The sequence below is a fragment of the Pseudomonas sp. 91RF genome (assembly GCF_003576265.1).
GTDB lineage: Bacteria > Pseudomonadota > Gammaproteobacteria > Pseudomonadales > Pseudomonadaceae > Aquipseudomonas > Aquipseudomonas kribbensis.
Genome location: NZ_QWFC01000048.1, coordinates 1 through 229,621 on the forward strand (window position 1 = coordinate 1; position 229,621 = coordinate 229,621).

Sequence of the window (229,621 nt, forward strand, 5' to 3'; positions counted from 1 at the left end):
CAACTTCAACCACCTGCGCTTCCGATCTCTCGTTAGCGGGAGGCGAATTCTACAGCGTTACACGCTGCTGTCAACACCTCTTTTTCTCCGCTTTCGATCGAGAAGACCGAACCGTTGAAAGCGCCAGAAGACCGGCATTTCCAACGCCTTCCAGGCTTCGATAACCTGAAGCAACTCGCTATCGAAACCTACATAACTCATTGAATATCAAGGAGTTTTCCGTTTCGACTGCGCTAGAAGTGGGGCGAATTATAGAGACTCAGAATCTGCCGTCAACCCCTAATTTGATTTTTCTATCACTCGACTCAAAAAGCCCGCTTATATATAGACGCAACACCAGCGAATGCGCAGTATATTGCCCATCACTCAGTGAGTGCCTTCTACTGCCATTACTATCGGACGATGCCGCGCAATGAACGACCAACCCCGCAGTCTTGTATCCATCCTGTTTCCGGTTGGCCTGATATTGATCGCCATGGCATCGATCCAGTCAGGCGCGTCTCTGGCCAAAAGCATGTTCCCCATCGTAGGCGCCCAAGGCACAACGACGCTACGCCTGATGTTCGCCAGCGTAATCATGCTGCTATTGCTGAGACCCTGGAGGGCAAAGCTGACGGCCAGATCGTTGCGCACCGTGATCGTGTACGGGATGGCGCTGGGCGGCATGAACTTCCTCTTCTATATGTCCTTGCGCACCGTGCCGCTCGGGATTGCGGTTGCGCTGGAGTTCACCGGGCCGCTGGCCGTCGCCATCTACGCCTCCCGTCGTGCAATCGATTTCCTCTGGATTGCCCTCGCCGCCGTCGGATTGCTGCTATTGATACCAACAGGTGCAGCGACAGCGGGTCTCGACCTTACCGGTGTGGCCTATGCGCTGGGCGCTGGTGTTTGCTGGGCACTTTACATTCTCTTCGGTCAGAAGGCCGGCGCTGACAACGGCGTGACGACTGCGGCGCTGGGCGTGATGATCGCAGCCCTGTTCGTAGCACCCATCGGGATCGTCCACGCCGGTGCTGCATTGCTGACGCCGTCATTGATCCCGATAGCCATTGGTGTCGCAGTACTTTCCACCGCCCTGCCCTACACCCTGGAAATGGTCGCCCTCACCCGCATGCCCGCTCGTACTTTCGGTACGCTGATGAGCATTGAGCCGGCATTTGGTGCGCTATCGGGGCTGCTGTTCCTGCAGGAATATCTCTCCTTGTCACAATGGATGGCCATCCTGTGCATTATTCTGGCTTCCGTCGGTGCAACGATGACCATGGGCAGCCACGCCAAGCCCGTGATTGCGGCGGATTGAAAGCGGTTGTAACGAAGGTCTGGCATTTACGGCTCATTTAGGCCATGTTTAGCCTCGCAACTCAGTGCCAGATATGGACTTTTTCGGATAGGGACATCGGAACGCGTCAAGCGAGAGCGAATGCAGGCAGACCCGAGCGCCAGACTCGAGGCCGCCATAAGGACGGTAATGAAACGAATTTTGATACTGATCGCCATACTCGCCATTTCGGGATGCGCGGCGACCTCCAAGGCTCAGGTAAAGCACGGCAAAAAAGGGCTGCACATCAACTGTTCAGGGCTTTCCTCTTCCTGGGACAAGTGCTACACCAGTGCCGCCAACTCCTGCGCGCCGAAGGGTTACAAAGTCATCGCAAAATCCGGGGATGCGGTGGAGGAGCCGGGTGATTATCCCTTCGGCCTCAACCCCGCCGGCTATACCAGCCGAAGCATGATCGTCATCTGCAAATAAGCCATCGCAGCTATTGTGCTCGCTGAACGGCGAGCTGGCGGCCAATCTCTTCGTGACTGGATTCGAGCACCCGCTGCTGAATCTGCGGGGATGCCAACATCCGCGCTACCACCAATGCCCCGACACATTGCGACAGAATCGCCCAGGCCAGGCTGTCGCTCTCCAGAATCTGCGCCCAACTTTCCTGAAGCCGACAAATCCACAGCTCCGCCTGTTCCCGCACAGCAACATCCGAGCGCGCAATCTCGGCGCCCAGTGCCGGTAAGGCGCAACCCAGCTCAGGTTGCTCGACATGAGCCATGCTCAAATACAGCTTCAGGCACCGCTCCAACCGTTCGCGATCCTGTTCACCCCGCCCGCCCAGCCGCTCCAGGCTCTGGCACAACTCGCGCTCGACGACAGCCGCGAACAACGCATCCTTGGATGAGAAATGGCTGTAGAAAGCCGCGCCACTGAGGCCGATCGCCTTCATCAGTCCGTCGACGCCCATAGTTGAAAACCCGGTTTTTTTCGCAGACAGCGAACTGCTTTGCAGTAACTTTTCTTTGGTTTCAAGCTTGTGACCGGCGGAGTACCGCATGTATTTGCCCTCGCAATGGACTGCCTTGACGCTGAGTAAATCCTAGCATAACGTTCGTTCACTTAACGATCGTTTACTAAAGGGATCCACCCATGAATAACAAGAAGGTCGTATTGGTTGTCGGTGCTGGTGATGCCACGGGCGGTGCCATTGCCAAGCGGTTCGCCAAGGAAGGTTTCATCGCTTGCGTCACACGTCGCAGTGCCGACAAATTGCAGCCGTTGGTGGAAGCCATCCAGGCAGACGGCGGAGAAGCCCACGGTTTTGCCTGCGACGCGCGCAAGGAAGAAGACGTGATTGCGCTGATCGAAGATATCGAAACCCGCCTCGGTCCGATCGAAGCATTCGTTTTCAACATCGGCGCCAATGTGCCTTGCAGCATTCTCGAAGAAACGGCACGCAAGTATTTCAAGATCTGGGAAATGGCCTGTTTCTCCGGATTCCTGAATGCCCGCGAAGTCGCCAAGCGCATGGTCACGCGCAAGCGCGGCACCATTCTGTTCACCGGTGCTACCGCCGGGCTGCGTGGTGCTTCCGGTTTTGCCGCATTCGCCGGCGCCAAACATGGCATCCGCGCACTGGCGCAAAGCATGGCCCGGGAACTCGGCCATATGAACATTCACGTCGCCCACATCGTGGTCGACGGCGCCATCGACACCGATTTCATCCGCAGCAACTTCCCCGACAAGTACGCCACCAAGGATCAGGACAGTATTCTCAATCCCGAGCACATCGCCGAAAACTATTGGTACTTGCACAGCCAGCCAAGGGATGCCTGGACCTTCGAGCTGGATCTGCGCCCCTGGAGCGAACGCTGGTAACCCCTCCCAATAACAACAATGAGTGCAGCGATCATGAGCAAAACCGTGGAGTTCTACTTCGACCTTGGCAGCCCCGCCACCTATCTGGCGTACACCCAGCTGCCAGGAATCTGCGCCAAGACCGGCAGCCAGCTGATTTATATCCCGATGCTGCTGGGCGGCGTGTTCAAGGCCACCGGCAACGCCTCACCGGCGATGATTCCGGCCAAGGGCCGCTACATGTTTCAGGACCTGGACCGCTACGCCAAGCGCTACGGCGTACCCCTGAAATTCAACCCGCATTTCCCGATCAATACCCTGATGCTGATGCGGGCGGTGACCGGCATTCAATTGCGCCACCCGGAGCGCTTCCACGCGTTCATCGACTGCCTGTTCAAAGCGTTGTGGGTTGAGGGTCGCAGCCTCGATGAACCGGCAACGGTTGCAGCGGTGCTGACCGAACATGGCTTCAATCCTGAGCAGGTACTGGCACTGACCAATGATGAAGCGGTCAAGGCCGCCCTCAAGGACAACACCGAGACTGCCGTGAAACGTGGCGTCTTCGGTGCACCGAGCATGTTCATCGACAATCAGTTGTTCTTCGGTCAGGACCGGCTCGACTTCGTTGAAGAAGCCCTGCGCTAGATCTCTACCACCAGACGTCCCCGGGCTGCTTTCGACGAAAGCAGCTCATGGGCCTCGCCGGCTGATTCAAGCGTAAAACGACGCGCATCAAGCAGCGGCTTCACCTCTCCAGCTTCAATCAACAAGGCAGCCTGGCGCAGGATCTCGCCATGATGGTCGCCCCCCTTCCCGGTCAGCAGAGGCAACAAGGTAAACACGCCTGAGTAGGTCGCACCGCGAAAAGACAGCGGCGCCAGACTATGCTGCCCCCAGCCCAGGCAACTCAGGACATGCCCATGGTAGATGCGCGTAGCCTTGAAGGACGCATCCAGCGTTTCACCGCCGACCGTGTCATAAACGATATCGAACCCCTCCCCCGCCGTGTACTCGCGAACATAGTCGTCAACCGACATTTCGCGGTAATCAATGAACGTTGCGCCATAACCTTCAATAATCCCGCGTTGCCCTGCGGACCCCGTCGCAAAAACCTCGGCACCAAACGAGCGGGCAATTTGCACCGCCACATGCCCGACGCCACCCGCGCCACCGTGAATCAATACCTTTTGCCCGGCACTCACTCGTGCCCGATCAACCAGGCCTTCCCAGGCAGTAATCAGCACCAGCGGCAAACCAGCGGCCTCGTGCATGCTCAGATTTACCCGTTTACGCGCCAGAAGCCGCGCATCAACCACCGCAAATTCCGCCAGCGAACCCTGTACGCCGCCAATGCCGGTCGCCAACGCATAAACCTCATCGCCCGGCGCCCACCCCTGCACACCCTCACCCACCGCTTCAATCACACCCGACAGATCCAGCCCCAACACCGCCGGCAACGGCTGTCGAGCATGGGCGGCCTGCCCTGCACGGATTTTCAGATCCAGCGGATTTACACCACTGGCCTTGATCCGTACCAATACCTGTCCAACACCCGCCACGGGACGTTCAAGGGAAACCAAGCGTAGCGGACCGTTAGCGGTGTCCACCATCAGCGCGCGCATGTGCAGTGAGTCAGTCATTTCGGTCATTCCTGTGGGAGAAAGTGAAGCCATGCTCTCCCAACCTAACCATGCCGATAAGACACCGAATGACTATAGTGATCATGCCAATCCGGCATGAATGAGGCGCTTCGTGGACAAGCTCAACGCAATGGCAATCTTCGTCCGGGTGGTCGAGCGCGGTAGTTTTTCCGCCGTGGCCCGTGAGCTGCAAACCACTCAACCCACCATCAGCAAGGTTCTGCGCGCCCTGGAAACCCAGCTGGGCGGCAAGCTGATTGCCCGCAGTACGCGCAAGCTGTCGCTGACCGATGAAGGTCAGCGGTACTACAACGAATGCCGGAATATTCTTGCAGCGGTGGATGCTGCAGAACACAGTTTCCAGTCCGGCCGCGAAACAGTCGCCGGGGCGTTACGCATCGGCTCATCAGTCAGTTTCGGCCGCCAGCAGATCGCTCCAAGGCTCCCCGATTTTCTCAAGTTATACCCACAGGTTCAGATCGACCTGCATCTGAACGACCAGAATCTGGATCTGGTCAGCGAAGGCCTGGATGTCAGCCTGCGCATCGGCGAGTTGAATGACAGCGCCATGATCGCCCGACGAATCGGCACCACCCACCGCGTCACCGTTGCAGCGCCTGTCTATCTGCAACGCCATGAACATCCGCAATCGCCGCAGGATCTGGCGCAGCACAACTGCCTGCAATTCAACCTGCTCGAATCGCAAAACCTGTGGACTTACGAAAAGGACGGCCAGCGCCACGAGGTGCGCATCAAAGGCAATGCCCAGAGCAACAACTCCGAGGCAATCCGTGAGATGGTCTTGGGAGGATTGGGGATTTCGCTGTCACCGGTGTGGCTGTTCAGCGAGGATCTGAAGGCGGGTCGAGTGGTCGCCCTGTTGCAGGACTACCAGACCCGATCACTGCCGATACACGCCGTGTCCCCGGCGAACCGTCGCCAGTCCGCCAGGGTCAACGCGTTTGTCGAGTACATGACCCGGGCGCTGGCAGCAGCGCCCGAGCTTCAACCCATCAAATAGCGGCAGTACGCGTGTTCAACCACGCCAGTGCCTCACCGCTGAGCAACGGGCTCAGACGCTCGCGCACTTCGGCGTGATAGGCGTTGAACCATTGCTTCTCTTCCTGCGTGAGCAAGGACGGTTCCAGGCAACGGGTGTCGATCGGGCACAGGGTCAGGGTTTCGAACTTGAGGAACTCGCCGAACTCGCTGCTTCCGGCAACGACGTTCATTGCCAGGTTCTCGATCCGCACACCCCAGCGACCCGGACGATAAGTACCCGGCTCGATGGAGGTGATCATCCCCAGTTGCATGGCGGTTTGCGGCGCCGGCGCAGCCTGATAGGCAATCACCTGCGGACCTTCGTGCACGTTGAGGAAATAACCTACGCCGTGACCGGTGCCATGGCCGTAATCCACGTTCTCGGCCCAGATCGGCGCACGGGCAATCGCATCCAGCAGCGGCGACAGAATGCCTTTCGGGAAATGTGCGCAGGACAATGCGATCACCCCCTTCAACACGCGGGTGCAGTCACGTTTCTGTTCTGCACTCGGCGTACCAACCGCCACCATGCGCGTGATGTCAGTGGTACCGCCCAGGTATTGGCCGCCTGAGTCGATCAGCAGCAAGCCGTCACCCTCGATCACTGCGTGCTCTTCCGGGGTGGCGTGGTAGTGCGGCATCGCGCCGTTGGCGTTGTACGCAGCGATGGTGTTGAAACTCAGCGACACATAATCCGGGCGACGCTCACGGGCTGCCGTGAGTTTCTCGTCAATGGTCAACTCGGTAATGCGCTCGCGGCCCCAGGCCGATTCCAGCCAGGTGAAGAACTCGCACAGCGCCGCGCCGTCCTGCTCCATCGCCTGACGAATGTGCTCGGCATCCGCCGGGCTTTTTTGTGATTTGGCCAATGTGGTCGGATTCAGGCCTTCGACCAGTTTCACACCGCTGTCGAGGTTGCCCAGCAGGCCGCTGGTCACCCGCGCCGGATCCACCAGCAGGCTCGCGCCGTTCGGGATCGCAGCCAAGGCCTCGGCAACTTCGCTGTAGTCGCGCAAAGTCACGCCGTCCTTTTCCAGCACGGCGCGCAGATCAGCGTCGACCTTGCTCAACGCCACAAACAGCGTGGCCTTTTGTTGACCGATCAGGGCGAAGGAAACAAAAACCGGGTTGAACGACACATCGCCGCCGCGCAGGTTGAACAGCCAGGCGATATCGTCGAGGGTGGCGATAAAGTGCCAATCGGCGCCGCGTTCCTGCAGGGTTTCACGCAACTGGGCGAGTTTCTCGCCACGGCTGACGGTCGCCTGCGGCGGCAAGTGTTGATAGATCGGCGCGTTCGGCAGACCCGGACGGTCGCTCCAGACTTCGTTCAACAGGTCGAGGTCGGTACGCAGGCTGGCGCCCCGCGCTTCGAGCTTGCTGCCCAGGGTCCGCGCCGAGGCCACGGCCATTACCGCGCCGTCGACGGCGACCACGCCACCTTCCGGTGTCTGCTCGGCGAGCCAGTCCAGCGGGCTCGGCTGACCCGGTTGCAGTTTCACCAGTTCGATGCCGCTGCCCTTGAGTTCCTTGGTCGCCTGTTCCCAGTAACGACTGTCGGCCCAGACCCCGGCGAAATCGGTGGTGACAATCAACGTGCCGACCGAGCCATGGAAACCCGACAACCACTGCCGCCCCTGCCAGTAGCCCGGCAGGTATTCCGACAGGTGCGGGTCGGCGGACGGCACCAGCAGTGCGTGAATGCCTTCGCGACGCATCAGTTCGCGGGTGTGCGCCAGGCGCTGGGGAACCGTTCCTTCGGTCAAAGTCTGGGTACTCATCATGTCTCCTGCCAATCACTTCATCGTTATTGTTCGGTGCCGTTCGAAGCCGGCTCGTTAAAGCCCTGTCGCCCAGAATGCCGGAGCACTGGCACAGGCGGTCTTGATCAGATCTACAGCTTTGTCGATGTCCTCGGCGGTGGTGAAACGGCCGAGGCTCAGGCGAATGGTACGGCCGGCCAGATGCGCATCGTGCCCCAATGCCAGCAAAACGTGGGACGGTGTGTTGCTCGCGGAATTGCAGGCCGAAGTCGCGGAAAACGCGATCGAATGGCTCAGCGCCGCCGGGTTGAACTCGCCTTCGCTGAAGGTCAGGCTCAAGGTGTGCGGAATTCGTTGAGTAACGCTGCCATTGAGGCGCACGCCGGGCAGGCTCAACAGTTGTTCGAGCAGTCGCTCGCGCAGCGCGACGATGGTTTTCTTCTCGTCATCGAAAGCCTCGGCGGCCAAGGCAAAGGCCGAGCCCATGGCGGCGATCTGATGCGTCGCCAGCGTACCGGAACGCAATCCGCCCTCGTGGCCACCGCCGTGAATCTGCGCCTGCAAACGCTGTTGCGCACGCGGGCCAACGTACAGCGCACCGATGCCTTTGGGGCCGTAGAGCTTGTGCGCCGAGAACGACATCAGGTCCACCGGCCATTGCGCCAGATCGATCGCGACCTTGCCGGCGCCCTGGGCCGCATCGACATGAAACAACGCACCACGTCCACGCACCACTTCACCGATGGCCGGGATGTCGTTGACGGTGCCGAGTTCGTTGTTGACCAGCATCAGCGACACCAGAAAGGTGTCATCGCGCATCGCTTCGCTGACCGCTTGCGGGGTAATCAGGCCGTCGGCGTCCGGCACCAGATAGGTCACGGCAACACCGGCATCCTGCAATTGCCGGGCGGTGTCGAGGATGGCCTTGTGTTCGATCTGACTGGTGATGATGTGGCCGCCGGACACGCCGCGTGCCTGGGCCACGCCTTTGAGGGCGAGGTTGTTGGATTCGGTGGCGCCGGAGGTCCAGACAATCTGTTGCGCCTGGGCGCCGACCAGTTCGGCGACTTGTTGGCGAGCGTTCTCGACCGTTTGCCGGGCCTGCTGGCCGAAGGCGTGGGAGCTGGAGGCCGGGTTGCCGAAGTTACCGTTGAAACCCAGACACTCGATCATCACCTGGATGACCCGCTCGTCCACCGGGGTGGTGGCGGCGTAATCGAAATACAGCGGACGTGTGTTCATAAAAAGACTCGCAGAGCGTGTTCCGGGATCAGGAAGCTCGTGTCTACAAACGGCACGACGCAGCCTTGTGAGCTGCGTCCGGGTTCGAGAGCGTCATCAATACCTGATCGGATGCCGTTAAAGAAGAACAACTTCATTTAAAAGTGCGTAGGAACGCTCCTGAACGCGACTTTAACAGGCATCGGGCCGGCGGTTGTAGCACTGCGTCAGCTAAAGCTTTCAAGGAGTAACGGATACAGCGAAATCACCAGCAGCGCCGCCATGCCCCAGTTGAACACCCGCAACCAGCGGCGATCCTTCAATACGTTACGCAACAGGGTCCCGCACGCCGCCCAGACGCCGACGCTCGGCAGGTTGATGATGGCGAACACCGCCGCAATCACGATCACGTTGGTGAAATAACCCTGCATCGGCGTGTAGGTACTGATGGCGCCAATAGCCATGATCCACGCCTTGGGATTGACCCACTGGAAGGCCGCTGCGCCGAGGTAGCTGATCGGTTTCGCCTCGCCGGATTCGCTTTCGCCGACCGGGCCGGAATGGGCGATTTTCCACGCAAGGTACAACAAGTACGCTGCGCCCACATAACGCAAGACCGTATAAAGCAGCGGATAAGTCTGGAACACCGCGCCCAAACCAAAACCCACTGCCACCACCAGCACGAAGAAGCCGCAGGTAATGCCGAGCATGTGGGGAATGGTGCGGTTGAAGCCGAAATTCACGCCCGATGCCAGCAACATGGTGTTGTTCGGCCCCGGTGTGATCGAGGTGACAAGGGCAAACAGGGCGAAGCCCAGCAACAGGTCGAGCGAGAGGGTCATGGCAGGCAGTCCGTCAGGGTCATTCAGGTGTTGACCCTATCCCACGGCGCCGCGCAAACCCACGGACAGTTGGGTAAAACTTCGAGCAGTACAGTTGCGGCTCAGCTAGGACGACCGTGCAGCTGTACGGCCCGCTCTGCGCTCATTTCACCCTTGTTATCAAACCCGAAAGGCTTCTGTGGCTGGCCGAGCAATTCGGCTTTTTTCACCTGGTATTCCTCGAAGGACAAGCCGCGGCGGTTCAGGCTTTCGAGGGCCAGTTCGCGAGTTTCTTCCGCCGTGTAGGGGCGAAGTTCCGGGGAAACGTGGCTGGCGCAACCGGCGAGAACGGAGACAGCGAACATCAGGGAAACAGTCATTAAACGATTCATGGGAGCGTCCTGGCGAGCAGTGTGGGTCGATGGAGAAAGGCTACGCCCGGGCTCGTCGTGGCAGAAATCAACGCTCTCAATAGTGGCTATCAGGTTTCCGACAGATCGGCTTCAAATATTCATAAACGATCTATCAATATCAATTAACAGTCTTTTACGGAATAACAGTCAGCCTTTATAAATCCTCCATCGCGTTCGGCACTGTTGCTCCAGCAACTGTTTCCCAGACAACAGCGGTTCAACAAACCGGCCTGAAAGTCACACGAGCCCAGCCGCCGACAACGCTCAAAGCCCCGGAATACGGGCCTTACAGGAATTGGTACAGCGCTTGCTCTGCTCCAGTGACTACTCACTGCTCGCCGAGCAACTGTTGAAAAAGGAACTGACCATGTCGCGTCCATTGAAAGTCGTCGCCCTGTCCGGCGGAACCTGGCGTCCATCGCGCACCCTGGTGCTGACCCAGGCCCTGCTGACCGAATTGTCCGGGCACCTGCCCGTCGAGAGCCATCTGATCGAACTCGGTGACATCGCCCGCCCGCTCGGCGCCGCGTTGTCCCGTCAGGAGTTGCCAGCGGAGATCGAAGCCGAGCTGCAAGCCATCGAACAGGCTGACTTGCTGATCGTCGCGGCGCCGGTCTATCGCGGTTCCTATCCGGGACTGCTCAAGCATTTGTTCGACCTGATCGACCTGAATGCGCTGATCGACACCCCTGTACTGCTCGCCGCCACCGGTGGCAGCGAACGCCATGCGCTGGTGCTCGATCATCAGTTGCGCCCGCTGTTCAGTTTCTTCCAGGCCGTGACCCTGCCGATCGGCGTGTACGCCACCGAGGCCGACTTCGCGGACTACCAGATCACCAGCGAGCCGCTCAAGGCGCGCATCCGTCTGGCCGCCGAGCGCGCCGCGCCGTTGTTCGGCACTCACATCAAACCGTTGCTGAAAATCGCTTAAGGAGCTGTTCATGGATGTTTTCTGGTTCCTGCCGACCCACGGCGACGGCCACTATCTGGGCACCACCCAAGGCGCGCGCCCGGTCACCCTCAATTACCTGAAACAAGTGGCGCAAGCCGCCGACAGCCTTGGCTACCACGGTGTGCTGATTCCTACCGGGCGTTCCTGCGAAGATTCGTGGGTGATCGCCTCGGCGCTGGTGCCGTTGACTGAACGTCTGCGTTATCTGGTGGCGATCCGTCCGGGGATCATCTCGCCGACCGTCTCGGCGCGCATGGCCGCGACGCTGGATCGACTGTCCAACGGCCGCCTGCTGATCAACGTCGTGACCGGCGGTGACCCGGACGAAAACCGTGGCGACGGCAGCTTCCTCAGCCACAGCGAACGCTACGAAGTCACCGATGAATTTCTCAAGATCTGGCGCCGAGTGCTGCAAGGCGAAGCGGTGGATTTCGAAGGCAAACACCTGAAGGTACAAAACGCCAAAGCCCTGTATCCACCGGTGCAGAAACCCTACCCGCCGCTATACTTCGGCGGTTCCTCCGACGCGGCCCATGATCTGGCCGCCGAGCAGGTCGACGTGTACCTGACCTGGGGCGAACCACCGGCCGCCGTCGCCGAAAAACTCGCCGATGTGCGCGAACGCGCCGCCCGTCACGGGCGCAAAGTGAAGTTCGGCATTCGCCTGCACGTGATCGTGCGCGAGACCGCGGAAGAAGCCTGGAAAGCCGCCGACAAACTGATCGAGCACATCAGCGACGAAACCATCGAAGCTGCACAGAAATCCTTCTCGCGCTTCGACTCCGAAGGCCAGCGACGCATGGCCGCCCTGCACGACGGGCGCCGCGACAACCTGGAAATCGCTCCAAACCTGTGGGCTGGCGTCGGCCTGGTGCGCGGCGGTGCCGGTACTGCATTGGTCGGCGATCCGCAGCAAGTGGCGGCGCGGATCAAGGAGTACGCGGATCTGGGCATCGAGAGCTTCATCTTCTCCGGCTACCCGCATCTGGAAGAGGCCTACCGCTTTGCCGAGCTGGTCTTCCCGCTGCTGCCCGAGCCGTATGCGAGCCTGGCCGGACGCGGCGTGACCAACCTCACCGGGCCGTTCGGCGAAATGATCGCCAACGATGTTCTGCCCGCCAAAGCCAACGCCTGAGGAAGACCGAGTGACTGCCAAACCGCAAAGCACCCTGCTCTCCCCGTTGCAGACCGCCCGACAACTGGCCGCCGAATTTGCCCTGACCGCCGTCGAACGCGACGAGCGCGGCGGCACGCCGAAAGCCGAACGCGACGCCCTGCGCGACAGCGGTCTGCTGGCCCTGAGCATCCCCACCCGTTACGGCGGCCTCGGCGCGCGCTGGAGCGAAACACTGGAAGTCGTGCGCGAGTTCGCCAAGGTCGACAGCTCGATCGCCCACGTCTTCGGTTTTCATCATTTGATGCTGGCTACCGTGCGCCTGTTTTCCCGCCCGGAACAATGGCAGCCGTGGTTTGAGCAGACCGCGCGGCAGAACTGGTTCTGGGGCAACGCGCTCAATCCGCTGGACACCCGAACCGTGGTCAAGGACCTCGGTGGCTGGCGCGAGTTTTCCGGCAAGAAAAGCTTCTGCTCCGGCGCCAGCGATTCGCAGATGCTGATCGCCTCGGCGGTGGACGAAAGCAACGGCGGCAAACTGCTGATCGCGGCGATCCCCAGCGGCCGCAGCGGCATCACCCTGCACAACGACTGGAACAACATCGGCCAGCGTCAGACCGACAGCGGCAGCGCCACGTTCGAACGGGTGCGGGTCGAGGAATCGGAACTGCTGCTGGATCCGGGGCCGTTGAGCACCCCGTTCGCCTGCCTGCGCCCGCTGATCGCGCAACTGACGTTCACCCACATGTTTCTCGGCATCGCAGAAGGGGCCTTTGAAGAGGCGCGGCAATACACCCTCAGCGAAACCCGGGTCTGGCACAAATCCTCGGTGCGCGAGGTGCGTGAAGACCCGTATGTGCTGGCCCATTACGGCGAGTTCTGGGTCGCCCTCGAAGGCATCCGATTGCTGGTGGAACGCGCCGCCGCATTGCTCGACGAGGCGTGGGCCAAAGGCCCGAATCTGAGCGCCGAAGAGCGCGGTCACCTGGCCACGGCAATTGCCACGGCCAAGGTCGCCGCCAGCCGCCAGGGCCTGGAGATTTGCAGCCGACTGTTCGAAGTCACCGGCGCCCGTTCGACCCATGCGTCACTGCGCCTCGACCGCCACTGGCGCAACCTGCGCACGCAAACCCTGCACGACCCGCTGGATTACAAACTCCATGAGCTGGGCGACTGGGCGCTGAACCAGGCCCTGCCGGTGCCGACGTTCTATTCCTGATTTCCTTTCGTGGAGCGAGACCCATGCAACTGCTGACCCTGCCGCCCTCACCCGCCCTGGCCACTTCGATTCGCGCCACTGCCCAGGTCTTCGAAGACCCGAAGTCCCAGGCGTTGCTCGCGCATCTGCAACAAGTCGCGCCGAGCGAAGCCAGCGTGCTGATCATCGGCGAAACCGGCACCGGCAAGGAGCTGGTGGCGCGGCACATCCACAACCTGAGCAACCGGCGCAACCGGCCGTTCATTGCAGTCAACTGCGGGGCGTTTTCCGAATCGCTGGTGGAAGCCGAATTGTTCGGCCATGAAAAAGGCGCCTTCACCGGCGCCCTCAGCGCCAAGGCCGGGTGGTTCGAAGAGGCGGATGGCGGCACTTTGTTCCTCGATGAAATCGGCGATTTGCCGATGGCGATCCAGGTCAAATTGCTGCGGGTGTTGCAGGAGCGCGAAGTGGTGCGACTGGGTTCGCGCAAGAGCATTCCCATCGATGTGCGGGTGCTCGCTGCGACCAACGTGCAACTGGAGAAAGCCATCAATGCCGGGCATTTCCGTGAGGATCTGTATTACCGGCTGAACGTGGTCAATCTGGAACTGAGCCCGTTGCGCGAACGGCCCGGCGACATCCTGCCGCTGACCCGGCATTTCATCGAGGCCTACAGTCAGCGCCTGGGTTACGGACGCATCACCATCAGCCCCGGCGCCGAGCACAAACTGCGCGGTTACAGTTGGCCGGGCAACATCCGCGAACTGGAAAACGTCATCCATCACACGCTATTGATCTGCCGTAACGGCGTGATCGAACGCGACGATCTGCGCCTGTCGAACCTGCGTATCGACCGTCCCGACGATCAGCACGGCAGCGTCGACGACTCACCGGAAGCGCTGCTCGAACGTGCCTTCCAGAAACTCTTCGAGCAACAGGCCGGCGCCCTGCATGAAAAGGTCGAAGATGCGTTGCTGCGTTCGGCCTATCGCTTCTGCCATTACAATCAGGTGCACACCGCCGCGCTGCTCGGCCTCAGCCGCAATGTGACCCGCACGCGGCTGATCAAGATCGGCGAACTGGCGGTGAACAAGCGGCGGCCCACGGAAAACCTGCAGGGCGAGCGCTTGATCCAGTTGTCGATCTAGCCCACTAACTGACAGTGCAAGCCATCGTCGTGACTGCGGGCGATGCTGCTCAGCACCTGGAATGAACCGAAGGTCACGGTTCGCGCCTGATGGGTGCGGATCAACTGCCAGAAATCCTGCTCGCCGGTTTCAAAACTCTGGAACGCCGCCTCCCCCGCCTCGCGGGATTGCCATTGCAGGAAACCCAACACCCGCCGGCCATCGTCGCTGGCCTGAACGCTGGCGCTGACGAAACCGGCGTAACGCTGGGCCAGACGCTCGGTCTGCACAATCAGCGCCGAGACCAGCGCCGGTTGTTGGCCGGGCTCGATTTCGAATTCGATCAACTGGGTGAAACTGCGGTTTTTCGCTGTGACTTGCATAACGCCCCCACTCGGTCAGGCGAATCTTGCGATTCGAAGGCCTGCAGGGTAAAACCTCGAGTTAACTAGAGGTCAAGGGGCAATTTTCAAATGGTCACAGCGGAAAATTTGCACAGGCAACTCACCGTCGGCGAAGTCGCGGCCCGCAGTGGTGTCGCCGTCACCGCCCTGCATTTCTATGAATCCAAAGGTTTGATCAAAAGCCAGCGCAATGCCGGCAACCAGCGCCGTTATCCACGGGAAGTGCTGCGCCGGGTGGCGCTGATCAAGGTGGCGCAACGGCTGGGGATTCCACTGGCGGAAATCGGCGAGGCGTTGAAACAGTTGCCGGACAACCGCGCACCGACGGCAGCGGACTGGAAAGTGTTGTCGGAACAGTGGCGGCGGGAGCTGGATGAACGAATCAATCAATTGATGTTGCTGCGGGATCGACTGACCGGTTGCATCGGCTGCGGCTGCCTGTCGATGGAAGCCTGTCCGCTGCGCAATCAGGGTGATGTGCTGGGCGAGCAAGGGCCGGGGGCGCACTTTCTCGATGTCCCGGATTGACGGTCCCCACGGCATGGGAACCGTCGAATCGATCGATCAGAAGCCCGGTGCAATCTGCCCTTTGTAGCGGGTCAGAATGAACTGGCGCACTTCATCGGAGTTCAACGCCTTGGCCAGTTTCTGCAGGCCCGGATCGTTGATGTTGTCGGGACGGGCGACCAGAAACTCGATGTACAGGCTCTTGCCCTTCTCGACGATCAATGCGCTGTTAGTGTCGATCCCGGCTTCCAGCGCGTAGTTGGCGAATACGAACGCCAGGTCCACCTGACTCACCGAGCGGGCCAGCAACGCGCCCTCCAGTTCACGGATTTTCAGATGCTTGGGGTTTTCGACGATGTCGCGCTGAGTGGCCAGGGTGTTGCTCGGATCCTTGAGCTTGATCAGCCCCGCCTCGTGCAGCAGCACCAGGGCGCGACCGGTGTTCACCGGGTCATTGGGGATCGACACACTGGCGCCGTCCTTCAGCTCGGAGATGTTCTTGATCTTGGTCGAGTAAGCACCAAACGGCTCGATGTGCACGCCGACCACCGGCACCAGATCGGTGTGGCGGGTCTTGTTGAAATCATCGAGAAACGGACGGTACTGGTAGTAGTTGGCGTCGAGGTTTTTCAGCGCCAGTTGCTGGTTGGGCTGGATGAAGTCGGTGAAGACCTTGATGTCCAGGTCCACGCCTTCCCTGGCCAGGGTCGGTTTGACGAATTCGAGGATTTCCGCGTGCGGCACCGGGGTGGCACCGACGATCAGTTTTTCGTTGGCGTGAGCGCCGAACGACAGCACGGCAGCCAGAACGGCCAGGGTCTTTTTCATGGTTTGCTCCAAGGCAGATTTGAGCGGCCGTCGTGGGGTGGACGTGGGGCCTTTATGGGTTGAACTTGTTTTGTCAGCGTCGGCTGTAGTGCGCCACCAGTCGGTCGCCGGTCATTTGCAGGGCTTGCACCAGAACCAGCAGCAACACCACGGTGACCACCATCACGTCGGTCTGAAACCGTTGATAGCCAAAACGGATCGCCAGATCGCCGAGCCCGCCGCCACCGATCACCCCGGCCATCGCCGTGTAATCCACCAGCACGATCGCCGTTACGGTCACCGCTGCGAGCAACCCGCCACGGGCTTCCGGCAACAACGTGTGGCGAATGATCTGCCAGGTGTTGGCGCCCATCGCCTGAGTGGCCTCGACCACACCGCGATCGACTTCACGCAACGCGGTTTCCACCAGCCGCGCGAAGAACGGTGTGCAACCGACCACCAGCGGCGGAATGGTCCCGGGCACGCCCAGCGAGGTGCCCACCAGCAGCGTGGTCAGCGGAATCAGCACGATCAGCAAAATGATGAACGGCAGCGAACGCAGCATGTTCACGATCACCGACAGCACCCGGTACACGCCGACCCTTTCATGCAACTGGCGTTTGCCGGTGAGAAACAGCAGCAACCCCAGCGGCAAGCCCAGCAACACCGTGAACAGCAGCGCCGCACCAAGCATGCTCAGGGTGTCGAGACAGGCCTGGGCGATGTCGGCCCAGTAAATATGTTTGAACCACTCGGCCATGATCAGGACCAGTCGTGACGCGGTGGTTTGACGCCGTTGAGCAGCCAGTTGCCGACCACGTGGTATTTCCAGCGCACCGGGTCATGCAGGGTGTGGACCCGGGCGTTGCGCCAGTGGCGGTCGAAGTTGTGCTTCTTCAGGGTCGAGCGGGTGCCACCGAGTTCGAACAACTTGTTGCTGGCTTCGATGGCGATTTCAGTGGTCAGCACTTTGGCCTTGGCCACGGCCAGGGAGGCCAGCGCGACGTTGTCTTCGTTCGGCGCCGGGCGCGCGGCGTCGAGCGCCCAACCGGCGCGTTCCAGCAACGCCTCGGCGGCTTCCAGACGGATTTCCAGTGCGCCGATCTGGATGATCGTCAGCGGATCCTCACTGGCCTTGTCCACACCCGCATCGATCCATGGCCGGGCAAACTGACGGACGAACTCAACCGTGTCGCGCAGCGCCGCCCGGGCAATGCCGGCGTCGATGGCGGCAGTGGTCAACTGGGCGAACGGCCCGGCCAGGGTCGGGCTCTCGTAGGAACGGTACGTCGGAAACAGATTGAACGGCGCCACCTGCAAGTCTTCCGCCAGCACGGTGCCGCTGGACGTGGTGCGCTGGCCGATGCTGTCCCAGTCGTCGACAATCACCAGCCCTTTTGTGCCGCGCTCGACGAAGGCCAACTGGCCCTTCTGTTCCTCATCCAGCGCCAGCACCGCCAGCCAGTGAGCGTAGAGCGAACCGGTGCAGTAGCCCTTGCGGCCATTGATCACGTAGCCGTCGCCATAACGACGGATCGTGGTCTGGATGTCCTGCACGTTCTTGCCGCCGGTTTCTGACAGTGCATTGGCAAAGCGATGACCTTGCAGCGCCAGCTCAAAAAAATGCGCCTGCTGCGCGGGCGTGCCTTGCAGGCGGATATCCTCGAGCAGGCAGTAGTGGTTTTGCGGGATCTGCCCGAGGGACGGATCGGCGGCGGAAATGATCGCGATCACCTGTGCCAGCACCGCACTGGACACCTGCGCGCCGCCGTACTCCTTCGGCACGGTGATGCCCCACAGGCCACTGTTGGAATACAGATCGACGATTTCGGCGGGCACTTCACGGTGGCGGTCACGCTCGGCGGCGTGCTCCTGCAAAACGGCGGCGACCTGTCCGGCCACACGCAAGGCTTCGGCGTCGTCGGCGATCCGATGGGCGGCCGGCGGGTTGATCGGATAAACGGCAGATTCAGACATGGATGACTCTCGGTATCAGTGTTGTACCGGGTCATTGCAGCTTCTGTGCCTGACTGGCAGCCCTTGTCTGACGCGGCTTTCAACGGCTATCAACAGACTCTGGCGATAAAAACCCGCGCATTCTGTTGCTTCACTGTCGATGGCTGAACACTGCTCGTCGGCTACTCGTTCATGGCAGCGCGACGGATCTATAGTTGAGCGACCGGCAACCCCGGCGAAGGCAAACCTTCAGTCACTCATAAAAAAAGGGAGTACCGCCATGAGCGTCCAACCCATCCCGGAGGGGTACCACAGCGTGACCCCGTATCTCGGCATCCATAAGGCCGCCGAGGCCATCGATTTCTATAAAAAGGCATTCGGTGCCACCGAAGTCATGCGCCTGAGCATGCCTGACGGTCGCGTCGGCCACTGCGAACTGCGCATCGGCGACAGCGCGATCATGCTGGGCACACCGTGCGACCAGGGACCATTGAGCAATCCCGACAGCGCCGTGTCCGTCGGTCTGCATCTGTACGTGACCGATGTCGACAAGTCGTTCCAGCGTGCACTGGATGCCGGGGCGAAGGCAGTGTCCGAGGTCAAGGATCAGTTCTACGGGGATCGCAGCGGTACGTTGAAAGATCCCTATGGGCATCTGTGGTTCCTGGCCACACGCAAGGAAGACCTGACCCAGGAGCAGATCGAGCAGCGGGCAAAGGAAATGTTTCAGCAGGCTCAGTAACCACGATTCGCCATTCCCGCGCCGCGCGCGGGGATGGGTGAACACGATTCATGAACCGTCGAACCACGCTTCACGCCTTGTCATGAACGCCCGGCGATTTCAGGATGCAGGTCAACCGCCTGAATAAAGGACCTCCCCGATGTTTGCCGGATTCGTCAAAGACCAGCGCCACGTCAACGGCGTGGACATCACTTATCGCCTCGGCGGCAGCGGCCCGGGCCTGCTGCTGTTGCACGGACACCCGCAGACCCATGTCATCTGGCACAAGGTCGCCGAGCAACTGGCCGAGCATTTCACCGTGGTCGCCGCTGACCTGCGCGGTTATGGCGACAGCAGCCGACTACCTGCCGATGAGCGGCACGCCCACTATTCCAAACGGGAAATGGCCCGCGACGGCGTGGAACTGATGAAGGCGCTGGGCTTTACACAATTTTCGATCCTCGCCCACGACCGTGGCGCCCGGGTCGCCCATCGCCTGGCCCTGGATCATCCTTCTGCCGTGCAACGCATGGTGCTGCTGGACATCGCGCCGACCCTGGCGATGTACAGCCAGACCAACGAAGCCTTCGCCCGGGCGTACTGGCACTGGTTTTTCCTGATCCGCCCGGCGCCACTGCCGGAAACCCTGATCGAAGCGGATCCCGAAGGCTATCTGCGCAGCGTCATGGGCAGCCGCAGCGCCGGGCTCAAGCCATTCACCGACGAAGCGTTCGCTGAATACCTGCGATGCCTGAGCCTGCCCGGCAGCGCCCGTGGGATCTGCGAGGACTACCGGGCCAGTGCCGCTATCGATCTGGAACACGACCGCACCGACCTCGATGCCGGCCATCACCTGAGCTTGCCGCTGCTGGTGCTGTGGGGCGCCGAAGGCACGGTCGGTCGTTGCTTCGATCCACTCAAGGAATGGCAGCAGGTGGCCACCGATGTACGCGGTAAGCCCCTGCCTGCCGGCCACTATCTCGCCGAAGAGGTCCCCGAGTTGCTGCTGGCCGAGGCGCTGGCGTTCCTGCGCTGAGCGATCAATCCAGACGACACATTTCCCTCTGTGGGAGCGAGCCTGCTCGCGAAAGAGGCTTTCAGCGAATCATCACCTGACAGATCGCTATCGCGAGCAGGCTCGCTCCCACAAGGGATAGTGAGATTGCGGTCGCGAAACATTTACTTTCATATCCTCCATCGGGATTTGCTTCGGTCATCCGTCTTATAGAGATGCGGGCCGGTCGCGCAGGCAAAAGCCACGACCGGCCCTTCAGGGACTCCCGCGCTGCGAAGCCCGTAGCGCCGAGCCCCCTCACCGAATCAAGACCCGTCATCATGTCGAAGAAATCCCGCTCGAAACTGTGGTTCCTGGTACACAGCTGGCTGGCGTTGCCGATCTGGTTTTTTGTCCTGATTGTCTGCGTCACCGGCACCCTGGCGGTGGTCAGCCAGGAAATCGTCTGGCTGGCCAACCCGCAAATGCGCGCCAGCGCCCCTTCGGACGACGCACCCCGCCTGAGCTATGATCAGATCCTCGCCGAAATCAAAAAAGCCGAACCGCAGACCGTGGTGCAAAGCATCAACCGGCCAGACGAATCGCACTTTGCCCTCGACGTCGACGTCAGCTATCCCGACGGGCGCTCACTGACGGTTTACGTCAACCCGTATACCGGGGTCATCCAGGGCACTGCACCGAATTTCAACTTCAAGGCTTTCACCCGCGCACTGCACGGGTGGTGGCTGGTGCCGTTCACCAATGGTTTCAGCTGGGGCTGGTATCTGGTGTCGTTCCTCGGCCTGCCGATGCTGGCTTCGCTGGTGACCGGGCTGGTGGTGTACAAGCGCTTCTGGAAAGGCTTTTTCCGCCCGACCCTGCGCTTCAATCACGGCGCACGGATCTTCTGGGGCGACTTCCATCGCTTGAGCGGCATTTGGTCGATCTGGTTCATCGCGGTGATTTCGGTCACCGGCACCTGGTTCCTGATCCAGGCTCTGCTGGCAGACAACCAGATCTCCATTTCCAGCGAGCCGATCATCCCCGCCATGTCCCGCGAAGCCGTGCCGCAGTCGAACGATGGTTCGCCACCGCCACGTCTCAGCCTCGACCGCGCCATCGAAATCGCCCAGACGAAAATCCCCGGCTTCGAAGTCAGCTTCATCAGCCTGCCGGGAAATGCCTATGCGCACCTGGATATCGGCGGTCGCGGCTGGTATCCGCTGATGTACCAGACCGCGACGCTCAATCCGTACAGCGGTGACGTGGCGGCTTCGCGGCTGTTGTCCGATCGCACGTCGCTGGAGTTCGTCACCGAATCCATGCGTCCGTTGCACACCGGAGATTTCGGCGGGCTGTGGATCAAGCTGATCTGGTTCTTCTTCGGTCTGCTGCTGAGCATGATGGTCCTCAGCGGACTATTGATCTGGACCAAACGCACCGCACTGGCCACCGCCAACGCCCTCAAGCGCGAGCACAAGAAACAGCGCGTTCAGGCGCAGCCGGCCCTGCGCCGTGAAACGTCGGAGGTGAACCTGTGAGCAAGTCCACTACCGTGGCTCAGCCTTCACGGTTGAGCGTGATCTGGCACAAATGGCGCTTCCACATCAACGTGCTGTTGCTGCTGATCCCATTAGGCTTCATGCCCAAATACTTCGCCGACGCTTCGCTGTTTCGCGGTGACAGCGGACTGGGTGAACGGGAGATCGGCGAAATCCAGGTCGGCCCCTGGAGCCTGCGACTGGCCGAACTGCGCAATGAGGCGCCGATCCTGACCGGCCCTGCCGGTTACATGAAAGATTTCAGCGCCGCCCTTTGTGATGCGTGTGTCGACCACGTCAAGGCGACGTACCTGCGCATCGGCAAACCTCGCAGCCTGCGGGCGGCCGGAGTGATTTTCTTCGGCACACCGTACCGCATGGGCACCCAGTTGCCGGTGCCGGAAAAGACCGCCACCGACGCCGAACTGTGGATCACCATGGAAGGCTGGGACGGCAGCATGCACCAAGCCTCGATTCCGCTGAGCCAGGCCTCACCCGCCACCCTTGCCTGGCTGAACAAACAAGGAGCCAAACCATGAGCCGTCCTTTCCGCCCGATCATGAGCGCTGCATTGCTGGCGCTGTGCGCCGGTTTCAGCGCCAGCACCCTGGCTCACAACCCGATGTGCGAGTGCAAGGCCATCGATGCCGAGCAGATCAAATGCACCGGCGGTTTCTCCGACGGCAGCGGCGCGCCGGGGGTGACCCTCGACGTGATCGGTTACGACGAGACCATTCTGGTACCGGGCAAGCTCGGCGCCGATTCGACCCTGACCTTCAAGAAACCCGGCGCCGAGTTCTATGTGCTGTTCGACGCTGGCCCCGGCCATGTGGTCGAAATCGACCAAGCGGATATCGAAGCCCCATGACCACGCCGACCACTCAAATCGTGCGCCCCGCCGGCGCCGGCCACGAAACCCTCAATGTGCTGCTGATGTGCCTGCTGATCCTCGCGGTCGCCGGCTCCGTGGTGGCGTGGCGCGGGGTGTCCCACGAACCCGAACCGGTTTCCAGCCATCAGCTCGACGCCCGCCGCGACCTCGGCGCCAGCGAGCAAGGCATCTACGCCGACCTGCGGGTGACCCTCGACGAGATCCACCTGTTGCGTGAAGAACAGCAAGCGCTGCCGACCCCGCAGAATCTGGCGGATGAAGGTTTCGCGCCGTTCGCCCAGGACGCCAGCTCCGTGAGCCGCGGCGGCCATGCCTGGCAATTGCTGGCCGACGCCGCCTACTTCGGCCACAGCCAGGCACCCACCGTGGCCGGCTCGTTTCTGATGCGCCTGAACGACGCAGCGCCGGACATCTGGCTCAACCGCGCCGCCGATCTGCAAGCGCCGACAGACCTGTCCGACGCGGCACTGACCGCTGCCGGATGGAAACAGATCGTCGCGCAATTCGATGCCGGGGTGACCCGCGAACATCGTCATTGAACCTTCGCCTTCATTCGAGAGAAGACCGCTTGCCCATGCCTAGTTCATCTCAACGCCGCCCCTTCCTGCGCCTGCTGCTGATCGGTCTGTGCGCCTGCCTGCTGAGCCCGCTGGCCAGTGCCGATCCGGCCAAGCGCCTGCGCATCGGCATCACCCTGCACCCTTATTACAGCTATGTGGCGAACATCGTCGGCGACAAGGCCGATGTCGTGCCGCTGATTCCCGCCGGTTTCAATCCGCACGCCTACGAGCCGCGCGCCGAAGACATCAAACGCATCAGCGGGCTGGACGTGATCGTGCTCAACGGCGTCGGCCATGACGACTTCGCCGACCGCATGATCGCCGCCAGCGAAACACCGGACATCAAGACCATCGAGGCCAACGAAAACGTGCCGCTGCTGGCCGCTACCGGGGTTGCCGCGCGCGGTGCCGGCAAAGTGGTGAACCCGCACACCTTCCTGTCGATCAGCGCCTCGATTGCCCAGGTCAACAACATCGCCCGGGAGCTGGGCAAGCTCGATCCGGACAACGCCAAAACCTACACCCAGAACGCCCGCGCCTACGGCAAACGCCTGCGGCAGATGCGCGCCGACGCCCTGACCAAGCTGACCCAGGCACCGAACGCCGAACTGCGGGTTGCCACCGTTCACGCCGCTTATGACTACCTGCTGCGCGAGTTCGGTCTGGAAGTGACGGCGGTGGTCGAGCCGGCCCACGGCATCGAGCCAAGCCCGAGCCAGTTGAAGAAAACCATCGATCAACTGCGGGAACTGGACGTGAAGGTGATCTTCTCCGAGATGGATTTCCCCTCCACCTACGTCGAGACCATTCAGCGTGAATCCGGTGTGAAGCTGTACCCGCTGTCGCACATTTCCTACGGCGAATACACCGCCGACAAGTACGAAAAGGAAATGACCGGCAACCTCGACACCGTGGTTCGGGCGATTCAGGAGTCCGGCGCATGACTTCCAACGAATTGATCTCGAGCAAACTCGAATCCCCTGTGGGAGCGAGCCTGCTCGCGAAAGCGCCCGCCCAGACAACATCAATGTTGAATGACACACCGCCTTCGCGAGCGGGCTCGCTCCCACAGGAAGTAACGGGCCCGACCCTGGATTTCGCAGACGTCAGCCTGACCCTCGGCCGCACGACAATTCTGGACAAGGTGACCTTCCAGGTGCAGCCCGGCCACGTGCATGCGCTGGTCGGCCCCAACGGCGGCGGCAAGAGTTCGCTGATCAAGACCCTGCTCGGGCAGATGCCGCATCAGGGCCGGCTCAGCCTGCAATGGCCCGGCGAGCCCGGCACTGTCGGCTACGTGCCGCAGGCGCTGGAATTCGATCGGGGTCTGCCGATGACCTTCGACGATTTCATGGCTGCCATGTGCCAGCGCCGCCCGGCGTTTCTCGGCCTGAGCAAACGCTACGCCGGCGCCATCGGTGAAGCGCTGGAGCGGGTCGGCATGCAGGACAAGCGCAAGCGCCGGATGGGCGCGCTGTCCGGCGGTGAGCGCCAGCGGGTGCTGCTCGCCCAAGGCCTGATCCCGGCCCCGCAACTGTTGGTGCTGGATGAACCGATGTCGGCCCTCGACGAAGCCGGGATCCAGGTGTTCGAACGCCTTCTCGGCGACTGGCGCGCGGCGGGCATCACCGTGCTGTGGATCGAGCACGACCTGGAAGCCGTCGGGCGTCTGGCCAATCGCGTCACCGGCCTCAACCGCAGGGTGCTGTTCGACGCCACGCCGCAACAGGCGCTGACCCCGGAACGCCTGCTGACCCTGTTCTCGACCCATCCACGGAGCGCTGCCTGATGAGTTATGAAGCCTTTCGTTTGATGGTGCAGGGCTGGGCGTCGTCCGGTTACCTGCCCGAAGCCCTGGCCTACGGTTTTGTGGTCAACGCGCTGCTCGCCGGCCTGTTGATCGGCCCGGTGCTCGGCGGTCTCGGCACGCTGGTGGTGGTCAAGCGCTTCGCGTTTTTCTCCGAGGCGGTGGGTCACGCGGCACTGACCGGCGTGGCCATCGGCATTCTGCTCGGCGAGCCCTACACCGGGCCGTACGGCAGCCTGTTCGGCTACTGCCTGTTGTTCGGCATTCTGCTCAATTACCTGCGCAACCGTACTGGCCTGGCTCCGGACACATTGATTGGTGTGTTTCTGTCGGTTTCTCTCGCTCTGGGTGCCAGCCTGCTGCTGATCCTGGCGGGCAAGATCAACGTGCACATTCTGGAAAACGTACTGTTCGGCTCGGTGCTGACGGTCAACGGCAATGATCTGGCGGTGCTGGCCATCGTCGGTTCGCTGGTGATGGCGCTGGCGTTGCCGCTGTACAACCGCATCATGCTCGCCAGTTTCAACCCGCAACTGGCGGCGGTGCGTGGCGTCGCCGTGAAGACTTTGGATTACCTGTTCGTGATTCTGGTGACGCTGATTACCGTCGCGGCAGTAAAAGTCATCGGCGCGATTCTGGTCGGCGCCCTGCTGGTGATTCCGGCGGCCGCCGCGCGCTTGCTCAGCCAGTCGCTCAAGGGCTTTTTCTGGTGTTCGGTGCTGATCGCCACGGTCAGCACGCTGTGCGGGATTCTCGCGCCCATCGTCTTCGACCTGCCGATTCCGTCCGGCGCCGCGATCATTCTCGTCGCCGGCATCGGCTTCGCCCTCGCCGCCATTGCCCGGGGCATCGTCCCCAGTCTGAAAGGGAACCTTGGATAAATGTCTTTTTCATTGCGACAACTCGCCCTGGCCATCGCCCTCAGCGGCGCCGTCTCCAGCCCTTTGCTGGCCGCCGAAAACCCCGTGCGCGTGCTGGCCTCGCTGCCGATCACCTATGGTTTGGGCGAAGTCCTGCTCAAAGGCACCGACATCAGCCTTGAACGCGCGGCGCCGGCGAACCTGCCGGGCAGCCGCCAAACCGCCTATTTCACCGGTCGCGGTGCTCCGGAGCTGAGCAAACTGGCCAGCGGCGCCGATGCAGTGATCGGCGTGCGCTCGCTGTGGGCTGATGACCCGCTGTACCCGATGGCCCGACGCAGCAACATCCGCATCGTCGAAGTCGATGCCGCCCGCCCGGTGGACGGCACCCTGCCCGGCATTGCCGTGCAACCGGGGCTGAAAGTCGACGGCCTGAACAGCCAGCCGTGGCTGGCCAGCAACAACATGGGACGCATGGCGGACGTGATGGCGGCGGATCTGGTGCGTCTGGCGCCGAAGGACAAGCCGAAGATCGAGGCCAACCTGGCCGTACTGAAACAGCGCCTTCTGAAACTCAGCGCTGACAGCGAGGCGCGCCTGGCCAGTGCCGACAACCTCAGCGTGATGAGCCTGAGCGATCATTTCGGCTATCTGATCGGCAGTCTCAATCTGGAGTTGATCGGGCAGGATCCGCGACCGGATGCCGAGTGGACACCGGAAGACCTGAAAAAATTGACTGCAACGCTCAAGGACAACGACGTGGCGGTGGTGCTGCACCATCGGCAGCCGTCGGACGCGGTGAAAGCGGCGATTGCCGAGTCGGGCAGTCATCTGCTGGTGCTGAGCACCGATGCGGCGGATCCGGTGGCTGAGCTGGAAGGGAATGTGGATGCCCTGCTCAAGGGTTTGAGCGGCGAGTAACACCGAACCTCCGGGCATGAAAAAACCCGCTGACTGTTTCCAGTCCAGCGGGTTTCTTTTTGGCCGGCGACTTACTGTGCCGCCGCTTGCGCTTCCATCTTCTGGCGCAGGCTCAGCGGACGCATGTCGGTCCAGACTTCTTCGATGTAGGCCAGGCATTCCTTCTTCAGGCCGCTCTTGCCCACGGTGCGCCAGCCTTCCGGGATGGCCTTGTAATCCGGCCAGATCGAGTACTGCTCTTCGTGGTTGACCACGACTTGAAAGAGGATGTCCTCGCGGTCGAATACTGACGTCATGCTGTGTCTCCATCGCTGTAAGGGTGGGCTGCACGGTGGGTGCAGCCGGGTATGTAGAAGGAACGTTCGGCGCGGCGAAAAATTTACAGCGCGGCGGTCGCGGCGCTCAGCGCACTACCGAAGATCTCGGCGACGCGGTCGATTTCGGCGGCGGTGATCACCAGCGGCGGCAGGAATCGAACGACCGCACCATGCCGTCCGCCCAACTCCAGGATCAGGCCACGCTTGAGGCATTCACGCTGCACCAGCGGCGCCAGACGTGCGAAGGCCGGTGGGTGGCCCAGTGCATCCGTTGCACCGTTCGGATCCACCAGCTCGACACCGAGCATCAGGCCACGACCGCGAATGTCGCCCAGTTGCGGGAAGTCGCGCTGCAGGATGTGCAGGTGCTCGCTCAGGCGTTCACCCATCGCAGCGGCATGCTCGCAGACCTTGTGCTCGAGCAGATAACGCATCACCGCAGAACCGGCAGCCATCGCCATCTGATTGCCACGGAAGGTGCCGGCGTGGGCGCCCGGCTGCCAGGTGTCGAGCCAGTCGCGATAGACCACCACCGCCAGCGGCAGGCTGCCGCCGATGGCTTTGGACAGCACCACCACGTCCGGAGTGATGCCGGCGTGCTCGAACGCGAACATCTTGCCGGTGCGGGCGAAACCGCTCTGGATCTCGTCGACAATCAGCGCGACGCCAGCCTTTTCGGTGATGCGACGCAGACCGCGCAGCCACTCGATGTCCGCCGGGATCACCCCGCCCTCGCCCTGCACCGCCTCGACGATCACTGCCGCCGGCAGTTGCACGCCGGCCTCCGGGTCGTTGAGCAGGTTTTCCAGGTAACTGAGGTTAGCCTTTACGCCCGCCGCGCCACCGAGGCCAAACGGGCAACGATAGTCATACGGGAACGGCATGAACTGCACGCCGTTGCTGAGCAGCGCGCCCAACGGTTTCTTCGGTCCCAGGCTGCCCATCAGGCTCAACGCGCCCTGGCTCATGCCGTGGTAACCGCCGGAGAACGACAGCACGGTGCTGCGGCCAGTGGCGGTACGCACCAGTTTCAGCGCGGCCTCCACGGCGTCGGTGCCGGTCGGGCCGCAGAACTGGATTTTCGCTTCCTTGGCCAATGCTGGTGGCAGCAACCCGAACAGATCCTGAACGAATTGATCCTTCACCGGCGTGGTCAGGTCGAGGGTGTGCAGCGGCAACTCATCGGCCAGCACTTGCTGGATGGCCTCGATCACCACCGGATGGTTGTGCCCCAGCGCCAGGGTGCCGGCTCCGGCCAGGCAATCGATGAAGGTGCGGCCTTCAACGTCTTCGACATACAGACCCTTGGCACGCTTCAGCGCCAGGGGAATGCGCCGCGGGTAGCTGCGGGCATTGGATTCCTGCTGGCTCTGACGGGCCAGCAGCGGCGATTCATTGAACTGATACAGCGTTTCCGCCGGCGCGGAGGCGATCCGGGCCGACGACTCTTCGATAAGGCTGGTGGCGACTGACATCTCTCGACCCCTCAATTCGCTATGGATAGTGACCAAAACTGCACACCGCACAGGTGCGCGTTCCGGTCCCGGGGCGCACATGCAGGTTTTCCTGTTCTGGAAACGCACCAGCACGTCGAGGATTTACACCCTTGAGCGAGTTGTCATGCCGACAGCGGCAGCGATTTGTGCATCGGCAGGCTGCGCATGCCGTGGCGAATGAGCGGCGGCGCCGATTCGCGATAACCCAGACGTCGATAAAAGGCTTCACCGGTGCGAGTGCTGGTGAGCACGGAACGGGCGCTGCCGCGAGTCAGCAGCCAGCCTTCAAGGTCAGTCATCAGCGCCCGGCCGACGCCCCGGCGAAACCATTCCGGCTGCACATGACACAGCGTGATATCGCCATTGGCCAGCGCCATGCCGACACCGACCGGACGGTCCTGCAATAACGCAATGTTCAGGTAGCGCTGTGGGTCGGCCAGCCAGGCGCTGATGTGCTCCGTCGATTGCTGACGAATCCAGGCGGCTACAAGATGTGGATCGTTACGATGATCGAGTGCGCAGCCGACGCGAATCGAACGCTCGACGATGCGGCTGATGATGCCGGTATCGGCCGGGGTGGCCGGACAAATGTAGATGGATGCATCCATGGCGCTGTTTCCCTCAATCCATTGAGTCAAAGGCTGGGACGACAATAGCGTCGCGGCCGGCGGATGACCAATGGAGAGAGGTTACATTTGATGTGCCGGGCTCAGGCCGGTTGCAGCGGCATGGTCAGTTCGACCCGCAAGCCATCCGGGCGACTGTCGAAATGCAAGGTGCAGGCACAGCGCTGGACAATCGCCTGGACAATCGCCAGCCCGAGCCCGCAGCCGGTGCTCTGACCGTTGCGCCAGAAGCGTTGGGTCAGGTGTTGCAGATCGTCCGGTGCAATCCCCGGCCCATGATCGCGCACCAAGAAACGCACGCGGTTGCCGATGGTTTCCACACTCAGTTCCACGGCACCTTCTGTCGGGGTATGACGCAGAGCGTTATCGAGCAGATTGCGCAAGGCCGCGATCGACAACACCGCCGGCATTTGCAGCGGTGCGCTGGACAGTTTTTCAGGCAGATGCAGTTTGATCCGCTGCCGCTCGTCGCTGGCAGAATCCTGAATCGCCAGTCTTGCCACTTGCTCGGCGCTGCACTGCACGCCGTCGTCGAACGACAGACTGCCCTCGACCCGGGCCAGCAACAGCAATTGCTCTAGGGTCCGGTGCAGGCGGTCGGCGCCCTCCTCGGCCCGGGCCAGGGACTGATCGCGGGCGCTGCCGTCGGTCATGCGCGCCACTTGCAGGTGGGTCTTGATCGCCGTCAGCGGGCTGCGCAGCTCATGGGCGGCGTCACCGGTCAGGCGACGTTCACGCTCGATGGTCTTGCCGATGCGCTGGAACAACTGGTTCTGGGTTTCAAGCAGCGGTTTCAGTTCGCTGGGAAATGACTGCAACTGCAAAGGCTCGAGGGAGTCGGCATTGCGGCGCATCAAGGCTTCGCGCAAGCGATTGAGCGGCGCCAGCCCCTGACCGATCCCCAGCCACAGCAGGCACAGACAGCCGAGCAGCGCCACGCCCACCGGCACCGAGGCCGCCAGCAGGATCGACATGTTCAAGGCTTCGCGTTCGATCACCCGGTCGGCGGTGGTGATGCGCACATCGCCCCGGGCCAGGGTGAAGGTGCGCCACGGCGCGCCGTCGATCATTTGATCGTGGAAGCCCATTTTCTGCGCTTCCAGTGCCTGTTCCGGGTTGTTGTGGCTGCGGGCGAGGATTTCGCCGCGCAACGAACTGACCTGACAGGCCATGCCGCCGGGAATGTTCAGTTGTTCAGCGCTGAAGTGAGTGCCCTCGCCTTTGCTCGGGATCGCCGGCAATTGCTCCAGCAACCCGGCGACCATCCGCGCCGACGCCACCAGCCGCTGGTCGAGAGAAAACATCATCTGGTTGCGCAGGTCGCTGAGCATCCAGGCGGCCGCCAGGGCCCAGATCAGCGCGAACGCGGCGCCGAGGGTCAGACTCAGGCGCAGGCGCAGACTCATCACTTGTCAGGTTCTCCACCATCGGCCGGGCCCAGGCGATAGCCCAGACCACGCACGGTTTCGACGATGCCTTTGCCCAGTTTGCTGCGCAGGTGATGGATGTGCACGTTGAGGGCGTTGCTCTCCAGTTCATCGCTGAAACCGTAGACGCTGTCCTTCAATTGCTCGGTGGACAGCACCCGGCCACGGTTGTGCAGCAGGGCTTGCAGCAGGGATTGTTCGCGACGGGACAGATCCACCGAACGGCCGGCCAACGTGGTTTCACGGCTGCTCGGGTCGTAGGTCAGCGCGCCGTGCTCGATCAGGTTGACGCTGCGCCCGGCCACCCGACGCAACAGGGTTTGCAGACGGGCGAACAGTTCACGCAGGTCGAACGGCTTGAGCAGGTAATCGTCGGCGCCGGACTGCAAACCGTCGACCCGGTCAGTGACCGAGTCCCGCGCGGTAAGGATCAATACGGGAATTTCCAGACCTTGCTGGCGCAGTTGCTGCAGCAGTTTCAGGCCGTCTTCGTCCGGCAGGCCGAGGTCGAGCACCATCACGTCGAATTCGGCAACCTTGAGGATCGCCCGGGCCTTGGAGGCGGTGTTGACGTGTTCGACCGTCAAGCCCTGGGCCGTCAGCCCGGCGACGATGCCGCTGGCGATCAACTCATCGTCTTCGCAAACCAGTACGTGCATGGGAGCTCCATGAGAAAAAATGCGAGTCAATCAGGAGAGGATTAAGCGGCAATTATGGGCACTGTTTGTGCCAAGGAAAAGCACGATCCCGAATGATGCGACCCAGGACAATGTCTTTATCAACATGAAGTACAGCAGAGACAACTAAAAAACCGACAAAACAGCTTAAAACCACACAATAGACACATACAGCAAACAACAAGACAGTGCACAGACGTTATTTATCGCTATAACCTTCCAGCGCATCACAAACAAGGACAACCCGCCAGACAAACAATAACCACTTATTAAAAAGGAACATTCAATGTCCAAACTCAAGAACTTTGTCGCCATCGACTGGCGCTCCGGGCCGGACCGTATTTACTTCTTTCTCAAAGATAACGACACCTATTCCCGCTACGATAATGGCGACGAAAAAATTTCCGACAACTATCCAAAACCGGTCAAAGGTAACTGGGAGGGGTTCGATGCCTACGCCAGGCACTTGCGCTTTGGATTCACGCAAACACAGCGCGGCGACAAGGATATTGTCTGGTTGTTCTTTTACAATGGCGACCGCCCATGGGTTTGCGCCTATGACCAGGACAATGACAAGGCTGACGCTTTTTACAATCTTTCCAACTCTCTCTGGACGCCGATCCTGCCCTACTTTGAAAGAATCATCGCTGGTACATGGCTGGAAGCGCTCGGACACAAGTCCCTGTTTCGCTTCCTGTTGAATGATGGAACTCATCTGACATTCGATACTATAAAGCAACAAATAAGGCACGATCCCACAGCGGTATTGCACGGACTTGCGCCTTATAAACATCGCCTTGTTACTGCGGCTCAAGTTGATCCCACTTTCAGCGACAACCTCTGGTACATCTTCCTGACCAATGACCAGTTCGTGACCTACAACATGCAAAAAGGCCGGATTGAGGGAGGCGTGCACAATGTCAGTGGCAGATTCGCCGGGCTGACCCGGGGCCTCTGACTCCCCAAACCGTCTGCAATGCTGTAGCGTCGCGCAGGTTCGACGCATGGAGATGCCGGGTTAATCATCGGTTAATCGCTGCCGCCCATCGTGTTCATCACTTGCACAGGGACAAGGCTCCACCATGCGTCATATTTTTTTGTTGTTTGCACTGTTGATTTCGGGTCTGGCCCAGGCAGGGAACGATCCTTTTGCGACAAAACCGGAATTTCTCCCGGTCGACAAAGCCTTCGTGCTGACGTCCGAACGTCTGGATTCCGGCGAAACCCAACTGTTCTGGCAGATCGCCGACGGTTACTACCTGTATCAGAAACGCCTGAAATTCGACGGGCTGGCGGCGGAAAACGCTCCGACCCTGCCCGAAGGCGAATCCCACAGCGACGAGTATTTCGGTGAGCAACAGGTCTATCGTCAGGGCCTCGAACTGAAGATCCCGGCGACGGCCAAAGGCCAGATCAAGGTCAGCTATCAGGGCTGCGCCGATGCCGGCCTGTGCTATCCACCACAGACTCGCGTGATTGACCTCGGTGGCAAAGCGGCCGCAGCAGCGACGGATGAGGCGCAGGATCAAGCGCTGGCCAGCGGTCTGCAACAGCACTCGCTGGGCTGGAGCCTGCTGGTGTTCTTCGGTCTCGGTCTGTTGCTGGCCTTTGCGCCGTGCTCGTTGCCGATGTTGCCGATTCTGGCTGGCATGGTGGTTGGCAGCGGTGCCACGCCGCGTCGCGGCTTCGCGCTGGCCAGCAGCTATGTGATTTGCATGGCGCTGGTGTATGCGGCAATGGGTGTCATCGCCGCGCTGCTGGGGGCGAACCTTCAAGCCTGGCTGCAAAACCCGTGGCTGCTCGGAACGTTCGCGGCGGTGTTCGTGATTCTGGCGCTGCCGATGTTCGGCTTCTTTGAACTGCAACTGCCGGTGGCCGTGCGTGATCGGCTGGAGCACGCCTCGCGCAGTCGCAGCGGCGGCAGCCTGGTCGGTGCGGGTGTACTGGGCGCGTTGTCCGGCCTGCTCGTCGGCCCGTGCATGACCGCACCGCTGGCCGGTGCCCTGCTCTACATCGCGCAAAGCGGCAATGCGCTGCACGGCGGCCTGATCCTGTTTGCCCTGGGCATCGGTATCGGCATCCCGCTGTTGGTGCTGGTGACGGTTGGTAACCGCTTCCTGCCGAAACCCGGCGCGTGGATGAACTTGCTCAAGGGCGTGTTCGGCTTCCTGTTCCTGGGTACGGCGGTGTTGATGCTGCGTCCGGTGCTGGACTCGTCGCTGTGGCTCGCGCTGTGCGGCGCGTTGCTGCTGATCGCGGCCTACAGCGCCTGGAAACAGTCCGAAGGCTTTGGCCGGGTCGCCCAGTTGTTCGGAGCCAGCTCGCTGTTGCTGGGACTGTGGGGCAGTTTGCTGGTGGTGGGTGCAGCGGGCGGCAGCGATGATCCATTCCAACCGTTGCAGGTGTACAGCGCCGGACGCACCGGCACGGCGGCACCGAACGGTCACGAAGCGTTCATTACGATCAAGGATCCGGCGGCCCTGCAAAGTGAACTCGACGCCGCCAAGGCTCAGGGTCAGTGGGTGTTGCTTGATTACTACGCCGACTGGTGCACGTCGTGCAAAGTCATGGAGAAAAAGGTGTTTGGGCAGGCGCGGGTGATGCAGGCCCTGAGCGATGTGCGTTTGCTGCGTCTGGACGTCACCGATGACAATGCCGCCAGCCGCGAGCTGCTCGGCCGCTACAAGGTGCCAGGGCCACCGAGTTTCGTGTGGATCGGCACCGACGGTGAAGAGCGTCGCAGCCAGCGCATCACCGGCGAGGTCGATGCCGACACCTTCCTGCAACGCTGGACCACCACCCGAGACGCCCGTTAATGCTGACCTTCACCCTGGGCACCTTTGCCATTGCGCTCAACCACCTGCTGCTCATCAGCGCTCTGGCGCTGGCGACTTTCGTCGGCTGGCGGGTGGCCAAGCGCGGTGGAGATAACCCCGAGTCGGCGCTGTTCAGCCTGTTCCTGTTGGGCATGCTCGCGGCGCGCATCGCGTTTGTCGCCGTGTACTGGGGTCACTATCGCAACGATCCGTGGCAGATCATCGACCTGCGCGATGGCGGTTTTCTCGCCTGGCCGGGGGTAATCGTGCTGTTGCTGGCGGCGCTGTATCGCGGCTGGCGCCGGCCGGGTTTGCGTCGACCGTTGGGTTTCGGCGTGCTCAGCGGTGTGGCGTTCTGGGTGCTGGCGACCCTGTCGCTGAACATCTATGAACAAGGCACACGCCTGCCGGACATCACCCTGCGCAACGCCGCCGGGGAAACCGTGAAACTCGCCGACTATCAGGGCGGCCCGCTGGTGATCAACCTGTGGGCCACCTGGTGCCCGCCCTGCCGCCGGGAAATGCCGGTATTGGAAAACGCCCAGCAGCAACGCCCGGATCTGACGTTCCTGTTCGTCAACCAGGCCGAAAGCATGCAAAGCGTCGCGACTTTCCTCGAAACCCAGGGCCTGAGCCTGAACAACGTGCTGTTCGATCGCAGCGGTCATCTGGGCCAGGCCGTAGGTTCCATGGCATTGCCGACTACGCTGTTCTATAGCCCTGACGGTCAATTGCTGGCCAGCCATCTGGGCGAGTTGTCGAACGCCAGCCTGGCCCGGGCCCTGGAAAACTTCGACAGCCCGAATCCGACTACGAACGCCGCACCGGCCACCTCTGCAAGGAAACTGCCATGCCCCGCCTCCGCCACCTGCTGACGCTGTCTCTGGGCGCTGCCCTGCTGCACTTGCCGTCGGTGCAGGCCGCTGAAGAATTGCCTGACGCGATCAAGAAGATCGAAGCCAAGGGCGCGAAAATCGTCGGCCAGTTCGACGCACCCGACGGGTTACGTGGTTACGCCGCGCAATACCAGAACCGTGGCATGGCCCTGTACCTGACGCCGGACGGCAAACACGTGCTGCTGGGCAACCTGTACGACGCCGACGGCAACGACCTGAGCAGCGCACCGCTGCAAAAACTGGTGTACGCGCCGATGGCCAAGGAAGTCTGGGCCAAGTTCGAGGCGAGCAACTGGATTCAGGACGGCAAAAAGGACGCACCGCGCACGGTGTACCTGTTCAGCGACCCGAACTGCCAGTACTGCAACATGTTCTGGGAACAGGCCCGCCCTTGGGTCAAGGCCGGCAAGGTGCAGTTGCGGCACATCATGGTCGGTATCATCCGCGAAGACAGCCCGGCCAAATCCGCCGCGCTGCTGGCGGCGAAGGACCCGGCCAAGGCCCTGGACGATCACGAGAAGGCCGGCAAGACCAGCACCCTCAAGGCCATGAAGGATATTCCGGCCGCCGTGCAGACCAAACTTGCAGCGAACATGCAGTTGATGGAGGACCTGGAATTGCAGGCCACCCCGGCGATCTTCTACATGGACGACAAGGGTGAACTGCAACAACAGCAAGGCGCGCCGACGCCGGACAAACTGGCGAAGATTCTCGGGCCGATGTAACGCTTGATAGGCAGGCGCCCGAAGGGGCGCCTGTTCGTGAAGAGAGATTCGCTCTAGCGGTTGCGCTCGTTCAGAAAAGTAAACAACACCTCGGTGACAAACCCGGGATTCTCCAGATTGGAGATATGCCCCGCCTCCGGCACCAGCACACACGGGCAGCCGATCAGTTCGGCCATTTCCTGTGCTTCCGACGGTGGCCGGGGTTTGTCCTGATCACCGCAAACCACCAACGTCGTTGCCGCATTCAGTTCACCCAGACGCGGCAGCAGATCGTCGCGGCCAAAGGTGATCCGTCCCATCGGCACGATGCTTTGACGCAGGCGATCAGCGGAATAACCCGCGAGTTTTGCGCGGAAATCCTGATACAGCGCCGACTGCGGATCGATGCCCGGACGGAAGAAGATCGGCACCACGATATCCAGCAGTTGCTCGGAGATCCCGCCGTTTTCCTCGATCTGTTTGAACAGCGAGAAGTAATACTGACGAGTCGGCTCCGGCTCTACACCGACATAGGTGTCCATCAGCACCAGACCGTTGAGCCGCTGCGGTGCCGACAGAGCGAGGCGCACGCCCCACATGCCGCCGACCGACAACCCGACCAGCGTCACCCGGTCAATCTCCAGATGATCGAGCAAGGCCAGCGCCTGACGGGCGATGTCATCCAGTGATGTGGTGCCTTCAGGCAAACGCCCCGATTCACCATGACCCCACAGGTCCAGCGCAATCACCCGATAGTGCGGCGACAACGCGGCGATCTGCGGTGCCCACATGGCCTGGTCCCACAGGTAGCTGCCGGCCAGCAGCACCGCCGGGCCTGTGCCTTGATCAATGTAGTGAAGCGCTTGTCCGTCAACCTCGAAGAAAGCCATCGATTCACCTGCACGGTAAAAAAGAGAACCGGCAGACTGAGCTGCCGGTTCTCGATCGTCAACCCTGGAAATGTACGCGAATGTACAGGTTGAATAGTGTTGAACGCGCAGCGCTGAAGACTACAAACCCTCCAGCTCCGCCATCAGATCATTCAACCGATCCACCTTCTCCTCGGTAATGTCACTGGCCGCCAGCCCTTCGATGTATTCGGCCAGTTCCTGCACCGTGCTGCACTCGAACATCGCTCGCAGCGGCACGTCCCGTTGCAGGGCTTTCTGCACCCGCGAGGCGATCTGCGTGGCAAGCAGCGAGTGGCCGCCGAGTTCGAAGAAGTTGTCGCGTACCCCGACCTTCTCGACCTTCAGCACCTCGGCCCAGATATCGGCCAGGGTCTGCTCCAGATCGCTGCGCGGTGCCAGGTAGTCCTGGCTCTGCAACTGGCCGATCTCCAGCGCAGGCAGGGCCTTGCGGTCGAGTTTGCCGTTGGCGTTGAGCGGCAACCGGTCGAGCCACAACCAGTGCAACGGCACCATGTATTCCGGTAGTTCGGCGCGCAGGCGCTGCTTGATTCGTTCCAGTCGTTCACTCGGGTTCAGTGCGGAATCCGCGGCGACCAGATAGCCGACCAGATGCTTTCCATTGACGCCTTCCTGTACACCGACCGCGCCATCGCGAACTTCCGGTTGTTCGTGCAGACGCGCCTCGATTTCACCCAGCTCGATCCGGTAACCGCGAATCTTCACCTGATGGTCGACTCGGCCGACGTATTCCAGCACGCCGTCACTGCGGCGGCGCGCCAGGTCGCCAGTGCGATACAGACGCTCGCCCGGCGCACCGAACGGGTTCGGCACAAACACCGGCGCGGTGCGCAGCGGATCGCTGACATAACCGCGACCGACACCGGTGCCCGCCACGCACAACTCGCCCACCGCACCCAGCGGCACCAGATCCAGCGCGCCATCGAGCAGGTACAGCAAGTTGTTGTCGGTCGGCGTACCGATCGGCAGGTAACTGCCGCGAGTCGAAGCCATGTCGACGCGGAAGAACGCCACGTCGTCCGAGCATTCCGCCGGGCCGTAAGCGTTGACCAGACCGATCTGCGGATAACGCAGCAGCCATTGGTGCGCCAGTTCCGGCGGCATCGCTTCACCGGTCGGCAGCATCCAGCGCAGGCCGTCGAGGCTCAAACGATCCGAGGCGAGCATGCCCTGAATCAGCGACGGTACGCTTTCCAGCACGGTGATGCCCTGCTGCTGCACATGCACCAGCAAACCTTGCGGATCGTGGGCGATGGTGTTCGGTACGATGTCCACCCGCGCCCCGAACAGCGGCGCGGCGAGGAACTGCCAGACCGAAATATCGAAGCTTTGCGACGCGGTCTGGGCGATCACATCGGCGTCACTCAGGTTCAGGTACGGCACCTTGCTCAACTGGTTGTTGAGCATGCCGCGCTGCTCGACCATCACGCCCTTCGGCAATCCGGTGGAGCCCGAGGTGTAGATCACGTAGGCCAGGTTGTCCGGGCCGCTGAAGATGCCTGGATTCGCCGACGACACCGCGCCAGCCTGAACCTCTTCCCACACCAGCAGGCGTGGACGGTTGGCGCAGCTGAATTCATCCAGCAAGGTCTTCGCCTGTTCACGGCAGGCCTCGGTGCACACCAGCACCGGCGTGCGGCTGAGTTCGATGATGCGTTGCAAACGCTGGCTCGGCAGGCCCGGATCCAGCGGCAGGTAACCGGCACCGGCCTTGAAGCTGCCGATGATCATGCCCAGCAGATCCAGATTTCGTTCGGCCAGCAGCGCTACCGGTTGATCCATCTTCACTCCGGCCGCGACCAGCGCATGGCCGAGACGGTTGGCGTTCTGGTTCAGCTCGGCATAGCTCAGTTGCTGATCGAGACAACTGGCGGCGATGCGTTGCGGATGCGCCGCGACCTGCGCTTCGAACAGTTCGACGTAGCTCTGCTCCAGCGGATAGTCGTGCTCACTCTGGTTGCAACCGTGGAGCAGGAAATCCTGTTCCTCATGGCCCAGCAGTGGGAGGTCAGCCATGTCGCCATGGAAGCCGTCGACCAGTGCCAGCAGCAGACGCTTGAACTCGCCGAGCATGCGTTCGATGGTCGACTCGTCGAAGTAACGCTGGTCGTAGGACAGATGCAGACCAAGGTCGTCGCCCGGGTAGCAAACAGCCGTCAGCGGGAAGTTGGTGTGGGTACGGCCCGAATCCGAGGTCGCGTTGAGGCTCTGTGCACGGTCCAGCACCGAGACTTCCACCGGGGCGTTTTCGAACACGAACAGGCTATCGAACAGCGGCTGGCCTTTCGGCAGTTCACTTTGTTCCTGGATGTTCACCAGTGGCAGGTACTCGTACTCGCGCAGTTGCATGTTGCTGTCGAGCAGACCGCTCAGCCACTGACGCACGCTGGCAGGCTGATCGTCCGCCGGGATCTGCACCCGCAGCGCGATGCTGTTGATAAACAGGCCGACGGTGCGTTGCATCTCCGGCATTTCCACCGGACGCCCGGCCACGGTCACGCCGAACAGCACGTCGCGATCACCGCTCAGGCGTCGCAGCACCAGCGCCCACGCCGCCTGGGCGAAGGTGTTGATGGTCAGTTGATGCGCCTGGGCCAGTTCGCGTAGACGGGCGCCATCCTCGACATTCAGTCGCGTGTAGCGGTCGCCGACGATCATGCCGCCGCTTTCGCCGGCATGTTCGCGCAGGAACGGCCGGTCGCTCGGGATCGGCGTGGTGCGCTCGAACCCTTGCAAGTTCTGCTGCCACCACTGACGCGCTTCGGCCAGGCTCTGACGTTGCAGCCAGCCGATGTAATCGCGGTAGCGCGGCGGCACTGCCAATTGCGCTTCGCGACCTTCGCCCAGAGCGGTGTAGATCTCGAAGAAATCGTTCATCAGCAGCGAACGGCACCAGGCATCGATCAGGATGTGGTGGTTACTCATCATGAACCAGTACCGCGCCGCGCCGACCTTGATCAGTCGCAGGTGGAACGGTGCCTGATTGAGCAGATCGAACCCGGCTTCGCGTTCACTTTTCAGCAACGCTTGAAGTTTCGGCTCCTGCTCGGCATCTGCGATGGCGCTCCAGTCCAGATATTCGATCGGCGTACGACCCGGCGTGTGGATCACTTGCAGCATGTCTTCGCCGACGTTCCAGCAGAACGACGCACGCAGCGCTTCGTGACGGGCAACCACTGCTTGCCACGCCTGGGCAAAACGCTCGGGGTCGAGCTCGCTGTTGATGCGGTAGCGATCCTGCATGTAGTACAGACCGGTGCCCGGTTCGAGCAAGGTGTGCAGCAGCATGCCTTCCTGCATCGGCGTCAGCGGGTACACGTCTTCGATGTGCGCCGCCGGCACCGGCAGTGCGTCGAGTTGCGCCTGGGTCAGTTTCGCCAGCGGGAAGTCTGACGGCGTCAGGCCGCCCGCCTCGTCCTGCAGGCAATGTTCGATCAGGCTCTGCAACTCGCCGAGGTAGGCATCGGCCAAGTCGTTGATGGTCTGCGGTTCGTAGCGTTCGGCGCTGAAGGTCCAGCGCAGCAGCAGTTCCCCGCCGTACACCTGACTGTCGACGCTCAACTCGTTCGGCAACGGTGCGTGCGGATCGTGGGCCGCGCCGACCGATTCATCCAGCGGACGGAATAGCGCATCGCTGCCGAAACTCTGGTCGAACTGGCCGAGGTAGTTGAAGGTGATCGGCGCGTTCGGCAATGCCGCCATGCTTGCGCGACTGGCGTCATCGGCCAGATAACGCAGCACGCCATAACCCAGGCCTTTGTGCGGCACGGCCCGCAGTTGCTCCTTGATCGCCTTGATCGAAGCACCCTGCCCCGCGGCTTCTTCGATGTTGTGCGGGGTCAGGCGCAGCGGATAAGCGCTGGTGAACCAGCCGACGGTGCGGGTCAGGTCAATCTCGTCGAACAGGGTTTCGCGGCCGTGGCCTTCCAGTTGAATAAGCGCCGACGCATGACCGCTCCAGCGGCACAACACGCGGGCCAGTGCGGTCAGCAACAGGTCGTTGACCTGCGTGCGATAGGCGCTCGGTGCCTGTTGCAATAGCTGCTTGGTGCGCTCGGCATCCAGACGCACGCTGACGGTTTGCGCATGGCGATTTTCGCGACCGCCCTCAGGACGTTCGCACGGCAAATCGGCAGTCGGACCGGCCAGTTGCACCTGCCACCAGCTCAGTTCTTCACGCAGGGATTCGCTGCCAGCGTAGGCCTGCAAGCGCGCCGTCCATTCCTTGAAGGCGCTGGTTTTCGCCGGCAGTTTCACCGACTGATCGGCGTCGAGCTGGCGATACACGGTTTGCAGATCGTCGAGCAGAACCCGCCACGACACACCGTCGACCACCAGGTGATGAATCGCGATGAACAGCCGTTGCTGGGCGTCCGGCCCATCCACCAGCACCGCACGCAACAGTGGGCCTTGGGCAAGATCGAGACTGCGCTGGGCGTCGGCGAACAGTGCCGCGCACTTGTCCATCGACGGCACGCGCACTTGCCACAGCACGGCGGCATCGGTGACCGGTTGATGGGTTGCTTGCCATGCGCCGTTGACTTCGGTGAAACGCAGGCGCAAGGCGTCATGCTGCTCGATCACGGCCAGCAACGCCTGTTCCAGACGATGCGGTTCCAGCGGCGCAGTCGGTTCAAGCAGCAACGATTGGTTCCAGTGCTGACGCTCAGGAATTTCGGTATCGAAGAACCAGTGCTGGATCGGTGTCAGACGCGATTCGCCAGTCACCAGACCTTGCTCGGCGGTGACGGTTTCACTGCGGCTGGCAACAGCCGCCAGCGTCTGCACGGTCTGATGCTGGAACAGATCACGCGGGCTGAAATGAATGCCCTGCTGACGCGCCCGGCTGACCACTTGAATCGACAGGATCGAGTCACCGCCCAGCTCGAAGAAGTTGTCGTTCAGACCGACCTGCTCGACGTTGAGCACCTCGCACCAGATCTGCGCCAGGGTCTGTTCCAGCTCGTTGCTTGGCGCTACGTAATCCTGACGATTGAGCTCTGGGTCCGGCGCTGGCAAGGCGCGGCGGTCGAGCTTGCCGTTGGCGGTCAGCGGCATGCTCGCCAGCAGGATCAGATGGGTCGGCACCATGTAGTCCGGCAATTGCGTCTTCAAGTGCGTTTTCAACGCTTCACGCAGTTCGGCTTGCTCGGCTTCGCTTCGCGAAGCGACCTCGGTCACGAGATAGCCAACCAGTTGTTTACCGCTCGGCGCGTCCAGTGCCAGCACCACCGCTTCGCGGATCGAGTCGTGGTCGAGCAGGCGGGTTTCGATCTCGCCCAGTTCGATACGGAATCCACGGATCTTCACCTGATGGTCGATTCGCCCCAGATACTCCACCAGACCATCGGCGCGCTGGCGCACAAGGTCGCCGGTGCGGTACATGCGCCCGCCATCGGCGGCATACGGGTCGGCGACAAAACGCTCGGCGCTGATGCCGGCGCGATCGTGATAACCCTGGGCCAGACCGGCGCCGCCGACGAACAATTCACCGGTCGCGCCTTGCGGCACCAGCGCCAGATCGGCGTCGAGAATGTAGGCCACGCGATCACCGATCACACTACCGATCGGCACGCTGCCGGCGCCCTCTTCCAGTACTTCCGGCGCAAGACTGGCCAGCGGCATGACCACGGTTTCGGTCGGGCCGTAGGCGTTGAAGAACAGGCTCGGCTTGAACGCTGCGCGAATCCGTTGCAGGTGTTCGCCGGTCAGCGCTTCGCCGCCGGTGATGATCATGCGCACTGGCAGGATGTCGTTTTGCGTGGCGAGGAACTGCGCCAACTGGCTGCCGTAGCTCGGGGTGAAACCAAGAATATTGATCCGATGTTCGCGGATCAGGCCGCAGATTTCTTCCGCGTCCCACTGACCCTGCGCACGCAGCACCACCTGCGCACCGCTGAGCAACGGCACCAGCAGACGCTCGGTGGCGGCGTCGAAGTTGATCGAATAGAAGTGCAGCTCGCAATCATCCGGACGCATGCCGAAGCGCTCGATCACGGCCTGACAGTGCATGGCGATTTCACCGTGGGACACCACCACGCCTTTTGGCTTGCCGGTGGAACCCGAGGTGTAGATCAGGTACGCCTGATGCTGCGGCAGGCTGATGAACGGAAGTTCGGTGGCCGGGTAATCGGCCAGCGCCGCGCTGTCATCTTCCAGGCACCAGCGCGCCACGTTTGGAGGCAGTTCTCCGAGGGCCTTGAACATCGCGCGGTCGCTGAGCAGCAGGCCGACGCGGCTGTCTTCGATCATGTAATGCAGGCGATCGAGCGGGTACTCCGGGTCCAGCGGCACATAGGCACCGCCGGCCTTGAGGATTGCCAACAGGCCGACGACCATTTCCAGCGAACGCTCCAGCGCCAGACCGACCCGCACTTGCGGACCGACACCACGCTCACGCAGGGCCCAGGCCAGACGATTGGCGCGGGCGTCGAGTTCGGCGTAACTCAGGGTCTGCCCGGCGAAGGTCAGGGCCGGTGCGTCTTTGCGCGCCAGTGCCTGTTCGGCGAACAGGTGATGGATGCATTGATCGAGACGACGCTCGCCCGGCTCGACGCCGAGGCTGTCGAGCAATTGTTGTTGCTCCGGGGCGTCGAGCAGCGGCAGTTCGCTGAGGCGTTGCTGCGGATCGGCGATCAGCGCTTCCAGCAGATTGCGCCAGTGCTTGGCCATGCGTGCGATGGTCGGTTCATCGAACAAGTCGGTGCTGTAAGTCAGGCAGCAACCGAGGCGATGGTCGAGGTCAGTGACCTCCAGGTTGAGGTCGAATTTGGTCGCCCGCGCATCGTTGGCCAGGTACTCGACAGTCATCCCGGCGAGCATGCGGCTCTGCTGGAATTCCCAGCGCTGCACGTTGCACATCACCTGGAACAGCGGGTTGTACGCGGCGCTGCGCGGTGGCTGCAACGCTTCAACCAGATGATCGAACGGCAGGTCCTGATGGGACTGGCCTTCGATCACGGTGTGGCGCACCTGCTCGAACAACTCGCCGACCGACATCTGGCCGTCGAGCTGGCAGCGCAGCACCTGGGTGTTGAGGAACGCACCGATCAGGCCTTCGCTTTCCGGGCGGATACGGTTGGCCACCGGCGCGCCAATGCGCAGATCGGTCTGGCCGCTGTAGCGGTAAAGAAGGGTTGCGAGTGCGGCGGTCATGGTCATGAACAGGGTCAGACCATTTTGCGCGTTGAACGCCCGAACCCTTGCGGCAAGGTCATCGCTGAGGTCGAAACGGAACAGCTCACCCTGGTGACTTTGCACCGGCGGACGCGGACGGTCGCCCGGCAGTTCCAACAGCGGATGTTCGCGGCCCAGTTGCGCGGTCCAGTAGTCGAGCTGACGCTGACGCTCGCCGGATTCCAGCCAGTTGCGCTGCCACACGCTGTAGTCGAGGTACTGCACCGGCAACGGTTCCAGCGGTGAATCGCGATCATCGACGAACGCTTCGTACAGCGCGCTGAGTTCGCGGGCAAAGATGTCCATCGCCCAGCCTTCGGTGACGATGTGGTGCAGGGTCAGGACGAAGTAATGCTCTTGCTCGGCAGTCTTGACCAGACAGACGCGCAGCAGCGGGCCGGTTTCCAGATCGAACGGCAGGTGTGCTTCGTCGTCGGCCAGTTGCTGGACTTTCTGCTCGCGCACATCGGCGGCGAATTTCGAAAAATCCTTCCAGTCCATGCGCACGCCGGTCTCGGCATGCACCTGCTGACGGGCCACGCCGTCGACGCTCGGGAACGTGGTGCGCAGGGTTTCGTGGCGCAAGATCAGCGCTTGCAACGCTGACTCGAAACGCCCGACATCCAGCACGCCCCGCAGGCGCGCCATGCCGCCGACGTTGTACGCCGGGCTGTCCGGCTCCATCTGCCAGAGGAACCACATGCGCTGCTGGGAATAGGACAGCGGCACCGGTTTGCTGCGGTCGACCTTGTCGATCGGCGGCTGTTTGTTGGTGCGGCCGCTGGCCTGGATCTGGCGGATCTGCTCGGCGAAATCCCCCAGTTCGCTGTGTTCGAACAAGGCACGCAGCGGTAGCTCGACGTCGCAGGCCTGACGGGTGCGGGAGATGATTTGCGTGGCCAGCAGCGAATGACCGCCGAGGGCGAAGAAATCGTCGCGCAGGCCGACCTGTTTCAGGCCCAGCACTTCGCGCCAGATCGAGGCGATCTGTTGCTCCAGCTCGGTGACCGGTTCGACGTGTTCGCGAACTTGCCATTGCGGCTCGGGCAACGCACGACGGTCGAGTTTGCCGCTCGGGCTCAGAGGCATGACGTCAAGACGCATCAGTTGCGCCGGGACCATGTATTCCGGTAGCTCGGCGGCCAGTGCGGTTTTCAGGCGGGCGGTTTGCGCGTCCTGATCTTCGCGGGTATCGGTTGCAGTGAAGTAGCCAATCAGTTGCGGGCCGGCGACGGTTCCGCGCACCAGCACGGCGGCCTGAGCGACGCCGTCCTGAGCCAGCAGACGCGCTTCGATTTCCTCCGGCTCGACGCGGAAGCCGCGCAGTTTGACCTGCTGATCGAGACGACCGAGGTATTCGATCACGCCATCGTGGGTCCAACGCGCGCGGTCACCGGTGCGGTACAGACGCGCGCCCTGCTTGCCCAGCGGATCGACCACGAAACGTTCGGCGGTCATCGCCGGTCGACCGAGGTAACCACGGGCCAGGCCGATGCCGCTGATGTACAGCTCACCCGGCACACCGGCCGGCACCGGATTGAGATCGCTGTCGAGCACGCGGCAGACCACATTGCCCAGCGGACGGCCAATCGGCGAACGTTCGCCGTCCGCCACGCTGCAATGCCAGTGGGTGACGTTGATCGCGGTTTCGGTCGGGCCGTAACGGTTGTGCAATTGCACCGCCGGCAACAGCGCCAGCACGCGGTTACGCAGTTCCGCCGGCAGCGCTTCACCACCGGAGAATACGCGACGCAGGCTGGTGCATTCGGCACTCAACGGTTCATCGATGAACAGCGCAAGCAACGGCGGCACGAAGTGCAGCGTGGTCACGCCGTACTGCTGAACCAACTGCGCGATGCGATGCGGATCACGGTGCTCACCGGGGCCGGCGATCAGCAGGCGCGCGCCGGTGATCAGCGGCCAGAAGCACTCCCACACCGACACGTCGAAACTGATCGGCGCCTTTTGCATCAGCACGTCGGTGTCGTTCAGGCGATAGGTGTTCTGCATCCATTGCAGACGTTCGGCCAACGCCGCGTGAGTGTTGCCCACGCCTTTCGGCTGGCCGGTGGAGCCGGAGGTGTAAATCACATAGGCGAGGTTGTCGCCGTGCAGGTGCAGGCCCGGTGCCTGGCTCGGCCAGTTTTCCAGGTGCAGGGTGTCCATGGCGATCACGCTGACACCTTCGCTGGCCGGCAAGCGGTCGAGCAACGCAGTCTGGGTCAGCAGCAGTTCGACGCCGCTGTCGCTGAGCATGTAGGCCAGACGCTCGGCCGGGTAATCCGGATCCAGCGGCACGTAGGCGCCGCCGGCCTTGATGATCGCCAGCAGGCCGATCAGCAGTTGCGGCGACCGCTCGGCGGCGATGGCCACGCACACGTCCGGGCCGACGCCTTTGTCACGCAGGTAATGAGCGAGACGGTTGGCCTGGGCGTGCAGTTCGGCGAAGTCGAGGCTGCCGCCGTCCCACACCAGCGCGGTGCGATCAGGGGTCTGTCGTGCTTGTTCATCCAGCAGTTCCGGCAACCATTGCTGCGCCGGGGTGCACGGGGCGATGCTCCACGCGTTTTGCTGAGTGTGTTCGGTGGCGGTCAGCAGCGGCAAGTCACCGATGGCCTGCTCCGGACGTTCGCAGACAGCACGCAGCAAGTTGCTGAAATGCTCGGCCAGACGCTCGATGGTCGCAGCATCGAACAACTCATCGGCGTAGTCGAACGACAGCGTCAGGCGACCATTACGGTCTTCTTCGCTGTGCAGTTGCAGATCGAACTTGGCCTCGCGGCTGTGCCACGGCAGTTCCTCGGCGAGCAGACCCGGCAGGCGCTTGAGCGCGCTCATATCGCGTTGCTGATGGTTGAACATGACCTGGAACAGACCTTGTTCGCGGGCCTGCGGGAAGGCTTCGAGCAGTTGTTCGAACGGCAGGTCCTGATTGGCCTGGGCACCGAGCGCAGCCTGACGGGTTTGCGCCAGCAACTCGCTGAACGGCAGACGCGAATCGACGTCGGCGCGCAGCACCTGAGTGTTGATGAAAAAGCCGATCAGGCCCTGGGTTTCCAGACGCGGACGGTTGGCGTTGGGCACACCGATGCGGATGTCGCGCTGGCCGCTGTAGCGATGCAACAGGCTCTGGAACGCCGAGAGCAGCAGCATGAACGGCGTAGATTGATAGGCCTGGGCGGTTTGGCGAATGGCGTCGCTGAGGCTGATCCCCAGTCGAACACTGTGGCGTGCGGCGCTGTGCATTTGCTTGGCAGAACGTGGATGGTCGGTCGCCAGTTCCAGCGTCGGATGCTCATCACCCAACTGCGCTTTCCAGTACGCCAGTTGCCGTTCACCCTCGCCTTGCGCCAGCCACTGGCGCTGCCAGCTGCCGTAGTCGGCGTATTGGGTCGGCAGCGGCGCCAGTTCGGCGCGCTGGCCTTGGGAAGCGGCGGCGTACAGGCGCGAGAACTCGTCGATCAGCACGTTCAGCGACCAGCCGTCGGCAATGATGTGGTGCATCGTCACCAGCAACTGGTGATCTTCGTCATCAAGGCGAACCAGCGTCACCCACAGCAGCGGGCCTTTCTCCAGATCGAACTGGGTGCGGGCTTCGTCCTCGCGGATCTGTTGTGCGCGGGCTTCACGCTCGCTGGCCGGCAGGTCGCTGATGTCGATCAGTTGCAGGTTGAACTCGCCCGCTGCTTCGACCTGTTGCAGGGCCACACCGTCGCGTTCGAAGAAGCGCGTACGCAGGGATTCGTGGCGCTCGATCAGTTGCTGGAAACTGGCACGCAGTGCGTCTTCGTCCAGTTCGCCACGCAGGTGCAGGGCACCGGGAATGTTGTAGGCGCTGCTGTGCGGATCGAGTTGCCAGGTGATCCACAGACGGTTTTGCGCCAGGGATTGCGGCAGTGCTTCGGTGCGCGACAGCGCGGTGATTTCACCCTGGGCGCTGCCGCCGTCCTGTTGCTGTTGCGCCACGGCGGCAGCGAACGCGGACAGGGTCGGGGCTTCGAACAGCAGGCGCAGGTTCAGCTCCAGGCTCAGTTCTTCGCGGACCTTGGCAATCACTTGGGCGGCGGCAATCGAGTTGCCGCCGAGCAGGAAGAAGTGATCGTCGGCGTTGACCTGTTTGACGTTGAGCTGCTCAGCCCAGATCTTGCCGATCAGCGCTTCCAGTTCAGAGGCGGACGCGGTCGAATCCTGAGCGGTTTCAGCCGTGGTCATCGGGAACACCGCGTAGCTGTCGAGGCTGCCGTCAGCCAGACGATTGCGGCAGGCCGAACGTTGCAGCTTGCCGCTGGAGGTCTTCGGCAATGCGCCCGGATTGAGCAGCACCACCACGCTCGGCGCTTCCTGATAAGCCTCGGCCACGGCCTGGCGGATGGCTTTGATCAGCGCTTCGGGCGGAAGGATTTTCTGCACGCTGCGGCTGATTTCCGCCGCGATGCCGATGCCTTCTTCGCCATTCTGATTGACCGCGAATGCAGCGACGCGGCCTTTGCGCACCACCTCCACTTCGTTCTCGACTGTTTTCTCGATGTCCTGCGGATAGAGGTTGTGACCGCGCACGATCAGCATGTCTTTCAGGCGACCGGTGATGAACAGTTCGCCGTCGCGGATGAAGCCCAGGTCACCGGTGCGCAGCCAGGTCTGGCCGGCGTGCTGCACGAAAGTCTTGGCAGTCGCCTCGGGATTGCGCCAGTAGCCGTGGGCGATGCTCGGGCCGGTGGCCCAGACTTCACCGACGGCGTTGTCGGCCAGTTCTTCGAGACTGCCCGGCTCGACGATCAGCACCGCATGATCGGGCTGACTGATGCCGCAACTCATGATCGGGCTGCCCTCGCCCGCTTCGGCACGGTTCTGTGCCAGGGCTTGATCGTCCACACGTAGCGCCGGAATGCCGGTGCCACGCGGTGTGCCGGCGACGAACAGGGTCGCTTCCGCCAGACCGTAGGACGCCATGAAACTGCTTTCGCTGAAACCGCACGCGGTGAATTTCTCGGCGAAGCGTTCGAGGGTGTCGAGACGGATCGGCTCCGAGCCGGAATAGGCCACGCGCCAGCGGCTCAGGTCGAGACGCTCCAGCGCCGATTCGCTGACCCGCTCGCTGCACAGTCGATAGGCAAAGTCCGGGCCGCCGCTGATGGTGCCGCCGTATTGGCTGATCGCTTCGAGCCAGCGCAACGGCCGGCCGAGAAAGTACGCCGGCGACATCAGGATGCACGGCACACCGCTGAAGATCGGCTGCAGCAGGCCACCGATCAGGCCCATGTCGTGGTACAGCGGCAGCCAGCTGACGATCACGTCGTCCGGGTTCACGTCGATGCCGAAGCCGTGACGGATCAACAGTTCGTTGGCCACCAGGTTGCCGTGGCTGACCTGTACGCCTTTGGGCAGCGCGGTAGAACCGGAGGTGTATTGCAGGAAGGCGATGTGGTCTTGCGGCAAGGTCGGTTCGACCCAACGTTCGGCCAGCGCACTGTCGAGAGTGTCGACGCACAGCAGCGGCGGCGCGCCTTCGATTTGCTGCAAGGCATCGCGCAGGTCGGCGCTGGTCAGCAACAGGCGTGGCTCGGCGTCGGCGATGATCGACAGCAGGCGCTCCTGATGGTGACGCTTGGCCGACTCCGGCGGATAGGCCGGCACCGCGATCACGCCCGCGTACAGGCAACCGAAAAACGCCGCGACGTAATCCGGGCCACTCGGAAACAGCAACACGGCGCGATCTCCGAATCCGGCCTCGGCCTGCAACGCCGCCGCGATGGTCCGCGCGCGCAGATCGAGCTCGCGGTAACTGAGCACCACAGCCTGCTCCTCGGTTTCAGCGAGAAAGCGCAAGGCCAGCCGGTCCGGCGTCAGGGCCGCGCGGCGCTGGAGGGCTTGGACCAGGGTGCTGGGGAGTTCGAACGCGTCGGTCATGAGGTTTCCTGCCTGAATTCGGCTTGCTGGTGGAATCGGGTTGGCTGCGGCATGCCCGTGCAAGGCATGCGAGACACGGTCTTTGCCGACCGTGCAAGGCATTGGAATGCGGTAGGTCCGGGGCTGCGAACCCGGATCCATTCACCAATGAGAACGGATGACGTCTTGAAATAATTAGTCGGCAGGCTGGATCGCCAACGGGGCTGGGCGCTTGGGCGAGCGCGGCGGCGTGTCGTAGTTCTCGGATCGCACTGTTATGGATCATTAGTTCTCTTTCTCAATTGACAATCATTATCATTCAACATAATTTGTCGCTCGATGTGTAGGACGGCCCCGTCCCCCAGGCGTCCCACTAACCTATTGGCAGCAAGGTGATTTCCATGACGGAACAAGTATCCACAAGCAGGTGCGATTCACCGCTACTTCAGGCATTCGTCGACAATCGACTGATTCTGGTCAAGATTGCAGCCCGCATTACCGGCTGCCGGTCACGCGCCGAAGATGTGGTGCAGGATGCGTTCTTCCGACTGCAATCGGCACCGCCGATCACGTCGTCGATCAAGGCCCAGCTGAGTTATCTGTTCCAGATCGTGCGCAATCTGGCCATCGATCACTACCGCAAACAGGCGCTGGAGCAGAAGTACGCCGGCCCCGAGGAGGAAGGGTTGAACGTGGTCATTCAGGGCGCCTCGCCGGAAACCTCGCACATCAACTTCTCAACCCTGGAACACATTGCCGATGCATTGACCGAGCTGCCGGTCCGCACCCGCTATGCGTTCGAGATGTACCGTCTGCATGGCGTGCCGCAAAAGGACATCGCCAAGGAGCTCGGCGTATCCCCGACCCTGGTCAACTTCATGATTCGTGATGCGCTGGTGCACTGCCGCAAGGTGTCGGGCAGTCGTGCAGATGCCGTGACGGCAAACCGTCGCTGACAGCACACCGCCCAAAAAAAAGATCGCAGCCTTCGTTGAAGGGCTGCGATCTTTTTTTGTTTCAGCGAGACGTCACGCCAGTTTGCAGCGATCAAAAAACCGCTCGCGCCCCAGGATCATCAGCGCCGCGCGCTTGTGCGGGAAGTCGAACTCCTTTTCGCAGTGGAAGCACTGGTTGTGCATGTGGCCGATCATCTTCGCGTTGTCGGCACGCGGCTCGGCAACCACACGCTGGGTGCGCGGATCATCCAGAAACAGATAGTGCACCAGCGCCGACAGCCAGCTCGCCACCTTGTGCGGGCCGCGATGGTCTTCCTCACCGACCAGCATGTGAATGCCACGATCGTAATTGTCGGCATCGTAGAACGGCGCGATGCGATCTTCCTTGGCCCAGTAGGCTTCGAAGTAAGCGAACGGCTGATCATCGAAACAACCGATCAGGGTCAGCGTGTGCGGATCGGCGTCGAGTTTGCTCAGGTACTCGCGATGCTGTTCGAGGCTGCCCTCTTCCTGCCAGAAACTGGCGACTCGCGGACTGTTCTGCCAGCGATTGAAACGCGCAAGATCCTGCTCGATCTCCACCGTTCGCAGAGAAATCCACGCACCAAGACGCGCATCGAAACGTCGATAGACCTCACCCCGCGGTTTCACCGGCCGCAGCGGATGGCGCTTGCCGTTGCTGATGACCATCTGCTGCGGGTAGCTGCCGGTCAACGAGGTACCCAGCCAAGGTTGCGGCAGTTGCCAGAACAACGTGCGCTCGCAGCGGTATTCACCCGCCACGTCAGTGCTCACCAGCAAGCCGCTGAGCAAGGCTTCGGTCGGCGGTTGATCCAGTTGCCAGATCAATTGCTGACGCGCCGGATCCCGGGCAAACAGCCAATAACAGGCCGCCCACAGCGCCTGGCCTGGCGGCAGTGCATAGCGCTCATCGATCTGGATCGGCCCCTGGCCTTCACGATCGAGACGCAGGCGAATCAGCGGTTGCCCGTCCAGGCTCAGGCTCAGACGGCTTTCAGTGGCATCGGCTATCAGTTGACTGCCCGAAGGCAAGGCCAGGGCAGTCAGGTCATTCAGATTGGACATGGGTCGGGCTCACGATAATCGTCGACAGTTCAACGATGGGACGTGAGCCGAAGCGGGAAATTTAGGCCGGGCGGAAAAAACCGCAGGTCATGGGTGAGGCACCGGCACCACGGCAATCTTGTACGGATCGAAGATCTTCAGCATCTGCCCGCTGTCGCGCAGCCCTTGAAGCAACTTGCCGAACGCTTCGCCGGTAATCGGTGCCTTCGGGCTGAGAATGGCGTAATGGTGGTAGATCTGGTCGATGCGTTGCGACACCAGCAATTCGTCACGCACCTTGTCGTTGCGCAGCAGGTAATCGAACAGATAGGAGCGAGTCACCAACGCAATGTCCGCCCGGCCGCGCAGCACCATCAACAGGTTGCTGTCGTGGGAATAGGTCAGTGTGGCGTTGTAGGTTTCCGCGAGGTATTTGGGGTCGGCATTGAAGTTGGCGAATTCGTAGTGATAGCCGCTGTACAGTGCCAGCCGCTTGCCCTTGAGATCGGCGAAGTAACTCTGCTGGCGACCGGGTTCTTTCTGCGCGACGAAAATCTCTGCATCTTCCAGCCCCATGTCGACCGTGGTGTGGGGAATGTCTTTCCAGCCCCAGTCCGGGTTCTCGAAAATCGCCATGTCCGTGCGACCTTCCTTGAAATCGCCGAACCGCCGCGGAATCGAGGTGGGGACAAGCTCGAAACGATAGTCGCTCTGCGAGTGGTTCAATGCCTCGACCAGCTCCGGCAGCAGACCGGTGTCGGCGCCGTTTTCCGGGCGAATGGTGTAAGGCGGAAAATGCGCCGCCCCCACCCGAACCACTTGCACCGCCTGAGCGGGCAATACCCATAGTGCAGCCAGCGCTGCGAGCATCAGCCCCGCGGCCGTCCGATCTGGCAAAGACTTCAAAACACCCCACTCCCCGAAAAAGTACCGTTGCATGCATTCAAGCTAGGCGGTTTCGCCCAGTTAGCCAGTTTCCCGGGCCGATAGAAAGCGATTAGCGCTCTTCGAGCACCAGAATCAACGCCTCTTCGGCAAGTTGATCGAGGCTCAGACTGCCGCCGGCGCGGAACCAGGTGGTGGTCCAGGACAATGCGCCCGTGAGAAAACGTCGGGTAATGAACACATCGCCGCGAATGAACCCCGCTTCCTTGGCCTCGCCCAACACCTGCAGCCAAATATCTTCGTAGATATCGCGCAACGCCAGCACTTTGGCCTGACCGTCTTCGGACAGCGAGCGCCATTCGTACACCAGCACCGCCATCGCTTCGCCGCTGCCGCCCATGATCGACTGCAATTCGCAGCGGATCAGCGCCAGCACCCGCTCGCGCACATTGGTCGCATCTGCCAGGGCCGCCCGCATCAGCGCGGTGTTGTAGCGGATGGTTTCTTCCATCACGGCACGCAGGATTTCATCCTTGCTCTTGAAGTGATGAAAAATGCTGCCCGACTGAATGCCCACGGCGCCGGCCAGGTCGCGCACGGTGGTGCGTTCGTAGCCCTTGTTGCGAAACAGGTGGGCCGCCACTTGCAGTAATTTGCCGCGAGCGCTGTCCGGGTCGGTCAACTGGCCTTCGTCGACCAGTTCGCGCATGACCTTCAGGGCTTTTTGCTCGTCCACCCGTTCTCTCCTACAGTCGTTCAGTCGTCTGCCGCCCTGAAACCGCAGGGTTGCGCGGGCAATTTAAGCCGCCGGCCGCGACCAAGCAAGCGCTTGGGCAGAAGATAATTTCGCCTGTTTACAAACCAAGCGCTTGCTTGGTAGCCTCGATGCACTTCTGTCACAGGTTGCTGAGTCGGAGATGAAAATGCCCACCACGGTTCGCATCGGATGCGCCAGCGCATTCTGGGGAGACACCTCGACCGCCGCCGCACAGCTCGTGGCCGCAGGAGAGCTGGATTATATGGTGTTCGACTACCTGGCCGAGATCACCATGTCGATCATGGCCGGCGCGCGCATGAAGGACCCGCAGGCCGGATTTGCTGGCGATTTCATCGAAGTCCTCACGCCATTGCTGCCACAACTGGCGGAACAGAAGATTCGCGTCATCAGCAATGCCGGCGGGGTCAATCCCCAGGCCTGCGCCGCCGCGTTGCAAGCGGCCTGCGACAAGGCCGGCGTGGCGCTGAAAATCGCCGTGCTGTCGGGCGATGACCTGCAACCGCAATTCAAACAACTCGCCACCCAAGGCATCACGGAAATGTTCAGCGGCGCCCCGCTGCCGCCGATGTGCGTGTCGACCAACGCCTACCTCGGCGCACCGGGCATCGTCGAAGCCCTGCGCCTGGGCGCCGACATCGTCATCACTGGCCGGGTGGTCGACAGCGCGGTGGTCAGCGCCGCACTGGTGCATGAATTCGGCTGGTCGTGGCACGACTACGACAAACTCGCCCAGGCCGCTCTGGCCGGGCACATCATCGAATGCGGCGCGCAGTGCACCGGCGGCAATTTCACCGATTGGCGTGACGTGCCGGATTACGAACACATCGGCTTTCCGATCGTCGAGGTCAGCGCCGACGGCCAGTTCATCGTCAGCAAACCCGAGGGCTCCGGCGGACTGGTGACGCCGCTGACCGTCGGCGAACAGATGCTCTACGAAATCGGCGATCCGCAGGCCTATCTGTTGCCCGATGTGGTCTGCGATTTCAGTCAGGTCAAGCTTCAGCAACAAGGCAAAAACGCAGTCCGGGTCCACGGTGCGAAAGGCCTGCCGCCCAGCGACAAATACAAGGTCAGCGCGACGTACCCGGACGGTTTCCGTTGCACCGCCAGTTGCCTGATCGCCGGTATCGATGCGGTGGAAAAAGCCCGGCGCGTCAGTCAGGCGATCCTCGACAAGACCTCGGAAATGCTCGACCAGAAAGGCCTCGGGCCTTACACCGAAACCCATATCGAACTGCTCGGCAGCGAAGCCACCTACGGCCCCCACGGCCAGCGCCGGGACAGCCGCGAAGTGGTGATCAAACTCGCCGTGCGCCACCCGAACAAACAGGCCTTGATCCTTTTCTCCCGGGAAATCGCCCAGGCCGCCACCGGCATGGCGCCGGGGCTGACCGGCATCGTCGGCGGACGGCCGACGGTGTATCCGCTGATCCGGCTGTTCTCGTTCCTGATCGACAAAAGCGCCTGCACCTTGCAGATCGATATGGCCGGCGAGCGTCACCCGTTCGCCCTGCCCGCCTCCGCCATCCTCGACAGCCAGGATCTGCCCCTGCCCCACGAAACGCCCAAACCTCAGGGCCGCGCCGACGCGAGCGTGCCATTGGTGAAACTGGCGGTGGCGCGCTCCGGCGACAAGGGCAATCACAGCAACATCGGTGTGATGCCGCGTCGCCCGGAATACCTGCCGTGGATCGCCGAAACGCTGACCCCGGCGGTGGTGGTCGACTGGATGAGCCATGTCCTCGACCCGATTCATGGCCGGGTCGAACGCTGGTATCTGCCGGGCACCCACAGCCTGAATTTCCTGCTGGAAAACGCCCTCGGCGGCGGTGGCGTGGCCAGCCTGCGCGTCGACCCGCAGGGCAAAGCCTTCGCCCAGCAATTGCTGGAAATCCAGATCCCGGTGCCGCAGAGCATCGCCGAACAGTTCGACTAGAGGATTGGCACCATGGCGTATGAGTCGATTTTCAGGGCCGATCTGTTCAGCGGCCAGACCGTGATCGTCACCGGTGGCGGCAGCGGCATCGGACGTTGCACCGCCCATGAACTGGCGGCGCTCGGGGCCACCCTGGTGCTGGTCGGACGCAAGCCGGAAAAGCTGCAAGCCGTCGCCGCCGAAATCGCCGAGGACGGTGGCCGGGCACACTGGAAGTCTTGCGACATTCGTGACGAAGAAGCAGTGAAAGCGCTGGTCAGCGAACTGATCCGCGAACACGGGCCGATCCACGGACTGGTCAACAATGCCGGCGGCCAGTACCCGTCGCCATTGGCCTCGATCAATCAGAAAGGCTTCGAAACCGTGCTGCGCACCAATCTGGTCGGCGGTTTTTTGATGGCCCGGGAAGTATTCAATCAATCGATGAGCAAACACGGCGGCAGCATCGTCAACATGCTTGCCGACATGTGGGGCGGCATGCCGGGAATGGGTCACTCCGGCGCCGCGCGGTCGGGCATGGACAACTTCACCAAAACGGCGGCGTTCGAATGGGGTTATGCCGGCGTCCGGGTGAACGCCGTGGCGCCGGGATGGATCGCCTCCAGTGGCATGGACACCTATGAAGGCGCGTTCAAGGCGGTGATCCCGACCTTGCGCGAACACGTGCCGCTCAAGCGCATCGGCACCGAATCCGAGGTCAGCGCCGCGATTGTGTTTCTGCTGAGTCCCGCTGCTGCGTTCATCAGCGGCAGCACGTTGCGCATCGATGGCGCGGCCAGTCTGGGCAGTCGCGCATGGCCGTTGCACAAGGCGACCCACAGCGAATCCTTCAACGGCTTTCACCGGGCCTATATGCCAGACGTCTTGAAGGACAAGGAGTAAGCCATGCCGGTCATCCAATCTCAGCTCGACCCGCACAGCGAAGCCTTTACCCGCAACCGCGCAGCGATGCTCGCCGCCATCGAGCAAGTCCGGCAGCTCGAACAGAACCTGCTGAACAAGGCTGCCGAAGCCAAACCGAAATTCGACAAGCGCGGACAACTGCTGCCCCGCGAACGCCTGAACCTGCTGCTCGACCCCGGCGCGCCGTTCCTCGAACTGGCGAGCCTGGCCGGCTACAAACTGCACGACGACAAGGACGGCAGCTCCGCCGGTGGTGGCTTGATCGCCGGCATCGGTTATGTGTCCGGTGTGCGCGCCTTGATCGTGGCGAATAACAGCGCGATCAAGGGCGGGACGATTTCCCCGTCGGGCCTGAAAAAGTCCTTGCGCCTGCAACAGATCGCCCAGGAAAACAAACTGCCGGTGATCACCCTCGCCGAAAGCGGCGGCGCCAACCTCAATTACGCAGCGGAGATTTTCGTCGAAGGCGCACGCAGCTTTGCCAATCAGGCACGGATGTCGGCCATGGGACTGCCGCAGATCACCGTGGTGCACGGCTCGGCTACGGCTGGCGGCGCTTATCAGCCGGGGCTGTCGGACTACGTGGTGGTAGTGCGTGGCAAGGCCAAGCTGTTTCTCGCCGGTCCCCCGCTGCTTAAAGCGGCGACCGGTGAAGTGGCTACCGACGAGGAACTGGGCGGCGCCGAGATGCACGCGCAAGTCGCCGGCACTGCCGAGTACCTGGCCGAAAACGATGCCGACGGCGTGCGCCAGGTGCGGGAAATCGTCAGCCTGCTGAACTGGAACGAGCAACTGCCGTGGCTGCCTGAGCCGCAATACAAAGAACCGCTGTACCCCGTTGACGAGCTGCTGGGTCTGATCCCGGATGACCCGAAAAAGCCTTACGACGTGCGCGAAATCATTGCGCGGATCGCCGATGAGTCGCTCTTCATGGAGTTCAAGGGAGAGTTCGATCAGCAGACCATTTGCGGTCACCTGAAAATTCAGGGCCGCGCCTGCGGTTTCATCGGCAACAACGGCCCGATCACTCCGAATGGCGCGAGCAAGGCCGCGCAGTTCATTCAGCTCTGCGACCAGAGCCAGACGCCGCTGCTGTTTTTCCACAACACCACCGGGTTCATGGTCGGCACCGAATCGGAACAGCACGGCGTGATCAAGCACGGCTCGAAACTGATCCAGGCCGTGGCCAATGCGCGGGTGCCAAAACTGACCATCGTGGTCGGCGGCTCCTATGGTGCGGGCAACTACGCAATGTGCGGGCGCGGGCTCGATCCGCGCTTCATCTTCGCCTGGCCCAACAGCCGCACGGCGGTGATGGGCGGCGCCCAGGCCGGCAAGGTGCTGCGCATCGTCACCGAAGCCAAACAGCTGAAAGACGGGCTGGTGCCCGACCCGAAAATGCTCGACATGCTGGAACAGGTCACCGCGCAGAAACTCGACAGCCAGTCCACCGCCCTCTACGGCAGCGCCAACCTGTGGGACGACGGGCTGATCGATCCGCGCGACACCCGCACCCTGCTCGGCTACCTGCTGGACATCTGCCACGAAGCCGGCATTCGCACGCTGGCCCCCAACAGCTTCGGCGTCAGCCGCTTCTGACCGCCTCGGACCTCAAGGAGAACAATAAAAATGATCTTCACCCCGGAACACGAAGCCCTGCGTCGCACCGTCCGCCAGTTCGTCGAGCACGAGATCAACCCCCACGTCGATGAATGGGAAAAGGCCGGGCGCTTTCCGATCCACGAAATTTTCCGCAAGGCCGGCCACCTCGGACTGCTGGGGATTTCCAAGCCGGAAAAATTCGGCGGCATGGGCCTGGATTACAGCTATTCGATCGTCGCCGCCGAAGAGTTCGGCACCATCCATTGCGGCGGCATTCCGATGTCGATCGGCGTGCAGACCGACATGTGCACCCCGGCCCTCGCCCGCTTCGGTTCCGATGAGCTACGTGACGAATTCCTGCGCCCGGCTATCACCGGTGAGCAGGTCGGTTGCATCGGCGTCTCGGAGGTCGGTGCCGGCTCCGACGTCGCCGGGCTCAAGACCACTGCGCGCAAGGACGGCGACGACTATGTGATCAACGGCAGCAAGATGTGGATCACCAACTCGCCAAGCGCCGACTTCATCTGCCTGCTGGCCAATACCTCGGACGACAAACCGCACATCAACAAGTCGCTGATCATGGTGCCGATGAACACGCCAGGCATCAGCCTCAGTTCGCACCTGGACAAGCTCGGCATGCGCAGCTCGGAAACCGCCCAGGTGTTTTTCGATAACGTGCGCGTGCCCCAGCGCAACCGCATCGGCCATGAGGGCGCCGGGTTCATGATGCAGATGCTGCAGTTCCAGGAGGAACGTCTGTTCGGTGCGGCCAACATGATCAAGGGCCTGGAATACTGCGTCGACAGCACCATCGAGTACTGCAAGGAACGCAAGACCTTCGGCAATGCGCTGATCGACAATCAGGTGATCCACTTCCGCCTCGCCGAATTGCAGACCGAAATCGAATGCCTGCGAGCGCTGGTCTATCAGGCCACCGAGCAATACGTGAAAGGCCAGGACGTCACCCGGCTGGCCTCGATGGCCAAGCTCAAGGCCGGGCGTCTCGGCCGCGAAGTCAGCGACAGTTGCCTGCAATACTGGGGCGGCATGGGCTTCATGTGGGACAACCCGGTGGCCCGCGCCTACCGCGACGTGCGGCTGGTATCGATTGGCGGCGGCGCCGACGAAATCATGCTGGGGATCATCTGCAAACTGATGGGCATCCTGCCGGGGAAAAAGATATGACCACCCTGCCCGCTTGCCAGACGCTGTTGCTGGAACCGCATAACGGCGTGCTGCACATCACCCTCAATCGCCCGGAAAGCCGTAATGCCATGAGCCTGCAGATGGTCGCCGAACTGCGCGCAGTACTTGCCGCTGTGCGCGATGACCGCAGCGTGCGCGCCCTGGTGCTCAGCGGCGCCGGCGGGCATTTCTGTGCCGGCGGCGACATCAAGGACATGGCCAACGCCCGCGCCCAGGGCAGCGATGCCTATCGTGAGTTGAATCGGGCTTTCGGGTCTCTGCTGGATGAAGCCCAGCACACACCGCAAGTGTTGATCACCGTACTGCAGGGCGCGGTGCTTGGTGGCGGTTTCGGGCTTGCTTGCGTGAGCGATATCGCGATGGCCGATCATCAGGCGCAATTCGGTCTGCCGGAAACCAGCCTAGGTCTGTTGCCGGCGCAGATCGCACCGTTTGTGGTGCAGCGCATTGGTCTCACAGAGGCCCGACGCCTGGCGCTTACTGCTGCCCGCTTCGATGGCCATCAGGCTCGACGACTGGGGCTGGTGCACTTTGTCGAACAGGATCCGCAGGCACTCGCCGAGCGTCTGGATGAAGTGCTCGATCACGTCTTGTGTTGCGCCCCCGAAGCGAATGCCGTGACGAAAAAGCTGCTGCTGGCCAGCGCCGGCCAGCCATCGAGCGAACTGCTGGATGAAGCGGCGCAGTGGTTCAGCGCAGCGGTGACCGGTGCCGAGGGCATCGAGGGCACGATGGCGTTTGTGCAGAAACGCAAACCCGGATGGAGCACCTGACCCTGTGGGAGCGGGCTTGCCCGCGATGAGGCCCTTCAATCCACCGCCAACATTCAGGAAAAACCAACATGCCCGCCATCCATAAAATCCTGATCGCCAACCGCGGTGAAATTGCCTGCCGCATCCAGCGCACCGCCCAGGCCCTCGGCTATCGCACGGTCGCGGTGTTCAGCGACGCCGACGCCGATGCGCTGCATGTCCAAATGGCGGATGAGGCGGTGAACATCGGCCCGGCACCGGTTCAGCAGTCCTACCTGAACATCCCGGAAATTCTCGACGCCGCACGACGCAGCGGTGCCGACGCGATTCATCCCGGTTATGGCTTCCTCTCGGAAAACGCCGAGTTCGCCCGGGCCTGCGGACAGGCTGGCCTGACCTTCATCGGCCCCAGCGTCGAAGCCATCGAACTGATGGGCAGCAAACGCCAGTCGAAAATTGCCATGCTGGCTGCCGGGGTGCCGTGCATCGCCGGCTATCAAGGCGCCGAGCAGGACGACGCGACCCTGACACGGGAAGCCGAGCGCATCGGCTATCCGCTGATGATCAAGGCCAGCGCCGGCGGTGGCGGACGCGGCATGCGTCTGGTGCATCACGCATCTGAACTGGCGGCGCAATTGCGTACCGCCCGCTCCGAAGCATTGAACGGTTTCGGGAGCGACGAACTGATCCTCGAACAGGCCCTGATTGAACCACGCCATGTCGAGATTCAGCTGTTCGGCGACCGGCACGGCAACCTGATCTACCTCAGCGAGCGCGACTGCTCGATCCAGCGTCGCCATCAGAAGGTCATCGAAGAAGCGCCGTGCCCGGTGATGACCGAAGAGTTGCGTCAGGCGATGGGCGAAGCGGCGCTCAAGGCCGGGCGTGCGGTGAGCTATGTGGGCGCTGGCACCGTGGAGTTTCTGCTCGATGCCCGAGGCCAGTTCTTCTTTCTGGAGATGAATACCCGGCTGCAGGTCGAACATCCGGTAACCGAAATGATTACCGGGCTGGATCTGGTGGCGTGGCAGCTTTTGGTTGCCGAGGGCTCGCCTCTGCCACTGACACAAGCGCAGGTGAAACTCGATGGCCACGCCATGGAAGTGCGACTCTATGCCGAAGACCCGGCCCAGGGATTTCTGCCGCAGACCGGGCGTGTCGAAGCCTGGGCACCGGCACTGGATCGAGGAGCGCGGGTTGATCATGGGCTGATCGAAGGTCAGTCGATCTCACCGTTCTACGACCCGATGCTCGGCAAACTGATCGCCCACGGCGCGACCCGCGAAGAGGCCCGGCGCAAACTGTTGTGCGCGGTGCAGGACAGCGTGTTGCTGGGTGTACAGAGCAATCAGCGGCTGCTGGCCAGTCTGTTGCAGCATCCGCAGTTCATCAGCGGCGAATTCAGCACCGGGTTTATCCCGCAACACTTCGCCGACCATCCATGCCTGCATCCCCATGCACCGAGTGCAGAGGAACTCGCGATCGCGGCGTTGCTGTTCTATCAATCTGCCGCAGGTTCGCATCGCGCACCGTTGGCCGGTTGGCGCAACAATGCCGGCGCGCCGCTTTGTTATCACCTGGGTCTTGAAGATCAGAAATGGAGCGTGCAATTACTGGCCGCCCCGGATGGCATCGTTCGGGTACAGGTCGCTGAACGCGCCTTCGAACTGAAGCTCATCGAACACAGCGAACGCTCGATCTCCCTGGACATCGAAGGCCTGCGCCAGCGCCACGCCTATCGCCTGCACGACGACCAGCTCTGGTTGTTCACCCGCCCCGGCAGCCTGCGTCTGGTGAATCGAACTCATGCCGTGATCGACAGTCAGACCAGCGTCAGCACCGGCACCTTGAAAGCCCCGATGGATGGCGCAATCATCGACGTGCTTGTCAGCGAAGGCAGCCCGGTCATTAAAGGCCAGCTGCTGGTGGTGCTGGAAGCGATGAAAATGGAGCACCCGCTCAAGGCAGGCATCGATGGCGTGCTCAAGCGGGTGCAGGTCAAGGTCGGCGATCAGGTGAAAAATCGTCAGGTTCTGTTGCAGGTCGAGTAGTCACCGCGCGCATCCGCAAGGTTTGACTACGCTCTGAATAATCAGGACGCGGAAATCAGGAACCCTGCGATGCCCCATTGGCTGGTCATTGATCTGGAAGCCACCACCGATGAAGGTGGCTGGCCGGTTACGGAAATGGAGATCATCGAAATCGGTGCCACCCTGGTGGATCGAACCGGTCGCGAGCAGGATCACTTTCAACGCTTCGTCAAACCGACGCGTCGGCCACTGCTGACGCCATTCTGTCGTGAGCTGACACACATCACCCAGGCCAACATCGACGCGGCGCAACCGCTGACCGAAGTCTGGCCGGCGTTCGAACGCTGGCTCGCTCAGCACAAGACACGCCTTGAAGGCTGGGCCAGCTGGGGCGATTACGACCGCAAACAGTTGCTTCAGGAGTGGCAGCGCCTGCAACTCGACAGCGCGTTGAGCCGTGTGCCGCACATGAACCTCAAACAGCGCTTTGCCAAGGCCCGACGCCTCGAACGGCCCCTGGGACTCAATGGCGCCCTGCAACTGGCGGGCATGCAGTTCACCGGTCAGCAGCACCGGGCGCTGGAAGATGCGCGCAATACCGCCCGATTATTGCCGCTGGTGCTGCCGCTCTAGCGCAGGTGACGGCGCCAGGCACCTTGTGCATACTGGCCAACCTTTTTGACCCTTTTAAGCCCTTTTCGAGAGGAATCGCCCATGTTTAAAGTCAACGAGTACTTCGACGGCACCGTCAAGTCGATCGCTTTTGGCACTGCCGAAGGCCCTGCGACCATCGGCGTCATGGCCCCGGGCGAATACGAATTCGGCACCAGCCAGCGTGAAATCATGCACGTGGTGTCCGGCGCACTGACCGTCAAACTGCCGGACAGCAGCGACTGGGAAACCTTCGCCGCCGGCAGCCAGTTCAACGTGCCGGCCAACAGCAAGTTCCAGCTGAAAGTGGCCGTCGACACCGCTTACCTGTGCGAATACCGCGGCTGAAACCAGGCTTTCCTGCGGCAATAAAAAATGCCCGTGTCCTTGGACACGGGCATTTTTCGTTTCGGGGTGGGTTATTCGAGGATTTCCACCGGCATGCCGACTTCGAGTCGACCGTTGCTGTCGTTGACCAGGTTCTGCCCGAACATTGCACCGTCGGCCTGGGCGCGGGTCTTCTGCAGGGTCGCCAGTGGCTCGCGGTCGGCACTGCGCTCACCGGTTTTCGGGTCGATGGTGGTGAGAATGCAGCGCGAACACGACTTGACCACACGGAACTCGACATCGCCAATGCGGATGCGCTTCCAGCCATCCTCGGCATACGCCTCGCTGCCCTCGATCACCAGATTCGGCCGGAACCGCAGCATTTCCAGCGGACGCCCTACTTCCTGCGACAAGTGTTGCAGCGATGCCTCGCCAATCAACAGCAGCGGGAAACCGTCGGCGAAGGCCACCTGATCGTCATCGTTGCCGTACCCGGCCTGGGTCGTGCGGGCGCGATCCAGCGGCACTTGCACCAGTCGGGTCGGCTTGCCGATGAATTCGCTGACCCAGCGGGCCGCTTCTTCACCGGCATCCGGTACGCGCAGGGTGTCGCGCCAGATGGTCACGCCGCGCAGTTCGGCTTCACTGCCGGGCAAGGCGATATCGATCGCCGAATGTCCCGGCGCATCGAGGGTCAGGCCACCGTCGGCATTCCACAGCGCCGACAACTGACTCATCTTCGCTTCGGCACGCTGGGTCAGGAAGCGCCCGCTGGCCTCGTCCACCAGCATCCAGCGTCGGTCGCCCTCAAGCCCCAGTTTGTCCAGGCCGATCCCTTGCAGGACCTCGGCCTTTCCGGATTTCAGCGGGTAACGATAAAGCGCGCTCAGACGCAGCATGGCCAGCTCCCTGATGGGTGAAAAACGCCACCCTATACGAGCTTTGGCGCCGAATCAAAGGCTGACGCCGAGTCAGCCTCGACAAGCTGATCAGGCCGGCACTTCGTCGAGCATCAGACGCTGGCGCACCACATCGACCAGCTTGTCCGGCTGGAACTTGGAGAGGAAGTTGTCGCAGCCGACCTTCTTCACCATCGAGTCGTTGAAGCTGCCGGACAGCGAGGTGTGCAACACCACGTACAGGCCACGCAGACGCGGGTCGTTGCGGATTTCGGTGGTCAGGCGATAGCCGTCCATTTCCGGCATTTCCGCGTCGGTGAAGATCATCAACAACTTGTCGGTCATGTTGACCCCGGTGTCGGCCCAGGCCTTGAGCATGTTCAGGGCTTTCAGACCGTCGCTGGCGATGTGCATCTTCACGCCCAACTGGCCGAGGGTGTCGCGCAATTGCGACAGCGCCACATTGGAGTCATCCACCAACAGCACTTCACGGCCACGGGCACGTTCCAGGACCGGATCTTCCAGTTTGTCGCGGGAAACCTTGGCGTTGTACGGAACGATTTCGGCGAGGACTTTCTCGACGTCGATGATTTCCACCAGTTGATCGTCGACCTTGCTGATGGCGGTCAGGTAGTGCTGGCGACCGGCGCTGGTCGGCGGTGGCAAGATGGCTTCCCAGTTCATGTTGACGATGCGATCCACGCCACCGACGAGGAAGGCCTGCACCGAACGGTTGTATTCAGTAACGATGATCGTGCTGTTGGGGCCCGGCACCAGCGGGCGCATGCCGATCGCCTGAGACAGGTCGATCACCGGCAGGGTCTGACCGCGCAGGTTGACCACACCACATACAAACGGATGACGCTGAGGCATCAGGGTCAGCTTCGGCAGCTGCAGGACTTCCTGAACCTTGAACACGTTGATCGCGAACAATTGGCGCCCGGCCAGTCGAAACATGAGAATTTCCAGGCGATTCTCACCCACCAGTTGCGTGCGTTGGTCTACCGTATCGAGAATGCCGGCCATCAAATGACTCCTGGGGCTTGTACTGGTGAATTCATTAAAGGGGGTTATCGGCGGATTCCGGCCAATCTTGATCCCCATACAAATCACCTACAAAATGCCATGAGAAAGCATTGATGTCACATTAACATCATGCTTTACTGGCCCCGTGATTTCATCTGCTACATTCTCTGCGGCGCGACCACGGTTTGCGCGGCAGGTTCCCGTGCCTAAGGGATTCCCCTAGTAACAATCAGGCCCAACCTGATGTTCGCAATATCCAATAGCCATTAATGTGACGCCATTCTCATTGCATGAACGGAGTCAGGCTTTTGTGTGCGATCGCAGGTCAGTGGAAACTCACCCTCTCGAAACCCCTGTCAAAAGCCTCCTCGGCACCGCAGGGCGCGATCTCACGACGGTTCATGATCGTCGACACACACGACATTCGCTCATCAGACATGACGTTGTGGAGATAAGCATGCCGAACGACCGTAAAGAGTGGGCGCAGCGGTTCCCCGAATTTCTTGTCGAGGCTGAAACGCTCCTGGCCAAGTCCGAAGAGTGCCTGAGTCACTTGCAGCTGATCAGCAATGACAAGGACGCAATCGATTGCATGCTCAGCACCCTGCTCAAACTGGCGAACAAGGCCGATGCCCTGGCACTGGTGGCAGTCTCCGAGTTCTGCCGGCACCTGCACGGTTTGCTCACTCAGACGCAAGATCATGTCGACCTGCATGCCCAGGCGCTCGACGCCCTGAAAGATTGCTTCACTCTGATGGCCTGGCAACTTGAACTGGTCGACCAGAGCACCGGCCAGCTAAGCCTGGACGAAAGCGAGCAGACGTCCCTCATCGAAGCGTTCGCCTTCCAGGTCGGACAGAGCCAGTTTCAACCGCCGCTCAGTACCAAACCCTTGTCCCTCATGTCTTACTCGGAGCGACAAGCGTAATCGAGTACACCCCGAACCCGTTGCAGCCGTTTAGTTCGAGCCATCGAATGTCGCAATTGAATAACTCATGCCTGCCAGCGACGTCTCCAAATAAATAATTACGCTTCAACATCCAGACTGCCTACCGTTGAAGTCAGGGTTTACCCGTGTATAAAAATTGAAGACTTCAGGTGTCATCGATAATTATCGACTCCAATAAATCAACTTTTTCCATTATGGAACTCGCGTCCAACATGACGTATTTCCTGACTATTTGGACATATAGGGCGAACGCGACCAACGGTATGTTAAGTGGTATTATGCCGCGCGTTAGTTGCTTTCACTTAATGGCACAGTGACTTCAATGATCGGTCTGCTCCAAAGTTGGCAGTCAATTATCGATCACTGAACCATTTTGAAACCAACAACCTGAATCACAGATTTTCAGACAGAGACCGCCAGCCACTCTGACCGGTCTGCCCGCAGCGAACATCCATTGGCTCCATCCGCTATGTACGCCAGCCTCAAGTCAATCGCCACATGGCCACCCTCCCGAGAAAACGCGCGCAGGTTCACGCTCTCGCTTTGCATTGGTGCAGCTTTGGGCAGTCTGCTGACTTATTGCCTGTCCGCACCGTTGTCGTTTGGCCTGCTGTTGCTCAATGTGGCAGCCGCCGCTTGCGTCTTTACCCAGCATCGCCTGTCGCGCAAGTCGATCAAGTTCCAGCCACAGGAGCTGGCCGATCGATTACTCGAAGTCCAGGAAAACGAACGCCATCGCCTCAGCCGCGAACTGCACGACGATATCGGCCAGTTGCTGACCGCCGCCAAGTTGCAGAGTGAATGGCTCAAACGGCGTCTGCCCGATGACCTTCAAGAACAATGTTCGGCACTCTGCGACACCCTTGATGAAACCCTCAATAAAGTCCGCGACGTTTCGGCCATTCTCAACCCACGGCAACTGACCAGCCTCGGGCTGGAAGCCAGTCTGCGCGCGCATTTGCTCAAGACACTGGCCAATACATCGGTTCACTGGAGCCTGGACTGTCAGCAGCGCTTGAACGGCATCCCCGAAGAAATGGCTGTCGCCGCCTTCCGCATCACCCAGGAAGCCGTGACCAACATCCTGCGACATGCGCAGGCCAAGAATCTGCTGATCCGCGTGCAACGCCTTCCCCAAGGCTTGACCCTGCTGATCAGCGATGACGGTCGGGGGTTTGCCCCGGCCGCCAATCCCGGTCGTGAAGGACAACGAGGCATGGCCGGGATGGCCGAACGGATCGAGCAACTGGGCGGCAGCCTGAGCGTGACGAGCGAACCGGGCAAAGGCACTCAAATCGAAGCACTATTCCCCTGGGCGCCCCGTGCACTCGAGCGGGCCAGTACGAATAAGGTTATGCGTTGACTTGTAACTTACTTCTGGTGGATGACCACTCGCTGATCAGAGCCGGCGTGCGCGCTCTGGTGCTGGATATTCCCGGTTACGCGGTAATCGGCGAGGCCAATGACGGCTCGCAATTGCTCGAGATGGTCGAGCAACTGAACCCCGATATCGTCTTGCTGGACATTTCCATGAGAGAAACCGGCGGCCTGGAGGCGTTGCAGCGGCTCAGACGGGTTCGTCCGCACAGCAAAGTGCTGATTCTGTCGATGCACACCGACCCTGCGCTGATCATGCAGGCACTGGAATCCGGTGCTCATGGCTATCTGCTCAAGGACACCACGGCCACTGAGCTCGAACACGCACTGGAAGCCCTGCGCAACAACGAACGCTACCTGAGCCCGGCCATCGCCCACACGGTGATCAACCAGGCCCTGACACGCAATCAGAAGTTGCAACCGGAAGTCGCCGACTCACACAACCTGACGGCTCGCCAACTGGAAATCCTGCGCCTGATTGTTCGCGGCAAGTCCACCCGTGAGATCGCCAATGGTTTGGGCCTGAGCATCAAGACAGTTGAAACCCACCGTTCGCAGATCATGAAACGCCTGCAGATCTACGATGTGGCGGGGCTGGTACTGTTTGCCGTGCGTGAACAGATCATCAGTCTGGACGACTGACCCGCCGCGTCCTGCCCAACAGCGGCGAGTTCTCCGGCAAATGCACACGCAACGCCGCCGGACGCGCCGCAAATCGCAAACTGTCTCCCTCCAGCGGCTCGCCATCAAGGTTGATGCAGAGTCCTTCGGCGACCTTGATTTCGACCCACGGCAGACGTGTGCGGACAAACATGTTGTCGAGACCGAATCCGTCGCTGAGCAGGTTTTTCAGCGTGCCGACCAGTTCCTGTGGCGCCGGCAGGATACTGATATCCAGCAGGCCGTCATCCGCCAGTGCCTCCGGACACAACACATGTCCTCCGCCCGCCTGACGACCATTACCGATACCCAGCGCGAGCAGTTCACCGCTCCAGTGAAAATCCGGCCCCTGCAATTCGCCATAGGCGGCGTGCAACTCACTGAATCGCGACAGGCCCGTAAACAGATAGGCCGCGCCGCCCAGCACCTTTTTCAGATCCTCCGAGGTATTGGCGGTGACCTGACTGCCAAACCCGCCGGTGGCCATGTTCAGGAATATCTGCCCGCCCACTTCACCCAGATCGATGTCATGGGCTGGCGCGTCAAGCAACTCGAGTGCCTCATCCGGCTCCAGAGGAACACCGGCCGCGCGGGAAAAATCATTGGCGGTCCCCAACGGCAACAGCACCAGACTCGCCTTGCCCGGGTGAGCCGCCAGGGCCTCGGCGATGTCGCGCAAGGTGCCATCGCCACCGCCGGCAATGATTTCCCCGTATCCGGCAGCCAGCGCTTCTTCCACCAGGCGCTGTGCATCGCCGGCTTCCCACGTCAGGCGCACTGCCAGTTCCCAGCCCTGTCCGCGCTTGCGTTCAACAGCGGCGCGAACCGCTTCGTTGAGTGCCTGCTTGCCATGCAGAATCAACAATGCCCTGCGCTCATCCATATTGGCCACTCCCGTTATTAAATCAGTTCGGGACATCTTGACCTCCACGGCACGCAAAAGAGCCACCGCAATCCCAAGTATTTCCAGCGACGCGGCTCATTCGTCCTACAAGGCGGTATTTTTTCGTACGGAATGTAAGGAATCGGCTCAATTGACCCATCCAGACCATTCGTACACTGTGGGTCTGAGGCAGCAATCTTTAACCCGATAACACAAGGATGTGCAGGTAATGAGTCAAAACATCACCCGGACGCTAGATCATTCGAGCAGCCGTTTCTGCCAGCAGAAACTCATGGCAGCAGGCGGAATTTCCCATGCACGGTCATGAAGCAAGAATGACAGCAAGTCCGGTTGCCCCCCTCTCCGGCAGTCGCGCCTGCCATAAACCCGAACTCAAGAGCAGCGCCAAAAACACTGGAGAAAAAATCATGGACCCTCGTGTCACTGAGCTGGAAACCCACATCAAATACATCCGCCGTGACATGGACGAAGTAAAAGGAGACGTCAAAGCCATCAAACACCGTCTCTCCTACTCCGCAGGTGCCACAGCTGTGGTCCTTGGATTGTTGGGCTGGGTTGCCAATAGTCGCTTTGACCAGCTAGTTGCACTGATCAGTCGCTGACGAACTGAAATGCAGGCCCTCAACAAGCCTGCATTTCGACGCATCAGCCGAGAAGGTCACTCAGGGGAATGAAGGGCACCATGTCTCCCGGGGCCAGGGTGCGCCCCTCCTGCACCTCTACCAATCCATCAGCCCAGGCAGCGCTACGCAGAACGCCTGAACTCTGGTTTCGGTAGATAGTTGCCTGCCCCTGCTCCAGACGCCCCCGCAGGAATTCACGTCGATTGCCCGCCTGGGGCCAGACGAATCCAGCCGGGACTGGAAACCTGAGAGGCTCTACATCTTGCACACCCTGACGACGCAGCAGATAAGGCTTGGTCAGCAAGGCAAAAGTCACCAGGGTCGACGCAGGGTTGCCGGGCAGACCGATGACCGGAACACTCCGGAAATGACCAACCGTCAAAGGCTTCCCGGGCTTGATCGCCAGCTTCCACAGTGTCAGCTCACCCTCTTCCCTCAACGCAACACCAAGGAAATCCGCTTCCCCAACCGATACGCCACCGGTCGACAGTATCAAGTCGGCCTCTTCGAGCTCCCCAAGACGTGCACGGGTGGTCGGCAAGTCATCCGGAAGAATCCCGGCATCCAGCACCTCACAGCCCAAACGCTGCAACCAGCTGCACAGCACCACCCGGTTACTGTTGTAAATCTGTCCCGGGCCCAGTGCCGCTCCCGGTTCAACCAGCTCATCGCCGGTGGACAGCACTGCCACACGGGGCTTGCGGATCACTTCAAGGCCGGCGCAGCCCAAAGACGCAGCCAACCCCAGCTCGATCGGACCGAGCCGGGTTCCCGCGGACAGGATCAATTCGCCCACCGTGGTTTCCTGCCCCTGCGGGCGGATGTTCTGCCCGGACACCATGGGTTCAGTGAACCGGACTCGTTCGTCGGCCTCGATCACGGCGTTTTCCTGCATCTCGACGCAATCGGCACCTGGTGGAACGGGTGCCCCTGTGAAGATACGGGCACAGGTGCCTGGCTCCAGCGGTTCAGGCGCCTGACCGGCAAAAACTTTCTGACTGACCGGCATCGGCTCACCGGTCCAGTCAGCCAGGTTCAAGGCATACCCGTCCATGGCACTGTTGGGCCATGGAGGCAGGTCCAGTGTTGAAACCAGATCCCGCGCCAAAACCCGCCCCTCGAGCTGTGCCAATGGCAGATACTCGGACTCGACGATACGCGAGGCGTCAGCCATTTCCAGCAGACGCGCCAGGGCCACCTCGACCGGCATCAGGCTCCCGGTCTTGCCAGGCTTACCCGCGGGATTCACAGGGAGCCGCCTGTTTCAGGTGAGGGACGAAATTGCACGGGCGATGCCGCGAATCCAGTTGCTCGGCCAGGATGCCATCCCAACCGGTGCGCACCGCGTTGGTCGAACCTGGCAAACAGCAAACCAGCGTACCGTTGGCCAGTCCAGCCAGTGCACGGGATTGCACAGTGGAAGTGCCGATATCGGCCACCGAAATCTGACGGAACAGTTCACCAAAACCATCCACCTGCTTGTCGAGCAGGCACGTAACGGCTTCGGGTGTGCTGTCACGACCGGTAAAGCCTGTGCCCCCGGTGATCAACACCACTTGCACAACGTCTTCGGCAATCCAGTGGGCAACTTGCGCGCGGATTTTGTACAGGTCATCTTTGAGCAATACCCGCTCCGCCAGGTTGTGACCGGCTGCGGTCAAACGGTCGACGAAGACCTGGCCGGAGGTATCGGTTTCCAGAGTGCGGGTGTCGCTGACCGTCAATACCGCGATATTGAGCGGTGCGAAAGGTACATCAGCCTTGGCTTTCATAGGCTCATCCAGTTGTAGGAGAAACAGCCCGGTGTTATATCACAGCGCCCCATTTTTTCGCCGAACCTGCGGAGAGCTGCCATGACCTCGAATACGCAACTATCCCCCTGCTCCATCCTGCTGTTGGCCGGTGGGCGCGGTCAACGCATGGGTGGCCAGGACAAGGGGCTGATTGAATGGCACGGGGAACCGCTGATCGCTCATTTGCAGCGCAAGGTTCGCACGCTGACCGACGATCTGATCATTTCCTGCAACCGCAATCGCGAACGCTATGCGCCCTTCGCCGATCAATTGGTGACGGACGACGAAGAAGACTTTCCAGGACCATTGGCCGGCATCCGTGCCGGTTTGCGAGCCGCTCGCCATTCCCATCTGCTGGTGTTGCCGTGCGACGTACCGCGAATCGATCTTCCCCTGTTACAGAGCATGCGCGAGACCGCCAGCCTGCACCCTGAAAACCCGTTGATGCTGCGTCACGACGAGCACTGGGAACCGCTGCTTTGCGTGATTCCCGTGGTGCTTCTGCCCGCATTCGAAGAGGCCTGGCACGAAGGGGAACGCAGCCCTGGCCGGCTCATGCGCAGCCTTGGCGCCCAAGCACTGATTTGCCCGGACAACGACCCACGGCTGGCCAATCTCAATACCCCGGAACTGTTAAGCTCTCATAACACTGTGTCAGACTGACCGCATTCAAGGAACTCTCACGCCTTGCATACGTCTACAGCTCAGTAACCAAAAGAATTCCCTTCGGAGACAAACACATGACTCAACGGACTCTCGCCACTTTCATGCTCGCACTGGGCCTGGCCACCCTCGCCGGTTGCGCTTCGCCAACGGTGATCACCTTGAATGACGGTCGCGAAATCCAGGCCGTCGACTCGCCTAAATACGACAAGGATTCGGGCTTCTACGAATTCGAACAACTGGACGGCAAGCAGACTCGCATCAACAAGGATCAGGTTCGCACCGTTAAAGAGCTCTAAGCGACGCCAGATACAGAAAAGCCCGCATGATGCGGGCTTTTTCGTGGACGGTAGAAAGTGGATTGCGCTATAGATCACCAGTCCAGCGTGATCCGGCTTTCAAAATCACGCTCCTGCCCCGTAACCGGATCGATGAACCGCAAACCCTGCGCCAGCAGCTTGAGCGGTTTGGTGTAATCGTCCTCGACGTCCTTCAACACCTCGGGATAGAACGGATCGTTGCAGATGCTCGCGCCCAATGCCGTCATGTGCACCCGCAACTGGTGTTTCTTGCCGGTCACCGGATACAGGCCGTAACGCCAGAGGTCGCCGTTCCTTTCCCGCACTTCCACTGTCGTTTCGGTATTGCTGACACCGGGACCTTCCTGCATGCGGAAAAAAGGCTCGCCATCGACCATACGGCTCTTGTGTACCAACGGAAAATCCAGCCCAGGCAATGCTGCGGCGATCGCTTCGTAGCGCTTCTCTATTTGCCGTGCCGGGAACAATGACTGATACGCCGAACGCGTCTGCGGATTGGCCGAAAAAATCACCAACCCGGCGGTGTGCCGGTCAATTCGGTGCAACGGCACCAGGTGCGGATTATCCAGTCGACGAATCAGCCGGCGCAGCAAAGTTTGTTCCACGTATTCCCCCGCTGGCGTCACCGGCAGGAAGTGGGGTTTGTCTGCGACGACCAGATGTTCGTCCGCGTAGAGAATCGACTCGACCACCGGAATCGGCTTTTCATCCGGCACTTCGCGAAAGTAATGGATGCGCAGGCCTTCCTTGTACGGCAGGTCCAGAGCAATCGGTTGGCCTTCGCCATCCAGTACCCGGCCTCGGGCAATCCGGTCCAGCCACCGATCGCGTCCGATGACACTGAAGTGATCACACAGACAATCGAACACCGTCCGCCAGTCGCCCGGGGGCAGGTAAAGCGTGCTGGCCTGATTCTGTGCGGCGGAAAATGTTGGTGTGCTGGACATACGGAGAACTCGAACCTTCAAAGCAGAGCGGCATTATCCAACACCGGACGCAGCAGACCTAGCGCAGAATCAGGCGGGGATCGATTTGAGGGCCGCCGCCTCGGTGAACTCCTTCAGCCAGCGCAGTACATCGACAGCCTCCCAGCGACCCGGGTCGTACAAGGCGTACAACAATCCCTGATAACCCACCACATCCAGTTGCTTGTGATAGCCGGCGCGCTGGAACAACGCCTCGATCTCGGCAAAACAGGTATTGAAATGCAGCTTGTTGAAAGGCGTCTTGCCCTCCGTGACCAGACCGTCCAGACGCAATTCGCGGACCGCATCGTGCACCACATCAACCGACATCCGGTTCACGCTGCTTTTCAACTGTTCGACATTGACCACGATTCATCCCTCAGACGTCCTGGCTACCATGCCGTTGCCCCACAAGGACACAGCACGGCGAGCCCACTCATTTACTGTATGCACATACAGTAACCGAATAAGATCGAGAGTGCCAAGGATCGATGACCGTCGCGATGAATGGCCGGGGCGGAACAACGTCGTGGGAAAAAGCTATCGTAGAAATGCCACAACCTGATCGGCACTGAACGGCCAGCCCAGTTCCGCTCCGGTATCGGTCCGGCGCAGCACAGGGATCCGCAGGCTATAGGCCTCGAACCAGGATTCATCATCTGCAATGTCCACCAGTTCCACCAGCAGGCCGTGCTCGACAAACGGCATCAGTTCGGCTTCAGCGACTTCACACAGATGGCACCCGAGGGTACCGAACAACTGGCATTCAGGAAGCATGCGCGTTCAATCCCAAAATTTGATTGGCCATTTTAGGCCTGACCTGTGAACCCGTCGACCCACCAGAACCCTCAAACCATCGAGCGGATCTGTCCTCGCAAAACCCTGACTCAAATCAGCCCGAACAAATGTGTTTTACAGCATGCTCCGGTGTTTTTTGCCTCTACGCTTGAAGAGCCTGAGCCCGCCGCCGGAGTGTTTTGTGTTTGCCAATCTGTTGATCATTCTTGCCTCGTCCCTGGTGATGATTGCCCTGTTTCGCCGCCTGCGCCTGCCACCGGTGCTGGGCTACCTGTGCGTCGGGCTGATGGTCGGACCGAAGGCGTTCGACTGGATCAACGAGAGCGAGCATCTACCGGACCTTGCAGAGCTGGGCGTGGTGTTTCTGCTGTTTTCCCTGGGGCTGGAGTTCTCCCTGTCGAAAATGATTGCCCTGCGCCAAGTGGTTTTTCGTCTGGGCAGCCAACAGGTGCTGGTCAGCACAGCGCTGCTTGGAAGCGTGCTGATGCTGCTGGGCATGCCTCTTACCCCGGCGTTGCTGCTCGGCGCGGGTCTTTCGCTTTCGTCCACGGCGATCGTCACCAAGGAACTGGGAAGCCTCGGCGAAATCTTCAGCAGTCATGGCCAGAATGCGGTCGGGGTCCTGTTGTTTCAGGATGTGGTGGCCGTGTTGTTGCTGACGCTGGTACCCGTCTTCGCCGGCAGCAGCGATCAGGCCTGGTATTGGGCGTTGCCGCTGACACTACTCAAGACTGTCGTGCTGTTCATCGGCTTGCTGCTGGCCAGTCGCTGGCTGTTGCCACGCCTTTTTCAGGAGGTAGCGGCATCGCGCTCGGCCGAACTGTTCGTACTGTTGGCGCTGGTCATCGTGTTGCTAACGGCATGGCTGACTCACCTGCTCGGCCTGTCCCCTGCCCTCGGCGCGTTCCTGGCCGGCATGCTGCTGGGAGAAAGTCATTATCGGCATCAGATCGAGGCCGATATCCGGCCGTTCCGCGACATCCTGCTTGGCCTGTTCTTCGTCAGCATCGGCATGTTGATCGACCTGCAATTGTTCGCCAGCCACAGCCTGCCGATTATCGCCATGACCCTGGGTTTGCTGGTGATCAAGGGCTCAGTGGTGGCGCTGCTGGTGAAATGGCGTGGCAGCGACAATGAAACCGCCTGGCGCAGCGGCCTGTCTCTGGCTCAGGGTGGCGAATTCTGTTTCGCCCTGATGGCGCAGATGCAGCAGAACCGTTTGATGCCTGCCGATCTCGGAGCCCTGCTCCTCGCTGCGACGTTCTGCTCGATGCTGCTCACGCCGCTGATGTTGCGCGCGGCCCCCCGCATCGCTGCCGCCCTGCATCGCAAGCCCAATCAGAAAGCACAGATCGAACAGATCAGCGCCCTCAATGCCGGCCTCGATCAGCATGTGGTGATCTGCGGCTACGGCCGCGTCGGTCAGTCGATCGGGCGCTTCATGCGCAATGCCGGGCAACCTTACATCGCCCTGGACAACGACCCCGTACGTATTCAGGAAGCAGCCACCGTCGAACGCGACGTGCATTACGGCGACTCTGCGCGTGGCGACCTGCTGACTGCGGTCGGTTTGCTGCGCGCAAGGCTGCTGGTGATTGCCGTGGATAAAAGCGATGTGGCGTTGCGGGTGCTCAAGGAAGCCCGGCGACTCAACCCGAAAGTGCCGATTCTGGTGCGCACCCGCGACGACAGCCAGTGGGCCGAACTGAAAGCCGCCGGCGCCAGCGAAGTGGTGCCGGAGTTGTTGGAATCAAGCCTGATGCTCGCGTCCCACGCCTTGATTCTGCTCGGTCTGCCGGCACACCAGGTGCAGGAGAAAGTCGATCGGGTGCGCATCGACCGCTATCGCCTGCTGCATGGCTTCTACCCCGGTGCCGAAGATGAAGAGACCTAGTCCTGGCTTACTGCGCCGATCTTGTGCAGCGACAGGTCCGCGCCGTAATACTCCTGTTCCTGACTCAGGCGCAGACCATGCAGGGCCTTGATCGAACCGTAGACGGCAAATCCGCCAGCCAGGGCTACCACAACGCCCAACGCCGTACCGATCAACTGGCTGATCAGGCTGACACCACCGAGCCCGCCCAACGCGGTCGAGCCGAAGATCCCGCAGGCGATGCCACCCCACACGCCACACAAGCCGTGCAACGGCCAGACACCCAGCACGTCGTCGATCCGCCATTTGACCTGCGCCGCCGTGAAGCACCAGACAAACAGGGCACCGGCAATCGCACCGGTGACGAGTGCGCCCACCGGATGCATCAGGTCGGAACCGGCACACACCGCCACCAGACCGGCCAACGGGCCGTTGTGCAGAAAGCCCGGGTCATTGCGCCCGACAATCAGCGCCGCCACCGTACCGCCCACCATCGCCATCAACGAATTGACCGCCACCAGCCCACTGACGCCCTGCAGGGTTTGCGCGCTCATCACGTTGAAGCCGAACCAGCCGACGATCAGGATCCACGAGCCCAGTGCGAGAAACGGAATGCTCGACGGTGCGAATGCCACCAGCCGGCCATCGCGATAGCGGCCGTTGCGTGGCCCCAACAACAGCACCGCCGCCAGCGCCAGCCAGCCACCCATGGCGTGAACCACCACGGAGCCGGCGAAATCATGGAAGGAGGCGCCAAATCGCGCGGCCAGCCAGGCTTGCAGACCATAGTTGCCGTTCCAGATCATCCCCTCGAAAAACGGATAGATGAACGCCACGATCAGCGCCGTCGCACACAGCTGCGGAACGAACCGCGCCCGCTCGGCAATACCGCCAGAAATGATCGCCGGGATCGCCGCCGCAAAGGTCAGAAGGAAGAAAAACTTCACCAGCCCGTAACCATGATCGGCGCTGAGCACCGCCGCCGGTTGCAGGAACGTTACCCCGTACGAAATCCAATAGCCTATAAAGAAATAGGCCAGGGTCGATACGGCGAAGTCGCTGAGAATCTTCGACAGCGCGTTGACCTGATTCTTCTGGCGAACCGTTCCGACCTCCAGAAAGGCGAACCCGGCGTGCATGGCCAGCACCATGACCGCACCGATCAGAATGAACAACGTGTTGGAACTATGAACGAGCGTATCCACAGCGCTTTGCAGATTTTCCATGAAGAGGCAGACCCAAGGCTGAAAAAGGCACCAATGCGGTTCATGCAGACATTTCATGCACCAAGTTGCGACCGCGCAGTCATGACCCCATGGGGCCGATGAACCGCTTTGGCGCACGAGGTCGATGTCCTGAGCTGAACCCGTGTCATCCGGGCTATGATTTCCCGGCTTCGCGCCCGGCAACAGCGCACTGCTGCCGGGGAACGCACCACGACACAGCAAAAGATGTACCAGTCATTTGTACTGAACCTTCACGCAAGGCTCATACTCGAAAGTTTCAGAAGCCGCTTCAGACAGCCACTTACGGAGATCCCCAATGGCCAGCACCAAGGCAAAGACTGCTCAAGAAATCCTGATGAACGACTTCCAGACCCTGGTCAGCGACACCGAACGGTTGCTGGAACACACCGCCACGCTGGCCGGTGATCAGGCTGATGAATTGCGCGAACAGATCCACGAAAGTCTCCTGCGCGCGCGGGAAACCCTGAAGCTGACCGAAGACACCCTGCGCGAGCGCGGCCAGGCTGCGGTCACCGCCACCGAAGATTATGTGTCGGCCAACCCGTGGCAATCCGTGGGTATCGCCGCCGGCGTCGGCTTTTTGATCGGCCTGCTGGCCACGCGGCGCTGATCATGTCGATCGGTGAATCCGGCCCGACTGCGGGCACTGCCTCTTCCACACGGCGCCTGGGTGCAGCCGTCCTCGGTCTTTTGCACAGTCACGTCGAGTTGTTCGGCATCGAACTGCAGGAGCAGAAAGCACGCACCGTCAGCCTGTTGCTGTTCGCCGGCCTGGCATTGGTGTTTGCACTGCTATTGCTGGTCGGCCTGTCGACCCTCGTCCTGATCGTGTTCTGGGACACGTATCGGCTCGCCGCCATCATCGGCCTGTGCGTGTTCTACACCCTCGCTGCAATCTTCTGCGGGCTGCGCCTGAAAGCTGCGATCTTCGATGAATCCTCGCCCTTCCACGGCACCCTGGAAGAACTGGCCAACGACCGGGAGCGCCTGCTGCCATGAGCCTGCCTGAACTTCCGCACAACAGCTCGCGCCAGGAAATGCGCAAGGCCCTGATCCGCCTGCGCATGGAAATGCATCGTCAGGAAATCCGCCACGAAACCGGGCAGGTGCTGCAGCCCTTGCAACGCATGCGCGGCATGACGCAAAACCTGCAGGACGGTTTCGGCATCAAGCACGCGCCGTTGTGGGGCGTGGCCGCCGTGACACTGCTGGGGTTCCTGACCGGCAAAGGTGCGAAAAGCGGTGGCATCGGCGGCCTGAGCCGGTTGATCCGCCTCGGCACCAGCCTCGCGCCACTGATCAAACTGGTCATGCAGAACTCGGGCAAACGCTGAGTTCCACATCTGGCTGCATTCTTGCACTGCTGGCGGGATTGAATCTCTTCACCCGGAGATTCAATCCCGCTCGCCTATCCGGCCGGCAGGACCCGACCAGAACAACAATGACCAAGGAGGCCCCGTGATCGACGGGCAACCGCTCGCCTGCTTTCAGCCTTTCATCGATACCGCCACCGGACGCATTGCGGGCGTCGAGGCTCTGGGTCGATTGCGCCAGGTGCAAGGGCAACTGACATCGGTCGGGCCGTTGTTCGCCGACCCGCGAACGCCCGCTACCGCCCTGCGCCGCCTCGACCGGCAGATTCGTGACAATGCGCTGAGCCGATTTCACGAAGCACCGCCGGACTGGTTTCTCAGCCTGAACATGTCACCGCGCTGGATCAGCCGTTTGCGCGCCGACCAGGCGCTACCCAGCCTGAAACAACTCGCCCGGCATGGCGTCGACCCGCAGCGGATTGTCTTCGAGATCACCGAACTGGGCGGAAACAGTCAGCGTCTTTCTGAAGTGGTTGCACGCTATCGCGATGCCGGCGCGCGGATCGCCATCGACGATTTCGGCGCCGGCTATTCACAGCTGGATCGCGTGCTGGCCTTGCAGCCAGACATCCTCAAGCTCGACATGCGTCTTTTCCAGGCCGCCGCGCTCGGCGGGCCCAGCAGCGATGTGGTCAAGGCACTGGCGCAGATGGCCGAAAGGACCGGTTGCTGGATTATCGCCGAAGGCGTGGAGACCGAAGCACAGCTGAATTTCGCACTGGAATGTGGCTCACGCTACGTACAGGGTTTTCTGTTCGCGCGGGCGCAGGAGGCTTTTTTTGCGACGGATGCTTTCGTCCAGCGCTTCGCTGAACTGCGCCAGGCCTATGTGAAGCAGAAACTCGCCGAGCGCGGCAAGTTGATGTCCATGCGCCGACAGCTCGGCGAGTTGATGACGATTCTGCAGAACTGGGCTCAAACTCGCGCGCCGCTTAGTGCCTTGCCGCAACTGGACGCCTTTCCGTGGTTGCTGCGGTTTTATCAGTGCGACCGTCAGGGCACGCAACTGACGCCGAATCTGGAATGGCGGCAAAGCGGCTGGGTCGCCGACAACCGCTATCTGGGCCATAACTGGTCGTGGCGTCCCTACTTCTACCATCTGCTGGCCGAAGGCTGGGAAGAGCGCCGATTGACACTTTCCAACACCTACCGCGATGCCACCAGCAACCAGTACTGCCTGACCGCCGGGCAATTTTTCGACAATGGTGAACGCCTGCTGTTGATCGACATTGACGCCGCCGGGCTGTAGTTGCGCTTGCAGACACACGCTCGAACCGGGAAGCTAGGGCACCAGTCACCCGACGGAGAGAATCAGCCTTGGATTGGCAAACCCTGCTTAACCGCGAACGTCTCGGCAAACCGCTGCACAGCCCGCAGGAACTCGGCCGCAGCCCTTTCCACAAAGACCATGACCGCATCATTTTCTCCGGCGCCTTCCGCCGCTTGGGCCGCAAGACCCAGGTGCATCCCGTGTCGAGCAACGACCACATCCACACACGCCTGACCCACTCGCTGGAAGTCAGTTGCGTGGGCCGGTCGCTGGGCATGCGAGTGGGCGAAACCCTGCGTCGCGCCCTGCCCGAGTGGTGCGAGCCAAGCGATCTGGGCATGGTCGTACAGTCCGCCTGCCTGGCCCATGACATCGGTAACCCGCCCTTCGGCCATTCCGGCGAAGACGCCATCCGCCATTGGTTCCAGCAGGCTGCCGGGCGCGGCTGGCTGGATGCGATGAGTGACGCCGAACGCGGTGACTTCCTGAACTTCGAGGGCAATGCCCAAGGGTTTCGGGTTCTCACACAGCTGGAATATCACCAGTTCGACGGTGGCACCCGGTTGACCTACGCGACCCTAGGCACGTACCTCAAGTACCCGTGGACCGCGCGCCACGCCGACTCTCTGGGTTACAAGAAACACAAGTTCGGCTGCTATCAGAGCGAGTTGCCTTTGCTGGAGCAGATCGCCCACAAACTGGGCCTGCCACAACTCGAAGAACAGCGCTGGGCGCGTCATCCGCTGGTTTACCTGATGGAAGCTGCGGATGACATCTGCTACGCGCTGATCGATCTGGAAGATGGCCTGGAGATGGATCTGCTGGACTACGCCGAGGTCGAGTCGCTGCTGCTGGGTCTGGTCGGCGACGATCTGCCGGAAACCTACCGCCAGCTCGGTCCTCAGGATTCGCGCCGGCGCAAACTGGCGATCCTGCGGGGCAAGGCCATCGAACACCTGACCAACGCCGCCGCCCGGGCCTTCGTCGAACAACAGGATGCGCTCCTGGCGGGAACGCTGCATGGGGACCTTGTGGAGCACATGCACGGCCCGGCCAAACGTTGCGTGCTGAATGCCAAGGACATCGCCCGCAAGAAAATCTTTCAGGACAAGCGCAAGACCCTGCATGAAATCGGCGCCTACACGACGCTGGAGATTCTGCTCAACGCGTTCTGCGGTGCGGCCCTCGAACAGCACAACGGGCGTACGCCGTCGTTCAAGAGCCGCAGGATCCTCGACTTGCTGGGCAACAATGCGCCAGACCCGCACGGCCCGTTGCACGCATCGTTCCTGCGCATGATCGACTTCATCGCAGGCATGACCGACAGCTATGCCAGCGACATGGCCCTGGAAATGACAGGGCGCTCCAGCCATTGATACCTCGTCGCCCGCCCGGTCAGGCATTGACCGGGCGGGCACGCGACTTATCAAAAACAGGTTTCGGAACGCGCGACTGATGGGTATTCCAATCCTTTCCTTATATCCATGTTCGATTCTCGCCATGTATCGCCAACAAAAAACTGAAACTCATTGATGACTGACAAACATTAAACAAACAGGATTTTCAGTCACACCCGCCCCCATCATCGAACAAGTTCAACTCGCGAAGCCAGCCGCTACCTACGTCAAAACTAGTTCACACGTAGTCCCATTCCTCTTTATTTGTAGGACTGATCCTAGATTGCCACCGAGGTCCTGTCGGCTCATGCGACCGCTCTTTCATCTGAGCTAAGGTGCGCCCTTTATTAGTGTTCGCATGGGACTTTGTTATGAACTCCGTTTTTATTGTCGACGATCACCCGGTTATCCGTCTTGCCGTTCGAATGCTATTGGAACATGAAGGTTACAAGGTCGTCGGTGAAACCGATAACGGGGTCGATGCCATGCAAATGGTTCGCGAATGCGCCCCCGACCTGATCATTCTCGACATCAGTATTCCAAAGCTGGACGGCCTGGAAGTCCTTGCCCGTTTCAACGCCATGAGTTCTCCGTTCAAGACGCTGGTCCTGACTGCACAATGCCCGACGCTGTTCGGCATTCGCTGCATGCAGTCCGGCGCATCGGGTTATGTCTGCAAACAGGAAGACCTCAGCGAACTGGTCAGTGCCATCAAGGCGGTTCTTTCCGGATACAACTATTTCCCCAGCCAGGCCCTGAACCCTGTTCGCAATGACGATGTGCGCTACGCAGAGCTGGAACTTTTCAAATCCGTCAATGACCGGGAATTGATGGTATTGCAACTTTTCGCCCAAGGCCGAACAAACAAGGAAATTGCCAAAGGCATGTTTCTCAGCAACAAGACCGTCAGTACTTATAAAAAACGTCTGATGCAGAAACTCAAAGCCAGATCCCTTGTAGAACTTATTGAAATGGCCAAACGCAACGCACTCGTGTGAGAGACGACATGCCCAGTCGCTTGAAAAACTGCCTGATTGTATTGAGCGCATGCCTTGGATTAAGTGCTCATGCAGCAGGCGCCCCCGTCATCTCGCAAGACCTGGCCCTGCTCAGTCGCTCGACCGACAAGTCGCTTCCAGTCCTGCTCGATCATGCGCAAGGGGACTGGTTGCACAATCGCAATGAGTTGGTTCTGGGCACATCGGCACCCGACTATCCGCCCTTTGACATGACGGCCAGCGGCCGCGATTACGAAGGGTTCACGGCCGATTACGCCGGACTGATCGGTCAGGCAACCCGCCTGCCGGTCAGGGTCAAGCGCTTTGCCACACGGGACGCGGCGATCCGGGCACTGGTCGACGGCAGCATCGACATGCTTGGCACGTCCAACGGGCTGGAAGCGGAAAACGCCAACATCGTACTGTCCAGCCCATACGCCATCGATCAACCGGTACTGGTCACCCGCACGGGTGAAACCCGGTCTCTGAGCGAAGGTCTGGCCGGATTGCGGCTGAGCATGCTGTATCACTATCTGCCGCTGGACGAAGTCAAGGCGCTGTATCCCAAAGCACTCATCACCTCCTATCCGTCCTACCAGAATGCAATCAACGCCGTCGCCTTCGATCAGGCGGACGTATTTCTCGGCGACACCATTTCCACCCACTACATGATCAGCAAGGGGTATCTGAACAACATCCGCATGGCCAATTTCGGCAAGCACGAAGCCCACGGTTTCAGTTTTGCCGTACGCCGCGACAATCCTCAGCTGCTGGGCATCATCGACAGCGTGCTCAAGGCTGTCCCGGGCAGCGAGCGGGAAAACATCGCCAAACGCTGGAGTGCCGGCAGCGATACCTTGCTGACCGATCAGAAACTGCAATTGACCCATCGCGAAGAACAATGGCTGAAGAAACACCCGGTGGTGAGCGTGGTCGTCAACGAGGCCTTGGCCCCCCTGAGCTTCTTTGACACCGATGGCAACTTTCGCGGCATCAGCGCCGACCTGCTGGAACTCATCCGGTTGCGAACCGGCCTGCGCTTCGAAATCCGCCGCAGCCGCAGCGACGCCGAGATGATCAAACAGATCGAAAACCATCAGGCCGACCTGATCGCCGCCCTGCTGCCGACCGCCCAACGCGAGGAAACCCTGAAGTTCAGCCGCCCCTACCTTGAAAATTCCTATGTCCTGCTGACCCGCAAGGCTGCCGACAGTCCGACCCACCTGGGTCAGCTCAAGCGCAAGCGCCTGGCCATCGCCCAGGGCAACCCGATGATCGAGTACCTGCGCAACGAGTTTCCACACATCCAGTTGATCGAGACCCCGGACACTTTCGGTGCCGTGGCATTGCTCGACGAGGGTCAGGTCGAAGGCGCCGTGAACTCGCTGGTGATCGCCAACTACTTCATCGCCTCGCACATCTTCGAACACCCCTTGCAGATCACGACCACCATCGGCACCCGCCAGGCAGCCTTTTCCCTGGCAACCGCCAGAGACAACACCGAACTGGGCTCGATCATCGACAAGACCCTGATGAGCATATCGCCCGAAGAACTGGGCATCATCAATGGTCGATGGAGGGGATATTCAAGCCTTTCACAGGGCACCTGGCACCAATATCGGCGCCTGTTCTATCAGGTGATCGGGGCAGCCAGCCTGTTGTTGCTGTTGTCGATGCTCTGGAATGCCTACATGCGTCGCCAGATCAAACAGCGCAAGGCCGCCGAACGCGCCTTGAACGATCAACTGGAGTTCATGCGCTCGCTGGTCAACGGCACGCCTCATCCGATCTATGTGCGTGATCGGCAGGGATTGCTGCAAAGCTGCAACGACAGTTACCTTGAAGCCTTCAAGGCCAGACGCGAAGACGTCATCGGCAAGAATGTGATGGAAGGTGTTCTGAACAACGCCTTCGAAGCCAGGGCCTTTCAGGCCGACTATCAGCGGGTCGTGAACGAGGGCAGACCGCTCGTGCTCGACCGGCCGTTGCAAATCGGCAACCGGCGCATGACGATCTATCACTGGATCCTGCCGTACCGCGACTCCAGCGGCGATGTTCAGGGGATCATCGGCGGCTGGATCGACATCAGTGAACGTCATGAGCTGCTCGACGAGCTTCGTGCCGCCAAGGAGCAGGCCGATGATGCCAACCGTGCCAAGAGTACTTTCCTGGCGACCATGAGCCATGAAATCCGTACGCCGATGAACGCGGTCATCGGCATGCTCGAACTGACCCTCAAGCGCATGGACAAAGTGCATCCGGACCGCTCCAGCATCGAAACCGCCTACAGTTCGGCCAAGGATCTGCTGGGTCTGATCGGTGACATTCTGGATATTGCCCGGATCGAATCCGGGCGCCTGAGCCTGAGCCCCGAACGGGTCAATCTCATCGATACCATTGCGTCGGTAGTCAGGATTTTCGAAGGTCTGGCCCGGCAGAAACGGCTGGCACTGATGGTGAACGTCTCCCCGCCCGAACTGAACATCGACGTACATCTGGATCCCTTGCGTTTCAAACAGGTGCTGTCGAACCTGATCAGCAATGCCATCAAATTCACCGAAAAAGGCCAGATCAGGATCTCGCTGGAACTGCTGGACAGCCATGATCCCGCTTGCTCGCAGGTGCAACTGACGGTTCAGGACAGCGGCATCGGTATTACTGCCGAAGACCAGCGGCGGCTGTTCGAACCTTTCACCCAGGCCAGCCATGGCAGGAACCGGGCAATCGGCGGCACAGGATTGGGGCTGGTCATCAGCCGCAGTCTGTGCGAAATGATGGGAGGGCAACTGCAATTGAGCAGCCAGCCCGGGATCGGCACACAAGTGAGTGTGTCGCTGCCGCTGGCAATCATGCCCGCTGAGGTGAAAAGCCGGAAACACGAACCACAGATCCAGACCACCCTCACCCCCCTCAACGTTCTGGTGGTCGACGATCACCCGGCCAATCGCCTGCTGATGTGCCAGCAACTCGAGTTCCTGGGACACCGTTTCAGCATTGCCGAAGAAGGCCAGAGCGCACTGGAACAATGGAAAAACGGCGCATTCGATCTGGTCATCGCCGATTGCAACATGCCCGTCATGAACGGCTATGAACTGACCCGCGCAATCCGGCGCCACGAGAGCCTCACGCAACGCCCGACCTGCACCGTGCTGGGGTTTACCGCCAATGCCCAACCGGAAGAGGTACTTCGCTGCAAGCAGGCCGGCATGAACGAGTGCCTGTTCAAACCACTGAGCCTGAGTGCCTTGAGCCAATGGGTCGACAGTGTCCGGCCAATCCTCGATGCACCGGTGTTCCATGCACCTGCGTTCAACCTGCAGGGGCTTTATGCGCTGACCGGAGGGAACCCCGCTCAGACCAGGCGACTGTTGACCGAACTTCTGAAAAGCAGCCGGAATGACCGCCAGGATCTGCAAGCCTTGTCCCGCGGCCGGGATCACCTGGCGCTGGCCGAGATGGCGCACAGGATCAAAGGCGCTGCACGCATTGCCCAGGCATCACGCCTGATCAACAGTTGCGACGCACTCGAACAGGCTTGCCTGCAAGCATTGCCGGTGGAGGAGATCGAACGCCGATGGAAGGCGAGCAACTTCGCCATTCTTGAGCTGGAAAAGGCGTTGGAGCAGCAACTGACGTTGACCGACCACAGCAGAATGACCGGCCCTTAACTATGCTTGGACGCTGAGCAGTGTGTTTATCAACTCGGAGAGTCCGCAATGCCCAGCCCACTGCGCCCGGATCAACGCCGGTTCCCCTTGCACGTGCACATCAGCGTCATGTTCACCTTTCTGCTGTTGCTCACCGGGGTCGTGCTGGGGCTGTTCAACTACCGACAAACTACACAGATCATTCTGTCGAGCAGCGAAAAACTGTTCGAGCGCATCGAGCAGGATGTGCGCGTCGATCTGCAGTCAACCTATGCGCCGATCCGGCACTTGCTGAGCCTGCTCGCGGACAACCCCGGGACTCAGGCCTCCGCCCTTGAACAACGCCTGGCACTGCTCAAACCGTTCAGCCAGTCACTGGCGGACAACCCGGACCTGGCCTCGTTGTATCTGGGTTACGACAACGGTGATTTCTTCATGGTGCGGCCGTTGCGCACCGCCTCACTGAAAACCTTGCTAAAGGCGCCGGATGCAGCGGCCTATCAGGTCTGGAGCATCGAACATGACGCCAATGGCAGCGTCAGATCGCAATCGCTGTTTTTCAATCAGGCGTTGTCGGCGGTCGGTCGTCACGACAATCCGGACGATACCTACGACCCGCGCAGTCGGGGCTGGTACATCGGCGCACAAAAACAGAACGAGCAGATCACCACCGAACCCTACGTGTTCTTTTCCACCCACAATGTCGGCACCACCCTCGCCCGGCGCAGCGGTGATCATGCAGTGATCGCTGCCGACCTGACCCTCGACGCGCTGTCGGCGACCCTGACCAAACACGTGGTGACGCCAGCGACAGAAATCGTCCTCTTCGACGCCGAAGGCAACGCCGTAGCGTACCCCGACAGCAGCCGGCTGATCGTCGATGACCGTACTGCGCGCCTGGCCAAGGCAGCCGACCTGAGCCCGGGCCTGCATGCCCTGCTGTCTGCCGATCATCAGGGCAAACGCCTGAATGCTGACGGACGACGCTGGATCGTCGCCCGCAGCAGCCTGCAGGAAGGTGGCCCTAAAGGTTTGCAGATGGCCTTGCTGGTGCCGGAGGACGAGTTGCTGGTCGATGCCTATCGCATGCGCTGGCAAGGTGCGTTGATCACCCTCGCCACCCTGCTGTTGTGCCTGCCGCTGGGCTGGTTGATCTCGCGGATTCTGGTCAAGCCGCTGCATGCACTGGTCAAGGAAGCCGACGCCATCCGCAGTTTCGATTTCAACTTTCCCGTGACCCGTCGCTCGCCGGTGCTGGAGGTTGACCAGTTGAGCCTGTCGATGGCGCGGATGAAAGACACTTTGGCCAGTTTCTTTCGCATCACCGACAGCCTGACCGCCGAAACCCGCTTCGCCCCGCTGCTGCAACGGGTGTTGTTCGAAACGGTGCAGATTGCCCAGGCTCAGGCGGGGCTGATCTACCTGCGGGAAAGTGATGGCAACCGTATGGAGCCTTACGGGCTGGTGGTCGATGGCACCTCACAGACGCTGGCTGCCTTCGATATCCAGGGACACAACCTCGACGCCACCCAGGGCCCCGGCTGGTTCGAGCAACTGGCGAAGGCCGACAACGTAGTGAGCAGCCTCGGCTTCGAACAGGCTGCCGACCTGCAAAAAGTACTGCTGGCCATGGAAACGCCGCGCGTACACCTGATCGGGATCCGCCTGCACAACCAGCACAACGAAACAATCGGTCTGCTGATATTGCTGATCAGCGACAGCGGCACCCCGGCCGACCTGGAAAAACTGCGCCCCGACCGCATCGCATTCCTGCAAGCGGTGTCCGGCGCGGCGGCGGTGAGCATCGAGAGCCAGCGCCTGCAAGCACGGCAGAAACAGCTGCTCGATGCGTTCATTCAACTGCTCGCCGGCGCCATCGATGCCAAGAGTCCCTACACCGGCGGCCATTGCCAGCGCGTGCCGGAACTGACCCTGATGCTCGCCCACGCCGCGGCGGCGAGCGAAGCCCCGGCCTTCAGCGACTACCAGCCCAGTGAGGATGAATGGGAAGCCTTGCACATCGCTGCGTGGCTGCATGACTGCGGCAAGGTCACGACGCCGGAATACGTCGTCGACAAAGCCACCAAACTGGAAACCCTGAACGATCGCATCCATGAAATCCGCACCCGGTTCGAAGTGCTCAAGCGCGATGCCTGGATCAGCTACTGGCAAGCTCTGGCATCGGGTGGGGACGAACGACAACTGGCCAGCCTGCGCGACACGACGTTGACGGCTCTGGATGACGATTTCCGTTTCGTCGCCCGCTGCAACCTGGGCAGTGAGGCCATGGCTGAAGCCGATCTTCAGCGTCTTGAGGGCATTGCGCAGCGCACCTGGACACGCACGCTGGACGATCGGCTGGGCGTGTCCTGGGAGGAAAACCGGCGGCAGGCACGCACATCGGCGCCCCTCTTGCCCGTCAGGGAAAAGTTACTGTCCGACAAGCCGGAACACCTGCTCGAGCGCGCCGACAGCGAACTGATTCCGGAGGACAACCCATGGGGGTTCAAACTCGACGTCCCGCGCTACAAATACAACCGCGGCGAGCTGTACAACCTGAGCATTCCTCGCGGCACGCTGACCCGGGAAGAACGTTACATCATCAACCATCACATGGTGCAGACGATCCTGATGCTCAGCCATCTGCCCTTCCCCGGGCATCTGAACAACGTGGCGGAAATCGCCGGCGGCCATCACGAAAAAATGGACGGCACCGGTTACCCGAAACGTTTGAAACGCGAGGAAATGAGCCTGCCGGCACGGATGATGGCGATTGCCGACATTTTCGAAGCGCTGACCGCTGCCGACCGCCCGTACAAAAAGGCCAAGACCCTCAGCGAGGCGCTGGGAATCATGGCCACCATGTGCCGTGAGGCGCATATCGATGCCGAGCTGTTCAGCCTGTTCATCCGCGAAGGCCTTTACCTGCAATACGCCAGTCGGTTCCTCGACCCGCAACAGATCGATGCGGTGGATCCCGCCAGCGTGCTGCGCAAGGCCGGCCTTGCAGCGTGATCAGCAGTCGGTCAGGCGCAGGAAGATCGCCGCCAGTCGTTCGATACCGGCCTGATCGTCCGCGCCGAAACGCGCAAGCTTCGGACTGTCGAGATCGAGTACACCGATCAGGCGACCGTCCTTGACCAACGGCACCACCAGTTCGCTGTTCGATGCGCTGTCACAGGCGATGTGGCCGGGGAACGCGTGAACGTCTTCGACCCGTTGTGTCTGCAGACTGGCCGCCGCCGCGCCACACACACCACGACCGAACGGAATGCGCACGCAGGCGATCTGACCCTGGAACGGGCCGAGCACCAGCTCTTCATTGCGATTGAGGTAGAAGCCAGCCCAGTTCAGATCATCGAGCTGGTTGAACAGGAACGCCGAAAACTGCGCGGCATTGGCGATGAAATCGCGCTCATCCGCCAGCAGCGACTCCAGTTGTGCGGCCAACATGCCATAGCCTTCGAGGCCCTGGCCGCTCTGTTGCAAATCAATCATGCCTTGTGCTCCAGCAATTTCAGTCCCACCCAGTAACGGGCGAATTGGTACGCGCAACGTCCGTTGCGGTTGCCACGGCCGGTCGCCCAGCGCACGGCGAGAATGTCCAGTTGTTCGTCGCGCTGCCAGGTCAGGCCGGCCTTGGCGGCCAGTTGCCCGATCCAGTGTTCGACGACATTGAGAAAATGTTCCTGTGTAAATGGATAGAACGACAGCCACAGGCCAAAGCGATCCGACAGGGCGATCTTGTCTTCCACCGCTTCGCTTGGATGCAGCTCGCCGTCGACGCGCTTCCAGTTTTCGTTGTCGCTTTCCTTTTCCGGCACCAGATGGCGACGGTTGGAGGTGGCGTACAGCAACACGTTGTCTGGCGCCTGCTCCAGCGAGCCATCGAGCACGCTCTTCAGCACGCGGTAATCGCCTTCGCCGGATTCGAACGACAGGTCATCGCAGAACAGCACGAAACGCTGCGGCAGCTTGGCGATCTGCTCCACCACACGTGGCAGGTCGGCCAGGTGATCGCGCTCGATCTCGATCAGGCGCAGGCCGGCCTTGGCGTGCTCGGCCAGCAGCGCCCGTACCAGCGAGGATTTACCGGTACCGCGCGAGCCCCAGAGCAGCGCATGGTTGGCCGGCATGCCGTCGAGGAACTGCTGGGTATTTCGGCCCAGTTGCTCCAGTTGCCGATCGACACCGATCAAGTCCGACAGACGCATGTCGAGGCTGACTTCCAGCGGCAGCAGATAGCCGCTGCGACCGTCACGCTGCCAGCGTGCGGCCAGGCAAGTGCCCCAGTCGATGACCGGGCGTGGTGCCGGCAGCAGTGGTTCGATCCGCGCCAGAACCGATTCGGCGCGCTCAAGAAAAGCATTCAATCGGGAATCCACGTCTTCTCCTCGGGCTGGTTCACAGTAATGATGGCGATACAGCGACGACCGATAGCGTTCGACACCCGGCCCGGCCCTTGTTACAAGGCGATGCGGGAACTCCGGTATCCATGCATGATCGACTATGCTTGAGCAGCGAAGGGAAACGTAAGTGGTTCAACACCCCATGGATATCAAATTCACCCACCGGCTGTCATACAAACAGGCCCGGCTTACCGTGCTGGTCGGGTTTATTCTGGGCACGCTGCTCAGCCTGCTGCAAATCGGCATCGATTATGCCAGTGAAGACGCCTCCATCAACCGTGAAATCCTGTCTTTGCTGGAAATCAGCCATAACCCGGCCTCGCGTATCGCCTATAACATCGATGCCGAGCTGGCCCAGGAACTCACGCTGGGCCTGCTGCGCTCGCCGGCCATCATTTCCGCGCAACTGACCGACAACAATCAGACGGTGCTGGCCAGCGTCAAACGCCCGGAGCTGCAAAGCGGCTACCGGTTGATCAGCGACTTTCTGTTCGGCGCCAAACGCGAGTTCGAAGACCGGCTCTATCTCGACCACTTGCCCAACGAATCCCTCGGTACGTTAAGCCTGGAAGTGGACACCTATGCCTTCGGCAGCCGCTTCCTGCGCCGGGCCGAAATCACGCTGCTCAACGGGTTTGCCCGCAGCCTGATCCTGACCGGCATCCTGCTGGCGCTGTTCTACGTGATGCTGACCAAACCACTGGTGCGGGTGATCCGTGAACTCAGCGGACGCGATCCGCGCAGCGCCGAACCGACAACACTGGAATGCCCGGGCGGACACGCCAACGACGAGATCGGCGTGCTGGTGAAGGTCGCCAACCAGCAGTTCGAGAACATCGCCACGGAAATCCAGCAACGGCGCACCGCAGAGAACCGCCTTACCGACTACCTGGCTCAACTCGAAGACATCGTGTCGGCACGCACCGCCGAACTTAAGGCAATCAACGCCCGCCTCAGCCAGTCAAACGAGGAACTGGAGGTCGCGCGCAGCACGGCGCTGGACATGGCCGAGGCGCGCTCGGCGTTCCTTGCCAACATGAGCCACGAGATACGTACTCCGCTCAACGGCCTGCTGGGCATGATCGCGCTGTCCCTCGACGGCCCGCTCAATGGCGAACAACAGCAGCAACTGTCCATTGCCCACGACTCAGGCAAGGTGCTGGTGGAGTTGCTCAACGATATTCTCGACCTGTCGAAATTCGATGCCGGGCAACTGGAGCTGGAACACATCCCGTTCGACCTCGGTTCGCTCGTTGAAGACACCGCCAACCTGCTGTCGCAGAACGCCGCGCCCAGCGTCGAGCTGACGTGCCTGATCGATCCGCACTTTCCGGCGCTGGTACTCGGCGATCCGACCCGGGTCAGGCAGATCGTCAGCAACCTGCTGTCCAACGCACTGAAATTCACCCGCTTCGGACGGGTCGATGTGCGTTTGTCGACCTGGAAGGACGGCGTGCGCATCGAGGTCTGCGATACCGGCATCGGCATCGCCCAGGAAGCCCAGGTGAAGATTTTCCAGCCGTTCACCCAGGCCGGGGCCGGTATCACTCGCCAGTACGGCGGCACCGGACTGGGCCTGGCGCTGACCTACAACCTGTGCGAAGCCATGGAGGGACGCCTGACGATCAGCTCGGAAGTCGGTTTCGGCAGTCAGTTCTGTGCCGAACTGCCGCTGCCCTGCCACACCCGCGCGGTCATTCCGGCACAACTGCATGGCAGCGTGCTTGCCATCACCACGGCGGCCAGCGGCCTGTCAGAGCTGCTGAGCAGTCTGTTACCCGTATGGGGCCTGTCGTACGAACAGCGCACGATTGAAGCGTCACTGCTCGGCCCGTCACCGGACATCATCATCACGGATTGCCCTGAATGCCTGTTCGGCCTGCGGCCGACCATGACTGCACCGATTCTGCTGGTGACCGCCTACGGCAGCTTCCTGCCGGGCGAAGAAGCCGCCGCCCTCGCCCCGCTGCAACAACAGGCTCGCCCCCTGGCACGCAACGCGCTGTATCAGAATCTGCGCAGAACCCTGCAACCGGACATCACCACCATCGACCGCGGGCGGCTGGAAAGCGTGCCCTCTCAACGTCGCGGGCGGGTGTTGCTGGTGGAAGACAATCCGGTCAACCAACTGGTGGCCAAGGGCATGCTCGGTAAACTCGGTTGCGAGGTCATCGTCGCGGCCCATGGCGCAGAAGCACTGGATCAACTGGAACACCATGAATTCGATCTGGTGCTGATGGATTGCAACATGCCGGTGATGGACGGTTACGAAGCGAGCCGGCAGATCCGCCAGAGCGGTCGCTGGCCGCACTTGCCGATCGTGGCGTTGACGGCCAACGCCATGTCCGAGGAACGCGAGCGCTGTCGGGCGGCGGGCATGAGCGATTACCTGGCCAAGCCCTTCCGCCGCGAAGAACTGGCCGCGCTGCTGGATCAGTGGATACCGACTACGACAGCGCTTTGATTTGCCCCAGCAGATGATCAAGCCCGGTGCGCAGCTCGTTGAGCCGATCCAGGTCCACGCCGCTGTCACACAACAGGCGATCCTTCAACGGCCCGACCTGCTCGCGCAGCGCCAGCCCCTGAGGCGTGAGGCTCAAGTGAACCTCACGCTCGTCCCGCGCCGAACGTTGACGCTGCACCAGTTGCAGTTGCTCCAGGCGCTTGAGCAGCGGCGTCAGCGTCCCGGAATCCAGCGCCAGACGCTCGCCCAGTGCCTTGACCGTCGGTTGCTCCGGCGCCGCTTCCTGCCATTCCCACAACACCAGCATCGCCAGATATTGCGGGTAGGTCAGGCCAAGCTGATCGAGCATCGGCTTGTAGGCACGAATCACGGCCCGGGACGCGGAATACAGCTTGAAGCACAACTGACTGTCGAGCTTCAGGGCATCGGTGGACAGTTCATTCATTTGAGCAGGGCTTCGATCTCGCGACTCAAGTCCTGCGGCTTGGTGGCCGGGGCGAAGCGCTTGACCAACTGGCCGTCCTTGCCGATCAGGAATTTGGTGAAGTTCCACTTGATGCCCTGGGAACCCAGTACGCCCGGTGCGCGCTTCTTCAGTTGCACGAACAGCGGATGCGCACCGGTGCCGTTGACTTCGATCTTCTTGAACAGCGGGAAGCTGACGCCGTAATTAAGCTCGCAGAACTCGCTGATCGCCCCCTCGTTGCCGGGTTCCTGCTTGCCGAACTGGTTGCACGGAAAGCCCAGCACCACCAGCCCTTGATCCTTGTACGTCTGCCACAGCTCCTCAAGGCCTTTGTACTGCGGGGTGAAGCCGCATTTGCTGGCAGTGTTGACCACCAGTACTGCCTTGCCGGCGAAATCGGCCAGGGTCTTTTGCTCACCCTTGATGGTGGTGCACGGGATGGTCAGCAGGTTATCGCTCATTGGTGCGCACTCCGGGAAGTTGAGAAGCTGAAAAAATAGCGAGCAATTGAATTGTGTGCAATTTAATTATCCGAAAGGCGATCCAAAGATCGCCCGCATCGGCTATTCGCGCGGCACCAGGTCCAGGCACACCGAGTTGATGCAGTAACGCAGACCGGTCGGCGGCGGGCCGTCGGGGAATACGTGGCCGAGGTGCGCGTCGCAGCGGGCGCATTTCACTTCGGTACGGATCATGCCGTGGCTGGTGTCACGGATTTCAGTCATGGCGCTCTCGCCGATCGGCGCATAGAAGCTGGGCCAGCCGCAACCGGAGTCGAATTTGGTCCTGGAATCGAACAGCGGCTCGTTACAGCAGACGCAGTGATAGACGCCGTCAGTCTTCGTGGCGTTGTACTTGCCGGAGAACGGTCGCTCGGTAGCACTGAGACGACACACGTTGTATTGCTCCGGGTCGAGCATCGCGCGCCATTCTTCCAGGGTCTTTTCTATCTTTTCCATCATCACACCTCAGCGGCTGAAAAAGCCCGATCTGTACCTTTTCCACGGATCGGGCGGCACGTATGATTGCGCCTCGTCACACGCCAGTCTGGCAGCGGGGCCCTGCGCATTCAAACGGATTGTTGGAAACCGCCGCTCAAGACGCTTGCCTGTGTGAAGACGCAGGATTCCCAGCACGGTTGTCCACTCGCCGCCTGGATCGTTCATTTTCGGGATCACATCGCCATGCAGTTCAGCAAATCGAACAAGCTCGCCAACGTCTGCTACGACATTCGCGGCCCGGTGCTCAAGCACGCCAAACGCCTGGAAGAGGAAGGCCATCGCATCCTCAAGCTGAACATCGGCAACCCGGCGCCCTTTGGTTTCGAAGCGCCGGACGAAATCCTCCAGGATGTGATCCGCAACCTGCCGACCGCCCAGGGCTACAGCGACTCCAAAGGCCTGTTCAGCGCGCGCAAGGCCGTGATGCAGTACTACCAGCAGAAGCAGGTCGAAGGTGTCGGCATCGAGGACATCTACCTGGGTAACGGCGTGTCCGAGCTGATCGTGATGTCGTTGCAGGCCCTGCTCAACAACGGTGACGAAGTGCTGGTACCGGCACCTGACTATCCGCTGTGGACAGCGGCGGTGAGCCTGGCCGGCGGTAACGCGGTGCACTACCTGTGCGACGAAGGCGCCGACTGGTTCCCGGACCTGGCCGACATGAAGGCCAAGATCACCCCGAACACCAAGGCCATGGTAATCATCAACCCGAACAACCCGACCGGCGCGGTGTATTCGAAGGAAGTGTTGCTGGGCATGCTGGAACTCGCCCGCCAGCACAATCTGGTGGTGTTCTCCGACGAAATCTACGACAAGATCCTTTACGACGATGCCGTGCACATCTGCACCGCTTCGCTGGCACCGGATCTGCTGTGCCTGACCTTCAACGGTCTGTCGAAGTCGTATCGCGTGGCGGGCTTCCGTTCCGGCTGGATCGCCATTTCCGGCCCAAAACACAATGCCCACAGCTACATCGAAGGCATCGATATGCTGGCCAACATGCGCTTGTGTGCCAACGTGCCGAGCCAGCACGCGATCCAGACCGCCCTCGGCGGCTATCAGAGCATCAACGACCTGGTTCTGCCGCAAGGTCGCCTGCTGGAACAGCGCAACCGCACCTGGGAATTGCTCAACGACATTCCCGGCGTGAGCTGCGTGAAGCCGATGGGTGCCCTGTATGCGTTCCCGAAGATCGACCCGAAAATCTGCCCGATCCACAACGACGAGAAATTCGTCCTCGACCTGCTGCTGTCCGAGAAACTGCTTGTGGTTCAGGGCACAGCGTTCAACTGGCCGTGGCCGGATCACTTCCGCGTCGTGACCCTGCCCCGGGTCGATGACCTGGACATGGCCATCGGGCGCATCGGCAACTTCCTCAAGTCCTACCGCCAGTAACCGGCCATCCGTGCGCAACGAGCCTTTCGTTGCGCACTGTCTGATTCAGCAACACTTCTGCTCCGCCCCCTTCCCCACGCCTTCTACACTGTCGATTCGTACCGGTCACATGCGCCTGATGCAATGCCGGTGGGTGGCGCGTGGCTGTCATCCATGTCGTCTTCAGGAGTGGGAATTGTCCCACCCACTGGAGAATCCGATGTAGGACACAGTTTGAAATAGTCACTCGGTTGAATCGCCCGGTGCCGCGCCTTATATACCCCGCAGTACGCTACATCTTTAGCTTGAGGAGATTTCTACAACCATGATGCGCATCCTGCTGTTTTTGGCCACTAACCTGGCGGTCGTGCTGATAGCCAGCATCACCCTGAGCCTGTTCGGCTTCAACGGGTTCATGGCGGCCAACGGGGTTGACCTCAACCTCAGTCAGCTGCTGGTCTTCTGTGCCGTCTTTGGTTTCGCCGGTTCGCTGTTCTCGCTGTTCATCTCCAAGTGGATGGCGAAGATGAGCACGAGCACCCAGATCATCACCCAGCCGCGCACCCGTCACGAACAATGGCTGATGCAAACCGTCGAGCAACTGTCCCGCGAAGCCGGGATCAAGATGCCCGAAGTCGGGATTTTCCCGGCTTACGAAGCGAACGCGTTCGCCACCGGCTGGAACAAGAACGACGCCCTGGTCGCGGTGAGCCAGGGCTTGCTCGAACGATTCAAGGAAGATGAAGTGAGGGCCGTTCTGGCCCACGAAATCGGCCACGTGGCCAACGGTGACATGGTCACCCTGGCGCTGATCCAGGGCGTGGTGAACACCTTCGTGATGTTCTTCGCGCGGATCATCGGCAACTTCGTCGACAAGGTAATCTTCAAGAATGAAGAAGGCCAGGGTACGGCCTACTACATCGCAACCATTTTCGCCGAACTGGTGCTGGGCATTCTGGCCAGCGCGATCGTGATGTGGTTCTCGCGCAAACGCGAGTTCCGAGCCGACGATGCCGGTGCACGCCTGGCCGGTACGGGCGCGATGATCAACGCACTGCAACGCCTGCGTGCCGAACAGGGTCTGCCGGTGCACATGCCTGATACCCTGAACGCCTTTGGCATCAACGGTGGCATCAAACAGGGTCTGGCCCGTATGTTCATGAGCCACCCGCCGCTGGAAGAGCGTATCGACGCCCTGCGTCGTCGCGGCTGATCAGCCCGGCTACAAACAAAAGGCCCGCAGTGATGCGGGCCTTTTTTGTGCCTGCTACTGAGCGGTGAGACGGTACACCCGCTCTTCCAGCCGCGTCACTCCTGCCTGCAGGAACTTCCCGCTTTCGCTCAGCACGTCCTGTTCTTCCAGCGTCTGCACCGCCCAGTCGCCACCGAACAGCTGCTGCACCTCGGCATCTGTCACCGCAAACGGTGGTCCGGGCATCTGAGCCTGATCGTAATCCAGCGTGATCAGCAAACCACACAGCCCCGCCGGCAGGATGCTCAACAAGTGCGCCGCATAGCGTTCACGCATTGGCGCCGGCAAGGCGATCAGCGCCGCACGGTCATACAGCGCCGTGCAATCAGCCACATCGCTCGCGGACAAAGCGAAGACATCCCCGCACCACAACTCGATCGCCCCGGCCCGATAGACTTTGAAGCCACTCTCTTCGCTGATTTGCGGCTGTAGTTGCTGCTCACGAAAGAAATCCTCGACAGCCTTCTCGGACAGCTCGACACCGAGAACCCGATGCCCCTGACCGGCCAACCACAGCAGATCCAGGCTTTTCCCGCACAACGGCACCAGCACCCGCGACTGCGCCGGGATGGCCAGATCGGGCCAATGCCGCTGCAAATACGGGTTCACGTCAGGCTGATGAAAGCCGATCTGGTTCGATTCCCACTTCTTGTGCCAAAAATCCGGCTGCATGCATCCTCCCAAGAATTCGATCAAAAAGCGTTAAAACTTATATTGGAATTAGATCAATGATCTGACAGAAGATGAGCCATCTTAACGCTCAGGAACCCTTCCATGTTTCCCAGCCTGTTTATCTCTCACGGCTCGCCCATGCTGGCGCTGGAGCCCGGCGCCAGCGGCCCTGCCCTGGCGCGTCTGGCCGCCGAACTGCCACGCCCGAAAGCCATTGTCATCGTTTCCGCCCATTGGGAAAGCCATGAACTGCTGGTCAGCAGCCATCCGCAACCGGAAACCTGGCACGATTTCGGCGGTTTCCCTCGTGCTTTGTTTGAAGTGCAGTACCCGGCACCGGGCAATCCGCAATTGGCCCGAGAAGTCGCCGATCTGCTGACCGCCAACGACCTGCCGGCACGCCTCGACCCGCAACGCCCCTTCGACCACGGTGTATGGGTGCCGCTGTCGCTGATGTATCCGCAGGCCGATATTCCGGTGGTTCAGGTATCCCTGCCCAGTCGTGGCGGGCCGGCGTTGCAAACCCGCGTGGGCCAGGCGCTGGCCGACCTGCGCGATCAGGGCATTCTGTTGATCGGCTCCGGCAGCATCACCCATAACCTGCGTGAACTGGACTGGCACGCCGGCCCGGAAAGCGTAGAACCATGGGCCCAGGACTTCCGCGACTGGATGATCGAAAAGCTGGCGGCCAATGATGAAGCCGCCCTGCACGATTACCGCCAGCAAGCGCCGAACGCAGTACGCAGCCATCCAAGTGATGAACATCTGCTGCCGCTTTACTTTGCCCGTGGCGCCGGCGGCGAGTTCAGCATTGCGCACCAAGGGTTCACCATGGGCGCGCTGGGCATGGACATCTACCGCTTCGGCTGAAGCCCAAATCGCAGGCAAAAAAAATCCCCGAACCAGTCGGGGATTTTTTATGTGCGATCAATCAGCCCGGGGGCGGATCAATCTTCGCGGTAGCGACGCAGCTTCAACTGCTTGCCGGCAACGCGAGTGTCCTTCAGCTTGGTCAGGAGCTTGTCCAGACCATCTTCCGGCAGCTCGACGAGGCTGAAGCTGTCACGCACCTGGATGCGACCGATGGCTTCACGTGCCAGACCACCTTCGTTGAGGATGGCGCCCAGCAGGTTTTTCGCCGCGATACCGTCACGCGCGCCCAGCGCGGTACGGCAACGGGCACGGCCTTCGCCCAGCGGCATTGGCGCACGACGCTCGCGGTCACCACGGTCCGGACGATCACCGGAACGCTCAGGACGGTCGCCACGTGGAGCGCTGTTCGGCACCAGTGGACGTTCCTTCTCGATCGCTGCCAGGTTCAGCGCCTGACCATTGGTGGCCTTGCGCAGCAGAGCGGCAGCCAGGGCACGCGGGGTGCAACCGATGTCGGCGGTCAGGCGATCCAGCAGATCACCGTGAGTCGATTCGGCGTCAGCCACCAGCGGCGACAGGCTGTTGGTCAATTTCTTGATGCGGGCATCGAGAACGGCCTGGGCGTCCGGCAGACGCACTTCGGCAACTTTCTGACCGGTTACACGCTCGATAACCTGCAGCATGCGGCGCTCACGTGGAGTCACCAGCAGCAGCGCGCGGCCTTCGCGACCGGCACGGCCGGTACGGCCGATACGGTGCACGTAGGATTCCGGATCGTACGGCATGTCCACGTTGAATACGTGGGTGATGCGCGGTACGTCCAGACCACGAGCGGCTACGTCGGTCGCCACAACGATGTCCAGACGGCCATCTTTCAGCGAGTCGATGACGCGCTCACGCTGGTTCTGGGCGATATCGCCGTTCAACGCTGCGGCCTTGTAGCCTTTGGCGTCGAGGGCGCTGGCCAGATCCAGGGTCGCTTGCTTGGTGCGCACGAACATGATCAGAGCGTCGAAGTCTTCCACTTCCAGCAAGCTGAGAACGGCAGAGGTCTTCTGGTCAGCGTGAACCAACAGGTGAGCCTGTTCGATCGCGGTAACGGTCTGGGTCTTGCTCTGAATCTTCACGTGCTTTGGATCGCGCAGGTGACGCTCGGCGATGGCACGGATCGATTGCGGCAGGGTCGCCGAGAACAATACGGTCTGGCGGGTTTCCGGCATGGCCTTGAAGATGACTTCGAGGTCGTCCATGAAGCCCAGTTTGAGCATTTCGTCTGCTTCGTCGAGAACCAGGTGGTTCACGGTCTGCAGCACTTTTTCGTCGCGACGCAGGTGGTCGCACAGACGGCCCGGAGTGGCGACAACGATCTGTGCGCCATTACGGATTGCTTTCAATTGTGGGCCCATCGGCGCGCCGCCGTAGACAGCCACAACAGTTACGCCCGGCATTTGCTTGGCGTAGGTTTCGAAAGCGGTTGCAACTTGTAGCGCCAACTCACGAGTTGGGGCCAGGATCAGAGCTTGCGGCTCGCGCTTGGACGGATCAATGCGGTGCAGGATAGGCAGGGCAAAGGCAGCGGTTTTACCGGTACCGGTTTGCGCCTGACCAATCATATCGTGACCGGCGAGGATGATCGGGATCGACTGCTGCTGAATGGCCGAAGGCTCTTCATAGCCGGTAGCGACTACTGCAGCGACAATATTGGGATGAAGTTCAAGAGCGGCGAAGCCGCCGATTTCCTGGGTCATGGGTCTGCCTCTAAGTGCATCCGCAAAGACCCATGCTCCAAAGCTGCACATGCCGTGTTGAGACTCAAGAGTCGCCCTGGCAGCTTTGTCGGCGGGGATTTGCGAAAACGAATGAATGAAAAAGAATCGTCAAGGAAGAGCCCGCAGTGCGGACGTGCAGCCGAAGCTGACTTCGGGGAATTGCGCTACCTAAACGCGGCCCGGTTAAAGGCCGGCGCGCACTATACCGGAATTTGCCCAAAAAGGGAGCTTTTTTTATCGGAGAAATACAGTTGTCACCGCTGTGTAACGGGGTTTTGCGGATAATCGTGCGAAGGTCTATTTTTCAAAGGCCCGGCCCAGCGGGCGATGGCGCTTAAACGATTCACCGATGTGCGGCATCTGGTCGCTGCACACTTTCTTCCCGTCCGAGGAAACACCCATGAATCAGCCCTGCCCCGGCCGCGTCAGCCGTGCGCGCCACGGTCACGTCCATTTGATCGGTCTGGACCGTGCAGCCAAGTGCAATGCCTTCGACCTCGACCTGCTCAACGACCTGGCCCTGGCCTACGGCGAATTCGAGGCTGACAGCGACGCGCGAGTGGCGGTAGTGTTCGGGCATGGCGAGCATTTCACCGCCGGGCTCGATCTGGTCAACGCCAGTTCCGCCCTAGCCCAAGGCTGGCAGGTGCCATCCGGCGGTTGCGATCCGTGGGGAGTGTTCGTCGGGCCACGGGTCAGCAAACCGGTGATCGTTGCCGCGCAAGGCTATTGCCTGACCATCGGCATCGAGCTGATGCTCGCCGCCGACATCAACCTGTGCGCCAGCAACACCCGGTTCGCCCAGATGGAAGTGCAGCGCGGGATCTTTCCGTTCGGCGGTGCGACGCTGCGCTTTCATCAGGTCGCCGGCTGGGGCAACGCCATGCGCTGGCTGCTGACCGGCGACGAGTTCGATGCCCACGATGCGTTGCGCCTGGGGTTGGTGCAGGAGGTCATGGCCAGCGAAGACTTGCTGCCGCGTGCCATCGCACTGGCGGAACGGATTGCCCGACAGGCGCCATTGGGTGTGCAGGCGACGTTGATGTCGGCGCGTCAGGCGCGTCATGAAGGCGAGACCGCAGCGGCGCAGGGTTTGCCGCCGCTGGTGAAGAAGTTGCTGGCAACCGAGGATGCCAAGGAAGGTGTGCGTTCGCTGGTGGAGCGCAGACCTGGCGACTTCAAAGGCGTTTAAGACTCAAGTCGCCGGACGGATGCAGTTGATCAACGACTGCAACGAGTACCCCAGCTTCGGCGCGAGCACTTCAGCTCGCGCAGTCAGCGCCTGCATGTCCAGAACCTGATCGAGATCCGCCGGTACGATCAGAATCACGTTGCCCTCCTTCACCGGCAGTTCCCAGTAATGCCGGTGATAGAGCCCGCGCAACAGCGCCGCGCCCAAGGGTTTGCCGTCATCGGTGGCCCACTGGTTGATCACCAGCCAGCCACCGGGATTCAGACGTTTCTGACAGTCGCCAAGGAAATTCCACGCAAGGTGCGCGGCGCCCGGGCCGACATCGGTGTAGAGGTCGACGAAAATCAGATCCGCCGGTTCGGCCGTCGGCAGCAGTTCGATTGCATCACCAACGCGGATGTACAGACGCGGATCGTCATCCAGCCCGAGGTATTCGATGGCCAGACGCGGCACGTCCGGGCGCAGCTCGATGGCTTCGACGTCTTCCAGCGGCAGGAACTTGAGGCAGGCCTGGGTCAGCGTGCCGGCACCAAGGCCGAGAAACAACGCGCTCTCCGGTTGTTCATGGCACAACGCACCGATCAGCATCGCCCGGGTGTAGTCGTACTCCAGCCAGCTCGGGTCGGCGGTAAACACGCAGCTTTGCTCGATGGCATCGCCGAACTCCAGAAAGCGGTAGTCGGCCACTTCCAGCACGCGAATCACGCCGAACTCATCCTGTACCTCGGCGAGCAACAGCTCGACGCGCTCCTCAGTCATTTCGTCTCCAGATCATTACCGCAACAGCACTGTGGCAAAGCGGCGATTGTCTGCGATACGGCGGGAACAGGTCACGCACTAATTGCTGATAACATGGCCGTCCGTGCGTAGAACCTTAGAGACCGTGATGAGCCAACCCTGGAGCCCTGACAGCTGGCGCGCCTTGCCGATCCAGCAACAACCCCGATACCCCGACGCCGCGCATCTGCGCCAGGTCGAGCAGACGCTGGCCAGTTATCCGCCACTGGTGTTTGCCGGCGAAGCGCGGGAGCTGCGTCGTCAGTTTGCCGAAGTCACCCAGGGCCGGGCATTCCTGCTGCAGGGCGGCGATTGCGCGGAAAGCTTCGCCGAGTTCTCCGCCGCGAAAATCCGCGACACCTTTAAAGTGTTGCTGCAAATGGCGATCGTCATGACCTTCGCCGCCGGTTGCCCGGTGGTGAAAGTCGGGCGCATGGCCGGCCAGTTCGCCAAGCCGCGCTCGGCCAACGACGAGACCATCGACGGCGTGACCCTGCCGGCCTACCGTGGCGACATCGTCAACGGCATCGGTTTCGACTCGGCCAGCCGCGTACCGGATCCGGAGCGTCTGCTGCAGTCCTATCACCAGTCCACCGCGACCCTCAACCTGCTGCGCGCCTTCGCCCAGGGCGGTTTCGCCGACCTGCATCAGGTGCACAAGTGGAACCTCGATTTCATCGCCAACTCGGCGCTGGCCGAGAAGTACAGCCACCTCGCCGACCGCATCGATGAAACCCTGGCATTCATGCGCGCCTGCGGCATGGACAGCTCGCCGCAACTGCGCGAGACCAGTTTCTTCACGGCCCACGAAGCGCTGCTGTTGAACTACGAAGAAGCCTTCGTACGCCGCGACAGCCTGACCAACGACTACTACGATTGCTCGGCGCACATGCTGTGGATCGGCGACCGCACCCGTCAGCTCGACGGCGCCCACGTCGAATTCCTGCGCGGGGTAAACAACCCGATCGGGGTGAAAGTCGGCCCGAGCCTGAACCCCGACGACCTGATCCGCCTGATCGACGTACTCAACCCGGACAATGATCCGGGCCGCCTCAACCTGATCGCACGGATGGGTGCGAACAAGGTCGGCGATCACCTGCCGGCGCTGATCCGCGCGGTGCAGCGTGAAGGCAAGCAAGTGCTGTGGAGTTCCGACCCGATGCACGGCAACACCATCAAGGCCAGCAGCGGCTACAAGACCCGCGACTTCGCGCAGATCCTTGGCGAAGTGAAGCAGTTCTTCCAGGTCCACGAAGCCGAAGGCAGCTACGCCGGCGGCATCCACATCGAGATGACCGGGCAGAACGTCACCGAATGCATCGGTGGCGCACGGCCAATCACTGAAGATGGTTTGTCGGATCGCTATCACACCCATTGCGACCCACGGATGAATGCCGATCAGTCTTTGGAGCTGGCGTTTTTGATTGCCGAGACGCTGAAACAGGTCAAACGCTAAATCGCGATGACGTTGGCTCGGTCGTTTTCGACTTGAGCCAACGTCACCCGCAAGCGCCCGGCACTTTCGCGCTGACAATTGAGCTGCACCTGCTCAAGCCCCAGCCAATCCGCCATCTGCCGCAGGTTCAGCGCCAAGGCCAGCATCCCCGCCTCGTCCAGTCCCGTTTCTTCCTCGTGAACCGCATGCACTGCCAGGCGCCCCGCCGCCCGCTCGGCGCGCAGATCGACCCGTGCAGCAATCCGTTCGTTGTGCAGGAACGGCAGCACGTAATAGCCGTAAACGCGTTTTTCCTGCGGCGTATAAATCTCCAGCCGATAGCGGAAATCGAACAGCCGCTCGGTGCGACTGCGCTCCCAGATCAGTGAGTCAAACGGCGACAGCAGCGCACTGGCTTCGACTTTCCTCGGGATTTTCGGCTCGGGCAGGCAGTAAGCGATCTGCCGCCAGCCAGCAACTTCGCAGGTCAGCAGCTTCCCGGCCTCGACCAGCTCCGCCAGACGCGGGCGGGCATCGGCAGGGTTCAGGCGGAAGTAATCGCGAAGGTCTTTTTCCGTGCCCACGCCCAATGCCTCAGCCGCGTGCAGCAACAAGCCACGCTGCGCCTCCGCCTCATCGGGCAGCGGCTGTTGCAACACAGAAGCCGGAATCACTCGCTCCGGCAAGTCATACAACCGCTCGAAGCCGCGCCGCCCGGCCACAGTCACTTCGCCAGCGGCAAACAGCCATTCCAGTGCATGTTTCTCCGCGCTCCAGTCCCACCACGGGCCGGCCTTTTCCTCGCGGGTCGACAGACTGCCGGCACCGAGTGCGCCCTGCTCTTCGACCGACGCCAGCACCCGGCGGATGGTGTCCTGTTGCTCGCGGCCGAAACGCGCCAGTTGCTGATAGATGTCTTCACCACGCCTGGCCCGCTGCATCCGCCACCCCATCAACGGGTACATCGACAGCGGCAGCAACGACGCTTCATGGCCCCAGTATTCGAACAGTGAACGGCGTCGTCCCGAACTCCAGGCAGCCTGGTCGAGCAAGTCAGCAGAATAGGAACCGAGACGGGAAAACAGCGGCAGGTAGTGCGAGCGCACCACGGCATTGACGGAGTCGATCTGCAACAGGCCGAGGCGTTCGATCAGCCGGTTGACGTGCAGGGCTTTGACAGCCGGCGGCTGGCGCCCGTGAAACCCTTGGGCAGCCAGTGCCAGACGTCGAGCCTGTTTAAGGGAAAAAGACAAAGTCGCGGGCATGTGTACCTCCATGTCTGCTCGCAACCTACCTCACTACAAAGTGGTTTGTGTAGCGATGGCCTCATCATTTATGCATCGGATCGTCCCAGAACGGCCGAATCGCTTCATGTTCGACATCGGCACGGCTGACCCCGATGTCCTTCAACGCTTCGTCGCTCAGACTGGCGAGCAGTTCGCGTTCACGGTGCAATTCGTACCAGCGGCTAAACTTGTGCAACAGATCGGAAACGATATGGCCGGAAAATTTTTCTTCGCCTGCATACTCTCTTTGACCTTTCATCGTGTTGCCTCCTTTTTGGGATGGCTCAAGTCTCGCGCCGGGGCTACGATCAATCCAACGAATGTTTCTGATGGCAAGCATCACGGAGATTCATCAATTGTCGGCGTATCCCAGTATCGATACCGATGTGCTGCGCACCTTTGTCGCGATTGCCGATCAGGGCGGTTTCACCCGCGCCGGCGAAATGGTCAACCGCACTCAATCGGCGGTGAGCATGCAGATGAAGCGTCTGGAAGAGGACGTGTTGCAACGCCAGTTGTTCGAGCGTGACGGGCGTCAGGTGCGCCTGACCGCTGAAGGCCAGGTGTTGCTCGGCTACGCGCGGCGCATCCTGAAATTGCACAGCGAAGTGTTCAACACCCTGCGTGAACCGCACATGGTCGGTACGGTGCGGATCGGTACGCCGGACGATTACGTGATGCGCTTTCTGCCGGGGATCCTGTCGCGCTTCGCCCAGTTCTATCCGTTGATCCAGATTGAAGTGCATTGCGAGTCGACCCGACAGTTGCTGCAACGCACGGACCTGGATCTTTCGATCGTCACCCGCGAGCCGGGCAACGAGATCGGCCAGCTGCTGCGCAAGGAGCGTTTCGTCTGGGCCGAGGCGCAGAACTTCAGCGCCCACGAGCAGACGCCGCTGCCACTGGCGATGTTCAACAGTGATTGCTTCTGCCGCCTGTGGGCCTGCAATGCACTGGACGCCATGGGCCGCGAATACCGGATTGCGTACAACAGCACCAGCCTTTCGGCATTGATGGCAGTGGTGAGCGCGGGTCTGGCGATCACCGCGCAACTGGAAAGCCTGATCACCCCGGACCTGCGGATTCTCGGGGCCGCCGAGGATCTGCCACTGTTGCCCGAGGCCAGCATCATGCTTATCCGCAACCTGAACAATCCGTCGCCGATCACCGAATGCCTGGCCGAGCACATCGTCGAAGGCTTCAAACTTTAAAGGCGAGCATCACCGCGCACAGCACCAGAAAGCCGCAGAACAGCCCGCGCAGGAGTTTTTCCGGCATCGCGTGGGCCACTTTCACACCCCAACTGATGCTGGCCAGACCGCCGATGGCCAGCGGCAGGCCGATCAGCCAGTCCACTTCGTGGTGCACCGCGTAGGTCACCAGCGTGACACCGGTGCTCGGCAATGCCAGCGCCAGCGACAGGCCTTGAGCGACCACCTGAGTGGTGCCGAACAGGCTGGTCAGTACCGGTGTCGCCACCACCGCCCCGCCGACCCCGAACAAGCCGCCCATGGTGCCCGAGGCTGCGCCAAGCACGCCCAGCCACGGCCATGAATAACGCATCTCGGACGTCGCCGCCGGACGTGCGCCGAACATGCGCACCAGGTTGTAGGCCGACAGCGCGACGAGGAACGCGACAAATCCGATACGCATGGTTTGCGCGTCAATGCCCACAGCCCAGATCGAGCCGATCCAAGCGAAACAGAATCCCATCACCGCCAGCGGCAACGCGTGCCGGAGTTCGATGCGGTTGCGCTGGTGATAACGCCACAGCGCCAGCATCACGTTCGGCACCACCATCACCAGCGCCGTGCCTTGAGCGATTTGCTGATCGAGCCCGAACCACACGCCCAGCAGCGGAATGGCGATCAACCCGCCGCCGATGCCGAATATCCCACCCAGAGTGCCGAGGGCGGCGCCAAACAACAGGTACAGCAAAAACTCGATCACAGCAGAATTCCTCGTACGTCAGGCGACCCATCCTACGCAGTCGGCGCTGGCGCGGAAACGCACAGCAACGCACAATGGCTGTGCCAAATTCGCATAGGCACTGAGCCGATTCATGAATCCCAATCAATTGACCGAACAACTCGGGCTGTTTCTCGATGTGCTGGAGAGCGGCAGTTTTTCCGCCGCCTCGCGCCGGCATCCGCTGACGCCATCGGCCGTCGCCCGGCGCATCGACAGCCTGGAAAGTGCTGTCGGCAGCCAGTTGTTCATTCGCAGCACGCATGCGGTGCGCGCCACGCCGGCCGGCCTGGCGTTTGCCGAACGGGCGCGGCGGATCGTTGCCGAGCTGCAGCTGGCCCGCGCCGAAGCGGTGTCCCTGAGCAGCGCGCCGGAAGGCTTGATTCGGGTGGATGCGCCGGCGGCGTTCGGGCGGCGGCACCTGGCGCCGGTGATTGCCGACTTTCTGGTGCTGTATCCGGGCCTGGACGTGCAACTGCATCTGATCGACAGCTTCGTCGACATGGACGGCTCGAACCTGGGCAAGGTCGATCTGGTGTTGCGCGCCGGGCAGATGGCCGACACCCGACTGGTCGCCACACCGCTGGCGAGCATGGTGCGCATCGCCTGCGCCAGTCCCGGATACCTCAAGCGTCGGGGCGTGCCGAGCGAGCCCGCTCAATTGGGCGAACATGATGGCCTCGATTGGGACGGCCTCGCCCCGCCCTTCGCCTGGCGATTCGAACACGACGGGCAAATGCAACTTCACCGTCCGGCACGAATCCGCATGAGCGCCAACAACGCCGAGGCCCTGGTCTGCGGCGCGCTCGCGGGACTCGGGATCGCGCATCTGCCGACCTGGCTGGCCAGCGAATACCTTTTGCGTGGAGAGTTGCTACCGCTGTTCTGTGAAAACGGCCTGCCGAAACCAGAGAGCACCGGCATCTACGCATTACGCCTGGAACAACAGGCCAGCTCCCGCAGCCGCCTGTTGCTGGAATACCTCAGGACCCGCTTCAGCCCCGTGCCACCTTGGGATCTGGCGCTGCAACGGGAACTGGGCCGGCACTGACCGATTCGCCACCGGGCACAATTGTCTGGCGCATTAAAGATTCGAGCGCTAGATTCACAGGCATTACCGCTCAAGGCACCGACATGACAACCACACGCGACACCACCGAACACTGCGAAGAGCTCCTGCTCGACAATCAGGCCTGCTTCGCCCTGCATTCCACCTCGCTGATGATGACCAAGGTCTACAAGCCCTTGCTACAAGCGCTCGGCCTGACCTATCCGCAGTATCTGGCGATGATGGTGCTGTGGGAGAAGGATGGTCTGACCGTCGGAGAAATCAGCACGCGCCTGCTGACCGATCCGGGCTCGCTGACCCCGCTGCTCAAGCGTCTGGAAGGTGAAGGACTCCTGAGCCGGACCCGCAGCCGCGAGGATGAACGGGTGGTGATCGTTGAACTGACTGCCCAGGGACGCGCGCTGAAAGACAAGGCCCGAACCGTTCCGCCATGCATCCTGGGCGCCAGTGGCTTCACGCTGGAACGCCTGCAAAACCTGCAAGCCGAGTTGCAGGCCTTGCGTGGTCATCTGCAGGACAGCCTGATTTAAGCGTCCCCTTCCCTGCAGGAGCAACCTCGTACCTGCAGGGGAATCACGCCCTTCTCTGCCTTACCCCTCTCCCGAAAATTTTTTCTCTCGTTTTTTCTCAAAAAAACCTTTCATATCAAAATCTTGAGATTTCATCCCAAACGAATCCACGTCTCGTCTCCGAATTTTTCCAAAATTTATCTTGCGCACTAAATATTAGCGAAGTACATTTGCTTCGCACCTAGTTAGCGCGCAAACAATTAGCGCAACGCACCATACATTCGACGAGGCTCACACCATGCAAACTCTCTACACCGCAATCGCAACCTCCACCGGCGGCCGTGACGGTCGTGCGATCTCCAGCGACAACATCCTCGACGTCAAACTGGCCACTCCGAAAGAACTCGGTGGTGCCGGCGGCGCGGCCACCAACCCTGAGCAATTGTTCGCTGCCGGCTACTCGGCCTGCTTCATCGGCGCCCTGAAATTCGTCGCCAGCCAGACCAAACGCAAAATCCCGGACGACGCGTCGATCACCGCTCACGTCGGCATCGGTCAGATTCCTGGTGGTTTCGGTCTGGACATCGACCTGCACATCGCCCTGCCGGGCCTGGAACAGGCCGACGCGCAAAGCCTGGTCGACGCGGCCCACCAGGTCTGCCCGTACTCCAACGCCACCCGTGGCAATGTCGATGTACGCCTGCACGTCACCGTGTAATCACTGACACCCAGGCCCGAACAGGAAATGAACATGAACACTTTCAGCAAAGTCTTGACCGGTACTCTTCTCGCTCTGTCCATCCACAGCGCATTTGCCGGGGAGGTTGAACACAACACCCAGGCGTTCCTCGATGTGCTTAACGCCGGCACCGGCAAACCGATGGAACAGATGACGCCCAAAGACGCCCGCGCCGTACTGACGGGCGCGCAGTCCGGGGTCAAACTGACGCTACCCAAAGCCGATGTCAGCGAGAAGACCATCCAGGTCGATGGCCAACCGTTGAGCCTGACCATCGTCCGGCCGGCCGGGGTCAAGGGCGAGTTGCCGGTGTTCATGTTCTTCCACGGCGGCGGCTGGGTGCTGGGAGATTTCCCGACCCACGAACGTCTGGTGCGGGATCTGGTGGTCGGCTCAGGGGCAGCGGCGGTATTCGTCAACTACACCCCTTCGCCGGAAGCGCATTACCCGGTGGCGATCAACCAGGCTTACGCGGCAACCAAGTGGGTGGCCGAACACGGCAAAGAGATCAACGTCGACGGCAAGCGTCTGGCGGTGGCGGGCAACAGTGTCGGCGGCAACATGGCGGCAGTCGTCGCCTTGATGGCCAAAGACAAAGGCACGCCGGCAATCAAGCTCCAGGTGTTGCTGTGGCCGGTGACTGATGCCAATTTCGACACTGGTTCGTATAACCAATATGCCGAGGGGCACTTCCTCACCCGCAACATGATGAAGTGGTTCTGGGACAACTACACCACAGACGCCAACCAGCGTAACGAGATCTACGCCTCGCCGCTGCGGGCCACGACTGCACAATTGAAAGGTCTGCCGCCCGCATTGGTGCAGACCGCCGGGGCCGACGTGTTGCGTGACGAAGGTGAAGCCTACGCCCGCAAACTCGACGAAGCCGGGGTGCCGGTGACTTCGGTGCGCTACAACGGCATGATCCACGACTACGGTTTGCTCAACGTGGTCAGCCAGGTACCGGCGGTGCGCTCGGCGATGCTGCAAGCTTCGGAAGAACTGAAACAGCATCTGAAGAAGTAATTTTCACCAGATACAAAAAAGCCCGACTCAATGGTCGGGCTTTTTCTTTCCGCAAAAAACAGTGCTTATTTCGCACGGCCTTTGTAGGAACCGCCTTCGCGGGTATCGATCTCGATCATGTCGCCGATTTCGATGAAGTCAGCAACCGACAGCTCGGTACCGTTCTTCAGTTTGGCAGGCTTCATCACCTTGCCGGAAGTGTCACCGCGAGCGGAACCTTCGGTGTAGTCAACCTGACGCACGATGGTGGTCGGCAGCTCTACGGAAACCAGACGCTCTTCGAAGAACACGGCTTCGCAAACGTCGGTCATGCCTTCTTCAACGAAAGGCAGAACGCTTTCGATGTCTTCGGCGTTCAGTTCGTACATGGTGTAGTCGGTGGTGTCCATGAACGTGTAGGTATCGCCGCTGATGAAGGACAGGGTCGCTTCTTTGCGGTCGAGGATCACGTCGTCCAGCTTGTCGTCCGCACCGTAAACGGTTTCGGTCTTGTAACCGGTCAGCAGGTTCTTCAGCTTGGTCTTCATGATCGCGCTGTTACGGCCCGATTTGGTGAATTCAGCTTTCTGAACCAGCCAAGGATCGTTGTCGATACGGATCACGGTACCGGGTTTGAGTTCTTTACCAGTTTTCATTGCGAATATCCGAATTTGGATGGGATTTACAAAAATCTAGGCCGCGTATCATATCCAATTTCGGTAAAACTGTACCAGCGCCGTCGCAAGATCGGCCTGCAAGGCCTGTTCCAGACACCATGCTTCGGCATTTCCCTGCAGTTCGGGCCAGTATTTACGGGCCTCAAGCCAGTGCTGGCCGATAGGCTGCCCGGCACTCCAGGCGCGCCAAAGACCGTTCATCGCCTCGGCAGCGGCGGGCGAAAGGCCTTTTCCGTAGAGCGCGAGGAAGGCATCGAGCTTGTCCAGATGGATATCTTCGTCCTGCTGATAGATGTGCCACAGCATCGGACGGCCGGCCCATTGCGCACGGACAAACGAGTCTTCACCGCGCACCGCGTTGAAATCGCAGCACCAGAGCAGTTGATCGTATTGATCCTGACGGACGAACGGCAGCACCTGCACGGTCAACGCCTGGCGCACATTGAAGTCACCCACCGACAGCGACTCGACACCAAGCCAGCGCGCGACATCACCGAGAATCCGCCCTTCCGGCACCAGCAGATGAGTCGGTGTCGAATCAGCGGCGAGCACATCCAGCCAACTGGCGAGCCCGGCATTCTCGTAGGCAAACAGCGAAATCAGCTGCGCACCGGGTGCAGGAACGACCCCCAAGGCTTGCAGGAATTGTCGCTGTGACTCGGGATCCTGCTGAAACCGCCGACGCCGATCCAGCAGTCCGCTTTCACGCAATAGTCCGCCAGTGCCGGTCTGGAAGCCCGGGAAGAAAAAGATCTTCTGCACGGACTTGTACTTCACCGAAGGCAGACCGTGACAGCCAACCACCCAGTCTTCAGCGCTGAGATAGTCAAGGTTCATCCACAATGGCGGCTTTTCCCGCTCGGCCATGGCGTCCATGTAGGCGCTTGGCAACTGACAGGCGAACGCGGCGATGACTACGTCGGCGGCGTCCGTTTCCGCCCATTCTGTCGGCCAGTGCCGGACTTCAACGCCCTGCTGCCATTGCGCATCGAGATGGATATCGAGTTCCGGGCAAATACGCTCGAACGCTCGCAGGTCATCGACCCACAACCGCACCGCCAGCGCATGCTCGGCCGCCAGTTGCCGGGCCAGACGCCAGGTCACGCCGATATCGCCATAGTTGTCGACCACGGTGCAAAAGATGTCCCAGCGGGTTTTCGGTTGCGGCATTCAAGACTCCCGTTGGCAAAAGCGCCGATTGTCCGCATAAATGGCCGCGTGCAGAAGAGCCGACGACGATTAATCTTCGTGCGACAATCGCCACTTGCCCGCAATCATCCGCCAGGAGGCAGCCATGCCCTATCGCCCCAACACGCGTCGTCCCTTGCCTGTCCAGCTTAGCGCGCTGCAATTGACCGGCAGCATTGCCTTGGGCCTGTGGCTGGGTTTCCTGGCCATTGCGCTGACGTGCTGGCTCGCTTCGATGCTGTTCAGCCGCCAACTGCAACCGGTGGCGGATGCGGTGCAACAACTGAGCAAGCCTGCGGCAGTCGCCCAGCCACAGCCGGAGCCCGAGCCGCAAAACCGTCTGTTCGAGCAGTACGAAGAAAACCTGCGCAAGAACGAACAGCAGAATCGCCTGGATCAGGCCCGCAGCAGCACGCGCAACCAGTCGAACCCTAAATGCCAGTTCTGGCTCCAGCAGGATCAGACCGCTCCGAGCGAAAAAAGCCGCGCCAACGTCCTGCAATTCTGCGATTGATCATGAACAAGCACGCCGTCCACCAACTGATTCTCGACAAACTGCGCGTCGACCTCGATATCGCCGAGCGCGCGGCACAAACCGCTTACGAAACCGCGACTCACGAAGAGAACATCGCCGAAAACAAGTACGACACCCTGGGGCTTGAGGCGTCGTACCTGGCGGCCGGGCAAGCGAAACGGGTCGAGGAGATCCGCCAGTCACTGGCGGTCTGCCAGAACCTGACGCTTCGGGCCTATGACGATCAACGCGGGATTGAAATCGGTGCCCTGCTCGGTCTGGAAGACGACAAGGGTCGCGAGCAATGGCTGTTTCTGGCGCCGGATGCGGCGGGCCTGAAGGTCGACGTGGTCGGTCAGCCGGTCACCGTCATCACCCCGCGCTCGCCGCTGGGCAAAAGCCTGCTGGGCAAGTTCGAGGGTGACGAGGTGGAGATTCTGGTGGCGGGCACCCGGCAACAGTTCGCTGTCACCGAGGTGCTGTAGACAGGGGCTTAATGAACCGGCAGTTCGACGCCTTCGAACAGCTCTTCCAGTTCCTGCTTGTTGTGGCACTGGATGGCCTTGGCCATGACTTCGCGGGTCAGGTGCGGTGCGAACTTCTCGATGAAGTCGCACATGAAGCCACGCAGGAAAGTGCCGCGACGGAAACCGATCTTGGTCACGCTGGATTCGAACAGTTCGCTGGCATCGAGTACCACCAGGTCGTTGTCGAGTTTGGTATCGACGGCCATTTTCGCCACGATGCCGACACCCAGCCCCAGGCGCACGTAGGTTTTGATCACGTCGGCGTCGGCGGCGGTGAACACCACTTTCGGCGTCAGGCCGCGATGGCTGAAGGCTTCGTCGAGTTTCGAACGGCCGGTGAAACCGAACACGTAGGTCACGATCGGGTATTCGGCCAGTGCTTCGAGGGTCAGCTTCGGCAGCTTGGTCAGCGGGTGCCCCTGAGGCACGACCACGCAGCGGTTCCAGCGGTAGCACGGCATCATCACCAGATCGCCGAACAGCTCCAGCGCTTCGGTGGCAATGGCGAAATCCACGGTGCCGTCAGCGGCCATTTCGGCGATCTGCATCGGCGAACCCTGGTGCATGTGCAGCGCCACGTCCGGGTATTGCTTGATGAAATTGCTGATCACCGGCGGCAGTGCATAACGTGCCTGGGTGTGGGTGGTGGCGATCGACAGGGTGCCTTTTTTCTCGTTGGAGAATTCCTGAGCGATCTGCTTGATGCTTTCGACCTTGCGCAGAATCTCACCGGCGGTGGTTATGATGCGCTCGCCGGCCGGCGTGACGCGGGTCAGGTGCTTGCCGCTGCGGGCGAACACTTCGACGCCCAGTTCGTCTTCCAGCAGACGGATTTGCTTACTGATGCCCGGTTGCGAGGTGTAGAGACTTTGGGCTGTAGCGGAAACGTTGAGGTCGTGGTGCGCCACTTCCCAGATGTAGCGCAATTGTTGAAGCTTCATATGAATCCCTCAAAGCAGGTAGACGCCACGGGCATCAGCGACGGTATATAACTATATTAATGGTTTGAAGAATAAATCTAGAACTTTTTTATCAAAACGCCATTATTCCCGTCTCAGCGATCCTCCCGACGCCGACGCTCCACCAGCGGCACCATGTAAACCGGCACCTTGGACAATTGCAGCAATCGCGTCGCCGTGCGCCCCAACGGTGTTTCCGCCCCGACCCCATGGCTGTGACTTCCTACGATCAGCAAATCGACGGAGAGTTTCTGCACCTGGTCGAGAATCACCTGCGACGGATCGCCCTGCAGCACCCGCACCGCCCGAATCCGTAGCAGATCCTGCTCGCCCTCGTCCCCCAGCTCTTCGCGAAAACTGTCGAGCACCCGCTGCTCGATATTGGCGATGACGGTTTTCAGACCCTGACTGTGAAATTCGTTCAACGCCTGTTCGTCGAGATAGCTCTGCAACACCGACTCGGCAAACAGCCCCATGGGTTCCACCGCGTGCACCACATACAAGTCGGCATCGAATGTTCGGGCCATCGCCAGGGCATGCTGCATCACTAACGGTGCGTACAGACCGAGGTCAGTGGCATACAGCATCGAACGAATCATATGACCTCCTCGCAAGCCAACATGGCGGAGATTTGATTCAGCTTAGCAGTGCCTTGGCGAGTACGACGTGCGACGCAACGTCTTGAACCACGAGGGCTTTAGACCGCCGGTTCGTTGCTGATGCCGTGGGGGACATGGCCGGTGGCGACCACCTCCCGGGCCAGCTCGCAGTGACCGGCCTGATCGTCGAAAAACACGTCCGCAGCGAACGCTTCGAGGAACGCCGATTTGGTCAGGCCGCCGAGAAACAGCGACTCGTCCAGACGGATGTCCCATTCGCGCAAGGTGCGGATCACCCGTTCGTGAGCCGGCGCCGAACGCGCGGTGACCAGTGCGGTGCGGATCGGGCAGTTATCGTCCGGGAACTCACGCTGCAACAGATTGAGCGCTGCGAGGAAGCCCTTGAACGGGCCGCCGCGCAACGGCTCGCGAGCGGATTCGCGTTCCTTGGCCTGAAAGGCTTCGAGGCCGCCGGACTGATAGACCCGCTCCGACTCATCGGAAAACAGCACCGCGTCGCCGTCGAAGGCGATGCGCAATTCATCGCTGGCCGCACGACTGGCGCCACCGGAAAGAATGGTCGCCGCCGCAAAACCGTTGTCCAGCGCCGAGCGCACGTCTTCAGCGTGGGTGGAAAGAAACAGGTCGCAGCCGAAGGCCTTGAGATAAGGATAAGGACTGCGCCCGCCGACAAACGCCGCACGGGAAATCGCCAGGCCGTAATGATCGATCGAGTTGAATACCCGCAGGCCGGTGTCGGCACTGTTGCGCGACACCAGAATCACCTCGACCCGGGCACGGCCGAGGCGACTGTTGAGGTTGAGCAGTTTTTCCACCAGCGGAAAGGCATCGCCCGGCGCGAGGATTTCGTCTTCGTGCTCGATCTGATATTGCCGATAGGCTTCGACGCCGCTCGACAGGTAGACCTTGTGACTCTCGCTCAGATCGAACAGGGCGCGGGACGAAATCGCCAGCACCAGTTTGTCATCGATGTTCTTGGCCATGCCTTCCCCCAAATCCCTCAAAGAATCGACTCAGGTGTTACGCCGGTCGATGAAACGCAAATGGCGATACAGCGCCTCGATTCGCGGCAGTTCACAACCTGCCGCTTTTGCCGCCGCCAAAGGTCGAGCGTAGATGGCGTCCAGTTCCAGCGGTCGCTTGTGCAGAAAATCGTGGTACATGCTCGGCCAGTAGTCGGGCATTTTCTCGGTCATCATGAACAGGTACTCGGCGTAACCGGGCGGCATGTCATGGCCACAGGCCTTGGCGCCCTGCACCACTTCGGCCATCAGCGCCTGGATCTGCGCACGGCTGTCGGCATCGGCCATCAGCGGCGTGGTACTCGCCCCGAGCAACACCGAAAGACCATTGTAGGGAATGTTCCAGACCAGTTTCTGCCAGCGCGCCTGGTGCAGGTTCGGCATGGCCTGGGAGTCGATGCCGGCGGCACGGAACAGACCGACGCCCTCCTCGACGATCGCCATGCGCGCCGCATCATCGGTTGCCGCTCCGCTGTGATAACCGACGTTCACCGCCCCCAGCGCCTGATGGGTGATGTGGCCCGGACCTTCCCGGTGAACGCAGATCAGGCACAAGCCGCCCAGCAAGTGCAGGGAATCGGGCAGCAACGCCCGCAGGCTGTCTTCGACGTCGAGGCCGTTCTGCAGCACCAGCACTTTCGCGTCGGCTTTCGCCGCTTGAATGATCGACGGCGCCAGGCCGGCATTACTGGTGGTCTTGGCGCCGACCAGCAACCAGTCGCAGGGCGGCATGTCTTCAGCCGATGAATAGGCCTGCACCGGGTTCAGCGCCAGTGTGCCGTGAACCGCGCTGTCCACCTGCAAACCGCGCTCGGCGACCGCGGAAAACTCGCTGCGCAGCAAAAAGTGCACATCGAATCCGGCCCGGGCCAGCATCAAGCCGTAGAACCCTCCGATTGCGCCGGTGCCGATAATCCCTACCACCGGTTTCTTGACGACTGCCCCCATCACGGCAACTCCTCTGCAATTCGACCCAGCGCCTGCGCCACGGCTGCGTTCAGCTCAGCGGCATTCAGGCGCGTGTGTACTGCCCCAAAGAACTCGCCGTCGCGCACCACGAACAGCGCCGGCAAATGAAAGACCTGATAACGCTCGACCAGACCGCCGTTGTCGCCGGCGTCGATCCAGCACAGGCGATCGACTGCCAGATCCAGCCCCGGCAACACCTCGCGGGCATAACGGCAACTGGCACAGCCGATGCTCGTGAAAATCACCAGCGAAACGCCGCTCATCGCCAGCAGCCGTTGGTCGGCGTCGAAATCGGTCAGTTCGGATTCGAACACTATACTGGGGGAAACAATGTCAGATGGCCGACACAGGGAGTCTGTGCTCATGGGACGGTTTATTCCTCATCCGGATGATGTGCCCGTCGAATTAACGTTGCTCAAACCTGAGTGCATTTCGCGGCAACAGCTGCACACTATCAGCCTCGGCGGCATCGCTTGCAATTACCACCGCGCCTGGCGCCATGGCACCGCACTGCAGGTGCGCATGCCGACGCTCAATGCCGACATCTGTTATCCGGGTTATGTGGCCTGGTGCCTGCGACGCAAGAAAGGCTATCTGGTAGGCATCGCCTTCACCGACGAGCAGACCCTGTTCAGCGCCCGAATGGGTGAGCAGGTGTGTCAGATCGAACGCTATTGCCGACTCAACGACGCCCACGACGACCTCCAGGATATTCAGGCCCTGGCCCTGCAATGGGTCGAACAACACGCCGACGAGTTCTCCCACGACACCGTTCGCAAGGCTTTTGCGCAGCCAGTACTGGACTGAACAGTGACTTGCCCATTGTCGACAGGCGCCTGACGCGCTAAGGTTCGGCTCCCCGACGCGCTTAAATCTGCTGTGCTCCGCCGCGCGGGGATCGCTGGCGGCCGGCACCCGTGACCTGACGAGTAACCGATGGCTGATTTACCGATCAACGACCTGAACGTCGCTTCCAACGAGACTCTGATCACTCCCGATCAGCTCAAGCGTGATATCCCTCTGAGCGACGCTGCCCTGCGCACCGTCACCAAGGGTCGCGAAGTCATCCGCAATATTCTCGATGGCACCGACCACCGTCTGTTCGTGGTCATCGGGCCTTGCTCGATCCACGACATCAAGGCTGCCCACGAGTACGCCGACCGCCTGAAGGTGCTGGCGGCGGAAGTGTCGGACACCTTGTATCTGGTCATGCGCGTGTACTTCGAAAAACCGCGGACCACCGTCGGCTGGAAAGGCCTGATCAACGACCCGTACCTGGATGACTCGTTCAAGATCCAGGACGGCCTGCACATCGGTCGCCAGTTGCTGCTGGACCTGGCCGAGAAAGGCCTGCCGACCGCGACCGAGGCCCTTGATCCGATCTCCCCGCAGTACCTGCAGGATCTGATCAGCTGGTCGGCCATCGGCGCCCGCACCACCGAATCCCAGACCCACCGCGAAATGGCTTCCGGCCTGTCCTCGGCGGTCGGCTTCAAGAACGGCACCGACGGCGGCCTGACCGTGGCGATCAACGCCTTGCAGTCGGTCTCCAGCCCGCACCGTTTCCTGGGCATCAACCAGGAAGGTGGCGTGTCGATCGTCACCACCAAGGGCAACGCCTACGGTCACGTGGTACTGCGCGGTGGCAACGGCAAGCCGAACTATGATTCGGTCAGCGTCGCCCTGTGCGAACAGGCGCTGAACAAGGCGAAGATCAAGCCGAACATCATGGTCGATTGCAGCCACGCCAACTCCAACAAGGATCCGGCCCTGCAACCGCTGGTGATGGAGAACGTCGCCAACCAGATCCTCGAAGGCAACCAGTCGATCATCGGCCTGATGGTCGAGAGTCATCTGAACTGGGGCTGCCAGGCGATTCCGAAAGACCTCGCCGACCTGCAATACGGCGTTTCGATCACCGATGCCTGCATCGACTGGTCGGCCACCGAAAACACCTTGCGCAGCATGCACGCCAAGCTCAAGGATGTGCTGCCGAAACGTCAGCGCGGCTGACAGCTTTTTCGCAGGCATAAAAAACGCCGGGCATTGCCCGGCGTTTTTGTGTGTGTGCGGTTTGGGGTCAGTCAGATCTTGGCGGTGCGCCGCTGATGACGCTCCATGTAGCGCTCCACATAGGAGCACGACGGGATGACCGTGTAGCCCATTTCATCGGCGTACTGCAGTGCCCGCTCGGTCAGGGCTGCCGCGATGCCTCGGCCACGCAATGCGTTGGGCACGAAGGTGCGGTAGATATCCAGGGTCTGTTTCCCCAGATCCATATAGGTCAGGTAGGCACGATGACCGTCCACATTGGTCTCGAACTGATGACCAGCCTGGTCATGGTGGATGGACAACGCCTCGCTCATCACTACTCCTCGCGGGTCTCGAATTCTGACCCCTACCTTACCGATGTTTTCCCGGCGAAGGAACATCTACGCCACCCCGTGCCAGATGGACACCGAGAAGAACCGCACCGATCTCGCGCAACCCGAGCACGTATCAAATAGTAGGCACCAATGACGAAAATGCTCAAGGCGCACTCATCATCAGGCTGATTGACGGGGCAGTTCCGGTGGACTCAGGACCGGTTCGGGAGAACCTTGTCCCGAACCGAAAGGCTGAACATCGCCGGATGTTGAGACTTAAGACGTGCCTGATTTTTTAAAGTCACCTGAACATGGACAAAGATAGGTGAGACGCTGCACAAAAACGCAACAAAAGTGTGGACGAATCCATATAGACAGACTCTAGCCACTGCCTGCAAAACAGCACCCGACAACGGGAACTTTTTCTCATTAACTCGCTCATCTCGGGCCTTGCAGCTGAATATTTTTTATACAACCCGGTTAAAAGTTGCTCGAAAAAGAATCAACGCCTACAATTTTTTTTGCTTCTTGCCTTACGTCAGTTTACTTACTACAAGTAATGGGTAGTATGTACGCCGGCTATTTCCTCAATCGGAGGAGACAGCCACTTAATTGAAAGTCCTTGAAGGGGAACACGATGAACAACGTTCTGAAATTCTCTGCTCTGGCTCTGGCCGCAGTTCTGGCTACCGGTTGCAGCAGCGCATCGAAAGAAACCGAAGCACGTCTGACCGCTACTGAAGACGCAGCTGCTCGCTCCCAGGCTCGTGCAGACGAAGCTTACCGTAAAGCTGATGAAGCTCTGGCTGCTGCTCAAAAAGCACAACAGACTGCTGACGAAGCTAACGAGCGTGCTCTGCGCATGCTGGAAAAAGCTAGCCGCAAGTAATAGTCCTTCGGGATTGTTATCAAGCCGACCCGTTTTTCGGGTCGGCTTTTTTTTTGCCTGAAATTTTCTTCATGCAATAAAAAACCCGCCGATGCTCACGCATCGGCGGGTTCTGTTTTTCGGCTTACTGTTGCAGGTCGATCGGTGCGCTGGAAACGATCGGCGCCGAGGTGTTCGGTGTGCCGATTTCAGTTGGCAGGCCATCTTCGGCCGCCACCACATCACGCACCACATCCCAGTTCATGCGCAGATTGTTGGTGATGTCTTCACGCTTGAGCATCGCGTTGATCACGGCGGTGTGCTTGTCGACCACCGACGGGTTTCCCTTGTCGTCGATCGGCGTGTGCGCTTCCAGGTAGATCTTGCCACCACTGCGACCGAACTTGTACGCGTCGTTGAGGATTCGTACCGAAGTCCCCACCGGCACCATGCTGGCCATTTCCAGCACGTTGTTGTTGAACATGCGGAAGCAACCGTGGCTGGTGCGCATGCCGATACCGAACTTCTTGTTCGAACCGTGGATCAGGTAGCCCGGCGTGCCCAGGGTGAACTTGAACGGACCCAGCGGGTTGTCCGGGCCGGCCGGCACTACGTTCGGCAGTGGATCGCCATCGGCGGCGTGTTCGGCCTTGATCGAGGCGGGCGGTGTCCAGGTCGGATTCGGCGTCTTGGCGGTGATCGTGGTGTGGGCGATTGGCGAGCCCCAGCCCTCGCGACCGATACCCAGCGGGAAGGTGTACACCACGTTCCGGCCTTTCGGGTAGTAGTAGAGGCGGTACTCGGCAAGGTTGATCACAATGCCTTCACGCGGACCCGGCGGCAGGATGAAACGGGTCGGCAGGACCACTTCGGTGCCGGCGCCCGGCAGCCAGGCATCGACGCCCGGGTTGGCCGCGACCATTTCCGAATAGCCCAGATCGTAGGTGGTGCCCAGATCGGCAAAGGTGTCTTCGTACTTGGCCTTGATCACCTGCACCTGGCCGATGATGTCTTCACCAGGTGGTGGCAGGGGAAACTCCAGGGCGGCAACGGGACCGGCCACACACAGGGCGGCAAGAGACAGGCAGCGGGTGACGGCAGGGAAACGCGGCAACATCCGGAGAATCCTTCGCAAGATCGACAAGGGTATAGGAACGCGATTGTACACCGCGCCTAGGGAATTCGGGGAGATGCGCCGATGGGCTGGCAGAAGTCTTCATAATTGGAGCTGTCGCCAGCTCGGGGGGCGTTCTTACCGATGTGTGTGCTTAAAGCTCGAAACGCAGCTCGGGCCAGATCGGCGAGGTTCCACGCTTCTGCGATTCGAGAATCGCCCGGCACAGCGAGCACAGGCGCTGATCCTGGAACACCCGGCGATCCACGCTCGACCAGCGCGGTTGCGCCGGCAGCAGACTGCCGCACAGGGTCCGGTCAGCCGAGCCACCGAGCTCCAGTTGACGGGTCACCAGATGCACCCGCACTTCCTGGCAGGCGAACAGATCCAGCTGTTCGTCAGGCTCGATCAGTTGGTAGGCAAACAGGGACCAGGCAGAACGCGACATCGGGGGCTCCATTTAGGGGGGCGCCACATTAGCCGAAAGCCTGCCGCTAGAAAAGCCTCATAACAGCGGTTTTAGCGTCGGCCAGACATTTTCCAGCAACTTGCCCTGGGCCCCGGCTGCCGGGTGCAGACCGTCGGCCTGCATCAAGTCCGGGTGCCCGCCCACGCCCTCGAGGAAAAACGGCACCAGCGGGATCTTTTTCTCCTCGGCCAGCTTGCCGTAGACCTCGGCAAAGGCATCGGTGTAGCGCTTGCCGTAATTGGGCGGCAGTTGCATGCCGAGCAGCAGCACCCTGGCACCGCTTTGGCGGGAGCTGTCGATCATCGAGGCAAGATTTTGTTGCAATTGCGTCGGCGGCATTCCGCGCAGGCCATCGTTGCCCCCCAACTCGAGGATCACCAGCTCCGGTTTGTGCTCTGCAAGCAGCGCCGGCAGCCGCGCCTGGCCTCCTGCACTGGTGTCGCCGCTGATGGAGGCATTGACCACTTTATCGTCAAAACCTTCGGCCTTGAGCCGCTGCTCGAGCAACGACACCCACCCCAACCGGGTATCCAGTCCGAAACCGGCGCTGATACTATCGCCAACGATCAGGACTGTACCCGCCGCTGCGTTCTGGGCCATGCACATCAAGGCCAGGCCAGCACTCAAAAACCACACACGCATCGGATTCTCCATGGGCGCAAGCATTCTCACCGCGAAGAACCTTAGCAAAGTGGTTCCCAGCGCGGAAGGTGAACTGACCATCCTGCACGAACTCAGCCTGGAACTGAACAAGGGCGACAGCCTGGCCATCGTCGGCGCGTCCGGCTCCGGCAAATCCACCCTGCTCGGCCTGCTCGCCGGCCTCGATCTGCCAAGCAGCGGCGAAGTCATTCTCGCCGGCCAGTCCCTGAGCAATCTCGACGAAGACCAGCGCGCGCGCATCCGTGCCGAACATGTGGGTTTCGTGTTTCAGTCGTTCCAGTTGCTCGACAGTCTCAACGCCTTGGAAAACGTCATGCTGCCGCTGGAGCTCGACGGCCGCAAAGACGCCCGTGGTCGCGCCACAGAATTGCTGCAACGGGTCGGCCTCGGTCAGCGCCTGACGCACTCGCCGCGCCAGCTCTCCGGTGGTGAACAGCAGCGCGTAGCCATTGCCCGGGCCTTTGCCGCCGAACCGGATGTTCTGTTCGCCGACGAACCCACCGGCAACCTCGACAGCCACACCGGCGAGCGCATCAGCGACCTGCTGTTCGAACTGAACAAGGAACGCGGCACCACCCTGGTGCTGGTAACCCACGACGAACGCCTGGCCCATCGCTGCCGGCGCCTGATCCGACTTGAAGCCGGCCTGCTGGTCGCCCCCCTGGAGCCTTGATGGCACGTCTGCCGCTGTTGCGCCTGTTCAGCCTTGCCCTGCGCCAGCTCCTGCGCGATGCCCGCGCCGGGGAATTGCGGGTGCTGTTCTTCGCCTTGCTGGTGGCAGTTGCCGCCAGTACCGCCATCGGCTACTTCGGTGCCCGCCTGAATGGCGCGATGACGTTACGCGCCACCGAGTTTCTCGGCGCGGATCTGGTGCTCGAAGGCAGCTCCCCCGCACGACCGGAACAAATCAGGAGCGGCACCGAGCTGCGCCTCGACCATGCGCAGATCGTTGAATTCTCCAGCGTCATCGCCACCGACAACGGCATTCAACTGTCGAGCATCAAGGCCGTCGACCGTGCCTATCCGCTGCGTGGCGAACTGAAAAGTGCCCCGGCACCGTTTGCTGCCGAAACGTCGGGCGGCAAACCGCAGCCGGGCGAAGCCTGGGTCGAGTCGCGCCTGCTCACGGCGCTGGACCTGAAGATCGGCGACAGCATCGACGTCGGCATGAAGACGCTGAAACTGACAAGGGTGCTGACTTACGAACCGGATCGCGCCGGCAACTTCTACAGCCTGACGCCACGGGTGCTGATCAACCTCGACGACCTCGCCGCGACCGGCGTGGTCCAGCCCGGTAGCCGGGTGAGCTATCGCGAACTGTGGCGCGGCGAACCCACCGCGCTGGAAACTTATCGCCAGCTGATCAAACCGGGTCTCGCCGCCAATCAGCGGATTCAGGACGCCCGCGATGGCAACCGACAGATTGGCGGCGCACTGGGCAAGGCCGAGCGCTATCTGAACATGGCCAGTCTGGTCGCCGTGCTGTTGGCCGGCGTGGCCGTGGCGCTGTCGGCGAATCGCTTCGCCAGTCGCCGTTTCGATGCCAGCGCGTTGTTGCGCTGTCTAGGTCTGTCGCGCCGGGAAACCATGGTGCTGTTCAGCCTGCAACTGGCGGTGCTCGGCCTGCTCGCCAGCCTCAGCGGCGCCCTGCTCGGCTGGCTTGCTCAATTGGGACTGTTCGCCCTGCTGCATGATCTGCTGCCGACCGACGTACCGCCGGGTGGCTTGCTTCCGGCGTTGGCGGGGATCGGCACCGGGCTGGTGGCGCTGGCCGGTTTTGCTCTGCCGCCGCTCGCCGCCCTCGGACGTGTGCCGCCGCTACGGGTTTTGCGCCGCGACATGCTGCCAATTCCGTCGAGCACCTGGATGGTCTACGGCGCAGCACTCGGCGCGCTCGGCCTGATCATGTGGCGTCTGAGTCTGGATCTGCTGCTGACGTTTGCCCTGCTCGGCGGTGGCGTGGTCGCCGCGCTGGTGCTCGGTGGTTTATTGTTGCTGCTGCTCAACAGTCTGCGTCGCCTGCTGGCTCGCGCCTCCCTGCCCTGGCGTCTCGGTCTGGGTCAGTTGCTGCGTCACCCGCTGGCGGCGGCCGGACAGTCCCTGGCATTCGGCCTGATCCTGCTGTCCATGGCGTTGATTGCACTGTTGCGCGGCGAATTGCTCGACACCTGGCAAAACCAGCTGCCGAAAAATGCTCCCAACTATTTCGCCCTGAACATTCTGCCGGCGGACAAACAGGCCTTCACCGATCACCTGATCAATGTATCGGCCCAGGCTGCGCCGTTGTATCCGGTGGTGCCGGGACGGCTGATCAGCATCAACGGCGAAGCGGTGCAGCAGATCGTCAGCAAGGACTCGGCCGGCGACCGCGCAATCCAGCGTGACCTCAGTCTGACCTGGGCTGCCGACTTGCCGGCGGGCAACAAGATCACCGCAGGTTCGTGGTGGAGCGGACAACCCTCGGACGAGGTTCCGGGTGTGTCGGTGGAGGGCAAGGTCGCCGAAAGCCTCAAGCTCAAACTTGGCGATCACCTGGTGTTCACCGTTGGCGGGGTCAATCGCGAAGCGAAGGTCACCAGCCTGCGGGAGATCAACTGGGACAACTTCCAGCCGAACTTCTTCATGATCTTCCAGCCCGGCACGTTGAAAGATCTGCCGGCGACCTACCTCACCAGCTTCTATCTGGCGCCCGGTCACGACCAGCAGATCGTCGAGCTGTCGCGAACATTCCCGGCGGTGACCATCCTGCAGGTTGAAGCCTTGCTCGAACAGCTGCGCAGCATCCTCGCCCAGGTCACCCTGGCGGTGGAGTACGTATTGTTGTTTGTGTTGGCGGCCGGGATGGCGGTGCTGTTTTCCGGGTTGCAGGCGACGCTGGATGAACGTATTCGCCAGGGCGCACTGTTGCGTGCGCTGGGGGCGGAACGGCAGTTGCTGGTCAAGGCGCGGCGGATCGAGTTCGGCCTGCTTGGCGCAGTCAGTGGACTGCTGGCAGCCATCGGTTCGGAAGTGGTGAGCCTGGTGTTGTATCGCTTCGCATTCGATCTGCCCTGGCATCCGCATCCATGGTTGCTGGTGCTGCCGTTGATCGGCGCGGCCCTGATCGGTGGCGCCGGCGTGTTCGGCACCCGTCGGGCACTGAATGCGAGCCCGCTGACAGTGCTGCGCGAGGGTTGATAGACTCCAGCCCTCAATACCACAAGAAGTTGCCATGAGCCGTTATCGCCCTCCCCGCACCGCTGGCACCGCGCTGATCACCCCTGAAGGTGAAGCGCGGATGCGCGCCGAATTCCATGAGCTGTGGCACGTACGCCGGCCACAGGTGACGCAGTCGGTCAGCGAAGCAGCGGCTCAGGGCGATCGTTCGGAAAATGCCGAGTACACCTACGGCAAGAAGATGCTGCGCGAGATCGACAGCCGCGTGCGTTTTCTCACCAAACGCCTTGAGGCCTTGAAAGTTGTCAGCGAAAAACCGAGCGATCCGAACAAGGTCTACTTCGGCGCCTGGGTGACCATCGAAGATGAGGACGGAAAACAGTCGCGCTACCGCATCGTCGGCCCGGACGAGCTGGATCTGAAGCTGGGCCTGATCAGCATCGACTCGCCGCTGGCCCGCGCCCTGATCGGCAAGGCGCTGGACGCCGAAGTCCGGGTCCAGACGCCAACCGGCGAGCAATTCGTTTACATCGTGGCGATCGACTATCCCTGACGCTCAGCGCCGGGCAATCAGACCCTGGCGGGCAACGCGGGTCAGTTGACGGATCATTTCCGGCGCGTCTTCAGCGCTGGGCGACTGGATCACCGCCAGGTCGAAACTGTCATCGGCAAAACGCGCCAGCGACTCGCCGTCCTCAACGAACTGGATCAGGAAGGCGGCAGGACCGCCGCTGCGACGTGGCCAGCCATCGAGATAACGCAACAGCGTCGGCTGATGTCTGCCGCCAAGCAGGATTTTTGGATTGCGCTGGGTGACATGTGCCGTGATCGGCGCGGGACGTGCTGGAGGGCGAAGTGCATTCATCGTGTCGTGTCTCTGCCTCAAAAGTCTGCATGGCAGGTGAGAGGCAACACCGAACCAGCGCTTTAGCGGTATTTCGAAGCCCTGTTCCGGCTTCTGACGGCAACTTGAGAATAGTCACCTGGCGCCCCGCAAGTAGCTGTTTAAATCGGCGCATGAGCGGCATCCTAGAGAACGTGACCAGCGAGTGTCAAGAATCAGCCGCAACAAAAAAAGGCCCGCACAATGCGGGCCTTTTGCTTGAGCCAGAGCGGTCAACCGGCGATGGCGCGATCCACCGAAAGCTTGCCGGCGCCTTCGATCAGCACCGCGATGCTGCCACCGAGCAGCGCCAGGGCGAACTCGTAACCGTTGTTGGCCATGAACAGACCGTTGTGGATGTGCACCGAAAAGATCGCGACCAGCGACAGGAACACCAGCCCCGCCGCCGCCGGGCGCACCAGCAGACCGATGATCAGGGCCAGCCCGGCGAAGAACTCGGTGCCGCCAGACAATATTGCCATCAGGTAACCCGGGGTCAGGCCAAGGCTTTCCATATACTGCGCGGTGCCGGCCAGACCGTAGCCACCAAACAGGCCGAAGAGCTTCTGCGAACCGTGGGCGGCAAAGATCACGCCGACGACGATGCGCAGAACAGTCAGGCCGTAGCCGGCGCGGGTGAACAGGACCTTGTTGATCAGAGAGCTCATGTTTGTATTCCTTGTTGGAGAAGTGCTTGTTGGTTGGCCGCCATATTAATCAGTTAAATTTATGTTAAAAGCGCAAATATTCCGCCATAACAATCAATTTATTCGATCATTTGCGTGAGACAACTTTCTGTCCCCGGGGCTCCAACGACTCACGCTCCCGGTCGAACGCCAAGTAATACTTGTTCACACTATTAACATAGCTGACGGCGCCCATCCCCACCTGCTCCATCGCGATGCGCTCGACCTGAAAGAACCACTGGTTCGGGTTAAGCCCGCGGCGCCGGGCCTCGGCGCGCATGCCCTGCACGCGCTCCGGGCCGATGTTGTAGGCAGCCAGGGTGAACGCCATGCGCTCGCGCTCGTTGAGCTTGGGGCTGTTGAAGAACTTGCGGCGGATCATCGCCAGATACTTGGCCCCGGCCTGCACATTCGCATCGAGATTCTGGATATTGTTGACGCCCACCCGTTGCGCGGCGGACGGCGTGATCTGCATCAGCCCGGTCGGCCCGCCACCACCACGCGCACTGGGTTGCAGTGCTGATTCCTTGAACGCCAGCGCGGCCAGGTTGAGCCAGTCCATGTTCTGCGCTTCGGCATGCTTTTGCAGGGTCGGGCGCAGTTTTTCCAGGCGCTGGCGGTCAGCCTTGGCCAATGGATAGTGGACTTGATACAGACGACGGTAGATTCGCAGAAACGCAGCGTCTTCGTTCGACGGCGTCTTGTAGCCGGTCAGGAAGCGGTCGATGCTCGCCCGCAGCATCGCGGCATCGCGCCGCACAAACCAGTATTCCTCGCCCGGTTCGCTGATCATCAACTGCCGGTCGAAACGCAGCTTGGGCAGGATCTTGCCCCAGCGCTCGGCAATCGGTTGCTCGACGATGGTCAGGTGGAAGATGCCGCCCTGGACCATTTCCAGCACATCTTCGACTGCCAACGTGGGATCGACCCATTCAATCTTGATCGGCGCCAGTTTGTGCAGCGCCAGTTTCTGATTGAGCTGACTGACCGCCTCCCCCGCCGCACTGCCGGTAGGCAGGGCCAGGGTTTTGCCGGCCAGTTGCTCGACCTTGGTGTAGCGCTTCTCGCCCTTGATGCCGACCAGCACCAGCGGCACATTGCTGGCGATCGGCTCGCTGCTGGCGACCGCGTGGCCCGGTTGCAGGTCGAGCAGTTCGCCCGGGGCCACCAGATCACCTTCGCCACGCTGTAGCGCGCCGAGCAATTGATCCTTGGCTTTGGGAATGATCTTGAGGGTGATTTCCTGGCCGTCGCGGGCGTGGCCATTGAGATACTGCTCGAAGGCGCGCAAACGGTGATATTCGACGCCGATGGTCTGGCCCTGGACTTCGCCGGAGCTGTTGCGGCTCTGGTTGACCAATACGCGCAGCACGCGACTGTTGCGAATCTCGGTCAGGTCGCGGACCTTGGCGGCCGGCACGGCTTGCAGCGGCCCGGGCAGGCGCGCGACCGCTGTCATCGGCAGCAGTAACGAACCACACAGCAGGAGCAAAACCGAGGGACGAACCATCCACTCTCCGGAAAGAATACGGGGCGTTTTTTGCCGCTGAACGGTCGCAAAACACCGACGAAAACAGAGCGCCTGGAGCGCTGATAAAGTGCGAGAGACTGGCACAGTGATGGCAACCGCGCCACCCCGTGCTGCCTCGCGGCCTCAACAGACAGCCATAAGCCGTTGTAGTTCTTGGTTTTTCTTTTAAATCTACTGCTCTGATATGCTTTCCGGCCTTCGGCCCGAGGTAGCACCATGCAACTCATCGATATCGGCGTCAACCTGACCAACCCCAGTTTCGCCGACAAACATCAGGCCGTGCTCGACCGCGCCTACGCTGCCGGGGTCTGCCAACTGGTGCTGACCGGCACCAGCGTCGAGGGCAGCGAACAGGCACTGGAACTGTGCCGGCAACTGGATCCGGACGGCCAGCGACTGTTCGCCACCGCCGGTATTCACCCGCATTCGGCCAGCGACTGGAACGCCGACAGCGCACGGCGTCTGCGCGCTTTGCTGAAAGAATCGAACGTTGTGGCAGTGGGTGAATGCGGGCTGGATTTCAACCGCGATTTCTCCCCGCGCCCGCAGCAGGAAAAAGTCCTTGAGGAACATCTGGCCTTGGCCGTGGAGCTGCAACTGCCGGTGTTCCTGCACGAACGTGACGCGAGCCAGCGCCTGCTGGAAATCCTACGTGACTTCCGCGACCAGTTGCCTGCCGCCGTGGTGCATTGCTTCACCGGCGAGCAGAAAGCGTTGTTCAGCTACCTTGATCTGGATCTGCACATCGGCATCACTGGCTGGATCTGCGACGAGCGTCGTGGCACCCATTTGCATCCGCTGGTGAAGGAGATCAAACGCGGTCGCCTGATGCTGGAAAGCGATGCGCCTTACTTGCTGCCGCGCACATTGCGGCCGAAGCCGAAGAATGGGCGCAACGAGCCGGCGTATCTGACCGAAGTGCTGCGTGAAGTGGCGTTGCATCGGGGCGAAACCGAGGAAGATCTGGCGGCCCACACCACCGCGTGCGCCCGGGCTTTTTACAGACTGCCCGTCCTGCCCTGATCCGTAGGGGAATGCATCACTTGTTGATGCATATCAAAATCCGGACACCTGGGTAGCGGCACAATAATGGCACCTTGCCAAAACTGTTTCCGCTATCAGAGAAGACCTCCATGGGTGCCTGGCTTAGCAATATCTCGCTGAAATACAAATTCTGGGCGGTCAACGCGGTCGCCTTTGTCACCACCCTGTTGCTGGTGCTGTACGCGGTGCAGCTGGAACAACAGGCACGCAGCCATGCCGCGCAGGCCTCCGCACAGGTCCAGGCGCAGTTGCTCAAGACGTGGCCGGCCGGACAGGCGCTGCCCAAATCCGATCAGGTGCTGACCTTCAAACGCGGTGAAGCGCCGCGCCTCAACGATCAACCGCTGCTGGAAATCACCGACAGCAACGGCTGGATCGAAATCAGTCACTTGCCGTTGTTCGGTGAAAACCCGCTGCTCGGCGCCGAAGTCTTCAGCCGTGCCGATGGCCAGCAGGTCGCCGTGATCGCCTACGCCCCCAGCCTCAGCCAAGTGTTCAGCGAACGCTTCGCCAACTACGCGGTGGCGGTGTTCATCCTGATGCTGGCGATGCTCGGTGCTTCGCAGTTGCTGATCCGCTTCCTGCTCAGCCAGCTCAACACGCTCAAGGATGTGATGCTGCACGTGGAAAAAACCGGCGACCTTTCGGCCCGGGTGCCGCTGGCCTGCAAGGACGAAGTCGGTCAGATGGCCAATGCCTTCAACGCGATGCAGGCCGGCTACCAGCGCGTGGTCACCACCGTGGCCAACACCGCGCGACAACTGGACGTCGGCGCAGCGCGGCTGGCGTCGAGCATGAACGAGGTGCGCCACGGCATGCTCGGCCAACAGAGCGAAACCGATCAGGCCGCTACGGCGATCAACGAGATGACCGCTACCGTCTACCACATCGCCCAGCACGCCGGTGCCACGCGCGACCTGTCACAGACTGCCGACGGCCTGGCCGGCAGCGGTCAGCAAGTGGTCACTCGCGTTCAACATTCGATTGCCGGCCTGTCCAGCGGCGTTCAGCAGACCGCCGAAATGATCCAGCGTCTGGCCGAGGACAGCCAGAAAATCAACGGTGTGGTCAGCGTGATCCACAGCATCGCCGAACAGACCAATCTGCTGGCGCTCAATGCCGCCATTGAAGCGGCCCGCGCCGGGGAAATGGGTCGCGGGTTCGCGGTGGTCGCCGACGAGGTACGCAACCTCGCCAAACGCGTGCAGACCTCCACCGATGAAATCACCACCATGGTCTCGGCCTTGCAGGCCGGCACTCGCGACGCGGTGGATTTCATGCAGGAGAGTTCGTACAAGGCCGACGACTGCGTGCAGCAAGCGCAAGAAGCAGGAGAAGCACTGGCGGAAATCACCGGGGCGGTAGCGCAGATGCGCGAGAGCAACACGCAGATTGCGGTAGCGGCGGAACAGCAGAGCCAGGTGGCCGAAGAGATGAACCGCGCGGTGGTGAGCATTCGTGATGTGACCGAGAACACGGTGCAGCAGACCGTGGATTCGGCGACTACCAGTAACGAGCTGGCGACGCTGGCCGGGGAACTGAACAAGGCGATCGGTCAGCTGAAGCTCTAGGGGGTAAGATCAGGAATGGCCATTGTCCCTATCACTGCAATAGCCAACCTTGATTCGCCGCCCTGCCCGCCCGGGCCTATTCTTCAACCATGAACCAAACATGGATTGAGGAGCAACAACATGGGCAAACGTCACCCCAACCTTCCCGCATGGCAATGGCGCGCGTACCCGGCCAATCACCAGCATCCGACCAATCTGGTGCTGCACTTGATTGCCGTGCCGCTGTTCATCGTCGCGTTTCTGTTGATCGTCTCGGGCGTGTTCAGCCTGAGTCTGGCGAGCGTGGCGATCGGCGTGATCGGGATTGTCGCGGCGCTGGGCTTGCAGCGCCACGGCCACAGCCTGGAGGCGCAAGCCTCCGAGCCGTTCAGTGATCGCAAGGACGCGGTATCGCGCCTGCTGGTCGAGCAGTTTCTGACCTTCCCGCGCTTTCTGCTCAGCGGCGGCTGGTACCGCGCCTGGCGTGAACGCCACCGCCGGCATTGAGTCAGGCGAAGATCGTCACCGTCTGCCGGCTCATGGCGACCAGCTCGCCTTGCGCACTCCACAGCTTGGCGGCGACATGCCCATAACCGTCGGCGGCGTACTCGATGTCCGCCAGATACTGGCACCAGTCCAGCGTGCTCAAATCGTGTAACGGCTGAACGAATTCGATGGTCCAGGTCAGTGTGCTGCCCGGTGCCGGCTTCTTCAGATACGGCAACAGCGCCGGCGGCCAGGCATCGACCAGTGCCAGCAGGTGCGACTCGTTGACCGGCTCTTCCTTCACATCCCCACGCAAGCGCACCCATCCGCCCATCAGCCGCGATTGAATGCCGGTGAACGGCATGCCGCCGACACTCCAGCGCATCGCCAGATGACGCATGAATTCCGGGGTCACGCCTTTGATGTACGGTAGCTCCTGGCAGTCGTCCCAGTGTTTCATCTCGGGTGCCGGATAGGCTGCAACTGCCACTTCCGAAGGACGCGAAGCACCGAAGCTGCCTTGCACCATCGTCACCACCTGGCCGTTCTGCACGGCGCGCCCCAGCACCTGAATGACTGCTTTGCCTTCGCGCAACACCTCAACCTCGAAGCTCACCGGTACTTCGGGCTCGACCGGGCCGACGAAGGTGATCGCCAGCGAACGCACCGGCCGTTCGGCTGGCACCCGAGTGCGCATCACTTCAAATTGCAGTGCGGCAACCAACCCGCCAAAACTGGCCCGGCCCTGGCCCCACTCGGCCGGAATGGTGACCTCCGGTTGACGGCGGACAGCATCGATCAGATCGCAGAAGCGCATGGGAACCTCGGACACGAAAAAGGGAATGACCGGATCTTAACCAGCGCGGCAGAGCGGCGCAGCGTCCATTCCGGTCAAAGAGACTGACAGATAAGACAGCCGCGCCGGGCTGTAGAGAAATTCAGGATTTGAAGCAGGCGGCGCTGAGTTTTTCCAGCACCCGGTCAGCCTTGCTTTCGGCCTTGATCATGGTGGCCTGCCAGGTGGCGACGCAGGGTTGCAGATCCGCTTCGTGCTCGGCTTTCGCCAGCCATTGCCAGCAATCGTGCCAGTCACCCAGGGCGCCCTGTGCGGACTTCAGGCGAGACAGCGCCGCTTTTGGCAGGCGATCGAGTTCGGGATAAGCCTCGATGCCGTAACGCACACGCTTGATCAGCAGGCGCAGACGATGGCGGTCGTGGGCCGGATCGTGCAGCGCCACGTCGAGGTTCTTCCATTGTTTGCCCAGGCGTTTTTCGATGCGTTTGTCCAGATCATCGAGCAGTCCCTGACGCTGGGACGCCCGCAGGAAACGCGGAAACGCATCGAGGATCATCAGCAGCGAAGCCACTTCCGCACTGGCCGCCAATGCCGGATAAGCCTCGGCCATCTGCGCCATGCGCCGCTGCGCGGCTTCAGGCTGACCATGTTCGAGCAGGTACGCCGCCAGCACCTCGCGATCACGCCATGGCGTGGTCACTTGCCCGACACCGGCCGCCGCGACTTCCAGTTGCTCGACACCGGGCAAACCGCGCAATGGCCGCAACAGGCTACGCAAGCGGCGCACGGTGGTTCGCAGATCATGCAGCGCCTCAGGGTCGGTCCGGGCGGTCAAACGTGCCTGACAGGCCAGCAGCCTGACTTCCAGGCTCAGGACATGAGCCACCAACCGGTCGACCAACGCAGACATTACTTGCTCCTGAATTCAATGGCACTGCATGAGTGTGTACCTGCGCAGGGCACCTGCACTTGCGCTGCGTCAGCAGCTTAGCGCCCGGCGCGGGATTCGCGAATGTAGAAACGCGCCTTCTCGGCTTTTTTGCTGCAACCCTCGAATCCCTCGAATTGCTGCTGAGTCTTGGCTGCGGTCAGCAACGACAGGGCCTTGGAGTAACTCACCGTACCGGCAAAACCCTCGGCCTTGGCCAGATCCAGCTCATGCCACGCCGCGTCGAGCTGGCTGCCGCAGCTGTCGCGGTAGGCCGTCTTGCCGGCGCAACCGGCCAATGCCAGAGCAATCAAGGGCACACAGATCCAGGCTTTCATCACTTACACCTCAAAGATAGGTCAACAGTCGTGCAATTAAGACGTTGGGGCGGTGAAAAAGTGCCTTGTGCCCCGCGAATCCACCGCACGGCAAAAGATAACGCCAGCGGGTCATGAAGTATCGAAATAACGACGCCAGGGCCACCCCGAACGACCCTGACGATTGTAGCCCGGCCCTCGATGGGTGCATTGTGGAAACCTGTCGGGGAGGAAGTCTGATGAAAAAGCGTGTCGCACTGGTGCTGGGCTCCGGTGGCGCCCGGGGCTATGCCCATATCGGGGTCATCGAGGAGATCGAACGGCGTGGTTACGACATCGCCTGCATTGCCGGTTGTTCGATGGGGGCGGTGGTTGGCGGCATCTACGCCGCCGGCAAGCTCGACGAGTACCGACGCTGGATCGAAGGCCTGGATTACCTCGATGTGCTGCGGCTGGTGGACGTGAGTTTCCGCCTCGGGGCGATCCGTGGCGAAAAGGTCTTCGGCCAGATCCGCAAGATCGTCGGCGAGATCAACATCGAAGAGCTGCGCATCCCCTACACGGCGGTCGCCGCCGACCTCACCAACCAGCAGGAAATCTGGTTTCAGGAAGGCTGCCTGCATCAGGCGATGCGCGCCTCGGCGGCGATTCCCAGCCTGTTCACCCCCGTGATGCAGGGCAACCGGATGCTGGTGGACGGCGGCATTCTCAATCCATTGCCGATCGTGCCGGTGGTGTCGAGCCACTGCGATCTGATCATCGCGGTCAATCTCAACTCGACCAACCAGCGCCATTACAAATTGCCGGTGATTCAGCGCCCGGCTGCGTTTCGTAGCCGCTTCGACAATCTGATCAGCTCACTCGGTTCGAAGATGCCGTTCCGCCGCACACAAGCCGAGCAACTGCTGCGACTGGAACAGGAAGCGCTGCGTGCCGAGGCCGCCGAGATCAATCCGTGGGTCGAAGGCGCGGAGCCCGAAACCCAGCAACCGGCCGCCGCTCCCGAACGCGACGGCGCACCGAAATCCGCCACCGGTTCGTTCATCATCGATAACGTCGGGCCGGCGTCGTTGCTGGATCTGATCAACCAGAGTTTCGAGGTGATGCAGACCTCGCTGGCGCAATACAAGATCGCCGGGTATCCCCCGGACATCCTGATCAACGTGCCGAAGCGGGTCTGCCGGTTCTTCGAGTTCTACAAGGCCCCGGAGCTGATCGCGCTAGGCCGGGAGATCGCCCGGGACACCCTCGACCGTTATGAGAGCGAGCAGAGCTAAACGCTGTTCTCGTTCAACAATCGATAGCCGACGCCGGCCTCGGTCACGATGAATCGTGGCCGGGTCGGATCGTCCGCCAGTTTCTGCCGCAAATGGCCGACGACGATCCGCAGGTAGTGACTGTCCTCGGTGTGGGTCGGCCCCCAGATGTCCTTGAGCAATTGCTGCTGTGTGATGACTCGTCCCGGGTGCCGCGCCAGTTGCGCGAGCACCGCGTATTCCTTGCGGGTCAACGCAACTTCGACGCCGTCGAGCAGCACCCGTCGATAGGCCAGGTCCACCGTCAGCGGGCCGAAGGCCAGCGCTGCCTGTTGCGCCTCTCCAGCCGGGGCCTGGCGCAACAATGCACGGACCCGGGCAAGAAACTCCTGAATGCCGAACGGCTTGGTCACGTAATCATTGGCGCCGCCATCCAGCGCCTGGACTTTCTGCCCTTCGCTGGCCCGCACCGACAGCACCAGCACCGGTGCCGTGGCCCACTCGCGAAACTCGCGCAGCACTTGCTGGCCGTCCATGTCCGGCAGGCCGAGGTCGAGCACCAGCAGGTCGGGCTTGTTCAGCGCCGCCTGGGCCAGGCCCTCGGCCCCGGTGCCGGCTTCCAGCACTTTGTAGCCTTGCGAGGCAAGGCTGATGCGCAGGAACTTGCGGATCTGCGGTTCATCGTCGATGACCAAAATGGTCGCGGTCTGAGTCATGAGTTCACATCAACACAAAAGATTGGCAAGAGAGTAGCGCAGGCGGATTCAGGCTTCACCGTCCATCCCCGGTTGCGTCTGCAAAGGCAGGTGCAGGGTGATGCAGGTACCGCGTCCGTCGATACCGTCGCCGACACTGATCCGCCCGCCATGGGCGCCGACCATGCCCTGACAGATCGCCAGCCCCAGGCCCGTGCCCTGCCCGCCGCGATCGCCTCGGGCGGCGGTGTAGAACATGTCGAAAATCTTCGCTCGCTCATCGACGGGAATCCCCGGCCCTTCATCGCTGACCGAGAAAAACACCTCGCTGTCATCCGCCCCGGCACGCAGCTGCAGACGGCCGTGGGACGGCGAGAATCGTGCGGCGTTCTCCAGCACATTCACCAGCGCCTGCTCGATCAACGCCGCATGGACGAACAGCAGCGGCAACTCGGCCGGTACATCGGTGCTGACTTGCAACGACGACAACACCGCGCGCAGACGATTGAGCGCACTGCCGACGATGTCCGCCGGCGACACCCAGTCCCGCGCCAGTTTCAACGCACCATGCCCGAGGCGGGTCATGTCCAGCAGGTTCTGGATGTAACGGTCGAGACGCTCGGCTTCATCGCGGGTGCCTTCGAGCAATTCGCGACGATCCTCCAGCGGGATCGCTTCACCGAGGGCCAACAGGCTATCGATGCTGCCGCGCATCGAGGTCAGCGGCGTGCGCAGATCGTGGGACACCGAGGCCAGCAAGGCACTGCGCAGTTGCTCGGTTTCTCCGTGCAGACGCGCGGCTTCCAGGTCATCGGCCAGTTGCGCACGGGCCAGTGCCTGAGCCAATGGCTGGCTCAACGCGGTCAGCAAGCGACGACGCTGGCCGCTCAAGGTCTGGCCTTCTTTGGCACACACACCGAGCAGCGCCAGCGGCCCGTCTTCCACCGACAGCGGCCACCACCACCAACGCCCGAATGGCAGCGTGCCGGTGCCCATGCCCGCCGGTTGATCGTGCTGCCAGGCCCAGTCGGCGGCAGCGCGTTCGGATTCAGTGAACTGCAACGGCCCGCCGGTTTCGACTTTCCAGCCGCCCTGCCCGTCGCGGTTGAGCAGGCACAGTTGCAGATCGCTCCAGCCATTGAGGTGCTGGGCGGCGGCGCTGACTACGGCCTGACGGTCGGTGGCGGCGGTGAGTTTGCGCGACAGGTCGAGCAGCTCGGTGGTCTCTTCCTGGGTATCGCGCAACGCCTGCAATTGCCGACGCTGACGCGCCGCCAGGTTACCGGTGAGCGCCGCCATCAGCAGGAAGAACAGCAAGGTCAGTACGTCTTCTTCACGCTGGATGGCGAAGGAAAAATTCGGCGGGATGAACAGAAAGTCATAGGTCAGAAACGACAGTGCCGCACAGGCCAGCGAAGGCCCCAGGCTGCTGCGCACCGCCACCAGCAACACCGCCGCGAGGAACACCAGCGAGATATTTGGCAGCGGCAAGACACTTGATACCGCCCACGCCAGTGCACTGGCCAGAATGGTCGCCACCAGCGCCAGCGCATAGTCGAACCAGACCAGTGTCGGCGCCGTCCGCAGGCGTGGCGCGTGCTGCTCGTGATCGCTGTCCAGCACGTTGATTTCCAGGCCGTGGGACTGACGCAACAGACGCGCCGCCAGTCCACCACCGAACAAGCGCCGGCGCAGGCTCGGCCGCGACTGGCCGACCAGCACCAGACTGGCCCGGCGCTCGGTAGCGTGCTGGATCAGGGTCTTGGCCACTTCGCCGGCCCGCAACAGCACCACTTCCCCGCCGAGGCGTTCGGCCAGTTGCTGGGCGCCTTGCAGGCGCAGACGTGATTGCTCGTCGCGCACGCTGCCGTTGTCGACGTGCACCAGGCTCCACGGCAAATGCCGGCGCTGGGCGACACGGCTGGCGTGACGCACCAGACGCTCGGCATCAGCGTTGCCGTCGACCCCGACCAGCAGCCGACCACGCACTGCCGGCGCGGCCTGACCGAGCTTGCGGTAGCCCTGGGCCAGATCGTTGTCGACCTGCGCCGCCGCGGTCTGCATCGCCAGTTCTCGCAGCGCGGTGAGATTGGTTTGAGTGAAAAACGCATCGATCGCGGCCCGGGCCTGCTCCGGCACGTAGACCTTGCCTTCGCGCAAGCGCTCGAGCAGTTCCCGGGGCGGCAGGTCGATCAACAGTAGTTCGTAGGCTTCCTGCAGCACCCAGTCCGGCAGGGTTTCGCGCACCTGCACGCCGGTGATGCCACGCACCTGATCGTTGAGGCTTTCCAGGTGCTGGACGTTGACCGTGGTATAGACGTCGATACCGGCGGCGAGCAGTTCCTGAATGTCCTGCCAGCGTTTGGTGTGCCGACTGCCGGGGGCGTTGCTGTGGGCGAGTTCATCGACCAGCACCAGTTTCGGCTTGGCGGCGAGCAGACCGTCGAGGTCCATTTCCTCCAGCGTCACGCCACGGTATTCCGAACGCACCAGCGGCAGTTGCGGCAAGCCGCCAAGCAGCGCCTCGGTTTCGGCACGGCCGTGGGTTTCGACCACACCAGCGATGACTTTCACGCCCTGGCGCAGCTGACTATGGGCGGCCTGCAGCATGGCGAAGGTCTTGCCCACGCCCGGCGCAGCGCCGAGGAAAACCTTGAGCCGGCCGCGTCCGTCGCGGGGCAGTTCTGCTAACAGCGCGTCGGCGCGGCCGGAGTCACTCATGCTTGAAGCTCTCTTCCTGAAGGATTCATTACAGCTTTTCCAGCGCCATGTTCAACGCCAGCACATTCACCACCGGCGGGCCCACCAGCGGCTGTTCGATGTGCGCGTCGAGCAACTGCTGCAAGGTTGCCACCGGCAAGTTGCGCGCGTGGGCGACACGCGCCAGTTGATAGGCAATCGCGGCCGGTGGCAAGTGCGGATCGAGACCGCTGCCGGACGTGGTCAACAGCGCCAATGGCACCGGGCCCTGACCGGGCACCTGCAACTTGTTGGCGTCATCGATCACCCGGGTGGCCAACGCCGGATTGCTCGGCGCCAGGTTACTCGCGCTGCTCGAAACGGTGGCAAAGGCACCGGCCGAAGGACGTGGATGGAACCAGGCATCGCCGACAAAGTCCTGGGCGATCAGGGACGAGCCGCGCACCTTGCCTTCGGCATCGCGCACCAGACTGCCGTTGGCCTGTTCGGGGAAGGCGACCTGGGCAACGCCGGTGACGACCAGTGGATAGGCAACGCCGGTGACCAGGGTCATCAGCACCAGCAGGCTCAGGGCCGGACGTAACATTGTGGACATTTCAAAATCCTCGAATTCGTGCTTGAAGCGGTGTGCCCGGCACACCGCTGTTCAGGTTCAAACCAGATGCAACGCCGTCAACAGCATGTCGATCGCCTTGATCCCCACGAACGGCACCAGAATCCCGCCCAGGCCATAGATCAGCAGGTTGCGGCGCAGCAGCGCCGCCGCACTCGCGGCCTGCACCCGCACGCCGCGCAGGGCCAGCGGAATCAGCACGACAATGATCAAAGCGTTAAAGACGATGGCCGACAGGATCGCGCTCTGCGGGCTGCTCAAGTGCATGATGTTCAGCACGCCCAGTTGCGGGTAGATCGCAGCGAACAGTGCCGGCAGGATCGCGAAGTACTTGGCCACGTCGTTGGCGATAGAAAAGGTCGTCAATGCGCCGCGGGTCACCAGCAATTCCTTGCCGATCTGCACCACGTCCAGCAGCTTGGTCGGATCGCTGTCGAGGTCGACCATGTTGGCCGCTTCGCGTGCGGCTTGCGTGCCGTCATTCATCGCCATGCCGACATCAGCCTGGGCCAGCGCCGGAGCATCGTTGGCGCCGTCGCCGCACATGGCGACCAGACGACCGTCGTTCTGCTCGTGGCGGATGCGCGCCAGTTTCTTCTCTGGTGTGGCTTCGGCCAACACGTCATCGACGCCTGCTTCAGCGGCAATCGCGGCAGCGGTCAACGGGTTGTCGCCGGTGACCATCACCGTGCGGATCCCCAGTTTGCGCAGCTCGGCGAAACGCTCGCGGATGCCCGGCTTGACCACGTCTTTCAGATGGATCGCACCGAGCAGTTTGCCGTCGGCACAGACCAGCAACGGGGTGCCGCCGCTCTGGGCGATCTTGTCGATTTCACGGGACAGCGCCGGGGCCAGATCCTTGCGTTGTTGACCAAGGAACGCCAGCAGCGAATCCACCGCGCCCTTGCGGAATACACGGCCCTGATAATCGACGCCGGACAAGCGGGTTTCGGCGCTGAAGGGCACGGCAGTCAGAGTTTCCGGTGCCGGTTCCGGCTGCGGATTGGAGCCGCGCAGGTATTCGACGATGGACTTGCCTTCGGCGGTCTCGTCGGCCAGCGAGGCGAACAGCGCGCCTTCGGCCAGCTCTCGGGCATTCACACCCGGGGCGGCATACACTGCGCTGCAGCGACGGTTGCCGAAGGTGATGGTGCCGGTCTTGTCCAGCAGCAACACGTGCACATCACCCGCCGCTTCCACTGCGCGACCGGACTTGGCGATGACGTTCAGACGCACCAGACGATCCATCCCGGCGATACCGATGGCCGACAGCAAGCCGCCGATGGTGGTCGGAATCAGCGTGACCAACAGCGCCACCAGGAACACCAGCGGCAGGCTGCCGTTGGCGAAGTGGGCGAACGGTTGCAGGGTCACGACCACCAGCAGGAAGATCAGGGTCAGACCGATCAGCAGGATGTCCAGCGCCACTTCGTTCGGGGTCTTCTGGCGTTTTGCACCTTCGACCAGCGCGATCATGCGGTCCAGAGTCGACTCGCCGGGGTTGGCGGTGATCTTCACCAGCAGCCAGTCGGACACCAGCCGTGTGTTGCCGGTGACGGCGGAACGGTCGCCGCCGGATTCACGGATCACCGGAGCGGATTCACCGGTAATCGCCGCTTCGTTGACTGCCGCGATACCTTCGATGACCTCGCCGTCACCGGGGATCATTTCCCCGGCTTCAACGCGCACCACATCGCCCTTGCGCAGGCTGGCGGCGGGCACCACCTGAAAGCTGCCGTTGGCCAGTTTGCGTCGGGCGCTCAGGCCTTCGCTGCCGGCCTTGAGGCTGTCGGCGCGGGCCTTGCCGCGACCTTCGGCCAGTGCTTCGGCGAAGTTGGCGAACAGCACGGTGAACCATAACCACAGGGCGATTTGCGCCGCGACAAAAGTCGGTACGACGTTGTCCGGGATGAAGCACAGCACGGTGGTGAAAATCGCGGTCAGTTCGACCACCAGCATCACCGGCGAGCGCACCAGCTGGCGCGGGTCGAGCTTGACGAACGCTTGCACCAGCGCCGGGCGCCACAGGGTGCTGATCGCGGTTTTGGGCGCTTCTGCCGACTTGGCAGCTACCGCAGGTTTTGAAGCTGGAACATGCATATTCATGATGGATTCCTTAGAAGCCCATGCTCAGGTGTTCGGCAATCGGGCCGAGCGCCAGGGTCGGCAAGAAGGTCAGGCCGCCCACCAGCAAAATGGTCACGGTCAACAGGGTCACGAACAGCGGGCCGTGGGTCGGGAAGCTGTTCTGGCCGATCGGCGCGGTTTTCTTCATCGCCAGACTGCCGGCCAGGGCCAGTACCGGGAGGATGTAACCGAAACGACCGATCAACATGCCCAGGCCCAGCATCAGGTTGTGGAACGGGGTGTTGGCACTCAGGCCACCGAACGCCGAACCGTTGTTGGCACTGGCCGAGGTGTAGGCGTACAGCAACTGGCTGAAACCATGGGGGCCGGGGTTGCTGATGGTCGCCGCAGGGCCTGGCAGTGCTGCGGCAATCGCCCCCAGCACCAGCACGCCGACCGGCATCACCAGCAAGGTCACGACCAGCAATTGCACTTCGCGGGCCTGGAGTTTCTTGCCGAGGTATTCCGGGGTGCGGCCGATCATCAGGCCGGCGAGGAACACCGCGATCAGCACGTTCAGCAACATGCCGTAGAGCCCGGCACCGACGCCGCCGAAGATCACTTCGCCGACCATCATGTTGACCAGCGCCACCATGCCGCTGAGCGGGTTGAGGCTGTCATGCATGCCGTTGACCGAACCGTTCGACGCCGCAGTGGTGGTCACCGACCAAAGCACGGTGGCAGTGGTGCCGAAGCGCGATTCCTTTCCTTCCAGCGGCGCGGTCTGTTCGACGGCCACGTTGTTCAGCGCAGGGTTCGGCTGATACTCGGCCCACATCGAAGTAGCGCCGCCAATCAGGAACAGCGCGAGCATGCAGCCGATGATGGCGCGGCTCTGACGCAGGTCCTTGACGTAGTGACCGAAGGTGAACACCAACGCCACCGGAATGAGGATGATCGAGGTGACTTCAAACAGGTTGCTCCACGCAGTCGGGTTCTCGAACGGATGCGCCGAGTTGACCCCGAAGAAACCACCGCCGTTGGTACCCAGTTGCTTGATCGCAATCTGGCTGGCTGCGGGGCCGAGCGGGATCACCTGATCGACGCCTTGCATCGTCACCGCATTCACGTATTGCGCGAAGGTCTGCGGCACGCCCTGCCACACCAGGTACAGCGCCAGCAGCAAGCACAGTGGCAGCAGTCCGTAGAGGGTGGCGCGGGTCATGTCGGCCCAGAAGTTGCCCAGGGTCTTGGTGGATTTGCGACCGATGCCACGGCACAACGCGACGAGCACGGCGAGGCCGGTGGCGGCGCTGACGAAGTTCTGCACGGTGAGGCCGACCATCTGGCTCAGGTAGCTGAGGGTCGCCTCACCGCTGTAGGACTGCCAGTTGGTGTTGGTCATGAAACTGACGGCGGTGTTGAACGCCTGGGTCCACTCCTGGCCCGGCAGGTTTTGCGGGTTGAGCGGCAGGTGGTCCTGGAACAACAGGATCGCGAACAACAGCAGGAAACCCGCGAGGTTGAACGCCAGCAGCGCCAGCGTGTACTTCTGCCAGCTCTGTTCGGCCTGCGGATCGACCCCGGCAATGCGGTAACAGCCGCGCTCGACCGGACCGAGAATCGGCGTCAGCCAGGTGCGCTGACCTTCCATCACCTTGTAGTAGAAGCGCCCGAGGAACGGCGCCGGCAGCAACACCAACGCGAAAAACGCGAGGATCTGCCAATAGTCATAACTGTGCATAGCCGCTCCTAGTTCCGGTCCGCGCGCAACAGCGCAACCAACAGATAAATGAACAGCCCCACTGCCAGCAGCAGGGACACCCCGTCCAGAACGCTCATGGAAGATCTCCGTGTTACGGCGTATTGCCGCGTGTGGAGGCATTGTCGGAAAGGAGGCTGTAAAGGAACGAGACCGAGGGTGCGGGCGGGGCATAAAGAATGCGTAAAGAGTGGGTTTATGCCTTCTTTACGACTGTTCCCGATGGCCGACGCACCTGACTGGCGCACAGAAATGTGGCTATCGAGTCGCGAACATCCCCGATACGACAGCTTTCAGCCCATTACGACTTGCCAATACAAAATGGCACGCCCACTGCACACGCCCTCCCCCGAGCTTTCCAAACCGTTCAGGGAGCAAACGCATGAACACACAACTCAAACCCACGCTGGGCACGCTGCACCTGTGGGGCATCGCGGTGGGGCTGGTGATTTCCGGGGAGTATTTCGGCTGGAGCTATGGCTGGGGCGTCGCCGGAACACTGGGCTTTCTGGTGACCTCGTTCATGGTCGCGACCATGTACACCTGCTTCATTTTCAGCTTCACCGAACTGACCACGGCGATTCCGCACGCGGGCGGGCCGTTTGCCTACAGTCGCCGGGCTTTCGGTGAAAAAGGCGGATTGATCGCAGGCCTGGCGACGCTGATCGAATTTGTCTTCGCCCCACCTGCCATTGCCTTGGCAATTGGCGCCTACCTCAACGTGCAGTTTCCGGCTCTCGATCCGAAACACGCAGCGGTCGGCGCGTATATCGTGTTCATGGGGTTGAACATCCTCGGTGTGAAACTGGCGGCGACCTTCGAGTTGATCGTCTGCGTGCTGGCTGTCGCCGAGTTGCTGGTGTTCATGGGCGTGGTCGCACCCGCCTTCAGCTTCAGCAACTTTGCCCTCAATGGCTGGGCCGGCGCGGACGTGTTCGGCGCACCGGCGATTGCCGGGATGTTCGCGGCGATCCCGTTTGCGATCTGGTTCTTCCTCGCGATTGAAGGCGCGGCCATGGCGGCCGAAGAAGCCAAGGATCCGAAACGCACGATTCCCAAGGCTTACATCAGCGGCATCCTGACCCTGGTGCTGCTGGCGATGGGCGTGATGTTCTTTGCCGGCGGCGTCGGCGACTGGCGCACCCTGTCGAACATCAACGATCCGTTGCCACAGGCGATGAAAGCGGTGGTCGGCGACAATTCCGGCTGGCTGCACATGCTGGTGTGGATCGGTCTGTTCGGGCTGGTGGCGAGTTTCCACGGGATCATTCTTGGTTACTCGCGGCAGTTTTTCGCCCTCGCCCGCGCCGGTTACCTGCCCGCCTCGCTGGCGAAGCTGTCGCGTTTCCAGACGCCGCACCGGGCGATCATCGCCGGCGGAATCATCGGCATTGCCGCCATTTACAGCGACGGCCTGATCAACCTCGGCGGCATGACCCTCACTGCCGCAATGATCACCATGGCCGTGTTCGGCGCCATCGTGATGTACATCATGAGCATGCTCAGTCTGTTCAAGCTGCGCAAAACCGAACCGAATCTGGAGCGGACTTTCCGTGCGCCGTGCTATCCGCTGATCCCGTTCATCGCGCTGGTGCTGGCGGTGGTGTGCCTGGTGGCGATGGCCTGGTTCAACGCACTGATCGGACTGATCTTCCTCGGTTTCATGGCGGTCGGATTCGGCTATTTCCTGCTCACTGGCCAGTTGCGCGCGAACGCGCCGGCCGATGCGATGCTGACCGGTCAATAGAAGCTGTGCGGGTGTACCGGGCATAACCGGCCTAGAATGGAACCACTGTGATTTCCCATCGCTCAAACGTGGTAAGCAGCATCGCTGGCGAAATCCTCGCCCGTAGACCTGCCATTAAGGAGAGCCGCTATGCCCTGGTATGCCTGGTTGATTCTGGTCGTTGCAATCGGCTCGATCGTCGGTGGTCTGATGATGCTGCGCGACACCGCCAACAAGGTCGAACTGACCGAAGAACAACGTCAACGCGTTGCCGAGCGCAATGCCGAAGCGGACATCAAGGACGCGCAGGACCGCTGAACGAAAAACCCCGCCTGAATCGGCGGGGTTTGTTTTTTGGTCGCGGTCACTTTTCCCATTCGGCCCTGGCAATGTGCAAGCCGTGCAGGCCTTTGTACGCCGCGCGTTCCGGTGAACTCCAGCCTTCGAGCAACGACTCGTCCAGCCGATAGATTTCCACACCCAGCGGACGGCACACGCTCAACGGATCCTGCGCATCCGGCCCCCACATCGCCAGCGACAAATCACCGCCAGGACATGTCGACAGCGCACACAGCAAATCGATTTCCGCGAAGAATTCCAGATAATCGCCCTTCTGCGCCGGGCAGGCCTTCATGAAGTACAGGTCATCGTGATTCAGTCCCGTGCACTGAAAGATATTCAGCACGTCGTGCACGTCGAACTCGGTCAGACCGTGCGGTAGAACGGCGCGGGTCAGGTTGGAATGGCAATGATGATGGAAGTCTTCGCCGGTGAGCATCTTGTTCACGTAGGGATCACAACGTGTACCGAGCAAATCGTGCAGGCGCCCGCCATGCTCATCGATGCCGTAATCGGCGAGGCTGTCGTCGGTAATGGTCACCAGCGGTCGCAGAAAAGGCAGGTTGGACCAGAGGCGGTCATGGGTACTGACATGGGCACCCTGCAGTTGTCGGGTGCGCGCCGCCCACATTCGCTCACGCGGATCGTGGGCATTCCACACATTGAAGTCGCCCACCTGAGGCCCCACCGGTGTGGTGACACGAAACACATGCCCCGCCGGAACATGCCAGGCACGACCGGTGCGAATCGGCACTTCGAATTGCTCGATCAGGGTCCGCGCATCCTTGCTGTCGCGAATCCGCTCGTAGAACGGTGCATTGACCTGCAAGGCCGAGCCTTTACTGACTTGATAGGCGGCCGGATAGTCTTTGTACATGGTTCTCCTGCTCCTTCGGTGATGGCAACTTTGTGAGCTGCAACCACTATCCGTGCCAACCGTTGATGGCTGTTACGAACTTGTTGGATTCACCGGCAGGCTTTTTAGAAGTAGAAGTACAGTCACCATTCAATTTGCATTGGTTAAGATGGCGGTCTTGTTGCGGAGAGTTTAAATGCGTTACTCGCAAGATCATAAAGCCCAGACCCATCAGCGCATTATCAAGGAAGCATCCGAGCGCTTTCGCAAGGACGGCATCGGTGCGACCGGTCTGCAACCTTTGATGAGAGCACTGGGACTGACCCACGGCGGCTTTTATTCGCATTTCAAATCCAAGGACGACCTGGTCGAGAAAGCCCTGCAAGCCGCCGGCGAGCAGGTCGCAGGCTTGTGCGAAGAGTTGTTCGCCCAGGAAAAACCGCTGGAGGCCTTCATCGATACGTATCTCTCCGAGTGGCACCAGACCTCTCCGCATGAAGGCTGCCCGCTGCTGACCATTTCTTCGGAACTTGGATTGCGCGGACAACCGAGCCCGACCAGCGATCTCGTGCTCAAGGCGCGTCTGGATCAGATCCAGAACACCCTTGAAGGCGAGAACGCGGCCGAACGCAGCATCGTCATCATGGCGACACTGGCGGGCGCGCTCCTGCTCTCACGCAGCGTCGCGGATGCCGGGTTTGCCCAACAGATCCTCGACGTCACCCGCGAACACCTCAAGCGCTCCGAAGACTAAGCCAGCCAACGCTTGAACAGCACGCTGGCATTGACCCCGCCGAAACCGAAACCGTTGGACAGCGCGTATTCGATCGGCATTGACCGCGCCTGACCATGGACGATGTCCACGCCTTCGCTGGCCGGGTCGGGACTGTCCAGGTTGAGGGTCGGCGGAACGGTCTGGTCGCGGATCGCCAACAACGTGAAGATGGCTTCAAGGCCACCGGCAGCTCCCAATAAATGGCCGGTGGCGGATTTGGTCGAAGTCACGGCGATTTTGTTCTGCGCTCCAAACACCGACTTGATTGCAGCCAGTTCACCCAGGTCGCCAACCGGCGTCGAGGTCGCATGTGCATTCAGATGCTGCACCTGATCCGGCGTGATACCAGCCTGAGCCAGCGCCAGCGTCATGGCTCGTCGAGCTCCGCTGCCGTCTTCCGGCCCGGCAGTCAGGTGATAGGCGTCGGCGCTGGTGCCGTAGCCGACCAGTTCGGCCAGTGGCCTGGCACCACGGGCCAATGCGTGATCCAGTGACTCGATCACCAGCAACCCGGCACCCTCGCCCATCACAAAACCGTCACGCCCGCTGTCGAACGGGCGCGAAGCACGCTCGGGCGTATCGTTGTAGCCACTGGAGAGCGCCCGCGCCGCTGCAAATCCGGCAAGGCTCACGCGGTCGATGCACGCTTCCGCACCGCCGCACACGGCAATGTCGGCCTCACCGGCACGAATCAGCCGAGCGGCGTCACCGATCGCCTGCACGCCAGCGGCACACGCGGTGACCGGCGCACCTAGCGGGCCCTTCAGACCGTGCTGGATCGAGACATGACCCGCCGCGAGGTTGACCAGAAACGAAGGGATGGTGAACGGCGACAAGCGACGCGGACCACGGCTGTCGGTGGTGCGTACAGCATCGGCGATTGCGCCGAAGCCGCCGACACCGGAACCGATGATGGTCGCCGTACGTTCCTGAGCACGGGGATCGGTCGGATACCAGCCTGCCTGTTCAAGCGCCTGCCGGGCCGCCTCCATCGCGAACAGAATGAACCGATCCATCTTCTTCTGTTCTTTGGGTGGCGTCGCCCGATCCGGATCGAAACCGGTTTCGGCGTCCTCTTCCAACGTCGGCACTACACCACCGACCCGCGTCGGCAGATCCGCAACGACCGCCTCCGGCAGGTTTCGCAATCCCGAACGCCCGGCCAGCAATCGCTGCCAGACGATTTCTACATCACTGCCCAGGGGCGACACCAGGCCCATACCCGTGACAACTACTCGACGCTGATCCATATCGGGTTGACCTCGCACGACTCAAAAGTTTTTTACTTGTAACGGCTGGCTGCCGAACTATGGGACAGATTGGGCGCCATCACATGACGTGCAGCAACGAAGGCTTGCCATTCACCGGCATCGGGCAGCGAAGGAATCGTCACGAGTTCGCCCTGGTCCAGACCCGACAGCGCCGCATCCACCATCTCGCCCGCCTCCATGACCATCTCCGCCGGAATACCGCTGGCATCAAAACCGGAACGCGCCCAGATTTCGGTGCGGGTCACACCCGGCAATACCGCTTGAACCTTGACCCCGGTGCCTTCGAGTTCCGTATTCAGCGATTGAGTGAGGCTCAACACGTAGGCCTTGCTGGCACTGTAGGTGGCATTGAAACGCTCGGGGAACAAAGCGACCACTGACGCGATATTGATGATCGTGCCGCGCCCGGCGCGGGTGAACGCGGCTGCCGCTGCGGCTGCCAGGCGGGTGAGGGTTGTGACATTCAACTGAATCAGTTGCTCCAGCACCTCGGGGTCGGCGTTGGCCAGCAAACCATTGACCGCTACCCCCGCATTGTTGACCAACAGGCTGATGCCGGAGTCGCTGCGCAGGCGCTGCTCAAGCTTGAGCACTTCATCCTTTTGCGTCAGATCGGCCTTCAGCACCTCAACCTTAACGCCATGCGCGTCTCGCAATTTGCTGGCAGCAGACTCCAGGCGCTCCTGATCGCGAGCCACCAGCAACAGATCAAAACCCCGCGCCGCCAATCGCTCGGCATAGATTGCACCGATCCCTGAAGAGGCGCCGGTAACGAGAGCAGTCCCTTGTGAACGAATGTCGACCATGATTGCACTCCTGAAAACATCTGGGGGGGAAGAAAGTAAACCGCAGGGCCATTAACCCGTTTTTATTATAGCCATAATCCAAAACAAATATGATAGCCATAATTTTCAAAACGGATGAATGGATACGCTAACGGCACCATCCTCTCGGTGAACACGGCAAGACCCTTGCTCGCCGTGTTCGCTCCAGGTGTTTTGCGGGACTGCCGTATCGGCGACCCAGATCTACTTGCTGCCGGCGATTGCCCGGATCAGCGATACATCAATATAGTCACTTGCACCGGCGTTGAGCTTTTTCACCTTCAACACCAACTCATGCTCGCTCCCTTTCGGGAGTTCGACCTGAACGTAATTGACGGACGTCTCCCCTGTCTGGCCACTGGAAAGGATGCTCTCCCCGGCTAACAGCTGATAGGAAAAGACGTTCGGTCCCGGACCTTCGAACCTGAACGGGAAGCGCGAGCCACTCAGATAGAACGAAACCGTTGCAGTGCCCGCCGGTACGTCCAGCTTCACAACCGCGCAATTGCTCGTCCCGGCAAATGCAACCCTGACTTTTTTATAGTCAGGAGCAAGGCTGACGCCATCACTGGAACAGCTCGTCGACTGCAAGGCGGTCGCGTCGACCAGTTTGACCTGTCCATTCAGTTGCTCGCTGGAAGGCAATACCTTGGTCAACAGGAGGATGATCAGAAACAGGCCCAGAATGACGGCCAGTCCGATCAGGTAACCCTTGCCGAACGAGACCAATCGCTCAGGAGCCGCTTCTTCAGTCACGGGTGAAAAGAATGCAAGCGCTGCCAGCAAGGCCAATGCAGGAGCGATGATCGCGCTGTATCGGGCCTGAGACTCTCCCATCCCCAAAACCAGCAGTCCAAAAACGCCCAAGACAAGCAGGGAAACCAGCGCCGGCCCGCTAACGACTTTCGAGCGAAAAACGCCCACGACTGCCGACACCAGATACATGAAGACAATCAGACTCAGCCATGGAAAGAATCCGGCGCTGAAAGGGATGTTGCTGACCGTTGTCGTCACCAGTGAGTCGGGGTTGTCTGGCGGATAAGCAAAGGCTGAAAGACCGTAGTAACCGGTACCGGAAAAGACAACGACGGCTTTATTGAAGACATAAGCTGGCCATTGCAAGAATCCTCCCGAGAACTCCGTGGATATCTTGTATATCGCCATAGGCAGTTGAAGAGGTTGAGGCGTTGCAGGCCAGAAGTGCTCGGCCCAGAGATAATTGATGGCAAAACCCTGGGTGGTATGGAAGTCGATCGCAGAAACAATCTTCACTGGACTGAAAAGATCAGGAAGATTCGTTTCATAAGCCTTCGAAAAGGCAAAGGAACACACCACAAAAACAAGAAGCGCCGCCGCCCCGGCAACCCAGCCAGAGTATCTTTTCCCAAGGGTTGTCCCGCAGATCAGATAAAACAGCAGTGACAGCACAAAGATCGAGCCAATTGACCGGAGTTGATGCCCAAGAAAGATCACGATGCCCAGGAACAACGAAAAGACGAGCGCCGTCGACAACCGGTCATTCAACTTCGGCGCCATCAGAATGAACAGGGCAACGCACAGGACCGCGAAGTTATCGGTAGTCACCAGCGTAGTGGTGAACCAGTATTCCGGATACAGCGCCAGCAACACGCTGGACAGCGATGCGACCCGCACACCGTAACTGGCCCTGACTCCGTAATACCAGACGACCACCGTCGCCATATGGACCAGCGCATTCACCACTTTGAATGTGGAGTAGTCACCACCGATCAATTGACCGATGGCTGAAGAATAGAAAAAGGACCTTAGCCAGTAAGTACTGTTCTTTGTCAAATACTGGGACTGACAGTTCTCGAGCCAGGCCTGGAGAGAACTGTGATCACCGGTACCGCAGCGATAGTACACACCGAAATCGCTGACCTGCCCCGAGTCGAAAAAGAATACCCACAACCCGAGAGCCAGCATTATGCACGCCAGAAGGATCGGTCCGGCAATTGCGGGTAACCTCCAGCGATTGCTTCTAGCCATGATGAAGCCGATCAACAGCACACAAGCCAGACATGCGGCTGAAAATGTCAGCGAGAGCGCATTTGCACGGGCGAGCCCTGCAATCACGGCCACCCCACTCAACATCAGTATCAAAAGCGACCAGGCCTTTAACACCATGGGTAGAAACATCTTTTGTTCGCTTGCCATTACGTCCCTTGCTTGATAACCCGGATCATTGTTCTTCGAACACAGCGTCGCCGTGCGTCCCACTTTGGAGGCGCAGGTTAACGTGTAAACAATCATTGTGGAATTTGATCTGCCCCTGCCGACTCTTTGTCGGCAAACAAGCGGAAAACTTACGATTGAAGCAGGCAAAAAAAGACCGATCAATCGATCGGTCTCCTGTCCTTCAGTGCTTAATTAATCTCAAGCTTGTCGCGGTTGCGGTCGAGAATAGCCTTGCCTATTCCTTTGACTTCCAGGAGTTCTTCGACTGAAGCAAAAGGCCCATTGGCTTCACGATAAGCAACAATCGCCTTGGCCTTCGCCTCTCCCACGCCGGAAAGGTCTCGCTGCAAGGTGATTGCATCGGCAGCATTGAGATCGACTTTTTTCTCAGCGGAAGTCACGGTAGCGACGGTTGCCGAAGAAGTTTCCTGATGCGAATGATTTGCCGCAGGTGCCGCAATGACGCCGATTGAAGCACTGGCGAGCAAAGCAAAGACCAGAGAGTAAAAGTAACCTGTACGCATGATTGACGCTCCATGATGTCGATTAGATAGACAGCTTTTCCTGAGCTGCCTCCCAAACTTAGGCGACATCAGCGTCTTGTCAAAAATGTGTACATTGCAGGATGTGTAACAATCAAGGTTCCAACCGCCGCTGCTGATAGATCCAGTCGACAATCTCGCCATCCGGTGTGTAGCCACTGACGGTCTCACGCAACAGCTGACGCACCCGCGAATAGTCATCCTGTTCGACAGCCTTGAGCAATTCACTCAATTTGCCCTTCAAAGCCTCCCAAGGCAGATGATCCTCGTTTGCCGTCATGATCATCGGATGCTGGGTGGCCTCCACGTTGTCGCCGATCAGCAGCTCTTCGTAGAGTTTTTCTCCTGGACGCAACCCGGTGAACTCGATGGAGATATCGCCTTGAGGATTTTTTTCGGATCGAATACTGAAGCCCGAGAGATGAATCATCTTCTCCGCCAGCTCGACGATCCGGACCGGCTCTCCCATATCAAGCACGAATACGTCACCACCCTGCCCCATCGACCCGGCCTGAATCACCAGCTGGGCAGCTTCAGGAATGGTCATGAAGTAGCGAGTGATCTTGGGATGAGTGACCGTCAGTGGCCCACCGGACTTGATCTGACTGTGGAACAAGGGAATCACCGAACCGGATGAGCCCAGGACATTGCCGAATCGCACCATCGTGAATCGGGTCTTGTTGACTCGGGAGACGTTTGCCTTGTCACCAAACAGCACAGGCGCAATTTCGCGGCTCAATGCCTGAAGCGTCAGCTCCGCAAGGCGTTTTGTGCTGCCCATGACATTCGTTGGCCGTACGGCTTTGTCCGTCGAAATCAGCACAAAGTTGGCAACCCCCGATTGCAATGCCGCCTGCGCGGTATTCAAGGTTCCGATCACGTTGTTCAATACGCCTTCGGCGATATTGTGCTCGACCATCGGGACATGCTTGTAGGCCGCAGCGTGGTAAACCGTATCCACATGCCAGGTCTTCATGACCTCCAACAGCTTGTCCTGATGACGGATGGAACCAAGAATAGGCAGCAGCCGAACCGACATGGACTGTCTGCTGGAGCGCGTTTCAAGCTCGGACAGAATGCTGTAGAGGTTGAACTCACTATGTTCGAACAACAACAGAGTCGTAGGACCGAGAGCGAATATCTGACGGCACAGTTCAGCCCCGATCGAGCCCCCCGCCCCAGTCACCATGACAGTCTTGCCCTTGATGCAGGACTCCAGGAGATCAGACTGAGCGGGCACGGAATCGCGTCCGAGCAGGTCGGCGATATCCACTTCCTGGATATCCTCGACTTTCACCCGTCCACTGGCCAGGTCCGTAAAGTTCGGCACACTGCGCACGTGCAGCGGGAAGCCTTCGAGCAGATTGAGGATTTCCCGGCGCCGCGAACGCGTCGAGGAAGGCAAGGCCAGCAAGACTTCCTGCGCGCCCGTCACTTCGATCATTTGCTGAATGTGCTTGGGCTTGTAGACCTGCAATCCGGAAATCGAACGATCGGAAATACTCGGATCATCATCAATGAACGCCACTGGACGCATCACCCGCCCCATGCGCAGTGCCGCCACCAACTGATTTCCCGCTACGCCTGCGCCATAAATGGCCACCTTGGTCAGGCCGTCGTCACGACTGGTGAACGGAACATGTTGCGCCGCGGTAAACCAATCGCCCATGAAATACTGGCGCATGCACAGACGCAGGCCGCCAATGATCACAAGACTCAGCCACCAGTAGTTGAAGATGATCGATCGCGGGACAACCGCCTCATGGTTGCTGTACCAGTAGACCACGAGCGCAAGAATCAGCGAAGAAAGACTGACGGCCTTGATGATGGCGATCAACGCATCGTTGCCGAAGTACCGCATGACCGCCCGGTACATACCGAAACGGACGAAAAGAGGAATGGCAATCACTGGCGCGCATGCAAACAGCCAGAAATGAACCCGCACAGGGTTGTACATATCATCGATACCCAATCGCACGATGAATGCCAGCCACAATGCCAGCCACACGAGAATGCCGTCGGTAGCGACCTGTATGAGCCGTTTTTGCCGACGAGGCAGCCCCAGCAGAAAAACTCTGAATTTATCCATAAATATCTGGCCTTCTAAGGCCCCATCCGCCTGCGGAAACCGAAGGGCCATTGTACGTAATTAGGCTTGAGTCGCTAACCAAAATATTTTGTTCCCGACAATACTTGACCCAACTTGTAGCCTTTTTCCGAAAAGAAGCCCGATTCACTGACACCCATCGTTTTCAAACAACTGACTGATTAACACGCTCCACGGAATCGAATTTCTCCGACAATCGCAGAAACACCTTCGACCTTCCACCGCCAAACCACCCCACGCCCAAGGCCAAAAGCCACTATTCGTGAAGAAAATCCCCGATTTGCCTGACCATCCGGCAAAAATGACCGCCTGCCTAGTGAAAAAATGTGGGTCAATGCGATAACATGCGCGATGCGGCCGACGGCGCCAGCTGCGCGGACACAGCGTGCTGCAGCGCTATAAGCGCCGACATCTGTCAAGGCAAAAAAACGCATGGAAACGCAAGGCAGGACGGTTGCGTGAGGGCCCGGATCTATCCCGAGAAATGGATATCTACCCCGTCATTAAATCCAAGTATGTAAATGGGCCACCAGCATAAGAAGTCGAGTCAACTCACTGATGCAAAATTTTTCAGCTCACCCTTTTGAAATGATCAACAGCTTCTGGCGCAATAAACGTCTTATTTTGCAACTTAGCAAACGAGAAGTTCTAGGACGCTATCGCGGTTCGGCACTGGGTTTATCCTGGTCTTTTTTCAACCCGATACTCATGCTGGTCATCTATACATTCGTTTTTTCAGTGGTGTTCAAGGCCCGCTGGGGCACCGGTGCAGATGAAAGCAAAACCGACTTCGCGATCATCCTGTTTGTCGGTTTGTTGATTCATGGTTTTTTTGCCGAATGCATAAACCGCTCACCGATGCTGATTACCTCAAACGTCAGCTATGTGAAAAAAGTGGTATTTCCACTTGAAGTACTGCCTTGGGTAGCGTTCTGCTCTGCACTGTTTCATGCCGGCATCAGTCTTCTGGTATTGCTGGCTGCACAACTGATTTTCAAACACAGCATTCCTGCGACGGCGCTGCTTCTGCCCGTCGTATTGCTGCCCCTGCTTCTGGGCATCATGGGATTGAGCTGGCTATTTTCCTCGCTGGGCGTTTACCTGCGAGACATCAGTCAGATTACCGCGATGTTTTCGACCGTCCTGCTCTTCATGTCGGCCGTCTTTTTCCCGATTGATGCGCTCCCGGAAAAATATCAATTTGCAATCAGGATCAACCCCCTGGCCTCCATTATCGAACAGAGCCGCAATGTTCTCGTCTTTGGCCGCATGCCGGACTTTACCGCCTGGGCAATCATGCTCGCGGCTGGCGCCTTGATTGCGTGGTGTGGATTTGCCTGGTTCCAAAAGACACGCAAGGGGTTTGCCGATGTCCTCTGAAGCCGTCATCAAGATCGACAACCTGAGCAAGTGCTATGAGGTTTACGACAAACCGCATCAACGCCTGTTACAAATGCTGTTTCGCGGGAAGCGCAAATACTTCAGTGAGTTCTGGGCACTGAAAAATGCCTCGCTCGAAGTCCAGCCGGGTGAAACCGTCGGCATCATAGGCAGTAACGGCTCGGGTAAATCGACGTTGCTGCAGATGCTTTGCGGCACCCTCAATCCGAGCTCCGGGACGATCGCCGTCAAAGGGCGCGTTGCCGCCCTGCTCGAGCTCGGTGCGGGCTTCAACCCGGAGTTCACCGGCAAGGAAAACGTCTATCTCAATGCGGCGATCCTGGGTTTGAACCGCGATGAAATCGACAGCCAGTACGCCGCCATCGAAACTTTCGCGGAAATCGGTGACTTCATCAATCAGCCGGTGAAAACCTATTCATCGGGTATGTATGTGCGATTGGCCTTTTCGGTTGCAGTCCACACCAACCCAAGCATTCTGGTGGTCGATGAGGCCCTTTCCGTGGGCGATGCACGCTTTCAGGCCAAATGCCTGGATCGCATCAAACAGATGAAAGAGTCCGGAGTCAGCATTTTGTTCGTCTCCCACGACGTGGCTGCCGTGCGCACGCTATGCGATCGTGCACTCTGGCTGGACAAAGGCACCGTGCGCGGTCTCGGGGAAGTGTTTCCGATCACGGCCCAGTACACCGAGCACCTCTTCAACAATGCGCCGAACACCGGAAACGCACCGAGCAAGGCTGCCAACGATACTGAGCCACACAAGGCCAGCCAGCCCATCAATCATTGGGGCTCGCACATCGGCATCATCCAGGACGCAGGCATTTATGATGAGTCGGGAGTCAAAAAGAACCTCTACTCAGACCACGAAAAAATGTTCGTGAAAATTGCCTTCGACACCGGCGCAATCAAAACCCTTGAAGGCCTGTCAGTGTCGTTTTCACTGAAGAACCTTTCCGGCAGCGATCTGATTGTCGGAAGTACCTGGAACGACCAGGTGAAGTTTTCACAGGACGAAGCCTTCCAGGAAGTCTGTTTTGAACTTGAGAACCCACTGTGTTCCGGTGAATACCTGCTGGTCGCTGCTATAGAAAACCGCTCATCTGCCGCCATCCATTATTACGAATACATGGAAGGCGCCCAGTATTTTTCCTCTTCATTCCTTAGCAATGCATCCGGACAATTCATGCCCCGGATTTCTATCAATGTGCAAAAAAGCGATTCTGGTCAGGGAGCACCAACACCATGAAAAAACCGTCTGATTCCATAACGACCACTGGTGATGTGAACTCCAAGACTTACTGGGACTATCGCTTTTCCAATGACTGGGAAGAAAACTTCGGCAGAGAGCAAAGCATCTTCTTCAGTGAAGTTGCCGTGGAGAACATTCCGGCCTGGCTTTCCTCACTGATCGCAACGGACAACCTGACCATGTGCGACTGGGGTTGCGCACAGGGTGACGGTACCCAGAACCTGTCGAAGCGCTTGAACGCTCCAGGTCTGGTGGGTGTCGATTTTTCCTCCGAAGCGATCGACAAGGCCAAAAGCGCCTATCCACAATGCCAGTTCCTGTGTGACGACTTCCTCGGCAACAGCGAAGCTCCGCAGTGGGACATCCTGTTCTCGTCCAACACCCTCGAACACTTCGAGTCGCCGTGGGATGTGTTGAACACCGTTTCGGCGAAAGCCCGGAAGTTCATCGTGCTGCTGCTGCCCTTCCGGGAAAAGGAACTCATTGATGAGCACTTCTACTCCTTTCAGCTGGACAACGTTCCGGCGTTCTTCGGCACCTGGGCACTCACGCACAGCAGTATTACCAACACTACCGATCACCAGCCAAACTACTGGCCTGGCGAGCAGATCCTGCTGATTTACACGAACACCCAGGATGAAGCGGCGTCTGCCGTAAAGCTTGAGCACGTTCATGTGGAGTCCGACAACGTGGTTGTGGACCTTAAGGACAAACTGCTCGCAGCCCGCGCCCAAGCCACCGAAACGAACGCAGAGCTCGAAGAAGCCACCACTCGTCTGGCCGAAACCGAGCGCGCACTTCACAAGATTCAAGAAGACAGCATTGCGCTGAGCGATCACCTGATCGCGACCCAGAACCGCCTGAACGATGTCATCAACAGCCATTCGTGGAAAATCACGCAACCGTTGCGATTCTCGACCCGCGTGCTGCGCCATGGCCTTCAGCCAAGCGACAAGCGTGCGATAAAAAGCAAGTTGCGCAGCGTCTTCAATCGGCTACCCCTGCCGGAAGCCATCAAGACCGCCATTCGCAAGGCCTATGGACAACTGGTCCGAGGCCCGATGTCATCGATGAAAAGCCAACTGCTGGCCGGCGGTCAGTTCGACCTTCCAGCCACCTTGCCTGCATCTCAGGAAAACGACCTGCCAGACTACATTTTCTGGGGAGTCATCGACTGGCACTTCCGGCATCAGCGCCCTCAGCAACTGGCTCAGGCCATTGCCGGTGCGGGCCGTCGAGTGTTCTACGTCTCGGTCAACCTGGTAGACGACCCGCGCGGTGGCTTTAACATGGAGCAGCTGGACAGCGCCGGGCGACTGTTCCAGATCAATCTATATGCCAAAGGCGCACCGGTCATCTACAACGACCCGCCGAGCGTTGCGATCTCCGATCAACTGAAAGCGTCCATCGGACAAGTGCTGAACTGGGCGCAGTCGCGCCAACTGGTTTCGGTGATACAGCACCCGTTCTGGTACGAAACGGCGTCCGTGCTACCGGACAGTGAGCTCGTCTACGACTGCATGGATCACCACGAAGGATTCGGCAACGTCTCGGAGGAAGTCCTGTCCATCGAGCGCGCACTGATGCGCAATGCCGACATGACGATCACCACGTCCACCTGGCTGGATGAAATCGTTGCACAGCACACCGACAGCCGCGTGCTGATCCGCAATGCCGGCGAGTACGACCATTTCGCGGTCAAGCCAGCCAATGTCTACGTCGACCCGCAACAGCGCAAGATCATTGGCTACTACGGTGCCATTGCAGAATGGTTCGATGTAAAGCTGCTGGAAAACGTTGCCAAGGCGTTCCCGGATCATTCGATCCTGATGATCGGCGCTGACACCGTGGGTGCCCGCGAGCAGCTCGCACACCTGAGCAATGTCACCTTCACTGGCGAAATGGCCTACAGCGAACTGCCACGCTACCTGCACGCGTTCGACGTCTGCCTGCTGCCATTCCAGGTCATCCCGCTGACACTGGCCACCAACCCGGTCAAGGTCTACGAGTACCTGAGCGCCGGCAAACCGGTAGTATCGGTCGACCTGCCAGAGATCAAGCAATTCGAAAACCTGGTCCACGCGGCACCGACCACCGAGGCGTTCATCGGGGCCATCAACGAAGAACTGAACGCTACCGACTCCGCCGACCGCATCCATGCTCGCCAGCAATTTGCGAAGAATCAGACCTGGGCGCATCGCGCCGAGCAGATGATCAATCGGATCGAATCATCCCGAGCGGTTCCAAGCGTCAGCGTCATCGTGGTCACCTACAACAACATCGAGCTGACCAAGGCCTGCCTTGCCAGTCTCGACAAGCACTCCAACCATGACAACCTCGAAGTCATCGTTGTCGACAACGCCTCCGCCGACGGCACCCCTGCACTTCTGCAGGAGTGGGTCACCCAGGGCGAAAACCGTTCGATCATCCTGAACGAAGACAACCGGGGCTTCGCTGCCGGCAACAACCAGGGTCTGGCCAAGGCAACCGGCGAATACCTGGTGCTGCTGAACAACGACACCTACGTCACCCCTGGCTGGATCCGCACGCTCTACCGCCACCTTCAGCGCAACAAGAACCTCGGCATCATCGGCCCGGTTACCAACAACATCGGTAACGAAGCCAAGATCCAGATCAAGTACAACAACATGGACGAGATGCTGGTGGAGTCGGGTAAATACACTCGCAGCCACATCGGCAAGGTCCAGGAGTTGTACACCGCCGCGTTCTTCTGCGTGATGTTCTCGCGTGAAGTCTACGAAGCCGTAGGTCCGCTGGATGAGGCTTTCGGTCGTGGTTTCTTCGAAGATGACGATTATTGCCGCCGGATCGAACAACTGGGCTTGAAAGTGGGCTGCGCCGAAGACGTATTCATCCATCACCACCTGTCGGCTTCGTTCAACAAAATGCGAAGTGCTGACCGCCAGGCCCTGTTCGAACAGAACAAGGCGACTTACGAGGCGAAATGGGGCGAGTGGGCGCCGCACACCTACAAGAACTCCGATAAATGAACAAGCCAATGGACTCTTCGGGAAGTATCGACATGATCCCTCTTTTCTCCGATGTGGTGATGAACAAGGATCTCGACTTCCTCGGTGCGATCAAGAACGTACTTGATCGCCACTGGTATGTTCTCGGGAAAGAGGTCAGCAGCTTCGAATCCGAATTTGCCGGGTACGTGGGTGCCGGGCATTGCGTGTCGGTGGCCAACGGTACCGACGCCCTGGAAATCGCCCTGCGCAGCGTGGGTGTGGAGGCCGGCGACCAGGTCGTGACGGTCGCCAACGCCGGGTTCTACAGCAGTACCGCAATCCATGCCATCGGGGCGACGCCGGTCTATGTCGACATCGACGAATCGACCATGACCATGTCGGTCGATGCCTTGGCGCAAGCCCTGGAGCAGAAACCGAAATGCATCATCGTCACTCACCTGTACGGGCAAATGGCGGCCATCCAGTCACTGATGGCGCTGGCTCAGGCATCCGGCACGCCACTGATCGAGGATTGCGCGCAATCCCACGGCGCGATCATGGATGGTCGACAGGCCGGAAGCTGGGGCGACGCTGCCTGTTTCAGCTTTTACCCGACCAAAAACCTGGGTGCACTGGGTGACGGTGGCGCCGTAGTGACCAGCCGCGATGACGTTGCTGCGCGCCTGAAAACCCTGCGTCAGTATGGCTGGTCTTCCAAGTATCAAGTGGATCATGCCGGTGGCAAGAACAGTCGTCTGGACGAAATCCAGGCCGCCATACTGCGGGTGAAGCTACCGCTGCTGGACACCTGGAACGAATCGCGTCGCGATATCGCCCGTCGCTACAACGAAGCCTTCTCGTCGCTCGCCGTGGAAGGTGTGCCGAGCGTGGACGAATCCTTTGTCGGGCATCTGTACGTTCTGCGCACCACCAAACGCGATGCACTGCGGGACTTCCTGAAGTCGCAGAATATCTCCACCGATATCCACTACCCGATCCCGGATCATCAGCAAACCGCCTACGCCGAACCGCACATCGTCGGCTCGCTGGATGTCACCGAGCGCCTGTGCAAGACACTGGTGACGCTGCCGTGCTTCCCGGGCATGACCGATAAAGAAGTGTCCTCGGTCATTGCTGCCGTTCGAACCTTCTTTGCCGAGTAGGAGTGCAATCGCTTGCTGACGCTCGTTATTCCCGTCTACAAGAATGAAGGCTCCTTGCCCGATTTGCTGGCAGCCATCGAAGGCCTGAACAGCAAATTGGCGGGAGATTTCGAGGCTGTTTTTGTTGTCGATGGAAGCCCGGACCGCTGCTACGAAATCCTTCGTGAAGCCCTGCCCCGGCAGCAGTTCGAATCACAACTCGTTTTGCTGTCACGCAACTTCGGCTCGTTTGCGGCCATACGCGTAGGCCTGGAAAAAGGCCGCGGGCAACGCTTCGCCGTGATGGCGGCCGACCTTCAAGAGCCACCCGAACTTGTTCTGGAAATGAATGCCGCGCTGCTTGGCGGCGAGTACGACGTGGTACTGGGTGTCCGAGAGGCTCGCATGGATCCGTTCTTCACTCGCCTGGCGTCGAGGGTTTTCTGGAGCCTTTATCGCCGCTACGTCGTTTCGAGCATGCCGGAAGGCGGTGTTGACGTGTTTGGCTGCAACAAGGCGTTTCGCGATACGTTACTGACCCTCGACGAAAGACACAGCTCGCTGGTCGCCCAGGTTTTCTGGCTCGGCTTCCGTCGCCATGTCATTGCCTATACACGGCAAAAGCGCGAGCACGGGAAGTCCGCATGGACCTTCTCCAAAAAAGTGAACTACATGATGGACAGTGTCTTCGCGTTCACGGACTTGCCCATCAGGTTGCTGACTCGCCTCGGCGGCGTGACCACTGTGTTGGCGGCCGCCTTCGGCCTGACGGTGACCCTGGCTCGTCTGGCGGGCCTGATCACCGTTTCAGGTTACGCAATGACCATCAATGTCATCGTGTTCCTGGGTGCGGCGAACCTGTTCGGCCTGGGCATTGTGGGGTCCTACGCGTGGCGTACCTACGAAAACACCAAGGCAAGGCCGCTCGCCATTCCGATGCGGACTGAGAGTTTCAATCATGAAAAATGAAAACGCCGACTACTTTGTCCACCCCAAGGGACTCTGCGAAACTTCCCGCGTCGGCAAGAACACCCGAATCTGGGCTTTTGCTCACGTTCTGCCAAACGCGCAACTGGGGGCCGACTGCAACATCTGCGATAACGTCTTCATAGAAAACGATGTCGTCATCGGTGATCGCGTCACGATCAAGTGCGGCGTCCAGGTGTGGGACGGCATTCAGATCATGGACGATGTCTTTATCGGGCCGAACGCGACGTTCACCAATGACCGCTTCCCAAGAAGCAAGCAGTACCCTGAAGAGTTCCTGCGCACCGTCGTCAAAAGCAAGGCCACCATCGGCGCCAATGCCACGATTCTCCCTGGATTGACCATCGGCGAGAGCGCGATGGTTGGCGCCGGCGCTGTGGTGACGCGCTCGGTTCCGCCTTTCGCCATCGTTGTCGGCAATCCGGCAAAAATCATCGGTTACACTGAAGGCGCGACCGGCGCGGCCAACGAGAGCACCCTCGCGCCGATATCCGATACACCCGCCGTCATCAGCACCAGCGTTTCGGGTGTGACGCTTCACACGTTCAAGGCAGTTCCGGATTTGCGCGGCAGCCTGTCGGTCGGCGAATTCGAGCGGGAAATACCGTTCAGCCCCAAACGCTACTTCCTGGTGTATGACGTCCCTACGGCCAACACCCGGGGTGAGCACGCCCACCATGAATGCCATCAGTTCCTGATTGCCGTGAGAGGCAGCATCCGCGTGGCCGTGGATGATGGAAAGACGCGCGAGGAGATCACCCTTGACCGTCCCAACATGGGGTTGTACCTGCCTCCGCTGACATGGGGCGTTCAATACAAATACTCTTCCGACGCCATGTTGCTGGTTTTTGCTTCAGACTATTACGACTCGGCCGATTACATCAGGGATTACGGCGACTTCATAAAGCTGGTGCAGTCGGGAAAGCAGGTTTGACCATGCCGGAAAAAAGGTCGCTTGTTGACCTGGTAAAGTTTGTCATCGGTGGCGGTATCAATACCGCATTCACCTATGCCCTGTACTTTGGTCTGCAAGTGATCCTGCCCTACCAGATCGCCTATGCGCTGGCTTTTGCAGTGGGTATCGTTTTCTCGTACTGGTTCAATTCGACGATCGTTTTCAATACACCCATCAGCTGGAAAGGCTTCATGGCCTTTCCTTTGGTGTATTTGATTCAGTATCTCCTATCCGCCATAATTCTCGGTTTCGTCGTCGAATTTCTTGGCATTGATCAACTGTTTGCACCGCTGATCGTCATCCTCGTTACCGTCCCCATTACCTTTCTGCTGACACGCTGGCTCCTGCGGCGGGCCTAGGCCCCAAATTCAGTGGATGTTGCATAGGAAACACTATGAAAATGAAGATTATCTGCACCGTCGGCACACGCCCGGAAGCTATCAAGATGGCGCCTGTCATTCTTGCGCTCAAAGAACAGCCATGGGCAGAGGTACGGGTACTGGCCACTGCTCAACATCGCCACATGCTGGATCAGGTGTTGAATTTCTTCGGCATCAAGGCTGACATCGACCTCGACATCATGCTTCCAAACCAGACGTTGACGACGCTCAACGCCCGTCTTCTGCTGGAGCTCGACAAAGTCCTGCTGGCCGAAAAACCTGACGTAGTGCTGGCCCAAGGTGACACCACCACCGTACTGGCCATGGCTCAGGCGGCCTTTTATCACCGCATCCCGTTCGGCCACGTCGAAGCCGGCCTGCGCACCGGCGACATACAGAACCCGTTCCCGGAAGAAGCCAACCGCGTACTTGCAGGTCGCCTGACCCGCTGGCATTTCGCCCCGACTGAAAGCTCGAAAAACAATCTGCTGCGCGAAGGCATCCCGGAAAAGGACATTACCGTGACAGGCAACACCGTGATCGACGCACTGTTGATGACGGCCAGGAAAGACCTGGAACTGGGCATTGAGCTCGATGATTCCAAGCGTCTGATTCTTGTGACCTCTCACCGTCGCGAGAACTTCGGCGAACCGTTCCGCAATATCTGCAAAGCCCTCAAGACGCTCGCTGAACGCAATCAGGACGTGCAGATTCTGTACCCGGTGCACCCGAACCCGAACGTCAAGGACGTCGCCCATGAGATTCTCGGCAACATCCCGAACATCAAGCTGTGCGAGCCGCTGGATTACGCACCGTTCATTGCCGCAATGAAAAAAGCGTACTTGATCATCAGCGATTCGGGCGGTGTTCAGGAAGAAGCGCCAGCACTGGCCATCCCTGTTCTGGTTCTGCGTGATGAAACAGAACGGCCCGAGGCGGTGGAAATGGGTGTCGTGAAGCTGGTCGGCCCGAACTACGAGCCAATTCTGAAAGAAGCCCAGACCCTGCTGGACAGCCCTGAAGCGTACAAAGCGATGGCCCGAGGCGTATCGCCTTACGGCGACGGCAAAGGTGCAGAGCGCATTGTCGCGGTTCTGAAAGAGCACTGCCGTTAATGCGTCTGGTCTATCTATCGCCTGTTCCCTGGTCCAGTTTTGCTCAGCGACCACAAAAGTTCGCTCGATGGTTCCATGCAACAACAGGCGGTGAAGTATTGTGGCTGGATCCTTACCCCAGCCGCTTTCCTGTTCTGGCGGACTTCAAAAAGATTGGCGTGAGCGATCAAACGGAAAGCGGCGACCTTGAGCCGTGGCTGACCGTGCTCAAGCCAAAGGCACTACCGATTGAACCGCTGCCGGGCTCGGGCCTGATCAACGGCAGCTTTTGCTGGGGTGAATTGCTGAAAACAGTTCAGTCGTTCGCAAATGAGGGCAATACAATGCTTGTCATCGGCAAGCCCACTGTATTGGCCCTCAAGGTCCTGGATCTGCTGAAAGACCATCCCTCCGTGTATGACGCGATGGATGACTTTCCAACGTTCTATTCCGGCCTGTCGAAAAATGCCATGGCGCGTCGCGAGCTGGAGATCGCCCGCAGGACCACCCACTTGCTGGCATCTTCGACGAAGCTGAGAAAAAAGTGGGAAAGCCACCGTTCGCACGTCAAGTTCGTCCCGAATGGACTCGACGTTGCGCTGCTGCCGGCGGCCAAGAACTCCACCGCCAAGCGTTCGCCAGCGGTATTTGGCTACGTGGGCACTGTAGGCGCATGGTTTGACTGGAAATGGTTGATTAGCCTGGCAGAAAGCCGACCTGAAGATCAGATTCACGTCATCGGCCCGGTCTTCAATCCGACCGATTTGAAGCTCGCGCCGAACATCACGTTCTTCCCGCCGTGCAGCCACAAAGATGCTCTGGAAAGAATGCTGTCGTTCGACGTTGCACTGATTCCGTTTCTGCACAACGAACTGACTTCATCGGTAGACCCGATCAAGTACTACGAGTATCGAGCGCTGGGCTTGCCCATTCTCTCGACCAGTTTTGGCGAAATGGCTTATCGCGGCGATCAAGAGGGGGTCTATCTTTGCGATTCTCCTTCTGACTTCAACGCCGCAGTAGCCAGCGCGCTTGAATACACTCACTCGGCTGCACTCTCCCAACAATTCAAACAGGAAAACAGCTGGGAAGCCCGCTTCGCCAGTACTGCTTTGATTTGAACCCGTGATGCGAGCTCATGCCATGATTTGTCGACAGATCATGGCGAGCTCAATTCCCTTCATCACGACACACTAATTGCAACAATCATCCCGAAGATCCAGCCCCTCATCAATGTTTTAACCCAACGGTTAAAAACATCCTGACCTCTCAAGTCAAAACTCCCTTTTAACCACCTCCTCCGACCTGATTTTTCACCCTTAAAGACAGTGACCTTCGACGGTGAACCGACTAAGATGCGGGCAGTCATGCCAGCAGTCTGAACTGTGGTTCCGGTTTCGAAAGGGAGTAAACGGTGGAAACGCTACAAAAAATTGCGGTGGTAATTCCCAGCTTCAAAGTCAAAGGTCAAATACTGGATGTCATTTCTAAAATCGGACCTGAAGTAAATCGCATTTATGTAGTCGATGATTGCTGCCCGCAAGAAACAGGGAAATACGTCAGCGAGCATTGCACCGATCTGCGCGTCACAATACTCCACAACCCGGTCAATCTTGGGGTAGGAGGCGCCGTCATGAACGGTTATGCCGCCGCCATTCAAGACGGGATGGACATCATTGTAAAAGTTGATGGCGACGGACAAATGGATCCGCGCCTGATCAAGCAGTTCGTGGCGCCGATTATCGATGGCGAAGCCGACTACACCAAAGGCAACCGCTTCTTTGATCTTGAAGAAATTCACGCCATGCCGAAAATGCGCTTGTTTGGCAATGCCGTTCTTTCTTTCATGACGAAACTGTCTTCCGGGTATTGGGACCTGTTTGATCCTACCAACGGTTTTACTGCCATTCATCGAGATGTTGCGAAACACCTGCCCTTTCACAAAATCAGCAATCGCTACTTCTTCGAGACCGACATTCTCTTTCGCCTGAACACGTTGAGAGCCGTTGTAATCGACATTCCAATGGATGCCAAATATGGCGAAGAAGAAAGCAATCTGAAGATCTCGAAGATTGTCGGCGAGTTCCTCGCCAAACACCTGAGAAATCTGTCCAAGCGTATTTTTTACAATTACTACTTGAGAAACATGTCGCTGGCGTCCATCGAACTGCCACTGGGCGTCCTGATGCTTGCCGCCGGTACTGTATTTGGTGTCAGCCACTGGATTTCATCCATGGATTCAGGCGTTCCAACACCTGCCGGCACCGTGATGCTATCGGCTCTGCCAATCATCCTTGGAACTCAATTCATACTTGCATTTATCGGACACGATGTTGCCGCCGTTCCGCACCGACCTTTTCACCTGAAGGTGCAGTTCAAAAACCATGGCCGTGACCAATGCAAAGATTGACGTTTCCAACAAGCCCAATCCCACGCAAACATTTTTCGCTACTTGGTCGTTTTCAAGATGCCTGAAACAAAAAAACTTTCATATGTACTGACAGGCTTGTTATTGCTGCTTGCAGCGAGCATTCCTGCCTTGGTGGCTCATTACTCGGAATCGTTTCCCTTTTACTGGAATATTTCGCTGCTCAGCGATCTGTATTCTTGGGCAGGCATGTTACTAACTCTGGCTGCCTTATTGAAATTCACAAGATACAAATATTCAAACCACGTTCTTATAGGTGGTCTATTCTTATTTGCAGCCTTGGGTACAGGCCCTCAAGAAACACTGTCCGCACTTCTGTTTATTTCCTCGTCTTACATTCTTGGCAGGTGGGCGCTTGGCTTTGTTTCTCCTGCAGATGAGACAAAGACCCACTCCCTGCGGGCAATACTGGTTGGCATCACGCTATACATAGCTTTGTTCAGCACGCTTATTCACTTTCCAATCAACACTCGCCTGCTCTACTTCGGGATTTTGTTTGCGCCGTTTCTCGCACTCACACAGCCTTCGTTCAGAAGAGGTCTGTCCAGTGCTTTGCGCAGCCGCATCAGCAGTGGCTCCGATCTTATCCAGAGGCTCTCCTTTCGCTCGGTGATCGTTTGCACATTCATCATCGGCTATGTATTGCAGTTTGCCTTTTTTCCGTCCATAGGCAGCGATGACAATGTATTGCACCTGAGGATGTGGACGGAACTTGCGAATACACGAGCCTTCAGCTTCAACATACAGCAACAGATTTGGTCGGTTGCCCCGTTTGCCTTTGATCTATTGCACTCGATCGTCTCTATCATTGCCAACGCAGATGCAAGGGGAGGGCTTAACCTTACCTTTACAACCCTACTTATCTACACGGTCTGGTCGCTTACACGCTCGTTGCTCAAGAACAGCAGTGACAGTCTGTTGGTGGTACTGCTCTTCTGCAGCACCCCGATCATCGCGCCCTTGCTGATCTACTTGCAGACCGAGTTGTTCCTTGCGTTCCTGGCTACCAGCGCTGTAAAAATCCTGCTGGAACCCGAGACGGACGCCGCCGCCTCAAAGTTGATCGCGATCGTTTCAGTCGCCGCGCTATGCTCGGCGACAAAGCTCCCAGGCATGGTGCTGGGCGCATTGCTCATCGCTGCATACATCCCTGTCTTTCTCAAGGAAAAAGATCACTTTGCCCTGCAAAAGTCTGAGCATCCAGTACTCGCATGCACTGTGTTGATTGGCATATCCAGCTTTTCCGCCCTGCAGTCTTATGGCTTTTCCTGGATAACCAGCGGCAATCCTTTTTTCCCTCTCTACAACGAGATTTTCAAGTCACCTTATTACCCCCTGGTAAACTTTGCCGACCCTCTTTATCAAAAGGGGTTTACTTTGCAAAGTTTCTGGGCGCTGTTCTACAACACCAGCAAACATTATGAGTCGCTGAATTTTGTTGCCGGCTTCCAGTATCTGTACTTGTTACCTCTGGGTCTGATGACGCTGATTGCAAGCAGGAGGCTCAACAACTCCATCAAATTCGCTCTGGTTTTGCCGACAGTCGGATTCGGTCTGGTCATGTTCTCTGCGACCCAGTACTGGCGCTACCTGTTCCCCATCTTGCCTCTCGCCAGCGTCGTACTCGGATGCCTGATGCTTGCGGTGTCCGGCACCGCAAAGCGCGTCACTCGATGGGTATTCATGTTTTTTATCGCCGTGAATATCTACTTCCTGCCGGGCATTGCGTGGTTTCTTACAACGCCTGCGCAAGACGCCTTCACTGATGTCGAGAAGTCCAGCCTTACGGAGCAGCTAGCACCGTCCAAGGCCATTACAGCCTACTTGAACAGCAACACCAACAATCCAGTGGTGCTATACGACGTGAGCGCTTCGTTTGGCGCAACGTTGCGAGGCCAGCCCATTTACATCAGTTGGTATTCTCCTTCTCAAACCAGAGCATTCGGCCTCGTAAAGAACACTGACGATATCGCGGCGATCATCGAAAAGTGGAAAGTACAGTACGTGATCTGGAACTCATCGTTTGCAACCAGCCTGCCAAATCGTCAGGCAATGCTTGGCTACCTGACGATGCATGGACAGCCTGTTTATCAATTGGGCCCTATCATTCTGTACAAACTCTCGAAGGACAAAATCGACTATCAGACCGTCTACAATCTCCGAAACCAGTCCGACTCAGTGAAAGACATCGCGACCAGCCAGGGTTTTACGGCGGACACCACTCCAAAAGTCGTTTCCACTATCGACACGCAAAACTCCAGATCTGCCAAGTATGAAGTGACGTTTGAATGCTCCAGCAACACGGGTTCATTCATCGCTCAAATCAACTGGAACGTGCAGCCTGTTTATTACAAGCTCATACCCTGCAGCCAGGGACGGGTTACGTTCTCGGAGACGCTTCCGATTCCGGTGGGTGCCACCTCAGGCAATGTCTACATTACCGCCAGGGACCGGGATACCGTCAACGTAGTCGATCTGACTGTCGGTGTTGTCCGCCCTTGAGTAACACCTGCCAATAAAGAAAAAACCCTGGCGACCGACAACTCGGTCCCCAGGGTTTTCTTTTAGCACTTACGATTGAAATGATCGGCTTTCATAGCCTCATACCAGGATCTATTGCCCTGCGTTGTTGGCAAGGCAGCGTGTGGTCTGTACGGTTCTTTTTGCCAGGACTTCGCCGGCTTGATCCCTTAATGTGAATGTCAGCCCATCAGCTACCCAAGGCCCGGTTTTCATCTCGCCCTGAGGCTCACCGCTGGCCCATAAATTTTCCGGAGTGTTGACCGAATTGACGAAAACCCTTACCGATTGCACGCTCTCTCTGGCCACGTTCCAGCGAACCGTAGAGACGTTTGCCGGCAAGTCGCAATTGGAAAAAACCTGAGGGTCCACTTCAAACTCGATGCCCCTGGACATGTACCACGGCAGAGTCAGAGCACCTGCCACAAGAAGAAGTAACCATTTCATTACTGTTTCTCCCCGGCAGAAACATAATCACCCAGTCGACCTTGAGTTTGAGCTCGAGCGACTGAGTAAAACTCAGGCTCCGCACCTGTAACTTCTGATACGGCCTCCAGACAGTTGACGAGGTGGAAGTAAGGCGACACTGACAAGCCAGCCTCTTTCAACAACGCAGGCCCGAGCTTCCAGGAAGTGTCGATCGAAGAGGTATTTTGTGAGCTATTGCTGGTGATGATCCAGGGTACCGTCTGATCGGTTGCCGCTGCCCCGTTTTTGAAACCAAGCGTCTCATAGACCCCGCCAAGTCCGGGAAGATGATCTCCATAAAACACCAGAACATAGGGTTTGCCGCGTGCGTCGAGATAGTTTTTCAGGCGGCCCAATTGCTGGTCCGCATTATCGATATGATAAATGTAGTTCCGATATTCCTCGGCACCTTCGGCACTCAAACCTGACGGCACGGGAATGGCGTCGCGAACGGCCGCGTCCTTGATCGAACCAATCGTATAAGGGCCATGGGCCTCGATGCTGATAGCAAAAATGAACTTTGGATGATCGGCCTTCGACAATTGCGTAATGACCAGATCGGTCATGCTCTTGTCGGAAAGATAGGCCCCGTCGTGTTCGGCATCCGAGGGAAAATCATCGGCCGTAAGAAACCTGTCGAAGCCTGCCAGCTTGAATGTCTTCGTACGATTCCAGAACGAACCCGCGTTACCGTGAATCGCGATAGCCTCGTAGCCGTTTTCCTTGACCTCGGAGGCCAGGCTGTTCATCTTCGGCGTACGGACCTCGAAATAGGGAAACTGAACCAGAGGATAGGCCGCGAGATCAATACCTGTGAGCACCTCGTACTCGGTCCGGATCGTTCCACCGCCAAACGTCGGGACTTTCATTTGTCCCACTGCTCCGGCGGTCTTCAACTGGCGAAGGTTGCGCAACAAGTTGTTCGGAAGCTCAACGCCTTGCAGGATGTCCGGATCAAAAAATGATTCGCTTTGAATCACAATAATATCCGGATGCACAACCGCAAGTGATGAATTGGCTGAAGCCGAAGCCTGCATGCAACTGTTGTTTTTCTGCAGCACATTGTTTATTTCAGCGGCGCTGATCGGCATGTCATTTGACTGAGACTTTTTGATCTCGCCATAGATGATCTTGGACACCAGTCCCGCATGCAGAGTACTGATCGGGTTTGACCAGGAAAAACGCATGCGATTGAATTCGTAGATTGTTTCTATACCCTTGAAATACCAGATCCCCGAGAGAGTGATGATCAACAGTCCCACGCTGCATTTACGGGCAATCGACTTTCTCTGAAAAAAAGGATTATCCAGATAGGCCATAAGAGCGACAAAAAAAACGCCCAACCCTCCAGCCAACACGACCCAGCGAAGCTTTACGTACGAGGCAAACAATTCCAGCGCACTGCTATCAAGATATTGCAGTAACAAGAAATCATCACCTGAGAGAGGTTTACCCAAACTCTGGTATTTCTTGAAACTTATGAAATAGAGTAACGCACCTGTTGCCAATGCGAGAAAAAACGACAGGTAAAGACGGTTGGTCAACAACAGTAGAAGCACAAACAAAGTGGCAAAGGGCAGAGCATTGCCGACAGCCCCCACCGACCACAGGTATGCACTGAACTGCAATCCCAGAGAGTAGCGATCCATCCACCAGATGGCCGCCCAGAGAAGCACCAGCAAAAACAGAAATGCCCCTGAACGCTTTGAACCTTCAATCATAAATTCCAACACTTCTTTTCAAGCATAAGCACGAAACTGCCCCCATGGAGGCCGGTTACCGCGTTACTGCGCCAGCGTTAAAGTAAATCGCCAACCCTACCAGCGGCAGATAGGCCAGCACCACACCGAGAAGTCCAGACAACGCACCTCCCGCAACCAACATCGACATAGGCAACAACCAGGCCACATTTATCACCACCACGGCGAGGGTGACCTTTTTGTGACTCGCAAAACTCTGCGCGGCATGCTGATACGCATGACTTCGATGCGCCTGATAGACCTTCTGGCGCTGTAACAGTCGCCGCACCAACGTGAAGGTGGCATCTACCATGAAAACGCCGAGCAGGATCATCCAGCTCCACAGCAGTTCCGGGTTTGCCCAGCCAGCCTTGAGGGCCAGAACGCCAAGAATGATGCCGAGAAAGCCGCTGCCGGCATCTCCCATGAAAATCTTCGCCGGTGGAAAGTTCCAGCACAGAAAGCCTGCGACTGCGCCCGCCAGAACAACGGGAGCCCAAATCAGTTCCAGGTGGGCCGTTTGCCAATAAACCAGCGCCGCCCCCAGGCAGACACAAACCGCCTCGGCACTGGCCAGACCGTCGATGCCATCCATGAAGTTGTAGAGGTTGAGCATCCACACCAGATAGATCAGTGCCAGCGCACTGCCCAGCCATCCCAGGTCGATCACCAGTCCAAAGAAGGAAACCGGGGCCAGACCACTCAGAAAAAACAGAGCCCAACCGGCGGCAATGAAATGCCCGAGCAGACGCCACCTTGCAGCAATGTGCCCGTGATCGTCGGCAAAGCCGATGACCGCGACAATCAGGCCGGAACCCAGCAAACCATACAGATCCGCCGGGCTCAGCAGCCCCAGCCCTGCGAGAACGGGCGCTGCCGCGCAGAAGGCCAGGACAATTGCTACACCACCACCGCGAGGTGTCGGGGTCGAGTGGGAACTGCGCTCGTTCGGTATGTCCATCAGGCTTTTAGCCAGCGCGTAACGGCGCAGTACCCACGTCAACCCACAGGAAACAACGAAGACAGCAAGAAGCAACCACCAATAATTCATTTCGTTTGCGAGTCCTGATAATGGGCTGCAGTCTGGCGAAAGGCTTTTTCAACCGGAATGGGTGGAACCCATCCAAGCAATTCCCGGTTTTTACTGATGTCGACCTGCAATGATCCACAGACCCGCTGGGCGACAGCCTGTCTTCCCAATAACAATGCTCCGGTATTCAGCACCCATTGGGGTACTGGAATCAGGCGAGCCTTTTTCCCGAGTGCTGCAGCCAGTCGCCGTAACAAGCCGCTGATGGACAGATCCTCACCATCACTGACCAGAAATGTCTGGTTGGCCGCCGCCGGATGCGTCAGACAGGTGACGATCAGGTCCACCAGATTGCCGATACTGACGAGGCTTCGCCGGTTATCGATGGCGCCGAGCGGCAATGGAATACCTCTGTCGAGCCAGTTCAACATGCTCAGGAAGTTGGCTTTTACACCCGGTCCGTAAACCAGCGGTGGGCGGATGATAACCACCTCCATTCCTGTTGCACGCGCAAGCGCCTTCAAAGCCTCTTCGGCTTCGAACTTGGATACGCCATAGGGATCTGTCGGATGGGCCGGATCGTCGGCGGTGAATGGCTTGCCTCGCTCGGTGCCTTCACCATTCACCTTGATCGAGCTGATGAAGATGAAGCGCTTGACTCCCGAATCGGCTGCATGTCGCGCCAGTCGAAGCGTGCCTTGCACATTGACTTCACGAAATGCCGACAAGGCATCGACGGCTGTTTCGTGCATCACATGCACACGGGCAGCCGCATGAACCACCACTTGCACCCCCTCCAGCACGGGAAACGTCTGAGGGACAGCAAGATCCAGCGGCCGCACGCTGCACAACCCGCCGAACCGGGTGCTGCTGCGCGCCGTGGCCACCGGAGTGAACCGTTTGTCCAGCAAGAGCCTGAAAACCAAAGCTTCACCGACGAATCCGCCCGCCCCCGTCACCAATACTTTCGGGGTATTCATCGCTTTTGGTTCCCCATCAGTGCAGTGACCCAACAGATAAAAAAGAAGAAGACCTTGTCGCGGGTCCTGCGCCGGCACTGCCGGGCGGAAAATGACAACTTCATCAACTGCCGCCGACCCAATGCCAACCAGGATCCGACAATGGCGTCCCGATCCTGACCGACAAGACGTGCGATCAATTGCACCTGAGTGAACCACCAGCCGTCATGAATCGTTTTGTAGCGCGCAATCAAGGGACTCAGCCCGGTATTGGCGCCCACCTGGTTGCGCTCATGCTGACGGTAGTCCATGGAGGGTACCGAATCGATGAACCAGCGAAAACCGTGGCTGCGGGCAAATGCATAACAGAACCAGTCGTGCAGACTGACGGACTGCAGCGCAGCCCAGTTTTCGAGCATTGTCGCCTTGAGTGGCTGGCCCAGTGCCCGACTCATCACATAGGTGCAACCCGGGCCTGCAGCCTCAAACAGAAAATCCCAGGCGACCTGCGGCTGCGCCTTGTCCAGCAGTCGAGTCCGGCCATCGCTCCAGAACGCAGTGACGTTGCTGGAGTAGGCATCTACCCCCTGCTCCGTCAGCCGTTGCACTGCACGCTGCAGTTTATCGGGGTGCCAGACATCGTCCTGATCTGAAAAAGCGATGAACTCGAATTCTTCGATGTCAACATCGCGTATCAACCGGAAAAAGTTGCGCGATGCGCCACCAAAGGCGCCCGCCGGGGGCAGAAGCACGATACCGGGGTGGGTGGCAGCGTAAGCCGCACACCACGCTTCAGTCCCGTCAGTCGAAGTATCGACACTGATGAAGACCGTGACATCGACTGACTTCTGATCGAGGATCGAGCGCAACTGCTCCTCGATCCATTGCATTCCGTTGTAGGCAGCCAGTAGAACTGCGACTCGTGGAGATCCTGCGGGCATGGCTGCCGTTCCTGCTTGCACAATGTGAGCACCGGGGCTGTTAAGACTTGTGCTCGGCAATCAGCGAGAGCCGGAATCAAGCAGCTTCTGCAGATACTGACCGTAGCCAGTTTTCTTCAGGCGTTCGGCCTGTTCACCGAGTTGCGCACCGGTGATCCAGCCGTTGTTGTAGGCAATCTCTTCGAGACACGCGACTTTCAAGCCCTGACGCTGCTCGATCGTGTGCACGAAATGGCTGGCCTCCAGCAACGAGTCGTGAGTACCGGTGTCCAGCCACGCGAAACCACGGCCAAGCATTTCGACATTCAGGGTGTTTTTCTCGAGGTAAGCACGGTTTACGTCCGTGATCTCAAGTTCGCCGCGCTCGGACGGTTTGATGTTCTTGGCGATCTCCACGACCTGATTGTCGTAGAAATACAGGCCAGTCACGGCATAGCTGGATTTTGGCTTGGCCGGTTTCTCTTCAATGCTGAGTGCACGCCCGGTGGCATCAAACTCGACAACACCAAAACGCTCGGGATCGGACACGTGGTAGCCGAAAACGGTGGCGCCGCTCGCCTGGCTGCTGGCCGAACGAAGATTGTCCGAGAAGTGCTGACCATAGAAGATATTGTCGCCCAGGATCAGGCAGCAAGGGTCCTCGCCGATAAATTCCTCACCGATGATGAACGCTTGCGCGAGACCATCAGGGCTCGGTTGCTCTGCGTAGGTCAGCTTGATCCCGTAAACGCTGCCGTCGCCGAGCAACTTGCGAAAGCACGGCAGATCTTCAGGCGTGGAGATGATCAGAATTTCGCGCATGCCCGCGAGCATCAACACCGACAACGGATAAAAGATCATCGGTTTGTCGTAGATCGGCAACATCTGCTTGGAGACACCCAGGGTCAAGGGATGCAGGCGAGTGCCTGAACCGCCTGCGAGGATGATGCCTTTACGATTTGTCGTGGTCATTTGTTCAGAACTTCCATAAGCATTCGGGTTACACCACTTTGCCAATCCGGCAAGTGTAGAGAAAAATTGGCGCGGAGCTTCTGAGTATTCAGACGAGAATTCAGAGGTCGACGGGCTGGCGTGGGATAGGCCGTCGTATCGATGGGACTGATCGAGGTGACGGCAAGCTCTTCGCCGTTGGCCTTTGCAAACGCAATCACATGGCTGGCATAGCCATGCCAGGAGATTTCGCCGCCTGCCGCCAGATGATAAAGCCCGGCCAGTTCAGGCCGCTGCAAAGCTTGTCCGAGGGCCAGCGCCGTTACGTCGGCAATAAGGTCAGCCCCGGTAGGAGCGCCGATCTGGTCGGCGATCACATTCAGGCTTTCGCGATCCTTGGCCAGGCGCAACATGGTCTTGGCAAAATTGTTGCCGCGAGCACCGTAGACCCAACTGGTACGGAAGATCAGGTGCTTGCAGCCGGAATCGATAATGGCCCGCTCACCGGCCAGTTTGCTCGCGCCATAGTGGTTCACGGGCGCAACGGCATCCGATTCTTTCCAGGCTGTGCTGCCTTGACCGCTGAAGACGTAATCGGTCGAGTAGTGAACGAGCCAAGCGCCCAAGGTGGCCGCTTCTTCGGCCAAGACCTGAGTCGCCTGGCCATTCACCCGGTCGGCGAGCTCCGTTTCCGTCTCGGCTTTATCAACTGCCGTATAGGCGGCCGCATTGACGATAATGTCGGGCCGGACCTGACGAATCGTTGCGCGCAGGCCGTCGAGGTCCGACAAATCGCCACTCAGGCCATCCACCGGATGACGATCCAGGGCGATCAATTGACCGAGTGGTGCCAGGGAGCGCTGCAGCTCCCAGCCGACCTGGCCGTTTTTTCCCAACAAGAGGATATTCATGCCTTGTTCGAGCGATCCGTATAGTTCTGGTCAATCCACTGCTGGTAGCTGCCGCTTTTCACGTGAGCCACCCATTCGGTGTTGTTCAGATACCATTCAACCGTTTTGCGGATACCGCTTTCGAATGTCTCGGCCGGCGTCCAGCCCAGCTCGCGCTGGATCTTGCTCGCATCGATCGCATAACGTTGATCGTGCCCGGGCCGATCCTGAACATAGGTGATCAGGCTCGCGTGTGGACGGTGAGCGGAATCAGGCCGCAACTCGTCAAGCAACGCACAAAGCGTATTGACCACTTCGATGTTCTGCTTTTCGTTATGGCCGCCAATGTTATAGGTCTCGCCAATAACGCCTTCGGTCACGACCTTGTAAAGCGCACGGGCGTGGTCTTCGACGTAAAGCCAGTCGCGAACCTGGTTGCCCTTGCCGTAAACCGGCAGTGGCTTGCCTTCCAGAGCGTTGAGGATGATCAACGGGATCAGCTTTTCAGGAAAATGGCACGGACCGTAGTTGTTCGAGCAGTTCGTGACCAGCGTTGGCAGACCATAAGTACGGGCCCAGGCGCGAACCAGGTGATCGGAACTGGCCTTGCTCGCCGAATATGGCGAGCTGGGTTGGTAAGGTGTGGTTTCGGTGAACAGATCTTCCGGACCTTCCAGGTCACCATAAACTTCGTCAGTCGAAATATGGTGGAAGCGGAAGGCTGCCTTGCGTGCGCCCTCAAGCGTCGCCCAATATTGGCGGGACGCTTCCAGCAGTGTGTAGGTGCCGATGATGTTGGTCTGAATGAATTCGGACGGGCCGGAAATCGAACGGTCAACGTGGGATTCGGCCGCCAGATGCATGATTGCATCGGGTTGGTGCTGTTGCAGCACACGGTCCATCTGCTCACGATCGCAGATGTCGACACGCTCGAACGCGTAACGAGGGTTCTGGCTGACTTCGGCCAATGACTCCAGATTACCGGCGTAAGTCAGTTTATCGACGTTAACGACAGAATCGGTAGTATTGGAAATGATATGACGAATGACTGCCGAGCCAATAAACCCGGCACCGCCGGTTACTAGAATTTTCACGCGAAACCACACCCTTGAGCTGCTGACAGGGCTGCCAACCGAGCGCTGTCTAATCCATGAATGCAGAGGCCTTCAACTATGAGGCATCTGTCAGAGTCAGTCTGAATCGAGGTGGGAGATTGCCACCTACGAACAAGGGCTGCATTTTACAGCTTAATGAATGTTTTACTAATGGATATGGACAGGCAGCGACGCAAATTCGATGGTTGCCCCGGGCTTGTCGCTTTCAGACAAGAGGCTTGCGTACCCTTCTGTACGAGCGTCCCAGGATCCACCCGATGATCGGCCCGATAACCATCCCGATCAGAAACGCCAGAACCGCGACCATAGAGACCGGCAATTGCGGGCCGGACCATCCAAGGAACATCAGCGAAACAACTTGCTGATTCTCGAGCACGAAAGCCAGGATCAGCAATACCAGCAACAGGACAAAGACACCTAGAAGCAACCGCTTGAAGTTATGCATGAGCGGCTCCTCGTGTGGCGATGAACATCAAATCTCATCCTCCTCTTCATTCACGCGATCACGCAGCTCTTTGCCGGGCTTGAAATGCGGAACGAACTTGCCATCCAGACTGACCGACTGACCGGTCTTCGGGTTGCGACCAACCCGGGGGGCGCGATAGTGCAACGAAAAGCTGCCAAAGCCACGGATCTCGATTCGATCACCAGTAGCAAGACATTGGGACATTTGCTCAAGCATGGTCTTGATGGCCAACTCCACATCCTTGGATGAGAGTAGCCCTTGATGGGTGACAATTCGTTCGATCAACTCCGACTTCGTCATATTTTTCCCTTCTTTTTCAAGCAGCTAGATCAGCGCTTTGAAGGTTTTAGCACGCCAGAATGAATTTGAACAGCCCGAGGGTTGACATATCTGCCAACGCACTGTCAGTGGCGACATTCGAGCCCGGTAAAAACGTCGATCACCACGACCTAGCGGCAGATCACCAGCATAGTCCGCGTCAAGTAACCTGCTGGATTGAAGCCGAACGGAAACTCCTCGTCTTCCTTTGCTTCATCGGATCTGGCCACAACCTTGTACCCTGCCAACTTGCACTCCTTCGCCGCCCTCTTGTGACATTTCTCCCAGCCACTACCCAATCCAGAACAGTCGACCTCGATACCACTGACGCCTCGTACAGCATGTGTCTTTGCGCTAGTGGCACACCCTGACAACACTAGAACCACCAGTACAACCATAAGTCTGTTCATTCATTTCCTTGTGCCGCACACCGACCGACTGCTATTCGCTACTCATTACAGCCTAGCCTTGGATTCTGAAATCTCACTGCTATCAACAGACCGTAGATGGCGCCAGTTGGTTTCCTGTTGTTTCGTCGAACGATCACGCGAGCTCAGGCCCCTTGACCGCGCAAGCCCGGTAGCCAATCCGACACCTCAGGAAAGATGCAGTATCGGATATACTGCCTCCCTGGAAAAATCCGGCTTGAGACATCGGCGCACACGCCGCCATCTGCCTAAGCCTCCCCCCAAAAATCCACGACATGCTGATTTTTTAGGAAGAAAGCAACTTGACCTTTGCAAAGTACATGGCCGTCCAGCTTTTAGCCTACGCTCTGGATATGAGCGCATTTCTCCTGTTTACCTACGTGCTCGACGGCCAGCACATTTTGGCGAATATTGGCAGCAAGCTTATTTCTGCCGTTTTCGGCTTCTTCCTGCATCGACACTTCACTTTTCAGTCGACTCAAACCAGTGGACACACCCAGGCAATCAGTTATTTTTCGCTAGTAGCCATCAACATCCCGGTCAACTCAGGCCTGTTTGGCCTGGCGCTGGCATTTATCACTCCGCCCGCCCTAGCCAAATTTGTAGCCGACGCCGCTTGCCTGGTGATCAATTACTGGATCAGCAAAGTCGCCATCTTCAAGAAGAAAGCTTTACCCGAAGCAGCAGCCGACTCAAAAGGCACTCAGTAAGCTTTCCGGACAATACGTCTTCGGGCAGTCCTTACTCGAAGACGCAGAGCCTGCCCAAGCCCCCCCCCCTTACCGCCCCGCCAACTCACCTCACTACATGTAAGCTCATTCACTCCACACCGAAAAAGCACTACCACCCTCGCAAAAATACTCAAATCGCAGGCACAAAAAAGGGCGACCGAAGTCGCCCTTTTTTAATGATCAGACAGAACTCAGTTCTGTTTGGCCATTGCTTGACGCAGCAGTGCCGCCATGGTGGTGTCAGCTGCTTCGCCTTCCGGAGCTGCTTTCAGGCTCTGGATGGCTTCTTTCTCTTCAGCATCGTCTTTCGATTTGATCGACAGCTGGATTACGCGGCTCTTACGATCAACGCTGATGATCTTGGCTTCTACTTGCTGGCCTTCTTTCAGAACGTTGCGCGCGTCTTCAACGCGGTCACGGCTGATTTCGGAGGCTTTCAGAGTCGCTTCGATATCGTCGGCCAGAACGATGATGGCGCCTTTGGCGTCAACTTCTTTCACGGTGCCAGTAACGATTGCGCCTTTGTCGTTAACCGAGACGTACTCGGAGAACGGATCGCTTTCCAGTTGTTTGATACCCAGGGAGATACGCTCACGCTCCGGGTCAACCGACAGGATAACGGTGTCCAGCTCGTCGCCTTTCTTGAAACGACGTACGGCTTCTTCGCCCACTTCGTTCCAGGAGATGTCGGACAGGTGAACCAGACCGTCGATGCCGCCGTCCAGACCAATGAAGATACCGAAATCGGTGATCGACTTGATGGTGCCGGAGATCTTGTCGCCCTTGTTGAACTGGCCAGAGAAGTCTTCCCATGGGTTCGACTTGCACTGCTTGATGCCCAGGGAGATACGACGACGCTCTTCGTCGATGTCCAGAACCATGACTTCCACTTCGTCGCCGACTTGTACGACTTTCGAAGGGTGGATGTTCTTGTTGGTCCAGTCCATTTCCGAAACGTGTACCAGACCTTCAACGCCTTCTTCCAGCTCAGCGAAGCAGCCGTAGTCGGTCAGGTTGGTTACACGAGCGGTAACGCGAGTGCTTTCTGGGTAACGGGCTTTGATAGCAACCCATGGATCTTCGCCCAGTTGCTTCAGGCCCAGGGAAACACGATTGCGCTCGCGATCGTACTTCAGAACCTTGACGTCGATCTCGTCGCCAACATTGACGATTTCGGAAGGGTGCTTGATACGCTTCCAAGCCATGTCGGTAATGTGCAGCAGGCCGTCCACGCCGCCCAGGTCGACGAATGCGCCGTAGTCGGTGAGGTTTTTGACGATACCTTTGACTTGCTGGCCTTCCTGCAGGGATTCCAGCAGAGCTTCACGCTCGGCGGAGTTCTCGGCTTCCAGGACGCTGCGACGGGAAACGACAACGTTGTTGCGCTTCTGGTCCAGCTTGATGACCTTGAATTCCAGCTCTTTGCCTTCCAGGTGCGTGGTGTCGCGCACTGGACGGACGTCAACCAGGGAACCTGGCAGGAACGCACGGATGCCGTTAACGTCGACAGTGAAGCCGCCTTTAACCTTACCGTTGATAACGCCCTTGACCACTTCCTCAGCTGCGAAGGCTGCTTCCAGAACGATCCAGCATTCAGCGCGCTTGGCTTTTTCACGGGACAGCTTGGTTTCACCGAAACCGTCTTCAACCGAGTCCAGAGCAACGTGAACTTCGTCACCGACGTTGATGTTCAGTTCGCCAGCGTCGTTGTAGAACTGCTCCAGAGGGATCAGTGCTTCGGACTTCAGGCCAGCGTGAACGGTTACCCAGCGAGCCTGGTAATCGATATCAACGATAACACCGGTGATGATGGAGCCTGCCTGAAGGTTCAGGGTCTTTAGGCTTTCTTCAAAGAGTTCCGCAAAGCTTTCGCTCATTTTAATTCCTGTTGATTAGGGCGAAAAAGTACGCCCATCTCCACATCCCAGACGATGTGGGTTAGTTTCATTAAAAAGAAGCACCACAGGACTATGACTGGTCCCCTGTGGCCTTCTTGGTCACCCGGCGATATCGCGAATGGCGATCTCGCTCATGATGCGTTCAAGCACCTGATCGATGGACAACTCCGTGGAATCCAGCTGTATGGCGTCGGCCGCCGGCTTGAGCGGGGCCACCGCTCGCTGGGTATCACGCTCGTCGCGCGCACGGATCTCATCTAGCAGACTCGACAGACTAACACCCTCGACTTTGCCCTTCAACTGCAAATATCGACGGCGAGCCCGCTCCTCGGCACTGGCGGTCAGGAAAATCTTCAGCGGCGCGTTCGGAAATACCACCGTTCCCATGTCACGACCATCGGCCACCAGGCCCGGTGTTTCCTGGAACGCGCGCTGGCGCTGCAGCAGCGCCTCGCGCACAGCTGGCAACGCAGCCACCTGGGAAGCGCCGGAACCGACGCTCTCGGTGCGGATGACATCGCTGACTTCATCACCTTCCAGAATGATGCGCTGCAATTGACCGTCGGTCGCTGCGATGAACTGCACATCCAGATGAGCGGCCAGTTTCTTCAGCAGCTCTTCATTGGTCAGGTCGACACCATGATTGTGTGCAGCAAACGCCAGCAGGCGATAAAGCGCGCCGGAGTCCAGCAGATTCCAGCCCAGTCGCTTGGCCAGAATCCCGGCTACGGTGCCTTTGCCCGAGCCGCTTGGCCCATCGATGGTGATGACCGGAGCAATGTTGTTCACGACTGAGCCTCTTGCGCCACACGAATGCCGACCTGCGCGCACAGCGCCAGGAAATTCGGGAACGATGTCGCGACGTTGGCGCAATCATGGATTCGGATCGGTGCGGTGGCGCGCAACGAGGCCACGCTGAAAGCCATCGCGATGCGGTGATCGCCATGACCGTGCACTTCGCCGCCGCCGATCTGGCCGCCGTCGATGATGATGCCGTCCGGGGTCGGTTCGCACTTGACGCCCAGCGCCAGCAAACCGTCCGCCATGACCTGAATACGATCCGATTCCTTGACCCGCAGCTCTTCGGCGCCGGTCAGCACGGTGCGCCCTTCGGCACAGGCTGCCGCCACGAACAGTACCGGGAATTCGTCGATGGCCAGAGGGACCAGCGCTTCCGGAATCTCGATACCTTTGAGTTTAGCTGCTCGCACGCGCAGGTCGGCAACCGGCTCGCCACCCACTTCACGCTGGTTTTCCAGGGTGATGTCGGCGCCCATCAAACGCAGGATGTCGATCACACCGGTACGCGTCGGGTTGATGCCAACGTGCTCGAGCACCAACTCCGAACCTTCGGCAATCGACGCCGCCACCAGGAAGAACGCCGACGACGAGATATCGCCCGGCACTTCAATGTGGGTCGCAGTCAGCTTGCCGCCGGACTCGACCGATGCAGTGGCACCGTTGACGCCCACCGAATAGCCGAAGCCGCGCAACATGCGCTCGGTGTGGTCGCGAGTCGGTGCTGGCTCGGTAACAGTGGTCTTGCCTTCGGCATACAGACCCGCCAGCAGCAGGCAGGATTTCACCTGGGCACTGGCCATTGGCATTGTATAGGTCAGGCCTTTGAGCTTGTGGCCTCCACGAATGGTCATCGGCGGACGGCCGTCGGCAGCGGTTTCAATCACGGCGCCCATTTCCCGCAGCGGGTTGGCGACGCGATTCATCGGACGCTTGGACAGCGAAGCGTCACCGGTCAGGGTGCTGTCGAAGTCCTGCGCGGCCAGCAGGCCGGACAGCAGGCGCATCGAAGTACCGGAGTTGCCCAGGTAGATCGGGCCCGGCGCAGGTTTCAGGCCGTGCAGGCCGACTCCGTGGATGGTCACGCGGCCGTGATGCGGGCCTTCGATGACCACGCCCATGTCGCGGAACGCCTGCAAGGTCGCCAGAGCGTCTTCGCCCTCGAGGAAGCCTTCGACTTCGGTGACGCCTTCAGCCAGGGAGCCGAGCATGATCGAACGGTGGGAAATCGATTTGTCACCCGGTACGCGAATCCGACCGGACAGGCGGCCACCAGGTTGAGCCAGGAAGATCAGATCGTTGGAATTCATAGCGTCCACATAGGCCCTGCGGGCCAGGATTTTACTGAAATGCTCGCGGGCAACCCGGGCGCGCGTGAAGACGCCCAACAATTGGTGCCCATCCCCTGCATCGACCGCGTCGCGCAAAGCGTCGAGGTCGCTGCGAAATGTATCGAGTGTGCGCAGGACAGCCTCGCGGTTGGCGAGAAAGATGTCATGCCACATGACCGGGTCGCTTCCGGCGATTCTTGTGAAATCGCGAAAACCGCCCGCAGCGTAACGGAAGATCTCAAGGTTTTCATTGCGCTTGGCCAGCGAATCGACCAGACCGAAGGCCAGCAGGTGCGGCAAATGACTGGTCGCGGCCAGCACTTCGTCGTGACGCTCTACCTGCATGTGCTCGACGTGGGCGCCCAGCTCGCGCCACAGGCGATCGACCACCGCCAGCGCAGCCGGATCGGTCTGCTCCAGCGGGGTCAGAATCACCTTGTGACGACGAAACAGCTCTGAGTTGGAGGCTTCCACCCCACTCTGCTCGGAGCCGGCAATCGGATGACCCGGCACGAAGCGCGCCAGCATGCCGCCGAACGCTTCGGTCGCCGCACGCACCACATTGCCCTTGGCGCTGCCGACGTCCGTCAGGATCGCCTGCCCCAGATCCATGCCGGCCAGACGGGCCAGCACTTTTTCCATGGCCAGGATCGGCACCGCCAACTGGATCACGTCCGCGCCCTGGCAAGCCGCCACCAGGTCGTCTTCACAGCGATCCACCACGCCCAACTCGACCGCCAGCTTGCGCGATTGCGGGTCGAGATCGACCCCGACCACTTCGCGGCACACGCCGCTTTCACGCAAGCCTTTGGCAAACGAACCACCGATCAACCCCAGACCGACCACCACCAGGCGCCCGATCATAGGTGCAGCAGATTGCAGCGCAGTGACATCACCCACGAGCCAGAACCTTGCGCAGCGCTTCGAGGAAGCGGCTGTTTTCCGCCGGCAGACCGATGGTCACCCGCAGATGGTTCGGCATGCCGTAGTTGGCCACCGGACGCACGATCACGCCTTCGCGCAGCAGGCCCTGGAACACTGGAGCCGCCACCTGACCGAGATCGACACAGATAAAGTTACCCTTGGACGGAATCCAGCTCAGGCCCAGCTCGCGGAAACCCGCCTCCAGCTGTTGCATTCCGGACTCGTTGAGCTGACGGCTCTGCGCCAGATATTCCTCGTCCTTCAGCGCCGCACACGCCGCCGCCAGAGCCAGGCTGTTGACGTTGAACGGCTGACGTACGCGGTTCAGCACGTCTGCCACGACCGGCGTGGACAAGCCGTAGCCAACGCGCAGCGCCGCCAGACCGTAGGCCTTGGAGAAGGTGCGCGAGACCAGCAGGTTCGGGTAAGCCGCGAGAAAATCCAGGCCATCCGGCAGATCGCTGCCTTCGGCGTATTCGATGTAGGCCTCGTCCAGCACCACCAGCACATGCTCCGGCACGTCCTGCAGGAACTCGTCCAGCGCTTCGGCGCCGAACCAGGTGCCGGTCGGATTGTTCGGGTTGGCGATGAACACGACGCGTGTGTTGGCGTCGATGGCCGCCAGCATCGCCGGCAGATCATGCCCCCAATCCTTGGCCGGAACGACCTTGGCCTGAGCACCGACCGCCTGGGTCGCGATCGGGTAGACCGCGAACGCGTGCTCGCTGAACACCGCATTCAGGCCCGGCGCCAGGTAGGCGCGCGACACCAGCTCGAGAATGTCGTTGGAGCCATTGCCCAGGGTCACCTGGTTCAGCTCGACGCGGCACTGCTCGGCCAGCAGGGATTTCAGGGCAAAACCGTTGCCGTCCGGATAACGGGTCAGCTCGTCCAGCGCTTCGCGGATTGCGGCCAGCGCTTTCGGGCTCGCGCCCAGCGGGTTTTCGTTGCTCGCCAGTTTGACGATGCTTGCCGGATCCAGATCCAGCTCGCGCGCCAGTTCGTCCACGGGCTTGCCCGGCACGTATGGCGAAAGTTGTTGCACGCCCGGCTGTGCCAGAGCAAGGAAGTTGCCACTCATTTGCTACCGCCCCTTAAAGAACTGCTTTCGGGTAGGAACCCAGCACCTTGAGTGCTACTGCTTCCTGACTGATCTTTTCCAGTACACCTTTGATCAGCGGATCACGGTGATGGCCGACGAAGTCAATGAAGAACACGTAGGTCCATTTACCGCTGCGCGACGGACGGGTTTCGATCCGGGTCAGGTCGATCCCGTTGTCATGGAACGGCACCAGCAGCTCATGGAGCGCGCCGGGCTTGTTGCTCATTGACACGATGATCGACGTCTTGTCGTCGCCGGTCGGCGGCACTTCCTGGTTACCGATCATCAGGAAGCGCGTGGAGTTGTCCGGACGATCCTCGATCTTCTCGGCCAGACGGGTCAGGCCATACAGCCCGGCAGCCATGTCGCCGGCGATCGCCGCCGAGTTCCACTCACCCTTGACCCGCTTCGCCGCTTCAGCGTTGCTGGACACCGCCACGCGCTCGACATTCGGGTAATGAGCGTCCAGCCACTTGCGGCACTGGGCCAGCGACTGAGCGTGGGAATAGATACGGCTGATGCTGTCGGTCTTGGTGTTTTCACCGACCAGCAGATGATGGTGAATCCGCAGCTCGACTTCGCCACAGATAACCATGTCGTGTTCGAGGAAGCTGTCGAGGGTGTGGTTGACCGCGCCCTCGGTGGAGTTCTCCACCGGTACCACGCCAAAATTCACCGCACCGGCCGCCACTTCGCGGAACACTTCGTCGATCGCCGCCATCGGCTTGCTGATCACCGCGTGACCGAAGTGCTTCATGGCTGCCGCTTGGGTGAACGTACCTTCCGGACCGAGATAGGCCACTTTCAGCGGGTTCTCGAGGGCGAGGCACGAGGACATGATTTCGCGGAACAGCCGCGCCATCTCTTCGTTGCCCAGCGGCCCCTTGTTTCGCTCCATCACGCGCTTGAGGACCTGCGCCTCACGCTCGGGACGATAGAACACCGGCTGCTCGCCCTCAGCCAGACTGGCCATCTTGACCCGGGCAACCTCTTCGGCGCAGCGCGCGCGATCGCTGATCAGCTGGAGGATCTTCTCATCAAGGTTATCGATGCGAACGCGCAGCGCCTTGAGTTCCTGCTCGGACATCAGGAATGCTCCTTCTCGAACTCAGCCATGTAGCCAACCAGTGCTTCAACCGCGTCCAGACCCAGGGCGTTGTAGATCGAGGCACGCATGCCGCCGACCGAACGGTGGCCCTTGAGGTTGAGCAGACCGCGGGCGTCGGCGCCGGCCAGGAAAGCCTTGTCCAGACGCTCGTCAGCCAGGCGGAACGGCACGTTCATCCAGGAGCGGGCGTTGACGCTGATCGGGTTGGTGTAGAAATCGCTTTTGTCGATGAAGCCGTACAGGCGGTCTTTCTTCGCCTTGTTGCGCTGCTCCATCGCGACGACGCCACCCTGCTCCTTCAGCCACTCGAAGACCAGGCCCGAGAGGTACCAGGAATAGGTGGCCGGGGTGTTGTACATCGAACCGTTGTCGGCCGAGATCTTGTAGTCGAGCATGGTCGGGCACGAACTGCGGGCACGACCGAGCAGGTCTTCACGAACGATCACCACCACCAGACCGCTCGGGCCGATGTTCTTCTGCGCACCGGCGTAGATCAGGCCGTACTGCGACACATCGATCGGGCGCGAGAGGATATCGGAGGACATGTCGACCACCAGCGGAACGTCACCGGTCTCGGGAACCCAGTCGAACTGCAGGCCACCGATGGTTTCGTTGGACGCATAGTGCAGATAGGATGCACCCGGGGTCAGCTTCCATTCGTTCTGACCAGGAATGGCCAGGTAGTCATAAGGCTTGGCGCTGGCGGCAACGTTGATGTTGCCGAAGCGACGCGCTTCCTCGATGGCTTTTTTCGACCAGATGCCGGTCTCGACATAGTCGGCAGTGCCGTTCTCGGGCAGCAGGTTCAGCGGAATCTCGGCGAACTGCTGGCTCGCGCCGCCCTGCAGGAACAGCACTTTGTAGTTGGAGGGGATGGACAGCAGGTCGCGCAGGTCCTGTTCGGCTTTTTCGGCGATGGCCACGTAGTCGTCGCTACGATGGCTCATCTCCATGACCGACAGACCCTTGCCGTGCCAGTCGAGCATCTCGGACTGGGCACGCAACAGGACAGCTTCAGGCAGCGCAGCGGGACCTGCGCAGAAGTTAAAGGCTCGTTTGCTCACATCCACTCTCGCTATGCAATCACGGTAGCGGACAGAGCAAACACTCTGCCCTGCTACGATTTGGTTAGTCTTGCGACTCTTCTTCGTCTGCGGCGTCCGCCTGCAGGTTGTCGACTGCATCGTCCGGTTCGGCGCCGATCACGCCTTCTTCCAGCTCGACACCTTCTTCACCTTCAAACTCTTCACCCTCGACTTCCGACGGCTCCTGGACCCGCTCCAGACCGACCAGGGTTTCATCCTTGGCCAGCTTGATCAGGGTCACACCCTGGGTGTTACGGCCCAGGCTGGAGACTTCGTCGACACGGGTACGCACCAGCGTGCCCTGGTCGGAAATCAGCATGATTTCTTCACCGTCCTGCACCTGAACCGCGCCGACCAGACGGCCGTTACGCTCGTTGCTGACCATGGCGATAACACCCTGACCGCCACGTTTGTATTCAGGGAACTCGGTGATCGCCGTGCGCTTGCCGTAGCCACGCTCGGAAGCCGTCAGGATCTGGCTGCCCTCTTCCGGGATCAGCATGGAAATCAGCTTCTGCCCTTCCGGCAGACGCATGCCACGCACACCGCGAGCGGTACGACCCATGGCGCGGACTTCGGATTCCTTGAAGCGAGTCACCTTGCCGCCGTCGGAGAACAGCATGATTTCCTGCTCGCCATCGGTGATGGCAGCGGAGATCAGGATGTCGCCTTCGTCCAGCTCCAGCGCGATCAGACCGACGCTGCGCTGACGACTGAAGGCCACCAGCGGAGTCTTCTTGACGGTACCGTTGGCGGTCGACATGAAGATGAACGGTGCCTTCTTGCGGTCGGCAGCCTTGATGCGCGCGCGGCGCTCTTCTTCGGTTTCGTTGCTGTTTTCGATGTCTTCTACATCGGCCTCGGCGCCTTCGGCTTCTTCTTCATCAGCCTGACGCTTCATGGCTTCGAGATCGACCGGCAGCATGGTGGTGATGTACTCGCCATCATCCAGCGGCAGCAGGTTGACCAGCGGACGACCACGGGCGGCGCGGGACGCTTCCGGAATCTCGTAGGTCTTGAGCCAGTACACCTTGCCTTTGCTGGAGAACAGCAGCAGCGTGGTGTGACTGTTGGCGACCAGCAGGTGAGCGATGTAGTCCTCATCCTTCACGCCGGTCGCCGACTTGCCTTTACCGCCACGACGCTGGGCCTGGTACGCAGCCAGTGGCTGGGTCTTGGCATAACCGCCGTGGGAGATGGTCACCACGCGCTCTTCTTCCGGGATCATGTCGCCCAGGGTCAGGTCGAGGCGTGCATCGAGGATCTCGGTGCGGCGCACGTCGCCGTATTCGGCGCGGATCACTTCCAGCTCTTCGCGGATCACTTCCATCAGGCGCGTGGCGCTGTTGAGGATGCGGATCAGCTCGCCGATCTGGTTGAGGATTTCTTGATACTCGGCCAGCAGCTTTTCGTGTTCCAGGCCGGTCAGGCGGTGCAGACGCAGTTCCAGAATGGCTTGCGCCTGTTCCGGCGACAGGAAGTATTTGCCGTCGCGCAGACCGTATTGCGGGTCGAGGTTTTCCGGACGGCACGAATCGGCACCGGCACGCTCGACCATGGTCATCACCGCACTGGATTCCCACGGCGTGCTGACCAGTGCTTCCTTGGCTTCCGACGGGGTCGGTGAGGCCTTGATCAGCGCGATCACCGGGTCGATGTTCGACAGGGCGACGGCCTGACCTTCGAGGATATGACCACGCTCGCGAGCCTTGCGCAGTTCGAACACGGTACGGCGGGTAACGACTTCGCGACGGTGACGGACGAAGGCTTCCAGCAGATCCTTGAGGTTCAGGATCCGCGGACGACCATCGATCAGCGCAACGATGTTGATGCCGAATACCGACTGCAGCTGGGTCTGGGCGTAGAGGTTGTTGAGGATCACCTCAGGCACTTCGCCGCGACGCAACTCGATCACGACACGCATACCGTCCTTGTCGGACTCGTCGCGCAGTTCGGTGATGCCTTCGAGTTTCTTCTCTTTTACCAGCTCGGCGATCTTCTCGATCAGACGCGCCTTGTTCAACTGGTAAGGCAGTTCGGTGATGACGATCTGCTGACGGCCACCGACCTTGTCGATGTCTTCAATGATCGAACGTGCGCGCATGTAAATGCGGCCACGGCCGGTGCGGTAGGCTTCGATGATGCCGGCACGACCGTTGATGATCGCGGCGGTCGGGAAGTCCGGACCGGGGATGTATTGCATCAGCTCATCGACGGTCAGCTCGGGGTTGTCGATGAGGGCCAGGCAACCGTCGATGACTTCACCGAGGTTGTGCGGCGGAATGTTGGTCGCCATGCCCACGGCGATACCGCTGGAACCGTTGACCAGCAGGTTCGGCACGCGGGTCGGCATGACCGCCGGGATCAGTTCGGTACCGTCGTAGTTCGGCACCCAGTCCACGGTTTCCTTGTGCAGGTCGGCCAGCAGCTCGTGCGCCAGCTTGGTCATGCGCACTTCGGTGTATCGCATGGCCGCGGCGTTGTCGCCGTCCACCGAACCGAAGTTGCCCTGACCGTCCACCAGCAGATAACGCAGCGAGAATGGCTGCGCCATACGAACGATGGTGTCGTACACCGCAGTATCACCGTGCGGGTGATACTTACCGATCACGTCACCGACGACACGGGCAGATTTCTTGTACGGCTTGTTGAAGTCGTTGCCCAGCTCGCTCATCGCGAACAGCACGCGACGGTGCACGGGCTTCAAGCCATCGCGCGCATCCGGCAGTGCACGGCCGACGATCACGCTCATCGCGTAATCGAGATAGGACTGTTTCAGCTCGTCTTCGATATTGACCGGGAGGATTTCTTTGGCCAGTTCGCCCATGAGAAGCCTGATTCCTTTTTCTGGTGAAACTTCGCCATATCCATAGGGGACGCACGAAGCTCGTCGATGCAGGCCGAGTGCCATGCGCCGACTTACGACAAATCGACAAGTTGACCCTGGATTTGCGCAGTGAAGACAACCCCGCGGGACTGCCTCGGAAAACGCCGGATGTTATCACAAGAGCCGCCACGCACCTATCCCCCAGATGCGCATGGAGCATAGTTAGATGACCGATGACAGGCTTAACGGGGACGAGAGAGGCTCAGAGCTTCTCCGAATGCAAATTTCGAGACGAAATTGCGGATGTTTATTGACTTTCAAGGCCCCATCGCGAGCAGGCTCGCTCCCACAAGGTTCTGTGGCGATCACAAAACCTGTGGGAGCGAGCCTGCTCGCGAAGAGGACAACGCGAACATCAAGCCAATCAATGCAAGCGCTTGCGGCACATCAGCTGGGCCATTTTCGCGGTGTCCGGGCGTTCGACGATGCCTTTCTCCGTAACGATCGCATCGATCAGGTCCGCCGGCGTTACGTCAAACACCGGGTTGAACGCCTCCACGTCCGCCCCGACCCGCTTGCCGCCGACCTCCAGCAGCTCGGCACCGTCACGCTCCTCGATCGGAATGTCATCACCACTGGCCAGGTTCATGTCGATGGTCGAACTCGGCGCCACCACCATGAAACGCACGCCGTGGTGCATGGCGTTGACCGCCAGTTGATAGGTGCCGATCTTGTTCGCCACGTCGCCGTTGGCGGTGATCCGGTCGGCGCCGACGATGACCCAGGTCACGCCTTTGGTTTTCATGATGTGTGCGGCGGCGGAGTCGGCGTTGAGGGTCACCGGAATGCCTTCATTGGCCAGTTCCCACGCGGTCAGGCGCGAGCCTTGCAGCCACGGACGGGTTTCGTCGGCGTAGACGCGCTCGACCATGCCCTCGATGAACGCGGCGCGGATCACCCCGAGCGCCGTGCCGAAGCCGCCGGTAGCCAGGGCGCCGGTATTGCAGTGAGTCAGGATCGCCTGGGCATTGCCCTGATGCTTGCGGATCAGGTCGACACCAAGCTGGGCCATGGTCAGGTTGGCTTCGCGATCGCTTTCATGAATGGCAATGGCCTCGGCTTCGAGCGCCTCCAGCGGGTCGGCGTTGTCCTTCAGGCGATCCAGCCGGTCGTGCATGCGGTTCAACGCCCAGAACAGATTGACCGCCGTCGGGCGGGAATCGGCCAGCAGCATGAAATCCTCTTCCAGCGCCGCATACCAGTCGCCACCTTCGGCGATCCGGGCACGGGCCGCCAACACGATGCCGTAGGCGGCACTGATGCCGATGGCCGGCGCACCGCGCACTACCATCGAGCGAATCGCTTCGGCCACGCCGGCGGCGCTGGTGTAGGCGATCCAGTTTTCCTCGAACGGCAAAACGCGCTGATCCAGCAGGTGGAGCGCGCCATCACGCCAATCGATGGCCTTCACTTTCTCCGCAGCCAACAGTCGATCGCGCATCCCTCACCTCGCACTCATGAACAAAAGCCGCCGATTATAGCGATCCCCCCGCGAAGACGCTCGGGTATACTTCGCCATCCTTTACAAAAGCACTGGAACCGACCCTCGATGCCGAAACCTGCCATTGCGCTCGACTTATTATTGCTGCCGACCTGGCTGGTACCCGTCGAACCCGCAGGCGTTGTGCTCAAGGAGCATGGCCTGGGCATCCGCGACGGTCGCATCGTGTTCATCGGCCCGCGCGCCGAAGCCTTGAAGTGTAATGCCGCCGAAGTCCGCGAATTGCCGGACGTTCTGCTCGCCCCCGGCCTGATCAATGCTCATGGTCATGCCGCCATGACCCTGTTCCGCGGCCTCGCCGACGATCTGCCGTTGATGACCTGGCTGGAAAACCACATCTGGCCGGCCGAGGGCAAATGGGTCGATGAAGATTTCGTGCGTGACGGCACCGACCTGGCCATCGCCGAGCAGATAAAAGGTGGTATCACCTGTTTCTCGGACATGTACTTCTTCCCGAAGATTGCCAGCGAGCGCGTGCACAACAGCGGAATCCGAGCGCAGATCGCCATTCCGATCCTCGATTTCCCGATTCCGGGCGCTGCCAGCGCCGATGAAGCCATTCGTCAGGGCGTCGAACTGTTCGGCGACCTGAAGCACCACGAACGCATCAAGATCACCTTCGGCCCTCATGCACCCTACACCGTTGGTGATGAGAACCTGGAAAAAATCCGCGTGATCGCCGAAGAGCTGGACGCCTCGATCCACATGCACGTCCACGAAACGGCTTTCGAAGTGCAGCAAGCCGTCGAACAGCACGGCGAGCGCCCGCTGGCCCGCCTCGGTCGCCTCGGCCTGCTCGGCCCGCGCTTCCAGGCCGTGCACATGACCCAGATCAGCGATGACGACCTGACGTTGCTGGTAGAAAGCAACACCAGTGTGATCCATTGCCCGGAGTCGAACCTGAAACTTGCCAGCGGCTTCTGTCCGGTAGAACGCCTGTGGCAGGCCGGGGTCAACGTGGCGGTGGGCACCGACGGCGCCGCAAGCAACAATGACCTGGACCTGCTGGGTGAAACCCGCACCGCTGCGCTGCTGGCCAAAGCTGTCGCCGGCTCCGCTACCGCGCTGGACGCTCACCGAGCGTTGCGCATGGCCACGCTGAACGGCGCGCGGGCCTTGGGGATCGAAGCCGAGACTGGCTCTCTGGAGCTCGGCAAGGCCGCAGACATTGTCGCGTTCGACCTGTCCGGCCTGGCCCAGCAACCGGTCTATGACCCGGTCTCGCAACTTATTTACGCCACCGGCCGGGACTGCGTGAAACATCTGTGGGTCGCCGGCAAGCAGTTACTCGACGACCGGCGCCTGACACGCCTGGACGAACAGCAGCTCGGCGATACCGCCCGGGCCTGGGGCCGACGCATCAGCGGCCACACCGAATCGTAAACACCCCGGGTCAAACTCCGGGGCTACAGCCTTTTTCAAGTTTTAGAGGATTGAATCATGAGCAACGTCGACCACGCCGAAATCGCCAAATTCGAAGCACTGGCCCATCGCTGGTGGGACCGCGAAAGCGAGTTCAAACCGCTGCACGACATCAACCCGCTGCGGGTCAACTGGATTGACGAGCGCGTCAACCTGGCCGGCAAAAAGGTCCTCGACGTCGGTTGCGGCGGCGGCATCCTCAGCGAAGCCATGGCCCAGCGCGGCGCGACCGTGACCGGCATCGACATGGGCGAAGCGCCGCTGGCGGTCGCACAACTGCATCAGCTGGAATCCGGCGTGAACGTCGAGTACCGCCAGATCACCGCCGAAGCTCTGGCCGAAGAAATGCCCGAGCAGTTCGACGTCGTCACCTGCCTGGAAATGCTCGAGCACGTGCCGGACCCGTCCTCGGTGATCCGCGCCTGCTTCCGCATGGTCAAGCCCGGTGGCCAGGTGTTCTTCTCCACCATCAACCGCAACCCGAAGGCGTACCTGTTCGCCATCGTCGGCGCCGAATACATCATGAAGCTGCTGCCGCGCGGCACCCACGACTTCAAGAAATTCATCCGCCCGTCCGAGCTCGGCGCCTGGAGCCGCATGGCCGGCCTCACCGTCAAGGACATCATCGGCCTGACCTACAACCCACTGACCAAGCACTACAAGCTGGCGGCGGACGTTGACGTCAACTACATGATCCAGACCCTGCGCGAGGAATAAGCCGATGGCCATCAGAGCAGTCCTTTTCGACATGGACGGCACCCTGCTCGACACCGCGCCGGATTTCATCGCGATTTGCCAGGCGATGCGCGCGGATCGCGGTTTGCCGCCGATGAACGACAAGCATATTCGCGACGAAATCTCCGGCGGCGCCAAGGCCATGGTCGCGGTGACGTTCTCGATGGACCCGGAGTCGCCGGGCTTCGAGGAATTGCGCCTGGAGTTCCTTGAGCGCTATCTGGTGGGCTGCGCCGTGCACAGCAAGCTGTTCGACGGCATGGGCGAGCTGCTGGCCGACATCGAGAAAGCCAACCTCATCTGGGGGGTGGTCACCAACAAGCCGTTGCGCTTCGCCGAGCCGATCATGCAGCAACTGGGGCTGGCCGAACGCTCGGCCCTGCTGATCTGTCCGGATCACGTCAAGAACAGCAAGCCGGATCCCGAGATGCTTGAGCTTGCCTGCAAGATGCTTGATCTGGATCCGTCGACCGTTCTGTTTGTCGGCGATGATCTGCGCGATATCGAATCCGGCCGTGACGCGGGCACCAAGACTGCCGCCGTGACCTATGGCTACATTCACCCGGACGACAACCCGCGACACTGGGGCGCGGACGTGGTGGTGGATCATCCGCAAGAGTTGCGCAAGGTGATCGATAACGCTCTGTGCAGTTGCTGATTCGGGCACGCTCCATTCCCATGCCGGTCGTGGGAACGATCAGAAGTTAATGGATTAGAGGTTTTTTATGTTTGATTACAGCGCTCGCCCTGAACTGCTCAAGGATCGGGTCATTCTGGTCACCGGTGCCGGTCGCGGCATCGGTGCGGCCGCCGCCAAGACCTACGCGGCCCACGGTGCGACCGTGCTGCTGCTGGGCAAGACCGAAGCCAACCTGACTCAGGTCTACGACGAGATCGAAGCGGCCGGGCATCCGCAGCCGGCGATGATCCCGTTCAACCTCGAAACCGCCCTGCCCCATCAATACGATGAGCTGGCGGCGATGATCGAGACCGAATTCGGTCACCTCGACGGCCTGCTGCACAACGCCTCGATCATTGGCCCGCGCACGCCGATCGAGCAGTTGTCCGGTGAAAACTTCATGCGCGTCATGCAAGTCAACGTCAACGCGATGTTCATGCTCACCAGCACCCTGCTGCCGCTGCTCAAACTGTCCCAGGACGCCTCGGTGGTGTTCACTTCCAGCAGCGTCGGTCGCAAGGGCCGCGCCTACTGGGGTGCCTATGGCGTCTCCAAGTTTGCCACCGAGGGTTTGATGCAGACCCTGGCTGATGAAGTCGACGGCGTGGCGCCGGTACGCTCCAACAGCATCAATCCGGGCGGCACCCGCACCAGCATGCGCGCCCAGGCATATCCGGGGGAAAATCCGCTGAACAACCCGACGCCGGAAGAGATCATGCCGGTCTATCTGTACCTGATGGGTCCGGACAGCACGGGCATCAACGGCCAGGCATTCAACGCCCAGTAATGCCATACGTCGCTTTTGTTGCCGCGGCGGATTCCCGTCGCGGCATACATTTGCCGCTTTGCGCAGGCCCGTTTCAGTCAAATAACCACCACTCAATTTCAAGCTATAAATTCAACTCATTGATTCACAAAGGTTTTAATAAAACCTGAACTGAGTGGCACGACTTTCGCTCTACATTCCCTCAAAGCACGCCGAGTGAAGGCAGTCGGGCAACGCCAGATTTCGATAGCTGACTAATCGTCATCGGGCAGACTAAACTTGTGCCAAATGTCCTACGGGACTGATGGATCAGTATGACGCGCAGCCCATAGCCGCTCTCACCCAGCCTGTAAGACAGACTTACTGCTTAGGGGCTCACGCCATATGAAATCACCCTCCCAGACCACTGCAATTGACTTCGACAGTGCCAAATTGCAACGCCTGGGCTTTGGTCAGCTGCCTCCGCTGCTGCAGCGACCTGTCAGCCTGGCGCAATTGCGCCAGCAAATGAGCCTGCAACTGCAAACCAGCCTTGAGCCACAACGCATCCTGGGTCTGTTTTTCCGCGAAGTTCAGCGCCTGGTACCGCTCGACGCCTTGAGCTATGTGCACAGCGGCAGTAACCTGCGCCTGGAATTCGGCGCCCGCGGTCATCACTCGGCCAGCTACAGCCTCAGCCACGATGGCGAGCACATGGGCGAGCTGGTGTTCCGCCGCAACCAGCGCTTCAGCGAGCAGGAACTGGGCAATCTGGAATCGCTCCTGTCGTCCCTGCTGTACCCGATGCGCAATGCACTGCTCTACCGCGTTGCGACGCAGACGGCCCTGCGCGATCCATTGACCGGCGCCGGCAACCGCATCGCCATGGAGCAGACCCTGCAGCGGGAAATCGAAATGTCCCGTCGCCACCTGCAACCGCTGTCACTGCTGATGCTGGACATCGACCATTTCAAACAGGTCAACGACAGCCATGGTCACACGGCTGGCGACGAGGTACTCAAAGCCGTCGCAGCCTCGATCAAGGACCAGTTGCGCAACGTCGACATGGTGTTTCGTTATGGCGGGGAAGAGTTTTTGATCCTGCTGTCCAACACCAGCCGCGAAGCCGCCGCGATGGTCGGCGAACGCCTGCGGTATGCAGCACAGGCCCAGGACTATTACGCCGATGGCCAGTTGATCGAACTGACCGTGAGCCTTGGCTGCTCGACCCTGCTGCCGGGCGAGTCCGCCGACAGCCTGCTGCGCCGCGCGGACAGCGCGTTGTACGTGGCCAAGCGCGACGGACGCAATCGCCTGACAATGGCCGGCTGACTGACTCTGCCAGACAAAAACGGGAGCACATGGGCTCCCGTTTTTCATTGAGGTCGTCGGACTAGCTCTCGACCAGCGCCCGTCGTTCGCGACCGACCAGCACCCGTTCCGAAAGCTCCAGCTGCATGCAGCGCTCAAGGAACAGATACATGTAGTCGTAGCTCTTGCACACAGCCTGGCGCAGCTCCGTCTGCAAGGCCCGGCTCGGGTTCATGCCGGCCAGGGTGCAAATGATTTCCAGCGCCTCCCAAGGGTGGGCGTCATCGTACTGGGCGTGCATTTTCAGCCACTTCATCGCCCGCTTGCGATCCTCTTCGGGGAACGCGGCGGCATACACACCGGTCGAGCAGACCAGCGCCGACCACTCCCCGGTCGCGCCCTCGATCGCATAGTTGGTAGCGGCAATGGCCACGATCAGCGAATCCGCCGAACTGGTGTGCCAGCACCAGTGACTCAGCGCATGCAACTCCGGCGGCACTTGCTGGGCCTGCAGGTCTTCCAGGCTCACGCCGTGGGCCCGACTCCAGTTCACCCAGTAATCGGCGTGATTGAGTTCGACGCGGATGTTGCGCATCAGCCAACGCCGCGCCATGTCTTCACCCGGGTGGCGGGCGAATTTGGTTTTGGTGAGATTCTGCGCCATGTACAACGCGAATTGCTCAACGACAGGCCAGCCCCCGATCAGGTACTGGCGCATGGTTCTGGCGCTGAGCTTGTTATCACGCATGCGCAGGTAAAGTTCATGTTCGACAACCCGGCGTTTGCTCTCGCTGCAGTCCTGGATCAACTGTTGTGCCCAGGCAGGATAACTTGCAGCTTCCATGAGTGGTCCGGTTCGGTTGAATGTGTCGATCACTGTTCGGCTCCTTTTGATTTGTGATTGTAAGGATCGGCAAGAGACTTCAACGGAACGTGCCAGGCGCCTTGAACAACAGCGGCTGCGGTCTGGCGGGCCGACTTTGCAAACTGTCGCAGGTAAACAACTGCGGGCGTTCGATGACATAACCCTGAGCGTAATCCACGCCGATTTCAAGCAATGCCTGCTCGATCTGGGCTGTTTCGACAAACTCCGCAATTGTCTGCTTACCCATGACATGCCCGATGTGGTTGATCACTTCGACCATAGCGCGGTTAATCGGGTCGTCCAGCATATCCTTTACGAAACTCCCGTCGATCTTCAGGAAGTCTACAGGCAAATGTTTCAAATAAGCGAATGAAGACATTCCGGCACAAAAATCATCCAGCGAGAAGTAACAACCCAAGCCTTTGAGTTCATTAATAAATCGGATGGCACTGCCAAGATTTGCAATGGCGCTGGTTTCTGTAATTTCAAAACAAATCATTTCAGGAGGAACGGAATAGTTATCAAACTGTTCCCGCAGAAAGTGCAAGAACGCGTCATCTCCGATAGTAATGCCTGAAAGATTAATCGCACACATTGCCAGAGGCCGTTCGCACTCTTCGTTAATACATTGAGCAATTACCTTAAATACATTCTGCACAACCCAGCGATCGAGTGACGTCATCAAACCGTAACGCTCGGCCGCCGGTATGAAACTGTCCGGCAGAATCATCCGACCCGCCTCGTCATGCAGGCGCAGCAGAATCTCGATGTGCCCGCCGGTACCGCCGGCAACCGAACCCAACGGGGCGATTTCCTGGGCATAGAGACAGAAGCGGTTTTCCTCCAGGGCCATGTGCAGGCGCTGTACCCAGGCCATCTCGCCGAAACGCAAGGACAGTTCCGAATCGTCGGCATGGTAGACCTGCACCCGGTTGCGGCCTTTTTCCTTGGCCATATAGCAGGCCATGTCCGCCGCCCGCAGCGAGGCTTCGAGGGTGGTCGGGGTTTGCGCGACATGCACCAGACCAATGCTGACGGTGGTCAGGAACGGCCGCCCCTTCCAGACAAAATGCAGGTTCTGCACCGTCTGACGCAGCCCTTCGGCGATCTTCTCGGCCGCCTCCGGCGCACAGTTCTCCAGCAGGATGCCGAACTCGTCGCCCCCCAGCCGCGCCAGCGTGTCGCCCTCGCGCAGACCGGATTGCAGCAACGCACAGATATGCCGCAGCAACTCGTCACCCGCCGCATGCCCGCAGGTGTCGTTGACCAGTTTGAACTGATCGAGATCGAGGAACATCAGCGCATGCCGCCCCGGCTGCCGGGTCAGATTGTGCAGAGCCTGTTCGAGGCGGTATTCGAACTCGCGGCGGTTGGCCAGGCCGGTCAAGGCATCATGAGTGGCCTGCCACGACAGATTGGCAATGTATTGCCGCTCCTGGGTCATGTCGTGCAGCACCAGCACTGTCCCGCTGACCTTGTCGGCATTGCGGATCGGTGCCCCGACCAGGGTCACCGACACGGTGCTGCCGTCCAGTCGCTGAATCAGCTTCGAGTGCTCGCTGCCACCGCTCAATTGGCCGCTGAGGATGTGTTCGATCAGGGTCAGCCCTTCGGTCTGGGCGTTGTCATCCAGCAGATTGAACAATGCCGCCAGCGGCAGGCCGGCCGCCTGCTCGGCCTTCCAGTGCGTCAAGGCCTCCGCCGCCGGGTTCATGTATTCGATCGCACCGCTCACATCGGTGGTGATCACCCCGTCGCCAATCGATTGCAAGGTGATATGGGCCCGGTCCTTTTCCAGTTGCAGGGCTTCGGCAAAGGCATGCCGCTGCTTGAGCAGTTTGCGGGTGCGCAACAGCGCCAGGACGATCAGGCCCAGCGCCGTGGCGAGGTTGGTGAACAGCAACAGACGCAGGATTACTCGCGAGCCTTCGCCCAAGGCATCGCTGAACGCCTTGGCGGCGGGTGTCACACCATCATTGATCGCAAAGATCCGGTCCTTCCAGCGCCGGATATCGGCATCGGTGGCGGCATTGGCCGTGATCCGCCGGTGCATCTCCTGCGCCACATCATCGAGTTCCACCAGATAGGCGTCACCCAGCGTCCAGCGGTCGATGGCGGTTTCCAGATAACTGAAGTGACGAAAGTTCAGGTAGAGCCAGATCAGGCTGGAGACATCGTCCGGGTGGTTGCCGCCCTTGAGGATGCCCTCGCGCGCCGCTTGCAGGTCGGGTGGTTGCTTGTCCAGGGCCAGACGCAACTGATGGCCGCCCTGAGGCACGGCGATCGCGTTCTGGTATTTGAGGTAAATCGCCTCGTCACGGCTGTCGGCGTACAGATTCAGGTAGTAGATGGCGTCTTTCTGACCCTTGGACCATAGGCTCTCGCCCGCCACATAGCCACGAACGGCTGACAAGACGTAAAGACTCACGCCCCCCAGCAACGCCTGAAACAACACGACGGCGATGAATGGCCAGACGATGCCCAGCAACCGAGGCGTTCCGAGAGTCCGCTTTTGCTTCATGGGATTCCTTGCATGAGCACTGCCTGGTCGTCCTTCTCTTTGCGAGCATCCCCCCAAGACTAGGAGGCGATCCCGGTTCCGGCAAGCGGCGGATCAGCCTCAGTGCAGCACAAGTGCCACGCATAGATATGTACCGCCAACACAGGGCTTCGGATCGTTTTACTGCGTACTCCCATTTCCGTAACAGGAACCCATGCGAAGGAGTGCGACGTGACAGAGATGACTACTGATGCAACCGAGACATCAGCCGCCAGGGAACTGCGTGCCCGCCAGGCATTGGGGCTCGACAACGGCCCGGATATAGAGGGATTCGTGCAACCCACGGCCAAGGAGCGGAAACGCTTCAATGCCTTGCGCCGCGCGTCTACCGGTGCCGCCCCCACCGATACCCTGGAAACTTACAAGGCAAAACTCATCAATGCGCAAATCACGGCCACCGTAAAAAGCTTCATGTCCGGCAGCCCCATGCTGATTCGCCGTCTGGGTGCCGAAGTACTGTTTCCTCCCTCCACCGAGGAAGTGCGCGCGACACCTTCGGTATTTCTTCAGCAGATTCTGGACGCGGCACCGGCACAAGACCTGGCAGACCGACTGCTGAAGGCCCTCAGGTGGTACGGTGCAGGCCCCGGAGAACAAACGCCTGCTTCAGTACGTAACCAACTGCTGTGCAAGGCCATCTGCCTTTACCTGCATGCACCATCATCCGTTGAATCTCAAGAACTCGCCGGCTTCCGCTGGCAGGATCCGGTGCATTGGGGCAAAAGCTACCAGACCCTGCGCGATGATTTCGCCCGGCACCTGCTGCAAACAAAGCGAGTCGCCACCACCAAGGAGTCGATAGTACTGGCACACATTTACCAGACCCGGCTGTCGAAAGACTTCCAGGTCGCCGATGTCCCACCCGACCTTCGCTACAAAAGTTCGGTGGTGTGGGTCAATTTCATGCACGGCGTGCTGCTGGCTGACGAACTCGACCTGGACAGACCGCAACCGCTGTCTTTTCAACAGCTCGTCAATCTGCCTCTGGAACGCAGTGTCAACGCTTCGACCGAGGAGCTCGAAAAGATTACGCGTCTGAGATTGAGCCCTGCGCTCGACTGGGCAGTCTGCATGGGCATCGTTCAGCCACGAGCGGCATCCGACTACAACGAAGAAGAAATCAAACGGGCGTTGGCGGCGCTGGAAAGCCAGAGTGAAAGCCTGAACAAGGCGGTGCAATCGCTGGAGTTACGCCCGCCGGACAGGCTGCAGATGGCCAAGGGAATGAAAGATGCTGCGCTGGGTAGCCATGTACTGGAGACGGACGGACGCAAACTGTTGCGGGATGATCCACCGGCTGCTCTGGGCTTCAAAGACATGCCGTCATTGAAACTCGAAGGGTACGGCTTCCTGGATCTTTATGCCGATGGCCAGTTCGATGATGGCAAGCGCTGGTTTTTCACCGAACCAGATGGAAAAACGCGAACTCTCGAAACGTTCCGAATCGACGAAAATCGGCACTATTACTCGGAGCGCGAAGTCCACGGCGTTTACCGGCAGATGTTTACTGGCGGAACCATTCCCAACTTTTCCGGCAAGACGCTACCGGATGTCAATGCGCAATTCGATGTCGACTTCAAGAATCATCTGACAACTATCAGGTTGGCCTATCAGACCTTGATCCTGAGTCTGCTGGCGTCGCTGCCATCAGCTGAACGTCAGACACTGGAACGAGGCGCCATCAAAGTACTGGGGCTGCGCCAGATCCTCAAAAAAGAAGGGAAGTCAGACGATATCCGGGCTAGAAAAGGCTTCGTTCTACAGGCGACGTGTAATGGCGAAATCAGCTATTACGAACTCATCCCGAGTGCCGGCGTCATTCGTCGCCGAATCGGCCTGAGATCTTCGACTGTCAATGGCGTACGCACCGAATTTCCCCTGCACGCTTCGATCCCCGGACAAACCTATTCCCCCGAACGGAATCTCTCCACGACCCTTCTCCTCGACTGGCTTGCCCACTTGAATGGCAAGACGCCCTCTGACGGGCAGTACTACATTGGCTTTCTCGATACGATGGGTCAGATGCCCGCAGCCTTGCCGTCCAGTGAAACAACGACTCCGACATCCTCTCGCCTTAAAGCGGTGGCTGAGTACATTGCGGCGAACTACCTCTATGTCGATGAAAAGCATTTGCGCACCCAGGCCCGAGGCATGACGGTCTTCGATACCCTGAAGGCCAGAAGCGAACAACGACTGAATACATTTCTGACCATCGTCAAAGGATTCGTACCATTCTGGGGCAGCATTGAGGATCTGCTGTCGGACGACACCACCAAAAAGGTCATGGGCGGAGGCGGACTTTTGCTGGATCTCGCGTCTTTCCTCTTTCCCGTCGGGAAGTTCATTTCGGGAACGGTACGCCTGATCCGCGTAGCGAACACAGCCTCCCGCATGGCCGTCAAAGCGAGCCTGCCGTCCTTTTCGACGCTGACTCGCAAGCTCCTGACGGCGACGGTGAGCAATCTGAACCCGTTGAGCGGCGTTCCGACGTTGCTCAAGTCGACTCTCAGCGGCGTTGGCCGAGGGCTGCTGGGGGTGGGGCGTCTGACTGTGGGCGGAATAAAAAAGCTGGCGGGCCATGCTGACAGCTACCGACTGGTCAACAATTTGCCGCAGACCATCAATCCGGGGAGCTGGAAAGCGCTGAATCAGGGAGATCGACTGGCATCTGTCAGAGGTATCGATGATGTGCTGGTACGACACACAAGCTCGACAAACCTGAAGCGGCTCCACCTCGTCGACCCGGTGACGTCCCTTCCTTACGGACCGCGCCTGTTCAACCATCGAAAGCAACTCATGCAAGGTCGATCCGGCTTCACCACGCTCCCCCCCGGCAAACTTCATGCGCGCGCTGAAATCCCTGAACAGGCCAGCGTCCGTGAAATGCTCGAAATCGACGGGCGCACCACCCTGCTGATCGATGACATTCCCTATCGTCTGGACGGCGATCAACTGCGCCGCGCGGACCTGATCGATGAAAAGTCGATGTTCAAATCCATACCTTGCCGGGCGCGACGAGCACCGGGCAGCGATGTATGCAGAACGAGTTATGTCACGCGGACTCCAGCGACGACGCCGCCCCCGAACAGTCAGGACACAAGCAAGGGATGGGCGCCATGGTTCGGCGATACCATTTACACACCGGCCATCTCCTCGCAGCCATTACTGACAAGCGCCATCAAGACCTACAGGCAACTCAATGCATCATTGGAGTTTCAAAAGGGAATCTACGCGCGCATCAAGGTTCGCCTGCCCTACGATCGCTCAAAAAAGTTCGATACGCTTGAAGTCGGAGCGATCATCGTTCCCGCGAAAGATGACTCGAAACACTATGTATTCACCCGCCTCAACGCCGGGGATTTTTACGTCACCGAACGCTTGCCCGGACAGGCTCTTTCCGATCCTCTGGTTTTACGCAAGGCGCAAACCCTGCCTGTGGAACTGGCGGAGGAACTGAAGAAGGTTTATACCGGGTCGCTCAATGCCAACAACACGGCACGGATCCACACGGTTCCAGAGGTCGAGCGCGCCCTGAAAACCATGGATGACATCGCTATTTCACTCGGCACGATCGCTAATCCACCTGCCGGCATGAAATGGCTGAAGGTAGACACCAGCCCCGGTGAAGCGCTGATGTTTGACCACTCGACGCGAATGATCGTAGCGAAGCGTACCGAAGGTGCCACCACGTGGGCACGAAGCAAGGACGCTCCTGAGGCTTTGCGGCAGCGAACGGCGGAAATTTTCGACACCCTGTTTCTGTCACCGACGACCACGCCAAACCTTGACAATGCGTCGCTGCGCATCAATGACACAATGCAAAAACTGCAACACCTGCTGAGCCGATTTGACCGCACAGACAATGCCCGCAATATTGCCTATGCCGAAGTCATCACTGCCAATGGCGTGCGAGAAGTGTACGTCAGCGTTTCCGGCGCTCATGGCACAACCAAACACCTGCCCCTGTTTCGGCATCTGGGCGCCAATCATGTGAAGATCGGCGACACGACCTACGTCAACGTCGACTTCAGCCTGACTGTTGGCAAGACGAACCTGGAATTGACAGATAAAGGGCGCCTGGCAGCCGTCCCACTGACCATCAAGAACATCGATACCTACACACCGATACTGGCGGCCCGACCGACCTCCCTGGACAGCGAAAGCAAGCTGATACGCGTAATTCGCGAGAAATACACCGATCCACTTGAGCTGAAATCGGTGGACGTCGCTACCACGATGCCGCCCTGCGAATCGTGCTCACTGGTCATGAAGGAATTTGGTCATAGAGGTGAAGCCGATGCGTTGCAGGTTTTATGGAAATGACCTACATCCGCTGCAAATGCCCATATAGCTTGGCGTACAACCCGCCATCGGCAATCAGTTGCTGATGGTCGCCATCCTCGGCCACTTGCCCGCCGTCGAACACCAGCACCCGGTCCGCCTGCTTCACCGCTGACAAGCGGTGGGCAATGATCAGCGTGGTACGGCCATGGAGGAACCGCGCCATGGCCTGGTGCAGGTTGTATTCGGTGGCGGCGTCGAGGGCCGAGGTGGCTTCGTCGAGGATCACCACTTTCGGCTCGGCGAGGATCATCCGCGCAATTGCCAGCCGCTGCCGCTGACCGCCGGACAGGCGCACGCCGGAGCGGCCGACGATGCTGTCCAGCCCGTCCGGCAGGGCACGGATGGCGGGTTCGAGCTGGGCGATTTCCAGCGCCTGCCAGCAGGCTTCGTCACTGCGGGTACGGCCCATGGTCAGGTTGGCGCGCACGGTGTCGTTGAACAGCGCCGGATGCTGCAGCACCACCGCGACGTTTTCCCGAACCGTTTCCAGGCCGATTTCCTGCTGGGTCGATCCGCCGAAACGGATCGTCCCGGCCAAGGGCGTGTACAGACCGAGCAACAATTGCACGAGGGTACTTTTGCCGCCGCCGCTGGCGCCGACAATCGCCACTTTCTCGCCCGGTGCGATGGACAGGTTCAACTGATCCAGCACCAGTTCGTCGCCGTAACCGAAGGTCAGTCCCTGAACTTGAATCCCGAGCGTATCGCGGCCCTTGAACGGGTCGACGCCGCCGGGGTATTGCGGCTCGTCGGCGCGTGCCAGCAGTTCGTTGATCCGCGACAGCGCACCGCCCGCCGCGTAATAGGCGTATTGCAGGTTCAGCAGTTGCTCGACCGGACCGATCATGAACCACAGGTAACTGAACACCGCGAGCATCTGCCCGATAGACAGGTCGGAGAACAGCACCGTGAGCATTGCCGCTGCGCGGAAGATGTCGATGCCGAACTGGAACAGCAGACCACTGGCGCGGTTCGAGGCGTCGGTCTTCCACTGCGAGTTGACCGCGTAGTTGCGCACTTCCTGGGCCCGCAGCCCCAGCCGTCCGAGAAAGTAGCCCTGACGGTTGCCGGCCCGCACTTCCTGAATCGAGTCGAGGGTTTCGCTCAAGGCCTGGGTGAAGCGCGAGGTGCTGTCGTTTTCCAGTTTCTTCAGGTGCTTGACCCGTTTGCCCAACTGCACCGTGGCGTAGATCACCAGCGGATTGAACAGCAGGATCAGCAGCGCCAGTTTCCAGTGCATCCACATCAGGATGCTGGCAGTGCCGACCAGCGTCAGCATCGCCACCAGAAAACGGCTGAGGGTTTCGCCGACAAACTTGTCGAGGGTGTCGAGGTCGGTGACCAGGTGCGTAGTGACCGTGCCGCTGCCCAGGCTTTCGTATTCGCCGAGGGAAATACGCTTGAGTCTTTCGATCAGGCGAACGCGAATGCGATAGACGATGTCCTTGGCCAGCCGCGCAAACAACCGCGCTTGCAACACGCCAAAACACAGGGCGCTGCAACGCAGGGTCAGGGTCACCACCAGCATCAGGCCGATATAGCCCGCCGCTTGCTGCCACATGCTCGGCAGCACATGGTTCATGAGTTTCAGCGCGGCATCGCCGTGGCCGAGCAGGACTTCGTCCACCAGCAACGGCAGCAGCAACGGAATCGGCACGCTGCACAGCGTCGCCAGTACGGCCACGCCGTTGGCGATCCACAGGGATTTTTTGTGATGAAGTGCCAGTCGCCGGACTTCAGCCCAGCTCAGCCGGTCGACACGCTTGACGGCTGGCGTGTCATCGGCCGGGTCAGACACAGGCCGCGCGCTCCAGCCATCGACCGAGCAACGGCGACAGTTCACTGAACGGCTGGTAGCCGTTGGTCAGCAACGCCAGCTGGCCATTGCGTTCGGCGAGCAGGGTCGGGAATCCGGCGATGCCGAGATCCTGAACCCAGTTGAAATCGGCCAGTGTGGCCTCGTGCTGGTCAGCACGATCAAACAGGGCTGCAAATTCGATACGCGGCACACCGGCCTTTTCGGCCAGTTCCACCAGCACATCGGCGCGGGTGACATCGCGGCCCTCGACGTAGAACGCGTGCTGGATCAGGCCCAGCAGCGTCCATGCACAATCCGGTGCCAGAGAACGCGCCGTGACGATGGCGCGACAGGCGGGCTCGGTGTCATAGACAAAGCCTTCGGGCAACGCGCCTTCGAACTTGAACGGCTGGCCGGTGGCTTCGGCGACTGCCTGCCAGTGTTCGAAGATGTAGCGCCGGGTGGTCGGCTCCAGCGCCGCGCCACTGCCGGTACGCAACCCGCCGACCACCAGGTGCAGTTCCACCCCGGCAGCCTGCGCCTGCTCCACCAATGCCTTGGCGACCGGGGCAAATCCCCAGCACCACGAACACATCGGATCCATCACATAGAGCAGGCGTGCAGACATGATTAAGCCTCGGAGGATGCTTGCTTATAGTTGTAGCCGATCGGGTGCGGCATGTTGCGCGCTTTTGCCAGTTCGATCTGTTTCTGGCGGTCGATGGCGCTGCGGCGGGTCTTCTCGCTCAGGCTGTTCCAGCAGTGCGGGCAGCTGATGCCGGCCACGTAATGCTCGGAGGCGCGATCCTCGACGCTGACCGGGGTGCGGCAGGCATGACACTGATCGTAGTCGCCTTCGCTCAGGTCATGGCGCACGGTCACGCGGTTGTCGAAAACAAAGCAGTCGCCCTGCCATTTGGTCTCTTCCTGCGGCACCTCTTCGAGGTACTTCAGGATGCCGCCCTTGAGGTGGTAAACCTCCTCGAAGCCTTCGCCCAGCATGTAGCTCGACGCCTTCTCGCAGCGGATGCCACCGGTGCAGAACATCGCGACTTTCTTGTGCACGGCCGGGTCGAAGTGTTCTTTGATGTAGTCGGGGAATTCGCGAAAACTGGTGGTTTTCGGATCGATGGCGCCTTCGAAGGTGCCGATCGATACTTCGTAATCGTTGCGGGTGTCGATCAGCAGCACTTCCGGATCGCTGATCAGCGCGTTCCAGTCCTGCGGCTCGACGTAGGTGCCGACCTTCTTGTTCGGGTCGACGCCTTCGACGCCCAGGGTCACGATCTCTTTCTTGAGCTTGACCTTGGTGCGGTAGAACGGCTGCTCGTCGCAGTACGATTCCTTGTGATCGATATCGACCATGCGCGCATCGTTGCGCAGCCAGGCCAGCAGGCCGTCGATGCCTTCGCGGCTGCCGGAAACCGTGCCGTTGATGCCTTCTTCGGCAATCAACAGAGTGCCTTTGATGCCGTTGTCGACCATCGCTTGCAGCAGGGGCTCGCGCAGGTTGACGTAATCTTCGAGGGTGACGAACTTGTACAGTGCCGCCACGACAATCGGTTGTGTCATGGGTATTTCTCCAGGTGGCTACCCTCGTAAAGGGTGAACCGGATGCGAAAAAAAACGCGCCGGGTGAGCGGCGCGTTGCGGATTCTAGCAAAAAACCTCAGTTCATTGCTGCAAGGCTCAATGCTTGCTGCCGCCGGCACAGGTCGGCGACGCCGGAGCGGCGCCCACTTCTGCCCATTCCTGCGGGGTGTAGGTGTGCAGCGCCAACGCATGGAACTCGCCCATCAGCTCGCCGAGCGTGCCGTAGACTTTCTGGTGGCGCTTGACCCGGTTCAGGCCTTCGAACTGCGCACTGACCACCACTGCCTTGAAGTGGGTCTGCAACCCGCGACTGTGCATGTGGCTTTCGTCCAGCACCTGCAGATGCTCAGGCTGAAGCAGCGCCAGCGTCGATTCGATGCGTTGTTGCATGGTCATCACGAACTCCGCTTACTTCTTCTTGGCCGGAGCCGCGCCTTTCGGTGCCAGCTCGTTGGTCATGTCGTCCAGCAGCTTGTTGACCACAGGAACGGCAGGTTCCAGTTTGGCCTGGGTCATCTGGGCCGATTGCTGGGTCAGCTGCGGCATTTTTTCCAGGACTTTCTTGCCCAGTGGCGACTGGTAGAACGCGACCAGGTCTTTGAGCTCCTGTTCGCTGAAGTTGCTGGTGTAGAGCTTGACCATGTCCGGTTTCAGCTTGTTCCAGCCAATGGCCTGGTCCAGGGCGGCGTTGGCCTTGGCCTGGTAGGTATCCAGTACGGCTTTCTTGGATTCCGGAGCCTTGGTCTGTTCAAAACGCTGGGCGAACATCTGCTGCACTTGCATGTACACCGGAGTGCCCAGCTTGTCAGCGTGCGCCAGGGTCAGGAAAGCTTCGGCACTGGCGTTGTGGCTGGCGGTATCGGCAAACACCTGGCCGCTGGCGCAAACCAGGGCAACCGCGGTGCAGATGGCACGAAGACGAGTCATCGAGTTTCCTTTTCAGCTAGGCGAGGTAAAACCCCAAGGGCGACCATTCTGCGCCTGAATAACGCTGCGGCTCAACCCCCGGGCCTTGCCGTGCTTGATTGGCGGGGCCTGGCAGGGCAACAATCGAGTGGATGGAACCACTTGGGCCACACCGGGCCTAAACTGCGCAAACAGACCAACAGGAGTGTGCACGATGAGCCGTATCGAAACCGACAGCCTGGGCCAGATCGAAGTCCCGGACGACGCTTACTGGGGCGCTCAGACGCAACGCTCGCTGATCAACTTCGCCATCGGCCAGGAACGCATGCCCTTGCCGGTCCTGCACGCCCTGGCCCTGATCAAGAAAGCCGCGGCCCGGGTCAACGACCGCAACGGCGACCTGCCTGCCGACATCGCCCGCCTGATCGAACAGGCCGCCGACGAAGTGCTCGACGGCCAGCATGACGACCAGTTCCCGCTGGTGGTCTGGCAGACCGGCAGCGGCACCCAAAGCAACATGAACGCCAACGAAGTAATCGCCGGCCGCGCCAACGAACTGGCCGGCAATCCGCGCGGCGGCAAGACGCCGGTGCACCCGAACGATCACGTCAACCGCTCGCAGAGCTCCAACGACTGCTTCCCCACCGCCATGAGCATCGCCACTGCGCAGGCTGTACAAACCCAGCTGCTGCCGGCCATCGCCGAGCTGTCGGGTGGACTGGCCGAGCTGTCGGCGCGGCACATGAAACTGGTGAAAACCGGTCGTACCCACATGATGGATGCCACGCCGATCACCTTCGGCCAGGAGATCTCAGGCTTCATAGCGCAGCTGGATTACGCCGAACGGGCGATCCGCGCCGCATTGCCGGCGGTCTGTGAACTGGCCCAGGGCGGCACCGCCGTCGGCACCGGGCTCAATTCGCCCCACGGTTTCGGCGAAGCGATTGCGGCTGAACTGGCCGCGCTTTCGGGTCTGCCGTTTGTCACCGCGCCGAACAAGTTCGCCGCCCTCGCCGGCCATGAACCGCTGACCACGCTGTCCGGCGCCCTGAAAACCCTCGCCGTGGCGCTGATGAAAATCGCCAACGACCTGCGCCTGCTGGGCTCCGGCCCTCGTGCAGGTTTTGCCGAAGTGAAATTGCCGGCCAACGAGCCGGGCAGCTCGATCATGCCCGGCAAGGTCAACCCGACCCAGTGCGAAGCGCTGTCGATGCTGGCCTGCCAGGTGCTGGGCAACGACGTGGCAATCGGTTTCGCCGCCAGCCAGGGTCACTTGCAGTTGAACGTGTTCAAACCGGTGATCATCCACAACCTGCTGCAATCGATCCGCCTGCTGGCCGATGGCTGCAGCAACTTCCAGCAGCACTGCATCGCAGGACTTGAACCGGATGCCGAAGTCATGGCGAAACATCTGGAGCGCGGCCTGATGCTGGTGACGGCGCTGAACCCGCACATCGGCTACGACAAGTCGGCGGAAATCGCCAAGAAAGCCTACAGCGAAGGCAAAACCCTGCGCGAGGCGGCGCTGGAGCTGGGTTATCTGACCGATGAAGAGTTCGATGCCTGGGTGCGCCCGGAGAACATGATCGAGGCCGGGGCCAAGGGCTGAATCCTGTAGCGCCCGGAAGTCCGTCATCGCCAGCAGGCTGGCTCCCACAATAGCAGCCGCTCCAAATGTGGGAGCCAGCCTGCTGGCGATACGGTTTAACTGGCGGCCATCTTCATCCGCCGGGCCTTGAGCCCGGCAATCAGCGAAGGCCCCAGTGCCACCAGCGCCGAACCCAGCACCACCAGCACCGCCCCGCCATAACCCAGACCGTTGATCTGCTCGGCGTGAACGTATTCCGGCCATGTCCATGCAGCAATCGCCACTGCACCGAACGTCACCAACGGCGTGATCGCCAGCGTCGCACTGACCCGCGAAGCTTCCCAATGCGCCAGCGCCTCGGCAAACGCGCCATAGGCGATCAGGGTGTTCATGCAGCACGCCAGCAACAGCCAGCCCTGCAACGGGCTCAACTCCAGCGCTTCCAGCGGATGAACCCACGGCGTCAGCAGCAAGGCGCAGAACAGGTAGATCACCATCATCACCTGCAGCGAATTCCACACCGTCAGCAATTGCTTCTGGCCCAGCGCATAGAAGGTCCAGACGGTCGACGCCAGCAGCACCAGCAACACGCCGGCGGTGTAATCGGATAAAGACGTGAGCAATTCCGCCAGACGCTGATTGAAGAACAACGCAAAACCGATCAACAGCACCGCCAGCCCCATGCCCTGACCAATGCTGAAGCGCTCCTTGAACACGAACAGACTGGCGATCAGCAACATGATCGGCCCCATCTGCACCACCAGTTGCGCGGTGCCGGGGCTAAGCAGGTTCAGGCCCATCAGGTACAGCACGTAATTGCCCACCAGCCCGAGCACCGCCATCAGCACCAGCCAGCCGCCCTTCGGCCCGAGCACCTGGCGACTCGGCAAACGCCTGGTCGCCGTCAAATAAATGAACAGGCAGCCGCCGGACACCGTCAGGCGAAACCAGGTCACCGTGATCGGGTCCATCACCTGCAGCACCTGTTTGAGCTTGATCGGCAGGATTCCCCACAAGAACGCGGTCAACAAGGCCAGGAACATGCCGTACACCCAGCGACCCGATGAAACGTGCATGAGAACCCCGAAAGCCTATGACAGGAGCGCTCATTCTAGGCGCAGCGGCAAGCGCGACACAGGGACAGTTGCACTCAAGCCGCAAATGAAACTGTGCAGGTCGCAGCATTAAATTGACGTGCTGCCGTTGATCGGTTCATGAAGCGCTGCAAGTGGTTCAGGCATAAGCTCTTTGGATCCCATTCAGCGCAGCGCTCAAGGAGATCGATCATGTTCGGAATGCGCGCCCAGGACACCGCCCCCGCCATGCACTTTCGCAGCGACCGGGTGTGCCGGGTCAACGGCGAACTGTTTTTCAGCACCCGGGAGAACACCCTCGAAGGGCCGTTCGACAGCCCCGAGAAAGCCGAGCAGGAAATCCGCGCGTACATCGCGCGGATGCAATTGCTGGATTCCGGCAGCCGGGCTTAGCGCACCGCTTCGAACAAGCCGGTCGCGCCCATCCCGCCGCCCACGCACATGGTGACAATCCCGTAGCGCAGATTACGCCGCTGCAACTCGCGCACCAGATGCCCGACCTGCCGCGAGCCGGTCATGCCGAACGGGTGACCGATAGAAATCGAGCCGCCGTTGACGTTGTATTTTTCGTTGTCGATTTCAAGCCGGTCACGGGCGTAAAGGCACTGCGAGGCGAACGCTTCGTTCAATTCCCACAGATCGATGTCCGCGACCTGCAAACCTTTGGCCTTGAGCAGCTTCGGCACCGAAAACACCGGGCCGATGCCCATTTCGTCCGGCTCGCAACCGGCGACGGTGAAACCGCGGAAAAACGCCTTTGGCTTGAGCCCCAGTTGCAGGGCTTTTTCCAGGCTCATCACCAGCGTCATCGAGGCGCCGTCGGACAGCTGCGACGAGTTGCCTGCCGTTACCGAACCATCCTCGGCGAACACCGGTTTCAATCCGGCGAGGCTTTCATAGGTGGTATCCGGGCGGTTGCAGTCGTCGCGATCAACGATGCCGTCGAGGATCTGCACTTCGCCGCTGTTCTTGTCCTCGACCCGGTATTTCACCGACATCGGTACGATTTCGTCATTGAACAGACCGGCTGCCTGCGCCTGAGCGGTGCGGATCTGGCTTTGCAGCGAATAACGATCCTGCGCCTCGCGGCTGACGCCATAACGGCGTGCCACCACCTCGGCGGTCTGGCCCATGGTGTAGTAGATGCCCGGGGTCTGCTGCTTGAGCAACGGGTTGATCAGGTGATCGGTGTTGACGCTTTTCAGGGTCAGGCTGATCGACTCGACGCCGCCGGCGACGATGATGTCGCTGCAACCCGAAGCAATCTGGTTGGCGGCAATCGCAATTGCCTGCAAACCCGAAGAGCAGAAACGGTTGAGGGTCATGCCCGCCGTGCCGGTGCCCAGTTGCGAGAGCACCGCCACGTTGCGGCCGATGTTGTAGCCCTGGGCGCCTTCGTTGGAGCCGGCGCCGACGATGCAGTCCTCGACGCTGGCCGGATCGACGTCGTTGCGCGAGAGCAACGCGTTCACGCAATGGGCCGCCATGTCATCGGGGCGGGTCTGGTTGAACTTGCCGCGAAAGGACTTGGCCAGGCCGGTCCGCACGCTGTCGACGATCACCACTTCACGCATGGCATACCTCATTGTTGTAGTCGGTTGAGAGTGGACCGAGCATAAGTCCACCTCATCGCCGATCGCGACAATCATTCATCTCGCGTATGCGTGCCCATCGGTCAGTCCTTGTGCTTCTTTTCCTTCTTGTCGGATTTCTCGAAGGCTTCTTCCAGCGCACGGTTGATCGTGCGCAGCACCTTGACCCGGGCCCAGCGCTTGTCATTGGCTTCAACCAGTGTCCACGGCGAGATTTCGGTGCTGGTGCGGTCGACCATGTCACCCACCGCCGCACGATAGGCGTCCCACTTGTCGCGGTTGCGCCAGTCGTCCTCGGTGATCTTGAAACGCTTGAACGGGATTTCCTCGCGGGCCTGGAAGCGTTCCATCTGCGTGTCCTTGTCGATGGCCAGCCAGAACTTGACCACGATCACTCCGGCGTCGGCGAGTTGCTCTTCGAAGTCGTTGATTTCACCGTAGGCACGCATCCAGTCGGCCGTGCTGCAAAAGCCTTCGATCCGCTCCACCAGCACCCGGCCGTACCACGAGCGGTCGAACACGGTGAACTTGCCCCGTGCCGGAATGTGTCGCCAGAAGCGCCACAGGTACGGCTGCGCCCGCTCCTCTTCGGTCGGCGCGGCAATCGGCACGATGTTGTACTGACGCGGATCGAGCGCCGCCGCGACCCGCCTGATCGCCCCGCCCTTGCCCGCCGCATCGTTACCTTCGAACACCGCCACCAGCGCATGACGGCGCATGCGCTTGTCACGCATCAGCCCGGACAGTCGCGCCTGCTCGGTGATCAGTTGCTCTTCGTAATCCTTCTTGTCCAGGTTCTGGTTCAGGTTGAGGCTGTCGAGCAGGTTCAACTGATCCACCGACGTGCCCAGCGGCTGGGCACTGACAGCGTTCGAATGCACGTCCGGACGTTTCAGTGCATTTTGCAGGCCTTCAAGCAGGATCTTGCCGACCGTCAGGCTGCGGTAATGCGCGTCCACCCCTTCGATGACATGCCACGGTGCGTAGTCGCGGCTGGTGCGACGCAACACGCGCTCGCCGTATTTGACGAATTTGTCGTAGGTCTCCGACTGCTGCCAGTCCAGCGGACTGATCCGCCAGCTGTGCAACGGGTCATCGGCCAGAGCCTTTAGCCGCGCCTTCATCTGTTTCTTGGACAGGTGGAACCAGAACTTGAAGATCAGCGCGCCTTCATCGCACAGCATTTTCTCCAGCCGCTCGGCACCGGCGATGGCCTGATCCAGTCGCGGGTCCTTGAACAAACCGTGCACCCGGCCCTGCAGCATCTGGCTGTACCAGTTGCCGAAGAAAATCCCCATCCGCCCCTTGGCCGGCAGCATCCGCCAGTATCGCCAGGCCGGTGGTCGCGCCAGTTCTTCGTCGGTCTGCTGGTCGAAGGTACGCACTTCGATCAGGCGCGGGTCCATCCATTCGTTGAGCAGTTTCACCGTCTCGCCCTTGCCGGCACCCTCGATGCCGTTGATCAAAATGATCACCGGAAAACGCTTTTGCTGCTGCAACTCGAACTGGACTTCCAGCAGTGCCTCGCGCAGCGCGGGGACGGCGGCGTCGTAGGTTTCTTTGTCGATGGCGTGACCGATTTCAGCGGATTCGAACATAGGGACGGCTCCTTCCAGGATTCAGCAAGACTAGCGGATTGGGCACAGACACGGCACAGAAATTCCCGCCGGGGGCGGATTGTCCTTGAGTCGTGCGCAACAAGGCTTGCCATGGATCAAGCGCCATCCGCGTGATCGGCTAGAATGGCCGCCTTGCCGTTGCCGAGCCTGCCATGAAACCTGTAATGCCCCACGCCCAACTCGACTGGGATGACCAGGGACGCCCGCGTTCGCGAGTGTTCGACGATGTGTATTTTTCCGACCAGTCGGGGCTGGATGAAACCCGCTACGTGTTCCTTGAACAGAATCGACTGGCCGAGCGTTTTGCCGCGCTGCCGGCGGGCGGGCGACTGGTGATCGGTGAAACCGGCTTCGGCACCGGGCTGAATTTTCTCTGCGCCTGGCAGTTGTTCGAACAGCACGCGGTGGCCGATGCACGGCTGCATTTCGTGAGCGTGGAAAAGTACCCGCTGAGCCCTGCGGACCTGCAACGGGCGCTGGCGTTGTGGCCGGATCTCAAGCCGCTGTCCGATCAACTGCTCAAGCATTACGTGGCGATCCATCAGGGTTTCCAGCGCATTGTTCTGAATAACGGTCGCGTGACCCTGACGCTGTTGATCGGCGATGCGCTCGAGCAGTTGCCGCAACTGGACGGCCAGATCGATGCGTGGTTTCTCGACGGCTTCGCCCCGGCGAAAAACCCCGAAATGTGGACCGCCGAACTGTTCGCCGAACTGGCACGTCTGGCGGCGCCCGGTTCGACCATCAGCACGTTCACCAGCACCGGCTGGGTGCGACGTCTGCTCAACGCCGCCGGGTTCAAGATGAAGCGCACGCCGGGCATCGGCCACAAATGGGAAATCCTGCGTGGCGAGTTTCTCGGCTGGCCGGAGGATGTGCCGTTACCCGCCGCGGACAAACCGTGGTTCGCCCGCCCGGCGCCTGTCACTGGAGAGCGTCGTGCTCTGGTGATCGGCGCTGGCCTGGCCGGTTGCGCCACGGCGGCCAGCCTCGCGGCGCGGGGTTGGCAGGTCAGTTTGCTGGAACGGCATGCGGCGGTGGCGCAGGAAGCCTCGGGCAATCCCCAGGGTGTGCTGTATCTGAAACTGTCTGCCCACGGCACGGCACTTTCGCAGCTGATTGTCAGCGGCTTCGGCTACACCCGGCGCCTGCTGGAAACCCTGCAGCGCGGCACCGACTGGGATGACTGCGGCGTGCTGCAACTGGCGTTCAATGAAAAGGAACGCGAGCGTCAGGCGCAACTGGCGGCCGCGTTTCCCGAAGACCTTCTGCAATGGCTTGATCAACCCGAGGCTCAGGCCCGCGCCGGGATCGGGCTGGCCCACGGCGGTTTGTATTATCCCGAAGGTGGCTGGGTGCATCCGCCCGCGTTATGTCAGGCGCAAGCTGCGCAACCGGGCATCACACTGCTGACTCATCAGGACGCCATTGAGCTGCACAAGGTCGACGGTCAGTGGCAAGTTTTCGACGGCGGACGATTGATCGCAACAGCGCCCGTCGTGGTACTGGCCGGCGCCGCCGAGATCAAACGGTTTGCACAGAGCGCCGAACTGCCGCTCAAACGCATTCGCGGACAGATCACCCGTCTGGCACAGACCGAAGACAGCGAGGCATTGGCAACGGTGGTCTGCGCTGAGGGTTATGTGGCCCCCGCCCGCTTGGGCGAACACACCCTGGGCGCCAGCTTCGACTTCAACAACGACGACCTGACCCCGACCACCGCCGAGCACCTGGGCAATCTGGCGATGCTCGAAGAAATCTCCGACGACCTGGTCTCGCGCCTGCACATCAACGATCAGGATCCCGAACGCCTTGAAGGACGCGCCGCATTCCGCTGCACCAGCCCCGACTACCTGCCGATCGTCGGCCCGCTCGCCGACCGCGAAGCCTTTGACCACACCTATGCCACGCTGGGCAAGGATGCACGGCAGGTGCCGGATATCTCCTGCCCTTGGCTTGATGGACTCTACGTCAACAGCGGTCACGGCTCTCGAGGTCTGATCACCGCGCCACTGTCAGGTGAGTTGATCGCGGCCTGGCTGGATGACGAACCGTTGCCCTTGCCCAGAAGCGTGGCGCAAGCGTGCCATCCGAACCGTTTTGCCCTGCGACGGCTGATACGGGGCAAATGACCGTATAACCCGGATCGGGATCATCCCTCAGGCAATAGGCAAGCGTTGCCCTCGACCAGCCGCAGCACTTGCTCGCTCAATCGCTCGAGCAAGTCGCTTTCCGTTTGTTCAAGCCGGCTCGCACACAGGTTCATTTCCCTCAGGTAATCCGCCGAGCTGAGTTCTTCGGCTTGCTCGAATAATGCCTGGGTTTCCTCGTGGTGAGGTGCACGGGCGTCGTCGAACTGCTGTGCGAAGCTGCTTTTCACGTAATCGCTCCAGAACGGCTGACGAACCAGAAACCTCAGCCATTCCTCAGACAGCTCGGCAGTCTGGATTCGATTGATGGCTTCCAGCAGGTCCGCTCCGCTCACTTGCGCGATTGATGCATAACGCATGTGCGAAGGCTGCCCGGGCAATTCGAGGGATTCTGCCAGCCCTGAGCGGTAAGCAAGGGCCACCTCCAGAGGGTCGGGTGCCGAGTGTGTCACTGCATGCTCCGCTGCAATCCGGTCCAGTTGCTCAAGGCGGAACAGCCCTCTGGCAAGCTTGATCAGCGATGTCGCCGAAGGTTGCCGACCACCGGAAATACGCGTAACGCGACGGACCTGCACGGCAACCTCCAGATGACTGAAGTTCAGCGCCGCATTGTCCGTGCAATTGATCGGATTGGCCGCCAGATCGAAGATCTGATGCCGCAATTCGGCATCGGTTTGCGTTGCCTCCAGGACGTTCCAGACCCGACGCGACATGTCTTCGCGTACGTGTTCGGATTCGGCGGAGTTACCCAGCTCTGCCAGCAACTGGAACAACCCCTCGGCCATTGGATCGTCTTTGATCGCGGTCCATGTCTGTAGATGCCGGGCCCCCACCGTCCCACCTGTTTCAGTCAGCCAGATCGAGCGTGCCAGGTTCTCGTCGAGCCGCGCATTGTCGTTTTCCAGATACCCCATGCCCACCCCCACCGTCTTTTGATAGGAATCGAGGTGGACTTTGCTGGCGTCGGAAATAGGGTTGTTGCGCAAGTTGATCGTTTCGCTGAAGCGTCTGGAGGTTGCGAAGAGCCAGTCAGGCAAATCACGAATATCGTTGTCGCGCAGATCCACACGCTCCAGATTCGGCAAGAACCGCAAGCCTTTGGGCAGCTCTGTGGCGCGGGTGTTACGCAGATAAAGATGATTCAGGTCGTACAGGTTGCCGACATCCACCGTAGCGCCCAGACGATTCCCGCTCAGATTCAGACTTTGCAGCGTGCGTATTCTGGATAATTTCACCAGCGAGTGTTCGGTCAGCTGGATCCGGTTGGCCTCCATGCTCAAATGTTTGAGGTTCGGCATATGCGAAATGATCTCAGGCAGCCGGGTCAGCTGATTCCTGTCCAGCCCCAGTGACTCGACCTGCTTGAAGGCCTTGAGGAAGTAAGCGACGTCGTCGTCCAGTTGCATGTTTTGCAGGGACAGGTACCTGACGTGGTCGAAACTCAGCCCGGGCGGCAGGATCGGCAGCTTGCCGAACCGCATGCCATCGAGGTTCAGGCCGTACACCGGACGCTGGAATTCATCTCGCTGAAAAACCAGCCGACAAAAGCAATCCTCTATCTCATACGCCACGATCTGCCGGCACTCATGCACTTCATGCAGCATGCCGCCGAGCGCTTTCATGGCCGCCTCATCTTCCATCCAGACATCCATGACATCGCGCAGTCTCCTGAGCTGCTCCTGCAGCTCCCTCACCCGAATCGCCCGGCTGAGATGATCGTTGCCTGCCTGATCAAGAAACTCATTGGCCTGCTGGTCGGTGAACAGCGGAAAGAGTCTCTTCACTTTGCGCACCAGACGCCGTGAGTGGGCCGGCAGTTCGACCGGCGAATCGGAAAGCGTACACGCAGATTCGTAGGTCGGTGGATTGAACGGCTCCCCCGCCAACAAGCGGGCGCAACCTTCACGCTCATCCAGCGCCGTATTCAACAGCTTGTGTCGCAGACGCCAGCCATCGTCCGGCACCGCCTCAGCGAATCCCAGAGCCTTGCGCCGCTCGGGGGACAGACTTTTCATGATTGCCAGATAGAGACTGTCGGGGCCTGCGGCAACCTGACCAAGGGATTTGCCATGGCTGTCGAACACCTCGTAACCATTTTTCAGCCGGACCAGCGTGCGGGCATTTTCGGAGGTGAACGGATGAGGGCCAATGGATTCCAGCAGAGTCCCCTTGAGCGTCTGCGCGCGTACCTGCAGCGGCAGTTGCGGGTCCCAGCCACTGAGCTGCGGCAACAACCGGATCGCCAGTTTCCCGGTATCGGCATTGGCGATGTCGGCGAGATAAAAACCGGTCAGCGCCCGCTCGAGCCGCACAGTGTCCGAAGCCTGTCGAAGGCGCTGTGCCAGTCCCATCGGTATCCGTCCGGTGGTGCGCAGATGAGACCGCTCCACGCTGGGTGACTGTCTGAGCAACTCCTGAACATGACGCGCCGGCACCTCGGGAAACGTGCCGCGCACCTTCAGCACTTCGCTGGAGTCGCTTTGATCATAATGTCGATACAAATGCTCAAACACCGACCGGCGATCAGCCTTGACCTCAACTCCCAGCTTTTTTGCCAGTGCTACGCCGTACTCCGACGGGGCAATGCCGACCCCGAGCAGGGTTTCCTTCTCTTCTGCCGACATGCCCGTGAGAACCGTCTGTAGCAGCTCTCCCTTATCCAGTTGATCCTGGCGCACGATGAGGCTCACGGTGTCATCATCGATTGTGTTGGCTGGATAAGTCGCCTTGATACGTGCCTTGTTGTCCAAAACCTTGATATAGCGATCTTCAGGCCAGTTGCCGAGTCGGGGCAGCGCATGCAGTTGTTCCTCAGCGTACCGTGGGTCGGTTGCTTCGCCACGCTCCATTGCAGTAATGAAGTCACGCAGCCTGCGCTCGATCCGGAAGCGTTCGACCGTGTCACGCAAATGCGCGGGGAGCAGCCGGTTGCTGCGACTCAGACGATGCAGTTCATCGAGCCCGATATCACCCAGCCGACGAATCATGTCCAGGCGACTGTCCTCGAACTCCGCCAGCGTCGGATCGATACGTTTGAGCGTATGGGCGCCGCTCCAGTGCTCGATCGGTTCCGATGCATGACGCCAGCCACCGCGTCCATTGTGCTCAAGCTTCGGTGTGTACGCCTGCGCTCGTCGGGGATGCCGGATATGCCAGGCACCGGACGCAGGATCCTGCTCGACTGCAAACTCCCGACCTTCGATACGGACGAAGATTTTATCCTCCACCCGATACAAACCGTCAGCGCCAGGCTCTACGGTTATCCCTGCCGGCAAAGGGTGCTCGTAGGCGCTCAGTTCAGGCTTCCACAGACGGCCCTGTCCCCGTCGGTCGAGAATGGACTTGAAGGGTTCAAAGAATTCCGGATGCTTGCGCACTGTCTTGATTGCCAGCGACTTCACGCCCTTGATTCCCGCGCCAACGGCGGCCATGAGCACGATGTTTTCGGCAACACTGAGCATGTGTGACAACGCTTCCTGCCGATCACCGCGACGCCAGTCCTCAACCCCCTCATAGACTTCGGCGAGCAGTTGTCCTACGGCCACGCCCATCATCAACTGCCCGAGCACCGGCACGACAAGGCCGGCCAGGTTCGCGACTGTCATGCCGATTTCCAGATAGTGAAGCAGCCGCTTCTCGCGCTCCTCTTCATCGACATCGGCGGTCGGTACAGCGAGTGCACGGGCGTCGAACTCCAGTTTGGCGACATGGCTCTTGAGCAAATAATCCAGGATGGAGCCGGACATGGCCAACTGCTTGATATGCCCCAGACTGTGGTCCGTGGAAAACGCCGCGAAAAAATCCGCCTTGTCGGCTTCACCGAGGCAATGGGTGAAATACGTCTTGTAGCTCTGGATGCCCAACTTGAAGCTCAGGTATTGCGCAAACGCCGTGAAGCTGGCGTATTCGTACAGTGGCTGGTCAGGTTCGCCGGGCATGTACACCAGGCACCATTCATCCGGATACAGCTCGACGGAACGCCTGGAAAACACGACGACACCCCAGATGCAGCAGCCGTGTATTTCGATCCCCTGCATGATCAGCGGCCAGCCCTGGTATTGCAGGCTAACGTCGTCGACGATACCGCCCGCATCGATCAGGCGCCGGACTGTCTCAAAGCCATCCCGAGTGATGTGTTCTTTTACCAGGGCCAGATGCAGATCGAATTGCAGCAACATTTTTTTCAGCGTGGAGATGTCGCGGATCATCGGGCTGGTGACCTCGGTCTTGCCATCGACTTCTTTCAAACCGAACACCTGCTGAAAGTGCCGCTGATACTGTTTTCCGAGATCCAGTTCACGACAGAACGCGGCAAACGTCGCTGGCGTCAGATCCTTGATACCGTTCGGCTCGTTGGCGATGCGGATCGCACTGCCCTGAGGCAAACCACCGTCCAGCGCCTCGTCTTCCGTGAAGTTCTGCATCGCGGCTTCCAGCAGTGTCAGCCTGGCGGGCGGGATGACAGGCGCCCCTCCTCCGGGCGGGATGAGAGGCTCGCAGCCACACGGCCCCCCCGGCAGTTCGAGAAAGTCTTTTTCGACATCAATGTCACCAGGCCAACGAGCCGCCACCGCGTTGTTCAGCACGACAAAGCAAAAGTCGTTCAACGGACTCAACGCGCGTAGATCAACTTCGACTTTCGCCTGAATATCGTGCAGGTCGCGCGCCGTCTGATCGAGTGCCGTCAGAGTCGTGGCGGACGCCTTCAGCAACCGCGCTGGCAGGCTCTTTTGCAGTGTCCGGGCAGTATCCAGATCGCCAGTGGCCTCCAGCAAATAGGTCAATACCTGCTTCTGTGTCAGTGGTGGTGGTGAGCCATCCGATTTTATAAGTGACATGGGCAATAGTCCTTTATTGCAGATTTGAACCTTCACCCTATCGAGCCTTAACCTGGATGAAAAACATGAATAACTGCGCAGTCAGCCCATGAAACCAACAGCATTTCCCATGTTTTGCATAAATGCTTACCGCACCTGACTGTATTTTTTGCGCTATAGCCCCCACCGGTCCGGCAATCATCCATATAACTTATCGTTCTAAAACTCCCTCATCCTCACCGGGTCAGTCTCTGGGTAACGGCGATTTTGCGCGTTACGGCAATACCTTCCCCAACGGAAAAACCGGTAAGGACTTTATGTGCGGATTAGCTGGCGAGTTACGTTTTGATCAACAACCTGCAGACCTTGCAGCCATCGAGCGAATCACCCATCACCTGGCGCCTCGCGGCCCTGATGCGTGGGGTTTTCATGCCCAGGGGCCGATTGCCCTGGGCCATCGACGCCTGAAAATCATGGACCTGTCGGACGGCTCGGCGCAGCCGATGATCGACAGCCAACTGGGCCTGTCCCTGGCCTTCAATGGCGCGATCTACAACTTCCCGGAACTGCGCGCCGAACTCGAGGCGCTCGGTTATGCCTTCTACTCGGGCGGCGACACCGAAGTGCTGCTCAAGGGCTATCACGCCTGGGGCGAAGCGCTGCTGCCGAAACTCAACGGCATGTTTGCCTTCGCCATCTGGGAGCGCGATGCCCAACGTCTGTTCATTGCCCGCGACCGTCTCGGCGTCAAGCCGCTGTACCTGTCGCGTACCGGCCAGCGCCTGCGTTTTGCCTCGGCTCTGCCGGCATTGCTCAAGGGCGGCGACATCAACCCGATCCTCGATCCGGTGGCGCTCAACCATTACCTGAATTTCCACGCCGTGGTGCCTGCACCGCGCACCTTGCTGGCCGGCATCGAAAAGCTGCCGCCAGCGAGCTGGATGCGCATTGAAGCGGACGGCACCACCGAGCAGAAAACCTGGTGGACCCTGCCCTACGGCCCACACGATGACGAGAAAAACCTGACCCTGGAAGACTGGCGCGACCGCGTGCTCGACAGCACTCGCGAAGCCGTGGCGATCCGCCAACGGGCGGCGGTGGATGTCGGCGTGCTGCTTTCCGGTGGCGTCGATTCGAGCATGCTCGTCGGTCTGTTGCGCGAAGTCGGCGTGGAGAACCTGTCGACCTTCTCCATCGGTTTTCAGGATGCCGGTGGTGAACGTGGCGACGAATTCCAGTACTCCGACCTGATCGCCAAACACTACGGCACCCACCATCATCAACTACGCATCGACGAAAAAGAGATCATCGAGCAACTGCCCGCCGCATTCCGCGCCATGAGCGAGCCGATGGTCAGCCACGACTGCATCGCCTTCTATCTGCTGTCCCGCGAAGTGGCAAAGCACTGCAAGGTGGTACAAAGCGGCCAGGGTGCCGATGAACTGTTCGCCGGCTATCACTGGTATCCGCAAGTCGACGGCGCGGCCGATCCGTATGCGGCCTATCGCGAAGCATTTTTCGACCGCAACTACGACGACTACGCCGCCACGGTGCAGCCGAAATGGCTGACGGCCAATGACGCCGCCGGCGACTTCGTGAAGGAACATTTCGCACAGCCCGGCGCCGATGCGGCGGTCGACAAGGCCCTGCGTCTGGACAGCACGGTGATGCTGGTGGACGACCCGGTCAAACGCGTCGACAACATGACCATGGCCTGGGGTCTGGAGGCGCGCACGCCGTTTCTCGACTATCGCCTGGTGGAGTTGTCGGCCCGTGTTCCCGGCAAATTCAAACTCCCCGACGGTGGCAAGCAGGTCTTGAAAGAAGCAGCTCGGCTGGTCATCCCGAGCGAAGTGATTGATCGCAAGAAAGGTTACTTCCCGGTACCCGGCCTCAAGCATCTGCAAGGCGACACCCTGAACTGGGTGCGCGAACTGCTGCTGGATCCGAGCCAGGATCGCGGCCTGTTCAACCCCGCCATGCTCGACAAATTGCTGACCGATCCACAGGGTCAGTTGACCCCGTTGCGCGGCTCCAAGCTGTGGCAACTGGCGGCTCTGAACCTGTGGCTCAGCGAACAAGGAATCTGATCGATGAAACCTCACGCCACGGCTTACAGCCAACGGCTGCTGCGCGGTCAGACACCGTCCTACGAACGTTTGCAGGCGCGTCTGGCCGAGGATGGCAACCAACTAAGTGCCGAGCCGATTGCCGTGCATTGCGGATGGGGCCGGTTGCTGATCGGCCACACCTTCCCTGACCCCGCCAGTCTTGCCCGGGAGTTGCTCAACGAGCAGCCCGGCGAGCGCGACATCGCCCTGTACGTGGCCGCGCCGCAGCAGATTCTCGGTCTGGAACCGACCCAACTGTTTCTCGACCCCTCCGACACCTTGCGCCTGTGGTTCAGCGATTACCGCCAAGCCACCCGGGTGTTTCGCGGCTTCCGCATCCGTCGCGCACAAAGCGAAGAGGACTGGCAGTCGATCAATCAGCTGTATCAGGCACGCGGCATGCTGCCGATCGATGCCACCTTGCTCACTCCGCACCATCAGGGCGGGCCGGTGTACTGGCTGGCCGAGGACGAGGACAGCGGCGCGGTGATCGGCAGCGTCATGGGCCTCAATCATCAGAAGGCTTACAACGACCCGGAAAACGGCAGCAGCCTGTGGTGCCTGGCGGTCGATCCGCAGTGTTCGCGTCCCGGGGTCGGTGAAGTGCTGGTGCGACATCTGATCGAACACTTCATGAGTCGCGGTTTGAGCTACCTGGATCTGTCGGTGTTGCACGACAACCGTCAGGCGAAAAACCTCTACGCCAAGCTCGGTTTTCGAAATCTCTCGACCTTCGCCATCAAACGCAAGAACGGTATCAACCAGCCTTTGTTTCTCGGGCCCGGACCAGAGGCAGACTTCAATCCCTACGCACGGATCATCGTCGAGGAAGCCCATCGACGTGGCATCGATGTGCAAGTGGACGATGCCGATGCCGGGCTGTTCACCCTCAGCCACGGCGGGCGTCGGGTGCGTTGCCGCGAATCCCTGAGCGACCTGACCAGCGCCATCAGCATGAATCTGTGCCAGGACAAAAGCCTGACCCATAAAGTGCTGAAAAACGCCGGGTTGAATGTGCCGTCACAGCAGCTGGCGGCGAACGCGGATGACAATCTGGCGTTTCTCGACGAGCATCAGCGGGTGGTGGTCAAACCACTGGATGGCGAGCAAGGTCAGGGCGTGGCCGTAGATCTGCAAAGCATTGAAGAAGTGCAGCAAGCGATCGATTCGGCGAAACAATTCGACAGCCGCGTGCTGCTCGAAAGTTTCCATGAAGGCCTCGACCTGCGGATTCTGGTGATCGGTTTCGACGTGGTCGCAGCCGCGATACGCCGACCTGCCGAGGTGGTCGGTGACGGTCATCACTCCATCGGCGCGCTGATCGAAGCCCAGAGCCGCCGCCGGCAAGCGGCCACCGGCGGCGAAAGCAAAATCCCGCTGGACCATGAAACCCAACGCACCCTGCACGCGGCCGGTTACGACTACAGCAGCATCCTGCCGGCCGGCGAGCATCTGTTCGTGCGGCGCACGGCGAACCTGCACACCGGCGGCACCCTGGAAGATGTCACGGCCATTTTGCATCCGACCCTGGTCGATGCCGCCGTGCGCGCGGCGCGAGCGCTGGACATTCCGATGGTCGGGCTCGACCTGATGGTGCCCGCCGCCGATCAGCCGGAGTACGTGTTCATCGAAGCCAACGAACGGGCGGGCCTGGCCAACCATGAGCCCCAGCCGACGGCCGAGCGATTTGTGGATCTGTTGTTTCCACACAGTCAGCCGGCCGTTTGATCTTCCTTCAGCGTCACTCCCGCATCCCATGCGGGAGTGACGCCCCGCAACAGGAGTTTCCATGACCATCCAAATTCCCGAACCGGATCTGAACTACCTGCAAAAAGTCCTGCTGGAGATGCTTGCCATTCCCAGCCCCACCGGCTTCACCGACACCATCGTGCGTTACGTCGCCGAGCGTCTGGAGGAACTCGGCATCCCCTTCGAAATGACCCGACGCGGCACCATCCGCGCCACCCTCAAGGGCAAGAAAAACAGCCCCGACCGCGCCGTATCGGCGCACCTGGACACCATCGGTGCCGCCGTGCGCGCGGTGAAGGACAACGGCCGTCTGACCCTGGCGCCGGTTGGTTGCTGGTCGAGCCGTTTCGCCGAAGGCAGCCGCGTCAGCCTGTTCACCGACAACGGCGTGATCCGTGGCAGCGTGTTGCCGCTGATGGCTTCCGGGCACGCCTTCAACACGGCCGTGGACGAGATGCCGATCAGTTGGGATCACGTCGAACTGCGTCTGGACGCCTACTGCGCGACCCGCGCCGATTGCGACTCGCTGGGTATCTGTGTGGGGGATGTGGTGGCGTTCGATCCGCTGCCGGAGTTCACCGAAAGCGGCCATATCAGCGCCCGTCACCTCGATGACAAGGCCGGGGTCGCGGCGCTGCTGGCAGCGCTGAAGGCAATCGTCGACAGCGGTCAGGAGTTGATGATCGATTGCCATCCGCTGTTCACCATCACCGAGGAAACCGGCAGCGGCGCGGCGGCGGCCCTGCCGTGGGATGTCAGCGAGTTTGTCGGGATCGACATCGCGCCGGTCGCGCCCGGCCAGCATTCCAGCGAGCACGCGGTGAGCGTGGCGATGCAGGATTCCGGTGGGCCTTACGACTATCACTTGTCGCGGCATCTGCTGCGTCTGGCTGGTGAAAACGAGTTGCCGGTGCGCCGCGACCTGTTTCGCTATTACTTCAGCGACGCCCATTCGGCCGTCACCGCCGGCCACGACATTCGCACCGCCCTGCTCGCCTTCGGCTGCGATGCGACCCACGGCTACGAACGCACGCACATCGACAGTCTGGCCGCACTCAGTCGTCTGCTGGGGGCATACATCCTGAGTCCGCCGGTGTTCGCCAGCGATGCGCAACCGGCCAACGCCTCACTGGATCGCTTCAGTCACCAGATCGAACACGAGACACAAATGGAAAGCGACACCCGGGTGCCGTCGGTGGACAGCCTGGTGGGGCAACGCTCGGACAGTTGAGTCTGGCCCTCGGCGATCATTCGCCGTAGCATCCCGACATTGATTTAGCCGAGGTGCCCATGCTGATTCCCTACGACGCGCTCGAAGTCGACACCCTGACCCGCCTGATCGAGGATTTCGTCACCCGCGACGGCACCGACAACGGTGACGACACCCCGCTGGAAACCCGTGTGTTGCGGGTTCGTCAGGCCCTGATCAAGGGGCAGGCGCTGATCGTCTTCGATCCGGAAAGCGAGCAATGCCAGTTGATGCTAAAGCACGACGTGCCCAAGCACCTGTTCGACTGAAACGGTCAACGGCCTTTGCCGTTGACCTGCTTGCGCTGGATCCGCTCGTAGACTTCGGCACGGTGCACGTTGACCTGTTTTGGCGCCTCGACGCCGAATCGCACGCTGGAGCCGTTGACCGCCAGAACGCGCAAAGTGATGTTGTCGCCGATGGAAATCAGTTCACCGACGACACGGCTGAGTACAAGCATGGGGGGTGTCCTTCAAGGTTTTCGAGCCTCGAAGATGCGCGGCTTTCGAGCGCCCTACAATGCGCAGCGGGCAAATCAGTCAAACCCTACACGCAATGACGCATCAGCCTTCAGATGTTTCCGTCAAACCGGTGTTTCAAGTCGCCGAAAACCGTGGCCCGAACAGAATCACGCTGGCACCGATCACGCACAAGGCGACACCGATCCAGTCTGATCCCAGCGGACGGATGCGCTCGACCACGGCCAGCCAGCCAATCGAGGCAATGATGTAGATCCCGCCGTAAGCGGCGTAGGCGCGACCGGCGTAGGTCGCTTCAACACGCGTCAACAGCAGCGCAAACAGGGTCAGGCTGAGCAGCGCCGGGATCACCCACAAGGCACTTTTGCCCTGGCGCAACCACATCCAGAAAGCGAAACAGCCGGCGATTTCAAACAGCGCGGCAAGGAAAAACCACAAGTAGTTGAGCATGCAGATGACTCGTCAGGGTGACTGTGGCGGTCACCCTAACGACGGGGCTCTGACGGTGCAAGTTCAGCCGTTGTTCTGCCTGGCCTTGGCGCGCATCTTTTCGGCCATCGCGGTCATTTCGTTGTACAGCAGCTGCGGGTTCTTTTGCTTGATCGCCCAGGCCATGCGGCCTTGTTCGTGGGGCAGAATCATGAACTCGCCGGCGGCGACCTGCTGGTAGATGTAGTCGGCAATATCGGCGGCGGTGATCGGTGAACTTTCCAGCAACTTGCCGACCTGAGCTTTCATGGCCGGCGTCGGACCACGGAACGAGTCCAGCAGATTGGTCTGGAAGAACGACGGGCAAACCACATGGACACCGACTTCCTGCTGGGCCAGTTCGATCAACAGACTTTCGGACAATGCCACGACGCCAGCCTTGGCCACGTTGTAGTTGCTCATCGCCGGACCTTGCATCAGTGCCGCCATCGAAGCGATGTTGATGATCTTGCCCTTGCTCTGTTCCAGCAACGGCAGGAAGGCCTTGCAGCCCTTGACCACGCCCATCAGGTTGATCGCGATCTGCCAGTCCCAGTCTTCCAGCGACAGCTCGCTGAAGAATCCGCCGGAGGCCACGCCCGCATTGTTGACGATGATGTCGATGCCGCCGAACTTCACTTCGCAGGCCTGGGCGAACGCGGTGAGCTGGCTGTAATCGCGCACGTCACAACGCTGGATAAAGCCATCGCCACCGGCCTCGCGAACCAGTTTGAGCGTCTCTCGCAGGCCCGGCTCACTGACGTCCGACAAGGCCAGTTGCCAGCCTTCACGCGCCCAGCGCAGCGCGATTTCGCGACCCAGGCCGGAGCCCGCGCCAGTGATCATCATGCGATTTTGCATAACAGACAGCCTTGTTGTTCCGGGGAAGATGCGCGGAGTGTAGCGAAGGATCCGGAGCGACCCACGCTCCATCAGATTGCTGAATGGCAAGAGCAAACCGTGGCATCGAACGAAATAAGACCGTGAACCAAATACGTTAAAAAAACATTGAATTTTCTTTCACGCGCGCCAGTCGGAATTTGTAAGCCGTCTGGATTTAGTTCAACTTCCAGCCGCCCTTGAACAACGAGACTCCTCAGACACTATCAACAAGGAATTCGACATGGGCACAATTCTTATCATTATCCTGATCCTGTTGCTGATCGGTGGTCTGCCGGTCTTCCCGCACTCCAGAAGTTGGGGTTACGGTCCTTCGGGCATTATCGGCGTAGTGCTGGTTGTACTGTTGGTGTTGCTGTTGCTCGGCCGCATATGACCTTTTGACCGAAAAAAAAGAGGCCCTGAAAAGGGCCTCTTTTTTATTGCGCGGAAGATCAGTCCGGCTTGCCGTTAATCACACCGGCGGTGTTGTCGAGCAGGCTCTTGGTAGCCGTCTGCAGGAACGCTTCGAGCTTGAGTTTCAGCTCGGCGGTACGTGGTGCGTCCGGAATGATTTCAGCCGAAGGATTCGCGCCCAGTTGGTACTGGTAGATCTTCGGCGCCATTTCCTTCTCTTTCGGCAGTACCAGGATCTGGTCAGCGGTCACGATGGCAGTAGTCTGCTCGCTGCCCGACGGCTTGATCACACCGAAACCGGTGTCGCCTGCCGGCAGGTTGAGCAGGTCACGACCCCAGCACTGATGACGCACTTCGCCACCCAGACGACCCATGATGGTCGGCACGATGTCGATCTGAGTGCCCACAGTGTGGTCACGGGTACCGAATTTTTCCTGGATGCCCGGTGCGATCATCAGCATCGGCACGTTGAAGCGGCCCAGGTCCATTTCGGTGATCTGACGCTCGTTGCCGAAACCGTGGTCGCCGACGATGACGAACAGGGTTTCCTTGAAGTAAGGCTCCTTGCGGGCCTTCTCGAAGAACTGGCCCAGTGCCCAGTCTGCGTAACGCATGGCGGTCAGGTGCTCGTTGAGCGTGCCACGGTCGGTTACGCGTTCGACCGGCAATGGCGTCGGCAAGGCGTAAGGCGTGTGGTTGGACAGGGTTTGCAGCAGCGCGTAGAACGGCTTGCCGTTTTCCCGTGCCTTCAGTTCCACCAGACCGCGGTCGAACATGTCCTGGTCGGACACACCCCAGGTCGGATCGGAGAACACCGGGTTGACGAAGTCGTTACGGCCAACGAAGTTGGTCATGCCCTGGTTGCTGAAGAAACCGGACTGGTTGTCCCAGGCGAAGTCACCGTTGTAGACGTAGACGTCGTCATACTTGCGCGCGCTGAGCAGCTGCGGCAGGCCGGACAGCTTGTGGCTGCCTTCCGGGGTCTGCATCAGGTATTCGAAACCCGGCAGGTTCGGGAAGCACGCCATGGTGGCGAACATGCCCTGGTGGGTGTGGGTGCCGTTGGAGAAGAAGCGGTCGAACAGCAGGCCTTCCTTCGACAGTTTGTCGAGGTACGGCGTGATGTTGCCCGGCGCGCCCAAAGCGCCCACCGAGTGACCGGCCATGCTTTCCATCAGGATCACGACGACGTTCTTGATCGGCAGGGTCTTGTCGGCCGGCGGCGTGTAGTCACGACGCACGGCGGCGATGTCGGCATCCACCAGTTTGTCGTCCGGCATCACCAGCATGTCGCGCACGACCTTCTGCGCCTGATCCTGCGGCAGCGTGGCTTTCCAGATGTTGTTGCGGTCTTCGCCCATACGGTCCTTGGCTGCCGCGATCAGCGACAGGGTGCCATTGAGGCCGAGCTGGTTGGCGAAGTTCGATTCGGTGGTGTACACGTCACCCCAGCGCAGTGGCGGGCCTTGACGCAGGGTACCGCGCACGGCAACCACACAGATCAGCAGGCACACCACGAACACCGCCAGACGCGCATACCATGGCGCCACCTGACGGGTGCTGACGTTGCCGCCGCTGAACGGGCCACGCGGGCGGGTCAGACGGTCGGCGCCCTTGAACGCCAGCGTCAGGATCACCGTGCCCACGGCCCAGGCCAGCAGGTAGCGCACCACCGGGAAACCGTACCAGAGCATGCTCATCACGGTTTTCGGGTCTTCCTTCACGTACTGGAACACCAGGCCGTTGAGGCGCTGGTGGAACTCGCGGTAGAAGTCCATCTCCATCAGGCCGAGGAACAGCGCGATGCTGGAGGTCACGGTCAGCCACAGGCGGAAGAACCCGCGCGCGGCCATGGCCCGGGCACTGAACAGCGCCAGCACCATCGGAACGCAGAGGTAGACCACCAGACGCAAATCGAAGCGCAGGCCGTTGGCGAAGGCTTCGAGAAAGGTCGAAGCCGGGGTGTCGAGGATCATCTCGCGGTTGTAGACCAGCAGCGCGAGGCGCAGCACGGAAAACATCACCATCATGACCAGCGCGCACAAGAGCGTGTAGGCCAGATGCGATTTGACGGTCGGTTGCAGCAGGCGACTGGAAGATCGCTGCTGATTCAGGGCGTCCGGGTTTGCCATGTCGTTT

At 60.2% G+C, this 229,621-nt stretch carries 203 protein-coding genes; 100 read left to right on the plus strand and 103 right to left on the minus strand.

Annotated elements, in window-relative coordinates; genetic code table 11:
* Window positions 1-412 precede the first annotated feature (412 nt).
* Window positions 413-1,300 carry a threonine/homoserine exporter RhtA gene (gene rhtA / locus DXT77_RS24850; protein WP_119429565.1) on the plus strand — a complete coding sequence of 296 codons (888 nt, stop codon included), beginning with the start codon at window positions 413-415 and terminating at the stop codon, window positions 1,298-1,300.
* A gap of 168 nt (window positions 1,301-1,468) precedes the next feature.
* The gene (locus DXT77_RS24855; RefSeq protein WP_085711012.1) at window positions 1,469-1,750 is read left to right on the plus strand and encodes a hypothetical protein; all 282 of its coding nucleotides are present in this window, start codon (window positions 1,469-1,471) and stop codon (window positions 1,748-1,750) included.
* A gap of 10 nt (window positions 1,751-1,760) precedes the next feature.
* On the opposite strand, the gene DXT77_RS24860 is transcribed toward DXT77_RS24855, so the two are convergent.
* The gene (locus tag DXT77_RS24860) at window positions 1,761-2,330 is read right to left on the minus strand and encodes a TetR/AcrR family transcriptional regulator (RefSeq protein ID WP_119429566.1); all 570 of its coding nucleotides are present in this window, start codon (window positions 2,328-2,330) and stop codon (window positions 1,761-1,763) included.
* Window positions 2,331-2,422: 92 nt separating this feature from the next.
* On the opposite strand from DXT77_RS24860, the gene DXT77_RS24865 reads away from it, so the two are divergent.
* Window positions 2,423-3,151 (plus strand): SDR family oxidoreductase, encoded by a 729-nt coding sequence (locus DXT77_RS24865; protein WP_119429567.1) that lies wholly within the window; start codon window positions 2,423-2,425, stop codon window positions 3,149-3,151.
* 33 nt (window positions 3,152-3,184) lie between these two features.
* Complete coding sequence (locus tag DXT77_RS24870; RefSeq protein ID WP_119429568.1) at window positions 3,185-3,775, plus strand: 2-hydroxychromene-2-carboxylate isomerase; 591 nt, start codon at window positions 3,185-3,187, stop codon at window positions 3,773-3,775.
* Here DXT77_RS24870 and DXT77_RS24875 read toward each other — a convergent pair.
* Window positions 3,772-4,770 carry a zinc-dependent alcohol dehydrogenase family protein gene (locus DXT77_RS24875; protein WP_119429569.1) on the minus strand — a complete coding sequence of 333 codons (999 nt, stop codon included), beginning with the start codon at window positions 4,768-4,770 and terminating at the stop codon, window positions 3,772-3,774. The two genes, DXT77_RS24870 and DXT77_RS24875, sit on opposite strands and share 4 nt — an antisense overlap.
* A 112-nt stretch (window positions 4,771-4,882) precedes the next feature.
* Between DXT77_RS24875 and DXT77_RS24880 the strand changes: the two genes are divergently transcribed.
* Window positions 4,883-5,791, plus strand: coding sequence for a LysR family transcriptional regulator (locus DXT77_RS24880; protein ID WP_119429570.1), 909 nt, complete (start codon window positions 4,883-4,885; stop codon window positions 5,789-5,791).
* Here DXT77_RS24880 and DXT77_RS24885 read toward each other — a convergent pair.
* From DXT77_RS24885 to DXT77_RS24900, 4 genes are all read right to left on the minus strand, one after another.
* Window positions 5,784-7,592: an aminopeptidase P family protein gene (locus DXT77_RS24885; protein ID WP_119429571.1), complete on the minus strand. Its 1,809-nt coding sequence runs from the start codon at window positions 7,590-7,592 to the stop codon at window positions 5,784-5,786. The genes DXT77_RS24880 and DXT77_RS24885 overlap by 8 nt on opposite strands.
* A 57-nt stretch (window positions 7,593-7,649) precedes the next feature.
* Entirely contained in the window at window positions 7,650-8,816 is a 1,167-nt protein-coding gene (locus DXT77_RS24890) for an aminotransferase class V-fold PLP-dependent enzyme (RefSeq protein ID WP_119429572.1), read from the minus strand.
* A gap of 206 nt (window positions 8,817-9,022) precedes the next feature.
* On the minus strand, window positions 9,023-9,637 hold the full coding sequence (locus tag DXT77_RS24895; RefSeq protein WP_085710685.1) for a LysE family translocator: 615 nt from the start codon (window positions 9,635-9,637) through the stop codon (window positions 9,023-9,025).
* Between the two features lie 101 nt (window positions 9,638-9,738).
* Window positions 9,739-10,008 carry a hypothetical protein gene (locus tag DXT77_RS24900; protein ID WP_119429573.1) on the minus strand — a complete coding sequence of 90 codons (270 nt, stop codon included), beginning with the start codon at window positions 10,006-10,008 and terminating at the stop codon, window positions 9,739-9,741.
* Between the two features lie 388 nt (window positions 10,009-10,396).
* Between DXT77_RS24900 and msuE the strand changes: the two genes are divergently transcribed.
* Genes msuE through DXT77_RS24920 form a run of 4 tightly spaced genes read left to right on the plus strand, consistent with a single transcriptional unit; the run spans window position 10,397 to window position 14,441 of the window.
* Entirely contained in the window at window positions 10,397-10,960 is a 564-nt protein-coding gene (msuE, locus tag DXT77_RS24905; RefSeq protein WP_119429794.1) for an FMN reductase, read from the plus strand.
* Window positions 10,961-10,970: 10 nt separating this feature from the next.
* Complete coding sequence (gene ssuD / locus DXT77_RS24910; RefSeq protein WP_007955828.1) at window positions 10,971-12,116, plus strand: FMNH2-dependent alkanesulfonate monooxygenase; 1,146 nt, start codon at window positions 10,971-10,973, stop codon at window positions 12,114-12,116.
* A gap of 10 nt (window positions 12,117-12,126) precedes the next feature.
* A complete protein-coding gene (locus DXT77_RS24915; protein ID WP_085710688.1) occupies window positions 12,127-13,314 on the plus strand; it encodes an acyl-CoA dehydrogenase family protein in 1,188 nt (395 codons plus the stop codon).
* Window positions 13,315-13,337: 23 nt separating this feature from the next.
* Window positions 13,338-14,441, plus strand: coding sequence for a sigma-54-dependent Fis family transcriptional regulator (locus tag DXT77_RS24920; RefSeq protein ID WP_085710689.1), 1,104 nt, complete (start codon window positions 13,338-13,340; stop codon window positions 14,439-14,441).
* Here DXT77_RS24920 and DXT77_RS24925 read toward each other — a convergent pair.
* Window positions 14,438-14,803, minus strand: a complete 366-nt coding sequence (locus tag DXT77_RS24925) for an antibiotic biosynthesis monooxygenase (protein ID WP_119429574.1) — start codon at window positions 14,801-14,803, stop codon at window positions 14,438-14,440. The genes DXT77_RS24920 and DXT77_RS24925 overlap by 4 nt on opposite strands.
* A 90-nt stretch (window positions 14,804-14,893) precedes the next feature.
* Here DXT77_RS24925 and soxR point away from each other — a divergent pair, with 90 nt between their 5' ends.
* On the plus strand, window positions 14,894-15,352 hold the full coding sequence (gene soxR / locus DXT77_RS24930; protein ID WP_085710691.1) for a redox-sensitive transcriptional activator SoxR: 459 nt from the start codon (window positions 14,894-14,896) through the stop codon (window positions 15,350-15,352).
* A 36-nt stretch (window positions 15,353-15,388) separates the two neighbouring features.
* On the opposite strand, the gene DXT77_RS24935 is transcribed toward soxR, so the two are convergent.
* From DXT77_RS24935 to DXT77_RS24945, 3 genes are all read right to left on the minus strand, one after another.
* Window positions 15,389-16,159, minus strand: coding sequence for a MetQ/NlpA family ABC transporter substrate-binding protein (locus tag DXT77_RS24935; RefSeq protein WP_085607063.1), 771 nt, complete (start codon window positions 16,157-16,159; stop codon window positions 15,389-15,391).
* Between the two features lie 73 nt (window positions 16,160-16,232).
* Window positions 16,233-16,898 (minus strand): methionine ABC transporter permease, encoded by a 666-nt coding sequence (locus DXT77_RS24940; RefSeq protein ID WP_119429575.1) that lies wholly within the window; start codon window positions 16,896-16,898, stop codon window positions 16,233-16,235.
* 2 nt (window positions 16,899-16,900) lie between these two features.
* Window positions 16,901-18,115 (minus strand): SfnB family sulfur acquisition oxidoreductase, encoded by a 1,215-nt coding sequence (locus tag DXT77_RS24945; protein ID WP_119429576.1) that lies wholly within the window; start codon window positions 18,113-18,115, stop codon window positions 16,901-16,903.
* 259 nt (window positions 18,116-18,374) lie between these two features.
* Here DXT77_RS24945 and DXT77_RS24950 point away from each other — a divergent pair, with 259 nt between their 5' ends.
* The 10 genes from DXT77_RS24950 to DXT77_RS25000 all read left to right on the plus strand — a co-directional run bounded on the left by DXT77_RS24950 (window position 18,375) and on the right by DXT77_RS25000 (window position 26,390).
* Window positions 18,375-18,836, plus strand: a complete 462-nt coding sequence (locus DXT77_RS24950; RefSeq protein WP_085710695.1) for a VOC family protein — start codon at window positions 18,375-18,377, stop codon at window positions 18,834-18,836.
* 139 nt (window positions 18,837-18,975) lie between these two features.
* Complete coding sequence (locus DXT77_RS24955) at window positions 18,976-19,851, plus strand: alpha/beta fold hydrolase (RefSeq protein ID WP_119429577.1); 876 nt, start codon at window positions 18,976-18,978, stop codon at window positions 19,849-19,851.
* A 299-nt stretch (window positions 19,852-20,150) separates the two neighbouring features.
* On the plus strand, window positions 20,151-21,350 hold the full coding sequence (locus DXT77_RS24965) for a PepSY domain-containing protein (protein ID WP_119429579.1): 1,200 nt from the start codon (window positions 20,151-20,153) through the stop codon (window positions 21,348-21,350).
* On the plus strand, window positions 21,347-21,889 hold the full coding sequence (locus DXT77_RS24970; RefSeq protein WP_119429580.1) for a thiamine pyrophosphate-binding protein: 543 nt from the start codon (window positions 21,347-21,349) through the stop codon (window positions 21,887-21,889). The genes DXT77_RS24965 and DXT77_RS24970 overlap by 4 nt, the downstream gene beginning before the upstream one ends.
* Window positions 21,890-21,909: 20 nt before the next feature.
* A complete protein-coding gene (locus DXT77_RS24975) occupies window positions 21,910-22,218 on the plus strand; it encodes a hypothetical protein (RefSeq protein WP_372238694.1) in 309 nt (102 codons plus the stop codon).
* Complete coding sequence (locus tag DXT77_RS24980) at window positions 22,215-22,781, plus strand: DUF6162 family protein (RefSeq protein WP_119429582.1); 567 nt, start codon at window positions 22,215-22,217, stop codon at window positions 22,779-22,781. Before DXT77_RS24975 ends, DXT77_RS24980 begins: the two co-directional genes overlap by 4 nt.
* A gap of 35 nt (window positions 22,782-22,816) precedes the next feature.
* Window positions 22,817-23,746, plus strand: a complete 930-nt coding sequence (locus DXT77_RS24985; RefSeq protein WP_119429583.1) for a metal ABC transporter substrate-binding protein — start codon at window positions 22,817-22,819, stop codon at window positions 23,744-23,746.
* Between the two features lie 83 nt (window positions 23,747-23,829).
* Entirely contained in the window at window positions 23,830-24,591 is a 762-nt protein-coding gene (locus tag DXT77_RS24990) for a metal ABC transporter ATP-binding protein (protein ID WP_178083496.1), read from the plus strand.
* Window positions 24,591-25,490, plus strand: coding sequence for a metal ABC transporter permease (locus tag DXT77_RS24995; RefSeq protein WP_119429585.1), 900 nt, complete (start codon window positions 24,591-24,593; stop codon window positions 25,488-25,490). The genes DXT77_RS24990 and DXT77_RS24995 overlap by 1 nt, the downstream gene beginning before the upstream one ends.
* Entirely contained in the window at window positions 25,491-26,390 is a 900-nt protein-coding gene (locus tag DXT77_RS25000; RefSeq protein WP_119429586.1) for a metal ABC transporter solute-binding protein, Zn/Mn family, read from the plus strand.
* A gap of 71 nt (window positions 26,391-26,461) precedes the next feature.
* On the opposite strand, the gene DXT77_RS25005 is transcribed toward DXT77_RS25000, so the two are convergent.
* The 5 genes from DXT77_RS25005 to DXT77_RS25025 form a co-directional block, all read right to left on the minus strand.
* On the minus strand, window positions 26,462-26,686 hold the full coding sequence (locus DXT77_RS25005) for an MbtH family protein (protein ID WP_011335246.1): 225 nt from the start codon (window positions 26,684-26,686) through the stop codon (window positions 26,462-26,464).
* An 83-nt stretch (window positions 26,687-26,769) separates the two neighbouring features.
* Window positions 26,770-28,182, minus strand: coding sequence for an aspartate aminotransferase family protein (locus DXT77_RS25010; RefSeq protein WP_119429587.1), 1,413 nt, complete (start codon window positions 28,180-28,182; stop codon window positions 26,770-26,772).
* Between the two features lie 143 nt (window positions 28,183-28,325).
* Entirely contained in the window at window positions 28,326-28,811 is a 486-nt protein-coding gene (locus tag DXT77_RS25015; protein ID WP_119429588.1) for a GNAT family N-acetyltransferase, read from the minus strand.
* Between the two features lie 101 nt (window positions 28,812-28,912).
* Complete coding sequence (locus DXT77_RS25020) at window positions 28,913-30,235, minus strand: ATP-binding protein (protein ID WP_119429589.1); 1,323 nt, start codon at window positions 30,233-30,235, stop codon at window positions 28,913-28,915.
* Window positions 30,235-30,915: a response regulator gene (locus DXT77_RS25025; RefSeq protein WP_114884486.1), complete on the minus strand. Its 681-nt coding sequence runs from the start codon at window positions 30,913-30,915 to the stop codon at window positions 30,235-30,237. The genes DXT77_RS25020 and DXT77_RS25025 overlap by 1 nt, the downstream gene beginning before the upstream one ends.
* Before the next feature lie 304 nt (window positions 30,916-31,219).
* Between DXT77_RS25025 and DXT77_RS25030 the strand changes: the two genes are divergently transcribed.
* The 4 genes from DXT77_RS25030 to dsbG all read left to right on the plus strand — a co-directional run bounded on the left by DXT77_RS25030 (window position 31,220) and on the right by dsbG (window position 35,370).
* Entirely contained in the window at window positions 31,220-31,891 is a 672-nt protein-coding gene (locus tag DXT77_RS25030) for a hypothetical protein (RefSeq protein ID WP_119429590.1), read from the plus strand.
* 124 nt (window positions 31,892-32,015) lie between these two features.
* On the plus strand, window positions 32,016-33,749 hold the full coding sequence (dsbD, locus tag DXT77_RS25035) for a protein-disulfide reductase DsbD (protein ID WP_119429591.1): 1,734 nt from the start codon (window positions 32,016-32,018) through the stop codon (window positions 33,747-33,749).
* Window positions 33,749-34,624: a TlpA disulfide reductase family protein gene (locus DXT77_RS25040; protein ID WP_119429592.1), complete on the plus strand. Its 876-nt coding sequence runs from the start codon at window positions 33,749-33,751 to the stop codon at window positions 34,622-34,624. Before dsbD ends, DXT77_RS25040 begins: the two co-directional genes overlap by 1 nt.
* Window positions 34,600-35,370 carry a thiol:disulfide interchange protein DsbG gene (gene dsbG, locus DXT77_RS25045; protein WP_119429593.1) on the plus strand — a complete coding sequence of 257 codons (771 nt, stop codon included), beginning with the start codon at window positions 34,600-34,602 and terminating at the stop codon, window positions 35,368-35,370. The genes DXT77_RS25040 and dsbG overlap by 25 nt, the downstream gene beginning before the upstream one ends.
* A 53-nt stretch (window positions 35,371-35,423) precedes the next feature.
* Here dsbG and DXT77_RS25050 read toward each other — a convergent pair whose 3' ends face one another.
* Window positions 35,424-36,239 carry an alpha/beta fold hydrolase gene (locus DXT77_RS25050; RefSeq protein WP_119429594.1) on the minus strand — a complete coding sequence of 272 codons (816 nt, stop codon included), beginning with the start codon at window positions 36,237-36,239 and terminating at the stop codon, window positions 35,424-35,426.
* Window positions 36,240-36,359: 120 nt separating this feature from the next.
* Entirely contained in the window at window positions 36,360-49,361 is a 13,002-nt protein-coding gene (locus tag DXT77_RS25055) for a non-ribosomal peptide synthetase (protein WP_119429595.1), read from the minus strand.
* A 380-nt stretch (window positions 49,362-49,741) separates the two neighbouring features.
* Here DXT77_RS25055 and DXT77_RS25060 point away from each other — a divergent pair, with 380 nt between their 5' ends.
* Window positions 49,742-50,296, plus strand: coding sequence for an RNA polymerase factor sigma-70 (locus DXT77_RS25060; protein WP_096821112.1), 555 nt, complete (start codon window positions 49,742-49,744; stop codon window positions 50,294-50,296).
* A gap of 72 nt (window positions 50,297-50,368) precedes the next feature.
* On the opposite strand, the gene DXT77_RS25065 is transcribed toward DXT77_RS25060, so the two are convergent.
* The 3 genes from DXT77_RS25065 to DXT77_RS25075 all read right to left on the minus strand — a co-directional run bounded on the left by DXT77_RS25065 (window position 50,369) and on the right by DXT77_RS25075 (window position 52,982).
* Window positions 50,369-51,382: a GNAT family N-acetyltransferase gene (locus tag DXT77_RS25065; RefSeq protein WP_119429596.1), complete on the minus strand. Its 1,014-nt coding sequence runs from the start codon at window positions 51,380-51,382 to the stop codon at window positions 50,369-50,371.
* 87 nt (window positions 51,383-51,469) lie between these two features.
* The gene (locus DXT77_RS25070; protein ID WP_119429597.1) at window positions 51,470-52,267 is read right to left on the minus strand and encodes an ABC transporter substrate-binding protein; all 798 of its coding nucleotides are present in this window, start codon (window positions 52,265-52,267) and stop codon (window positions 51,470-51,472) included.
* A gap of 91 nt (window positions 52,268-52,358) precedes the next feature.
* A complete protein-coding gene (locus DXT77_RS25075) occupies window positions 52,359-52,982 on the minus strand; it encodes a TetR/AcrR family transcriptional regulator (RefSeq protein ID WP_119429598.1) in 624 nt (207 codons plus the stop codon).
* Window positions 52,983-53,169: 187 nt separating this feature from the next.
* On the opposite strand from DXT77_RS25075, the gene DXT77_RS25080 reads away from it, so the two are divergent.
* The 8 genes from DXT77_RS25080 (at window position 53,170) to DXT77_RS25115 (ending at window position 62,452) form a co-directional block, all read left to right on the plus strand.
* The gene (locus DXT77_RS25080; protein ID WP_119429795.1) at window positions 53,170-54,960 is read left to right on the plus strand and encodes an acyclic terpene utilization AtuA family protein; all 1,791 of its coding nucleotides are present in this window, start codon (window positions 53,170-53,172) and stop codon (window positions 54,958-54,960) included.
* A 12-nt stretch (window positions 54,961-54,972) separates the two neighbouring features.
* Window positions 54,973-55,842: an SDR family oxidoreductase gene (locus DXT77_RS25085; RefSeq protein ID WP_119429599.1), complete on the plus strand. Its 870-nt coding sequence runs from the start codon at window positions 54,973-54,975 to the stop codon at window positions 55,840-55,842.
* A 3-nt stretch (window positions 55,843-55,845) separates the two neighbouring features.
* Window positions 55,846-57,462 carry a geranyl-CoA carboxylase subunit beta gene (atuC, locus tag DXT77_RS25090; RefSeq protein WP_119429600.1) on the plus strand — a complete coding sequence of 539 codons (1,617 nt, stop codon included), beginning with the start codon at window positions 55,846-55,848 and terminating at the stop codon, window positions 57,460-57,462.
* A gap of 30 nt (window positions 57,463-57,492) precedes the next feature.
* Window positions 57,493-58,650 carry a citronellyl-CoA dehydrogenase gene (atuD, locus tag DXT77_RS25095; protein WP_119429601.1) on the plus strand — a complete coding sequence of 386 codons (1,158 nt, stop codon included), beginning with the start codon at window positions 57,493-57,495 and terminating at the stop codon, window positions 58,648-58,650.
* Entirely contained in the window at window positions 58,647-59,444 is a 798-nt protein-coding gene (locus tag DXT77_RS25100; RefSeq protein ID WP_119429602.1) for an enoyl-CoA hydratase/isomerase family protein, read from the plus strand. Before atuD ends, DXT77_RS25100 begins: the two co-directional genes overlap by 4 nt.
* 68 nt (window positions 59,445-59,512) lie before the next feature.
* Window positions 59,513-61,474, plus strand: a complete 1,962-nt coding sequence (locus DXT77_RS25105; protein ID WP_119429603.1) for an acetyl/propionyl/methylcrotonyl-CoA carboxylase subunit alpha — start codon at window positions 59,513-59,515, stop codon at window positions 61,472-61,474.
* Window positions 61,475-61,543: 69 nt separating this feature from the next.
* Window positions 61,544-62,086: an exonuclease domain-containing protein gene (locus tag DXT77_RS25110; protein WP_119429604.1), complete on the plus strand. Its 543-nt coding sequence runs from the start codon at window positions 61,544-61,546 to the stop codon at window positions 62,084-62,086.
* 81 nt (window positions 62,087-62,167) lie between these two features.
* A complete protein-coding gene (locus tag DXT77_RS25115) occupies window positions 62,168-62,452 on the plus strand; it encodes a pyrimidine/purine nucleoside phosphorylase (protein WP_007940055.1) in 285 nt (94 codons plus the stop codon).
* A 71-nt stretch (window positions 62,453-62,523) separates the two neighbouring features.
* Here the strand turns inward: DXT77_RS25115 and DXT77_RS25120 are convergent, their stop codons facing one another.
* On the minus strand, window positions 62,524-63,330 hold the full coding sequence (locus DXT77_RS25120) for an MOSC domain-containing protein (RefSeq protein ID WP_119429605.1): 807 nt from the start codon (window positions 63,328-63,330) through the stop codon (window positions 62,524-62,526).
* 90 nt (window positions 63,331-63,420) lie between these two features.
* The gene (locus tag DXT77_RS25125; RefSeq protein ID WP_085710725.1) at window positions 63,421-64,356 is read right to left on the minus strand and encodes a chemotaxis protein CheV; all 936 of its coding nucleotides are present in this window, start codon (window positions 64,354-64,356) and stop codon (window positions 63,421-63,423) included.
* Window positions 64,357-64,813: 457 nt separating this feature from the next.
* On the opposite strand from DXT77_RS25125, the gene DXT77_RS25130 reads away from it, so the two are divergent.
* The 3 genes from DXT77_RS25130 to DXT77_RS25140 all read left to right on the plus strand — a co-directional run bounded on the left by DXT77_RS25130 (window position 64,814) and on the right by DXT77_RS25140 (window position 67,324).
* A complete protein-coding gene (locus DXT77_RS25130; RefSeq protein ID WP_119429606.1) occupies window positions 64,814-65,284 on the plus strand; it encodes a hypothetical protein in 471 nt (156 codons plus the stop codon).
* Between the two features lie 490 nt (window positions 65,285-65,774).
* Entirely contained in the window at window positions 65,775-66,668 is an 894-nt protein-coding gene (locus DXT77_RS25135) for a sensor histidine kinase (RefSeq protein WP_119429607.1), read from the plus strand.
* Entirely contained in the window at window positions 66,665-67,324 is a 660-nt protein-coding gene (locus DXT77_RS25140; RefSeq protein ID WP_085710728.1) for a response regulator transcription factor, read from the plus strand. Before DXT77_RS25135 ends, DXT77_RS25140 begins: the two co-directional genes overlap by 4 nt.
* Here DXT77_RS25140 and yegS read toward each other — a convergent pair.
* Window positions 67,308-68,225: a lipid kinase YegS gene (gene yegS / locus DXT77_RS25145; protein ID WP_119429608.1), complete on the minus strand. Its 918-nt coding sequence runs from the start codon at window positions 68,223-68,225 to the stop codon at window positions 67,308-67,310. The genes DXT77_RS25140 and yegS overlap by 17 nt on opposite strands.
* A gap of 314 nt (window positions 68,226-68,539) precedes the next feature.
* Between yegS and DXT77_RS29955 the strand changes: the two genes are divergently transcribed.
* Complete coding sequence (locus DXT77_RS29955) at window positions 68,540-68,848, plus strand: hypothetical protein (protein WP_178083492.1); 309 nt, start codon at window positions 68,540-68,542, stop codon at window positions 68,846-68,848.
* 43 nt (window positions 68,849-68,891) lie between these two features.
* Here the strand turns inward: DXT77_RS29955 and glp are convergent, their stop codons facing one another.
* Both glp and moaB read right to left on the minus strand, forming a co-directional pair.
* Window positions 68,892-70,118, minus strand: a complete 1,227-nt coding sequence (gene glp, locus DXT77_RS25155; RefSeq protein ID WP_119429610.1) for a gephyrin-like molybdotransferase Glp — start codon at window positions 70,116-70,118, stop codon at window positions 68,892-68,894.
* Window positions 70,102-70,641, minus strand: coding sequence for a molybdenum cofactor biosynthesis protein B (gene moaB, locus DXT77_RS25160; RefSeq protein WP_119429611.1), 540 nt, complete (start codon window positions 70,639-70,641; stop codon window positions 70,102-70,104). The genes glp and moaB overlap by 17 nt, the downstream gene beginning before the upstream one ends.
* A gap of 81 nt (window positions 70,642-70,722) precedes the next feature.
* Here moaB and mobA point away from each other — a divergent pair, with 81 nt between their 5' ends.
* Together mobA and DXT77_RS25170 are read left to right on the plus strand one after the other, a co-directional pair.
* The gene (mobA, locus tag DXT77_RS25165) at window positions 70,723-71,325 is read left to right on the plus strand and encodes a molybdenum cofactor guanylyltransferase MobA (RefSeq protein WP_119429612.1); all 603 of its coding nucleotides are present in this window, start codon (window positions 70,723-70,725) and stop codon (window positions 71,323-71,325) included.
* 77 nt (window positions 71,326-71,402) lie between these two features.
* Window positions 71,403-71,624, plus strand: coding sequence for a YgdI/YgdR family lipoprotein (locus DXT77_RS25170; protein ID WP_085710733.1), 222 nt, complete (start codon window positions 71,403-71,405; stop codon window positions 71,622-71,624).
* Window positions 71,625-71,698: 74 nt separating this feature from the next.
* Here the strand turns inward: DXT77_RS25170 and DXT77_RS25175 are convergent, their stop codons facing one another.
* From DXT77_RS25175 to DXT77_RS25185, 3 genes are all read right to left on the minus strand, one after another.
* Window positions 71,699-72,592 (minus strand): pseudouridine synthase, encoded by an 894-nt coding sequence (locus DXT77_RS25175; RefSeq protein WP_119429613.1) that lies wholly within the window; start codon window positions 72,590-72,592, stop codon window positions 71,699-71,701.
* Between the two features lie 69 nt (window positions 72,593-72,661).
* Window positions 72,662-72,979, minus strand: a complete 318-nt coding sequence (locus DXT77_RS25180; protein ID WP_085710735.1) for a transcriptional regulator — start codon at window positions 72,977-72,979, stop codon at window positions 72,662-72,664.
* A 171-nt stretch (window positions 72,980-73,150) separates the two neighbouring features.
* Window positions 73,151-73,387 (minus strand): glutaredoxin family protein, encoded by a 237-nt coding sequence (locus DXT77_RS25185; RefSeq protein WP_114884529.1) that lies wholly within the window; start codon window positions 73,385-73,387, stop codon window positions 73,151-73,153.
* 202 nt (window positions 73,388-73,589) lie between these two features.
* Between DXT77_RS25185 and DXT77_RS25190 the strand changes: the two genes are divergently transcribed.
* Window positions 73,590-75,302, plus strand: a complete 1,713-nt coding sequence (locus DXT77_RS25190; RefSeq protein WP_119429614.1) for a monovalent cation:proton antiporter-2 (CPA2) family protein — start codon at window positions 73,590-73,592, stop codon at window positions 75,300-75,302.
* Here DXT77_RS25190 and DXT77_RS25195 read toward each other — a convergent pair.
* Window positions 75,299-76,507 carry an ammonium transporter gene (locus DXT77_RS25195; RefSeq protein WP_119429615.1) on the minus strand — a complete coding sequence of 403 codons (1,209 nt, stop codon included), beginning with the start codon at window positions 76,505-76,507 and terminating at the stop codon, window positions 75,299-75,301. The genes DXT77_RS25190 and DXT77_RS25195 overlap by 4 nt on opposite strands.
* A 316-nt stretch (window positions 76,508-76,823) precedes the next feature.
* Between DXT77_RS25195 and DXT77_RS25200 the strand changes: the two genes are divergently transcribed.
* The 8 genes from DXT77_RS25200 to DXT77_RS25235 all read left to right on the plus strand — a co-directional run bounded on the left by DXT77_RS25200 (window position 76,824) and on the right by DXT77_RS25235 (window position 88,228).
* Window positions 76,824-77,138, plus strand: a complete 315-nt coding sequence (locus DXT77_RS25200; RefSeq protein ID WP_085710739.1) for a YqjD family protein — start codon at window positions 76,824-76,826, stop codon at window positions 77,136-77,138.
* Between the two features lie 2 nt (window positions 77,139-77,140).
* A complete protein-coding gene (locus DXT77_RS25205; protein ID WP_065257074.1) occupies window positions 77,141-77,527 on the plus strand; it encodes a phage holin family protein in 387 nt (128 codons plus the stop codon).
* On the plus strand, window positions 77,524-77,862 hold the full coding sequence (locus DXT77_RS25210) for a hypothetical protein (RefSeq protein WP_119429616.1): 339 nt from the start codon (window positions 77,524-77,526) through the stop codon (window positions 77,860-77,862). Before DXT77_RS25205 ends, DXT77_RS25210 begins: the two co-directional genes overlap by 4 nt.
* 124 nt (window positions 77,863-77,986) lie before the next feature.
* Window positions 77,987-79,150, plus strand: a complete 1,164-nt coding sequence (locus DXT77_RS25215) for an EAL domain-containing protein (protein WP_119429617.1) — start codon at window positions 77,987-77,989, stop codon at window positions 79,148-79,150.
* A gap of 68 nt (window positions 79,151-79,218) precedes the next feature.
* A complete protein-coding gene (locus DXT77_RS25220; protein ID WP_085710742.1) occupies window positions 79,219-80,547 on the plus strand; it encodes a deoxyguanosinetriphosphate triphosphohydrolase in 1,329 nt (442 codons plus the stop codon).
* A 392-nt stretch (window positions 80,548-80,939) separates the two neighbouring features.
* Window positions 80,940-81,566, plus strand: coding sequence for a response regulator transcription factor (locus DXT77_RS25225; protein ID WP_119429618.1), 627 nt, complete (start codon window positions 80,940-80,942; stop codon window positions 81,564-81,566).
* 8 nt (window positions 81,567-81,574) lie between these two features.
* On the plus strand, window positions 81,575-85,234 hold the full coding sequence (locus DXT77_RS25230; RefSeq protein ID WP_119429619.1) for a transporter substrate-binding domain-containing protein: 3,660 nt from the start codon (window positions 81,575-81,577) through the stop codon (window positions 85,232-85,234).
* Between the two features lie 48 nt (window positions 85,235-85,282).
* Window positions 85,283-88,228 carry an HD domain-containing phosphohydrolase gene (locus DXT77_RS25235; RefSeq protein WP_119429620.1) on the plus strand — a complete coding sequence of 982 codons (2,946 nt, stop codon included), beginning with the start codon at window positions 85,283-85,285 and terminating at the stop codon, window positions 88,226-88,228.
* Here the strand turns inward: DXT77_RS25235 and DXT77_RS25240 are convergent, their stop codons facing one another.
* On the minus strand, window positions 88,229-88,711 hold the full coding sequence (locus DXT77_RS25240; protein WP_119429621.1) for a GAF domain-containing protein: 483 nt from the start codon (window positions 88,709-88,711) through the stop codon (window positions 88,229-88,231).
* Window positions 88,708-89,598 (minus strand): ATP-binding protein, encoded by an 891-nt coding sequence (locus DXT77_RS25245; RefSeq protein WP_085710747.1) that lies wholly within the window; start codon window positions 89,596-89,598, stop codon window positions 88,708-88,710. The genes DXT77_RS25240 and DXT77_RS25245 overlap by 4 nt, the downstream gene beginning before the upstream one ends.
* A gap of 166 nt (window positions 89,599-89,764) precedes the next feature.
* Here DXT77_RS25245 and DXT77_RS25250 point away from each other — a divergent pair, with 166 nt between their 5' ends.
* Window positions 89,765-92,086 carry a response regulator gene (locus DXT77_RS25250; protein ID WP_119429622.1) on the plus strand — a complete coding sequence of 774 codons (2,322 nt, stop codon included), beginning with the start codon at window positions 89,765-89,767 and terminating at the stop codon, window positions 92,084-92,086.
* Here the strand turns inward: DXT77_RS25250 and DXT77_RS25255 are convergent.
* From DXT77_RS25255 to msrB, 3 genes are all read right to left on the minus strand, one after another.
* A complete protein-coding gene (locus DXT77_RS25255) occupies window positions 92,070-92,531 on the minus strand; it encodes a MarR family winged helix-turn-helix transcriptional regulator (RefSeq protein WP_119429623.1) in 462 nt (153 codons plus the stop codon). The two genes, DXT77_RS25250 and DXT77_RS25255, sit on opposite strands and share 17 nt — an antisense overlap.
* Window positions 92,528-93,013: a glutathione peroxidase gene (locus tag DXT77_RS25260; RefSeq protein ID WP_085710750.1), complete on the minus strand. Its 486-nt coding sequence runs from the start codon at window positions 93,011-93,013 to the stop codon at window positions 92,528-92,530. Before DXT77_RS25260 ends, DXT77_RS25255 begins: the two co-directional genes overlap by 4 nt.
* Before the next feature lie 102 nt (window positions 93,014-93,115).
* Window positions 93,116-93,511 carry a peptide-methionine (R)-S-oxide reductase MsrB gene (msrB, locus tag DXT77_RS25265; RefSeq protein ID WP_119429624.1) on the minus strand — a complete coding sequence of 132 codons (396 nt, stop codon included), beginning with the start codon at window positions 93,509-93,511 and terminating at the stop codon, window positions 93,116-93,118.
* 225 nt (window positions 93,512-93,736) lie between these two features.
* Here msrB and DXT77_RS25270 point away from each other — a divergent pair, with 225 nt between their 5' ends.
* Window positions 93,737-94,948, plus strand: coding sequence for a pyridoxal phosphate-dependent aminotransferase (locus DXT77_RS25270; protein ID WP_085710751.1), 1,212 nt, complete (start codon window positions 93,737-93,739; stop codon window positions 94,946-94,948).
* 304 nt (window positions 94,949-95,252) lie between these two features.
* Window positions 95,253-96,140: a protease HtpX gene (gene htpX, locus DXT77_RS25275; protein WP_085710752.1), complete on the plus strand. Its 888-nt coding sequence runs from the start codon at window positions 95,253-95,255 to the stop codon at window positions 96,138-96,140.
* 54 nt (window positions 96,141-96,194) lie between these two features.
* On the opposite strand, the gene DXT77_RS25280 is transcribed toward htpX, so the two are convergent.
* Window positions 96,195-96,851: a thiopurine S-methyltransferase gene (locus DXT77_RS25280; protein ID WP_119429625.1), complete on the minus strand. Its 657-nt coding sequence runs from the start codon at window positions 96,849-96,851 to the stop codon at window positions 96,195-96,197.
* A 102-nt stretch (window positions 96,852-96,953) separates the two neighbouring features.
* Between DXT77_RS25280 and DXT77_RS25285 the strand changes: the two genes are divergently transcribed.
* On the plus strand, window positions 96,954-97,721 hold the full coding sequence (locus DXT77_RS25285) for a class III extradiol ring-cleavage dioxygenase (protein WP_119429626.1): 768 nt from the start codon (window positions 96,954-96,956) through the stop codon (window positions 97,719-97,721).
* A 77-nt stretch (window positions 97,722-97,798) separates the two neighbouring features.
* On the opposite strand, the gene DXT77_RS25290 is transcribed toward DXT77_RS25285, so the two are convergent.
* Window positions 97,799-99,472 carry a DEAD/DEAH box helicase gene (locus tag DXT77_RS25290; RefSeq protein ID WP_007955707.1) on the minus strand — a complete coding sequence of 558 codons (1,674 nt, stop codon included), beginning with the start codon at window positions 99,470-99,472 and terminating at the stop codon, window positions 97,799-97,801.
* 421 nt (window positions 99,473-99,893) lie between these two features.
* Here DXT77_RS25290 and DXT77_RS25300 point away from each other — a divergent pair, with 421 nt between their 5' ends.
* Entirely contained in the window at window positions 99,894-100,685 is a 792-nt protein-coding gene (locus tag DXT77_RS25300; RefSeq protein ID WP_119429796.1) for a crotonase/enoyl-CoA hydratase family protein, read from the plus strand.
* A 3-nt stretch (window positions 100,686-100,688) separates the two neighbouring features.
* Here the strand turns inward: DXT77_RS25300 and DXT77_RS25305 are convergent, their stop codons facing one another.
* On the minus strand, window positions 100,689-101,444 hold the full coding sequence (locus tag DXT77_RS25305) for a spermidine synthase (protein WP_119429627.1): 756 nt from the start codon (window positions 101,442-101,444) through the stop codon (window positions 100,689-100,691).
* A gap of 127 nt (window positions 101,445-101,571) precedes the next feature.
* Here DXT77_RS25305 and DXT77_RS25310 point away from each other — a divergent pair, with 127 nt between their 5' ends.
* Window positions 101,572-102,918, plus strand: coding sequence for a class II 3-deoxy-7-phosphoheptulonate synthase (locus DXT77_RS25310; protein ID WP_119429628.1), 1,347 nt, complete (start codon window positions 101,572-101,574; stop codon window positions 102,916-102,918).
* On the opposite strand, the gene DXT77_RS25315 is transcribed toward DXT77_RS25310, so the two are convergent.
* Entirely contained in the window at window positions 102,915-104,162 is a 1,248-nt protein-coding gene (locus DXT77_RS25315; RefSeq protein ID WP_119429629.1) for a winged helix-turn-helix domain-containing protein, read from the minus strand. The genes DXT77_RS25310 and DXT77_RS25315 overlap by 4 nt on opposite strands.
* A 64-nt stretch (window positions 104,163-104,226) precedes the next feature.
* Window positions 104,227-104,442, minus strand: coding sequence for a DUF1127 domain-containing protein (locus DXT77_RS25320; protein ID WP_114884556.1), 216 nt, complete (start codon window positions 104,440-104,442; stop codon window positions 104,227-104,229).
* 97 nt (window positions 104,443-104,539) lie between these two features.
* On the opposite strand from DXT77_RS25320, the gene DXT77_RS25325 reads away from it, so the two are divergent.
* Window positions 104,540-105,394 (plus strand): LysR substrate-binding domain-containing protein, encoded by an 855-nt coding sequence (locus DXT77_RS25325; RefSeq protein WP_170931623.1) that lies wholly within the window; start codon window positions 104,540-104,542, stop codon window positions 105,392-105,394.
* On the opposite strand, the gene DXT77_RS25330 is transcribed toward DXT77_RS25325, so the two are convergent.
* Window positions 105,384-106,133: a sulfite exporter TauE/SafE family protein gene (locus DXT77_RS25330; RefSeq protein WP_119429630.1), complete on the minus strand. Its 750-nt coding sequence runs from the start codon at window positions 106,131-106,133 to the stop codon at window positions 105,384-105,386. The genes DXT77_RS25325 and DXT77_RS25330 overlap by 11 nt on opposite strands.
* A gap of 112 nt (window positions 106,134-106,245) precedes the next feature.
* Here DXT77_RS25330 and DXT77_RS25335 point away from each other — a divergent pair, with 112 nt between their 5' ends.
* The 4 genes from DXT77_RS25335 to DXT77_RS25350 all read left to right on the plus strand — a co-directional run bounded on the left by DXT77_RS25335 (window position 106,246) and on the right by DXT77_RS25350 (window position 109,494).
* Entirely contained in the window at window positions 106,246-107,202 is a 957-nt protein-coding gene (locus DXT77_RS25335) for a LysR family transcriptional regulator (RefSeq protein ID WP_119429631.1), read from the plus strand.
* Window positions 107,203-107,285: 83 nt separating this feature from the next.
* Window positions 107,286-107,750, plus strand: a complete 465-nt coding sequence (locus DXT77_RS25340) for a MarR family winged helix-turn-helix transcriptional regulator (protein ID WP_119429632.1) — start codon at window positions 107,286-107,288, stop codon at window positions 107,748-107,750.
* Window positions 107,751-108,027: 277 nt separating this feature from the next.
* Entirely contained in the window at window positions 108,028-108,447 is a 420-nt protein-coding gene (locus DXT77_RS25345; protein WP_085710763.1) for an organic hydroperoxide resistance protein, read from the plus strand.
* A gap of 33 nt (window positions 108,448-108,480) precedes the next feature.
* Complete coding sequence (locus DXT77_RS25350; RefSeq protein WP_119429633.1) at window positions 108,481-109,494, plus strand: alpha/beta hydrolase; 1,014 nt, start codon at window positions 108,481-108,483, stop codon at window positions 109,492-109,494.
* A 65-nt stretch (window positions 109,495-109,559) separates the two neighbouring features.
* Here the strand turns inward: DXT77_RS25350 and DXT77_RS25355 are convergent, their stop codons facing one another.
* Window positions 109,560-110,129, minus strand: coding sequence for an elongation factor P (locus DXT77_RS25355; protein WP_003226785.1), 570 nt, complete (start codon window positions 110,127-110,129; stop codon window positions 109,560-109,562).
* A 48-nt stretch (window positions 110,130-110,177) separates the two neighbouring features.
* Entirely contained in the window at window positions 110,178-111,320 is a 1,143-nt protein-coding gene (gene earP, locus DXT77_RS25360; RefSeq protein ID WP_119429634.1) for an elongation factor P maturation arginine rhamnosyltransferase EarP, read from the minus strand.
* A gap of 124 nt (window positions 111,321-111,444) precedes the next feature.
* On the opposite strand from earP, the gene DXT77_RS25365 reads away from it, so the two are divergent.
* Together DXT77_RS25365 and DXT77_RS25370 are read left to right on the plus strand one after the other, a co-directional pair.
* Window positions 111,445-111,852 (plus strand): hypothetical protein, encoded by a 408-nt coding sequence (locus DXT77_RS25365; protein WP_114884568.1) that lies wholly within the window; start codon window positions 111,445-111,447, stop codon window positions 111,850-111,852.
* 2 nt (window positions 111,853-111,854) lie between these two features.
* Window positions 111,855-112,337 (plus strand): GreA/GreB family elongation factor, encoded by a 483-nt coding sequence (locus DXT77_RS25370; protein ID WP_119429635.1) that lies wholly within the window; start codon window positions 111,855-111,857, stop codon window positions 112,335-112,337.
* A gap of 8 nt (window positions 112,338-112,345) precedes the next feature.
* Here DXT77_RS25370 and cysB read toward each other — a convergent pair whose 3' ends face one another.
* The 5 genes from cysB to DXT77_RS25395 form a co-directional block, all read right to left on the minus strand.
* The gene (cysB, locus tag DXT77_RS25375) at window positions 112,346-113,320 is read right to left on the minus strand and encodes an HTH-type transcriptional regulator CysB (RefSeq protein ID WP_007955684.1); all 975 of its coding nucleotides are present in this window, start codon (window positions 113,318-113,320) and stop codon (window positions 112,346-112,348) included.
* Between the two features lie 113 nt (window positions 113,321-113,433).
* Window positions 113,434-113,937 carry a universal stress protein gene (locus tag DXT77_RS25380; RefSeq protein ID WP_119429636.1) on the minus strand — a complete coding sequence of 168 codons (504 nt, stop codon included), beginning with the start codon at window positions 113,935-113,937 and terminating at the stop codon, window positions 113,434-113,436.
* A gap of 98 nt (window positions 113,938-114,035) precedes the next feature.
* A complete protein-coding gene (locus tag DXT77_RS25385; RefSeq protein ID WP_085730576.1) occupies window positions 114,036-114,941 on the minus strand; it encodes a 5'-nucleotidase in 906 nt (301 codons plus the stop codon).
* Window positions 114,942-114,971: 30 nt separating this feature from the next.
* Window positions 114,972-115,928: a putative 2-dehydropantoate 2-reductase gene (locus DXT77_RS25390; RefSeq protein ID WP_119429637.1), complete on the minus strand. Its 957-nt coding sequence runs from the start codon at window positions 115,926-115,928 to the stop codon at window positions 114,972-114,974.
* On the minus strand, window positions 115,928-116,314 hold the full coding sequence (locus tag DXT77_RS25395; RefSeq protein ID WP_119429638.1) for a co-chaperone YbbN: 387 nt from the start codon (window positions 116,312-116,314) through the stop codon (window positions 115,928-115,930). Before DXT77_RS25395 ends, DXT77_RS25390 begins: the two co-directional genes overlap by 1 nt.
* Between DXT77_RS25395 and DXT77_RS25400 the strand changes: the two genes are divergently transcribed.
* Window positions 116,313-116,756: a PilZ domain-containing protein gene (locus DXT77_RS25400; protein ID WP_085710771.1), complete on the plus strand. Its 444-nt coding sequence runs from the start codon at window positions 116,313-116,315 to the stop codon at window positions 116,754-116,756. The genes DXT77_RS25395 and DXT77_RS25400 overlap by 2 nt on opposite strands.
* A gap of 129 nt (window positions 116,757-116,885) precedes the next feature.
* Window positions 116,886-117,962, plus strand: coding sequence for a 3-deoxy-7-phosphoheptulonate synthase (locus DXT77_RS25405; protein WP_011335309.1), 1,077 nt, complete (start codon window positions 116,886-116,888; stop codon window positions 117,960-117,962).
* 71 nt (window positions 117,963-118,033) lie between these two features.
* On the opposite strand, the gene DXT77_RS25410 is transcribed toward DXT77_RS25405, so the two are convergent.
* On the minus strand, window positions 118,034-118,315 hold the full coding sequence (locus DXT77_RS25410; RefSeq protein WP_007955658.1) for a GNAT family N-acetyltransferase: 282 nt from the start codon (window positions 118,313-118,315) through the stop codon (window positions 118,034-118,036).
* A gap of 637 nt (window positions 118,316-118,952) precedes the next feature.
* Between DXT77_RS25410 and oprI the strand changes: the two genes are divergently transcribed.
* Window positions 118,953-119,204 (plus strand): outer membrane lipoprotei OprI, encoded by a 252-nt coding sequence (oprI, locus tag DXT77_RS25415; protein WP_003183784.1) that lies wholly within the window; start codon window positions 118,953-118,955, stop codon window positions 119,202-119,204.
* A 124-nt stretch (window positions 119,205-119,328) separates the two neighbouring features.
* On the opposite strand, the gene DXT77_RS25420 is transcribed toward oprI, so the two are convergent.
* The 3 genes from DXT77_RS25420 to DXT77_RS25430 form a co-directional block, all read right to left on the minus strand.
* Entirely contained in the window at window positions 119,329-120,300 is a 972-nt protein-coding gene (locus tag DXT77_RS25420) for a L,D-transpeptidase family protein (protein WP_085710772.1), read from the minus strand.
* Window positions 120,301-120,451: 151 nt separating this feature from the next.
* On the minus strand, window positions 120,452-120,745 hold the full coding sequence (locus tag DXT77_RS25425; protein ID WP_007908575.1) for a hypothetical protein: 294 nt from the start codon (window positions 120,743-120,745) through the stop codon (window positions 120,452-120,454).
* Between the two features lie 57 nt (window positions 120,746-120,802).
* Window positions 120,803-121,408 (minus strand): arylesterase, encoded by a 606-nt coding sequence (locus DXT77_RS25430; RefSeq protein ID WP_178083493.1) that lies wholly within the window; start codon window positions 121,406-121,408, stop codon window positions 120,803-120,805.
* A gap of 10 nt (window positions 121,409-121,418) precedes the next feature.
* Between DXT77_RS25430 and DXT77_RS25435 the strand changes: the two genes are divergently transcribed.
* From DXT77_RS25435 to greB, 3 genes are read left to right on the plus strand one after another with little or no spacing between them, the layout of a single operon-like run.
* Window positions 121,419-122,102 (plus strand): ABC transporter ATP-binding protein, encoded by a 684-nt coding sequence (locus tag DXT77_RS25435; RefSeq protein WP_085730571.1) that lies wholly within the window; start codon window positions 121,419-121,421, stop codon window positions 122,100-122,102.
* Entirely contained in the window at window positions 122,102-124,606 is a 2,505-nt protein-coding gene (locus tag DXT77_RS25440; RefSeq protein WP_119429640.1) for an ABC transporter permease, read from the plus strand. The genes DXT77_RS25435 and DXT77_RS25440 overlap by 1 nt, the downstream gene beginning before the upstream one ends.
* A 34-nt stretch (window positions 124,607-124,640) precedes the next feature.
* Window positions 124,641-125,138, plus strand: a complete 498-nt coding sequence (gene greB / locus DXT77_RS25445) for a transcription elongation factor GreB (protein ID WP_003226818.1) — start codon at window positions 124,641-124,643, stop codon at window positions 125,136-125,138.
* Between the two features lie 3 nt (window positions 125,139-125,141).
* Here the strand turns inward: greB and DXT77_RS25450 are convergent, their stop codons facing one another.
* The 3 genes from DXT77_RS25450 to DXT77_RS25460 all read right to left on the minus strand — a co-directional run bounded on the left by DXT77_RS25450 (window position 125,142) and on the right by DXT77_RS25460 (window position 127,664).
* Window positions 125,142-125,450, minus strand: a complete 309-nt coding sequence (locus tag DXT77_RS25450; RefSeq protein ID WP_119429641.1) for a class I SAM-dependent methyltransferase — start codon at window positions 125,448-125,450, stop codon at window positions 125,142-125,144.
* A gap of 251 nt (window positions 125,451-125,701) precedes the next feature.
* Window positions 125,702-126,136, minus strand: a complete 435-nt coding sequence (locus DXT77_RS25455) for a DoxX family protein (RefSeq protein ID WP_119429642.1) — start codon at window positions 126,134-126,136, stop codon at window positions 125,702-125,704.
* A gap of 106 nt (window positions 126,137-126,242) precedes the next feature.
* A complete protein-coding gene (locus DXT77_RS25460; protein WP_119429643.1) occupies window positions 126,243-127,664 on the minus strand; it encodes a transglycosylase SLT domain-containing protein in 1,422 nt (473 codons plus the stop codon).
* A 237-nt stretch (window positions 127,665-127,901) separates the two neighbouring features.
* Between DXT77_RS25460 and DXT77_RS25465 the strand changes: the two genes are divergently transcribed.
* From DXT77_RS25465 to DXT77_RS25475, 3 genes are all read left to right on the plus strand, one after another.
* Complete coding sequence (locus DXT77_RS25465) at window positions 127,902-128,708, plus strand: TatD family hydrolase (RefSeq protein ID WP_119429644.1); 807 nt, start codon at window positions 127,902-127,904, stop codon at window positions 128,706-128,708.
* A gap of 110 nt (window positions 128,709-128,818) precedes the next feature.
* Complete coding sequence (locus DXT77_RS25470; RefSeq protein ID WP_119429645.1) at window positions 128,819-130,300, plus strand: methyl-accepting chemotaxis protein; 1,482 nt, start codon at window positions 128,819-128,821, stop codon at window positions 130,298-130,300.
* Between the two features lie 120 nt (window positions 130,301-130,420).
* Window positions 130,421-130,786: an Mpo1-like protein gene (locus DXT77_RS25475; protein ID WP_119429646.1), complete on the plus strand. Its 366-nt coding sequence runs from the start codon at window positions 130,421-130,423 to the stop codon at window positions 130,784-130,786.
* A 1-nt stretch (window position 130,787) separates the two neighbouring features.
* On the opposite strand, the gene DXT77_RS25480 is transcribed toward DXT77_RS25475, so the two are convergent.
* The 3 genes from DXT77_RS25480 to DXT77_RS25490 form a co-directional block, all read right to left on the minus strand.
* Window positions 130,788-131,582: an acyl-CoA thioesterase II gene (locus DXT77_RS25480; RefSeq protein WP_119429647.1), complete on the minus strand. Its 795-nt coding sequence runs from the start codon at window positions 131,580-131,582 to the stop codon at window positions 130,788-130,790.
* 121 nt (window positions 131,583-131,703) lie between these two features.
* Window positions 131,704-132,471, minus strand: coding sequence for a CHAD domain-containing protein (locus DXT77_RS25485; RefSeq protein ID WP_119429648.1), 768 nt, complete (start codon window positions 132,469-132,471; stop codon window positions 131,704-131,706).
* Between the two features lie 77 nt (window positions 132,472-132,548).
* A complete protein-coding gene (locus DXT77_RS25490; RefSeq protein WP_041069470.1) occupies window positions 132,549-132,827 on the minus strand; it encodes a hypothetical protein in 279 nt (92 codons plus the stop codon).
* Window positions 132,828-133,045: 218 nt separating this feature from the next.
* Here DXT77_RS25490 and DXT77_RS25495 point away from each other — a divergent pair, with 218 nt between their 5' ends.
* On the plus strand, window positions 133,046-134,083 hold the full coding sequence (locus DXT77_RS25495) for a patatin-like phospholipase family protein (RefSeq protein WP_119429649.1): 1,038 nt from the start codon (window positions 133,046-133,048) through the stop codon (window positions 134,081-134,083).
* On the opposite strand, the gene DXT77_RS25500 is transcribed toward DXT77_RS25495, so the two are convergent.
* The 6 genes from DXT77_RS25500 to kdpF are packed head-to-tail and all read right to left on the minus strand — an operon-like array spanning window position 134,080 to window position 141,979.
* Window positions 134,080-134,778 carry a response regulator gene (locus tag DXT77_RS25500; protein ID WP_119429650.1) on the minus strand — a complete coding sequence of 233 codons (699 nt, stop codon included), beginning with the start codon at window positions 134,776-134,778 and terminating at the stop codon, window positions 134,080-134,082. The two genes, DXT77_RS25495 and DXT77_RS25500, sit on opposite strands and share 4 nt — an antisense overlap.
* A gap of 48 nt (window positions 134,779-134,826) precedes the next feature.
* Window positions 134,827-137,478, minus strand: a complete 2,652-nt coding sequence (locus DXT77_RS25505) for a sensor histidine kinase KdpD (protein WP_119429651.1) — start codon at window positions 137,476-137,478, stop codon at window positions 134,827-134,829.
* A 28-nt stretch (window positions 137,479-137,506) separates the two neighbouring features.
* A complete protein-coding gene (gene kdpC, locus DXT77_RS25510; protein ID WP_119429652.1) occupies window positions 137,507-138,052 on the minus strand; it encodes a potassium-transporting ATPase subunit KdpC in 546 nt (181 codons plus the stop codon).
* Between the two features lie 57 nt (window positions 138,053-138,109).
* Complete coding sequence (gene kdpB / locus DXT77_RS25515) at window positions 138,110-140,176, minus strand: potassium-transporting ATPase subunit KdpB (protein WP_119429653.1); 2,067 nt, start codon at window positions 140,174-140,176, stop codon at window positions 138,110-138,112.
* A 10-nt stretch (window positions 140,177-140,186) separates the two neighbouring features.
* A complete protein-coding gene (kdpA, locus tag DXT77_RS25520) occupies window positions 140,187-141,881 on the minus strand; it encodes a potassium-transporting ATPase subunit KdpA (protein WP_119429654.1) in 1,695 nt (564 codons plus the stop codon).
* 8 nt (window positions 141,882-141,889) lie between these two features.
* Entirely contained in the window at window positions 141,890-141,979 is a 90-nt protein-coding gene (kdpF, locus tag DXT77_RS25525; protein WP_007899818.1) for a K(+)-transporting ATPase subunit F, read from the minus strand.
* A 302-nt stretch (window positions 141,980-142,281) separates the two neighbouring features.
* On the opposite strand from kdpF, the gene eat reads away from it, so the two are divergent.
* Window positions 142,282-143,646, plus strand: a complete 1,365-nt coding sequence (eat, locus tag DXT77_RS25530) for an ethanolamine permease (protein WP_119429655.1) — start codon at window positions 142,282-142,284, stop codon at window positions 143,644-143,646.
* A gap of 129 nt (window positions 143,647-143,775) precedes the next feature.
* Window positions 143,776-143,943 carry a DUF2897 family protein gene (locus DXT77_RS25535; protein ID WP_065257130.1) on the plus strand — a complete coding sequence of 56 codons (168 nt, stop codon included), beginning with the start codon at window positions 143,776-143,778 and terminating at the stop codon, window positions 143,941-143,943.
* A 46-nt stretch (window positions 143,944-143,989) separates the two neighbouring features.
* Here the strand turns inward: DXT77_RS25535 and DXT77_RS25540 are convergent, their stop codons facing one another.
* The gene (locus tag DXT77_RS25540; protein WP_119429656.1) at window positions 143,990-144,841 is read right to left on the minus strand and encodes a DUF1989 domain-containing protein; all 852 of its coding nucleotides are present in this window, start codon (window positions 144,839-144,841) and stop codon (window positions 143,990-143,992) included.
* Between the two features lie 175 nt (window positions 144,842-145,016).
* Between DXT77_RS25540 and DXT77_RS25545 the strand changes: the two genes are divergently transcribed.
* Window positions 145,017-145,574, plus strand: coding sequence for a TetR/AcrR family transcriptional regulator (locus tag DXT77_RS25545; RefSeq protein WP_119429657.1), 558 nt, complete (start codon window positions 145,017-145,019; stop codon window positions 145,572-145,574).
* On the opposite strand, the gene fabF is transcribed toward DXT77_RS25545, so the two are convergent.
* The 5 genes from fabF to DXT77_RS25570 all read right to left on the minus strand — a co-directional run bounded on the left by fabF (window position 145,571) and on the right by DXT77_RS25570 (window position 152,517).
* Complete coding sequence (fabF, locus tag DXT77_RS25550; RefSeq protein ID WP_119429658.1) at window positions 145,571-146,845, minus strand: beta-ketoacyl-ACP synthase II; 1,275 nt, start codon at window positions 146,843-146,845, stop codon at window positions 145,571-145,573. The genes DXT77_RS25545 and fabF overlap by 4 nt on opposite strands.
* 32 nt (window positions 146,846-146,877) lie before the next feature.
* Entirely contained in the window at window positions 146,878-147,672 is a 795-nt protein-coding gene (locus DXT77_RS25555; protein WP_119429659.1) for an SDR family oxidoreductase, read from the minus strand.
* A gap of 222 nt (window positions 147,673-147,894) precedes the next feature.
* Window positions 147,895-149,961 (minus strand): glycosyltransferase family 39 protein, encoded by a 2,067-nt coding sequence (locus DXT77_RS25560; protein ID WP_119429660.1) that lies wholly within the window; start codon window positions 149,959-149,961, stop codon window positions 147,895-147,897.
* Window positions 149,962-150,074: 113 nt separating this feature from the next.
* On the minus strand, window positions 150,075-150,410 hold the full coding sequence (locus DXT77_RS25565; protein ID WP_119429661.1) for a ComEA family DNA-binding protein: 336 nt from the start codon (window positions 150,408-150,410) through the stop codon (window positions 150,075-150,077).
* A 112-nt stretch (window positions 150,411-150,522) separates the two neighbouring features.
* Complete coding sequence (locus DXT77_RS25570; RefSeq protein ID WP_119429662.1) at window positions 150,523-152,517, minus strand: nucleoside-diphosphate sugar epimerase/dehydratase; 1,995 nt, start codon at window positions 152,515-152,517, stop codon at window positions 150,523-150,525.
* 576 nt (window positions 152,518-153,093) lie between these two features.
* On the opposite strand from DXT77_RS25570, the gene DXT77_RS25575 reads away from it, so the two are divergent.
* The 11 genes from DXT77_RS25575 to DXT77_RS25625 all read left to right on the plus strand — a co-directional run bounded on the left by DXT77_RS25575 (window position 153,094) and on the right by DXT77_RS25625 (window position 167,645).
* The gene (locus tag DXT77_RS25575; protein WP_119429663.1) at window positions 153,094-153,915 is read left to right on the plus strand and encodes an ABC transporter permease; all 822 of its coding nucleotides are present in this window, start codon (window positions 153,094-153,096) and stop codon (window positions 153,913-153,915) included.
* Entirely contained in the window at window positions 153,905-155,182 is a 1,278-nt protein-coding gene (locus DXT77_RS25580) for an ABC transporter ATP-binding protein (protein ID WP_119429664.1), read from the plus strand. The genes DXT77_RS25575 and DXT77_RS25580 overlap by 11 nt, the downstream gene beginning before the upstream one ends.
* Window positions 155,179-158,196, plus strand: coding sequence for a glycosyltransferase (locus DXT77_RS25585; protein ID WP_119429665.1), 3,018 nt, complete (start codon window positions 155,179-155,181; stop codon window positions 158,194-158,196). Before DXT77_RS25580 ends, DXT77_RS25585 begins: the two co-directional genes overlap by 4 nt.
* A 32-nt stretch (window positions 158,197-158,228) precedes the next feature.
* Complete coding sequence (locus DXT77_RS25590; RefSeq protein WP_256663041.1) at window positions 158,229-159,320, plus strand: DegT/DnrJ/EryC1/StrS aminotransferase family protein; 1,092 nt, start codon at window positions 158,229-158,231, stop codon at window positions 159,318-159,320.
* A 12-nt stretch (window positions 159,321-159,332) separates the two neighbouring features.
* Window positions 159,333-160,268 (plus strand): glycosyltransferase family 2 protein, encoded by a 936-nt coding sequence (locus tag DXT77_RS25595; protein ID WP_119429666.1) that lies wholly within the window; start codon window positions 159,333-159,335, stop codon window positions 160,266-160,268.
* Window positions 160,258-161,220 (plus strand): WxcM-like domain-containing protein, encoded by a 963-nt coding sequence (locus tag DXT77_RS25600; RefSeq protein ID WP_119429667.1) that lies wholly within the window; start codon window positions 160,258-160,260, stop codon window positions 161,218-161,220. Before DXT77_RS25595 ends, DXT77_RS25600 begins: the two co-directional genes overlap by 11 nt.
* A 2-nt stretch (window positions 161,221-161,222) precedes the next feature.
* Complete coding sequence (locus tag DXT77_RS25605; RefSeq protein ID WP_119429668.1) at window positions 161,223-161,600, plus strand: GtrA family protein; 378 nt, start codon at window positions 161,223-161,225, stop codon at window positions 161,598-161,600.
* A gap of 35 nt (window positions 161,601-161,635) precedes the next feature.
* Window positions 161,636-162,736 carry a non-hydrolyzing UDP-N-acetylglucosamine 2-epimerase gene (gene wecB / locus DXT77_RS25610; protein WP_119429669.1) on the plus strand — a complete coding sequence of 367 codons (1,101 nt, stop codon included), beginning with the start codon at window positions 161,636-161,638 and terminating at the stop codon, window positions 162,734-162,736.
* Window positions 162,736-163,836, plus strand: coding sequence for a glycosyl transferase (locus DXT77_RS25615; RefSeq protein WP_119429670.1), 1,101 nt, complete (start codon window positions 162,736-162,738; stop codon window positions 163,834-163,836). Before wecB ends, DXT77_RS25615 begins: the two co-directional genes overlap by 1 nt.
* 293 nt (window positions 163,837-164,129) lie before the next feature.
* On the plus strand, window positions 164,130-165,125 hold the full coding sequence (locus DXT77_RS25620) for a glycosyltransferase (RefSeq protein ID WP_119429671.1): 996 nt from the start codon (window positions 164,130-164,132) through the stop codon (window positions 165,123-165,125).
* A gap of 57 nt (window positions 165,126-165,182) precedes the next feature.
* Window positions 165,183-167,645, plus strand: a complete 2,463-nt coding sequence (locus tag DXT77_RS25625; protein ID WP_147407026.1) for a hypothetical protein — start codon at window positions 165,183-165,185, stop codon at window positions 167,643-167,645.
* A gap of 111 nt (window positions 167,646-167,756) precedes the next feature.
* Here the strand turns inward: DXT77_RS25625 and DXT77_RS25630 are convergent, their stop codons facing one another.
* From DXT77_RS25630 to DXT77_RS30195, 11 genes are all read right to left on the minus strand, one after another.
* A complete protein-coding gene (locus tag DXT77_RS25630) occupies window positions 167,757-168,110 on the minus strand; it encodes a hypothetical protein (protein WP_119429673.1) in 354 nt (117 codons plus the stop codon).
* Complete coding sequence (locus DXT77_RS25635; RefSeq protein ID WP_119429674.1) at window positions 168,110-169,852, minus strand: LTA synthase family protein; 1,743 nt, start codon at window positions 169,850-169,852, stop codon at window positions 168,110-168,112. The genes DXT77_RS25630 and DXT77_RS25635 overlap by 1 nt, the downstream gene beginning before the upstream one ends.
* A 55-nt stretch (window positions 169,853-169,907) precedes the next feature.
* Window positions 169,908-170,921 (minus strand): glycosyltransferase family 4 protein, encoded by a 1,014-nt coding sequence (locus DXT77_RS25640; RefSeq protein ID WP_119429675.1) that lies wholly within the window; start codon window positions 170,919-170,921, stop codon window positions 169,908-169,910.
* Window positions 170,918-171,880 carry an SDR family oxidoreductase gene (locus DXT77_RS25645; RefSeq protein ID WP_119429676.1) on the minus strand — a complete coding sequence of 321 codons (963 nt, stop codon included), beginning with the start codon at window positions 171,878-171,880 and terminating at the stop codon, window positions 170,918-170,920. Before DXT77_RS25645 ends, DXT77_RS25640 begins: the two co-directional genes overlap by 4 nt.
* Entirely contained in the window at window positions 171,877-172,800 is a 924-nt protein-coding gene (locus tag DXT77_RS25650; protein ID WP_119429677.1) for a glycosyltransferase family 2 protein, read from the minus strand. Before DXT77_RS25650 ends, DXT77_RS25645 begins: the two co-directional genes overlap by 4 nt.
* Before the next feature lie 60 nt (window positions 172,801-172,860).
* On the minus strand, window positions 172,861-173,751 hold the full coding sequence (gene rfbA, locus DXT77_RS25655; protein ID WP_119429678.1) for a glucose-1-phosphate thymidylyltransferase RfbA: 891 nt from the start codon (window positions 173,749-173,751) through the stop codon (window positions 172,861-172,863).
* On the minus strand, window positions 173,748-174,641 hold the full coding sequence (gene rfbD / locus DXT77_RS25660; RefSeq protein ID WP_119429679.1) for a dTDP-4-dehydrorhamnose reductase: 894 nt from the start codon (window positions 174,639-174,641) through the stop codon (window positions 173,748-173,750). The genes rfbA and rfbD overlap by 4 nt, the downstream gene beginning before the upstream one ends.
* Window positions 174,638-175,714 (minus strand): dTDP-glucose 4,6-dehydratase, encoded by a 1,077-nt coding sequence (rfbB, locus tag DXT77_RS25665; RefSeq protein ID WP_119429680.1) that lies wholly within the window; start codon window positions 175,712-175,714, stop codon window positions 174,638-174,640. The genes rfbD and rfbB overlap by 4 nt, the downstream gene beginning before the upstream one ends.
* Window positions 175,715-175,940: 226 nt before the next feature.
* Window positions 175,941-176,180 carry a LapA family protein gene (locus DXT77_RS25670; RefSeq protein WP_119429681.1) on the minus strand — a complete coding sequence of 80 codons (240 nt, stop codon included), beginning with the start codon at window positions 176,178-176,180 and terminating at the stop codon, window positions 175,941-175,943.
* A 27-nt stretch (window positions 176,181-176,207) separates the two neighbouring features.
* Window positions 176,208-176,501 carry an integration host factor subunit beta gene (ihfB, locus tag DXT77_RS25675; RefSeq protein WP_119429682.1) on the minus strand — a complete coding sequence of 98 codons (294 nt, stop codon included), beginning with the start codon at window positions 176,499-176,501 and terminating at the stop codon, window positions 176,208-176,210.
* Between the two features lie 149 nt (window positions 176,502-176,650).
* The gene (locus DXT77_RS30195; RefSeq protein ID WP_119429683.1) at window positions 176,651-176,929 is read right to left on the minus strand and encodes a hypothetical protein; all 279 of its coding nucleotides are present in this window, start codon (window positions 176,927-176,929) and stop codon (window positions 176,651-176,653) included.
* A 320-nt stretch (window positions 176,930-177,249) separates the two neighbouring features.
* Between DXT77_RS30195 and DXT77_RS25685 the strand changes: the two genes are divergently transcribed.
* Window positions 177,250-177,657 carry a GtrA family protein gene (locus DXT77_RS25685; protein ID WP_119429684.1) on the plus strand — a complete coding sequence of 136 codons (408 nt, stop codon included), beginning with the start codon at window positions 177,250-177,252 and terminating at the stop codon, window positions 177,655-177,657.
* Window positions 177,658-177,869: 212 nt separating this feature from the next.
* On the opposite strand, the gene rpsA is transcribed toward DXT77_RS25685, so the two are convergent.
* From rpsA to mtnA, 8 genes are all read right to left on the minus strand, one after another.
* A complete protein-coding gene (gene rpsA / locus DXT77_RS25690; protein WP_007950918.1) occupies window positions 177,870-179,555 on the minus strand; it encodes a 30S ribosomal protein S1 in 1,686 nt (561 codons plus the stop codon).
* Between the two features lie 120 nt (window positions 179,556-179,675).
* Window positions 179,676-180,365 carry a (d)CMP kinase gene (cmk, locus tag DXT77_RS25695; protein WP_007950916.1) on the minus strand — a complete coding sequence of 230 codons (690 nt, stop codon included), beginning with the start codon at window positions 180,363-180,365 and terminating at the stop codon, window positions 179,676-179,678.
* On the minus strand, window positions 180,362-182,569 hold the full coding sequence (locus DXT77_RS25700; protein ID WP_256663047.1) for a bifunctional prephenate dehydrogenase/3-phosphoshikimate 1-carboxyvinyltransferase: 2,208 nt from the start codon (window positions 182,567-182,569) through the stop codon (window positions 180,362-180,364). The genes cmk and DXT77_RS25700 overlap by 4 nt, the downstream gene beginning before the upstream one ends.
* 28 nt (window positions 182,570-182,597) lie before the next feature.
* Window positions 182,598-183,710 carry a histidinol-phosphate transaminase gene (gene hisC, locus DXT77_RS25705; RefSeq protein WP_119429686.1) on the minus strand — a complete coding sequence of 371 codons (1,113 nt, stop codon included), beginning with the start codon at window positions 183,708-183,710 and terminating at the stop codon, window positions 182,598-182,600.
* Between the two features lie 13 nt (window positions 183,711-183,723).
* Window positions 183,724-184,818, minus strand: coding sequence for a prephenate dehydratase (gene pheA / locus DXT77_RS25710; RefSeq protein ID WP_007950913.1), 1,095 nt, complete (start codon window positions 184,816-184,818; stop codon window positions 183,724-183,726).
* Window positions 184,818-185,903 carry a 3-phosphoserine/phosphohydroxythreonine transaminase gene (gene serC / locus DXT77_RS25715; protein ID WP_119429687.1) on the minus strand — a complete coding sequence of 362 codons (1,086 nt, stop codon included), beginning with the start codon at window positions 185,901-185,903 and terminating at the stop codon, window positions 184,818-184,820. The genes pheA and serC overlap by 1 nt, the downstream gene beginning before the upstream one ends.
* 64 nt (window positions 185,904-185,967) lie before the next feature.
* On the minus strand, window positions 185,968-188,751 hold the full coding sequence (gene gyrA / locus DXT77_RS25720) for a DNA gyrase subunit A (RefSeq protein WP_114884663.1): 2,784 nt from the start codon (window positions 188,749-188,751) through the stop codon (window positions 185,968-185,970).
* A gap of 424 nt (window positions 188,752-189,175) precedes the next feature.
* The gene (gene mtnA, locus DXT77_RS25725) at window positions 189,176-190,252 is read right to left on the minus strand and encodes an S-methyl-5-thioribose-1-phosphate isomerase (RefSeq protein ID WP_114884665.1); all 1,077 of its coding nucleotides are present in this window, start codon (window positions 190,250-190,252) and stop codon (window positions 189,176-189,178) included.
* A gap of 108 nt (window positions 190,253-190,360) precedes the next feature.
* Between mtnA and DXT77_RS25730 the strand changes: the two genes are divergently transcribed.
* From DXT77_RS25730 to DXT77_RS25750, 5 genes are all read left to right on the plus strand, one after another.
* Complete coding sequence (locus tag DXT77_RS25730; protein WP_119429688.1) at window positions 190,361-191,695, plus strand: TRZ/ATZ family hydrolase; 1,335 nt, start codon at window positions 190,361-190,363, stop codon at window positions 191,693-191,695.
* Window positions 191,696-191,752: 57 nt separating this feature from the next.
* Window positions 191,753-192,451: a bifunctional 2-polyprenyl-6-hydroxyphenol methylase/3-demethylubiquinol 3-O-methyltransferase UbiG gene (ubiG, locus tag DXT77_RS25735; RefSeq protein WP_007950906.1), complete on the plus strand. Its 699-nt coding sequence runs from the start codon at window positions 191,753-191,755 to the stop codon at window positions 192,449-192,451.
* Between the two features lie 4 nt (window positions 192,452-192,455).
* The gene (mupP, locus tag DXT77_RS25740) at window positions 192,456-193,127 is read left to right on the plus strand and encodes an N-acetylmuramic acid 6-phosphate phosphatase MupP (protein WP_119429689.1); all 672 of its coding nucleotides are present in this window, start codon (window positions 192,456-192,458) and stop codon (window positions 193,125-193,127) included.
* 67 nt (window positions 193,128-193,194) lie between these two features.
* Window positions 193,195-193,935, plus strand: coding sequence for a YciK family oxidoreductase (locus DXT77_RS25745; RefSeq protein ID WP_119429690.1), 741 nt, complete (start codon window positions 193,195-193,197; stop codon window positions 193,933-193,935).
* A gap of 363 nt (window positions 193,936-194,298) precedes the next feature.
* Entirely contained in the window at window positions 194,299-195,225 is a 927-nt protein-coding gene (locus DXT77_RS25750) for a GGDEF domain-containing protein (RefSeq protein ID WP_119429691.1), read from the plus strand.
* Between the two features lie 61 nt (window positions 195,226-195,286).
* Here the strand turns inward: DXT77_RS25750 and DXT77_RS25755 are convergent, their stop codons facing one another.
* A complete protein-coding gene (locus tag DXT77_RS25755; protein ID WP_119429692.1) occupies window positions 195,287-196,081 on the minus strand; it encodes a TenA family transcriptional regulator in 795 nt (264 codons plus the stop codon).
* A 46-nt stretch (window positions 196,082-196,127) separates the two neighbouring features.
* Complete coding sequence (locus DXT77_RS25760; RefSeq protein WP_119429693.1) at window positions 196,128-198,590, minus strand: EAL domain-containing protein; 2,463 nt, start codon at window positions 198,588-198,590, stop codon at window positions 196,128-196,130.
* 219 nt (window positions 198,591-198,809) lie between these two features.
* Here DXT77_RS25760 and DXT77_RS25765 point away from each other — a divergent pair, with 219 nt between their 5' ends.
* Entirely contained in the window at window positions 198,810-202,952 is a 4,143-nt protein-coding gene (locus tag DXT77_RS25765; RefSeq protein ID WP_119429694.1) for a hypothetical protein, read from the plus strand.
* Window position 202,953: 1 nt separating this feature from the next.
* Here DXT77_RS25765 and DXT77_RS25770 read toward each other — a convergent pair whose 3' ends face one another.
* The 5 genes from DXT77_RS25770 to DXT77_RS25790 all read right to left on the minus strand — a co-directional run bounded on the left by DXT77_RS25770 (window position 202,954) and on the right by DXT77_RS25790 (window position 207,291).
* The gene (locus DXT77_RS25770) at window positions 202,954-204,771 is read right to left on the minus strand and encodes an ABC transporter ATP-binding protein (protein WP_119429695.1); all 1,818 of its coding nucleotides are present in this window, start codon (window positions 204,769-204,771) and stop codon (window positions 202,954-202,956) included.
* Window positions 204,764-205,399, minus strand: coding sequence for a DsbA family protein (locus DXT77_RS25775; RefSeq protein ID WP_119429696.1), 636 nt, complete (start codon window positions 205,397-205,399; stop codon window positions 204,764-204,766). Before DXT77_RS25775 ends, DXT77_RS25770 begins: the two co-directional genes overlap by 8 nt.
* Before the next feature lie 2 nt (window positions 205,400-205,401).
* Window positions 205,402-206,343 carry a rhodanese-related sulfurtransferase gene (locus tag DXT77_RS25780; RefSeq protein WP_119429697.1) on the minus strand — a complete coding sequence of 314 codons (942 nt, stop codon included), beginning with the start codon at window positions 206,341-206,343 and terminating at the stop codon, window positions 205,402-205,404.
* 117 nt (window positions 206,344-206,460) lie between these two features.
* Window positions 206,461-206,760: a BolA family transcriptional regulator gene (locus DXT77_RS25785; RefSeq protein ID WP_065257175.1), complete on the minus strand. Its 300-nt coding sequence runs from the start codon at window positions 206,758-206,760 to the stop codon at window positions 206,461-206,463.
* Between the two features lie 12 nt (window positions 206,761-206,772).
* On the minus strand, window positions 206,773-207,291 hold the full coding sequence (locus DXT77_RS25790; RefSeq protein ID WP_119429698.1) for a DUF2059 domain-containing protein: 519 nt from the start codon (window positions 207,289-207,291) through the stop codon (window positions 206,773-206,775).
* 193 nt (window positions 207,292-207,484) lie between these two features.
* On the opposite strand from DXT77_RS25790, the gene DXT77_RS25795 reads away from it, so the two are divergent.
* Window positions 207,485-208,879 carry a class II fumarate hydratase gene (locus DXT77_RS25795; RefSeq protein ID WP_119429699.1) on the plus strand — a complete coding sequence of 465 codons (1,395 nt, stop codon included), beginning with the start codon at window positions 207,485-207,487 and terminating at the stop codon, window positions 208,877-208,879.
* 95 nt (window positions 208,880-208,974) lie between these two features.
* Here the strand turns inward: DXT77_RS25795 and DXT77_RS25800 are convergent, their stop codons facing one another.
* On the minus strand, window positions 208,975-209,934 hold the full coding sequence (locus DXT77_RS25800; RefSeq protein ID WP_119429700.1) for a DMT family transporter: 960 nt from the start codon (window positions 209,932-209,934) through the stop codon (window positions 208,975-208,977).
* Window positions 209,935-210,144: 210 nt separating this feature from the next.
* Between DXT77_RS25800 and DXT77_RS25805 the strand changes: the two genes are divergently transcribed.
* Window positions 210,145-210,345: a DUF6316 family protein gene (locus DXT77_RS25805; RefSeq protein ID WP_119429701.1), complete on the plus strand. Its 201-nt coding sequence runs from the start codon at window positions 210,145-210,147 to the stop codon at window positions 210,343-210,345.
* Here DXT77_RS25805 and DXT77_RS25810 read toward each other — a convergent pair.
* Window positions 210,342-211,526 (minus strand): thiolase family protein, encoded by a 1,185-nt coding sequence (locus DXT77_RS25810; protein ID WP_119429702.1) that lies wholly within the window; start codon window positions 211,524-211,526, stop codon window positions 210,342-210,344. The two genes, DXT77_RS25805 and DXT77_RS25810, sit on opposite strands and share 4 nt — an antisense overlap.
* 101 nt (window positions 211,527-211,627) lie before the next feature.
* The gene (gene pap, locus DXT77_RS25815; protein ID WP_085710838.1) at window positions 211,628-213,142 is read right to left on the minus strand and encodes a polyphosphate:AMP phosphotransferase; all 1,515 of its coding nucleotides are present in this window, start codon (window positions 213,140-213,142) and stop codon (window positions 211,628-211,630) included.
* Window positions 213,143-213,315: 173 nt separating this feature from the next.
* Between pap and mnmC the strand changes: the two genes are divergently transcribed.
* Window positions 213,316-215,295 carry a bifunctional tRNA (5-methylaminomethyl-2-thiouridine)(34)-methyltransferase MnmD/FAD-dependent 5-carboxymethylaminomethyl-2-thiouridine(34) oxidoreductase MnmC gene (mnmC, locus tag DXT77_RS25820; RefSeq protein WP_119429703.1) on the plus strand — a complete coding sequence of 660 codons (1,980 nt, stop codon included), beginning with the start codon at window positions 213,316-213,318 and terminating at the stop codon, window positions 215,293-215,295.
* A 20-nt stretch (window positions 215,296-215,315) separates the two neighbouring features.
* On the opposite strand, the gene DXT77_RS25825 is transcribed toward mnmC, so the two are convergent.
* Window positions 215,316-220,187: an NEL-type E3 ubiquitin ligase domain-containing protein gene (locus DXT77_RS25825; protein ID WP_256663042.1), complete on the minus strand. Its 4,872-nt coding sequence runs from the start codon at window positions 220,185-220,187 to the stop codon at window positions 215,316-215,318.
* Window positions 220,188-220,447: 260 nt separating this feature from the next.
* Here DXT77_RS25825 and DXT77_RS25830 point away from each other — a divergent pair, with 260 nt between their 5' ends.
* The 4 genes from DXT77_RS25830 (at window position 220,448) to DXT77_RS25845 (ending at window position 225,508) form a co-directional block, all read left to right on the plus strand.
* Window positions 220,448-222,220 carry an N-acetylglutaminylglutamine amidotransferase gene (locus DXT77_RS25830; RefSeq protein ID WP_119429705.1) on the plus strand — a complete coding sequence of 591 codons (1,773 nt, stop codon included), beginning with the start codon at window positions 220,448-220,450 and terminating at the stop codon, window positions 222,218-222,220.
* Between the two features lie 3 nt (window positions 222,221-222,223).
* Entirely contained in the window at window positions 222,224-223,969 is a 1,746-nt protein-coding gene (gene ngg, locus DXT77_RS25835; protein ID WP_119429706.1) for an N-acetylglutaminylglutamine synthetase, read from the plus strand.
* Window positions 223,970-224,030: 61 nt separating this feature from the next.
* The gene (locus tag DXT77_RS25840; protein WP_119429707.1) at window positions 224,031-225,221 is read left to right on the plus strand and encodes an osmoprotectant NAGGN system M42 family peptidase; all 1,191 of its coding nucleotides are present in this window, start codon (window positions 224,031-224,033) and stop codon (window positions 225,219-225,221) included.
* A gap of 59 nt (window positions 225,222-225,280) precedes the next feature.
* Entirely contained in the window at window positions 225,281-225,508 is a 228-nt protein-coding gene (locus DXT77_RS25845; protein ID WP_085710893.1) for a YheU family protein, read from the plus strand.
* A 5-nt stretch (window positions 225,509-225,513) separates the two neighbouring features.
* On the opposite strand, the gene csrA is transcribed toward DXT77_RS25845, so the two are convergent.
* From csrA to DXT77_RS25860, 3 genes are all read right to left on the minus strand, one after another.
* Complete coding sequence (gene csrA / locus DXT77_RS25850; RefSeq protein ID WP_085710894.1) at window positions 225,514-225,699, minus strand: carbon storage regulator CsrA; 186 nt, start codon at window positions 225,697-225,699, stop codon at window positions 225,514-225,516.
* A gap of 136 nt (window positions 225,700-225,835) precedes the next feature.
* The gene (locus DXT77_RS25855) at window positions 225,836-226,168 is read right to left on the minus strand and encodes a YnfA family protein (RefSeq protein WP_085710895.1); all 333 of its coding nucleotides are present in this window, start codon (window positions 226,166-226,168) and stop codon (window positions 225,836-225,838) included.
* Window positions 226,169-226,231: 63 nt separating this feature from the next.
* Complete coding sequence (locus DXT77_RS25860) at window positions 226,232-227,047, minus strand: SDR family oxidoreductase (protein WP_119429708.1); 816 nt, start codon at window positions 227,045-227,047, stop codon at window positions 226,232-226,234.
* A 262-nt stretch (window positions 227,048-227,309) separates the two neighbouring features.
* Here DXT77_RS25860 and DXT77_RS25865 point away from each other — a divergent pair, with 262 nt between their 5' ends.
* A complete protein-coding gene (locus DXT77_RS25865; RefSeq protein ID WP_003226960.1) occupies window positions 227,310-227,462 on the plus strand; it encodes a DUF3309 family protein in 153 nt (50 codons plus the stop codon).
* A 58-nt stretch (window positions 227,463-227,520) separates the two neighbouring features.
* Here the strand turns inward: DXT77_RS25865 and DXT77_RS25870 are convergent, their stop codons facing one another.
* The gene (locus DXT77_RS25870) at window positions 227,521-229,614 is read right to left on the minus strand and encodes an LTA synthase family protein (RefSeq protein WP_119429709.1); all 2,094 of its coding nucleotides are present in this window, start codon (window positions 229,612-229,614) and stop codon (window positions 227,521-227,523) included.
* Window positions 229,615-229,621 lie beyond the last annotated feature (7 nt).

What these genes read in the sequence shown, in the direction of transcription:
- rhtA (WP_119429565.1), top strand. Translation starts at nt 413, where the DNA reads ATGAACGACCAACCCCGCAGTCTTGTATCCATCCTGTTTCCGGTTGGC.
- DXT77_RS24855 (WP_085711012.1), top strand. Translation starts at nt 1,469, where the DNA reads ATGAAACGAATTTTGATACTGATCGCCATACTCGCCATTTCGGGATGC.
- DXT77_RS24860 (WP_119429566.1), bottom strand. Translation starts at nt 2,330, where the DNA reads ATGCGGTACTCCGCCGGTCACAAGCTTGAAACCAAAGAAAAGTTACTG.
- DXT77_RS24865 (WP_119429567.1), top strand. Translation starts at nt 2,423, where the DNA reads ATGAATAACAAGAAGGTCGTATTGGTTGTCGGTGCTGGTGATGCCACG.
- DXT77_RS24870 (WP_119429568.1), top strand. Translation starts at nt 3,185, where the DNA reads ATGAGCAAAACCGTGGAGTTCTACTTCGACCTTGGCAGCCCCGCCACC.
- DXT77_RS24875 (WP_119429569.1), bottom strand. Translation starts at nt 4,770, where the DNA reads ATGACTGACTCACTGCACATGCGCGCGCTGATGGTGGACACCGCTAAC.
- DXT77_RS24885 (WP_119429571.1), bottom strand. Translation starts at nt 7,592, where the DNA reads ATGAGTACCCAGACTTTGACCGAAGGAACGGTTCCCCAGCGCCTGGCG.
- DXT77_RS24890 (WP_119429572.1), bottom strand. Translation starts at nt 8,816, where the DNA reads ATGAACACACGTCCGCTGTATTTCGATTACGCCGCCACCACCCCGGTG.
- DXT77_RS24895 (WP_085710685.1), bottom strand. Translation starts at nt 9,637, where the DNA reads ATGACCCTCTCGCTCGACCTGTTGCTGGGCTTCGCCCTGTTTGCCCTT.
- DXT77_RS24900 (WP_119429573.1), bottom strand. Translation starts at nt 10,008, where the DNA reads ATGAATCGTTTAATGACTGTTTCCCTGATGTTCGCTGTCTCCGTTCTC.
- msuE (WP_119429794.1), top strand. Translation starts at nt 10,397, where the DNA reads ATGTCGCGTCCATTGAAAGTCGTCGCCCTGTCCGGCGGAACCTGGCGT.
- ssuD (WP_007955828.1), top strand. Translation starts at nt 10,971, where the DNA reads ATGGATGTTTTCTGGTTCCTGCCGACCCACGGCGACGGCCACTATCTG.
- DXT77_RS24920 (WP_085710689.1), top strand. Translation starts at nt 13,338, where the DNA reads ATGCAACTGCTGACCCTGCCGCCCTCACCCGCCCTGGCCACTTCGATT.
- DXT77_RS24925 (WP_119429574.1), bottom strand. Translation starts at nt 14,803, where the DNA reads ATGCAAGTCACAGCGAAAAACCGCAGTTTCACCCAGTTGATCGAATTC.
- soxR (WP_085710691.1), top strand. Translation starts at nt 14,894, where the DNA reads ATGGTCACAGCGGAAAATTTGCACAGGCAACTCACCGTCGGCGAAGTC.
- DXT77_RS24935 (WP_085607063.1), bottom strand. Translation starts at nt 16,159, where the DNA reads ATGAAAAAGACCCTGGCCGTTCTGGCTGCCGTGCTGTCGTTCGGCGCT.
- DXT77_RS24940 (WP_119429575.1), bottom strand. Translation starts at nt 16,898, where the DNA reads ATGGCCGAGTGGTTCAAACATATTTACTGGGCCGACATCGCCCAGGCC.
- DXT77_RS24945 (WP_119429576.1), bottom strand. Translation starts at nt 18,115, where the DNA reads ATGTCTGAATCTGCCGTTTATCCGATCAACCCGCCGGCCGCCCATCGG.
- DXT77_RS24950 (WP_085710695.1), top strand. Translation starts at nt 18,375, where the DNA reads ATGAGCGTCCAACCCATCCCGGAGGGGTACCACAGCGTGACCCCGTAT.
- DXT77_RS24955 (WP_119429577.1), top strand. Translation starts at nt 18,976, where the DNA reads ATGTTTGCCGGATTCGTCAAAGACCAGCGCCACGTCAACGGCGTGGAC.
- DXT77_RS24965 (WP_119429579.1), top strand. Translation starts at nt 20,151, where the DNA reads ATGTCGAAGAAATCCCGCTCGAAACTGTGGTTCCTGGTACACAGCTGG.
- DXT77_RS24975 (WP_372238694.1), top strand. Translation starts at nt 21,910, where the DNA reads ATGAGCGCTGCATTGCTGGCGCTGTGCGCCGGTTTCAGCGCCAGCACC.
- DXT77_RS24980 (WP_119429582.1), top strand. Translation starts at nt 22,215, where the DNA reads ATGACCACGCCGACCACTCAAATCGTGCGCCCCGCCGGCGCCGGCCAC.
- DXT77_RS24985 (WP_119429583.1), top strand. Translation starts at nt 22,817, where the DNA reads ATGCCTAGTTCATCTCAACGCCGCCCCTTCCTGCGCCTGCTGCTGATC.
- DXT77_RS24990 (WP_178083496.1), top strand. Translation starts at nt 23,830, where the DNA reads ATGTTGAATGACACACCGCCTTCGCGAGCGGGCTCGCTCCCACAGGAA.
- DXT77_RS24995 (WP_119429585.1), top strand. Translation starts at nt 24,591, where the DNA reads ATGAGTTATGAAGCCTTTCGTTTGATGGTGCAGGGCTGGGCGTCGTCC.
- DXT77_RS25000 (WP_119429586.1), top strand. Translation starts at nt 25,491, where the DNA reads ATGTCTTTTTCATTGCGACAACTCGCCCTGGCCATCGCCCTCAGCGGC.
- DXT77_RS25005 (WP_011335246.1), bottom strand. Translation starts at nt 26,686, where the DNA reads ATGACGTCAGTATTCGACCGCGAGGACATCCTCTTTCAAGTCGTGGTC.
- DXT77_RS25010 (WP_119429587.1), bottom strand. Translation starts at nt 28,182, where the DNA reads ATGTCAGTCGCCACCAGCCTTATCGAAGAGTCGTCGGCCCGGATCGCC.
- DXT77_RS25015 (WP_119429588.1), bottom strand. Translation starts at nt 28,811, where the DNA reads ATGGATGCATCCATCTACATTTGTCCGGCCACCCCGGCCGATACCGGC.
- DXT77_RS25020 (WP_119429589.1), bottom strand. Translation starts at nt 30,235, where the DNA reads ATGAGTCTGCGCCTGCGCCTGAGTCTGACCCTCGGCGCCGCGTTCGCG.
- DXT77_RS25025 (WP_114884486.1), bottom strand. Translation starts at nt 30,915, where the DNA reads ATGCACGTACTGGTTTGCGAAGACGATGAGTTGATCGCCAGCGGCATC.
- DXT77_RS25030 (WP_119429590.1), top strand. Translation starts at nt 31,220, where the DNA reads ATGTCCAAACTCAAGAACTTTGTCGCCATCGACTGGCGCTCCGGGCCG.
- dsbD (WP_119429591.1), top strand. Translation starts at nt 32,016, where the DNA reads ATGCGTCATATTTTTTTGTTGTTTGCACTGTTGATTTCGGGTCTGGCC.
- DXT77_RS25040 (WP_119429592.1), top strand. Translation starts at nt 33,749, where the DNA reads ATGCTGACCTTCACCCTGGGCACCTTTGCCATTGCGCTCAACCACCTG.
- dsbG (WP_119429593.1), top strand. Translation starts at nt 34,600, where the DNA reads ATGCCCCGCCTCCGCCACCTGCTGACGCTGTCTCTGGGCGCTGCCCTG.
- DXT77_RS25050 (WP_119429594.1), bottom strand. Translation starts at nt 36,239, where the DNA reads ATGGCTTTCTTCGAGGTTGACGGACAAGCGCTTCACTACATTGATCAA.
- DXT77_RS25055 (WP_119429595.1), bottom strand. Translation starts at nt 49,361, where the DNA reads ATGACCGACGCGTTCGAACTCCCCAGCACCCTGGTCCAAGCCCTCCAG.
- DXT77_RS25060 (WP_096821112.1), top strand. Translation starts at nt 49,742, where the DNA reads ATGACGGAACAAGTATCCACAAGCAGGTGCGATTCACCGCTACTTCAG.
- DXT77_RS25065 (WP_119429596.1), bottom strand. Translation starts at nt 51,382, where the DNA reads ATGTCCAATCTGAATGACCTGACTGCCCTGGCCTTGCCTTCGGGCAGT.
- DXT77_RS25080 (WP_119429795.1), top strand. Translation starts at nt 53,170, where the DNA reads ATGCCCACCACGGTTCGCATCGGATGCGCCAGCGCATTCTGGGGAGAC.
- DXT77_RS25085 (WP_119429599.1), top strand. Translation starts at nt 54,973, where the DNA reads ATGGCGTATGAGTCGATTTTCAGGGCCGATCTGTTCAGCGGCCAGACC.
- atuC (WP_119429600.1), top strand. Translation starts at nt 55,846, where the DNA reads ATGCCGGTCATCCAATCTCAGCTCGACCCGCACAGCGAAGCCTTTACC.
- atuD (WP_119429601.1), top strand. Translation starts at nt 57,493, where the DNA reads ATGATCTTCACCCCGGAACACGAAGCCCTGCGTCGCACCGTCCGCCAG.
- DXT77_RS25100 (WP_119429602.1), top strand. Translation starts at nt 58,647, where the DNA reads ATGACCACCCTGCCCGCTTGCCAGACGCTGTTGCTGGAACCGCATAAC.
- DXT77_RS25105 (WP_119429603.1), top strand. Translation starts at nt 59,513, where the DNA reads ATGCCCGCCATCCATAAAATCCTGATCGCCAACCGCGGTGAAATTGCC.
- DXT77_RS25110 (WP_119429604.1), top strand. Translation starts at nt 61,544, where the DNA reads ATGCCCCATTGGCTGGTCATTGATCTGGAAGCCACCACCGATGAAGGT.
- DXT77_RS25115 (WP_007940055.1), top strand. Translation starts at nt 62,168, where the DNA reads ATGTTTAAAGTCAACGAGTACTTCGACGGCACCGTCAAGTCGATCGCT.
- DXT77_RS25120 (WP_119429605.1), bottom strand. Translation starts at nt 63,330, where the DNA reads ATGCTGCGTCTGAGCGCGCTTTATCGTTACCCGCTGAAATCCGGAAAG.
- DXT77_RS25125 (WP_085710725.1), bottom strand. Translation starts at nt 64,356, where the DNA reads ATGGCCGGCATTCTCGATACGGTAGACCAACGCACGCAACTGGTGGGT.
- DXT77_RS25130 (WP_119429606.1), top strand. Translation starts at nt 64,814, where the DNA reads ATGCCGAACGACCGTAAAGAGTGGGCGCAGCGGTTCCCCGAATTTCTT.
- DXT77_RS25135 (WP_119429607.1), top strand. Translation starts at nt 65,775, where the DNA reads ATGTACGCCAGCCTCAAGTCAATCGCCACATGGCCACCCTCCCGAGAA.
- yegS (WP_119429608.1), bottom strand. Translation starts at nt 68,225, where the DNA reads ATGGATGAGCGCAGGGCATTGTTGATTCTGCATGGCAAGCAGGCACTC.
- DXT77_RS29955 (WP_178083492.1), top strand. Translation starts at nt 68,540, where the DNA reads ATGCACGGTCATGAAGCAAGAATGACAGCAAGTCCGGTTGCCCCCCTC.
- moaB (WP_119429611.1), bottom strand. Translation starts at nt 70,641, where the DNA reads ATGAAAGCCAAGGCTGATGTACCTTTCGCACCGCTCAATATCGCGGTA.
- mobA (WP_119429612.1), top strand. Translation starts at nt 70,723, where the DNA reads ATGACCTCGAATACGCAACTATCCCCCTGCTCCATCCTGCTGTTGGCC.
- DXT77_RS25170 (WP_085710733.1), top strand. Translation starts at nt 71,403, where the DNA reads ATGACTCAACGGACTCTCGCCACTTTCATGCTCGCACTGGGCCTGGCC.
- DXT77_RS25175 (WP_119429613.1), bottom strand. Translation starts at nt 72,592, where the DNA reads ATGTCCAGCACACCAACATTTTCCGCCGCACAGAATCAGGCCAGCACG.
- DXT77_RS25185 (WP_114884529.1), bottom strand. Translation starts at nt 73,387, where the DNA reads ATGCTTCCTGAATGCCAGTTGTTCGGTACCCTCGGGTGCCATCTGTGT.
- DXT77_RS25195 (WP_119429615.1), bottom strand. Translation starts at nt 76,507, where the DNA reads ATGGAAAATCTGCAAAGCGCTGTGGATACGCTCGTTCATAGTTCCAAC.
- DXT77_RS25200 (WP_085710739.1), top strand. Translation starts at nt 76,824, where the DNA reads ATGGCCAGCACCAAGGCAAAGACTGCTCAAGAAATCCTGATGAACGAC.
- DXT77_RS25205 (WP_065257074.1), top strand. Translation starts at nt 77,141, where the DNA reads ATGTCGATCGGTGAATCCGGCCCGACTGCGGGCACTGCCTCTTCCACA.
- DXT77_RS25210 (WP_119429616.1), top strand. Translation starts at nt 77,524, where the DNA reads ATGAGCCTGCCTGAACTTCCGCACAACAGCTCGCGCCAGGAAATGCGC.
- DXT77_RS25225 (WP_119429618.1), top strand. Translation starts at nt 80,940, where the DNA reads ATGAACTCCGTTTTTATTGTCGACGATCACCCGGTTATCCGTCTTGCC.
- DXT77_RS25230 (WP_119429619.1), top strand. Translation starts at nt 81,575, where the DNA reads ATGCCCAGTCGCTTGAAAAACTGCCTGATTGTATTGAGCGCATGCCTT.
- DXT77_RS25235 (WP_119429620.1), top strand. Translation starts at nt 85,283, where the DNA reads ATGCCCAGCCCACTGCGCCCGGATCAACGCCGGTTCCCCTTGCACGTG.
- DXT77_RS25240 (WP_119429621.1), bottom strand. Translation starts at nt 88,711, where the DNA reads ATGATTGATTTGCAACAGAGCGGCCAGGGCCTCGAAGGCTATGGCATG.
- DXT77_RS25250 (WP_119429622.1), top strand. Translation starts at nt 89,765, where the DNA reads ATGGATATCAAATTCACCCACCGGCTGTCATACAAACAGGCCCGGCTT.
- DXT77_RS25255 (WP_119429623.1), bottom strand. Translation starts at nt 92,531, where the DNA reads ATGAATGAACTGTCCACCGATGCCCTGAAGCTCGACAGTCAGTTGTGC.
- DXT77_RS25260 (WP_085710750.1), bottom strand. Translation starts at nt 93,013, where the DNA reads ATGAGCGATAACCTGCTGACCATCCCGTGCACCACCATCAAGGGTGAG.
- msrB (WP_119429624.1), bottom strand. Translation starts at nt 93,511, where the DNA reads ATGGAAAAGATAGAAAAGACCCTGGAAGAATGGCGCGCGATGCTCGAC.
- DXT77_RS25270 (WP_085710751.1), top strand. Translation starts at nt 93,737, where the DNA reads ATGCAGTTCAGCAAATCGAACAAGCTCGCCAACGTCTGCTACGACATT.
- htpX (WP_085710752.1), top strand. Translation starts at nt 95,253, where the DNA reads ATGATGCGCATCCTGCTGTTTTTGGCCACTAACCTGGCGGTCGTGCTG.
- DXT77_RS25280 (WP_119429625.1), bottom strand. Translation starts at nt 96,851, where the DNA reads ATGCAGCCGGATTTTTGGCACAAGAAGTGGGAATCGAACCAGATCGGC.
- DXT77_RS25285 (WP_119429626.1), top strand. Translation starts at nt 96,954, where the DNA reads ATGTTTCCCAGCCTGTTTATCTCTCACGGCTCGCCCATGCTGGCGCTG.
- DXT77_RS25290 (WP_007955707.1), bottom strand. Translation starts at nt 99,472, where the DNA reads ATGACCCAGGAAATCGGCGGCTTCGCCGCTCTTGAACTTCATCCCAAT.
- DXT77_RS25300 (WP_119429796.1), top strand. Translation starts at nt 99,894, where the DNA reads ATGAATCAGCCCTGCCCCGGCCGCGTCAGCCGTGCGCGCCACGGTCAC.
- DXT77_RS25305 (WP_119429627.1), bottom strand. Translation starts at nt 101,444, where the DNA reads ATGACTGAGGAGCGCGTCGAGCTGTTGCTCGCCGAGGTACAGGATGAG.
- DXT77_RS25310 (WP_119429628.1), top strand. Translation starts at nt 101,572, where the DNA reads ATGAGCCAACCCTGGAGCCCTGACAGCTGGCGCGCCTTGCCGATCCAG.
- DXT77_RS25315 (WP_119429629.1), bottom strand. Translation starts at nt 104,162, where the DNA reads ATGCCCGCGACTTTGTCTTTTTCCCTTAAACAGGCTCGACGTCTGGCA.
- DXT77_RS25320 (WP_114884556.1), bottom strand. Translation starts at nt 104,442, where the DNA reads ATGAAAGGTCAAAGAGAGTATGCAGGCGAAGAAAAATTTTCCGGCCAT.
- DXT77_RS25335 (WP_119429631.1), top strand. Translation starts at nt 106,246, where the DNA reads ATGAATCCCAATCAATTGACCGAACAACTCGGGCTGTTTCTCGATGTG.
- DXT77_RS25340 (WP_119429632.1), top strand. Translation starts at nt 107,286, where the DNA reads ATGACAACCACACGCGACACCACCGAACACTGCGAAGAGCTCCTGCTC.
- DXT77_RS25345 (WP_085710763.1), top strand. Translation starts at nt 108,028, where the DNA reads ATGCAAACTCTCTACACCGCAATCGCAACCTCCACCGGCGGCCGTGAC.
- DXT77_RS25350 (WP_119429633.1), top strand. Translation starts at nt 108,481, where the DNA reads ATGAACACTTTCAGCAAAGTCTTGACCGGTACTCTTCTCGCTCTGTCC.
- DXT77_RS25355 (WP_003226785.1), bottom strand. Translation starts at nt 110,129, where the DNA reads ATGAAAACTGGTAAAGAACTCAAACCCGGTACCGTGATCCGTATCGAC.
- earP (WP_119429634.1), bottom strand. Translation starts at nt 111,320, where the DNA reads ATGCCGCAACCGAAAACCCGCTGGGACATCTTTTGCACCGTGGTCGAC.
- DXT77_RS25365 (WP_114884568.1), top strand. Translation starts at nt 111,445, where the DNA reads ATGCCCTATCGCCCCAACACGCGTCGTCCCTTGCCTGTCCAGCTTAGC.
- DXT77_RS25370 (WP_119429635.1), top strand. Translation starts at nt 111,855, where the DNA reads ATGAACAAGCACGCCGTCCACCAACTGATTCTCGACAAACTGCGCGTC.
- cysB (WP_007955684.1), bottom strand. Translation starts at nt 113,320, where the DNA reads ATGAAGCTTCAACAATTGCGCTACATCTGGGAAGTGGCGCACCACGAC.
- DXT77_RS25380 (WP_119429636.1), bottom strand. Translation starts at nt 113,937, where the DNA reads ATGATTCGTTCGATGCTGTATGCCACTGACCTCGGTCTGTACGCACCG.
- DXT77_RS25385 (WP_085730576.1), bottom strand. Translation starts at nt 114,941, where the DNA reads ATGGCCAAGAACATCGATGACAAACTGGTGCTGGCGATTTCGTCCCGC.
- DXT77_RS25390 (WP_119429637.1), bottom strand. Translation starts at nt 115,928, where the DNA reads ATGGGGGCAGTCGTCAAGAAACCGGTGGTAGGGATTATCGGCACCGGC.
- DXT77_RS25400 (WP_085710771.1), top strand. Translation starts at nt 116,313, where the DNA reads ATGGGACGGTTTATTCCTCATCCGGATGATGTGCCCGTCGAATTAACG.
- DXT77_RS25395 (WP_119429638.1), bottom strand. Translation starts at nt 116,314, where the DNA reads ATGAGCACAGACTCCCTGTGTCGGCCATCTGACATTGTTTCCCCCAGT.
- DXT77_RS25405 (WP_011335309.1), top strand. Translation starts at nt 116,886, where the DNA reads ATGGCTGATTTACCGATCAACGACCTGAACGTCGCTTCCAACGAGACT.
- DXT77_RS25410 (WP_007955658.1), bottom strand. Translation starts at nt 118,315, where the DNA reads ATGAGCGAGGCGTTGTCCATCCACCATGACCAGGCTGGTCATCAGTTC.
- oprI (WP_003183784.1), top strand. Translation starts at nt 118,953, where the DNA reads ATGAACAACGTTCTGAAATTCTCTGCTCTGGCTCTGGCCGCAGTTCTG.
- DXT77_RS25420 (WP_085710772.1), bottom strand. Translation starts at nt 120,300, where the DNA reads ATGTTGCCGCGTTTCCCTGCCGTCACCCGCTGCCTGTCTCTTGCCGCC.
- DXT77_RS25425 (WP_007908575.1), bottom strand. Translation starts at nt 120,745, where the DNA reads ATGTCGCGTTCTGCCTGGTCCCTGTTTGCCTACCAACTGATCGAGCCT.
- DXT77_RS25430 (WP_178083493.1), bottom strand. Translation starts at nt 121,408, where the DNA reads ATGCGTGTGTGGTTTTTGAGTGCTGGCCTGGCCTTGATGTGCATGGCC.
- DXT77_RS25435 (WP_085730571.1), top strand. Translation starts at nt 121,419, where the DNA reads ATGGGCGCAAGCATTCTCACCGCGAAGAACCTTAGCAAAGTGGTTCCC.
- DXT77_RS25440 (WP_119429640.1), top strand. Translation starts at nt 122,102, where the DNA reads ATGGCACGTCTGCCGCTGTTGCGCCTGTTCAGCCTTGCCCTGCGCCAG.
- greB (WP_003226818.1), top strand. Translation starts at nt 124,641, where the DNA reads ATGAGCCGTTATCGCCCTCCCCGCACCGCTGGCACCGCGCTGATCACC.
- DXT77_RS25450 (WP_119429641.1), bottom strand. Translation starts at nt 125,450, where the DNA reads ATGAATGCACTTCGCCCTCCAGCACGTCCCGCGCCGATCACGGCACAT.
- DXT77_RS25455 (WP_119429642.1), bottom strand. Translation starts at nt 126,136, where the DNA reads ATGAGCTCTCTGATCAACAAGGTCCTGTTCACCCGCGCCGGCTACGGC.
- DXT77_RS25460 (WP_119429643.1), bottom strand. Translation starts at nt 127,664, where the DNA reads ATGGTTCGTCCCTCGGTTTTGCTCCTGCTGTGTGGTTCGTTACTGCTG.
- DXT77_RS25465 (WP_119429644.1), top strand. Translation starts at nt 127,902, where the DNA reads ATGCAACTCATCGATATCGGCGTCAACCTGACCAACCCCAGTTTCGCC.
- DXT77_RS25470 (WP_119429645.1), top strand. Translation starts at nt 128,819, where the DNA reads ATGGGTGCCTGGCTTAGCAATATCTCGCTGAAATACAAATTCTGGGCG.
- DXT77_RS25475 (WP_119429646.1), top strand. Translation starts at nt 130,421, where the DNA reads ATGGGCAAACGTCACCCCAACCTTCCCGCATGGCAATGGCGCGCGTAC.
- DXT77_RS25480 (WP_119429647.1), bottom strand. Translation starts at nt 131,582, where the DNA reads ATGCGCTTCTGCGATCTGATCGATGCTGTCCGCCGTCAACCGGAGGTC.
- DXT77_RS25485 (WP_119429648.1), bottom strand. Translation starts at nt 132,471, where the DNA reads ATGTCTGCGTTGGTCGACCGGTTGGTGGCTCATGTCCTGAGCCTGGAA.
- DXT77_RS25490 (WP_041069470.1), bottom strand. Translation starts at nt 132,827, where the DNA reads ATGAAAGCCTGGATCTGTGTGCCCTTGATTGCTCTGGCATTGGCCGGT.
- DXT77_RS25495 (WP_119429649.1), top strand. Translation starts at nt 133,046, where the DNA reads ATGAAAAAGCGTGTCGCACTGGTGCTGGGCTCCGGTGGCGCCCGGGGC.
- DXT77_RS25500 (WP_119429650.1), bottom strand. Translation starts at nt 134,778, where the DNA reads ATGACTCAGACCGCGACCATTTTGGTCATCGACGATGAACCGCAGATC.
- DXT77_RS25505 (WP_119429651.1), bottom strand. Translation starts at nt 137,478, where the DNA reads ATGAGTGACTCCGGCCGCGCCGACGCGCTGTTAGCAGAACTGCCCCGC.
- kdpC (WP_119429652.1), bottom strand. Translation starts at nt 138,052, where the DNA reads ATGTCCACAATGTTACGTCCGGCCCTGAGCCTGCTGGTGCTGATGACC.
- kdpB (WP_119429653.1), bottom strand. Translation starts at nt 140,176, where the DNA reads ATGAATATGCATGTTCCAGCTTCAAAACCTGCGGTAGCTGCCAAGTCG.
- kdpA (WP_119429654.1), bottom strand. Translation starts at nt 141,881, where the DNA reads ATGCACAGTTATGACTATTGGCAGATCCTCGCGTTTTTCGCGTTGGTG.
- kdpF (WP_007899818.1), bottom strand. Translation starts at nt 141,979, where the DNA reads ATGAGCGTTCTGGACGGGGTGTCCCTGCTGCTGGCAGTGGGGCTGTTC.
- eat (WP_119429655.1), top strand. Translation starts at nt 142,282, where the DNA reads ATGAACACACAACTCAAACCCACGCTGGGCACGCTGCACCTGTGGGGC.
- DXT77_RS25535 (WP_065257130.1), top strand. Translation starts at nt 143,776, where the DNA reads ATGCCCTGGTATGCCTGGTTGATTCTGGTCGTTGCAATCGGCTCGATC.
- DXT77_RS25540 (WP_119429656.1), bottom strand. Translation starts at nt 144,841, where the DNA reads ATGTACAAAGACTATCCGGCCGCCTATCAAGTCAGTAAAGGCTCGGCC.
- DXT77_RS25545 (WP_119429657.1), top strand. Translation starts at nt 145,017, where the DNA reads ATGCGTTACTCGCAAGATCATAAAGCCCAGACCCATCAGCGCATTATC.
- fabF (WP_119429658.1), bottom strand. Translation starts at nt 146,845, where the DNA reads ATGGATCAGCGTCGAGTAGTTGTCACGGGTATGGGCCTGGTGTCGCCC.
- DXT77_RS25555 (WP_119429659.1), bottom strand. Translation starts at nt 147,672, where the DNA reads ATGGTCGACATTCGTTCACAAGGGACTGCTCTCGTTACCGGCGCCTCT.
- DXT77_RS25560 (WP_119429660.1), bottom strand. Translation starts at nt 149,961, where the DNA reads ATGATTGTTTACACGTTAACCTGCGCCTCCAAAGTGGGACGCACGGCG.
- DXT77_RS25565 (WP_119429661.1), bottom strand. Translation starts at nt 150,410, where the DNA reads ATGCGTACAGGTTACTTTTACTCTCTGGTCTTTGCTTTGCTCGCCAGT.
- DXT77_RS25570 (WP_119429662.1), bottom strand. Translation starts at nt 152,517, where the DNA reads ATGGATAAATTCAGAGTTTTTCTGCTGGGGCTGCCTCGTCGGCAAAAA.
- DXT77_RS25575 (WP_119429663.1), top strand. Translation starts at nt 153,094, where the DNA reads ATGCAAAATTTTTCAGCTCACCCTTTTGAAATGATCAACAGCTTCTGG.
- DXT77_RS25580 (WP_119429664.1), top strand. Translation starts at nt 153,905, where the DNA reads ATGTCCTCTGAAGCCGTCATCAAGATCGACAACCTGAGCAAGTGCTAT.
- DXT77_RS25585 (WP_119429665.1), top strand. Translation starts at nt 155,179, where the DNA reads ATGAAAAAACCGTCTGATTCCATAACGACCACTGGTGATGTGAACTCC.
- DXT77_RS25590 (WP_256663041.1), top strand. Translation starts at nt 158,229, where the DNA reads ATGATCCCTCTTTTCTCCGATGTGGTGATGAACAAGGATCTCGACTTC.
- DXT77_RS25600 (WP_119429667.1), top strand. Translation starts at nt 160,258, where the DNA reads ATGAAAAATGAAAACGCCGACTACTTTGTCCACCCCAAGGGACTCTGC.
- DXT77_RS25605 (WP_119429668.1), top strand. Translation starts at nt 161,223, where the DNA reads ATGCCGGAAAAAAGGTCGCTTGTTGACCTGGTAAAGTTTGTCATCGGT.
- wecB (WP_119429669.1), top strand. Translation starts at nt 161,636, where the DNA reads ATGAAAATGAAGATTATCTGCACCGTCGGCACACGCCCGGAAGCTATC.
- DXT77_RS25615 (WP_119429670.1), top strand. Translation starts at nt 162,736, where the DNA reads ATGCGTCTGGTCTATCTATCGCCTGTTCCCTGGTCCAGTTTTGCTCAG.
- DXT77_RS25625 (WP_147407026.1), top strand. Translation starts at nt 165,183, where the DNA reads ATGCCTGAAACAAAAAAACTTTCATATGTACTGACAGGCTTGTTATTG.
- DXT77_RS25630 (WP_119429673.1), bottom strand. Translation starts at nt 168,110, where the DNA reads ATGAAATGGTTACTTCTTCTTGTGGCAGGTGCTCTGACTCTGCCGTGG.
- DXT77_RS25635 (WP_119429674.1), bottom strand. Translation starts at nt 169,852, where the DNA reads ATGATTGAAGGTTCAAAGCGTTCAGGGGCATTTCTGTTTTTGCTGGTG.
- DXT77_RS25640 (WP_119429675.1), bottom strand. Translation starts at nt 170,921, where the DNA reads ATGAATTATTGGTGGTTGCTTCTTGCTGTCTTCGTTGTTTCCTGTGGG.
- DXT77_RS25645 (WP_119429676.1), bottom strand. Translation starts at nt 171,880, where the DNA reads ATGAATACCCCGAAAGTATTGGTGACGGGGGCGGGCGGATTCGTCGGT.
- DXT77_RS25650 (WP_119429677.1), bottom strand. Translation starts at nt 172,800, where the DNA reads ATGCCCGCAGGATCTCCACGAGTCGCAGTTCTACTGGCTGCCTACAAC.
- rfbA (WP_119429678.1), bottom strand. Translation starts at nt 173,751, where the DNA reads ATGACCACGACAAATCGTAAAGGCATCATCCTCGCAGGCGGTTCAGGC.
- rfbD (WP_119429679.1), bottom strand. Translation starts at nt 174,641, where the DNA reads ATGAATATCCTCTTGTTGGGAAAAAACGGCCAGGTCGGCTGGGAGCTG.
- DXT77_RS25670 (WP_119429681.1), bottom strand. Translation starts at nt 176,180, where the DNA reads ATGCATAACTTCAAGCGGTTGCTTCTAGGTGTCTTTGTCCTGTTGCTG.
- ihfB (WP_119429682.1), bottom strand. Translation starts at nt 176,501, where the DNA reads ATGACGAAGTCGGAGTTGATCGAACGAATTGTCACCCATCAAGGGCTA.
- DXT77_RS30195 (WP_119429683.1), bottom strand. Translation starts at nt 176,929, where the DNA reads ATGAACAGACTTATGGTTGTACTGGTGGTTCTAGTGTTGTCAGGGTGT.
- rpsA (WP_007950918.1), bottom strand. Translation starts at nt 179,555, where the DNA reads ATGAGCGAAAGCTTTGCGGAACTCTTTGAAGAAAGCCTAAAGACCCTG.
- DXT77_RS25700 (WP_256663047.1), bottom strand. Translation starts at nt 182,569, where the DNA reads ATGATCGGGCGCCTGGTGGTGGTCGGTCTGGGGTTGATCGGTGGTTCG.
- hisC (WP_119429686.1), bottom strand. Translation starts at nt 183,710, where the DNA reads ATGAGTGGCAACTTCCTTGCTCTGGCACAGCCGGGCGTGCAACAACTT.
- pheA (WP_007950913.1), bottom strand. Translation starts at nt 184,818, where the DNA reads ATGTCCGAGCAGGAACTCAAGGCGCTGCGCGTTCGCATCGATAACCTT.
- gyrA (WP_114884663.1), bottom strand. Translation starts at nt 188,751, where the DNA reads ATGGGCGAACTGGCCAAAGAAATCCTCCCGGTCAATATCGAAGACGAG.
- mtnA (WP_114884665.1), bottom strand. Translation starts at nt 190,252, where the DNA reads ATGCGCGATCGACTGTTGGCTGCGGAGAAAGTGAAGGCCATCGATTGG.
- DXT77_RS25730 (WP_119429688.1), top strand. Translation starts at nt 190,361, where the DNA reads ATGCCGAAACCTGCCATTGCGCTCGACTTATTATTGCTGCCGACCTGG.
- ubiG (WP_007950906.1), top strand. Translation starts at nt 191,753, where the DNA reads ATGAGCAACGTCGACCACGCCGAAATCGCCAAATTCGAAGCACTGGCC.
- mupP (WP_119429689.1), top strand. Translation starts at nt 192,456, where the DNA reads ATGGCCATCAGAGCAGTCCTTTTCGACATGGACGGCACCCTGCTCGAC.
- DXT77_RS25745 (WP_119429690.1), top strand. Translation starts at nt 193,195, where the DNA reads ATGTTTGATTACAGCGCTCGCCCTGAACTGCTCAAGGATCGGGTCATT.
- DXT77_RS25750 (WP_119429691.1), top strand. Translation starts at nt 194,299, where the DNA reads ATGAAATCACCCTCCCAGACCACTGCAATTGACTTCGACAGTGCCAAA.
- DXT77_RS25760 (WP_119429693.1), bottom strand. Translation starts at nt 198,590, where the DNA reads ATGAAGCAAAAGCGGACTCTCGGAACGCCTCGGTTGCTGGGCATCGTC.
- DXT77_RS25765 (WP_119429694.1), top strand. Translation starts at nt 198,810, where the DNA reads ATGACTACTGATGCAACCGAGACATCAGCCGCCAGGGAACTGCGTGCC.
- DXT77_RS25775 (WP_119429696.1), bottom strand. Translation starts at nt 205,399, where the DNA reads ATGTCTGCACGCCTGCTCTATGTGATGGATCCGATGTGTTCGTGGTGC.
- DXT77_RS25780 (WP_119429697.1), bottom strand. Translation starts at nt 206,343, where the DNA reads ATGACACAACCGATTGTCGTGGCGGCACTGTACAAGTTCGTCACCCTC.
- DXT77_RS25785 (WP_065257175.1), bottom strand. Translation starts at nt 206,760, where the DNA reads ATGACCATGCAACAACGCATCGAATCGACGCTGGCGCTGCTTCAGCCT.
- DXT77_RS25790 (WP_119429698.1), bottom strand. Translation starts at nt 207,291, where the DNA reads ATGACTCGTCTTCGTGCCATCTGCACCGCGGTTGCCCTGGTTTGCGCC.
- DXT77_RS25795 (WP_119429699.1), top strand. Translation starts at nt 207,485, where the DNA reads ATGAGCCGTATCGAAACCGACAGCCTGGGCCAGATCGAAGTCCCGGAC.
- DXT77_RS25800 (WP_119429700.1), bottom strand. Translation starts at nt 209,934, where the DNA reads ATGCACGTTTCATCGGGTCGCTGGGTGTACGGCATGTTCCTGGCCTTG.
- DXT77_RS25805 (WP_119429701.1), top strand. Translation starts at nt 210,145, where the DNA reads ATGTTCGGAATGCGCGCCCAGGACACCGCCCCCGCCATGCACTTTCGC.
- DXT77_RS25810 (WP_119429702.1), bottom strand. Translation starts at nt 211,526, where the DNA reads ATGCGTGAAGTGGTGATCGTCGACAGCGTGCGGACCGGCCTGGCCAAG.
- pap (WP_085710838.1), bottom strand. Translation starts at nt 213,142, where the DNA reads ATGTTCGAATCCGCTGAAATCGGTCACGCCATCGACAAAGAAACCTAC.
- mnmC (WP_119429703.1), top strand. Translation starts at nt 213,316, where the DNA reads ATGAAACCTGTAATGCCCCACGCCCAACTCGACTGGGATGACCAGGGA.
- DXT77_RS25830 (WP_119429705.1), top strand. Translation starts at nt 220,448, where the DNA reads ATGTGCGGATTAGCTGGCGAGTTACGTTTTGATCAACAACCTGCAGAC.
- ngg (WP_119429706.1), top strand. Translation starts at nt 222,224, where the DNA reads ATGAAACCTCACGCCACGGCTTACAGCCAACGGCTGCTGCGCGGTCAG.
- DXT77_RS25840 (WP_119429707.1), top strand. Translation starts at nt 224,031, where the DNA reads ATGACCATCCAAATTCCCGAACCGGATCTGAACTACCTGCAAAAAGTC.
- DXT77_RS25845 (WP_085710893.1), top strand. Translation starts at nt 225,281, where the DNA reads ATGCTGATTCCCTACGACGCGCTCGAAGTCGACACCCTGACCCGCCTG.
- csrA (WP_085710894.1), bottom strand. Translation starts at nt 225,699, where the DNA reads ATGCTTGTACTCAGCCGTGTCGTCGGTGAACTGATTTCCATCGGCGAC.
- DXT77_RS25855 (WP_085710895.1), bottom strand. Translation starts at nt 226,168, where the DNA reads ATGCTCAACTACTTGTGGTTTTTCCTTGCCGCGCTGTTTGAAATCGCC.
- DXT77_RS25860 (WP_119429708.1), bottom strand. Translation starts at nt 227,047, where the DNA reads ATGCAAAATCGCATGATGATCACTGGCGCGGGCTCCGGCCTGGGTCGC.
- DXT77_RS25865 (WP_003226960.1), top strand. Translation starts at nt 227,310, where the DNA reads ATGGGCACAATTCTTATCATTATCCTGATCCTGTTGCTGATCGGTGGT.
- DXT77_RS25870 (WP_119429709.1), bottom strand. Translation starts at nt 229,614, where the DNA reads ATGGCAAACCCGGACGCCCTGAATCAGCAGCGATCTTCCAGTCGCCTG.